Here is a 222,343-nt window from a genome sequence, read left to right as displayed (position 1 = left end):
GATTCCGCGATTTCACGCGCATTGCCGGGTCGTCGCCCGAAATGTGGCGCGATATCTGCATCGCCAACAAAGAGGCGCTGCTGCGCGAGATCAGCACCTATGAAGCGGTGCTCGGTCACCTGAAGGCACAGATCAAGGCCGGCGATGGCGCCGCGCTGGAGCGGGTGTTCACACGCGCCAGCAATACGCGTCTGAAGTGGGGCGCGGCGCGCGCCGCCACCCATAACGTAGAACCCTGAAGCCATCGCGCGATACGCGCTGGCCACGATGCATAGATCATGGAACATCTGACCCTCGGCCCCCTGACCCGCGCATCGGGCACGGTGCGCCTGCCTGGCTCGAAGAGCATCTCCAACCGCGTGCTGCTGCTGTCCGCGCTGGCAACCGGTGAAACGCGCGTGCGCGACCTGCTCGATTCCGACGATACGCGCGTCATGCTGGAGGCCCTCAAGGTGCTGGGCGTGACCTGGCGCCGCGAAGGCGGCGACTGCATCGTCAATGGCGTGGGCGGGAATTTTCCGAACAAGGCCGCGGATTTGTTTATGGGCAATGCGGGCACGGCAATCCGGCCGCTGACCGCTGCGCTGGCGCTGCAGGGTGGCACATACAGACTGAGCGGCGTGGCGCGCATGCATGAGCGGCCGATTGGCGATCTGGTCGATGGCCTGCTGCAAGTGGGCGCCGCGATCGAATATCTTGGAACGCCCGGCTATCCGCCGCTGCAGATCCGGCCCGCGCAGATCCAGATCGACGCGCCGATCCGCGTGCGTGGCGATGTGTCGAGCCAGTTTCTGACGGCGCTGCTGATGACGCTGCCGATGGCATCGGCAAAGTCGGGCCGCATCGAGATCGAGGTGGTGGGCGAGCTGATTTCGAAGCCCTATATCGAGATCACGCTGAATCTGCTGTCGCGTTTTGGTATCGATGTGGAACGCCAGGGCTGGGAGCGCTTCGTGCTGCCAGCCAATGCGCAGTTCCGTTCCCCGGGCGAGATCTATGTCGAAGGCGATGCTTCAACGGCGTCTTACTTCCTCGCGGCCGGCGCGATTGGTGGTGGGCCGGTGCGGGTGGAGGGCGTTGGTATGTCGAGCATCCAGGGCGACGTGCGCTTTGCCGAGGCGTTGAACCGCATGGGCGCGAACGTGATGGCGGGCGACAACTGGATCGAGGTCCGCGGCACCGAGCGCGACGACGGCCGGCTGAATGGCATCGAACTCGACTGCAACCATATCCCCGATGCGGCCATGACGCTGGCGGTGGCTGCACTGTTCGCGGATGGCGCAACCACGCTGACCAATATCGCCAGTTGGCGCGTCAAGGAAACCGACCGCATTGCCGCGATGGCGACGGAGTTGCGCAAGCTCGGCGCGGAGGTGGAAGAGGGCGCGGATTACCTGAAGGTGACGCCCCCGGCCTCCGCGGAGGCATGGCAGACCCCGGCGGACGGAATTGGCACCTATGATGATCACCGGATGGCCATGTGTTTCTCATTGGCCGCTTTCGGGCCATTGCCGGTGCGGATCAACGAACCGGGCTGCGTGGCGAAGACGTTCCCGGAGTATTTCTCGGTGTTTGCCGGGGTGGCGCGGTAAGCGCTGGCTCCGGTTCAATAGCAGGTGTCAGGCGGCGGCCAGACCAGGCGCCGCCGGTGTATCGAGCTTTGCCGCGAGGTTTGCGCGGCGCTCGCGGCGGTCCCAGTACTTGTCGAAGAAATAGTGGGCCACCGTGTTGACCGCCGGCTCGATGAACGTGATGGCTCCGCTGATGGCCAGGCTGCCGGTCAATGCATAGGTCACGCTGAAGGCGATGCCCAGATGCATGATGCCGAAGGTCAGGGTTTTAGCCATGATGGAGTGCCTCGCGTCGAAATATCAGGATGGTTACGCAGCGTCTTTTGTGGGACCGGCAGCGCCGCTGCCGCGCAACCATGAACCAAATGATAACGATACTCAATTGATATCGAAAATCAATAGTTTCAAGCTAATAAATAAAGAATGACTATCATCGATGTCATCACCATAGATGGTCCGACCGCGTCCGGCAAAGGCACGGTGGCCCACAAGGTGGCAGATGCCCTTGGTTTCCACCTCCTCGACAGCGGCGCGCTCTATCGTCTGGTGGCGCTGGCCAGCGAGCGAGCCGGCGTGGATGTCGGTGAGGTCGACACCCTTGCAAAGATCGCTCTGCGCCTCGATGTGAAGTTCGGCCCGGACCGGGTCTGGCTGGCGGGGGAAGAAGTCAGCCAGCTGATCCGCCAGGAAGCCATCGGCAACCGGGCCTCCGCGCTGGCCGTCCACCAGCCCGTGCGTGATGCGCTGACGGCACTCCAGCGGGCGTTTCGCAAGCTGCCCGGCCTGGTGGCGGACGGGCGCGATATGGGCACCGTGATCTTTCCGGAGGCCCGCCTCAAGGTGTTTCTGACCGCGAGTGTCGAGGCGCGCGCCCGCAGGCGCTATAAACAATTGATTGATAAGGGAATTTCTGCTAATATCGAAGACCTTTTGCGTGACCTTGAGGCGCGCGACGCGCGGGACCGTTCCCGCACGGCCGCGCCACTGCGTCCCGCGGAAGACGCGCAACGCCTGGACACCTCTGAAATGACGGTGGACGAGGCGGTGGCGCAGGTGCTGGAGTGGTTCGCCGCGGTGCGGTGATGAAAAACCACGAGGCGCCGACCTGGGCCTGTGCCGGAACCCAACCCGTCCGGTACAGGTGATCAACCTGACCCCGCTGCGTGAGGCAGACTGTGCGCGATAATCGCGCCGGCCAACGTACTGCGGATTGCAAACTTACGTTTATGTCCGACCTGCAAACTAACGAATCCTTTGCCGCACTGTTCGAGGAATCGATCGCCCGCTCCAATATGAAGGCTGGCGAAGTGATTTCCGCTGAAGTCGTGCGCATCGACCACAATTTCGTGGTCGTCAATGCCGGCCTCAAGTCCGAGGCATTTGTGCCGGTGGAGGAGTTCCTGAACGACCAGGGCGAACTCGAAGTGCAGGCCGGCGACTACGTCTCCGTGGCCATCGACGCGCTCGAGAACGGCTATGGCGACACCATCCTCTCCCGCGACAAGGCCAAGCGCCTGGCATCGTGGCTGAACCTCGAGAAGGCGCTGGAAGACGGCGAGATCATCTCGGGTACCGTGACCGGCAAGGTCAAGGGCGGCCTGACCGTTATGGTCAACGGCATCCGTGCCTTCCTGCCCGGTTCGCTCGTCGACGTGCGTCCGATCAAGGACACCACGCCGTACGAAGGCAAGACCCTCGAATTCAAGGTCATCAAGCTCGACCGCAAGCGTAACAACGTCGTGCTGTCGCGTCGCGCCGTGGTGGAAGCCACGCTGGGCGAAGAGCGTCAGAAGCTGATGGAAACGCTGAAGGAAGGCGCGATCGTCAACGGTATCGTCAAGAACATCACCGACTACGGCGCGTTCGTGGACCTGGGTGGTATCGACGGCCTGCTGCACATCACCGACCTGGCATGGCGCCGTGTCCGCCACCCGAGTGAAGTGCTGTCGGTTGGTCAGGAAATCACCGCCAAGATCCTCAAGTTCGACCAGGAAAAGAACCGCGTCTCGCTGGGCGTGAAGCAACTGGGCGAAGATCCGTGGGTGGGCATCTCGCGTCGTTACCCGCAAGGCACCCGTCTGTTCGGCAAGGTGACCAACCTGACCGACTACGGCGCATTCGTGGAAATCGAAGCCGGTATCGAAGGCCTGGTTCACGTGTCCGAAATGGACTGGACCAACAAGAACGTGGCTCCGTCGAAGGTTGTCCAACTGGGCGACGAAGTGGAAGTCATGGTTCTGGATATCGACGAAGACAAGCGTCGTATCAGCCTGGGCATGAAGCAGTGCAAGGCCAATCCGTGGGACGATTTCAGCCGCAACCACAAGAAGGGCGACAAGCTGACGGGCCAGATCAAGTCGATCACCGACTTCGGCGTGTTCATCGGTCTGCCTGGCGGCATCGACGGCCTGGTGCACCTGTCGGACCTGTCGTGGCAAGAGTCGGGCGAAGAAGCCGTGCGCAAGTACAAGAAGGGCGACGAAGTGGAAGCTGTCGTTCTGGGCATCGACGTCGACAAGGAACGCATCTCGCTGGGTATCAAGCAGCTGTCGGGCGATCCGTTCAACAACTTCATCTCGGCCAACGACAAGGGTTCGCTCGTCAACGGCACGATCAAGGCTGTTGATGCCAAGGGCGCCGTTGTGCAACTGGCTGACGACGTGGAAGGCTACCTGCGCGCTTCGGAAATCTCCGCAGACCGCGTGGAAGATGCCCGCAACGTGCTGAAGGAAGGCGAGCAGATCACCGCCCTGGTGGTGAACGTCGACCGCAAGTCGCGCAACATCAACCTGTCGATCAAGGCCAAGGACAGCGCAGAGCAGCAAGAAGCGATGCAAAAGTTCCAGGCTGACACCGGCACGGCTGGCACGACCAACCTCGGCGCACTGCTGAAGGCCAAGCTGGGCCAGGACAACCAGTAATATAGAGCGCCGCGCTGAAGCGAGACCGCCCATGACCAAGTCCGAGCTCGTCGAAAAACTGGCTGCCCGCTTTCCGCAGTTGCTGCTGCGGGATGCGGACATCTCGGTGAAAACGATTCTCGACGCGATGTCCGAAGCCCTGGCCGATGGCCATCGCATCGAGATCCGCGGCTTCGGAAGTTTTGGTCTGAACCGGCGGCCGCCTCGCGTGGGCCGCAACCCCAAGTCCGGCGAACGGGTGCTGGTACCTGAAAAACGGGTGCCGCACTTCAAGGCGGGCAAGGAGTTGCGGGAACGGGTGGATCGCCCGGCATCGCCACAAGGTGGCGTCGTGACCGTCAATGGTCAGGCGTCCCACGGCAAGGCCGGGCAGTCGCTGGCCCCGTCGCAATCGGCCTCGGCCGGCTTGCACGAGGACAACCAGCTCAATCTGGTCCGTTCCTGATGCGTGCTCGCCATACTGGCAAGTCTGAAGAAAAGCGCTCCCCTGGGAGCGCTTTTTTGTTTGTGTTCCTGCGATGCGCGCGGGCCGGCGGCCGCTGATGCGACCAATGGTTACCGTTTATGAGAAGTGATTCCGCTACAATGCCGGGAATCTTGGCCGGGTGTCGTCCAACGCGTCTGCGTGATTGGGTAAGCACTCACCTTCCGATGGCATTTACCGCATGAAACTCATCACCTGGATCTTCCGTATTGTCCTGTTCGTGCTGCTGTTCGTGCTGGCGCTGCGTAATACCGCCGACGCGGATTTGCAGCTGTTCTTCGGCGCCGTCTGGCATGCCCCGCTGATCCTGATCCTGCTGGCCGCATTTGGGCTGGGCATCGTGGCCGCCCTGGCCGCGGTGGCACCTGGGTTGATGCGGCAGCGCATGGAGGCGTCGCGCTTGCGCCGCGCCTTGAGCGAGGTAAGGGCCGCGTCGGCGCCTGTGAATGCCGTGCCGCCCGAGGCCAAGCCGGGCGTACCTTATAACGTAGTCGGTCCGAAAGTCTGACCCATGATGTTTGAAACCTGGTGGCTGCTTGCGCTGCCACTTGTCTTTGGCCTTGGCTGGATGGCTGCGCGCTTCGATTTGCGCCAGCTGATGAGCGAGCAGGGCGCATTGCCCCGCTCGTATTTCAAGGGCCTGAATTTCCTGCTGAACGAGCAGCCAGACAAGGCGATCGATGCCTTCGTCGAAGTTGCACGGCTCGACCCCGAGACCACCGAGTTGCACTTCGCGCTCGGCGCACTGTTCCGTCGTCGTGGCGAGACCGAACGCGCAATCCGCGTCCACCAGAATCTGGCGAATCGTCCGGACCTTCCCGAACCTGAACGTGAGCACGCACTCTATGAGCTGGGGCAGGACTTCCTGCGCGCCGGGTTGCTCGATCGCGCGGAGGAGTCGCTGCGCCGCCTGATGTCCGGCCCTTACGCCGCGTCGGCCAAGCGCGTGCTCCTGGAGCTGTACGAAGTCGAGAAGGAGTGGGTGAAGGCCATCGACGCTGCACGTGAGCTGCAGTCGCTGGACCAGAAGGACTATCGCGTACAGATCGCGCAGTTCTGCTGCGAGCTGGCGCAGGATGCGTTGCAAAAAAAGCGCCCCGAAGACGCCGTCGAATGGCTGCGCCGCGCCCGCGAAGAGAATCCGGCCAATGTACGCGCCCCGATTCTGCTGGGCGATGTAGCGGCGGCTGCGGGCGACCTGCCTGCCGCGCTGCAGCACTGGCTTGGCATCGAATCCCAGGATGCGGCCTACCTGCCGCTGGTGGCCGACCGCATCGTGAAGGCCTATGCCACGCTGGGCGAGCAAGGCAAGGCAATGCAATGGCTCCGCGAGCTGCTCAAGACCAATCTGGCGCCCGAACTGCTCGACACCGCGTATCGGACCGAGCTGGAAGTCAACGGCCCGGTTGCCGCGGCATCGTTGATGCGTGACCAACTGCGCCGCCAACCCACGCTGCTGGCATTGACCAAGTATTTCGAGGCACAGGCGGCGGAAAGCCAGGCGTTGCAGACAGCCGCTGTCGATGGCGAGGCAGCTGCCGATGCGGAGGCCGGTGCCGACGACCAGGCGAAGGAAACTGCGGCGATCCGCGATCTGCTGCAACTTCGCACGCGTAATCTGGCGCGCTATACGTGCCGCGAATGCGGCTTCCGCGCCCGACTGTTCTATTGGCAGTGCCCCGGCTGCAACCGCTGGGAAACCTATGCGCCGCGCCGCTCCGAAGCGCTTGGCTAAGTCATCTCAAGCGAATCTGAATTCCCTGGAGCTTCCGCAATGAAAGTTACGATTATCGGCAGTGGTTACGTTGGTCTGGTGACCGGTGCCTGCCTGGCTGAACTCGGCAATTCCGTGTTCTGCCTCGATGTCGACGAAAAGAAGATCGCGCTGCTGAACGCCGGCGGCGTGCCGATCTACGAACCGGGTTTGAAGGAGCTGATCGACCGCAACCGCGCGGCGGGTCGGCTGACGTTTTCCACCGATGTGGCCGCCAGCGTCGAGCATGCCGACGTGCAGTTCATCGCCGTGGGCACTCCGCCCGATGAAGATGGCTCGGCCGACCTGAAGTACGTACTGGCCGCCGCGCGCAACATCGGCCGTCATATGACCGGCTTCAAGGTGGTTGTGGACAAGTCGACGGTGCCCGTGGGTACCGGCGACCGCGTTGCCGCGGTCATCCGTGAAGAGCTGGCCGCGCGCGGGCTTGAGGACCTGCAGTTCTCGGTGGTGTCCAATCCCGAGTTCCTGAAGGAAGGCGCGGCCGTTGAAGACTTCATGCGCCCGGACCGCATCGTGCTGGGCTGCGCGCCCGACGTGGCTGGCCGCCACGCGCAGGCCATCATGCGTCAGCTTTACTCGCCGTTCAACCGCAACCACGAGCGTACCTTCTACATGGATGTGCGCTCGGCCGAATTCACGAAGTATGCGGCTAACTCGATGCTGGCCACGCGTATCTCGTTCATGAACGAACTGGCCAACCTGGCGGACGAGGTGGGTGCCGACATCGAACTCGTGCGCATGGGAATCGGTTCCGATCCGCGTATCGGCTACAGCTTCCTGTACGCCGGCGCAGGCTACGGCGGCTCCTGCTTTCCCAAGGACGTGCAGGCGCTGATGCGCACGGCCAGCGCCTATGGCAAGCCGATGCGCGTGCTGGAGGCCGTGGAGTCTGTCAACGATGCCCAGAAACAGGTGCTGGGCAGCAAGGTCATCAAGCGTTTCGGTGAAGACCTGACCGGCAAGACCTTCGGCATATGGGGGCTCGCGTTCAAGCCGAATACCGACGATATGCGCGAAGCGCCGTCGCGTGTGCTGGCGCGGGAACTGGTGTCGCGCGGCGCATCGCTGCGCGTGCACGATCCGGTGGCGATGGAAGAAGCGCGCCGCGTGATAGAGATCGACCTGGCCGATATTCCGGGCGGCATGGACCGCGTGACGTTCTGCAGCGCGCAGATGGACGTGCTGAAGGATGCCGATGCGCTGGTGATCGTGACCGAATGGAAGGTCTTCCGCAGCCCCGACTTCGCGCAGATTCGCGCGATGCTCAGGACGCCGGTGATCATCGACGGCCGCAATCTCTATGAACCCGACGCCATGACGCAGGCCGGCATCGAATATCACGCGATCGGGCGTTCCACCGCAACGCACTGATTTTCAACCATCCGCGCATCCAGACCGGCCGCCGCGCCCCAGGCGGGCACGGCAGTGCCGTAAAGGAGAGTTCATGAGCAAGAACACGATTCCGCAGGACCAGATTCGACAATCGCAAGTGCTGGTGGTGGGCGACATGATGCTGGACCGCTACTGGTTCGGCGATGTCGACCGCATCTCGCCTGAAGCGCCCGTGCCTGTGGTGCAGATCAAGCGTAGCGATGAACGGCTCGGCGGTGCCGCCAACGTGGCACGCAACGCGGCCGCGCTTGGCGCCAAGGTCGGCATGCTCGGCGTGGTGGGTGACGATGAACCGGGCCGTACGCTTGAGGCGCTGCTCCAGGCCAGCGACGTGCAGCCGTATCTGCATCTCGACAGTACGTTGAGCACGACGATCAAGCTGCGCGTGGTGGCCCACCAGCAGCAGCTGCTGCGCGTGGACTTCGAGAACGCGCCCGCCACCGAAGTGCTGGCGTCCGTACAAGACCGCTACCAGACACTGGTCAACGACTACCAGGTTCTGGTGCTGTCCGATTACGGCAAGGGCGGCCTCACGCACGTGGCGCGTATGGTCGAAGCCGGCCGCGCGGCGGGCCGCGCGGTGTTGATCGACCCGAAGGGCGATGACTATTCGCGCTATCGTGGCGCCACGCTGATCACGCCGAACCGGTCGGAGATGCGCGCCGTGGTGGGCGCCTGGAAGACCGAGGCCGACCTGACCATCCGCGCACAGAACCTGCGCCGCGAGCTGCAGCTTGAAGCGCTGCTGCTGACGCGATCGGAAGAGGGCATGACGCTCTATACCGAAGCCGAGGTGCTGCACGTCTCGGCCCAGGCGCGCGAAGTCTATGATGTATCGGGAGCCGGCGATACGGTGATTGCCACGCTGGCCACCATGCTCGGCGCCGGCGTGCCGCTCAAGGAGGCCGTGCAGCATGCCAACCGTGCCGGTGGCATCGTGGTAGGCAAGCTGGGTACCGCCGTTGTCACTTATTCCGAACTGTTTGGCGCCTCCTGAGGCGCGCCCCCCCAAACCTGAATTCGCCATGACCATTATCGTAACGGGCGCTGCCGGCTTTGTCGGCAGCAATATCGTCAAGGGCCTGAACGAGCGCGGTGAGACCAACATCGTCGCCGTCGACAACCTGACACGCGCCGAGAAGTTCAACAATCTCGTGGACTGCGAGATTGCCGATTACCTGGACAAGGGCGAGTTCGTCGAGCGTTTCAAGCGTGGCGATTTCGGTAACGTCCGCGCGGTGTTCCATGAAGGCGCCTGTTCCGACACGATGGAGACGGACGGCCGCTACATGATGGAGAACAACTACCGCTACACGTTGGCGCTGCTTGAAGCCTGTCTGGAGCAGGGCACGCAGTTTCTCTATGCGTCGTCGGCCGCCACCTATGGCGCATCGACGATGTTCCGCGAAGACCGCGAGTACGAGAAGCCGCTGAACGTCTACGGGTATTCGAAATTCCTGTTCGACCAGGTGGTGCGCCGCCGGATGGCCTCCTCGCATCCTCCGCACTCGCAGATCGTTGGCTTCCGGTATTTCAACGTGTACGGTCCGCGGGAGTACCACAAGGGTCGCATGGCGTCCGTGGCGTTCCACCATTTCAACCAGTTCCGCGCCGAGGGTAGCGTCAAGCTGTTCGGCGAATACAACGGCTACGCGCCGGGTACGCAGAGCCGCGACTTCGTATCGGTTGAAGATGTGGTCAAGGTCAATCTGTACTTCCTCGACCATCCGGAAAAGTCCGGCATCTTCAACCTGGGGACGGGCCGCTCGCAGCCGTTCAACGATATCGCGGTTTCGGTGGTGAACGCGCTGCGTGAGTCCGAGGACAAGCCGCCCCTGTCGCTCGACGAGATGGTGCAGGAAGGGCTGGTGGAATACGTCAAGTTCCCCGATGCGCTGCGTGGCAAGTATCAGTGCTTTACGCAGTCTGATGTATCGCGCCTGCGCGCCGCTGGCTACGACGCACCGTTCCTGACCGTCCAGGAAGGTGTCAGCCGCTACTGCAAGTGGCTGATGGAACGTAGCTGAGCGTCGTTGATGTATGCCGCCGTGTCGCACCCGCGCCACGGCGGGTGCGGCCGACACTCGCAGAAGTTCGGCTCTGCAACGCCAATATCGCGCTTCGACACACATCCGCGCGGATGATGTGAACTTGTGTGTCCGGCCATTTCTGAGGCTGGATCGGAATCCTATCCTGACCGCTCCCGTTGCCATCCGGCGGCGGGCGTTCCAGTACAGGAAGGAGTTTTCCGAATGATCGAGTCATCCAAGCCGGGTCGTCAGTCCGGCCGTTCCCTTTCCGATTTGTCCCGCGCCGCACTACGCGCATGGCGCCGTAGCGGCATGGCGTTCGCGTTTTCGCTTGCGATGCTTGGCGCGACTCCCGCGTATGCGCAAATCGATGTCAACAGCGCCGATGAGGCCACGCTGACCTCGGTGAAGGGGATCGGCCCGGCCACCGCCAAGCGCATTCTCGAGGAGCGCGACCGTAGCGGTGCATTCAAGGATGCGGCCGATCTTGCGGACCGCGTCGCGGGCGTGGGGCCGAAGTCAGTGGCCAATCTGCAGGAGGCTGGCTTGACCTTCGGCAAACCGGCCGCAACCGCCGCGCGCAAAGAAGCCAAGCCTGCACCGAAGGCGGCGCGCTGAGGCCGGCCCTGCATCCCGCGTCAACAGATCGCAGCTGGTATGCGTTGTGCTTCCCCAGCGCGGTGCGCAGGAAAGTTGCCGATTTGCACCACCCGGGGTGCGGGGTATCATGCGCATCGCCGTTGCTGTCGGTGCCGGTGCGCACCGCGCAACTACAAGAATCCAACAATTAACACGCGTACTGCTTACTGCTGACAGGGAGAGAACAACATGGCGAATGGCCAGGACAGTACTGACGACGGCAGCTTCCTGCCGAAGTGGCGACTCAAGACCGAGGGGGTGATCGCTCCCGACGAGCGGCTGCCGGCAGGCCAGACCGTGCTGGCGGGAATCCAGCACGTGGTGGCGATGTTCGGCTCGACCGCCATCGCGCCTATCCTGATGGGCTTTCCGCCAAATATCGCCATCCTGTTCTCGGGTATTGGCACGCTGTTGTTCTTCCTTTGCGTGCGCGGCCGCGTGCCGAGCTACCTGGGTTCGAGCTTCGCGTTCATCGCGGTGGTCATCGCGGCCACGGGCTACAGCGGCAGCGGACCGAACGTAAATATCCCGGTGGCGCTGGGTGGCATCATCGCCGCCGGCGCGCTGTACACGGTGATCGGCCTGATCGTGCAGGCGGTTGGCTATGCATGGGTGGAAAAGCTGATGCCACCCGTGGTGACTGGCGCCATCGTCGCGGCGATCGGCCTGAACCTCGCACCGGTGGCCGTCAAGGCGCTCAGCGGCGCACCGCTCGATACCTGGGTTGGTCTGTTGACGGTGCTGGCGGTTGGCCTGATCGCCGTGCGGGCACCGGGCATGCTCGGTCGCCTGCCCGTGCTGCTCGGTGGACTGGCTGGCTATCTCGCCTATTTTGTGGCGACCAATCTGATGGGTATGGGCAAGGCCATCGATTTTTCGGGCGTTGTCGCGGCCAACTGGTTCGGCATGCCTGAGTTCACGACGCCTGTCTTCCACGCCAGTGCCATGCTGCTGATCGCCCCGGTGGCGATCGTGCTGGTGGCCGAGAACCTGGGTCACATCAAGGCCATTGGTGTGATGACGGGCCGTAATCTCGATCCGTATATCGGGCGCGCGTTCATTGGCGATGGCATCGCCACGATGCTGTCGGCGTCCGGCGGTGGCACGGGTGTTACCACGTACGCCGAAAACATGGGCGTGATGGCCGTTACCCGCATCTATTCGACGCTGATCTTCGTGGTCGCCGCGGCCGTGGCGATCCTGCTGGGATTCTCGCCGAAGTTTGGGGCGTTGATCCTGACGATTCCGGGTCCGGTGATCGGCGGCCTGACCATTGTGGTGTTCGGTTTGATCTCCGCCACGGCGGGCCGGATCTGGGTGCAGAACCACGTGGATTTTTCAAGTTCGCGCAACCTGATCACGGTGGGTGCCACGCTGACGGTGGCCGCGGGTGACCTGACGCTGAAGTTTGGTGGCATGACCCTCGGCGGTATCGGCACCGCCACGTTCGGCGCGATCCTGCTGTACCACCTGCTGGGTAGCAGGCATCCGGAAGACCTGGGCCTGACCCACTGAGGCACGCCCCGCGCGGGCGGAATGGCCCGCCCGCCGGTGCGGGTAAGGTTGGTGCATTACAATGACCGACGAAAAACCGACTGACCCCGCACCCCTCATGGCCTACAAGACGATTGAAGACACCATCGGCAACACGCCGCTGGTCCGACTGCAGCGCATCCCCGGCGCCGCCATCGACGCACGCGGCAACGTGATCCTTGGCAAGCTGGAAGGGAACAACCCGGCTGGCTCGGTCAAGGACCGCCCCGCGCTGTCGATGATCCGCCGTGCGGAAGAGCGTGGCCGTATCAAGCCAGGCGACACGCTGATCGAAGCCACGTCAGGCAACACCGGAATCGCATTGGCTATGGCGGCCGCCATCCGTGGCTACCGCATGGTGCTGATCATGCCCGAGGACCTGAGCCTCGAGCGCCGCCAGAGCATGGCGGCCTACGGTGCGGAGATCATCCTGACGCCGGTAAAGGGTGGCATGGAATACGCACGTGATCTGGCCGATGCAATGGAGCGCGAAGGCAAGGGTGTGATCCTCGACCAGTTCGCCAATCCGGACAATCCGCTGGCGCACTATGAATCCACCGGCCCCGAACTCTGGCGCGATACCGAAGGACGCATCACTCACTTCGTTTCGGCGATGGGTACCACCGGCACGATCACGGGCGTGTCGCGCTACCTGAAGGAACAGAACCCGGCCATCCAGATCATCGGCGCGCAGCCCGCCGAAGGTTCGCGTATTCCGGGTATCCGCAAGTGGCCTGAAGCGTACCTGCCCAAGATCTATGATCCGAAGTTCATCGATCGTCAGGAGCCTGTCACGCAGGCCGACGCCGAGCATATGGCACGACGCATGGCGCGTGAGGAAGGCATCTTCTGCGGTATCTCGGCGGCTGGTGCGCTGTGCGTCGCGCTGCGGATTGCCGAGGAAGTGGAAAACGCGACGATCGTGTTCGTAGTGTGCGATCGCGGCGACCGTTATCTGTCTACCGGCGTGTTCCCGGCCTGACCGTTCGAACGCTGCTTCAAACAAAAAGCCCCGCGGCGATGCCGGCGGGGCTTTTTGTTTTTGCCGTCGAGGGCTGCCAGGCAATCAACCCATTGCCGCCTTGACCGCTTCGCCGAGCTGATAGACCGCCAGCGCGTAAAAGAAGCTGCGGTTGTAGCGCGTGAGTACGTAAAAATTGCGCAGGCCGATCAGGTATTCCGTGGGTTGGTCCGGTGTGGGCAGGTCCACGACCAGCACGCCGGTTTCGCCTTCGCGCTGCACGTCGATGGGTTCGTCCACGCGCAGGCCGGCCTTTGTCAGCTGGCTGAGGGTTCGCGTTGGCCAGGGTTCGCCGTCGGCCGCCGCGGTTGCCACGCCCAGGCTGCCCGCGTCACCGGCGATGCGCCAGGCCACCGGCCGGTTCTGTTCCCAGCCGTGCAACTGCAGAAAACGGCCGACGCTGCCGATGGCGTCGGTCGCGCTGTTGCGCAGGTCGACATGGCCATCACCGTCATAGTCGATTGCATACTCGCGCAGGCTGGTCGGCATGAACTGCGGAATGCCAACGGCACCAGCGTATGAGCCGAGTACCGAAAATACGTCGGTCTTCGTGTCGCGGCACCAGAGCAGGTAATCGGCCAACTGGTTGCGGAACAGCTTCGTGCGGGCGTCGCGGTTCGGCGTATCGGGATAGTCGAAAGCCAGCGTCGACAGGGAATCGATCACGCGGAACGTGCCCATGTCACGCCCATAGATCGTTTCCACGCCAATGATGCCGACGATGACCGACGCCGGCACGCCGAATTCGGCTTCCGCCCGACGCAGCGTTTCGCGGTTCTGCTGCCAGAAACGTACGCCCGCGTTGATGCGGATCGGCTCGATGATACGCGACCGGTACGCACGCCAGCTCTTCTTGCCGGGCGTGCTGGGCGGCATGATCAGGCGCGATACCGTGGCCGAGTACACAGCCTGACTGAAATACGATTCCAGTTCGGCGCGCTGGAAGCCATTGCGCGCCACCATCTCGTCGATGAATGCGCGCGCCTGCGGGTGATTTTGATAGCGGCCCGGTTCGATTTCTTCTTCCCGGACACTTACGCGGCGACGGCCGGCGGCCAGGAGCCCGGGGGAAACGCCGCACAGGCCCAATGCGGCAGCGGTGAGTGCGGCGCCCAGCAGCGGGCGGCGCAGGGAGCGCTGTTGGTCGGTCATGATGTCCTTTGCAAGTCGCACCGAGTATAGCGGATGCGATACACGCGACGCCCCGTTACAGGGCAATTGGTTACGAAGTTCCGCTGGCATGAGAGCGGGCACGTCATGTGCTAACGTAACGGCTGGAGACAAACTTGACCCACAATCCAAAATGCCAACGGGTTACTACACGCATCCATCGTTCCAGTTGCATGAGATGGGATTTTTCCATCCCGAATGCCCGGAACGCCTGCAGGCCATCGAAGATCATCTGATTTCCCACGGGATGGACGGCCTGCTCGACCGGCGCGATGCCCCGGCCGCCACCGAAGAACAGATCGAGCGCGTGCACCGGCCCGACTACGTGGCCAGCCTGGCCGCCAACAGTCCGTCGACCGGTTATTTTCCGATCGATCCCGACACGTCCATGAATCGCCACACGCTCACCGCCGCCACCCACGCGGCAGGCGCTGCCGTGGCGGCTACCGACGCCGTGATTGCGGGCCAGATCGAGAATGCGTTCTGCTGCGTGCGCCCACCGGGCCACCATGCCGAACCCGATCATGCGATGGGGTTCTGCTTCTTCAATAACGTGGCCATCGCCGCGCGTCATGCGATTGCGGCGCACGGGCTGCAGCGTGTGGCCGTGGTGGATTTCGACGTGCACCACGGCAACGGTACCGAGGCGGCCTTCCGCGATGACCCGCAGGTCATGATGTGCAGCTTCTTCCAGCACCCGTTCTACCCGTATAGCGGCACCGAGCATGTGGCGACGAATATGTCGAACATCCCGCTGCCGGCGTACACGAACGGCATGGCCGTGCGCGAGGTGGTGGAAACGATCTGGCTGCCGCGCCTGAACGAGTTCAAGCCCGAGATGATCTTCATCTCCGCCGGGTTCGATGCGCATCGAGAGGACGATCTTGGCCAGATGGGTCTGGTCGAGCAGGACTACACGTGGATCACCGAACAGCTCGTGCAAGTGGCAAAGACCCACGCCCAGGGCCGTATCGTCAGTTGCCTGGAAGGCGGCTACAACCTCAGCGCGCTGGCGCGCAGCGTTTTCGCGCACCTGAAGGTGCTGATGGAAGCCTGATTGTGCATTTTTCGGCGCTTATTTCGCATCTATATGACGCCAACGCATAAAGCCATCGAAAAAATCTCGTTTGAGGTATGAAGCGGATCGCATAAAATGCGGGCTTCATAAAAATATGTGCGGCAACAACGCAGGAGACCCCGCGCTGTTGCCGTTTTCTTTTCTCGTTCCATGATCGAACTGCAAGGACTCTCGCAGCGGTTCCCCGGCGGGTCGGGGGAAGTGCACGCGCTGCGCGACGTCAGCCTCTCCATCGCCGCCGGCGAAATCTTCGGCATCATCGGCCGCAGCGGCGCCGGCAAGAGCACGCTGGTACGTGCCATCAACCTGCTGAACCGGCCCACCAGTGGCCGCGTGATCGTCGACGGCCAGGATCTCACTGCGCTCGCCAATGGCGCGCTGCGCGAAGCGCGCCGCGAGATCGGCATGATCTTCCAGCACTTCAACCTGCTGTCATCGCGTACCGTCTATGACAACGTGGCGCTGCCGCTTGAGCTTGCGGGCAAGTCGAAGCAGGAAATTGCCTCGACCGTAGAGCCGCTGCTGGAACTCGTTGGTCTGTCCAAGCTCCGTGACCGCTATCCCGCCCAGATCAGTGGCGGCCAGAAGCAGCGTGTGGGCATCGCACGGGCGCTGGCCAGCAAGCCGAAGGTGCTGCTGTCCGATGAGGCCACGTCGGCGCTGGACCCGGAGACCACGCGCTCGATCCTGGAACTGCTCAAGCAGATCAACAAGGAACTGGGCTTGACCATCGTGATGATCACGCACCAGATGGAAGTCATCAAACAGGTTTGCGACCGCGTGGCCGTGCTCGAAGCAGGGCAGGTCGTGGAAGCGGGCCGTGTGATCGATGTCTTCCTGCGCCCCCAGCATGAAGTCACGCGCGCGATGATTGGCGACGTGATTGCCCAGGAGCTGCCGGCGAGTGTGCTCAAGCGCGTGGAAAGCCGGCTCGGCAACGGCCGCGATCACGTGTATCGCCTGGCGTTCACGGGCGAGAACGTCGACCGGCCGGTACTGGCGCAGGCCATTCGCCAGCACGGCCTGGACTTCAACATCCTGCATGGCCACATCGACGAGATCCAGGGCCAGGCCTTCGGCTCGCTGGCGATCATGGCCACCGGGGAACCCGCCGCCGTGCGCGCGGCGATGGACTATCTGCAGACGCAGGGCGTAGTGGTGGAGGAGATCGAACATGTGGTCTGAGATGTTTGACCTGTTCCTGTCGTCGTTCGGCGAGACGCTGCTGATGGTTGCCATCTCGGGCGTGGTTGGCTCGCTGCTGGGTGTGCCGCTGGGCGTGCTGCTGCACCTGACCAACCGCGGCGGCGTACTGTCGCATCCGCTGTTCAACCGCACGATCGGGGTGCTGGTGAACGCGGTGCGTTCCATTCCGTTCATCATCCTGCTGGTGGTGGTGATTCCGTTCACGCGCTTTATCGTCGGCTCGTCGATCGGTACGACGGCGGCCATCGTCCCGTTGACGATTGCGGCCGTCCCGTTCATCGCGCGCCTGGTGGAAGCCGCGCTGCGTGAAGTGGACAAAGGTCTGGTGGAAGCCGCGCAATCGATGGGCGCCACCACGGGCCAGATCGTGTGGAAGGTGCTGCTGCCCGAGGCCATGCCCGGCATCGTGGCGGGTCTGACGATCACCTTCGTCAGCCTGGTTGGCTATTCGGCAATGGCTGGCGCCATTGGCGGCGGCGGGCTGGGTGATCTCGGCATTCGCTATGGCTACCAGCGGTACATCACCGAGATCATGGTGGCCGTGGTGCTGATCCTGATCGTGTTCGTGCAGGCCGTTCAGAGCTTTGGCGACTGGCTGGTCCGACGCATCAGCCATCGCTGAATCAGAATAATTCTTCGCAGGGAAACTCAGGGGTAATCGCAATGCAACGTCGTAGTGTGATCAAGAGCGCCATCGTCGCGCTGGGTGTGGTGGTGTCGGCCGGCGCGTTTGCGCAGGAAAAGCCGATCAAGATCGGTGTCACGGGTGGCCCGCACGCCCAGATCATGGAGCAGGTGAAGAAGGTGGCGGCCAAGGACGGCCTGAACATCCAGTTGGTGGAGTTCAGCGACTACATCCAGCCGAACGCCGCTCTGGCCGCCGGTGACCTGGACGCCAACAGCTACCAGCACCTGCCGTATCTGGAAGCCCAGATCAAGGATCGCGGCTACAAGTTCACGCATGTTGCCTTCACGGTGACGTTCCCGATGGGCGTCTACTCGAAGAAGATCAAGTCGCTCGACCAACTGAAGCAGGGTGCCCGCGTGGGTGTGCCGAACGATCCGACGAACGGTGGCCGTGGCCTGCTGCTGCTGCAATCGAAGGGCGTGATCAAGCTGCGCCCGGATGCCGGGCTGAAGGCTACGCCGCTGGACGTCGTCGAGAACCCGAAGAAGATCAAGATCGTGGAACTGGACGCCGCCCAGCTGCCGCGTTCGCTCGATGACCTCGATGCTGCCGCGATCAACGGCAACTATGCCGAGTCGGCAGGCCTGTCGCCCACGCGCGATGCCATCGCGATGGAAGGCCCGAAGGGTCCGTACGCGAACCTGATTGCGATCCGCGCCGCGGACAAGGACAAGCCGTGGGTAGCCAAGCTCGTGAAGGCGTACCACTCGCCTGAAATCAAGGAATACGTACAGCGCACTTTCAAGGATTCCGTGATTACCGCCTGGTAATTTCTGGAAGTTTTCATCCAAACCCTGTGCCCGCAGGGCATCCTGCGGCACAATCGGGGTGAATTTTTTGAACTGCCGGCTATGCCCGGCAATTCTTTGTCTATAAAATAGTACGATCGTTCGAAAAACAAGAGAGTCGCCACCCCGGTGGTTATAATGGCGAGCGATTCAAACTTTGGAACTATCAGCTATCAGTGGAGTGAGCGCATGAAAGTACTCGTCGCAGTCAAGCGGGTGGTGGACTACAACGTCAAGGTCCGCGTGAAGTCGGATGGCACGGGCGTCGACCTGGCCAACGTCAAGATGAGCATGAACCCGTTCGACGAAATTGCCGTCGAAGAGGCCGTGCGCCTGAAGGAAGCCGGCGTCGTCACCGAGGTGATCGCCGTGTCGTGCGGCGTGACCCAGTGCCAGGAAACCCTGCGTACCGCGATGGCCATCGGTGCCGACCGCGGCATCCTGGTCGAATCCGCCGAAGACCTGCAGCCGCTGGCCGTGGCCAAGCTGCTCAAGGCGCTGATCGACAAGGAACAGCCGAGCCTGGTGATCCTGGGCAAGCAGGCCATCGACGACGACTCGAACCAGACCGGCCAGATGGTGGCCGCGCTGGCCGGCCTGCCGCAAGCCACGTTCGCCTCGAAGGTGGTTGTGGCCGACGGCAAGGCATCGGTGACCCGTGAAGTGGATGGCGGTCTGGAAACGCTGTCGGTGAAGCTGCCGGCCGTGGTGACCACCGACCTGCGCCTGAACGAGCCGCGCTACGTGACGCTGCCGAACATCATGAAGGCCAAGAAGAAGCCGCTGGATATCGTCAAGCCGGAAGACCTCGGCGTCGACGTGAAGCCGCGTCTGCAAACCGTCAAGGTTGTCGAGCCTGCCAAGCGCAGCGCTGGCGTGATGGTGCCGGACGTTGCCACGCTGGTGCAAAAGCTGAAGTCGGAAGCCAAGGTTATCTGAGCGCGGGGGAGATAGAACATGACTGCACTTGTCATTGCTGAACACGACAATCAATCGATCAAGGCCGCCACGCTGAACGCCGTGACGGCTGCTGCCCAGTGCGGCGGCGACGTCCACGTGCTGGTGGCCGGTTCCAACGCCAAGGCCGCGGCCGACGCCGCCGCGAAGATCGCCGGCGTGGCGAAGGTCCTGCTGGCCGATGCACCGTACTTTGCCGACGGCCTGGCCGAAAACGTGGGTGAGCAGATCCTGGCCATCGCCAGCGACTACTCGCACATCGTTGCTCCGGCGACTGCTTCGGGCAAGAACATCCTGCCGCGCGTGGCTGCCAAGCTGGACGTGGCACAACTGTCGGACATCACCAAGGTCGACTCGCCCGATACGTTCGAGCGTCCGATCTACGCCGGCAACGCCATCGCCACGGTCAAGTCGGAAGACAAGATCAAGGTGATCACGGTACGTGGCACGGCATTCGACCCGGCTGCCACAGAAGGTGGCTCGGCCAGCGTGGAAACGCTACCGGCCGTGGCCGACGCGGGCATCTCGCAATTCGTGTCGCGTGAAGTGACCAAGAGCGACCGTCCGGAACTGACCGCCGCCAAGATCATCGTCTCGGGTGGCCGTGGCGTGGGTTCGGGCGAGAACTACACCAAGGTGCTGACCCCGCTGGCCGACAAGCTCGGCGCGGCGCTGGGCGCATCGCGTGCGGCAGTCGATGCCGGCTTCGTGCCGAACGACTACCAGGTGGGCCAGACTGGCAAGATCGTGGCACCGCAGCTGTACATCGCCGTCGGTATCTCCGGCGCGATCCAGCATCTGGCCGGCATGAAGGACTCCAAGGTGATCGTCGCGATCAACAAGGACGCGGAAGCCCCGATCTTCTCGGTGGCGGACTACGGCCTGGTGGGCGACCTGAACACCGTGGTGCCCGAGCTGGTGGCCGCACTGGGCTGATCAAGCCCGACCGGCCGGTTCGACATCGCATTGAACCGGCCGCAGTAGAAAAACGACAAAGCCGTTCCGGGGTGGATTCCCGCGAGCGGCTTTTTTGCAGGATCGTGGAGACATACGATGACCTACCGCGCACCACTCAAGGACATGCTGTTCGTCATGAACGAACTGGCAGGGCTTGAACAGATCAGCCAGTTGCCCGGCTATGAAGAGGCAACGCCCGATACGGCCCAGGCCGTGCTCGAGGAAGCCGCCAAGTTCAACGAGCAGGTGGTGGCGCCATTGAACCGCGCGGGGGATCTCAACCCCAGCAGCTGGAAGGACGGCGTGGTTACCACCACGGCCGGTTTCAAGGATGCCTTCCGCCAGTTCGGCGAGGGCGGCTGGCAAGGCGTGCTCCATCCGCCTGAATTCGAGGGCCAAGGGCTGCCCAAGCTGGTGGCTACGCCGTGCATCGAAATGTTGAATGCCGCGAACCTGTCGTTCGCGCTGTGCCCGCTGCTGACCGATGGTGCCATCGAGGCGCTGCTGACGGCTGGCACCGATGCCCAGAAGCAACTGTTCCTGCCTAAGCTGATCTCCGGCGAATGGACGGGCACGATGAACCTGACCGAGCCGCAGGCCGGTTCGGATCTGGCTGCGGTGCGCACGCGCGCCGAGCCGCAGGGCGACGGCACGTTCAAGATCTTCGGCACCAAGATTTTCATTACGTACGGCGAGCACGACATGGCGGACAACATCGTCCACCTGGTGCTGGCGCGCACGCCTGATGCGCCCGAGGGCGTGAAGGGTATTTCGCTGTTCATTGTCCCGAAGTTCAAGCTGAACGCGGATGGTTCGCTGGGCGAGCGCAACGACGTACATTGCGTGTCGATCGAGCACAAGCTCGGTATCAAGGCCAGTCCGACTGCCGTACTGCAGTTTGGCGATCATGGCGGCGCCATCGGTACGCTGGTGGGCGAGGAAAATCGCGGCCTCGAGTACATGTTCATCATGATGAACTCGGCGCGCTTCGCCGTGGGCATGCAGGGTATTGCCGTATCGGAACGGGCCTATCAGCAAGCCGTGGCCTATGCGAAGGATCGCGTACAGAGCCGTCCCGTCGATGGATCGGCGCGCGAGGCCGTGACGATCATTCACCATCCGGACGTCAAGCGCATGCTGATGACGATGCGCGCGCTGATCGAAGGCGCGCGCAGCGTGGCCTACGTGGCTGCCGCAGCGAGCGACGTCGCGCATCAGCATTCCGATGAAGCGGTGCGCAAGCAGAACATGGCGCTCTACGAATTCCTGGTGCCGGTGGTGAAGGGCTGGAGCACCGAGCTGTCGATCGACGTGACGAGCCTGGGCGTGCAGGTGCACGGTGGCATGGGCTTCATCGAGGAAACGGGCGCGGCGCAACACTATCGCGACGCGCGCATCCTGCCGATCTACGAAGGCACCACCGCCATTCAGGCCAATGACCTGGTTGGTCGCAAGACAGTGCGTGACGGTGGCGCTGTGGCCCGTGCCATCTGCGCGAAGATCGCCGAAACGGAAGCGGAACTTGGCAAGCACAGCTGCGCGTCGTTCAAGGCCGTGCAGGCACAGCTCAAGCAGGGGCGCGAATCGCTGGAGGCAGTGGTGCAGTTCGTGGTGGGTACCACCAAGGGCGACCCGAATGCGGTGTTTGCCGGTAGCGTGCCGTACCTGAAGCTCTGCGGCATCGTGCTGTCGGGCTGGCAACTGGGCCGCGCCATGCTGGCGGCCGATGCCAAGCGTGCGGAAGATCCGGCATTCCACGAAGCCAAGATCGCCACTGCGCATTTCTTTGCCCAGCACATCCTGTCGCAGGCTTCGTCGCTGCGCGCCGCGATCGTGGAAGGCGCGGAGCCGGTCAATGCCATGACGGTCGATCAGTTCTGATCACGAATCACGTCGCAAACAAAAAGGGCGGCCCGCGAGGGTCGCCCTTTTTGCATGGGGAGGCCGGAATCAGGCCGTGGCAGGACGCGGCACGTGATGGGTCCGCGGCTGCTTGCGATAGCGGTCTACCGACAGGTCATCGGCACGAATTGCCGGGCGCGTGCCCGACACCAGATCAGCCAGCAGTTGGCCCGAACCGCAGGCCATCGTCCAGCCCAGCGTACCGTGGCCCGTGTTGAGCCACAGGCCGCGAATGCCGGCAGGCCCAACGACCGGTGTGCCGTCCGGGGTCATCGGCCGCAGGCCGGTCCAGAACGTGGCGCGGCTCACATCGCCGGCGCCGGGGAATAGATCGGTCACCACGTGCTCAAGCGTACGGCGCTTGTTCGGGTCGAGCGAGCGGTCATAACCTACGATCTGTGCCATGCCACCCACGCGGATACGGTCGTCGAAGCGCGTGATCGCCACCTTGTAGGTTTCGTCGAGCACCGTCGATACCGGGCTCTTGTCGGCATCGAGCAGCGGTACCGTGATCGAAAAACCCTTGAGCGGATAAACCGGCAGGTTCGACAGGCCCGGCAGCACGTGCTTCACGAACGGCGTGGACCAGCTGCCCAGGGCGACCACCACGACATCGGCCGTCATGGGTTTGCCGTCGACGACAGCGCCGGTAACGGCGTCGCCAGTGGTCAGCAGCCCGTCGATCGAACGGTTGTAGAGAAACTGCACGCCGATCGATGTGGCCAAGGCCGCCAGCCGTTCTGTAAACAGCTGGCAATCCCCGGTTTCATCGTTGGGCAGGCGCAAACCGCCAGCCAGCTTCTGGCCGGCAGCGGCAAGCGCCGGTTCGCTCGCGCCGAGGTCTTCGCGCGAGAGCAATTCGTAGGGCACGCCGGCTTCCTCGAGCACGGCTATATCGCGTGCGGCGGCTTCCAGCTGTGCATCGGTCCGGAATACCTGCAATGTTCCCTGCTGGCGGCCTTCATAGGCGATGCCGGTCTCGGCGCGCAGCGCACGGATGCAGTCACGGCTGTATTCAGCCAGCCGGACCATCCGTTCCTTGTTGACGGCGTAGCGGTCGGCCGTGCAGTTCTGCAGCATCTGCCACATCCACTGCAGCTGGAACAGCGTGCCATCAGGTTTGATGGTCAACGGCGCATGTTCCTGGAACATCCACTTGATGGCCTTGAGCGGCACGCCCGGCGCCGCCCACGGCGATGCATAGCCCGGAGAGATCTGGCCGGCATTGGCAAAGCTGGTGCCCAGCGCGGGGCCGCCTTCGCGGTCCACCACGGTCACTTCGTGACCGGCTCGGGCCAGATACCACGCACTGGTGACGCCGATCACGCCACTGCCAAGAACAAGAACGCGCATTTTTCGGAAGCTCCGTACTGCCAGAAAGGGCTATGGAAGAATTCGCTTCTATACTATTGGCTTCAAGGCAGTCATAGTTCGTGAATATTTTAGGAAAACAGGAAAAAATCATGAGAACAAGCCGTCAGCCGGTACGTGCGCTGGACCGCCTGGATCGAAAGATCCTTTCGGTGCTGCAGGCCGACGGCCGGATATCGATGAAGGACCTGGCGGAAGCGGTGGGATTGACGATTACCCCGTGCATCGAGCGCGTGAAACGGCTGGAGCGTGACGGCGTGATCATGGGCTACTACGCCCGCCTGAATCCGGCATTGCTGGGCAGTGCGCTGCTGGTGTTCGTCGAGATCTCGCTGAACAACAAGTCGGGCAATATGTTCGAGCAGTTCCGGCGCGAGGTATTGCGCATTCCCGAGGTGCTGGAATGCCATCTGGTGTCAGGTGATTTCGACTATCTGATCAAGGCTCGCATCCGGGAAATCGGCGAATACCGCCGGCTGCTGGGCGATATTCTGCTGCAGCTGCCAGGCGCCGCGCAGTCGAAGAGCTATGTGGTGATGGAGGAGATCAAGGAGACGCTGGCGATTGCCGTCGATGGCAGAGAAAGCGGAGTTTCTAGCACCGCGTGAAAATCGGCATTGGGGTTGTATTGCCGATACTGTATATTTATACAGTATTCCGGATTCGATCAGCCCCCGAGTTTTCATGCCCCCAAATCGCCCGCCGGGCGCGCATCCCACCAAGGGTCGCGGCGCCGTCAGCAATGTGCCGGGACGCTTCGAGCGCGACCAGCGCGATGCGTTCGATGACGGCTGGGCCGTACCTGCCGACAGCCAGGCCGATGGCGATGAGGCGCTGCCGCCGAAGCTCGTCACACGGGTCAGTATCGAGCAGGCCAAATCCATACTGACGCGCAATGCGTCACCTGACATCCCGTTCGATGTTTCCCTGAACCCTTATCGTGGCTGCGAGCACGGCTGCATCTACTGCTTTGCACGGCCCACGCACGCGTACCTGGACCTGTCGCCGGGACTCGATTTCGAAACGAAACTCTTTGCGAAGGCCAATGCGGCGGATCGGCTGCGAGAAGAACTGTCGAAGCCATCCTATCGCTGCGAGACGATTGCGCTCGGTGTGAACACCGACGCGTATCAACCGATCGAGCGCGAGCAGCGCATCACGCGCGGCGTTCTGGAATTACTGCGTGAAACGGACCACCCGGTGGCCCTGATTACCAAGTCGTCGCTGATCGAGCGCGATATCGACCTGTTGGCACCGATGGCGGCGCAGCGGCTTGCCGTTGCCGCTGTCACGATTACCACGCTCGATGCCGATCTGGCGCGCACGCTGGAACCGCGTGCCGCCACGCCATCGCGCAGGTTGCGCACGATCCGTGAACTGACCGATGCCGGCATTCCCGTGGGCGTAAGCGTGGCGCCGGTCATTCCGTTCATCACGGAACCCGATCTCGAACGGATTCTGGAAGCCGCGCACGAGGCCGGCGCGGTCTATGCGAACTACATCGTGCTGAGGTTGCCGTGGGAGGTGCGCCCGCTGTTCCAGGAATGGCTGCAGGCGCATTTTCCCGACCGTGCCGAGCGGGTCATGAACCGCGTACGCGAAATGCGCGGCGGCAAGGACTATGACGCCGATTTCGCCTCGCGCATGCGCGGCACGGGAATCTGGGCCGAGCTTATCCGGCAACGCTTTTACAAGGCCGCCGACCGTCTCGGGTTTCGCTATAACCGCTTTGAACTCGATAGGTCGCGGTTCAGGCCGCCGCCCAGGCCAACGCGGCCAGGCGTTGGCGGCGACAGGCAGGGCTCGCTTTTCTGAGTTTCTTTGCGGGCCGAGGCCGATTGTTTGAGGCTGTCGTCGATCATGCGGCAGGCCAGTTCCAGCGCGGCCTTGGCATTACTCGGCGGCAGGCCCGACGACATGGCCAGTCGCACGGCGATTGCCGCCAGACGTCCTTCCTCGTAGCTGGGATGTTCCATCTGCGTCTCCTTCGCAACTCCGCGTGTCGCAGCGCTGCCTGTTATCCGGACCTAAGCAGTATGGTTGATTCGCGCACGAGCGGAAGGTTCATCTCGGACCCGCTGGGGGTTAGATCAAAACCAGTATGCGAGAGCCAATGCCGCGTGTGAACAGGCGTGCTTTTTCTATTCCTGCGACAGCGCCTTGGCGGCTTCCACCTGTGACTCGAAGAAGGTCTGGAAGCTGATGGCCAGCCCTGCCATCAGCAGGCCGGTACCGATCATGAGCGAAAGGATTACCAGGATGACCACCGGCCATCCCGAACGTGTTGGTGTGCCATGCGCGTTATAGCGGGCGTCCCATTTATCGTCCGGGCGCAAGCCGAACACGATGGCAGTCAGGAAGGACGCGATGATCGATGCGCCGCCTGCCACTGCAAACACCCAGTTCAGTGGCGTGCTGCCCACGCCAAGGATCATCGACGCCACGCCCAGCGCTCCGGCCGCCGTGGCCAGCAGATGGACCCAGCCGAACAGGTCGCGCAGGCCCTTCAGGTAGAAACGGTGCGCACCCAGGCAGCCGAACAGGAACGCCAGCGCGACGGTGATCAGTTTCGATTTTCCGCATGGCGTCTGGGACACCTCAGGCGGGCGGACGGGTTCGCGGGGAATGGCGGGGGCTTGGCTGGCGGCAGGCATCGTAGGCGAGGCGATTGGGGTATCCCTGGGATGCCGGCGGCATCGGCGCACATTGTAGCGTCAGGACGGCCAGATGACGGTCAGCACACGGGCTGCCAGTGCGGAGATATGCGTCTCGCTGTACAGCACAAGGGTCAGCAGCAGCATGAACAGCAGCGACAAAGACAACTGGCCCGTGTGCCGGGCCAGATCGTGAAGCAGGGGAGACATGATGAACCTCGACAAGTCATTCTTGTGGAGGCCGCGCCCAGCCTCGGGGCCTGGCAGTGGGTGCCGGGCAGAGGCAGGTCAGGTCGATTGCCGTCTGCGCAACGACGGCACGCTGGGCGACCCCGGACAGCGCCGGGCGGCAGCCTGTGCGGCGTTTTCTTGCGCGCACTGAAGAGTGACAACAAAAAACGGCCGGAAGTTCCGGCCGTCTTGAAGGTAATCGCTGGGGTGGCGCATCAGCGTCCGCCGTCGCGGCCTCGCGCCTGCCACCCTGGGCCGACATTGGCGGGGCGCATCTCCGTCCCGCGGATCGATCCATCGCCGCCGTTGTTGCGGTCGACGTTGCCCGGCTGGCGCGTGGCGCGATCGTCGCCCTGATTGCCGGGGCCTTGCGGACGCCCGCTGAGCCGGTCGTCATTGCGTGCGCGCTTTTCCATCCGATCGATCTGGGCTTGCACGTGGTCACGGTTTTCCGCTCGGACGCTTGCGACCTCCCAGCCGGCACCTACGCGGCCCATGCGGACCGGATGCTCGGCGAAGGCGCGCTGCCAGAAGGCAACTTGTGCGTGGCTGGTGGCGACAGTCCCAACCAGGCCGATAACGGCCACGGTACCAGCCACCAGATGGCGCAGGTGGGGGCGGGTAAGCATGTGGAATCCCAAAGTCCTGTAGCAGGTGATGAGTCAGGCGTTGGGTTCATGGTACGCAGGGAGTCTGTGATGGCCTATGCGAAACCCGTTACCGGTGTAACGGATTGTTTCGTCATTTTTGCCAACTTTGGCGCGTCCGCTGCAAAGCCGCCAGCCGCCTGCTTTGGCGGCGATTGGAGCGCGATTTCAGGGTGCATAGCGGATGCGGTAGATGGCATCGGCCATGTCGTCGCTGACCAACAGTGAGCCGTCCGGGGCAACCTGGACATCGACGGGTCGGCCCCAAGGAATGCCTCCCTGCAGCCAGCCCTCGGCAAACACTTCCTGGCGCAACACGCGGCCATTATCGTCCAGCACCACGCGCATGATGCGGTAGCCGCTGCGTTCGGAGCGATTCCAACTGCCGTGCTCGGCAATGAAGATATTGTTCTGCTGGTATTCGGCCGGAAACTGCGTGCCCGTATAGAACCGCATGCCGAGCGCGGCCACGTGCGCGCCCAGTTTGGCGACGGGCGGAACGAATGCGGAGCAGGGGCGCTGCTTGCCGAAATCCGGGTCGGCAATGTCTCCCGCGTGGCAATAGGGGTAGCCGAAATGCTGGCCGGCTTGTGTCAGTCGGTTCAGTTCGTCATCGGGTTGGTCGTCGCCCAGCCAGTCGCGGCCATTGTCCGTGAACCAGAGTTCATGGCTGACGGGATGCCAGGCAAAGCCGACTGTGTTGCGCACTCCCTTGGCTACCACCTGAAGGTCCGTGCCGTCGGCCTTCATCTTCATGATGTTGGCGTAGCGGTTTTCATCGCGCGCGCAGATGTTGCAGGGCGCGCCGACCGGTACATAGAGATAGCCATCCGGCCCGAACGCAATGAATTTCCACCCGTGGTGCGTTTCGGTCGGAAATTTGTCGGAGACCGTGACGGGCTTCGGCGGCGAATCGAGGCGCGTCTCGATATCGTCCAGTCGAACGATCCTTGAAGTGGACGACACATAGAGCGCGCCGTCGCGGAATGCCACGCCTACCGGCATGTTCAGGCCCGACGCAATCACGCGTGGCTTCGGGCGGGCAGCCAGCGGGGCCGCCAGCGCGTACACTTTACCCTCGCCGCGACTGCCCACGAAGAGTGTGCCCTGCGGCGACAGTGTCATGCCCCGTGCACCGGGAACATCGTCGGTAAGTACGTCGATGTGGAATCCCGGTGGCAGCTTGATTCGGTCCACCGGCGGCGACGCATGGGCAAGCTGGACGCAAACGGCGGCCAGGCTGAATGCGGTCATCGTCCGGATTACGCGGACAATGCTGGAAAAGTGTCGATTTGGACGCACGGCATTCCTCCGGTTCGCGGTTTTCGCCACGATGCTATGCCGCAAGTGTTGCGTCAACAGCGCTTCGAAGCGGCCATGCAGTGCTGGAAAGCCCTAAGTGTTTGTTTGGACTCGGGAAGTGGGCTATACTCTTGCGTTTCGTGTTCGCACACCCCGTTTTTTCGAGGAATTAACATGGTCGTAATCCGTCTGGCTCGCGGCGGCAGCAAGAAGCGCCCGTTCTTCAATATCGTTGCTACCGATTCGCGCAACCGTCGCGATGGCCGCTTCATTGAGCGCGTTGGCTTCTACAACCCGCTGGCTTCCGAAAAGGAAGAAGGCCTGCGCGTGGTGCAGGACCGTCTGGCCTACTGGCAAGGCGTTGGCGCCCAACTGTCGCCGACCGTTGCCCGTCTGGTCAAGCAAGCCGCCGCCAAGGCCGCTGCCTGATAGCTGTACAGGCGCACCGTCACTGGTGCGCATTGACGCGTAAAGACGCTCCGCCAACGTGACTGGCAATGCCACCGGCCGCAAGCCGCTGAATCTGTCGACTGCTGCCACACAAGGTGGTGCCGCGGGCCGGCCGGCTAAGCTGCCCGCCTCGCTGCTGTTTACAGATAGCTTGCCCGACGATCTCGTCGAGGTTGGCTACGTGGGTGCGGCTTATGGCATCCGGGGCTGGATCAAGGTCCAGCCGCATGCGGACGACGCCTCCGCATTGCTTCATGCCCGCCGTTGGTGGCTGCTGCGTGCGCCGCCTACTGGCGTGGTGTCGGCACCAGCACAGGCGGCGGAAGCTGTCAGCGTCAAAATTTCCCAGTCGCGGGAGCACAGCGGTACCGTGGTGGCGCAAGCCACCGGCGTTTCGGATCGCAATCTGGCTGAAATGCTCAAGGGCCGCCGCGTCTGGATTCGGCGTACGGATTTTCCCGCGCCGGAAGAAGGTGAGTTTTACTGGGTCGACCTGATCGGTTGCGCCGTAGTCAACGAGCAGGGCGAAGCGCTCGGCGAAGTGACCGGCCTGATCGATAACGGTGCCCACCAGATTCTTCAGGTGGCCTACCAGCTGCCGGACGGCAATGCCGCGGAGCGGCTGATCCCGTTTGTCGATGCATTCCTGCGCACGGTCGATACCTCGGCCCGGCGCATCGTCGTCGACTGGGGGCTGGACTACTGAAGTTCCTGAATTGCCATCAAGGGAGGCGCGGATGCAGTTCGATGTAATCACGCTGTTTCCCGAGATGTTCCGTGCGCTGACCGACTGGGGAATCACCAGCCGGGCGGCAAAGCAGCAGCGTTACGCGCTGCGTGCCTGGAATCCCCGCGACTTCACGGTCGACAACTACCGGACGATCGACGATCGCCCTTACGGCGGCGGCCCCGGCATGGTGATGTTGGCCAAGCCACTGGAAGATGCGCTCGACGCCGCTGGCGCGGCACAGTCGGACGCGGGTGTCGAAAGGCCGCATGTAGTGCTGATGTCGCCGCAAGGCGCAACGCTGACGCATGCCAAGGTCATGGAGCTGGCACAACGGCCCGGTCTGGTGCTGCTGTGCGGGCGCTACGAGGCGATCGATCAACGCCTGATCGACCGTCGCGTGGACGAGGAAATCAGCCTCGGCGATTTTGTGCTGTCGGGTGGCGAACTGCCCGCGATGGCACTGATCGACGCGGTGGTGAGGCATCTGCCCGGCGTGCTGGGCGATGCGCAGTCGGCGGTGCAGGACAGCTTTGTCAACGGCCTGCTCGACTGTCCGCACTACACGCGGCCGGAAGAATATGAAGGTGTGCGGGTGCCCGATGTGTTGCTCGGGGGCCATCATGCCGAGATTGAAAAATGGCGACGCCAACAGGCGTTGGCCAATACCGCGCAAAAGCGGCCCGATCTGATCGTGGCGGCGCGCGCGCAAGGGTTGTTGTCCAAGGCCGACGAGAAGTATCTGTCGACCCTGGCGGCGAAAGTAGGGCAGGAGTTCGCTCCTGCCAAGTGAAACCCCATCCTCTGCCGGGGCCCGAACACGGGTATAACGCCGGTACGATGGTTAAGGAGAAAACGATGAACCTCATCGAGCAAATCGAGAAGGAAGAGATCGCGCGTCTGACCGCGAACAAGACCATCCCCGCATTCGCACCTGGCGACACCGTGATCGTCAACGTGAACGTGGTGGAAGGTAACCGCAAGCGCGTGCAGGCTTACGAAGGCGTGGTGATCGCCAAGCGTAACCGTGGTCTGAACAGCTCCTTCATCGTGCGCAAGATCTCGTCGGGTGAAGGCGTGGAACGTACGTTCCAGCTGTACTCGCCGCTGATCGCCGGCATCGAAGTGAAGCGTCGCGGTGACGTCCGTCGCGCGAAGCTGTACTACCTGCGCGAGCGTTCGGGCAAGTCGGCACGTATCAAGGAAAAGCTGGTGACGAAGGCCAAGGCGGCCGTCGCTGCCGAGTAAGCTTTACCTGCCGGGCGCCGGGAAACCGGTGCCATGCCGGAATTGCGAAGGACACCCTCGGGTGTCCTTTTTGCATTTCCGGGGCCGGGTTTCGGCTATGGCTGTCGGTTGTCGTACCCCGCCGTGCATCCCGGGGCGCTCGGTTGTGTTGCGATGCAACAATCCTCGGTTCTGTCATACTTGACGCCGTTATGCGCCCCAAATTCGACCCCGAGGCATTGCCGGTCGTCGAGACCGACAGTCGCCGCGCGCCGCTTACCGCGCCGCGCATGCAACCCGATTTCATCCGGCACCGGTTGCTCCTGCCGCCGGCCTGGGAGCCTGAGCTCACCGATGAATCGCGTGTCTATGACAGATCCCGCGGACTGCGCGAAGCCGCCGTGCTGGTTCCACTGGTGGAGCGCGGTGACGGGCTGACCGTCCTGCTGACCGAGCGCAACGCCAACCTGAACGCACACGCCGGCCAGATCAGTTTTCCCGGCGGCAGGCAGGAAACCTACGACGCGGACCGCATTGCCACGGCGCTGCGGGAAACCGAGGAAGAAATCGGTCTTCAGCGCGACTTTATCGAGGTGCTGGGATCGTTGCCCGACTACATCACTGGCACCGGTTATCACGTCAGTCCGATCGTCGGACTCGTGCATCCCGGGTTCACGTTGCAGGCCGATGCCGGTGAAGTGGCCGATATCTTCGAGGTGCCGCTGGCATTCCTGATGGACCCGTCGCGGCATGAACGCAGGCTGTTGCGCTGGGAGGGCGGGGAGCGCCAGTTCTATTCGATGCCGTATCCGCGTGAAGGCGGCGGCCATCGCTTCATCTGGGGCGCGACGGCGGGCATGCTACGCAACCTCTATCACCTACTGGCGGCCTGAAGGTTCGGCCGCTTTTAAGACGGTCTCTCAGGCCGCGGCGGCGTCCGCGCAGTGCGGGCAGCTCTTGCCCACCACATACTTTGGAAGCTGCTGTTCTTCCGGCGTCACCACGGCGCGGCAGGCAAAGCACTGCACCGGTCCGGCGGGTTCCAGATTCGGATTCAGCGCGGTTCGGTAGTCGAACACGAAGCAGTCACCGTGGTAGTGGCTGCCCCCGACTTCCTCGAAATACTTGAGGATGCCACCTTCGAGCTGGTAGACGCGCTCGATGCCCACTTCCTGCATATGGATGGCCGCCTTTTCGCAGCGGATGCCGCCCGTGCAGAATGACACCACCGTCTTGCCCTCCAGCGATGCCTTGTTCTCGGCCACGGCAGGCGGGAAGTCGCTGAACTTTGTGATGTTGTATTCGACGGCTTTGTCGAACGTGCCCACCGCCACTTCGAAATCGTTGCGCGTATCGAGCATCACCACAGGGCGGCCTTCGTCGTCGTGGCCCTGGTCCAGCCATCGCTTGAGATCCACCGGCCGCACAGACGGCGCGCGACCCGCTTCGGGGCGGATCAGCGGCATCTTCATGGTGATGATCTCCTTCTTGGCGCGCACCAGCATGCGCTTGAAGGGCTGGTGGTCCGACAGGCTTTCCTTGGGCGCGATATCGGCAAAGCGCGCATCGGCATGCAGCCAGACCATGAAGCCGTCGATTTGCTCGCGGGTACCGGCCAGGAACATGTTGATGCCTTCCGGCGCGAGCAGGATCGTGCCTTTCAGGCCCACCGCCTCGCAGCGCTCGCGCATGGCGGGGCGCAGGGTCTCGATATCCTCGAGCGTGACGAACTTGTAAGCCGAAATATTGACGATCTGCATGGAGCGACGCTGCCTGGCCGGGGTGTCTGGACGCCCCGGTAACTGCCTGATTGGAAAGGCGAAATTATAGCCGCTCATTGACGTCCCCGATACCCGTTGCGGCCGGTTGGCCAGCGGTGCGGCGCATGCCCGGCACGGCGCCACTTTGCGAAAACTCTCAGAGTGAGGGGCGAGGGGAGCCGGTACAATGGCGCCCTATGTCCGCACCCCGCTTCGTACACCTTCGCCTGCATTCCGAATATTCGGTCGTGGACGGCATCGTCCGCCTCGATGACGCCGTCAAGGCCGCCGCCAAAGATGGCATGGGCGCGCTTGCGCTGACCGACCTTGCCAATGCCTTTGGCCTGATCCGCTTCTACAAGGAAGCGCGCGGCGGCGGCGTCAAGCCGGTCGTCGGCGCCGACGTCTGGCTGACCAACGCCGATGACCGCGACAAGCCTGCACGCATGCAGCTGCTTGTGCAGGACCGCATTGGCTACCTGAATCTCTGCACGCTGCTTTCCCGCGCGTGGCTGAACAACCAGTATCGCGGCAGGGCCGAGCTGGAGCCGGCCTGGTTCGATGAGCCGGGCGAGGAAGGCCTGCCCCAGGCCACCGGCCTGATCGCGCTGTCGGGCGCGATGGGCGGCGATGTGGGCCAGGCCCTGGCAAACGGCAATCCGGAAGGCGCCCGGCGCGCCGCGGAGCACTGGGCGCGCGTGTTCCCGCAGCGCTTCTATATCGAGCTGCAGCGCGCGGGCCATGCCGGCACCGAAGCCTACATTCAGCAGGCCGTGCAACTGGCGGCATCGCTGCAACTGCCGGTGGTGGCGACGCATCCGGTGCAGTTCATGACGCCGGACGATTTCACGGCGCATGAGGCGCGTGTCTGTATTGCCGAAGGCGAGCTGCTGGCCAATCCGCGCCGTACGCGCCGGTTCACGACCGACCAGTATTTCAAGACGCAGGACGAGATGTGCGCGCTGTTTGCCGACATTCCGAGTGCGTTGCAGAACTCGGTCGAAATCGCCAAGCGCTGCAACCTGACACTGGAACTGGGCAAGCCGCGCCTGCCGCTGTTTCCAACGCCCGATGGCATGTCTCTGGACGACTACCTCGTCTTCATGGCCAAGGACGGTCTGGAGAAGCGTCTCGCCGTGCTGTTCCCGGACGAGGCCGAGCGCGAACGCAAGCGTCCCGAGTATTACGCACGACTCGAATTCGAGACCGGCACCATCATCAAGATGGGCTTCCCGGGCTACTTCCTGATCGTGGCGGACTTTATCAACTGGGCCAAGAACAACGGCGTGCCTGTCGGGCCGGGCCGTGGCTCCGGTGCCGGCTCGCTGGTGGCCTACGCACTCGGTATTACCGATCTCGATCCGCTCAAGTACGCGCTGCTGTTCGAGCGTTTCCTGAATCCTGAGCGGGTCTCGATGCCCGACTTCGATATCGACTTCTGCCAGCACGGCCGCGACCGCGTGATCACGTACGTGAAGGAGAAGTACGGCAAGGACGCCGTGTCGCAGATCGCCACGTTTGGCACGATGGCGGCCAAGGCAGCGGTGCGTGACGTGGGCCGCGTGCTCGATCTTGGCTATGGCTTCGTCGACAGCGTGGCCAAGCTGATTCCGTTCAAGCCGGGCAAGCTGGTGACGCTCGAGGAAGCGAAGAAGGAAGAGCCGGCGCTGGCCGAGCGCGAGCGCAATGAAGAAGAAGTGCGCCAGCTGCTGGAGCTGGCGCAGCGCGTGGAGGGCATGACGCGTAACGTCGGCATGCACGCCGGCGGCGTGCTGATCGCGCCGGGACAGCTCACCGACTTCTGCCCGCTCTATACGCAGGGCACCGACGGCATGAGCGGTGTGGTGAGCCAGTACGACAAGGACGACGTGGAAGCGGCCGGCCTGGTCAAGTTCGACTTTCTGGGCCTGACCACGCTGACGATCCTGGACTGGGCCGAGCGCTATATCCGGCGCCTGGACCCGAGCAAGGCCGACTGGAATTGCAGCCAGATCCCGCTCGACGACAGCCCCGCGTTCGACATCCTCAAGAGCGCCAACACGGTAGCGGTGTTTCAGCTGGAAAGCCGCGGCATGCAGGGCATGCTCAAGGACGCCAAGCCTGACCGCTTCGAGGACATCATCGCGCTCGTGGCGCTCTATCGCCCGGGCCCGATGGACCTGATCCCGAGCTTCTGCGCCCGGAAGCACGGCCGCGAGAAGGTCGAGTATCCCGATCCGCGCGTCGAACCCGTGCTCAAGGAGACCTACGGCATCATGGTCTACCAGGAGCAGGTGATGCAGATGGCGCAGATCATCGGCGGTTACTCGCTCGGTGGCGCCGATTTGCTGCGTCGTGCAATGGGTAAGAAGAAGGCCGAGGAAATGGCGAAGCATCGCGAGCTGTTCCGCGAGGGCGCCGACAAGAACGGACTGACCGCGCAGCAGGCCGACGATATCTTCGACCTGATGGAAAAGTTCGCGGGCTATGGTTTCAACAAGTCGCACGCGGCCGCCTATGCGCTGCTGGCGTACTACACGGCCTGGCTCAAGGCGCACCATCCGGCGGAATTCCTCGCGGCCAACATGTCGCTGGCGATGGACGACACGGACAAGGTCAAGATCCTCTACGAGGATTGCCGCCTGAACAGCATCAAGGTGCTGCCGCCGGACGTCAATGCCAGCGAATACCGTTTTGCCCCAACCGACGCCAAGACCATTCGCTATGGCCTGGGTGGCATCAAGGGCTCCGGCCAGGGTGCCATCGAAGACATCCTGCGCGCACGCGAGGAAAAGCCGTTCGAGGACCTGTTCGATTTCTGCGACCGTGTGGACCGTCGCCAGGTCAACCGCCGCACGATCGAGGCGCTGATTCGTGCCGGGGCGTTCGACAGCCTCAATGACAACCGCGCGCAGTTGCTGGCTTCGGTGTCCATCGCTATGGAGGCGGCCGAGCAGAAGGCCGAGTCGGCCAACCAGGTGTCGCTGTTCGATCTCATGGATGACGCTGGCGATTCACACCGGCCGGAACTGATCGACGAGCCGCGCTGGTCGCCCAAGCGCACGCTGCAGGAAGAAAAGCAGGCGCTCGGCTATTACTTTTCGGGCCACCTCTTCGACGCCTCGCGCGACGAGGTGCGCAAGTTCGTCAAGGGCACGCTGGGCGCGCTGGAAAAGGAAGTGCAGGGCAACGGCGGCGGCTATGGCCGCGATGTCCGCGGCAAGGTGATTGCCGGCGTGATCATGGGCGTGCGCACGCAGATGACGCAGCGTGGCAAGCTGATCATCGTCATGATCGACGATGGCACGGCGCAGATCGAAATGACCGTGTTCAACGAGCTGTACGATGCCAATCGCCACATGTTCCGCGAAGACGAGCTGATCATCGCCCAGGGCAATGCCCGACACGATACGTTCACGGGCGGCGTGCGCTTTACGGCCGAATCCGTCATGGATATGGCCTCGGCGCGGGCGCGCTATGCGCAGGCCGTCGAACTCAAGTTCGACCATCGCGCCAGCCTGCCGCGTCTGCGTGAACTGCTGGAGCCGATCCTGGCCAACGGCCAGGAGCCTGGGGCCGGCGTGCGCGTGCGCATTGCCTATTCGAGTGCCGGTGCAAGTTGCGCGACGATGCTCGGCGAGCGGTGGCGGGTGATGCCTTCCGACGAGGCGCTGGCTGGCCTGCGCAGTGAGTTGGGTGACGAGTGCGCGCGGGTGGATTACGACTGAACGCCGATAGGGCGAACGGAGCGAAAAAAATGGCCGCCTGTGTGGGCGGCCATTTTTATGTGGCGTCGGCGATCATCGAGTGACCACGGTGGTCGTATCGCGGCGCGCCGCCGTCAGGCCAATATCGGCCGTGCACTGCTTCGAGGTCAGTCGTTCCAGCACACGCTGCTTGTTGACGTTTTCAGTGGCTCGCACGGCTTCCTTGTGCCAGAGGTGCAGGACCTCGGTCGCAAAAAAGCCCATGCGGCGCGGTATGCCAGCGTTGTGCAGCCGGGCGACGAAGTCCGCGTCTTCGTGGCCCCACCCCGTGAAGGTGCTGTCGAAGCCATCGATATGCTCGATGTCGCGCTTCCAGGCGGCCAGGTTGCAGCCCTTGATGCGCCGCCATTTGAAGGCCTCGACGTCACGTCCCGGCAGCCAGTTCCAGTGGGCGGCCAGCGGCAGCACTTTGTTGACCTGGCCGCGCAGGCGCGCAGCCAGCCAGAATCCGACGCCCTGGCGTTGCAGCGGAACCTGGCGCGCTTCCACGTCGGCGGTCAGCGCCGGTCCGAGCAGGATGCGGCTGCCAGTCATCATCGCTCCGGGCATTGCCAGGTCGCCATGCCGGCGCACAAAGTCCCGCTGCGGTACGCAATCCCCATCGATAAAGATCAGATAGTCGCCCGATGCCTCGGCGATGGCCTTGTTGCGGATTTCGGCAAGCCGGAACCCGGTATCGGGATGCCACACATGCACCACGGGCACGTTCGATGAGGCGCGCGCCTGTTCCACAACCTCGCGGGTGGCTGGCTGCGAGCCGTCGTCGGCCACGATGATCTCGACCGGCGCCGTTTCCTGGTCGAGGCAGCCGCCGAGCACCAGCGACAGGGCCGCCGGGCGGTTGTACGTGCTGACGATCAGGCTGATGCGCGGGGCAGCGGTCATTTGCTGTGCATCATCCAGAGCTTCAGATAACGGTAGTAGGTACCTTCAGCATTGGTGACCGCCAGCATGAATCCCTGCTTGCCGTCCAGGAAGCCGCGCCGGATGACGTAGGTGCGGATAAACGCCCAGAAGCCGCGGAAAATGGCCTTGCCGAACGAGCTGCGCTTGCCTTGCTCGAACATCGTCAGCGCGCCGGCGCTGGAATACTGGTTGGCCTTGTCGACGGCCTCGGTGATGTCCGTGATCGCGTTGTGCACGATGGTTTCGGACAGCTTGCCGGTGGTGCCGGGCACCTCGACGTGCGTATGGGTGCGCACGTCGGTGAAATGGCCCTTGTCCCGGCGGAACAGGCGGACGATGCGGTCGGGCCACCAGCCCGAGTGGCGCATGAAGCGGCCGCAGAAAAAGGAGCTGCGCGGCGTGGAGAACGCATCGTGCGGGCTGCCTTCGTCGAGCAGGCGGCTGATGCGCTGGTAAAGCTCGGGGCTGACCCGTTCGTCGGCGTCGAGCGACAGCACCCAATCCCCCTTGGCCAGGTTCAGCGCGCGGTTCTTCTGCGGGCCGTCACCGGGCCAGTCCGTTTCCACCACGATCGCGCCAAGGTCGCGGCACAGCTGCGGCGTGCCATCGGTGCTGCCAGAGTCGAAAACGATCACTTCGGAAGCGAGTCCCTTGACCGATTCGATGCAGGGCTGGATATCGTGAGCCTCGTTCATGGCAACAATGATCGTGCTCAGTGTTGCGCGGCGAGGGGATTGCGGGGCTGTCATGTTCTGGTTGGACCCTGGTATGGCTTAAATCGAGTGGGCGGGGGTGGCGGCTTGCGTGGTAGCCACGCGGCGGCTCGCGGTGGCCGGCGCCGCGGCGCGTCGTGATTCCACTGCCCAGAAATGGGCGAACACGGCAAAGACGTAGAAGGCCACGACAACCTGGCGGTCGAACACGCAGTCCGTGAACGCAAACAACGGGAATGTAATGGCGATGGTCAGTCCCGCGCTTTCCCAAGCCAGGCTGGCACCGTTGCGGCGAGCCTGTCGCAGGCGTCTGACGAAATAGACGAGTGGTGCGCCAAACATCCACAACAATTGCGCCAGGCCGATCAGGCCGCCTGTTGCCAGCGCGCACAGGTATTCGTTGTGGGCGTGGTCGAAGATGCTGATGTCCTGCGGGGCCTTGCCCTCGGCGATCAGCTCACGCGAAGCATCGCCAAAATGGCCCAGGCCGACCCCGGTGACGGGGTGCGCCGCGAAGATGTCCGCGGCGCTGTGCCACAGGCTCAGGCGCTGGCCGGTGGAGGTCTGGGTCTTGCCGTGCGTCCAGAGCTGTATCTCGATCGCCGTCGATTCCATGCGGTCGCGCAGCGGCGGATAGAGGGTGATCGTGGCGAACGCCGCGATTACCACGGACGCGGCGATCAGCGCGCCACGCCAGCGTTTGCCGCGTCGCGCCGGGTCCGTGAAATTAATCCAGCCAAGCACGCAGATCACCACCAGGGCTACCAGCATCGGCGCGCGGCTTTGCGTCAGCGCCGCGCATCCCAGGGTCAGCACGCTGGCCCCGATCGTCAGCGCCTTTTGCCGGCGCGCCATATTGCCGAACTTGGCAAGGGCCAGCATCAGCAGGGCAATCGCCACCATCGACAACGAATACTTGATCGCGCCGGAAGTTGTCGTTTCCGGGTTGAAGCCGTATGTGCCATATGGGCGGACGATGTGCAGTACGAACCGCTGCACAAGCAACACGGCGCTGGCTACCAGTGCCGCGGCGCCCAATCCCAGGCACCATTCCCGCATGCGCCGTGGCAGCATGATGCCGCAGACCGCCATCAGCGCGTACAGCAGGTAGTGGACGGCGTTGTCCATGCTCGATCCCTTGCTGCCCAGAAACAGGATGTGGGCGGCCGAGAACGGGATGTACGAGAGAAAGGCGGCGAACAGCCACTTGTGTTGCCACACCACCTGACGGGCCAGCGGCTGGCGCACCAGTATGTACAGGCCGGCCACTCCCAGGATGGCAAAGACGACATCCCGGAACACGCCCGGGACGATCAGCGCCAGGGGTAGTAAGGCCATGACCCACGTCAGCAGGCGCTCGTTGCGCGACGCGATGCGCGTAGACATACCAAATTCAACAGGCATCGGATAAGGCGATAGGGAAAACGGATAGAATGCTGCCTGTTTCAGGCCACGGAGCGGTTACAAATGCCGCTTCATACGTATCCAGAAAACCGGGCCGAAGCAACGTCAGGCTCACAGCAGGTGGGTCAAATGTAGGCTAAGCGGCCTACACGAACTCGGCATTATAGCGCTATTGATTCGGCGCCCCGCCCGGCGACGCGATCCCTGCGACCGTCCATCCGCCGCAATCCCAAAACGCAGAAGCGAGGAATCTTTTGACATCCAACACAGAATCGACCAAGCAGGACCGGCAGGAGGATTCGTCGTCCACGCTCATGCGCCGACTCTGGTCTTACCTGCGCCCTGAACTGAGAATCTTCATCGCGGCCATTGTGGCGATGGCGGTGGTGGCGGCCAGCGAAGGTATCATTCCGAAGGTCGTCAACGACCTGCTGGACCACGGTTTCGGCGGCGATTACGCCGGCAAGCTCTGGCACGTGCCCGCCATTCTGACCGGGGTGGCCGTGATTCGCGGTGTGGCTCAGTTTGCCTCGGGGTACCTGCTGAACCTGATCTCGAACCGGGTTCTGTTCAAGATGCGCATGCAGATGTTCGAGCGCATGCTTCAGGCGCCGGCGCAGTTCTTCTACAAGAATCCGGCCGCATCGCTGATCAACTCGGTCATCTTCGAGGTCAACCAGGTGCTGCAGATCCTGACTGGCGTGTTTATTACGCTGGTGCGCGATTCGCTGACCGTGGTGGCCCTGCTGATCTACCTGTTCTACACGAACTGGAAGCTGACGCTGGTGGTGGCGGTGATCCTGCCCGTGATCGGTTTCCTGATGTCCAAGGTCAACAAGCGCCTGCGCCGCCTCAACCGCGACCACCAGACCCTGACCAATAGCGCCGCCTATGTTGTGGAAGAGGCCGCCGGCGGTTACAAGGTGGTGAAGCTGCATGGCGGCGAGGCCTATGAATTGTCCCGTTTCGAGACGATGGCCAACCGGCTCAAGTCCTATTCGATGCGGATGGCGGTGGCCGGTGGCCTGAACCAGCCGGTAACGGCCTTCCTGGCCGCGCTGGCGCTGTCAGTGGTGATTACGATCGCAATGGTGCAGGCGCAGGGCAACCAGACCACGGTGGGCGGCTTCACGGGCTTTGTGATGGCGATGCTGCTGCTGATCTCGCCGCTCAAGCACCTGACCGACCTGAACCAGCCGCTGACGCGCGGCCTGACGGCGGCCGAGATGATCTTCCGGCTGATCGACGAACATATCGAACCGCAGGAAGGCGGCCGGTCGATCGACCGCGCGCGGGGCGACCTGGCTTTCCGCTCGGTTTCGTTCGGCTATGCCGAATCGGCCAAGCCGGCGCTGCAGGGCATTGACCTGCACGTGCGGGCGGGCGAAGTGGTGGCACTGGTCGGCCCCTCGGGCAGCGGCAAGACCTCGCTCGTGAACTTGTTGCCGCGCTTTTTCGAGCCGACGTCGGGCGCCATCCACCTGGATGGCCATCCGGTGACCGATATCAACCTGCGCGACCTGCGTCGCCAGATTGCCTTCGTCAGCCAGGACGTGGTGCTGTTCAACGACACCGTGGCGGCCAATGTGGCCTACGGCGCCACCACCCAGGACGCGATCGACATGGACCGCGTCAAGCGCGCGCTGGCAGCCGCGCACCTGACCGATGTGGTCAACGCATTGCCGGAAGGGCTGAACACGAATATCGGCGATAACGGCATGAAGCTGTCCGGCGGCCAGCGCCAGCGCATGGCCATTGCGCGTGCCATCTACAAGGATGCGCCGATCCTGATTCTGGACGAGGCCACGTCGGCGCTCGATTCCGAATCGGAACGTCAGGTGCAATCCGCGCTGGAGGCGCTGATGGTGGGGCGCACCACGCTGGTGATCGCCCACCGCCTGTCCACGATCGAAAACGCGGACCGCATCGTCGTGCTCGACCACGGCAAGGTGGCCGAATCCGGTACGCACGACGAACTGCTCCAGGCCAACGGGCTGTACGCTGGCCTGCACCGGATCCAGTTCTCCACGCAGGAACTGGCGGCCTGACCGGTCAGCAGCTTCGGCGGCACGAAAAAATGGCGGTGAGCCCTTTCGGGGCTTCACCGCCATTTTTTATTTCGACCGGCTGCGTGCGGGTCAGGACGCCAGCACCGGCGCGGGGTACACCTCTTCGAGAGCGGCCAGCACTTCGGCGATGCTGGGCGTCACGCCATCGCCGCCGAGCGACACGACACGTCCTGGCTCCTGCACGCCGTAGTAGTGCTGCGACGTGCTGTTGAATACCATGACGACCGGCTTGCCCAGCGCCTCGCCGATATGCACGAAGCCGGTATCGGTGCCCAGCACGACGTCGGCGGCGTTGACCAGGCGCGAGCATTCGAGCACGCTCATCCGGTCAAGCAGCTCTGCATTCGGAATTCCGGCCACCAGTACGTCCGCTTCCTTGCGCTCCGATTCCGAACCCCAGGGCACCAGCACGCGCAGGCCGCGCTGGCTCAGCACCTTGCCTACCTCGATCCAGCTTTGCGGCGGCCATTTCTTGGCCTCGTCGGACGTGGCATGGAACAGCAGGGCGAATGGCCCATTGCGGCCTTGTGCCGGCAATTTGTCCGGTTCGGGCAGTTGCAGGCCGTACACCATCTTGTCGTCGATCTGATAACCAAGCGCGCGGCTCACCGAGCGGCGCACGCGGGCACGCTGACAGAAATTGTCCTCCGGAGCGCGGCCGGCCAGGCGATCGGTATAGGCGAACGCCGAACCGCCTTCGCCCAGTTCGTGGTCGGGATAACCGTAGCGTCGCTTCGAGCGGGTCAGGGCCACGGCGATGGCGCTCTTGTAGACGCCGTGGATGTCGATCACCGCGTCGTACTTTTCCTTGCGCAGCGCCCGGATGGCGCCCAGGATCGCACGCACGTTGGCCCAGCTACGGTCCTTCTTGATGGCACGCAGCGGCGCGCTGATGACGCGGTCGATCTCCGGATTCCAGCGGCATACCTCGGCACAGTATTCGTCGGCGAACCAGTCGATCCGGACGCCGGGATACGCACGCTTCAGGTCTGTGACCAGCGGCTGGGCAAAAACCTCGTCGCCGAGCGACGTGATCTTGACGATAAGAACTCGCTTCATGAGGGCGCGAAGTCAGTAATGGTTATATGTAATGGCTGCCGGAGCGATATTGGACGCCGCCGGCCGTTTGCAAGCCGCGTAAGTATGCCCGAATTGGTGAGCGTTCCCATATTTCGAAACATGCCGTTGCGAACGTCGCAGATTGACTAGAATGTGGCTGATTCGATGCAGCCGGAGGAGACCATGACCGCACAGGCGCACACCCGCAGCCCGCTTATCAGCCGCTATCCCGTTCCAGAAATTGCCACGCTGCCTGACGATATTCGCCAGCGCGTGCTGGAGGTGCAGGAAAAGGCAGGCTTTGTTCCGAATGTTTTCCTGGCGCTGGCGCACCGGCCGGACGAATGCCGCGCGTTCTTTGCGTACCACGACGCGCTGATGCTCAAGGAAACCGGCAACCTGACCAAGGGCGACCGCGAAATGATCGTCGTGGCGACGTCAGGGGCCAACCAGTGCCTGTACTGCGTGGTGGCGCACGGCGCCATCCTTCGCATCTACGAGAAGAAGCCGCTCGTGGCGGACCAGGTGGCCGTCAATTACCGCAAGGCCGACATCTCGCCGCGCCAGCGTGCGATGCTGGATTTCGCGATGAAGGTCTGCGAATCGTCGCACTCGATCGGCGAAGCCGATTTCGAGGCGTTGCGCGCCCACGGCTTCGACGACGAGGACGCATGGGACATCGCCGCCATCACGGCGTTCTTCGGCCTGTCCAACCGCATGGCCAACACCATCAGCATGCGGCCGAACGAGGAGTTCTTCCTGATGGGGCGCGTGCCAAAGGCGAAGTAGCCCTGGCACCGGCTTGCTCCCTTCTACCGGGCGTGGCGGAAGGGAGCAGATTCCGAGCGGTCAACGAATCTGCGCGCAATCTCCGCTGCGGGGATCGAACAGCACCGGCCACGCCTGTTCGTAGATTCCTGGCGTGCAGTATTTCTCGCAACGCGCGTGGGCCAGCGTGATACGGCGCGGGTCCTGCCAGACCATGAGCTTGCAGCCGCTGCCGTCCACCGCATGCAGCTCGATGTGCGGCGTCTGCTGTACCTGCTTGAACTGTTCCAGGTCGAAGCGGCACGAACCCTTGCGCGATACCCAGAGTTTCCAGCTCAGCGTCTGCACGGCGTTGTGCGACACCCGGACGACGGCATCCTCGCGGAAGCCGTCTTCCTCGGTGCGCTTGCAGGCGCCGGCCATATTGATCTCGCGCGCGGCGATTGGCGTGGCGCGCGACATGGGCGTGGGCGGGTAGGTCGTATCGGCATTGACCATAGGGCCAGCCAGTGGTGGCGAGCTGTCTACCTTGTGCGGCAAAAGATCCGCGCAGCCCGCGCATAAAAAAAGCGCCAGCATTGCTGGCACGGTAACGCGTATTGACTTCATGTCGACCCCCCCTCTGGCCTCCCGCCACCTTCAATGTAGGGGATCGCGGTACAAAGGCCAGCGCTATGCGATGAGGACTAGTCCTATCGTGCGCGGGTAAGGTCCACCGTCTATATTCAGAGAATGTGGCCGCGCACCGGAGACGATGCGCGGCCTTTCTTTTGGCTTTCCTTCACGATCCGAACGCGCGTTTGAAGGCGCGTCGGTCGCTCAGGCCACGGCCTGCAGTTCGCTTTCGCGCGGCACCGCGTGTTGCACGGCCGGATAGCCGGCGGCAAACACCAGGCGGCCGGCCGACCAGGTATGCGTAACCAGCGGCTGGCCAGCCACGCTGGCGACGGCAATCACGTCGGCACGCTTGCCGGGCAGCAGTCGTCCCCTGTCGTCCAGCAGGCAGGCATCGGCCGGATTGGCGCTGACCAGTGCCAGCGCCTGGTCGAGCGGCAGGTCGGCCAGGCGCGCGGCGGCGAATGCGGCGGCAATCAGCGTCGAAGGCTGGTAGTCGGAACAGAGGATATTGCCGACGCCGGCATGAATCGCATCGATCGCACGCATCGAGCCGCTCTGGCTTTTGCCGCGCAACACGTTAGGCGCGCCGAGGATGGTCGGCAGCTTGTGCGCCGAGGCGGCCTGCGCGGTGTCCAGGTTGATCGGGAATTCGCTCATGCGCACGCCCAGCGCGTGCATGGCGGCGATGCGCTGCGGCGAATCGTCGTCATGGCTGGCGGTGGGCACGCCCAGCGCGTGCGCCTTGGATACCAGCCGGTTGACCCGCTCGGTGGCGCCGTCGAGTTCGGCGGTCTTCTTGGCCGCCGCGTTGGCCGCTTCCTCGTGGCTCATGCCGTGGTTGCCCATCATGTACGACAGGTAGGCATCGAGCGTCTTGAACTGGCCCTGGCCCGGCGAGTGGTCCATGACCGACAGCAGATCGACCACGCCCTCGGCCATCAGCATTTCGAGCACCGGCACGGCGGCCGCATCGGTGACTTCATAGCGGCAGTGAATCCGGTTGTCGACCAGGCTGTGCTTGCGATACTCGGCCACGGCGCGTACCAGCGTGGCAGCGGTCTCGTTGTTGCGGACGCCGAACTGGTTGCTGGCGAATGACAGCGCGTGGTACGGCGTCGTGATGCCGGCGGCGGCATTGCGGCGGTCGACCTGCGCCACCGCAAAGTCGAGCGGGAACAGCACGTTGGCGCGCGGTTCGGCTTCCTTCTCGATGGCATCGCAATGCACGTCGATCAGGCCCGGCATCACGGTGTGGCCGCGCAGGTCGATCACGTTGGCGTCGACGGGTGCCGATGCGGGTTCGATGGCGGCGATCCGGCCATCGGCAATCAGCATCGCGCTGTCATGCAGCACGCGGTCGGGCAAAACGAGCGTCGCGTGCGTGAGGTAGGTGGTGGACATGTCCGGTTCCGTTTCAGGTTCGGGGCAGGTTTGTCGGGGGCTGGCGTCGGGGCTGCGCGGGGCTGCAGTGCCTCAGGCGTTGGCGGCCACGGCCGGTTGCAGCGGCAGGGCGCGCGTGGCCACGGCGTCGCGCACGGCTTCGTCGTGGAAGATGCCGATCAGCGCGCGGCCTTCGGCCAACGCTTCGCGGATCAGCTCGATCACCACGGCGCGGTTGTCGGCGTCGAGCGATGCGGTCGGCTCATCGAGCAGCAGGATCGGATGGCCGCCGATCAGGCCGCGTGCGATGTTCACGCGCTGCTGTTCCCCGCCCGAGAACGTCGCCGGCGGCAGGTCCCACAGGCGGCGTGGCAGGTTCAGGCGTGCCAGCAGAACGGCGGCCCTGGCGCGCGCTTCCTCGTGGGTGGCGCCGCGCTGCTGCAACGGATCGGCCACGACGTCGAGCGCGGAGACGCGCGGGATGGCGCGCAGGAACTGCGACACATAGCCGATCACGTCACGGCGCAGTTTCAGCACGCGCTGTTCGGGGGCGTTGGTCAGCTCGACCCAGGGCTCGTCGGTTTCGCTCGTATCGCGCAGGCGGATCGTGCCTTCGGTCGCCAGGTAGTTGCCGTACAGGCAGCGCAGCAGCGTGCTCTTGCCGGTGCCCGAGCGGCCCGACAGCACGAGGCATTCGCCACGCGACGCGTCGAAATCGATCGCTTGCAGCACGGGCAGGCGGATGCCGCCCTGGTTATGCAATGTGAACATCTTGCCGAGGCCGCGGACCTCGATCAGCTTTCGGGAATCTGTCTGCGTCATGATCAGCCCTGCAGGATGGAGGAAACCAGCAGCTGCGTGTACGGGTGCTGCGGGTCATCGAGGATCTGGTCGGTCAGGCCTTGTTCGACCACCCGGCCGCCTTGCATGACCAGTGTGCGGTGGGCCAGCAGGCGTGCCACGGCCAGGTCGTGCGTGACGAGAATGGCGGCCAGGCCAAGATCGGTCACCAGCCGGCGCATCAGGTCCAGCAGGCGGGCCTGCACCGATACGTCCAGCGATGCGGTCGGCTCGTCCATGAACACCAGGCGGGGGTGCGTGACAAGGTTGCGGGCGATCTGCAGGCGCTGCTGCATGCCGCCCGAGAACGTGCTGGGCACATCGTCCAGGCGGGCCAGATCGATTTCCATCTTCTCCAGCCAGGCGCCGGCGATCTCGCGCAGGTCGCCGTAGTGGCGGTTGCCCACGGCCATCAGGCGTTCGGCGATATTGGCGCCGGCACTGACCTGCATGCGCAGGCCATCGCGGGCGTGCTGACGCACGAAACCCCAGTCGGTGCGGGCCAGCAGCCGCATGCGCGCGCTGGACAGCGATGCCAGGTCGGTCAGACCCGTTTCGCGCATGTCGTAGCTGACGCTGCCGCGCTGAGCCTTCACCTGCATCGACAGCGCCTGCAGCAGCGTGCTCTTGCCCGAGCCGGATTCACCGACCACGCACAGCACTTCTCCGGGATAGAGGTCGAAGTGGACGTCGTGGCATCCGTGCACGCCGTCCCACGTATGCGTGAGGTTGCGGACGGAAAGCAGTGGCGTGGCGTTCATTGGTGGCCTCCGGCGGCGTTCATGACGGCTTGCGCGGCCTGGCGATCGGCGCAGTACTCGGTGTCCGAGCACACGAACATGCGCGTGCCGGCATCGTCGGTGATGATTTCATCGAGGTAGCTGTCGGTGGCGCCGCACTGGGCGCAGCAGGTCGACCATTTCTCGACGGTGAACGGGTGATCGACGAAATCGAGACTCTTGACCGACGTGTAGGGCGGCACCGCGTAGACGCGCTTTTCACGGCCGGCGCCGAACAGCATCAGCGCGGGGCTGCGGTCGAGCTTCGGGTTGTCGAACTTCGGAATCGGCGACGGGCGCATCATGTAACGCTGGTTGACGATCACCGGATAGTCATAGGTGGTGGCGATATGCCCGTGGTGCGCGATGTCTTCGTAGAGCTTCACGTGCATCGAGCCGTACTCGGCCAGCGCATGCATCGTGCGGGTTTCCGTTTCGCTCGGTTCCAGCCAGCGCAGCGGCTCGGGGATGGGTACCTGGTAGACCATGATCTGGTCCGCCTGCAACCGGGTTTCCGGAATGCGGTGGCGCGTCTGGATGATCGTCGCTTCGGTGGTGCGCTCGGTGGTCTGCACGCCGGTCACGCGGCCGAAGAAGCGCCGGATGTTGATGGCGTTCGTGGTGTCGTCGGACCCCTGGTCGATCACCTTGAGCACGTCCTGGCGGCCAATGATCGCGGCGGTCACCTGGATGCCACCGGTGCCCCAGCCATAGGGCAGCGGCATCTCGCGGCTGCCGAACGGCACCTGGTAGCCCGGAATCGCCACGGCCTTCAGCAGTGCGCGGCGCAGCATGCGCTTGGTGGATTCGTCCAGGTAGCCGAAGTTGTAATGCTCGTCGCGCGCGACGGTGGCGGTAGTGTTTGCGGTGGCGGTGCTCATGCCAGCGACTCCTCTTGCGACGGTTGTTGCTCGGTCTGCGCGGCGCCCGCCTGTCCCGGCTCGGCGCGCAGGCGGCGCAGCAGTTCCAGGTTGGCCTGGAAGTCAACGTAGTGCGGCAGCTTCAGATGCTGCACGAAGCCGGATGCTTCGACGTTGTCGCTGTGGTACAGCATGAACTCGATGTCGTTGGCCGGATTGTCGGCCGCTTCGCCAAGCTCTTCGGCACGCATCGCGCGGTCCACCAGCGCCATCGACATCGCCTTGCGCTCGTTGTATCCGAATACCAGCCCATAGCCACGGGTCAGGCGCGGCGCTTCATCGGCATTGCCGGCGAACTGGCTCACCATCTGGCATTCGGTCAGCTCCACTTCGCCAATGGTGACCGCGAAGCCGAGTTCCTCGATAAACATTTCGACTTCGGTGCTGCCATAGCGGATCTCCGCCGCGAATGGGTGCGAATTGCCATAGCCGCGCTGCGTCGAATAGCCCATCGCCAGCAGGAAGCCTTCGTCGGCGCGGGCCAGGTTCTGCAGCCGCGCGGGGCGTTCGGCGGGAAAGGTCAGCGGTTCGCGCGTCAGGTCGGGCGGGGCGGGGTCGCCCGCGGGGATCGTGTCGGCCTCCACCAGCGACTCGGCTTCGAGCAGGCCGGTCACGCGCGGCATGTTCTGCGCCAGCGGTTCGGGCGACGGCTGCATCGGCGTCGGCTCGCGCCCGGCTTCGAGCGTGAAGTCGAGCAGGCGCTGGGTGTAGTCGTACGTCGGACCCAGTACCTGTCCGCCCGGCACGTCCTTGAACGTCGACGAGATACGGCGCTGCAGCTTCATCCTGCCGGTATCCAGCGCCTGCGTGTAACCAAAGCGCGCGAGCGTGGTGCGGTACGCGCGCAGCAGGAAGATGGCTTCGATCTGGTCGCCGGCCGCCTGTTTGAGTGCGAGTGCGGCCAGATGCGGATCGTAGAGCGATCCTTCGGCCATGACGCGCGATACGGCCAGCGGCATCTGTTCGCGGATCTGGGCAAGCGTGATTTCAGGCACCGACGTGTCGCCACGGCGGTAGGCGTCCAGCATCTGGTAGGAATTCAGGATGGCGCGCTCGCCACCCTTGACGGCTACATACATGTCAGTCCTCCACGTGCGTGGTGCGGGTCATGGCGCAAAAGTGTTCGCCGCTGGCCAGCAGCAGGTCCACACCCAGCGGAAAGCGGGCGTTGTTGGCGCGCCAGCTTTGACGGAAGTCGGCGGGCAGGCCGCGTACGCGCAGTGCCTGCGTGGTTTCGATGCCGGGGCCGTGCAGCGTCAGCGCGTCGCCGTCGTGCAGCGAGGCCACTTCGACGATCAGCGTGGCCGAGCGATCGGGATAAGCCGGGAGACCCTGCGCGCAGTCGGCCAGCGCGGGCATGGCGTGGCCAGCGGGCACACACACGAATGTGGCTTCACCGACGCTGTCGACCAGCGGGCATCCGCAATGAAAGCGCAAGAAGGCGCGCGCGGCGGCGGGCGTATCGGCGGGCAGCCAGACGGGTGTGTCCGGATCGGCCAGCGTCAGCAGCAGCGCGGTCAGCGCCGGCGACAGCCCTTCGGGCAGACCGCTTGCAACGGGCAGCGTCTCAAGGCGGCCCGGGTGTGCGAACGCTTCGAGCGTGGCGCGGAAAACAGCCTGCGCGTCATCGACGGGATTGTCGAAGCCGGGCAGCAGGGAGGTTGCGGCGGAGGCAGGGGCTTGCATTGCGTTCTGGGTGGATGACATCAGTCTTCTCCGCGTGCCATCGTGAAGAATTCCACGCGGGTTTGCGCGGCCGTGGCGGCCTGCCGTGCCGCGCGCTCGGTCAGCACCTGCGCCAGCGGCGCGATGACGATGTCCTGCACGCGCTGGTGCCAGGCCGGCTGTTGCAGCAGTGCGTCCAGCACGGCAGCCTGCTCGGCGTGGCGCTGGCCACGTCCCTGCACATACGACACGCCAGCGGTGGCCGCTTCGCCGGGCGTCGCATCCAGCACCACGGCGCAGCGCGTGACCGACATTTCGCCGAGGTTGAACTGTGCGCCCGTGCCGCCGGCGCGGGCACGCACCATCGCCATGCCCGATTCGGGCTTGCGCAGCAGTCGGTAAGCGGGCTTGGCCGCCGCTTCGAACAACCGGGTGTAGGCCGCATCGAGCACGTCCGATTGCGCCAGCGCCAGTACCCGCAGCCACGCGGCACGTGCCGAGTTGGCCTGGTTGGCGATTTCACTCTGCATAATCACCCCTATACGTCTATACGTTTAGATGTAAACTAACACAACACGGCGCTACTAGACCACAGGCACATGAACGTTTCATGACGGGTCGGGGATTTGGTCGGGCACGGCGCGCACGAGCCGGGACTGAGGCACAATCGCACGGCAACCATTAAGGCTTGATGACACAGGGCAGAACGGAAGATGTCTGATCGGGAAGTTGAACGCGGTTCTGGCGTGGCGGTTTGGCGCCAGATTGGCGAGGCGCTGGCGGATGACATCCGCAACAAACTCTATGGCCCCGGCGAGCAGTTGCCGCCCGAGCCGGAACTGGCCACGCGGTTTGCCGTGAATCGCCACACCATCCGCCGTGCGATGGGCGAGCTCGAACTGAGCGGCCTGGTGCGCATCGAGCAGGGCCGCGGCACGTTTGTGCAGGAGCATGCGATCGACTATGCGATCGGACGTCGCACGCGCTTCTCGCAAAACCTGGCCGCGCAGGGCATGCGCGGGCACCTGGAGGTTGTGGACAGCCAGACGCTGCGCGCGCCCGAGATTGCCAAGCATCTGGGCCTGGCGCGCAACGCGGACATTCTTCACATCCAGATGGTGGGCAAGGCGGAAGCCCGCACCATCGACGTGGCCGAGCATTATTTCGACCCCAAGCGGTTTCCGGGCCTGGAGGAAAAGGTGCGCGAGACCGCATCCATCTCTCGCGCGCTGACCCACTATGGCATTGCCGATTACACGCGCAAGTGGTCGCGCATCACGGCCGCCATGCCCAGCGCGCCGGTGGCACGGCTGCTGAACCAGCCGAAGACGCGCCCGGTGTTGCAGGTGGAGGCGCTCAACGTCGATATCGACGGCGTGCCCGTGCAATACAGCATGACCCGCTTCGCCGGGGACTGGGTGCAGCTTACGGTGTCCGACAACGACTGACAGATTTTCCGCGGCCTCGTGAAGCACAGTCGAGGCTGCAACGTCAATTGCCTGGCAGTCATATTGGTCTAGACATCCGTCTGTCATCTGACAGAGCTAACGTAGCCGTCGATCATGTAATTCCATCATGCAAACGACAAATCAATCCTATTCGCTCCCGCTGTGCGGGATTACCGGCCGCCGGGTGCTGGGTGCCGGCGCCGTGGCCCCGGCGACGCTCGGTTTCGAACACGGCAACGTCGCGCAACAGGCGGCCGGTAGCGGCGCCTGCCTGGATGCCGGCGATCTCCTGGTGTTGCCGGGCATTGTCGATATTCACGGCGATGCGTTCGAACGTTCGGTGATGCCGCGTCCCGGCGTCAGCTTTCCGTATGGCACTGCGTTGCTCGACGTGGACCGCCAGTTGCTGGCCAACGGCATCACTACCGAATTCCACGGCGTCACGCTGTCGTGGGAGGGCGGTCTGCGCGGTGAAGCGTATGCGCTGCGCATGTTCGAGGCGCTGTCGCAGCTGCAGCCCATCCTGGGCGCGTCGCACAAGGTGCACCTGCGCTTCGAGGCCTATCACCTGGCCGGCGTCGAAACGGCGCTGCAATGGATGGCGGACGGCCGCGTGAGTTTGCTGGCCATCAACGATCACCTGCCGACGATGGCACGGCGCATGAACGATGAGCGCAAGCTCGCGCAGTACGCGGAGCGCGCCGAATGCGATATGGAAGCGTTCCGTAGTCGCCTTCGTACGGCCAGCCGCCACGCACAGGATGTGCCGGCGGCAGTGGCGAGCCTGATCGCGGCCGCGCGTGCCGCCAATCTGCCGGTGGCGTCGCACGACGATCCCGACGCGGCCACACGCCAGCACTACCATCGCCAGGGCTGCGCCATTGCCGAATTCCCGTTGACCGTTGAAGTGGCCACGCTCGCGCGCCAGATCGGCGACGAAACCGTGTTCGGCGCCCCCAACGTGCTGCGTGGCAAGAGCCACACCGGCGCGCCGAATGCCACGGAAATGATTGCGGCGGGCCTGTGCACGGTGCTCGCTTCCGACTACTACTATCCCGCGCCGCTGCAGGCCGCGTTCAAGCTCGTCCAGCTTGGTATCTGCGGTTTGCCCGAGGCCTGGCACCTGGTCTCGCGCAATCCGGCGCGTGCCGCGGGTCTGCGCGATCGTGGCGTGCTGACGCCGGGCATGCGGGCCGATGCAATCCTGGTGGACGACAGTGTGCCGGGCCTGCCGCGCGTCTGCGGTGCCATCGTCAACGGCGAACTGCGTCATGCCACGGTGGCATTGCCGCTGATCGACCTGGCTGATGAAGGCAGCCTGGCCGCATGAGTCGCGCTGCCAGACCCGCTCATCGTTACGCGATCTACCTTGCGCCGGCCGAGCCGTTCCGCAGTTTCGGCGCCCAGTGGCTGGGCCGCGATGCCGATACGGGCGCCGCTTTGCCGCTGCCGCAAGGCATCGCGCAACGGCCGGTCGCATGGATCGAGGCTCCCGCGCACTATGCGTTGCATGCCACGCTCAAGCCACCGTTCCGGCTGGCCGACGGCACGGATGCGGCCATGCTCGATGGCGCCATGCGCGCGTTCGCGGCGGCACGCCAGCCGTTCGACGCACCGCTGACGCTGCGCGCGCTGCGCGGCTTCCTGGCCTGGTGCCTTGACGATGCGGACGGGCAGGGCGGGCGCCAGATGCACGCGCTGGCCGATGCATGCGTCAGCGAGTTCGACCGCTTCCGCGCGCCGCCGACCGCAGCCGAGATCGCACGCCGCGACCCCGCAAAGCTGAGTCCCGCGCAGCGCCGGCACCTCGATGCCTGGGGTTATCCGTACGTGTTCGATACGTTCACATTCCACATCACGCTGACCGGCATGCTCGACGCGGCCGACGAAGCCGCGGCGTTCGGCATGCTGTCCGCCGCCGGGGGCCGGTTGCTGGAGCGGCCGCTGCACGTCGATGGCATCAGCGTCTACGTGCAGCAGGAAGCTGGCGCCGACTTTGTCGCCGCGCGCCACTATCGCTTCGATGGCTCCACCGTGGACGGTGCCGGCGTGAGCTGCCTTGAAGCATGAGTACCCGACCTGAAACCGACGGCAGCGGCCTGTTCTATGTGATGGGCCCATCCGGCAGTGGCAAGGATTCGCTGCTGAGGGCCCTGCGCGACCGGCTGAAGCCGACCGACCCCGTGGTCATCGCCCATCGCTATATCACGCGCGCCGCCGATGCCAACGAAGCGTCGGTGGCACTGACCGCCGACGAGTTCCATCGCCGCATCGATCACGGCTGCCTGGCCATGCACTGGCAGAGCCACGGCCTGCACTACGGCATAGGAGTGGAGATCGAGCAGTGGCTGGCGCGGGGCCTGAAGGTCATCGTCAATGGCTCGCGCGAATACCTGCCCGATGCCGCTGCACGCTATCCCAAACTCTGCGCGGTGCATGTGCGGGTGAAGCCCGAGGTGTTGGCTGTGAGGTTGCGCAATCGGGGCCGGGAATCGGAAGGCGCGATTGCCAGGCGGCTGGCGCGGGCCACGCAGCCTTTCGACGTGCCTGCGGGCTGCAAGCTGATCGAGATCGACAACAGTGGTGACCTGAAGGATTCGGCTGACGCTTTCGCGAGCCTCGTCACCGGCTGATTGGCCCGCATTCTCCTGCGAACGGGAGCGTGGCCGGGGAATCGTGCCAGCGCATCGATTCCCGGCGCATTCCGCGCAGGATTTCAAAGATCCGTACTGAAGCTGATTCCGTGCTCGGTGAACCCGAGTTGGCGATAGAACTGATGCGCCTGCAGGCGGCGCGCGTTCGACGACAGCATCAGCTTGGCCGCACCGGCCTCGCGCGACAGACGCATTGCTTCGGCCATCATCTGCTTGCCGATCCCGCGGCCGCGAGCGGCGGGTGCTACCACCACCGCTTCCAGAACCGCCTCGGGCCGTCCATCGTGCACCATCACCGGAAACACGAGCAGGCTGAAGGTGGCCATCGGCACGTCGTTGTCATCCACCATCAGATAGCAGCGGTAGTCCGGCAGGCGGCGCATGGCCGCGTACCGTTCGCGCATGGTGGCCAGCGGCAACGGCGTCTCGTCATCCATCGTCGCCAGCAAGGCGGAGAGGTGCAGCAGCTCCGCATCGGAGCCTTGCACCTCCCGCAGCGTCAGTGCGGTATCGACAGCGGTTTCCATTACGCAATACGGGCGCAGCGCGCGGCCATGTCGAGGTAGTGGGACAGCGGCGGCGTGGTCAGGTCGATCACCTTGGCCAGGTCGTCGTAGCGACGCAGACGCACCGCTTCCAGCGCGTGTGGCTTCGCGGCAAAGGTTTCGGCCTGATCGCCGTCGTACACCCCGCCTTGCAATTGCAGGCTGTGCACCGACGCCGGCGACAGCGTGTCGAAGTACTGCGGATCGACCGCGCACAGATAGCGCTTGGCGGCTACGTGCATGCGGATCGGTTCCGTCACCTCGGTGCCAAACAGCCGGGCCAGCGCATCGGCGGCGGCTTCCTGGTGGCGCATGTCGGTGGTGCTGCTTTCCGCCAGCATCAGGTGTCCCACGTCGTGCAGCAGCGCGGCAACGATGAGCGCTTCGCTTTCGCCGGCCTGTTCGGCCAGTTGCGCGCATTGCAGCGCATGGGCGGTCTGGCTGATGGCCTCGCCGCCGTAGTACGCGGTGCCGTGGTCGCGGAACAGCCCGGCGATATGGGGCAGGGTCAGCGCGGTCATACGAGCACCTTGCGGATCTGCGCCGAAATGACGTCGATCGCCACCACGAACAGGATGATGATGATCATGACCGCGCAGGTCTGCGCATACTGGAAGCTGCGGATGATTTCCCACAGCACGGTACCGATGCCGCCGGCACCGACGATGCCGACGACCGAAGCCGAGCGCACGTTCGATTCGAAGCGGTACAGCGCAAAAGACAACCACAGCGGCAGCACCTGCGGGATCACGCCATAGACGATTTCCTCGATCGGGCCGGCGCCGGTGGCGCGCACGCCTTCCACGGGGCGCGGATCGATCGCTTCGACGGCTTCGGCAAACAGCTTTGCCAGCACGCCCATCGTGTGAATCCAGATGGCCAGCACGCCGGCAAACGGGCCCAGGCCCACGGCCACGATGAACAGCATCGCGAACACCATCTCATTGATGGCACGGCATGCGTCCATCACGCGGCGCGCCGGCTGGTAGACCCACACCGGCACGATATTGGCGGAACACAGCAGCCCCAGCGGCACGGCCATGAACACGGCCAGTGCGGTGCCCCACAGCGCGATCTGCACGGTGACCATCATCTCTTCGAGATAGGTCTGCCAGTCACGGAAGTTGGGCGGGAAGAAATCGGCGGCAAACTTGGCCATGTTGCCGGAGTCGCGCAGCAGATCCAGCGGGCGCATGTCGGCGCCTTGCCAGGACATGGCGAGCATGGCCAGCACGACTCCCCAGACCAGCAACACGGAAAGGGATGTGCGCGGCGGCCGTACGGAACTTTGGGGCGAAGGGGGCAGGCCAGGCTTGGCGGTGGCAGTCATGGGAATCCGGGGTAAAGACCTGAAACGATGAAGGCCGGCAACGCCCGCGCGGGCATTGCCGGTCTTAGGTACGGCTTACTGCTGCGTGGTGGTGGCGGCAGCCTTGTCGAGCTCAGCCAGGCGGCGCGTCACGTCGGCCAGCTTCTTTTCCTTGTCGGCGGCGGCCAGCGTGCCGTCCGTCTCGATCTTGGCTTTTTCCTTGGCCAGCTCGATCTGGCGGATCGGCACGAGCTGGGCATCGGTCGACGGACGGAAGCCCTGGTACGTCAGCGCGGCCAGCGTCTGCTTTTCGCGCGCGGCGTCGGCGCCCTTGCCGTAGTTGACGAAGAACGTCTGGATCTTCTTCTTCAGATCCGGCGACAGGTCCTTGCGGTAGACCAGCGGATCGGCCGGGATCAGCGGCGACTTCCACAGCACGCGCACTTCGTCATAGGCGTTCTTGCCGGTGTTGATGCGATAGCGCTCGAAGTTCTCGGTGTTGTTCACGGCCACGTCCACCTGCTTGTTCAGTACCGACAGCAGGTTGGTTTCGTGGTTGCTGATGCGCACCGCCTTGAACAGCGATTTCGGGTCCACCTTGTTGGCGGCCCACAGGTAGTAGCCCGGCACGGCCGTGCCCGACGTCGAGTTCGGATCGCCGGCGCCGTAGGACAGATCCTTGCCGCGCTTGATCACGTCTTCGACCGACTTGAGGTCGCTATCCTTGCGGACGATCAGCAGCGACCAGTAGCCAGGGTTGCCATCCTTGTCGATCACGGAGGCGAACACTTCGCCATTGGCGCGGTCCACGGCTTCCATCGCCGACTTGTTGCCGAACCAGGCGATCTGCACCTTGTTGAAGCGCATGCCTTCGATGATGCCGGCATAGTCCGAGGCGAAGAACGGCTTGACCTGCACGCCGAGCGCCTTGCTCAGGTCGTCGATCACCGGTTGCCAGGCGTTCTTCAGGTTCGACGACGATTCCGTCGAAATGAAACCGATATTCAGGGTCTTGGCGTCCTGGGCGAAGGCGGGCAGTGCAACGACACCCGAGGCCACGACGGCGAGGAAAGTTCTGCGAAGCATCGAAAACTCCGTTTGGAAAGACTGATGGGTAATGCGGTCTGGGTAATGCGGTCTGGGTAAAACTGTCCGGGTACGGCGCTCAGGCGGCGGCCAGGTCCATCCTGACCATGACCGGGGCGGGTACGCCTTCGGCCGATGTCGGCGCGTCGGGCACGCTGTCGTGCAGCAGCTCGTCGGCCTCGGTGCCATACAGGTCGCGCAACATCTTTGGCGTCAGCGCCGCCGACGGGCCGTCGTAGACCACCTTGCCGTTGCGCAGCGCCACCACGCGCGGGCAATAGCGCATCGCCACATCCACCTGATGCAGCGACACCACCACGGCCACCTTGCGGGTGCGGTTGATCTGCGAAAGCAACGTCATCACACGGCGCGACGACTCAGGATCGAGCGATGCGATCGGCTCGTCGGCCAGGATGACGCGGGCGTTTTGCACCAGCGTCCGCGCAATCGCGGCGCGCTGTTGCTGACCACCCGACAACGTCGAGGCGCGCTGAAACGCATAGTCGTCTATACCAACCTGGGCCAAGGCATCAAGACCGGCTTGGACTTCATCCGCCTTGAAAAAGCGGATCAGGCTGCGCCACTTGGGCACGCGGGTCAGCATGCCGACCAGCACGTTGGTGATGACCGGCAGGCGGCCCACCAGGTTGAACTGCTGAAATACGAAACCAATCTCCGCGCGTACCTTGCGGATATCGCGCGCCAGACGACCGTTGCGCTGCACCGTGCGGCCGTTGACGAGAATCTCGCCAGAACCGGCGTCACCAGCGACAAAGCCGGCCATATGGCGCAGCAGCGTCGATTTGCCCGAGCCCGAGGCGCCCAGCAGGGCAACCATCTCGCCGGGGGCGATGTGCAGCGTGACGTCGTCAAGCGCCTTGCGGTCCGCGCGGAACGACTTGCTCAGGCCGCGGACTTCGATTGCATGCGTCATGTCGACTCCCTTGCTTGAATGACTTGCGCATTCTGGCGAGGGTGGATGACAGAACGATGACTTTAGGCAGAGGTTTTCCGATGTTCGGACAGGGGTGCGCGATGGAGCGCAGCGGGAGGGAGGGCGCTGAAATCGATTTCAGGCGACGGTTTCCCCTCCCGCGGCGGGGAGGGGCAAGGCAACCGTTACATCAGGATGATGTCGTACTGTTCCTGGTGGAACGTCGATTCCACCTGCAGCGAGATGGGCTTGCCGATGAAGTCGCCGAGCATCGCCAGGTGCTGGCTTTCTTCCTCAAGGAACAGATCGATGACTTCCTGCGAGGCAAGGATGCGGAACTCGCGCGGATTGAACTGCCGCGACTCGCGCATGATTTCGCGCAGGATGTCGTAGCAGATCGTGCGGGCGGTCTTGACCTGGCCCTTGCCGGTGCAGACCGGGCACTGCTCGCACAGCACGTGTGCCAGCGATTCGCGCGTGCGCTTGCGCGTCATCTCCACCAGTCCGAGCTGCGAAAAACCATTCACCGTGATGCGTGTGCGATCTCGTGACAGCGCGCGCTTCAGTTCCGAGAGCACCGCATCGCGGTGCTCCAGGTTCTCCATGTCGATGAAGTCGATGATGATGATGCCGCCCAGGTTGCGCAGGCGCAGCTGGCGCGCGATGGTGTGCGCGGCTTCGAGGTTGGTCTTGAAGATCGTGTCGTCGAAATTGCGCGCGCCGACGTAACCGCCCGTGTTGACGTCGATCGTCGTCATCGCTTCGGTCTGGTCGATCATCAGGTAGCCGCCGGACTTCAGGTCCACGCGGCGCGACAGCGCTTTTTCGATCTCCGCGTCGATATTGAAGAGGTCGAAGATCGGACGTTCGCCGGTGTAGTGCGACAGACGCGGCAGCACCGCCGGCGTGTATTCCTGCGCAAACTCCACGAGCTTCACGAAGTTCTCGCGCGAGTCCACCTGGATCACGCCCGTGGCGTCATTGATGAAGTCGCGCAGCACGCGCTGGGCAAGGTTCAGATCCTGATAGAGCAGGCTGGGTGCCGGCAGCGTGGTGGAGTTCTGACGAATCGACGCCCAGATCTTGCGCAGGTAGGCGATGTCGTTGCCCAGTTCCTCGTCGCTGGCTTCCTCGGCGATCGTGCGCACGATAAAGCCGCCGCGCTCGTCCTTCGGCACCAGGCCCTGCACACGGCTGCGCAGGGCTTCGCGGTCCACTTCACCTTCGATACGCTGGGAAATGCCGATGTGCGGGTCCTGAGGCAGGTAGACCAGCGTGCGTCCGGCAATGCTGACCTGTGTGGAGAGCCGCGCCCCCTTGGTGCCGATCGGGTCCTTGATCACCTGCACCATCAGCGCCTGGCCTTCGAACAGTGTCTTTTCGATGGCGACGTGGTTGTTCTTTTCGTTGCCGTCGCGCGGATGCCAGATGTCGGCCACGTGCAGGAACGCCGCGCGTTCCAGGCCCACATCGATGAATGCCGACTGCATGCCCGGCAGCACGCGCACGACCTTGCCCAGATAGATATTGCCGACCAGGCCGCGCGTGAGCGTGCGTTCGACGTGCAGTTCCTGCACGGCCGCCTGCTGCACGATGGCCACGCGGGTTTCTTGCGGGGTGATATTGACGAGGATGTCTTCGGTCATAGCGGTAGATGCCGTCGCCGGTATGCCGGCGCTTGTTGTTGTCGCCCGGCGTGCCCGGGCATTGACCCCTGCACCCTCGGATCGGACGGCGCAAACGGGGCGGGTCAGAAGCGCAGACCGGCCTCGCGCAGCAGTGCCGCCGTCTCGAACAAGGGCAGGCCCATGATACCCGAATAGCTACCGTCGATCCGCTCCACGAACTCGGCGGCGCGCCCCTGGATGCCGTAGGCGCCGGCCTTGCCCAGCGGCTCGCCACTGGCAACGTAGCGGTCAATCTCGGCGGTACCCATCTTGCGGAATGTGACGTGCGAGATCGACAGCGCATGACGTTGGCCCAGCGGCGACACCACGGTCACCGCCGTCAGCACGCGGTGCGTGGTGCCGGACAGATCGGCCAGCATGCGCGCCGCATCGGCGCCGTCGGCGGGTTTACCCAGGATGTCGCCGCCCCGGCAGACCGTGGTGTCGGAAGTCAGGATCGGGGCCTCGGGCAAGCCGCGCCGGATACGGCGCTGCAGGGCGGCATCGGCCTTGAGCGCGCAGACGCGCTGCACATAGGCGTCGGGTGACTCACCGGGCAGCACCGCTTCAAGCGACTCGGCATCTTCGCCGGCATCGGCGAGCAGCAGTTCGTATTGCACGCCAAGTTGCGTCAGCAGTTCGCGGCGGCGTGGGGACTGGGAGGCGAGATAGAGGATGGAGGTCACGGGAATCGGGGCCAGCAGTTGTTGGCGACGATTGTACTGGCTCAGGAACGGTCCCCGCCCCGCATTGTGGGAGCGCGGCAACCCAGGACGGACTCAGGCGCGGTGGTACGGATGGTTCTGGGTGACCGACCAGGCCCGATACAGCTGCTCGGCCAGCAGCACGCGCACCATGCCGTGCGGCAGGGTCAGGCTGGAAAGTCGCACCAGCGTCTGGGCACGCGCCTTGAGCGCGGGGTCGAGTCCGTCGGCACCGCCAATCAGGAAGGCGACATCGCCGCCTTCGCGCTGCCAGCCAGTCAATTGCTCGGATAGCTGGACCGTGGTCCAGTCCTTGCCGCGCTCGTCGAGCGCGATGATGCGCAGCTGCTTCGACAGCGAACCTAGCACGGCCTCGATGCGTGCAGCTTCGCGCTGCATGACCGTGGCGGCGTTGTTGCTCGAAGAGCGGGCCTCCGGCTTGACTTCGCGTAGTTCAATGCGCAGTTCGGGCGGCATCCGCTTGGCGTACTCCGCAAAGCCGGACTCGATCCACGCGGGCATTTTGTGGCCGACGGCCACGATCACGAGTTGCATGTGAAATGCCCGGTGGTCAGTGCTTCAGCCGGCGATCAGGCAGAGCGCGTGGTGCGCTTGCGCGGTGCGGTCGTCTTGGCGGCGGTCTTGGTGGCCGCCGTCTTGCGCGCCGGTGCCTTGGTGGCGGTCTTGGTGGCGGTGCCGGCAGCCGTCTTGCGTGCCGGTGCCTTGCCAGCCGTACCGGCAGCGGTCTTGCGGGCCGGCGCCTTGGCGGCGGTACCCGTCGACGTCTTGCGTGCGGTGGTGGTCTTGCGCGCCGGGGCCTTGGCGGCCGTTCCGGCGCTGCTGGTCTTGCGTACCGGCTTGCGGATCGTGGCGATGGCGTCCGGGTCGGTGTCCTCGTGGCCCATCGGCGGCGACGGCTCCTTCATGCCTTCGGGCAGGCGGGCCAGTGCCGGACGCAGGTTCGTCGCGCGACGCACGCGCGGTGCCGGTTCCGCATCCTCGTCGTCATCCATCGGCTCGCTGGCCTTGGCCAGGCCCTTGGTGGCGGCCAGCTTCACGCGAACCGGCTTGTCACCCCAGATTTCTTCGAGGTTGTAGTACTGGCGCAGTTGCGGTTGCAGGATATGCACCACGGCGTCGCCGCAGTCCACCAGCACCCATTCGCCAGTCTCCAGGCCTTCCACGGCCACGATATGGCCGCCGGCATCCTTGACCGTGTCCCGAACCGACGCCGCCAGCGCCTTGGTCTGGCGGTTCGAATTGCCGCTGGCGATCACCACCCGGTCGAACAGTTCGGTCAGGTGAGTGGTGTCGAACACCTTGATGTCCTGCGCCTTCACATCCTCGAGTCCGTCGACGATCGCGCGCTGCAGTTTACGAATATCCATGGTGTCTTTCTTGTTCAGCTTCATTCGGGTAGGGTGCGCGTCGGCTCAGGGGTGCTGATACAACCCGTGACGCGCGATGTAGTGTGCCACGCCGGCTGGCAGTCGGTCATCCGTCTGGTCCGGCAACAGGCCATCGGCCAGGTGTTCGCGCAGGCCGGTGGACGACAGGTCGACGGCGAGCGTCTGGTCGATCCACATATGTCCGGAGGGCGAGCATTGTATCAGGTGCGTGTCCGCCAGGCGCTCGTGCATGGCAGCAAGTACCGGACCTTCGAGTTCGTCCAGGTGGAAACCGGGGCGCGTGGCGATGCACAGGTGCACATGTTCGAACAACGCCTCCCAGCCATGCCACGTGTGCAGGCGCAGCAACTGGTCGGCGCCCATCAGCCACGCCATCGACGTGTCGGGGCCGTATTCGTCGCGCAGCTGGCGCACGGTGTCGATCGTATAGCTGGGGCCGTCCCGGTCCACCTCCATGCGGCTCACGCGCACCTTGGCGCGGCCGGGCTCCAGCGAGGACGCCGCCAGCTCGGTCATGGCAAAGCGGTCCGCGGCCGGCGTCACCTGGTCGCCTTTTTGCCACGAATGCCCGGTGGGAATCCAGACCAGCTCGTCGAGGTCCAGGTGGTCGATGCAGAGCTGCGCCAGCGCAACGTGGCCGCGATGCGGCGGGTCAAAGGTGCCGCCAAGGATACCCAGGCGGTAGGGGCGGTTGCTGTCGGCTTGGGCGGGGGCGGGTGTGGCTTCAGTCATCAGTCTCAGGCCCACGCGCGCGCCGGCAGAAAATCGGTGTAGAGCGCCGCTTCGGGGGTGCCCGGCTCGGGCTGCCAGTCATAGCGCCAGTTTGCCTGCGGCGGCATCGACATCAGGATCGATTCCGCGCGGCCGCCCGATTGCAGGCCGAACAGGGTGCCACGGTCAAACACCAGATTGAATTCGACATAGCGGCCACGGCGATAGGCCTGGAAGTCCCGTTCGCGCTCGCCATAGGCCGCGTCCTTGCGGGCGTTCAGGATCGGCAGGTAGGCATCCAGGAACGCATCGCCCACCGAGCGCATCATCGCAAAGCTCGTGTCGAAGCCCGGTGCCGAGAAATCGTCAAAGAAGATGCCACCGATACCGCGCGCCTCGCCGCGATGCTTGAGGACGAAATACTCGTCGCACCACTGCTTGAAGCGCGGATACAGATCATCGCCAAACGGTTGCAGCGAAGCCTTGCAAGTGCGGTGGAAATGCGCGCAGTCGTCGGCGTTGCCGTAGTAGGGCGTCAGGTCCATGCCGCCGCCAAACCACCAGACTGGCTCCGCGTCCGGCTTTACGGCGATGAAACAGCGCACGTTCATATGGACGGTTGGCACGTGCGGGTTGCGCGGATGGAAAACCAGCGACACGCCCATTGCCTCGAAGCTGCGCCCGGCCAGTTCGGGCCGGTTGGCGCTGGCCGATGGCGGCAGCGTGTCCCCGCGCACGTGCGAGAAGCCCACGCCAGCGCGCTCCATCACCGAGCCGCCTTCCAGAATGCGAGTGCGGCCGCTGCCACGCAGGCGTTCGGTGGGCGGTTTCTCCCAGCTATCGGTCAGAAACGCCTGGCCGTCGACGGCGGCAATGGCGTCGGTGATGCGGTCTTGCAGGCCGAGCAGATAGTCACGGACTGCCTGGGAATCGATCATGATGGGCGGGTGAGTGTGGCCGGTGCAACGACGGCCGGGCGGGGCCGGCCGTCATCGCGGTGTCATGATTGTAGCGGCTGGACCCACCCCACGGGGCGTGGGGGGAATCCTTGGCTGGGCCGGCTTAGCGCTTGATGGCGCGGTAGCCGATGTCGGTGCGGAACTGCATGCCATCGAAGCGGATCTGCTCCACGGCGGCATAGGCGTTCTTCTGCGCGGCCTTGACCGTGTCGGCCAGGCCCACCACGCACAGCACGCGACCGCCGGACGTGCGCAGCGTGCCGTCCTGCAGCGTGGTGCCGGCATGGAACGTCACGGCATCGTCGGTCTCGGCGGGGATGCCAGTGATGGCGTCACCCTTGCGCGGGTTTTCCGGATAGTCGTAAGCGGCCATGACCACGCCCAGTGCGGTGCGGCGGTCCCAGTCCAGCTCGATCTGGTCCAGCTTGCCATCGACGGCGGCTTCCATCACATCGACCAGGTCCGTCTTCAGGCGCGCCATGATCGGCTGCGTTTCCGGATCGCCCATGCGGCAGTTGAATTCCAGCGTCTTCGGGTTGCCTTCCTTGTCGATCATCAGGCCGGCGTAGAGGAAGCCCGTGAACGGGATGCCGTCCTTTTCCATGCCGCGCACGGTCGGCAGGATGATCTCGCGCAGCGCGCGCGCGTGCAGGGCCGGCGTCACCACCGGGGCCGGCGAATAGGCGCCCATGCCACCCGTGTTGGGGCCGGCGTCGGCGTCCAGCAGGCGCTTGTGGTCCTGGCTCGTGGCCAGGGCCAGCACGTTCTTGCCATCCACCATGACGATGAAGCTCGCTTCCTCGCCTTCCAGGAATTCCTCGATCACCACGCGGGCGCCGGCATCGCCAAGCTTGTTGTCGGCCAGCATCATGTCCACGGCGCCGTGGGCTTCTTCCAGCGTCATCGCCACCACCACGCCCTTGCCGGCGGCCAGGCCGTCGGCCTTGATCACGATCGGCGCGCCTTGTGCGTCGATATAGGCGTGGGCGCCCGCCGCGTCCGAGAACGTCTGGTAGTAGGCGGTCGGGATGCCGTGGCGATGCATGAACGCCTTGGCGAAATCCTTCGACGATTCCAGCTGCGCGGCAGCCTTGGTCGGTCCGAAGATGCGCAGGCCTCGGGCACGGAACACGTCGACGATGCCGGCGGCCAGCGGGGCCTCGGGGCCGACCACGGTGAAGGCCACGCCTTCGCGCTCCACGAAGGCGGCCAGCACTTCAGGATCGGTCAGCGGCACGTTCTGCAGGCGCTTGTCGAGCGCCGTGCCACCGTTGCCCGGCGCCACGTAGACGACCTGCACCTTGGGCGACTGGGCCAATTTCCAGGCCAGTGCGTGCTCACGCCCACCGGAACCGACAACCAAAACTTTCATGATCCACTGCCAGAAAAGAAACGCATGCGAAAAGCGGCAGCTGGACTGGATCCGGGCTGCCGCCGATGGGGCGCGGCGTGAGGATTTACTCCTCGATTACCGCATTGGTGAAGACTTCCTGTACGTCGTCCAGGTTTTCCAGCGCGTCCAGCAGCTTCTGCATCTTGACGGCGTCATCGCCGGTGAAACTGATCTCGTTCTGCGGCTTCATCACCACGTCGGCCACTTCAGCCTTGAACCCGGCCGCTTCCAGCGCGGCCTTGACCGCGCCGAAATCGTTGGGAGGGCTGGTGACTTCAATCGAACCGTCGTCGTTGGTGACCACGTCATCGGCGCCGGCTTCGAGCGCCGCATCCATGAGCTTGTCCTCGGGCGTTTCCGGCGCGAACAGGAACTGGCCGCAATGCGTGAACATGAACGCCACCGAGCCTTCGGTGCCCATGTTGCCGCCATGCTTCGAGAATGCGTGGCGCACTTCGGCCACGGTACGCGTGCGGTTGTCGGTCAGGCAGTCGACGATGATCGCGGCGCCCGCCAGGCCGTAGCCTTCGTAGCGGATTTCTTCGTAGTTGGCGCCTTCCAGGCCACCCACGCCACGCTGGATCGCGCGCTGGATGTTGTCCTTGGGCATGTTGGCGTCCATCGCCTTTTCCATTGCCAGGCGCAGGCGCGGGTTCGAATCGATGTCACCGCCGCCCAGCTTGGCGGCAACGGTGATTTCCTTGATCAGGCGTGTCCAGATCTTGCCGCGCTTGGCGTCGGCAGCGGCTTTCTTGTGTTTGATGTTGGCCCATTTGGAATGACCGGCCATGTTTCTCTCCGAATCGGAAAACGTATCGTGCGGTGTGGCAAGCCCGGCGGCATTGCGCCGGCGGGAGCCGGAATCAATGGGTCCATCAAGGGTTTTTGTGACAAATCCTGACGATCCGGCGGCCACGCCATGTGATTGATGTGCCAATCTGCTGGCTATAATCAGCGCAGGATTTTATCACGCGCCCCTGTTGAACCGCAGTGCCATGTATGGATTGTTGCCCCGTGTGTGCGCCTGTTTTGCTTGCCTTGACCACCGATAGAAGAGACCCGACATGGCCGAACCGATCCTCATCGCCAAAAATGCCGACCGCGAGCTGGTGCTGTTGCCCGAGATGGGCAACCGCCACGGCCTGATCACGGGAGCCACCGGCACCGGCAAGACCGTGACGCTGCAAACGCTGGCCCAGGGCTTCTCGCGGCTGGGCGTGCCGGTGTTCATGGCCGACGTCAAAGGTGATCTGACCGGCATTTCCCAGGCTGGTCAGGCATCGGACAAGCTCAAGGCCCGCCTGGCGGAACATGGCCTGCCCGAGCCGGTCTGGGGTGCCTGCCCGACCACGCTCTGGGATGTTTTCGGTGAAAAGGGCCACCCGGTACGGGCCACGGTCTCGCATATGGGGCCGCTGCTGCTGTCGCGCATGCTGGAGCTGAACGACACCCAGCAGGGCGTGCTGAATCTGGTCTTTCGCATTGCCGACGCCAACGGGCTGTTGCTGCTCGATGCGAAGGATTTGCGCGCGATGCTGCAATACGTCGGCGATAACGCCAGCCAGTTCACCACCGAGTACGGCAATATCTCCGCCGCCTCGATCGGTGCCATCCAGCGCGGGCTGGTGGCGCTGGAATCGCAGGGCGCGGACAAGTTCTTCGGCGAGCCGATGCTGAACCTGGAAGACTTCATCCAGACGGAAAAGGGCCAGGGGGTGATCAACATCCTCGCCGCCGACAAGCTGATGAACGCGCCGCGCCTGTATGCGACGTTCCTGCTCTGGATGCTGTCCGAACTGTTCGAGAAGCTGCCCGAAGCCGGTGACCTCGACAAGCCCAAGCTCGTGTTCTTCTTCGACGAGGCGCACCTGCTGTTCAACGATGCGCCCAAGGCGCTGCTCGACAAGATCGAGCAGGTCGTGCGCCTGGTGCGTTCCAAGGGCGTTGGCGTGTACTTCGTCACGCAGAATCCGATCGATATCCCGGACACGGTGCTGGGCCAGCTGGGCAACCGGGTGCAGCATGCGTTGCGCGCCTTCACGCCGCGCGACCAGAAGGCGGTCAAGGTGGCGGCCACGACGATGCGCGCGAATCCCAAGCTCGATGTGGAGCAGGTCATCGGCGAGCTTGGCGTGGGCGAGGCGCTGGTGTCGTGCCTCGATGCCAAGGGCACGCCCGGCGTGACCGAGCGCGCCTGGGTGCTGGCGCCGGGCAGCCGGATCGGACCGATCAACGACGACGAGCGCAAGGCGCTGATCGCCAATTCGTTGGTGGCCGGCACCTATGAAAAAACGATCGACCGCGAATCGGCCTACGAAAAACTGCGCGGCGGCGTGGCGGAAGCCACCAATGGCGCGCCGGCTGATGCGAAGGCGCCGAAGCCCGGCGGCGCTGCCGAGCCCGAAGGCGGCGGCTGGGTGGGGGACGTCTGGGGCTCACTCACGCGCGGCACGGGCAAGACCGGGCGCGGCGATTCGATCCTGGAATCGGTGGCCAAATCGGCGGCACGCACGGTTGGATCGCAGGTTGGGCGTGAACTGATTCGCGGCGTGCTCGGGAGCCTGCTGGGCGGCGGCAAGCGCAAATAGACGCGCGAACGTGCGCTGGAAAAGAAAAACGCCCGCGAACGGGCGTTTTTTCATTGCGGGCTGACAGATCAATCCAAACCGCGCTGCGCGGCTTCCGCATCCTCGCGCGCCTTGCGGGCGAACAGGCAGGTATAAAACGCTGCCATGCCGATGATGAATGCGATGACCGCCAGGCTGGCCAGTCCGGTCGATGTGGATAGCAGAATCTTCAGGGCTTCCATGTGGGGTGACTCCTTGCTTGAATAGCGCGCAATACGGCTATCCAGTGTGGAAGAGTCAACCCCGGCAAACATTGAGGCACGTCAAGCGCCTCGGCCAATTCAGATTAGTTCTTGGTGCCGAACAGGCGGTCGCCCGCGTCGCCCAGACCCGGCACGATATAGGCGTGCTCGTCGAGATGGCTGTCCAGGGACGCCACAAAGAGCTTCACGCCCGGATGCGCTTTCTGGAACACATCCACGCCCTCCGGCGCGGCAACGAGCGCCACGAATGTGATGGCTTCGTCCGGCACGCCGCGGCGCTTGAGCACATCCACCGCATGCGCGGCCGAATAGCCCGTGGCCACCATCGGATCGCACAGGATGAACGAGCGGTCTTCCACGTCCGGCAGGCGCACCAGATATTCCACCGGGCGGTGCTGGTCGTCGCGGTACACGCCGATATGACCGATGCGCGCCGACGGGATCAGCTCCACCAGCCCGTCGCTCATGCCCACGCCGGCGCGCAGCACGGGCACGATCGTCAGCTTCTTTCCGGCGATGACGGGAGCATCCAGCGCCACCAGCGGCGATTCGATGCGGCGCGTGGTCAGCGGCAGGTTGCGGGTGATCTCATAGCCCATCAGCAGCGTGATTTCGCGCAGCAGCTCGCGGAACGTGCGCGTCGACGTTTCCTTGTCGCGCATGTGCGAGAGCTTGTGCTGAATCAGCGGGTGATCGAGGATGAAGAGGTTGGGAAAGCGGGGATCCTGTGTCATGGCGGGCTCGGCGAATACGGGAAGGGCCTTCCTGAAAGCGGAAAGGCCCGATGCAGCGCGATTGTAATGGATGCGCGCCGGCCGCTGCGAGCCTGCCCCGTCAACAGTCCGCCGCTCAGTCCACGGTGATGGCCGCGGATTTGGCCACTTTGCCGAAACGTTCGTACTCGCTTTGCGTCAACGTCTGAAGTTCCGCCGCGCTCGACCCCTTCGGGTTGAAACCGGCCTGGGCCAGCTTGTCGCGCACATCGGTCCGGGCCAGTGCCTCGACGAACGCCGCATTGAGCGCCTGCACCACCGGAGCGGGCAGGTTGGCCGGGCCATAGACGCCAAACCACGGTTCCACGGCATAGCCCGGCAGGCCCGCCTCGGCCAGCGTGGGCACATTCGGCAGCGACGGCGCCCGGGTCTTGCCGGCCACGGCCAGTGCGCGGAGCTTGCCCGCCTGGATATGCGGCAGCGACGCGGGCAGGTTGTCGAACATCACCTGGATGTGGCCGCCCAGCATGTCGTTGATGGCCGGGCTGCTGCCCTTGTAGGGCACATGGACCAGCCCCGTCTGCGTCATCTGCGAGAACATCGCCCCGGCCAGATGCATCGACGTGCCCGTGCCGGCGGTGGCGTAGGTCAGGCCCGGATGCGCCTTGGCATAGGCAATCAGTTCGCCCACGGTCTTGACGGGCAGGTCATTGCTGACTTCGAGCACGATTGTCGACGTGCCGAGCAGGCTGATGGCAGTGAAGTCGCGGCGCGGATCGAACGGCACGTGCTTGTAGATGTGCGGGTTGAGCGCGTTCGTCGAAATGGCGCCGAAGCCGATCGTGTACCCGTCCGCGGGCGCCTTGGCCACGGCTTCCATGCCGATGTTGCCGCCAGCCCCCGGGCGGTTCTCGACCACTACTGGCTGGCCCAGTTTCTCGGCCACGCGCTGACCGACGGTGCGCGCCACGAGGTCGGTGGTGCCACCCGCCGCGTACGGCACGATGAAGCGGATCGGCTTGCCCGGATAGGTATCGGCAGCGTGGACGGCCGGCGCCGTCAGCAGGGCGGCAACGGATGCCGCGGCGAACGTCAGGAAGGCGCGCCGTGGCGCGGCGATGCGATGAAACGGCATGGCTCGGGAGTCTCCGGAATATTGTTATCGTGCCCGCCTGCACCGTGGCGGTGCGAGGTCCGGCGCGGGCCATTGTATGGGAAAGCAGGCAATACCGCCGGGGCGGGAACGCCCGCGCCTTTTGACATACAATCGCCGGGTTGCGCCGTGCCGGTGAATCCGGCCTGGCGCCCCGATTCCCGCGTCCCCGTGCCAGCCTCCCAGAAGTCCCTTTCCCAGTCCGCCGAAGTGCCAGTCGCGCAGCGCGTCGGACTCGCCACCGCGGCCATCGGCGCCGTTCTGTTTTCCGCCAAGGCCATCGTGGCCAAGCTCATGTACCGCTATAGCGTGGATGCCGTGATGGTCATCACGCTGCGCATGCTGTTTGCCGTGCCGTTGTTCATGGCCATTGGCTGGTGGCAGGCGCGCAAGCTGCCGGCGCTGTCATGGGCCGACCGTGGCCGAGTGGTGTTCCTGGGCTTCATCGGCTACTACCTGTCGAGCTTTCTGGATTTCCTGGGACTGCAATACATCACTGCCGGGCTGGAGCGGCTGATCCTGTTCCTGACGCCGTCGTTCGTGCTGCTGTTTACCGCGCTGGGATTTCGCCGGCAGATTCATTCCCGCCAGTGGATTTCGCTGGCGCTGGCCTATGCGGGCATCGTGCTGGTGTTCGCGCACGACCTGGACGTCAGCGGCAACCAGGTGTGGCTCGGCGGCGCGCTGGTGCTGGCCAGCGCGTTGTCGTATGGTGTGTACCTGATTCTGAGCGGCGAACTGGTCCAGCGTGTGGGATCGTTGCGGCTGGTGGCCTATGCGATGTGCGTCTCCACGCTGTGCTGCGTGATCCAGTACGTCGTGCTGGGCCGGCCGCTGGCAGACCTGGCGCAGCAGCCGGCGCCGGTGTTGTGGCTGTCGGTGGTCAACGCGGTGCTGTGCACGGTGCTGCCGGTATCGCTGACGATGATTGCCGTGGCGCGCATTGGCGCGCCGATGGCGTCGCAGGCCGGCATGATCGGCCCCGTGTCGACGCTGGCGCTGGCGTTCTGGCTGCTCGGTGAACCTGTCACCGGTGCGCAGCTCGCTGGCAGTGCATTAGTGCTCGGCGGCATGTATCTGCTGTCGAGCCGGAAAGCCTGACAAATCTGGATTCGAACAGAGTCAACCAAGGAAGGAGAGAGAAGCCATGGATTTTGGACTGCGCGGTAAGCATGCGCTGGTGTGCGGTGCCAGCAAGGGGCTAGGTTTGGCGTGTGCCGACGCGCTCGCGGCCGAAGGCGTCGACGTGGTGATCGTGGCGCGTGGCGCCGAGGCGCTGGAGAAGGCTGCCGCCGACCTGCGCGCGCGCTATGGCCGTCGCGTGATTGCCGTGGCCACCGACATCACCACGCCCGAAGGCCGCAAGCTGGCGCTCGACGCCGTGGCCAAGCTCGGTGATCTGGACATCCTCGTGAACAACGCGGGCGGCCCGCCGCCGGGCAACTTCCGCGACTGGGGCCGCGACGAGTGGCTTGCCGCGCTCGACGCCAACATGCTGACGCCGATCGAGCTGATCAAGGCGACCATCGACGGCATGATCGCGCGCCGCTGGGGCCGCATCGTCAACATCACAAGCGGCGCCGTGAAGGCGCCGATCGACGTGCTGGGCCTCTCGAACGGCGCCCGTTCGGGCCTGACCGGTTTCGTGGCCGGTCTGGCACGCGAAGTGGCACAGCATGGCGTGACCGTGAACAACCTGCTGCCGGGACCGTTCGACACCGACCGTCTGAAGAAGACGATGGAAGGCGGCGCCCAGAAGGCTGGTATCAGCATCGAGGAAATGGCCAAGCGTCGTGCGGCCGCCAACCCGTCGCGCCGCTTCGGCGAGCCGGCCGAGTTTGGCGCCACCTGCGCGTTCCTGTGCAGCAAGCAGGCCGCCTTCATGACGGGCCAGAACGTGCTGCTGGACGGCGGCGCCTTCCCGGGGACGTTCTGATGGGTAACTCGGAAACCGTGCAGGAATCCAGGCCGCGTATCGCCCTGATCGCGCACGATCACAAGAAGGACGACATCGTGGCCTTTGCCGGCCGCCATCGAGACTTCCTGGCGCGCTGCGACCTGCTGGCCACTGGCACCACGGGTGGCCGCATCGCGGCCGAGGTCGGGCTGGAGGTGACCCGCATGCTGTCCGGCCCGTGGGGCGGCGACCTGCAGATCGGCGCGCTGCTGGCCGAGGGCAAGGTCACCGCAGTGATTTTCCTGCGTGACCCGATGACGCCGCAGCCGCATGAACCGGACATCAACGCGCTGGTACGCGCGTGCGACGTTCACAACGTGCCGTGCGCCACCAACCTGGCCACGGCCGAGTTGCTGGTCGTGGAACTGGCGCGGCACTGCTTCGAGCCGAAGTCCTGAGCCGTCGTCACGCGAGGGCATAAAAAAACCGCTGCTTCGGCAGCGGTTTTGTTTTGACGGCCCGTTCCTGAGAGGGGCGGCGTCAGCGCGGCCTGACCGTGGTGGCAGTGGCGCGCATTTCCGCCTGGCGCAGGATGTGCGGCGGCAGACGCTTCAGAATCAGGTGAACGGCCAGCGGAATGATCACGACGTCGTCCACGATGCCGAGTCCGGCGATCACATCCGGGATCAGGTCGATCGGCGAGATGGCGTAGAACAGCAGGCCGAACGCGGCGGGCTTGAGCCAGGGCGGCGCATCGGGGTGGCGCAGCGCGTACCAGAACAACCGGCCATCGCGCCGCACCAGCGTCCAGAGGGCAGAAAATCGCTTCCACATGATAGGCCTCCTTGGTCACACGTTCAGGGGGTATGAGCAAGTAGCTTGGGCCGATGGAAGGGGTTTCAAGTTCCTGATGGATGGGCGGGTTTGCTCCCCTGGCCCGCGGCGCGGGGCAGGGGAGCCGTCTTGCGGCACGGCGGACGTCGATCAGCCCGGTACGTTGCCTTCCACGCCTTCGACGTAGAACTTCACGTTGTGCAGGAAGGCGTCGTCGGCCACCTGGTTGCCGGCGACCTGTTCCTTGCCGGCGTTGTCCTTGATCGGACCCTTCCAGATCGGCGCGCTGCCGTCGACGATGCCCTTCTTGCGCTCTTCGACCAGTGCCTTGACGTCATCCGGCACCACGGCGTTGAAGCCCTTCAGGTCGATCATGCCTTCCTTGAGGCCCCACCAGATGGTGCTGTTCTTCCACTGGTTGTTGAGTACGTCTTCCACCACCTTGTTGTAGTAGACGCCCCACGAGATCACCGAGGCGGCCAGATGGGCCTTCTCGCCGAACTTGCTCATGTCGCTGTCCCAGCCGAACGCGTAGACGCCTTTTTCCTGCGCGGTCTGCACCACGGCGGCGGAGTCGGTGTTCTGCATCAGCATGTCCACGCCCTGGCCGATCAGCGTCGTGGCGGCTTCACGTTCCTTGCCCGGATCGAACCACTTGTTGACCCACACGACCTTGACCGTCGCCTTGGGGTTCACCGAGCGCGCGCCCAGCGTGAACGAGTCGATGTTGCGGATCACCTCGGGAATCGGTACAGAGGCCACCACGCCCATCTTGCCGGTCTTGCTCATCTTGCCGGCCACCACGCCCGCCAGGTACGCGCCTTCATAGGTGCGCACGTCGTACTGGGCGAGGTTGTCGGCGGTCTTGAAGCCGGTGGCGTGCTCGAACTTCACGTCCGGGAATTCGCGGGCCACTTTCAGCATCGACTCCATGTAGCCGAACGTGGTGCCGAAGATCAGCTTGTTGCCCTGGCTGGCCAGGTCGCGGAACACGCGCTCGGCATCGGCGGCGGACTCGGGCACGTTCTCCACGAACGTAGTCTTGACCTTGTCGCCAAACTTGGCTTCCACGGCCTTGCGGCCCGTGTCGTGCGCGTACGTCCAGCCGGCGTCGCCCACCGGCCCGATGTAGACGAAGGCCACCTTCAGCGGCTCGCTGGCCGCGGCAGCCGGGGCCGAAGCGGCGCCAGTCTCCGCGGGCTTGTCGGCTTCCTTCTTGCCGCAGCCGGCCAGGGCCAGCACGGCGGTGGCGGCCAGGGCCGCCAGCGTGGTCCTGCGTGTCACGATCATCGATCTCTCCTTGTTAAGACGTCTTCTGTCTTCTGTGATGTGGTTTGACTTCGGATACTGCTTTTTTCTTATGAATGCTTCGGTGATGCGATACGGGTGTGCTCAGGCGTTGCCAGGGCGGAACGGCTTGCCCAGCGATGCGGGCATGTTCAGGCGAATCCAGGCCGGATTGCGTGAAATCAGTGCCAGCACGACGATCGTGGCGGCGTACGGCAGCATCGACAGGAACTGCGACGGCACCGATACGCCAACACCCTGCAAGTAGAACTGCAGAATCGTCACGCCACCGAACAGCCATGCCCCGATCAGTACCCGGCCAGGCCGCCACGTGGCGAACGTGGTCAGCGCCAGTGCGATCCAGCCGCGGCCGGCCACGAGGTTTTCCACCCACATCGGCGTATAGACCAGCGACAGGTAGGCGCCAGCCAGCCCGCAGCACGCACCGCCAAACAGCAGCGCGCCAAAGCGGATCCAGCGCACGGGATAGCCGAGCGCATGCGCAGATTCCGGCGATTCTCCGATCGCGCGCAGCGTCAGGCCCGCGCGCGTGCGGAACAGGAACCACATGATCGCAACGCACAGCAGCAGGCTGAAATAGACCATCCAGTGATGCTGGAAGAAGGCCGGGCCGATAAACGGGATGTCGGCCAGGCCGGGGATCGAACTGGCCTTGGCCGGCATGGCGTGGCCGACAAAGCGCTGCGCCATGAAGGCGGACAGGCCCGTGCCGAAGATCGACAGCGCCAGACCGGTGGCCACCTGGTTGGTGGCCAGCACCAGTGCCAGCCAGGAGAACAGCGTGGCCATCAGCATGCCGGCGCCGGCGCCGGCGACAAAGCCGAGCATCGGCGATTGCGTCTGGTAGCCGACCATGAAGCCGAACGCGGCGGCCACGAGCATCATGCCCTCGGCGCCAAGGTTCAGCACGCCCGAGCGTTCATTGACAAGCAGGCCCAGCGCGGCCAGCAGCAGCGGGGTGCCTGCGTTGATCGCCGTGGCGATCAGGGGAGCGAGTTGTTCCATGTTGTTGTCAGCTCCGGATCAGGCGGCACGCGCGCGCCAGCGCAGGTGGTTGTCGATCAGCGTGTCGCACGCCAGCAGGAAGAACAGCAGCATGCCCTGGAACACCCAGCCCAGCGCCGACGGCAGGCCCAGGCGCGACTGCGCCATTTCGCCACCGATGTAGAACAGCGACATCACGATGCCGCCGAACACGGCGCCCACCGGATGCAACCTGCCGACGAATGCCACGATGATCGCGGTGAAGCCATAGCCCGGAGAAATCGACGGCAGCAACTGCCCGATCGGGCCGGTTACTTCGAATGCGCCAGCCAGGCCCGCGAACGCGCCCGAGATCATCAGCGCGGTCCATAGCGCGCTGCGCGAAGAGAATCCGGCATAGCGCGCGGCCAGCGGCGCGGTGCCACCCACCTGCAACCGGTAACCGGCGAAGCTGCGGAACACGAACACCGTCATGATCGCCACCAGCACCAGCATCACGGCAAAACCCACGTGCAGACGCGAGCCGGGCAGCAGGTTCGGCAGCAGAAACATCGACGAGAACACCTTCGATTGCGGGAAGTTCATGCCGTTGGGGTCTTTCAGCGGGCCATTGACCACCCATAGCAGGAACTGCTGGGCGATATAGGTCAGCATCAGCGAGACCAAAATCTCGTTGGCATTGAAGCGGTCCTTGAGCAAGGCGGTCAGCGACGCCCAGACCATGCCACCGATGCAACCCGCCAGCGACGCAAGCAGCAGCACCGTGAAACCGCCCGTGGTGTTGCCCGGCGTATCGAACCAGAGCACGGTGGCGCCGGCGAAGATGCCGCCAAGAATCAGCTGGCCATCGGCGCCGATATTCCAGACGTTGGCGCGATAGCAGACCGAAAGCCCCAGCGCGCAGAGCACCAGCGGCACGGTCTTGAGCAGTACCTCGCCAATGGCGCGCTTGTCCTTGAGCGGATCGACGAGGAAGACCTTGAGGCCCGCCACGGGGTCCTTGCCCAGCGCAAGGAAAAGCAGCGCGCCGAACAGCAGCGTCAGGACGATGGCGAACACCGGCGAGGCATAAGCCATCGGCCGCGACGGCACGCAGCGCGGGGCCAGCACGATGGGAGACAGAAGCTTAGACATGGCTCGGTGTCTCCACGGCAGCGTTGTCATGCTGGCTGGCGGGGCCACCTTCCCACAATCCGCTCATCCACAGGCCCACCTGCTCGCGTGTGGCGGTCTCGGCCGGAATCGACGGCGAAAGATGGCCCTTGGCGATCACGTGAAGGCGGTCGCAAATGGCGAACAGTTCGTCGAGTTCCTCCGATACCACCAGGATGGCGCAACCGGTGGCCTTGAGCGCCAGGATCTCGTTGTGGATTTGCGCCGCGGCACCGACGTCAACGCCCCAGGTGGGTTGCGCGACGATCAGCACCTTCGGGCCGGCCTCGATTTCGCGGCCGACGATGAATTTCTGAAGATTGCCACCGGACAGGCTGCGCGCCTGCGCGGCGGGGCCGCTGGCCTTCACTCGGAAGCGGCTGATGATGCCGGCGGCCAGCCCTTCGGCCGCCTTCGGCGATACCATGCCGCCGCGCACGTACGGCGGCGTCTGGTGCGACAGCAGGATGTTCGACGCCAGGGTCATGCCTGGCACCGCGCCACGTCCGAGACGTTCCTCCGGCACGAAGGCCAGCCCCGCGCGGCGGCGGCCACGTGCGTCGAGTCGGCCCACTGGCTTGCCTTCCAGTTGGATGGCTGCGTTGCTGGCGCGAGCGTCTTCGCCGGACAGCGCGGCGAGGAGTTCCTGCTGGCCGTTGCCCGACACACCGGCAATACCGACGACTTCGCCGGCATGCACGTCCAGCGCGATATGCTGCAGCTCCGTGGCGAACTGATGCGCCCGTGGCATCGACAGGTCGCGCACGGACAGTTTCACGGCGCCTCGCTCGGTGGCGCCGCGCGCTTCGCGCGGCGGCTCGCCGCCGATCATCATCCGCGACAGCTCGGCCGCGCTCTGTTGACGCGGATCGCAGTTACCGGTCACGCGGCCCATGCGCATCACCGTGGCGTGGTGGCACAGCGCGCGGATCTCATCGAGTTTGTGGCTGATGTAAAGGATGCTGGTGCCTTCGGCGGCCAGCTGGCGCAGCGTCACGAACAGCGTTTCCACGGCCTGCGGCGTCAGCACCGAGGTCGGCTCGTCAAGAATCAGTAACTGCGGATTGGCCAGCAGCGCGCGGACGATTTCCACGCGCTGACGCTCACCGACGGACAGCGTGTGCACATGGCGTTGCGGCTCCAGCGGCAGGCCGTAGCGCTCGGCGGTGGCGCGGATGCGTTCGGACAACTGCTTCATGTTGCCGGCGTCCCGGGGCGGCAGGCCCAGGGCAATGTTCTCGGCCACGGTCAGCGTGTCGAACAGCGAGAAATGCTGGAAGACCATCGCGATGCCCAGGTTGCGGGCGTCGTGCGGACTGGCGATGGCGGTGGGCGCCCCATTGAAGTGCATCTCGCCGGCGTCGGGACGAACCGCGCCAAAGATGATCTTCATCAGGGTGGATTTGCCGGCGCCGTTTTCGCCAAGGACGGCGTGGATCTCGCCGGGCGCGACGGTCAGGCTGACGTCGTCGTTGGCGGTCACGCCGGGATAGCGCTTGGTGATATGTGCAAGCGCCAGCCTGGGAGGTGTTTGTGATGTCACTGAGGCGGCTCGAATTGTTGTGGCAGCAACGTTTGGTTCAGGCACGTGACAGCGGCTGTGCGTGGCGCAGCATCGCCGCGCGGCAGGTCGTCATCATCATGATTGCGTGATGCCCGGAATTTGGGGTGGATTATATAAGTGCGTGGGGGTTCGGCGGACCACTTTGACCCTCTAGCCATGCCCCACAACGGATACCGGGAGGTTGCAAGTCGCGTGCCGGCCACACCGCCAAAGAAAAACCGCCGCGCTGCCGGCTAGGGCAGGGCGGCGGTCAGGGTTGACCCCGATCAGGGCGCGTGTCAGCTGGCGCTGGCAGGGATCGTTGCAAAGCGGCCGTCGCGGAAGTCGGCCAGCGTCTGGTAGATCTGTTCCTGCGTGTTCATCACGAACGGGCCGTACTGCGCAATCGGCTCGTTCAGCGGCTGGCCGGCGATCAGCAGGAAGCGCGCGTCTTCGTCTGCCGTCACCACCACGCCGTCGGACTGTCCGGCGTTGTCCAGCACGCCCATGCGCTGGGCTTCCAGCACGGCGTCCCCCACGCGCACGGTGCCGCGATAGACGTACACGAACGCGTTATGGCCGGCCGGCAGCGCTTGCGCAAACGACTGGCCCGCTGGCAGATGCACGTCCAGATACAGCGGCTGGGTGACCGGCCGCGTTACCGCGCCGGCCACGCCATGCGAGGCGCCCGCCAGCACCCGCACCGTCGCGCCGGCCGGCAGTTCCACGGTGGGAATGGCCGACGCGGGCATGTCGCGGTACCAGGGCGTCGTCATCTTGTCCGCCGCGGGCAGGTTCAGCCAGAGCTGGAAGCCTTCCATGCGGCCGTCTTCCTGCTCGGGCAATTCCGAGTGCACCACGCCCGAGCCGGCCACCATCCACTGGGCGCCGCCGTTTTCCAGCAGCCCTTCATGGCCAGCGCTGTCACGGTGCCGCATGCGGCCGGCCAGCATGTAGGTAATGGTTTCAAAGCCACGGTGCGGATGATCTGGAAAGCCGCCGATGTAGTCGTCCTTGTTGTCGGTGCCAAAGGCGTCGAGCATCAGGAACGGGTCCAGGCGACGTTGCAGGTTCTGGGTCAGCACGCGGGTCAGCTTCACGCCGGCGCCGTCGGACGTGGCGATGCCACGTACCACGCGGTCCACGGCGCGCGAGCGCTGCACGGTCTCCGTGGCGGTTGCCGGAACGGTTGGAGTACGGGTGGTCATGGGGAAATCTCCTGTTGGGACGGCGGAAGCGATGTGGTCCGCGCCGTCGTGTCTACCCTGCCAATTTAAGGGTTTGGCCAGAAAGCGGTAGATGGCGGGTGGGCAACAGATTGTTTTATCGATGGAACGATACGTCGGGTATCTGATCTTCCAGTGCAACGATCGGGAACTCGGAAATGCCTGACCAAGCCTCGTTATTTCGCATACGGAAACGATGAAGATGACGGAATCGCAGAAGTTGTGTAGAATAGCGGTCTCTTTGTCATCCGTTGCCAATAATTGCGGTGGCTCGGTCTGTATCCCGAACCCCCGCGATCCGTTGTCTGGCAACGGCCGATTGACCGGCGGCGCCATACCGAAAGCGCGTTTTGACACGACATCAGTCGCCGCCACTGGCCAACCCGTTTGGGTTGCGCCGCTCCCGCGGGTTTGGGCCTGAAGCCTGAACCCCATCAATCGGGTGTTTCGTCGGCCTCCAGGCCGGTGCCACACCCACAAGTCCGTCCGCCGGTAATCGTGCCGGTCATGGCGGCAAGGCAATCTGAACCAGGGTCCCGGCGGGCACCCCCATCAACATTCCGCCGGCCCTTTTGTTTTCCACATCCGGGATGTGGCGATTCGTGCATTTCGCGTGAATTTCGACAGGCCGGGGTTGGAGAGGGGAAATATGTCAAAGCGAACCATCCAGGCCGTGGCCTGGGGTGGTGTCATTGCCATTGCGCTGGCCGGACTGGTCACGTGGATCGGCGTTGATGTCATCCGTCAGTATCAGGACCGCCTGTTCTACGACGTGGCCGACCATCTGCGCCTGGTGGCGATCTCGATGGCCCTGGCCCTGTTGACCGGCGTGCCGGCCGGCATCGCGCTGAGCCGCCCATGCATGCGCCGATGGGCTGACAAGCTCATGCAGGTCTTCAACATCGGCAATACCGTGCCTTCGCTGGCGGTGCTGGCCCTGGCGCTGGCCGTGCTCGGCATCGGCGAGCGTCCGGCGATCCTGGCCCTGTGGCTGGCGTCGCTGCTGCCCATCGTGCGCAATACGTACGAAGGGCTGCGCACCGTGTCGCCCGCGCTCAAGGAAGCCGCGCGCGGCATCGGCATGACACCGTGCCAGCGCCTGGTTCGCGTGGAACTGCCGAACGCGCTGCCCGTGATTCTGGCCGGCGTGCGCATCAGCCTGGTGATCAACGTGGGCACCGTGCCGCTGTCGTTCCTGATCGGTGCGAACAGCCTGGGCGAACTGATTTTTCCGGGCATCTACCTGAACAACCAGCCGTTGCTGCTGCTGGGCGCCGCCGCTACCGCGCTGCTGGCCCTGACGCTCGATGCGCTGTTCGCCACCGCCGGCCACGTCTATCTGCGCCGTCGCGGGTTGGCGCAATGAGGGGTCATATGAAAACGAAATCCGCAAATCGTCTGGCGGAAGGCCGCACGTTCTGGCTCTGCGCCGTCATCGGCGCGGTGCTGGCCGCGCTGCTGCTGTCGACGGCACCGGCGCGTGCCCAGGAAGGTGCCGGCCAGGTGCGCGTGGGCGGCAAGAACTTCACCGAGCAGTTGATTCTGTCGTCGATGACGACGCAGTACCTGAAGGCAAAAGGTATCGACGCGACGTTGACGTCGGGCCTGGGCAGCACGCTGATGCGCCAGGCGATGGAATCCGGCCAGCTCGACGTGGTGTGGGACTACACCGGCACGGCGCTGATCGTGTTCAACAAGGTCGAGGAAAAGCTCGATGGCCCCGAGAGCTACAAGCGGGTGAAGGAACTCGACGCGGCCAAGGGGCTGGTCTGGCTTGACGCATCGCAGGTCAATAACACCTACGCATTCGCCATGCCGAAGGAACGGGCGGGAGATATCCGCACGCTGTCCGCCTACGCCGAGAAAATGCGCGCCGACGGCGAAGACAAGAAGCACCCGCTGGCCGTGGACATGGAATTCGCCGCGCGTCCCGACGGCCTGGAGCCGCTGAAGGGCGCGTACAAGCTGCCATTCACGCGCAAGGACGTGATCCAGCTCGATCCGGGCCTGGTCTACACGGCGCTCAAGAACAACCAGGTGGACCTGGGCCTGGTCTACACGACCGATGGCCGCGTGAAGGGCTTCGACCTGGTGCTGCTGGAGGACGACCTGCATTTCTTCCCGCCGTACAACGCGGCACCGGTGGTCCGGAAGGCGGTGCTCGACGCGCATCCCGAACTGGCTGGCCTGCTCAATGCACTGGCCGCCAAGCTCGACAACGCGGCGATGACCGACATGAACTACAAGGTCGACATCGACCAGCAGCCCGTGGACAAGGTGGCCGGCGACTTCCTGCGCGGCCACGGCCTGATCTGAGGAGCGCCACATGGACTTGCTGACCTACCTTCAACATAGCTGGCCGACGCTGCTGCGTCTGACCGGCGAACACCTCGCCCTCGTGGGCTCGGCCGTGGGTATGGCCATCGTCATCGGGGTGCCGCTGGGCATCCTGATCACGCGCCATCGCTTCCTGGCCACGCCGTTGCTGGCGCTGGCCACGGTGGTGCTGACCCTGCCGTCGATTGCGTTGTTCGGACTGATGATTCCGATCTTCGCGCGCTTTGGCCACGCATTGGGCTACGTGCCCGCCGTGACAGCGGTGTTCCTGTACTCACTGCTGCCGATCATGCGTAATACCTACACCGCGCTGACCAATGTCGACGCCGGCATTCAGGAAGCCGGACGCGGCATCGGCATGACCACCTGGCAGCGCATGCGCCTGGTGGACCTGCCGCTGGCCGTGCCCGTGATCCTGGGCGGCGTGCGCACGGCCGTGGTGATGAACATTGGCGTGGCCACCATTGCCGCCATCATCGGCGCCGGTGGCCTGGGTGTGCTGATCCTGCAGGCGATCAGCCAGAGCAACATGAGCAAGCTGGCGGTGGGCGCTGTCCTCGTGAGCCTGCTCGCCATCGCGGCCGACGTCGCGCTGCAGGCCTTGCAGCGTGCCCTGACACCGAAAGGAATCCGACAATGATTGAACTCGACAAACTCACCAAGGCTTTCCCCCAGAAGGACGGTACCGAAGTGCGTGCCGTGAACGAGGTCAGCATGACCGTGCCGCGCGGAGAAATCTGCGTGTTCCTGGGGCCGTCCGGCTGCGGCAAGACCACGACGCTGAAGATGATCAACCGGCTGATCCAGCCGACGTCGGGCACCGTGCGCATCGACGGCGAGGACACCACCGGCATCGACGGCGTGACGCTGCGCCGCAAGATCGGCTACGTGATCCAGCAGATCGGCCTGTTCCCGAACATGACCATCGAAGAGAACATCATGGTCGTGCCGCGCCTGCTGGGCTGGAACAAGAACCAATGCCGCGAGCGTGCGCGCGAGCTGATCCGCATGGTCCAGCTGGACCCGGACAAGATGCTCAAGCGCTATCCGCGCGAGCTGTCCGGCGGCCAGCAGCAGCGCATCGGCGTGATTCGCGCGCTGGCTGCGGACGCGCCCGTGCTGCTGATGGACGAGCCGTTCGGCGCGGTCGATCCGATCAACCGCGAGAGCATCCAGAACGAGTTCTTCCAGATGCAGCGTCAGCTGGGCAAGACCGTGATCATGGTGTCGCACGACATCGACGAGGCCATCAAGCTCGGCGACAAGGTGGCCGTGTTCCGTGGTGGCCGGCTCGTGCAGTTCGATCATCCGGACGCGCTGCTGGCCCATCCGGCCGACGACTTCGTGCAGGCTTTCGTGGGCCACGACAACACGCTCAAGCGCCTGCTGCTGGTGCGCGCCGGCGACGCGGCCACGATGCCGCCGAGCTGCCGCCCCGACATGGCGCTGGCCGAAGCCTTCGGCGTGATGGACGACGCCGACGTGCGCCACCTGCCGGTGGTGGACGAAGCCCAGCGCGCGCTGGGCTATGTGACGCGCCGTGACGTGCGCAACGCGCTGGCCAAGGGCGGCAACTGTGCCGAAGTGATGCGCCAGTTCACGACGACCGCTGCGTTCGACGAGCATCTGCGTATCGTGCTGTCGCGCATGTACCAGCACAACACGAGCTGGCTGCCGGTGATCGATGGCGACGGTGTTTATCTTGGCGAGGTTACGCAGGAGTCGATCGCCGACTACCTGAGCTCGGGCCGGTCACGCGGCACGGCACCGGTGATCCAACCGCCGGCAAGCTCGCCGGTGGCGACGATCGGACCGGCTCCCCTGCAGGCGCCCGCGAAGGAACGCGCCGCAGCTTGAATGGCCAGCCATCTTCCGCAAGCGAAGGAGGGAGAAGCCGGGGCATATCACTCGCCGCCGGTTTGCTCCCCTCTCCCGCATGGCGGGAGAGGGCGCAGCGCCAACCGCGCGACACCATAAAAAAACGGCCACATAACGTGGCCGTTTTCATTGAGGCAGAAGCGAAGCCAATCAGGCGTGGCCCAGTTCGCCGTCCTTCAGGCGCCACAGGTTCAGCGGGTTGCCGTCCTTGAGCGTTTCCGGCAGCAGGTCGGCCGGCAGGTTCTGGTAGCAGACCGGGCGCAGGAAACGATCCAGCGCGGTCGTGCCCACCGACGTGGTGCGCGTATCCGACGTGGCCGGGAACGGGCCGCCGTGGACCATTGCGAAGCAGACCTCGACACCGGTCGGGTAGCCGTTGAACAGGATACGGCCTACCTTGCGTTCCAGTGCCGGCAGCAGCTTTGCGGCGACGGCGTGGTCGCCCGCATCGGCCTGCACCGTGGCGGTGAGCTGACCTTCCAGGATGCGGGTGACGTCCACCAGCGCGTCGGCATCCTTACAGACGACCAGCACCGTCGACGGGCCAAACACTTCGGCGTGCATGCGGTGGTCGGCCACGAACTTGTCCGACGAAGTTTCAAAGAACACCGGACGGGCCTGGTTCGGGCCAGTCGCATCGACGCCGCAGGCGGCGCGTGTCAGGCCGGAGATTTCCGACAACTGCGCGACACCGCGTTCGAAGGCGGCGTGGATGCCCGGGGTCAGCATCGTGCCGGCCGGCTTGCCGGTCAGCGCCGTGTGTGCGGTGGCGCGGAATTTCTCCAGCGCCGGACCCTCGATGGCCAGAAGCAGGCCGGGGTTCGTGCAGAACTGGCCAACGCCAAGCACCAGCGAATCGACCAGGTCACGGGCAATCTGCTCGCCGCGGGCGTTCAGCGCTTCGGGCAGCAGGTAGACCGGGTTGATACTGCTCATTTCCGCGTAGACGGGGATCGGCACCGGGCGGCTGTTCGCCACGCTCATCAGCGCCAGGCCACCGGCGCGCGAACCGGTGAAACCCACGGCCTGGATGGACGGATGTGCCACCAGCGACGTGCCAATGGCGTTGCCCACGCCTTGCACCATCGAGAACACGCCTTCGGGCAGGCCGGCATCGGCCACGGCCTTCTGGATCACGCGGCCAACCAGTTCCGACGTGCCCGGATGCGCCGGGTGTGCCTTGGCCACGACCGGGCAGCCAGCGGCCAGCGCCGAGGCAGTGTCGCCACCGGCCACCGAGAAGGCCAGCGGGAAGTTGCTGGCACCGAACACGGCCACCGGGCCTACGGCGATGCGTTGCATGCGCAGGTCGGGGCGCGGGGGCGTGCGCTCGGGCAGAGCGCTGTCCAGCGTGGCGCCTTGCCAGCGGCCATCGCGCAGCACGCGCGCGAACAGGCGCAACTGGCCGGCGGTGCGGCCGCGCTCGCCTTGCAGGCGAGCGATCGGCAGCGCGGTTTCGAGATGGGCTCGCTGGATCAGCTCGTCGCCCAGCGCTTCCAGGCCGGCGGCAATCGATTCCAGGAACGTGGCGCGTTGTTCCGGCGACGTGGCGCGATAGGTGTCGAAAGCGGCTTCGGCCAGTGCGCAGGCACGGTCCACATCGGCGGGGGTGCCAGTCTGGTATGCCGGCTCCAGCTTCTCGCCAGTGGCCGGGTTGATGCCGTAAAAGGTGTCTTCAGTGCCGCGAACGGCGGTGGCGCCGATCAGCATTTCGCCAGTCATCGTCATGATCTTGGGTCCTGCGGGAAAAGTGGAAAAGGACGGCCAGAGCACGTCACGCAAGGCAGCGGCGGCCAAGGCTGGCGCCAAACTATTGCGGTGAGTCTCGCCCCTGAATTATCGTAGCAATTCGTCGTAAGACATCATATGACATCGCGGGGAGGCCCGCAACCGCATCGCCCGTCACGCTAGCGTTCGGGCGATGCATGGTGCTCAGGCCGGCGATCCTGCCATCGCGGACGCCTTGCGCAGGCGTTCACGGCTGTTGGTCAGGTGCATGCGCATGGCCGCCTTGGCGGCTTCCGGATCACGTCGCTCGATCGCATCGAAGATGCTTTCGTGCTCGAAGTTCACGCGTTCCAGGTACTGCTCGCGCTCGGGCTGGCTCACCTGGAGCCTGCTACGGGGGATCACCATCGTGCCGAGGTGTCCCATGATGTCGGTGAAGTAGCGGTTGCCCGTGGCGCGCGCGATCGACAGATGGAATTCGAAATCCGAAGCCACCGCGTCATTGCCTTCGGAGGCGTTGCGCTTCATGTCGTCGAGTGCGCGGCGCATGGCGCGCAACTGATCGTCGCTGCGGCGCGTGGCGGCCAGGCTGGCGGCTTCGGCCTCCAGGCTGACGCGGAATTCCAGCATCGCCAGCACATCCATCGCCGTGACCATCGCGGACGGATCGATACGGAACGGCGATTGCGTCTCGGCTGGGCGATTGAGCACGAATGTGCCGATGCCGTGGCGCGTTTCCACCAGTCCGCTGGCCTGCAGGCGTGACAACGCTTCGCGCACCACGGTGCGGCTGACGCCAAGCGTGGCCATGATTTCGGATTCGGTGGGCAGCTTGTCGCCCGGCTTGATCTGGCCCTGCTGGATGCTCTCGGTCAGGTTGCCGACCACTTCTTCGGCAAGCGTGCGGCCACGGCGGCGCAGGGGAGCGGGCGAAGTCATCGAAGCGTTGGACATGGCGGGCAGGTGTTGGAACCAATGTGGGGATGACCCTGACGGCGGCATTGTTGACCGCGCAGGTACGCGCTCATTATACTGCGTCATAAGTCATACGACGACCGATAACGCACAGGATCTTGCGGACGAGAAACCGTTGTGGCAGTGCGACAGCGGTACACGCGGCGGTCAGCTAATGTATTAGCGTATGAGCAGAAAGAATGCAGGGCGCATTTCCATTCCTGGGGAGCGCGATCCCGGCGGCCTAATCAACAGGACTCGGAGACCATCCACATGAATGCCATTTCCCCAGCCGCGGGCGCCACGCCCGTCGTCACCGAACTCACCGTCGTGCCCGTGGCCGGTCACGACTGCATGCTGATGAACCTGTCGGGCGCGCATGGCCCGTACTTCACACGAAACATCGTCATTCTCAAGGACAGCGCGGGCAACACCGGGGTGGGTGAAGTGCCTGGCGGCGAAGGTATCCGCCAGACGCTGGAAGACGCCCGGCCGTTGGTGGTGGGGCAGGGAATCGGGCAGTACCTGTCGATCCTGAACAAGGTGCGCGAGCAATTTGCCAGCCGCGACGCGGGCGGCCGAGGTCTGCAGACGTTTGACCTGCGCATCACGATCCACGCCGTCACCGCGCTGGAGGCCGCGCTGCTCGATCTGCTGGGCAAGCACCTGCAGGTGCCCGTGGCCGCACTGCTTGGCGAAGGCCAGCAGCGCGATGCAGTGGAAATGCTCGGCTATCTGTTCTACGTAGGCGACCGCAACAAGACCACGCTCGACTACCGTACCGAGCCGAACGCGGACAACGAGTGGTTCCGCATCCGCAATGAAGTGGCGATGGATGCCAAGGGCGTGGTACGCCTGGCCGAGGCCGCCTACGAGCGTTACGGCTTCAATGACTTCAAGCTGAAGGGCGGTGTGCTGCGCGGTGACGAGGAAATGGAAGCGATCATCGCGCTGCATGAGCGTTTTCCGAATGCACGCGTCACGCTGGACCCGAATGGCGGCTGGCTGCTGAAGGACGCCATCCGCCTGTGCCGCGACAAGCACGGCATCCTGGCCTACGCGGAAGATCCTTGCGGCGCCGAGGACGGCTATTCGGGCCGCGAGATCATGTCCGAATTCCGCACGGCAACGGGTTTGCCCACCGCGACCAACATGGTTGCCACCGACTGGCGTCAGATGGGCCACGCGGTGCGTCTGCAATCGGTGGACATTCCGCTGGCGGACCCGCACTTCTGGACCATGCAGGGATCGGTGCGCGTGGCGCAGATGTGTTCGGAATGGGGCCTGACCTGGGGTTCGCATTCGAACAACCACTTCGATATTTCGCTGGCGATGTTCACGCACGTGGCCGCCGCGGCGCCGGGGCGTGTCACCGCTATCGACACGCACTGGATCTGGCAGGACGGCGAACACCTGACGCGCAATCCGCTGAAGATCGAGGGCGGTCTGGTGCAGGTGCCGAAGGCACCGGGCCTGGGCGTGGAACTCGACATGGACGCGCTGGCGCGTGCCAACCGCCTGTACCAGGAAAAGGGCCTGGGCGCGCGTGACGATGCCATCGCCATGCAGTTCCTGATTCCGAACTGGAAATTCAACAACAAGATGCCTTGCATGGTGCGTTGATCGATATCGCACGCATGTATCGCGGCGGCACCGTGCAGGCGCCGCCGCAACCATAGAAGCAAAACAGCTTTCGTCAAAGCAGGAGACAACAACATGGTCAACACTTTCACGGCCGCCCCGCGAGCGGCCTTTGCATCCACACTGCTGCGCCGCCTGGCCGGCGTAGCCATCGCCCTGGCGGCAGGCATCACGGTCAGTGGCGCTGCCCTGGCGTCCGGCACGGCGTGGCCGCAACGCGCGGTGTCGGTGGTGGTGCCGTTCCCGGCCGGTGGCTCGACGGATACCATCGCGCGCCTGCTGGCGCAGCCGCTCAACGAGAAGCTCGGCCAGCCCTTTGTGGTCGACAACCGCCCCGGCGCCACGGGCGCCATCGGTGCAACGTTCGTGAAGCGCGCACCGGCCGATGGCTACACGATGCTGGTGGCATCGATCGGCGTGTTTGCCGTGAATCCGTTTCTGCAGAAGAACCTGCAATACGATCCGGCCAAGGACTTCGACCTCCTGACGGTGGCCGTGCGCGCGCCTAACGTACTGGTGGCCAATCCGAACTTCCCGGTCAAGTCGCTGCAGGAACTGGTGGCGTACATGAAGAAGAATCCGGGCAAGGTCTCGTTTGCCAGCTCCGGCGCCGGCTCGTCCGATCACCTGACCGCCGCGCTGTTCTGGCAGAAGAGCGGCACCGAGGGCCTGCACGTTCCCTACAAGGGTGGCGCCCCGGCGATCTCCGATCTGCTGGCCGGTCAGGTGGACGTATCGTTCCAGAACATCAACGCAGTGCTGCAGCACATTCGCACCGGCAAGCTCAAGGCATTGGCCGTGACGTCGGACAAGCGCTCGTCGGTGCTGCCCAACGTGCCGACGATGGTCGAGGGCGGGGTCAAGGATGTGGACGTCTATTCCTGGCAGGGCGTGGCCGCGCCGAAGGGCCTGCCGGCGGACGTGAAGACCCGCCTGCATGGCGCCATCGTGGGAGCGCTCAAGGACGCCGGGATGCAGAAGAAACTCAGCGAGCAGGGCTTCGAGGTTGTGGCCAACACGCCGGAGCAATTCGTCGAGTTCGAAAACCAGGAACTCAAGCGCTGGAAGACGGTGATCGAGCAAGGGAAGATCACCGCCGAATAAGCCTCCGCGGCACGCTTCCCGCGTCGTTTGCCCCGCCTCTATGGCGGGGCTTTTTCTTTTCCGGCCGAGATCCCAACCGAAGGGGGGATCACGTCGATTTGCCCTTAATCCAGACTTGCGCCCGTCGATACCGTAGAGGGTTGAATTGAATCAATGCGACCCTGGACACGGCGTGATAGACGTAGCCATTTGTACTTTGTCTGGAGAAATGAATTGAAGAGTCTGAAAAGTTGCTGCCTGATCGGCGCGGTTGCCGCCATTGGCCTGGCCGGTTGCGCGACCGAGTCGTCGACCGCGCTGCCGGTGCAGAAGGTGGAAAGCGCGAGCCGTCCCTATAACGGCGTGCGTACCCCCATCGCCGTTGGCAAGTTCGACAATCGTTCCAACTACATGCGCGGCGTGTTTTCCGATGGTATCGACCGTCTGAGCGGCCAGGCCAAGACCAGCCTGGTGACACACCTGCAGCAGACCAACCGCTTCAACGTGCTCGAGCGTGAAAACCTCGCTGAGATCAAGCGTGAGGCCGCCATCAAGAACCAGGCCCAGAAGCTCAAGGGCGCGGACTTCGTGGTCACCGGCGACATCACCGAGTTCGGCCGCAAGGAAGTGGGCGACGTGCAGCTGTTCGGCATTCTGGGCCGTGGCCGCGAGCAGGTGGCGTACGCCAAGGTCAACCTGAACATCGTCAACATCAGCACTTCGGAAGTCGTCTACGCCACGCAGGGCGCGGGCGAGTACAAGCTGTCGAACCGCGAGGTGATCGGCTTTGGCGGAACGGCCAGCTACGACTCCACGCTCAACGGCAAGGTGATGGATCTGGCCATGCGCGAAGCGGTGAACAACCTGGTCAATGCGATCGAATCGGGTGCCTGGAAACCGGTGCAATAAGCCGGCAAGCGCTTACCAACAAAGGTGAGAACAACAATGAAGCAATGGGTCACGCTGCGTAATGCAGCGCTTTTGTCGGCTGTCGGTGTGCTGGCTGGTTGTGCCGCGCCGAAATCGATGTATCAGTGGGAAGGCTATCAATCCCAGGTCTACGAGTACTTCAAGGGCGAATCGAAGGAGGCGCAGATCACCGCGCTGGAAAGCGGCCTGGAAAAGATCAAGGCGAAGGGTGGTTCGGTGCCGCCGGGCTACCACGCCCAGCTTGGCATGCTCTATCTGAACGTCGGTAAGGGCGACCAGATGATCAAGGAGTTCCAGACGGAGAAGACGCTGTTTCCCGAAGCCACGCCTTACATGGACTTCCTGATGCGTAACGTGAAGACCGACGAGCGCAAGGATGTGACGGTCGGCACCGCACCGCAGGCCAATGCCAACGCTGGCACCACGGCCGCGGCCAAGCCGGACACCAACGCAGGGAGCACCAAATGATGCGTCGTATTCTGACCTATGTGGCCACGCTCGGCATCGTCATGCTGTTCGCCGGCTGTGCCGTGCCCAACAAGCAGGTGGACTACGCCGCGTTCAAGGCCGCACGACCGCGTTCGATCGTGGTGCTGCCGCCGCTGAACGAGTCGCCTGACATCAAGGCCACCTACGCAATGCTGTCGCAGGCCACCTATCCGCTGGCCGAATCGGGCTACTACGTGCTGCCGGTGGCGCTGGTCGACGAAACGTTCCGGCAGAACGGCCTGACCGTGCCCGGCGACATCCACACGGTGCCCGTGCCCAAGCTGCGTGAAATCTTCGGCGCCGATGCGGCACTGTACGTGACCGTGACTGACTACGGCTCGCGTTATCAGGTGGTGAGCAGCGTGACCCGCGTGGCCGCGAATGCCAAGCTCGTCGACCTGAAGTCCGGCGACGTGCTGTGGAGCGGCACCGCGGTTGCGGCCAAGGACAGCGGAAACAGTGGTGGCGGCCTGGTCGGCATGTTGATCACCGCCGCGATCAGCCAGGCGGTGAATCACCTGAGCGATGCCAGCTACCCGGTTGCCGGCATGACCAGCGTACGCCTGCTGTCGGCAGGCACGCAGGGCGGCATCCTGTACGGCCCGCGCTCGCCGAAGTATCAGTCGGATTGATCGGGACTGCGCCAGACCGGGTTGGACTCGGTCTGGCGGATTTCAGTCGCAAAAACGAAAATGCCGCAGCACTGCCTCCATCTGGAGTGGTGCTGCGGCATTTTTTTGTCTTGGCGGAAGCGGTGAGATTCGAACTCACGGATGGGTCACCCCATCGGCAGTTTTCAAGACTGCTGCCTTAAACCACTCGGCCACGCTTCCTTTCTGGATGTAACGGGCATTCTGGCGTGTCATCCGCGATGCCCGGCCGCGCATTATACAAGGATGCGGCGCCGGACAGTGTGATGTCCGTGATGCGGATGCCCGACTCCGTGGTTGACCTGTCCCTGAACGCGACATTGGACATGGCCAGCGCTGTGTTATCCGAGGGATTTGTCGGTGTTTGTCGGACAGCGCGGAACCATGTAGGCGCTGTAAGGTTCCTAGAAAGGACGACGCGCACGGCGCAAACGCCGCGCGTTGGCTTTTTCAAACAGGTAATTGAGGAGAATTTTCGAATGCAGGAACAACGCAAGCATCAATCAAGGCCGTGGCTGGCCCTTGGCGGTCTGGGTGCACTGGCCCTGGCCGCTGGCCTGGCCGGCTGTGCACAGCCGGGGTATGGCGGTTATGGCAACTACAACACCGCACCGCCTCCGACCGGTTATCAACAGCCGGGCACCTCGACCTACCAGGCACCGGCCGGTTCGGTATTCGTGGGGCGCGTTGAATCGATCGAGCCAGTGCAATCCACGCAGGGCAGCTCGGGCATCCTGGGTACCGTGATTGGCGGCGCGGCCGGCGGCCTGCTGGGTCACCAGATCGGTGGCGGACGCGGTCAGACCGCTGCCACGATCGTGGGCGCCGTGGGTGGTGCAGTGGCGGGCAACCAGATTGAAAAGCGCACCGGCAGCAATACGTCGACCGCGTATCGCGTCAACGTCCGTCTTGATGACGGCCGCGTGGCAACAGTGACGCAAAGCAATCTGGGCAACCTGCGAGTGGGCGACCGCGCGCGCGTGGCCAACGATATGGCGACGCCTTACTGAGTAAGCTGCAAATCAAACAAAAAGGCCACACGTGTATTGCGTGTGGCCTTTTTGTTTGCACCGTCCGTCAACGTCCGTCCTTCAATCCTTGAGGAACATTTCCTGAAGATCGTTCAGGAAGCGGCGGCCAAGCTCCGTTGGCTTGATCGTCGTCGGATCGGCTTCGAGTAGTCCTTTCTGTTCCGCGGCGGCCAAGGTCTTGCCGATCGTATGCAAAGGCAAGCCGGTGTAGTCATGGAAGCTCGATGCCGGCACGCCGTCGGTCAGCCGCAGCGCGTTGAGCATGAACTCGAAGGGCAATTCGTCCGCGCCAACTTCGCGCGACTCCTGCACGGCATTGCCGGTCATTGCCTGTTCCATATACGTGGCCGGATGCTTGTGGCGCATCTGGCGCAATATACGATTCGGGAACGACAGCTTGCCATGCGCGCCGGCACCGATGCCGAGGTAGTCGCCAAAGCGCCAGTAGTTGAGGTTGTGCTTTGCCTCACGATGCGGCTTGGCATACGCCGAGGTTTCGTAGTGGCGATAACCGGCCTGTGCCGTGCGTGCCTCGATGATGTCCTGCATCTCGTAGGCCAGGTCCTCGTCGGGCAGCGCGGGCGGGAACTTGGCGAACAGTGTGTTCGGTTCCAGCGTCAGGTGGTAGAGCGAAAGATGCGTGGTGCCATACGACAGCGCGGCCTCCAGATCTCGCATGCACTCGTCGATGGTCTGGCCCGGCAGCGCATACATCAGGTCGAGATTGACGTTGTCGAAGTGCTTCAGCGCGATATCGATCGCCGCGCGCGCTTCGTGCTCGCCGTGAATGCGGCCCAGCGCCTGCAGATGCTGGTCGTTGAAACTCTGGATGCCGATCGACAGCCGGTTGATACCGCTGGCGCGATAGCTGGCAAAGCGTTCGGCCTCGAACGTGCCAGGGTTGGCTTCCATCGTGATCTCGGCGTCGGCGTCCAGCGGCAGCAGTGCGCGGATATCCGACAGCAGCCGGTCCATGCCGGCGGCCGACAGCAGGCTCGGCGTGCCGCCTCCCAGGAAGACCGTATGCACGGCGCGCCCCCATACCAGTGGCAGCGACTGTTCCAGGTCGGCGCGCAGTGCGTCGAGATAGATCTCTTCGGGGATATCGTGGCTGTCGTTCTTGCCCGGTGCCGCATGCGAGTTGAAATCGCAGTACGGGCACTTGCGCACGCACCAGGGAATATGAACGTAGAGCGAGAGCGGCGGCGAGCCGGGCAGGGCGATCTGGCCCGGCTTGAGCCATAGCTGCTGGTTGCCGGCCGCGGATACTTCAGCCGGCTTGCTGCTGCCGGCGGGAATGATCGGAATCATGCGCCAACCTTGAGGCTCGCGGCCTGCAGCCGTGATACCAGCCCCTGCAGGGCCAGTGCGCGATGGCTGATGCTGTTCTTTTCATCGGAGCTGAGTTCCGCCGCCGTCTTACCAATCTTGGGCAGCAGGAAGTGCGGGTCGTAGCCAAAACCGCCCGCGCCGCGCGGGGCGTCGACCACTTCACCGGCCCACATGCCTTCGGCGATGATCGGGCGCGGATCGTCGGCATGGCGCACGAGCACCAGCACACAATAATAGTGCGCGTGCCGGTTCAGCTTGCCCGCCAGTTGCGAGATCAGGTGCGCGTTGTTGGCGGCATCGGTCCTGGGCTTGCCAACCATGTGCGCATAGCGGGCCGAGTAGACACCGGGCGCGCCATCGAGGGCGTCGACGCAGATGCCGGAGTCATCGGCCAGCGCCGGCATCCCCGCCAGCCGGCTGGCGTGACGGGCTTTGGCCAGTGCGTTTTCGACGAACGTGACGAATGGCTCCTCGGCTTCGGGAATACCAAGCTCGCCTTGCGGCACGACGTCGAATCCGAGCGGTGACAGTAGCGCGCTGAATTCGCGCACCTTGCCGGAATTATTGGAGGCCAGGACCAGGCGTTGCATCGTCAATCCCCTTTGCAATCAGAGGCCAAGCGCCTGCTTCTGGTGGCGCACCAGTTCCGCGATGCCGGCTTCGGCAAGGCGTGTCATCGCATCCAGGTCGGCGCGGCTGAACGGTGCGCCCTCGGCCGTGCCCTGGACTTCGACGAAACCGCCGCTGCCGGTCATCACCACGTTCATGTCGGTATCGCAGTTGCTGTCTTCAGCGTAGTCCAGGTCGAGTACGGGCACGCCATCGACCATGCCAACCGACACCGCTGCCACGAAGTCGCGGATCGGGCTGGTCTTGATCAGACCGTCGCGCAGCATGGTGGAGATGGCATCGTGCGCCGCCACGAAGGCGCCGGTGATGGCTGCCGTGCGCGTGCCGCCGTCGGCTTGCAGCACGTCGCAATCCAGGTGGATGGTGTGCTCGCCCAGTGCGGACAGGTCAAAGACCGAGCGCATGGCGCGACCGATCAGCCGCTGGATTTCCTGCGTGCGGCCGGTCTGCTTGCCGCGCGCGGCTTCACGATCCGAGCGCGTATGCGTGGCACGCGGCAACATGCCGTATTCGGCCGTCACCCAGCCTTCGCCGCTGCCTTTCTTGTGCGGGGGTACCTTGGTCAGCACGCTGGCCGTGCACAGCACCTTGGTATCGCCAAAGGCACTCAGCACCGAACCTTCGGCGTGACGGGTGTAATGGCGGGTCAGGGTGATGGGTCGCAGCGCATCGGCCGCGCGTCCGCTGGGTCGCATGGGAATCTTTCGTTGGAATCGGGTGAGACCGCGATTCTAACGCCGGTGGGCGCATTGTGCGCCCGCCGATGCGCGCGGAGGCGGATCGAACCGCCGGGAAAGAGAAACCTGGCGGTTCCGGCCGCGTGGCGGCGCCGGAATCGCCTAGCCAGCGCCTCAGCGCATCAGATTGGAGGTTTTGTCGATGGCCGCGCGGATTTCCGCAATCGACCGTTCGATTTCTTCCTCGGACAGCAGATCGGTCTCGGTGCCCGTCCGTTCCAGGATCGAGGTCGTGAAGGCGTTCAGCGGCAGCGTGTCGGTCAGTACCGCTTCCTCGTTCGGCACTGTGGCGTCGGCTTCCCACATCATGGCGATGGCTGTGGTGTTGTCGGCACCTTCGCCGGCATTGGCCAGGGACTGTTCGATCAGGTCCGGGATCGCATGGACCACCGACAGATGGGTGACCTTGTCGACAATCACCTTTTCGTCGAGCGCGCCCCACAACCCGTCGGAGCACAGCAGTGCCACATCGCCCGGCTCCAGCCGCACCGGTCCGCCGATATCGATCAGCGGCAGGTTGGGCGACCCCAGGCAGTTGTACAGCTTGTTGCGTTCCGGATGGTTGGCCACCTCCATAGGCAGCACGCGTTCCTGCTGCAGAAGGTTTTCGATCTTGGAGTGGTCGCGCGTGCGTGTGAGCAGCGCGGCCTTGCGCATCAGGTAGAAGCGCGAGTCGCCCGCATGGGCCCAATGAATCTGGCCGTTCTGGATCAGGCAGCAGACCACGGTGGTGCGCGGCACGTCGGCCAGCTTGTTGGCCTCCGCGTACCGGTGGATCTCGCGGTGCGCGAGCATGATCGTATCCTGCAGGAAATCTGCGGGATTGCGGATGGACGGGCGGGCCTGCGTCTGGAACTGGCGCGCCAGCGTTTGCAGGGCCTGCTGCGCGGCGACTTCGCCAAAGGCATGGCCGCCCAGGCCGTCGGCCAGGACCATGAGCAGGGCGTCGCGCGTAAAGCAGTAGCCCATGCGGTCCTGATTGATCCGGCGGCCGCCTTTCCGGCTTTCCTGGTAGACGGAGAATCGCATTGCGGTAATTCGTGTCGGGTTCGTGCGTTAGTTGTCGCTTCGGCCGGTTTCTTCGGCGTGGACGGGCTTTGCGGCGTTCTGCTTGTCGAGATTTCTCTCTTCGCGGCGCCGCAGCAACGTCATGAAGCGGCTGGTGGCATTCATGCGCTCGGTCACCGGGCCTGCTGGCGTCGTCGTGGCCGCGGCCGCCGCGGATTGCTCGCCCAGCGCATTGCTCTGGTCGCGCAACTCCTTCTGCAGCCGGAAAACGCTTTGCGGCCGCTCGGACGGCGTCAGGCGCAGGCACCATTCGACCAGATCGACCAGCCCGTTCGTGTACGTGGCGCGCAGCCGCGTGAAGGATTCGGCCATGCGGTCTTCCTTCTCGCGCTGGTTGGCCTCCTGCGGTGGCATGCCGGCCATGCACGCGTAAAGCGTGGCGCCCAGGCTGTAGATGTCGGTCCACGGCCCCAGGTCGGAGTGCTTGCCGTACAGCTCGGGTGCCGCGAAGCCAGGCGTGTACATTGGCTGGAAGCGCGCGTTTTCCATCGTCAGGATCTGCCGGGCGGCGCCGAAGTCGAGCAGGATCGGCGATTCGTCCTCACGCAGATAGATATTGCCGGGCTTGATGTCGAGGTGCAGCAGCTTGTGAATATGCACTTCGCGCAGACCGCTCATCAGGTCGTGGAACACCTTGCGGATGAAGCGCTCGCGCAGCACCTTGGGCTTGCCCTGCTGCCGGGCCTGCAGGATATGCTCCTGCAGCGTCTTGCCCAGCTCGTAGTTCATGACCATGTAGACCGTGGAGTTCTCGCGGAAGAAATTCACCACGCGAACCACGCTCGGGTGCGAAATGCGCGCCAGCGACCGGCCTTCCTCGAAGAAGTACTTCAGGCCAAGGCGAAACGACGCGGCATTTTCCTCGGGGACGACCGGGATCAGCTCGCCAGGATTGCGGCGGGCCAGGGAAGACGGCAGGTATTCCTTGATGGCGACCGGGGCACCGGTCTCGTCCGTTGCAAGGTAGACGAAACTGAACCCCCCGCTGGCCAACTTCTTTACAATACGGTAGTTGGCAAGCAGCGTGCCGATAGGGAGCGGCGCGCTCTTGTGTTGGTTGGCGCCCTTGGACTCTGTCATAGGATTCGGGACCTCATTTGCTCCCGGATTCTCCGGTCTAATCGGTCACTTGTAAAGAAATCATTAGCAGGGACTGTTGCCAAATATCCGCGCTTTCCGACCGCCGGTTTTCATTGATTTTCCAGGCGATTTTCCCGCCTGCCCCGACGGCCTTGCCGGGCCACGAGCCCGTGCCTGTACCGAACCCTGAATTTTCGACTCTTTCGCGAGATTAACGACGATGATCCACAGCATGACAGGCTATGGCCTGGCTACCCGCCAGGCACCGCTGACCAACGCCCAGGGCGAACCCAGCGGCCGCACGGCTTCGGTTTCCGTGGAATTCCGCACTGTCAATTCGCGTTTTCTCGACCTGTTGTTCCGCGCGCCGGAAGAATGCCGCGCCTTCGAGCCGGCCCTGCGTGAAATGCTGATGGGCGAGCTGTCGCGCGGCAAGCTCGAATGCCGCATCAACCTGCAGCGCACCGATACCGGTGGCGCCACGCTGGCGCTGAACCAGGCGCTGCTGGACCAGATTCGCGCGCTGGAGTCCACCGTGACGGCCACGTTCGCGAGCGCCGGCACGATGCGCATGGGCGAGATCCTGCGCTGGCCCGGCGTGCTCGTGGAGCCGGAGCTGTCGCAGGATGCCCTGCGGGAGGCCGTGACGGGCGCCGCGCGCGAGGCGCTGAAGCAACTGCTGGAGGCGCGCGGCCGAGAAGGCGCGGCACTGAAGGCCACGCTGGAGGAACGCATCGACGCCATGCTGGCCATCGTCGAGCGCCTGACGCCGATGATCCCGCAACTGATCGCCCATCATCAGGAGAAACTGACCGAGCGCCTGCAGGAAGCCTTCAACCTGGCCGCGCCGAACGGCATGCCGTCGATGAGCCGCGAAGAAGTGGCCGAGCGCATCCGCCAGGAGGCCACGGTCTACGGCATCCGCATCGATATTGCGGAAGAGCTGTCGCGCCTGCAGGCTCACCTCAACGAAACGCGGCATATCCTGAAGAAGGGTGGCCAGGTAGGCAAGCGGCTGGACTTCATGATGCAGGAGCTCAACCGCGAGGCCAACACGCTTGGCTCGAAGGCTGCGGCCAAGGAACTCGCCGATGCGTCGATGGAGCTCAAGCTCCTGATCGAGCAGATGCGCGAACAGATTCAAAACCTCGAATAAGATCATGAGCGAAACGACCCACACCGCCATCGATACCGCCTATCCCGGCAACCTGTTCATGGTGGTGGCACCGTCCGGGGCCGGCAAGTCCACACTGGTCAATGCGCTGCTGGCGCAGGACCAGTCCATCCGGCTGTCGATCTCGCACACCACCCGCAAGCCGCGTCCAGGCGAGCAGAATGGCCGCGAGTACCACTTCACCACCGTCGAGGAATTCCGGGCCGCGCGCGACCGCGGCGAATTCCTGGAGTGGGCCGAAGTGCACGGCAACTACTACGCCACGTCGCGTGTCTGGATCGAGCAGCAGATGGCCCAGGGCAACGACGTGCTGCTGGAAATCGACTGGCAGGGCGCGCAACAGGTGCACCAGCGGTTTTCGAACGCGATGGAGATCTTTATCCTGCCGCCGTCGCTGACGGCGCTGGAAGATCGCCTCAAAAAGCGCGGCCAGGATGAACCCAACGTGATCGTGCGCCGCCTGCTGGCCGCCGGCAGCGAAATGGCCCATGCTTCGGAGTCCGATTACGTGATCATCAACGAGGTGTTCGAGGACGCCTTGAGGCAGCTGCAAAACGTCGTTCACGCTACCCGTTTGCGCTTTTCGTCGCAGAAGGCGCGTCACGCCGAGCTGTTTATCGAGCTCGGTATTCACTGAGTACAGGCGCGTCGTCGGAAGGTTCCGGCGACGTGCTGTAAAATACCGGCCTGTCGAACAGGTTTTATCCCAAGGTGGATTTGATATGGCGCGTATTACCGTCGAAGATTGTCTGAAACACATCCCGAATCGCTTCGAGCTCGCGCTCGCCGCGACGTACCGTGCACGTCAGCTCGTGCAGGGCCACACGCCCAAGGTCGAAGCCAAGGACAAGCCCACTGTGGTGGCGCTGCGCGAAATCGCGTCCGGCCAGGTCGGCATCGAGATGCTGAAGAAGGTCCCGACCTGATTTGCCAGGGCGGCCCGTGGTTCATTCATGCTTCGCGTGCGTACGCATCCTGCCGCGCATCCAGTTGAACTCCAGGGGCTGCCATGCCTTCGTCGCCGACCGATCCCGCTATCGCTCCCCCCGGCAATCCCGGGACCGGGGCATCGCGCGTATCGACGGCGGCAAAGCGTCCTGGCGTTGTGGCGACTGCCGCACCAACCGGTGCGGCAGCTTCGTTTGTGGCGCCAGGAGCACCGCTACCCGGTACCGTGCCGGTTTCCACGGTCTTGCCCCCGGCGCCGTCCGCGCCTGCCGGTCGTAAGCGTCCCGGACCTTCTCCAGTGACAGCCCGCACCGGTGCTCCCAATCTGCCCGATCCACTCGGCGACAACGTTGTCGGCGAGCGTGCCGTCGTGCCTACGATCCAGCAGGGCAAGGGGCGCGCGGCGCTCGCCAATGAACTGGTAGCCGAACCCGTGGCCGGCACCGTGCCCGCCACGCCGGGCGGCGATCTGTTCATCGACGCCGTCCTGGCGCAGTCTTATCGGCACTTCTTCGGCCCGACATCGCAGCCCGCGGTGCCGCCACGGCAGCAGGTCATCTCGATCACGCGGCTGATGGAGAAGCTGGCTTACCTGAAGCCGGCAGACCAGGCGCTGGTGCGCGAAGCCTTCCAGTTTTCGGATGAAGCGCACCTGGGGCAGTACCGGCAGAGCGGAGAGCCATACATCACGCATCCGGTGGCGGTGGCCGAGTTGTGCGCCGACTGGAAGCTGGACGTCCAGTCCATCATGGCGGCACTGCTGCATGATGTGATGGAAGATCAGGGCATCACGAAGAGCGAACTCGCCGAGAAATTCGGTCCGAAGGTCGCTGAACTCGTCGATGGCCTGACCAAGCTGGACAAGCTCGAATTCCAGAGCCGCGAGCAGGCGCAGGCGGAGAGCTTCCGCAAGATGCTGCTGGCGATGGCGCGTGACGTGCGGGTGATTCTGGTCAAGCTGGCCGATCGCACGCACAACATGCGCACGCTCGATTTCGTGCCGCCCGAAAAGCGGCGCCGGATCGCGCTGGAAACGATGGAGATCTACGCGCCGATCGCGCACCGACTGGGTCTCAACACGATTTACCGTGAGCTGCAGGACCTGTCGTTCAAGGTCGGCTCACCGTTCCGCTACGCTACGCTGGAAAAAGCCGTCAAGGCCGCGCGCGGCAACCGCCGCGAAGTGGTTCGACGCATCCTGGAGGCGGCGCAGGCCGCGCTGGGCGATGCTGGCATCGTCGCGGAGCTGTCTGGCCGCGAAAAGACGCTGTACAGCATCTATCGCAAGATGCACGACAAGCAGCTGTCGTTTTCGCAGGTGCTGGACGTCTACGGCTTCCGCGTGGTCGTGGAAACGCAGATGCACTGCTATATGGCGATGGGCGCGCTGCATGGCCTTTACAAGCCGATGCCGGGCAAGTTCAAGGACTACATCGCGATTCCGAAGATCAACGGCTACCAGTCGCTGCATACGACGCTGGTGGGTCCGTTCGGCACGCCGGTGGAGTTCCAGATCCGCACGCGCGGCATGCATCAGATTGCCGAGGCCGGCGTGGCCGCGCACTGGATGTACAAGCACCAGGCCGACCATGCCAACGATATCCAGCAGCTGGCACACCAGTGGCTGCAATCGCTGCTCGATATCCAGAGCCAGACCGGCGACTCGCAGGAATTCCTGGAACACGTCAAGATCGACCTGTTCCCGGACGCCGTCTACGTATTCACGCCCAAGGGCCATATTCGTGCGCTGCCGCGCGGCGCCACGGCGCTGGACTTTGCCTACGCGGTGCATAGCGATCTGGGCAACCAGTGCGTGGCGGTCAAGATCAACAACGAGCTGCTGCCATTGCGCACCGAGCTCAAGAGCGGTGACATCGTCGAGGTGGTGACGGCGCCGTACTCTAAGCCGAATCCGGCGTGGCTGGCGTTCGTGCGTACCGGCAAGGCGCGCGCGGCGATTCGCCACTACCTGAAGACCACCAAGCTCGATGAAGCCATCCAGCTTGGTGAGCGGTTGCTGGACCAGTCGGCGCGCCAGCTTGGCATCGAGCTGAAGGCCGTGCCGCAATCGGTCTGGGAGCGCATGATCCAGTGGACCGGTAACAAGACCCGCGAGGATATCTTCGCGGATCTGGCGCTGGGCCGGCGCGTGCCCGCCGTGGTGGCGCGCCGCATGGAAATCCTGCTGCAGGAATTGTCGGGCGACGTGGACAGCGCGCTGCTGGCTGCGGTGCAGACGTTCGCGGGCGAAGAAGCCCCGGCCGTGCCGATCACCGGCGACGAAGGTATGTCGATGATCTTCTCGGCTTGCTGCCGTCCGATTCCCGGCGATTCGATCGTCGGCTATCTGGGCAAGGGCGAGGGCCTGCAGATCCATGTGCAGGACTGCAAGGTGGCCAAGCGTCTGCACAGCAAGGACCCCGAGCATTGGATCGAGGTCATGTGGGCCAAGAAGACGACGCGCGCATTCGACGTGTCGATCAAGGTCATGGTGCGCAACGTGAAGGGCATCGTCGCGCGCGTGGCGGCAGACCTGACCGCGGCCGACGCCAACGTGGCCCACGTGGCGATGGAGCAGCAGCAGGTGGCGGGGCATCAGGAAGCCACCTACATGCAGTTCGTGATTCAGGTGCAGAACCGCCTGCACCTGGCCAACGTCATGCGCGCGCTGCGGCGCAACCCGGACGTCATCCGGATCTTCCGCGATCGCAACGACGGCTAGGCAGCCGGCGCACCCTTGTCGGGGTAGCGTACTTCCAGAATATCGATCTGTTCCAGGCCGGCCGGTGTGCGCAGCGGCACGGTATCGCCTTCGCGCGCCTTGATCAGTGCCTTGGCGATTGGCGAGATCCAGCTGACGTGATTGCTGTCGAGGTCGACCTCGTCCATGCCGACGATCGTGATGGTGGTCTCTTCGCCCGACTGGTTGGCATAGGTGACGGTGGCGCCGAAGAAGATCTGGTCGTTGTCTCCCTGCAGCGAAGGGTCCACCACCTCGGCCTTGTCCAGCCTGCGCGTCAGGAAGCGGATGCGCCGGTCAATCTCGCGCAGGCGCTTCTTGCCATATAGGTAGTCGCCATTCTCGGAGCGGTCGCCGTTGGAAGCCGCCCATGACACGATCTGCACAACGTCCGGGCGGTCTACGTCGATCAGATGCATCAGTTCGTCGCGCAGGCGCGTATAGCCAGCGGCGGTGATGTAGTTCTTGGTACCTGCGGGCAGAGGCGTTGCGCCTTCGGGAAGATCGTCGTCGTCATCGTTAGACGACTCTTTGACAAAAGCCTTGTTCATGTTCCGGTTCACTTCGTGAAGCTTCAATTATAGGAAGTTGCGCTCGACGGCCATCGCGCATGAAAAAAATGCGCGCAGGGGCTTCACAAAATTGAAAACTTCTATATAATCTCATTTCTCGGTTGCGGCTGTAGCTCAGTTGGATAGAGTACTTGGCTACGAACCAAGGGGTCGTGGGTTCGAATCCTGCCAGCCGCGCCAACCCGATACGTGAAAAGGGCTTCCAGAAATGGAAGCCCTTTTTGCATTCCTGCCTCTTTTCTGTCTCCCAAGCACGTAGTGTCCTGCGTGTTCTTTTCCCAGCGCTGTCGGTGTCTATCCTGTTTTCATGCGGAACAGGAACGCGCACGCCTGGACTCGTTCCAACATTCATCAGCAACCTCGCGGCGGAGGCAACTCATGCAACAGGAAGAGTGGCGCACGGAAGGCTATCGCGGCATGGACGCATACGTACTCGTGGTTTCGCATCACGACGCGATGGCGGGAAGCGTGGGGGATACCCAGGCGTGGGGCTATGAAGTACGCGTTGCGCAAGAGGGCATGGACCCCTCGGATGCTGGAGATACGGAGATGCTCTTCAGCGGCGCTCATGTTTTTGCCACGCGCCATGCGGCTGAAGTTGCGGCGTTCGCCGCGGCCTATGCGCTGATCGACAAGCTTGTGGGGGCGGCGCGCTGAAGCCATGTTGCCCGCGCGCGCGTCACACAGCGAGTTCCTTGCGATGTGTGCAATGGCTTATCTCAGGCCGATTCCGGTGCGATCGGTTTTCGATTGACCTGGATCATTTTTGGTTTGGTGCACGACTTCTAGTCTGGATGCGTGCGCGCCATCGTGCGCGTCTGCAGCAGATAACAGGGAGCGCATCATGCCCGAGTACGAAGGATTCAAGATCGTCTACGAAGTGATTGTTCTGCCCAAGGACAAGTGGGCCATCATGGTCGAGATCATTCGGCGTGAAGATGGCGAGGTTCTGATGGGGCGTCACAATCCTTTTCCGCGACAGCCGTTCGATACGAAGCTTGAAGCGCTGGATCACGTGAACCGCTATGTAGCGAGCACGATGAAGGATCTGGACGTGGGTACGAAGAGGGTGCTGCGGCGCATTGCGTAGCGCGGTACGCGCGAAGGCTGCACGGGGTGCGAAGGCCTTCAGCACAAGCTGAAGGCCTTTTCTTTCTTATGGTGCACAAAAGACTTGCCAGATGCTTCAGACTGCTGCATAATCTTTTTCTTCAGACGCGGGGTGGAGCAGTCTGGCAGCTCGTCGGGCTCATAACCCGAAGGTCGCAGGTTCAAATCCTGCCCCCGCAACCAAATACCCAAAAGGGCCGCACATCACGTGTGGCCCTTTTGCTTTTCTGCTTCCTCATCGCTGCTGCTTTATCGGCAGCCCGCGGCACCGGCGTTCCGTGCGCGCGGATGTCACCTTCCCGATTACTCGCTGGCACTTCACGTACGAAAGCCCCGCATGGCGGTATCCGCCAGCGGGGCTTTCGTGTATCCGACTTGAGGGATGTAAGTCAGGTCTTGATCAGGGATGCCGCGCGTTTGAAGGTATCGCGCACCTGCGGCTGTTCTTCCTTGTCCGCAGCCTCGGCACGTGCCTTCAGGCGCGATGCCAGCACGGCAAGGTTGCCGCCATTGCCGCATGCCCGTGCCGCGTCGTTCATTACTTGCGTCAGTTCCTGGTTGACGTCGGCGCCGTCGAAGGCGCTGACCGATAGCGCCGATACGCGCTCCAGGTAGCTGTTGACCAGTGCTTCATCATGTTGCGGTTCGTCGGGCATGGCGGCTCCTAGTCGAACGATAAACACTGAGGTGCGATCAGCCTGGGGCTATCGATGCGGTGGCAACTGCGGTGCCGCAATCACTCGCCGGCGCGCGGGTTTGAGTGCGCGAGTGGGCCACAACACGTAGTTGGTATGCGGGTCCATCGGCTTGCCGAAATAGGAGACCCAAACTTGTACGCCGTGCTCGGTTTCGGACACGATCGCCGCCACGGCACGCGCCGCGACAGACGGGGACTTCAGCAGGTCCGCCAGCGCTTCGACGCCCTGGACCACATGATGCTTCACCCCTTTGAACCACACGTATTGACGCATGGCAGCAAGAAAACGCTTGGTCATGAATTTTGCTCTTCTCGTTGGCAATGCGAAATTGAGACCACAGCTTACACGGATAGTTGTGACGGTTTTGTAGGCCTGCGTCTGATTTTCTCTTCACCTTTGAGTGAAAGTGACGGAATCGCACTTCGCAATGCGAAGGGGAATGGCGCGGCAAATGTGCGGTGTCAAATTGACAAGCAAATGTACTTGTCTTAGCGTGGTTGCATATGCTGCACATCATCTGACGTGTCTTGGCCCGCATGGGCATGGAGGCAATGTGGAAAGCGTGGCAGACCTCGAAGGGCGGCAGGAGCGCGGCAAGGCATTGCGCCAGAAAGTGCCGCGACGCGCGCATGAATCGACGGGCAACGTGGACCGTGATCCGATCCGCCTGCTCGAAGCCAGCAGCGCCGGGCGCGTCAACAAGCTGGTGCCACTACGTTATGGGCGCATGATTGCGTCGCCATTCACGTTCTTCCGTGGCAGTGCCATCCTCCAGGCACATGACCTGGCCGGCACGTCGAACTCGGGTCTGATCCACCAGATCTGCGGCGATTGCCACCTGTCGAACTTCGGCGGATTCGCCACGCCCGAGCGGGCGCTGCTGTTCGACGTCAATGATTTCGACGAAACGAGTCCAGGCCCCTGGGAATGGGACCTGAAGCGCCTGTGCGCCAGCTTTGTCGTGGCCGCGCGTCATCTGCGGCACGGCGCGGAGGCGGCGAATGACCTGGTCTTCCAGGTCGTCACCAGCTACCGCAACCGCATGGCCGAGTATGCGGAGATGAGCATTCTCGATACCTGGTACGACCGCATTACCTTCGAGCGCCTGTTCGAGGATGCGAGCGATCCCGATATCCAGAAGCGCATCCGGCGAGCGATGGAGCGCGCGGCCGAACGCACGCACGAAACGCTGCTACCCAAGCTTTCGGAGCGCGATGGCGACCGGTGGCGCATTCTCGATGCGCCGCCAGCCGTATTCCACGTGCGCGGCGCACGCACGCTGTTCGATCCGAAGGACGAATGGCTTGGCGTTGACAATCCACGAATGGTTGTCGAGCAGTGTTTTGCCGACTACGTTTCCACACTGGCGTCAGACCGCCGTGAGCTGCTTTCACACTTCAAGCTGCACGACATGGCATTCAAGGTAGTGGGTGTGGGCAGCGTCGGCACCCGCTGCCTGATTCAGTTGATGATCGACACCCACGGCAAGCCGCTGTTCCTGCAGGTCAAGGAAGCCTCGAAGTCGGTGGTGGCGCGCTACTTCAAGTCACCGTCGAATTCGCATGACGGCCGCCGCGTGGTGGAAGGGCAGCGGCTGATGCAGGCGGCCAGCGATCCATTCCTTGGCTGGTCGAAGGGACCATTCGGCCGCCATTTCTATATCCGCCAGCTGCGCGACATGAAGTTCTCGGCCGACATCGAGCTGATGGATCTCAATCTGCTGGCCGCCTATGGCCGCGTATGCGGCTGGGTGCTGGCGCGCGCCCACGCCAAGGCAAGCGGCCTGGCAGCGGAGATCAGCGGCTATCTGGGCACGAGCGACCGCATGGCCGAATCGATGATCGCCTATTCGAACGCCTACGCCGACCAGGTGGAGCGGGACTACGATGTGTTCGTGAGGGCCTGTCGGTCGGGACGGCTCGAGGCGCGTACCGATGCCGATATGGCCGCCGATTTCCGCGTGTAGATGCAACCTTTGGGGGAGCACCGATGACTGAATCCATGCTGCTGCAACTGATGGTGGAGGTAGAGAAAGCCGACCCCATCGACTACGCGAATCTGCCGTTCGACGACGAAAAGCTGCGCATGCTGGCCTGCAAGCTGATTGCCGAGCGATCCACTGAGCTGGAGACCTCGGGGTTGTCGCAGGAAGCGCTGCTGGCCACACTCTGGGCGTCCACCGCCAAGCTCGTGCTGGAGAACATCGTGCTCAACGCCCGGCTGCTGACGCTACAGGGCAAGCCAGAAGACGCGCGCGTACTGATCGACCGGATCGCCAGGCAATCACGCGGAAAGTCCTGAGCGCAAGGCCGCCGCGAGCGGTCCATGCATCACATGGTGCGTGGACGTCGCCGATTGGCTAAAATAGCGCGTTTTCCGCCCCCATCGTCACTGCAGGTCTTTCTGGGGCGAGTTTGTCCTGGAGGATTTTCGGGTGATCAAATGGATAATCGTCGCGGCCTACCTGGGTGCCATCCTGTATGTGCACTTCCGCGGCAAGGTAAGGCTGCCGTTGATGCGCCAGATGCTCGATCATTCGGCACTGGTCGCGCCGATCAACTGCTTCATGTACATGTTCTCGGGCGTGCCGCGCACGCCATACATCGGCGTTGACCGCTTTCCCGAACTGGAAAAGCTGCGCGCCGCATGGCCGCAGATTCGGGACGAGGGTCTGGCCCTGATCGCGATGCGCAAGATCAAGGCTGCCGACAAGAACGACGACGCTGGTTTCAACTCTTTCTTCAAGTACGGCTGGAAGCGCTTCTACCTGAAATGGTACGAGGCACAGCATCCGTCGGCGGAAACCCTCTGCCCGAACACGGTGGCGCTGCTGCGTGAGATGCCGTCGGTCAAGGCCGCGATGTTTGCCGAGCTGCCGCCCGGCGGCAAGCTCAATCCGCACCGCGATCCGTTCGCCGGTTCGCTGCGCTACCACCTGGGCCTGTCCACCCCGAATGACGACCGCTGCTTCATCGAAGTGGATGGCGAGCGCCACAGCTGGCGCGACGGGCAGGGCGTGGTGTTCGATGAAACCTATCTGCACTGGGCCGAAAACCGCAGCGAAACCGACCGTCTGATCCTGTTCTGCGATATCGAGCGTCCGATGCGATATCGCTGGGCTGCCTCGTTCAACCACTGGATGGGCCGCAAGGTGATGACGGCCGCCAGCTCGCCGAATGACGACAACGACCAGACCGGTGCGATCAACAAGCTGTTCCGCTTCGTGTGGCTTGGCGGCCAGTACCGCCGCCGCTTCAAGGCCTGGAACAAGAGCGTCTACTACGTGACCAAGTTCGGCCTGATCATCGGCGGTGTGGCACTGATCGTGTTGCTCTGACCGGGAGCGGTTCACGAAAAACGGCAGGCTTGAGGCCTGCCGTTTTTTTTCGCCGTGCAAAGCCGCGCTTCAGTCCGCGTTGGACTCGCGTCGCCGCTCGTTGCCCAGCGCTTCGTAATACGCCCGCTTGGATTCGTACATGCGGTGGTCGGCCAGCTTGACCGTGTCGGTCAAGCGGTCGCCCTGGATGCAGGTGGCCGCACCGATCGAAAACGAAAGGCGCGCGCCGGGATAGAACTGGTTGTTGAGCACAACCACTTCCTCGATCTGCTCGACGACCGTGGCCGCGCCGCGTTCGTCACGGCCCGGCAGCAACACCATGAACTCGTCACCGCCGATACGCGCGATGCAAGCCTGTTCGCCCACTGCCTTTTTCAGGACCTCGCCCGTGCGGCGCAGCAGCGCGTCGCCGTCGCCGTGGCCGAACTGGTCGTTGATCAATTTCAGCCCGTTCAGGTCGACCGCGATGACACTGACCGGCCACGGGCCCTTGCGGCCCAGCCTGGCCAGTTCGTCTTCGTAATACGCGCGGTTGTAGAGCTTGGTCAGCACGTCGTGCTTGCCCAGGAATTCCACATAGGCCTCGGCCTTCTTGCGCGCGGTGATGTCGGTCAGCGAGACCAGCACCTGGTCCCAGTCCGCTTCGCGCCCCGGAAACACGGACCACTGCATGAACACATCGACGGAGCGCCCATCCAGTGCGTAGTTGATGACTTCGCGTTGCTGCCAGAGTTTCTCGTGCCAGAGGTCGATCAGTTGCTCGGCAAAGTGGATGCGCATGTCGTCGCGGAACACGTCGCCCAGGCGGGACAGCAGGATCTCCTTGCTGGGCGCGCCAAACATCGCCAGCGTCTGCTGATTGACGTCCAGCACGCGAATCTCCTGCATGCAGCGCGAGACGAAATCCGGATGCACGTTCAGGAACGTGCGGAAATCGGTAATGCCGGCCGCGCGCACTTCATCGAGCAGCATCTTCACGGCGCTGAAGTCTTCCACCCACAGCGACACGGGCGAATGCTCGAACAGCCCGACGGCGTACTGCTGGGCGCGGCGCAGGTCGCGCTCGGTGCGCACCCGCGCGGTGATGTCCTCGATCGACAGCAGCACGCGCGACCAGTCGGCTTCATGGCCGGGCATCACATTGGCTTCCAGGCGGATGTCGAGCCGTTCGCCGTCCAGCGTGTAATTCACGGTCTGGCTGGAAAAGTGCCGGCCGCCATCCCAGAGTTGGGCCAGTTCCTCGACGTGCTGGTCGAACATGTCGTCGCGGAACACGCTGTCGAGGTTGGCCACCAGGTGAGTCAGGTCACGGGCGCGGAACAGGTTCAGCGTGCGCTGGTTGACGTCCAGCACACGGATCAGCGCGGAACAGCGCGCCACTTCGGCAGGGTTCTCGCGCAGGTGGCGGCGCAGGTCGGTCACACCATCGGCACGCAGTTGCTCAAACGCCTGGCGCACTGCGCTGAAGTCTTCCAGCCAGAGCGAGACGGGCGCTAGCTGGAACAGCGTCTGATAGTCGTTGTCGAGCGGCGATGCCGCGGCTGCGTGCCCCAAGTTGTTCTCCCTTGTCATGACGATGGCGTACCGCGCAATAGGATAGGCGAGGGCGCGTGCGTTGGGGAAGAATCGGGGACGAAAATCGGTGGCGCGCGCGGGTTTTTGCGTGCGCGCCACGCCGGGAGCTAGCCTGCCAGGCGGCGCGCCGCGGCCGCAACGGTGTCCAGTGCCTGTTCCAGCGCGGGGGTGCGCAGGTTGCCGCAATTCAGCCGCAGGTAGTGATTGAATCGGTTCGAGTTCGAGAACATGGCGCCCGGCATCACGCGAATGCCATCGCCAATCACCTGTTCGAATACCGCCTCGGACGACACGCTCCCCGGCATTTCCACCCACAGGTGCAGGCCGCCACGCGGCAGCGTCAGTCGCGTGCCCGCCGGGAAGGTGGCCGCCACCTTCTGCGCCATCCATTCGCGTTGCGTGCGCAGCTGCGTGCGCAAGCGGCGCAGATGCCGGTCGAACGCACCTGTGCCCATGTATTCGGCCACTGCGATCTGGGTCAGCATTTCGTTGGGCCGGGACAGTCCGAACTTGAGCATTTCCACGCGGGCCTGCCACTTGCCGGCGGTGATCCAGCCCAGCCGCATGCCGGGCGCCAGCACCTTGTGCAACGACGCGCAGTGGATCACCGTGCCGGTGGTGTCCCATGACTTGGCCGACGACAGCGGCGTGTCGTCGTCGAACGTGGCCGAGCAGCAGTCGTCCTCGATCATCGCGATACCGCGCGCGGCACACCATGCCACCAGCCGCTGTTTGTGCGCGTCGGGCATTACGCAGCCAAGCGGGTTTTGCAGATTGGGTACCACGCACACGGCCTTGATGTTGGCATAGGTCTGCGCGGCGAGTTCCAGCGCTTCGAGCGAAATGCCGGTCTGGGGGCTGCAGGGAATTTCCAGTGCACGCATGCCCAGGCTTTCCAGGATCTGCAGCAGGCCGTAGTAGGTAGGGGATTCCACCGCGATAACGTCGCCAGGCCCGGCCACTGCCCGCAGCGCGAGCGTCAGGGCTTCCGTGGCGCCGTGGGTGACCACGATCTCCTCGGGCGACACATTGATGTGAGAACGCAGTGCGTGCCGTGCCAGCGCCGCGCGGAAAGCCGGATGACCGTCGGAATCGACGGACGTGCCAAACAGCTCGGGATACTTGCGCAGCGCACGCATGGCCGCGTTACGCAGCGCATCGGTCGGATACAGCTCGGGCGCGCCGCACGCGCCACCAAGGTTGATACGGTGATGCTTGCTGCGCGCGAGGATGGCCGAGATGCGTTGGTGGATGCCCACGTACTGCGCAGGATCGGGCAGGCCGGCCACGGGTTCTTCGATAGGGGCCAGGGCAGGCCGCACCGGCGTGCAGACAAAGTAGCCGGAACGGGGCCGGGCTTCGAGCAGCCCTGCGGATTCCAGTTCGCGGCACGCCTGCAGCGCGGTGGACAGGCTCACATCGTGCAGGCCCATCAGCGAGCGGACCGATGGCATACGATCCCCCGGCGATAGCGTGCCCGTCGAGATGGCCTGGCGATAATGGCCCGCCAGCCGCTGGTAGAGCGGTGCGGACGAATCCTGGAGGGCGGTTGGGACTATCGCGGACATGGCGCAATCATCGCGCGCGGGCGATGCTCGGAACAGATACAGATGAGTGGTCGCTGTATCGTAACAGGCCGGAAGTTTTTCATCTGTTCTGGTCGTGGCCGGAATTGCTTGTGCCTGTTGGCCTGGCAGGCGCGCCGATACGCTGGTGGCATGTTCGACGTTGCCCGAAGGAGCGCCACCATGCCATTCCACGACCCGATTCCCGGCGAAGTCCGGACCGTCAGCCTTTTCACCGATCAGTGCATCACTGTGCACTTGCGCGCGGGTGCGGTGGTGCACGTCTCACAAGGCAGCGTGGCCGTGACCGATGCTCCGCGCTGGCTGGCCGGGCAGGTTTGCCAGCCGTCGCGCGACCTCCATGCCGGGGGCGTCCGCGTGATCGAAAGGGCAGGTTGGCACCAGTTGGTGGCGCGTGGGCCGGCGCAGCTTCGCGTCATGCTGCCGGCGGCGCGCCCAGGGGTGTGGCGGCTGATAAAATCGCGCTTCGGCCGTTCTGGCCTCCTGCTGGGTAACCCCCGGCCACCAGACATCAAGGCCGCAGAATAATCGGTACCCCATGCTACGTCTCAGTGAAGTCAAACTGCCGCTCGACCATGCCGAGAGCGACCTCGAAGCTGCCGTGCGCAGCCATCTCGCACAAATCGGTGTCAAGGGCGACGGCCTTGTCGGATTTACGGTGTTCCGGCGCGCGCACGATGCGCGCAAGCGCGACGATATCAAGCTGACCTACATCATCGATATCGAAGTCAGGGACGAGGCCGCGGCAGTCAAGCGCATGCAGCGCAAACCGAACTGGAGCGTCACGCCGGACATGACGTACCACTTCGTGGCCAGGGCGCCGGAAGGCGGCCCGAAGTCGCGGCCCGTGGTGATCGGCCTGGGGCCGTGCGGCCTGCTGGCTGGCCTGCTGCTGGCGCAGATGGGGTTTCGGCCGATCATCCTCGAACGTGGAAAGGAAGTGCGCGAACGCACCAAGGATACGTTCGGGCTGTGGCGCAAGAGCGTGCTCAATCCTGAATCGAACGTGCAGTTTGGCGAGGGTGGTGCGGGCACGTTCTCGGACGGCAAGCTCTATAGCCAAATCAAGGACCCGAAGCACTACGGCCGCAAGGTTCTGAACGAATTCGTGCGCGCTGGCGCGCCCGAGGACATCCTGTTCAAGGCGCGTCCACATATCGGCACGTTCCGCCTTGTGAGCATGGTCGAGAAGATGCGCGCCGAGATGCTGGAGCTTGGTGCCGAGATCCGCTTCGAGACCCGCGTCGACGACATCGATATCGACAACGGGCAGGTGCGTGGCCTGAAGCTATCGAATGGCGACTACCTGCCGTGCGATCACGTGATCCTGGCCGTGGGCCACAGCGCCCGCGACACGTTCGAGATGCTGCACGAGCGCGGCGTATTCATGGAAGCCAAGCCGTTCTCGCTGGGATTCCGCATCGAACATCCGCAGGGCCTGATCAACCGCAGCCGCTTCGGCAAGTTCGCCGGCAACAAGCTGCTGGGCGCGGCCGACTACAAGGTCGTGCACCACGCCAGCAACGGCCGCGCCGTGTACAGCTTCTGCATGTGTCCCGGTGGCACCGTGGTGGCGGCGGCGTCCGAGCCGGGCAGGCTCGTGACCAACGGCATGAGCCAGTATTACCGTGCCGAGCGCAATGCCAACGCAGGCATCGTCGTTGGTATTACGCCGGACGAGGACTACCCCGGCGGTCCGCTGGCCGGTATCGAGTTCCAGCGCAAGTGGGAAGAGCGCGCGTTCGAGCTGGGCGGTAGCGACTATCGTGCGCCGGGCCAGCTGGTGGGCGACTTTATCGCGGGCCGTCCTTCGACGTCGCTCGGTTCGGTCGAGCCGTCGTACAAGCCCGGCGTGACGCCCACGGATCTGAGCACGGCGCTGCCGGACTACGTGATCGATGCCATCCGCGAGGCGCTGCCCGAGCTCGACAAGAAGATCGCCGGGTTTGCCATGCACGATGCCGTGCTGACGGGCGTGGAAACGCGTACTTCGTCGCCGCTGCGCATCCAGCGCAATCGCGACGATTATCAGAGCATCAACGTGCGCGGCCTGTACCCGGCAGGTGAGGGCGCGGGCTACGCGGGCGGTATCTACTCGGCGGCGATCGATGGCATCGAGGTGGCCGAGGCCGTGGCGCTGCACATCGCAAACGGGAAGTGAGCATGACGCAGCAGGCCGGGCACGACCCGAAAAGCGATCTTCAGCATGACAAGGTTGTGGCTGACGTCCGTCACTGGCTGACGCGCGCCGTGATCGGGCTGAACCTCTGCCCGTTCGCCAAGAGCGTGCATGTGAAGAACCAAGTGCGATACGTGGTCAGCGAGGCGTCCAGCGATGCCGATGCGCTGGACGATCTGGAGCGCGAACTGCGCCTGCTGGCTGAAGCCGATCCCGAGCAGATCGACACGACGCTGCTGATCATGCCGCATGCGTTGGCCGATTTCCTGGCCTACAACGACTTTCTGTATTTTGCCGACCGGCTGCTTGGCAGTCTGAAGCTGGAAGGCACGTTGCAGATTGCGAGCTTCCATCCGCAGTACCAGTTCGAGGGAACGGAGCCGGACGATATCGAGAACTTCACGAATCGTGCGCCATATCCGATCCTGCATCTGCTGCGCGAAGACAGTATCGCCCGCGCCGCCGAAGCGTTTCCCGAGGCCGAGGATATCTACGAGCGGAACATGGAAACGCTGCGCCAGCTGGGCCACGCCGGCTGGCTCAAGTGGATGGCGGGCAAGAGCGATCTGTAGAGACAGACCGCCGGCGCATCAGGCGGGCGTGAAAAACCGCTCGCCCAGTTCTTCCAGGCCCACCGATTCCAGCACTTGCTTGAGGCGCTCCGCCGGGCGGCGGCGCGGCAGATCCTTGTACTGGGCGATGATCAGCTCGTTCTTCATCGAGTGCTCCCAGCCCACGAGTTCCGTCACGCTGACCTGATAGCCATGTGCTTCCAGCTGCAGGCAACGCAGCACATTGGTCAGCTGGCTGCCGAATTCGCGCGTGTGCAGCGGATGGCGCCAGATTTCGGTCATCGGATTGCCGGCGAGCAGCCGGCCTTTGTGCTTGCGCAGCACGCTGGCCACCTCGGCCTGGCAGCACGGCACCAGCACGATGTGCTGCGCCTGCTTGGCCAGCGCAAAGCGGATGGCGTCGTCGGTAGCAGTGTTGCAGGCGTGCAGGGCCGTGACGACGTCGATGGTTTCCGGCAGGGCCGCCGATGTGATCGAATCCGCCACCGACAGGTTCAGGAAGGACATCCCCGGAAATCCCAGCCGCGTGGCCAGTGCCTGGGAGCTGGTCACCAGTTCTTCGCGTGTCTCGATTCCGAAGATATGCGAGTCGTCCTTCAGGTCCTTGAAGAACAGGTCGTAGAGGATGAAGCCCAGGTACGACTTGCCCGCGCCGTGGTCTACCACCGAGACCGCCCCCTTGGCGTCCTTCACTTCGCGTAGCAGCGGCTCGATAAACTGGAACAGGTGGTACACCTGCTTGAGCTTGCGGCGGCTGTCCTGGTTCATCTTGCCGTCGCGCGTCAGGATATGGAGCTCCTTGAGTAGCTCGATGGACTGGCCGGGGCGGACTTCGTAATTACTGGACATCGGGAATTCAGGGCGCTTCGGAAAGGGTGCCAGTTTACCGAAAACGGCGGCCCCCTACTTTTGTGGGCTAAAGTCCACCCCCGTTTCTGCCGTTGACTCTCCGATACGACAAGCAGAGTTGGCGCAAGTACGGCCGTCCAAGCGGAAGGACCCGGGGCACGAACCCCAGCCGGCTGGTGCCATGCAGAACGAGAAAGCGGGGAGCCATGAACGCGGACGTGGGATTACGCCTGGAACTTAACCAGCCGGGAGATCAGATAAGAGCGTGCTTTGCGCCGGAAACCGGGCGAATGCCTCCGGACCGCGCGGCACTGGAAGCTTCGCTGGCCGATCACGGCTGGCAGGGCGCCCGCCTGGACCCGGCGGCCGTCACCGGATTCCTGACGCAGTGCCAGCTGACCGACCGCGAAATCGATGCGGTCATCGGCAGCGTACTGGACGGCGCGTTCGAGCTTGAAGTCACCGGCGACAAGCTGCAACTGCTACTGACGCTGATGCCGCCCGAAGGTGGCCGTCCCATCGAAGAGAGCGATATCGCCGCGGCCGCTGCGTCGATGGGTGTGGTGGCGCTGCTCGATTCGGCGGCCATCCGCGTGGCGCTGGAGGCGGGCGCCTGCGAAGGCCGCGAGATTGCGCGTGGCGTGGCGCCAGTGCAGGGCGAGCAGGCCCGCTTCGACAGCCTGGTGCAGCAGCAACGGCCCGCGCAGGCCGATAACGAAGACGAGCGCGTGGACCTGCGAGACCTGGGCAGCTTGCTGCTGGTGAATCCGGGTACCGCGCTGATGCGCCGCACTGCGGCCAGGTCCGGCAAGGATGGCATGGACATCCTGGGCAAGCCGATTGCCGCCGATATCGTGGTCGATACCCCTTACGCGGCGGACCTGACCGGCGTGGCCGCGGACCCCAACGATCCCAATCTGCTGCTGGCCGTTATCGCCGGGTCTCCGCGCGTGCTGCCGAACGGGGTGATGGTCAGCCCGGTGGTGGACGTCGAAGCCGTGGACCTGCACTCGGGCAACGTCAATTTCGATGGCTCGCTGCGAGTATCGGGCGATATCCGTACGGGCATGTCGGTGCGCGTAACCGGCGACGTGGTGGTGCAAGGCACGATCGAGGCCGCCCATGTGGAGGCCGGCGGCGATGTGATCGTCAAGGGCGGCATCATCGGCAAGTCTGATTCGGCCCACGGCGGCGACCCGAATGAGATTGCCAGCGTGCGCACCAAGGGCGCGGTCCATGCGCGCTACATTCAGAACGCCAGAGTCGAGGCAGCCACGGAAGTGGTGGTCGAAAGCGGCATCCGGCAAAGCGATGTGTCAGCCGGTGAGCGTGTGGTGGTGGGCACGCCGACGGGGCAGGGCAGTATCAGCGGCGGACGCACGCGCGCGCTGCAAACGGTGAGCGTGGCGACGCTGGGCGCGCCAGCCGGGACGGCGACGAGCGTCCAGGTAGGGCTGAACCCGTTTGCGGATGAGCAGAAAGCCGAGCTGGAGGTGCGCCGCCGCAAGGTGCTGGACGATCAGGCCAAGCTGCAGCAACTGGTGGCGTTCTTCGCCAAGCATCCCGAACGCGCGCAGGGCGATGTCCGGGAAAAGGCGCGTGCCACGATGTACAAGATCAACAAGGATCTGTTCGAACTCGATGCGGAGATTGCCAGGGTGGCCGAGCAGATCAAGCCGTCCGACGATGCCGTGATCGCGGTCGGCCGCCGCATTCATGGCGGGGTGACATTGCAGGTGGGGCACAAGGTGCTGAAGGTCATGGAAGACAAGACCGGCGGCCAGGTGCGCGTCATCGAAGACCGCATCACGGTGACTTGAACCTGTGACTTGAACCACTGAAGGATTGCGGTGGCGGCCGTAGCACGTCCGCGCACCGCATAGCGGATCGGCGTTGCTTCTTGCAACGCGGTGACGAGGCGCGGATGCATCGCTGAACGATGTGCGACGCTTCTTCCGCGCACCAAAGCAAAAAGGGCAACCCCAGTGGGTTGCCCTTCTTACTTCAAGTGAATGGTGCCGGAGATAGGAGTCGAACCTACGACCTTCGCATTACGAATGCGCTGCTCTACCAACTGAGCTACACCGGCGAAACCTAGACTTGTGAAACCTGTTCTATCCCTGAAACCCGCGCCGTTGCTGCGTTCGCAGTGTTTGCGTCGAATCGGATAGAGCCAGCGATAATATCAGCGGCTTCCGGATTTGTGAAGCCCCTCATGCAGGTTTTTTCTGAAATCCTGCGGGGAGAGGGCGCCCGGAGTGGCTGTGGCAGCAGGCTGGCGCTGCGACAACAGGCGTAAGGATCGCACGAAGCGTGATCGAGGCTTGAAGCAAAAAGGGGGCGAAGCCGCCCCCTTTTCCGGATTGACCAAAGGTGGTCAGTTCAGCAACCCATCAGAACTTGTGGCGCAGGCCGGCCATCACGCCCACGCGGCTGCCGTGGCCGTAGAACGGCGTCTGGAAGGTGGGCTGTGCACCCAGCGTGCGCCATGCATCGGTCAGCGTCGTGTAGTCGGCTTCGAGATAGACGTCGGTGCGCTTGCTGAACGCATAGTCGAGCATCAGCGCGCCCGTGAAACGGTTGCCCGAGTCGCCGGCATGCTTCAGATGATCGTAGGTGCCGATTGCGATCAGCGACCATGCCTGATCGAACTGGTACTTGGCGCCCAGGTAGCCGGCCTGGTTCTTGTAGCCGGCGTTGTCGACGTTGCTGTTCGTGTAGCCGAGGTAGATCGTGGCCGGACCCGCCGTGTACGTGCCGCCCAGCGTCCAGACCTTCTGGTCGCTGTTCGGTACGGTCACGCCGTAGTAGCTCGTGGTGTCCTTCATGATCTGGTAACCGCCGGCCACCATGAACGGACCCGCTGCATAGGTCAGGCTGCCGCCCGTCGACGACGACCGCGCAACGCTGCCGGGTTGCTCGCCGAATGCATGCTGGGCGGCAATGGTGAATCCGCCGAACTTGCCGGCGTACTTGACCATGTTGTCCTGGCGCACGCCGCCGGTGTAGTTGCCACCCTGGAAGCCGACGATGGCCAGGTTCGCCAGCGCCATCGCGTCGTAGCTGGCGATGACCTCATGGATCACCGTGAACTGGCGGCCGAGCGTGACCGTGCCGAAGTCGCCTTGCAGGCCGACGTATGCCTTGCGTCCGAACAGGCGGCTGCCCTGCAGGCTCTGGCCGGCGTCCGGCGAGAAGCCCGATTCGAGCACGAACAGCGCCTGGTAGCCGCGCCCAAGATCTTCCACGCCATAGAGACCCCAGCGGCTGCCGGTCAGCACGCCGTCGGTCATCTGCACCTTGCCGTTACCGGCGGCGCTTTCATTGGTGGTGTAGCGGATCGTGGTGTCGACAATGCCGTACAGCGTGACATTCGACTGCGCATGGGCCGGTGCCGCGGCACCAATGGCCGCTAGGGCTGCTGTGGTGACGAAGGGCGCAAGGGCTCGCTTCATGGTGTAGGTCTCCATCCTGGCTCGTTATGACGTTTTTGCTGCGAAAAACCGGTGCCGAATGCTTTTTTGCTTCTGCTGCCGCGTGTGGATCGGCGTGGCATTACCTTCACCGGTGTGCATGGGAGGCGCGCAGGGAAACGGTTCCCAGGCGCCAGGGCATGCAGCGCAAATCAATTGGGAAAGGCAATTGATGTGATCTGATGTCCTATGACATCGTACCTTACAGAAAAATAACGAAGCAAGACATACGATGAGACATTGGGTGGCTGAACAACACTGGAATGCGATATCAAATACCGCTTAATTCGGTTCCAATCCGGTGCATTTCCAAATTCTGCATTTGCTTAATTTGCATTGCAGCAAATGCGCGTCAGTTTCATGTAAGTTATTTAAATTCAACGGGAAAGCGTTTGCTGGCACCAAATTATGGGGTTTCTGGCGAGCAATTCCGGCATCGTTCAAACGCAGAAACTCACTCATATGAGTGAGGAAAATTCGCAGAGCAGCAATTAACGTCTGCATGTCTGCAACTTAAAACTTCTAGGGAATTTACTTAGGCCGTGTCACCTTGACCGAAGTTGGGGAGACGATTAGATTCCAGTTGCGTTGTATGACGACAGATCAATTACACCCTATTTAGTCATTTGCGCGCGTTGAGCTGGTCCCGCGCGCCTGTGCAGCCCGACACCATGTCTCAGAACTCCTCCCAAGACCCGCTCGACGGCGTCACTACCCGTTGCCATCGCATTCTCCTGACCGGCGCGGCCGGCAATCTCGGCAAGGTTCTGCGAGACCGGCTGAAGCGCTATGCCGATGTGGTCCGCGTTTCCGATATCGCCAATCTCGGTGAAGCCCGCGAGCAGGAAGAAGTGGTTGCCTGCGACCTGTCCGATGCCAAGGCAGTGCATGCGCTGCTGGAGGGCGTCGATGCCGTGGTGCATCTCGGCGGCGTTTCCGTGGAACGCCCGTTCGAGGAAATCCTGCCCGCCAATATCCAGGGCACCTACAACCTCTATGAAGCGGCGCGCCGTCAGGGCGTGCGCCGCATCGTGTTTGCCAGCTCGAACCACGTCATCGGTTATTACCGGCAGGGCGACGTGCTCGATGCCGACACGCCGGCCAGGCCCGATGGCTATTACGGCGTAAGCAAGGCATTCGGCGAACAGCTGGCCAGCTTCTACAGCGATCGGTACGGCATCGATACCGTGGCGCTGCGTATCGGGTCCTCGTTCCCCGAAGCGAAGGATCGACGCATGCTCGTCACCTGGCTTGGCTACGACGATCTGGAGCAACTGATCAAGCGTGCGATCTTCGTGCCGAAGGTCGGCTTTCTGATCGTCTACGGTGCCTCGGCCAACCGCGACAGCTGGTGGGACAACAGCAAGGCGGCGCGCCTGGGCTTCCAGCCCGTGGAGTCGTCCGAGCAGTTCCGCGCCAAGGTGGAGTCGGTGCCTCCGCTGCCGGCGGACGACGAGGCCGGCTGGTACCAGGGCGGGGCCTTCGTCAAGGCCGGGCCCTTCGGAGACTGAACGCGATGCCGGACACCTTCGAGAGAATCGGCAACATGCGCTGCGGCGTGGGCGAAAGCCCCGTCTGGCACGCAGGCGACGCCGCGCTCTACTGGACCGATATCCCGAACCGTACGCTGTGGCGTTTCGATCCGGCCACCGGCGGCACGGATCATTGGGCCATCCCCGAGATGGCTGGCTGCATGGCGATGACGGCAGACGGTGGCTGGCTGCTGGCAATGGAGAGCGGCATCTTCCGCATCGGCCGGCTGGTGGCGGGGCAGCCCGCTCCGGCACTGCAACGCGTGGCAACCGTGCGGCACGCGCGTGACGGCATGCGTTTCAACGATGGCCGCTGCGACCGCCAAGGCCGTTTCTGGGCCGGCACGATGGTGATGGATATGTCGCTGGCCGCCACCGACGGCAAGCTCTACCGCTACGACGCACGCAGCGGCGCGCTCGACGTGATCCGCGAAGACATGATCACGCCGAACGGCCTGGCCTTCAGCCCCGATGGCCGCACGATGTACGTGTCCGACTCGCACCCCGCGCGGCAGGCCGTATGGGCCTATGACTACGACATCGATACGGGCACGCCGGGCAACGGCCGCGTGTTTATCGACATGAACCTGTATCCGGGCCGGCCCGATGGCGCGGCCATCGATGAAGACGGCTGCTACTGGATCTGTGGCAACGATGCCGGCCAGGTGCACCGGTTCACGCCCGATGGCCGCCTGGACCGCAGCGTGGCCGTGCCATTCGCCAAGCCCGCGATGTGCGCATTCGGGGGGCGCGAGCTCGACACGCTTTACGTGACTTCCATCCGCACCGATGACACCGACCCGCTGTCTGGCGCCGTGGTGGCGTTGCGCCCTGGCGTGCGCGGAACGGCGGAGCCTGTGCTGCGCGACTGACGAGATCCAGAGACGGCGCGCCGAGCCAGGCGCGCCGGGCAATGCGTTGACTTGAAGAACGAATAAATCCGATAACCAGGAGGCAAACAACATGTTGCAACAACGTTTTATGCGTACCCGTCTGGGTACCCTGATGGCCGCACTCGTCGCCGCCGTGGCGCTGCCGGTCGGCGTGCACGCCGCGGAATTTCGCTCCGCCGACATCCATCCCGACGACTATCCGACCGTACAGGCCGTGCGCTACATGGGCGATCTGCTCAAGCAGCGCTCGAACGGCAAGATGTCGGTCAAGGTATTCGCGCAAGGCTCGCTGGGCAGCGAGAAGGACGCCATCGAGCAGACCAAGATCGGCGCGCTGTCGATGGTGCGTGTGAATTCGGCCGCGATGAACAACATCTGCGAGGCAACCATCGTGCCGACGATGCCGTTCCTGTTCCGCTCCACCGAGCACATGCGCCATGTGCTGGACGGCCAGGTTGGCGAAGACATCCTGAAGTCGTGCGAAAAGAACGGCTTCATCGGCCTGGCCTGGTATGACAGCGGCTCGCGCTCGATGTACACCACCAAGCGCCCGATCAAGACGCTGGCCGACGCCAAGGGCATGAAGATCCGGGTGCAGCAGTCGGACCTCTGGGTATCGCTGCTCGAAGCCATGCACGCCAACGCCACGCCGATGCCGTGGGGCGAGGTCTACACCGCGCTGAAGACCGGGCTGGTCGATGGCGCCGAGAACAACTGGCCCAGCTACGAAAGCTCGCGCCAGTTCGAAGTGGCCAAGTATTACTCGCTGACCGAGCATTCGATGGCCCCCGAAATGCTGATGTTCTCGAAGGTTGCGTGGGACCGCCTGTCCAAGGAAGACCAGGCGATGGTGCGCCAGGCCGCCAAGGACTCGGTGCCGTACATGCGCAAGCTCTGGGATGAGCGCGAGCAGAAGTCGCGCAAGCTGGTCGAGGCTTCGGGCGTGCAGATCATCCAGGTGGACAAGGCATCGTTCCAGGCCGCGATGAAGCCCGTCTACGACCGCTTCATTACGAGCGCGCAGATGAAAGACCTCGTGCGCCGCACGCAAGAGACGAAGTAACCCACGCAGTCAGCAGCAGGGAATTTCATCATGCTTTCGCCATCCCCAACGCCGGCCACGCCGGCGGATGGCGCGCATGGTCCCGCCGACAAGGCGGTGGCCGTGCACGCCAGTTTCTACACCCGTTTCTGTGCCTCGCTGGCACGCGCATGCCTGGGCCTGGGCGTCTTCGGCCTGGTGCTGCTCGTGATCGCGGTGCTCTATCAGGTTTTCGGCCGCTACGTGCTCAACGACACGCCCACCTGGGCCGAGTCGATCGCGATGCTGCTGGTGCTCTATGTGACCATGTTTGGCACTGCCGTCGGCGTGCGGGACTCGGGCCATATCGGCCTGGAGTCGCTGCTCGTGCTGCTGCCGGACCATTTGCGCACCAAGCTCGAACTGCTGATCCACACACTGGTCGGCATGTTTGGCGCGATCATGGCCTACAACTGCGCGTTCCTGGCAATGTCCGTTGCCGACTACAAGCTGCCGACGCTGGGCATTTCCGAAGGCTGGCGCTATCTGCCACCGGTGATCGCCGGCGTGCTGATCGTGCTGTTTTCGATCGAACACATCATCGCAGTGCTGAAAGGCACGGAAGTGGAGCCGGCATGGCACTGATCATCCTTACCGTCTGCTTTTTCGGCTTCCTGATCCTCGGGGTGCCGGTTGCATTTGCCATTGGATTGTCGGCCGTGGCCACGATCCTGTACGAAGGATTGCCGCTGGCGGTGGTGTTCCAGCAGATGACGTCCGGCATGAACGCGTTCTCGTTCCTGGCCATCCCGTTCTTCATCTTCGCGGGTGAATTGATGCTCTATGGCGGCATTGCCGACCGTATCGTCAGTTTCGCCAAGTCGATGGCCGGCCATGTGCGCGGCGGCCTGGGCATGTCCAACGTGGTGGCGTGCACGCTGTTCGGTGGCGTGTCCGGTTCGCCGGTGGCCGACGTTTCCGCGATGGGCGCCGTGATGATCCCGATGATGAAGCGCGAGGGTTATCACGCCGACTACGCGGTCAACGTGACCACCCATGCGGCACTGGTGGGCGCGCTGATGCCGACCAGCCACAACATGATCATCTACACGCTGGCCGCGGGCGGCAAGGTGTCGATTGCCGCGCTGATCCTGGCTGGCGTGCTGCCGGCGCTGATTCTGACGATCTGCAACCTGGCCGCTGCCTACTTCGTGGCACGCAGCCGTGGCTATCCGGCGGGCACGTTCCCGGGCTGGCAGATCGTGGGCCATTCGCTGGCCGCCGCGCTGCCGGGCCTGTTCGTCGTGGTGCTGATCCTGGCCGGCATTCTGTCGGGCGTCTTCACCGCCACCGAGTCGGCGGCCGTGGCCGTGCTGTATGCGCTGACGCTGACCGTGTTCCTGTACCGCTCGCTGACGAAGGAGCAGTTCATCAAGGCCGCGGCCAAGGCGGTGAAGACCACCGGCGTGGTGCTGCTGCTGATCGGTATTTCGGCAACGTTCGGCTACATGATCAGCCTCTATGGCGTGGCCGAGCTGACGGGCCAGTTCCTGAGTTCGGTGTCGACCAGCCCGTGGGTGATCTTCCTGATGGTGAACGTGATGCTGTTCATCCTCGGCACGTTCCTGGACATGGCCGCCACCATCCTGATCTGCACGCCGATCTTCCTGCCGATCTGCATGCACTACGGCATGAACCCGGTGCAGTTCGGCATGCTGATGCTGATTAACTGCGCGCTGGGGCTGAATACGCCGCCCGTGGGTACCACGCAGTTCGTGGGTTGCGCGATCGGTGGCGTGTCGGTGGGTCAGGTCATGCGAACCATCTGGCCGTTCTACGGTGCGTTGCTGGCCGCGCTGTTGCTGGTGACTTATGTGCCGGCGTTCTCGCTGTGGCTGCCGGAGACGCTGCTGAAGTAGGCAGTCGAAGCAGCTGTGGTGTTCCCCCCTCTCCGCCAAGCGGAAGAGGGGGGCCGTTTCGTCTAGGACCGACATGCCCTGGCTCTTACCTGGCCCCGTCCATACCCTGCAAGCGGGCGCTCACACGTTGACGGTTGCGCCAGCCGCCGGTGGCCGCATGGCGGCGCTATGTACCACGCGAGCCGATGGCCATGTCATCGACTGGCTTGCGCCGATGTCATGGCAGGTGCTGGAACAAGGCTTCGACGCGTTCCAGTGGCCCAAGGCGGGAAGCTATCCGCTGCTGCCGTTTTCCAACCGTATCCGCGAGGGCCGTTTCCGCTGGCAGGGGCGTGACGTCGAATTGCCCAGCCATCCGGGGCAAGCGCACGCGATGCACGGCTTCGGGCACGCGCGGGCCTGGACGGTTGTGGAGCAGGGCGGTGGTCGTCTTGTCATCGCGCTCGCGCATGCGCCGTCTGGCGGAGATTGGCCGTGGGCCGTCTCGGCACGACAGACCTTTGGCCTGACCGAGACGGGCCTCGATGCCGAGCTGACCGTTCGCAACGATGGCGATAGCGCCATGCCGGTGGGCGGCGGATTTCACCCGTTCTTCGCGCGCACGCCAGGTATGCGCATCCAGTTCGATGCCGCGCACATGTGGCCCGCCGATGCAGGTGGCGTGGCCACGGCTCGCACGGTTGTTGGTGACCGGGAGCGCTTTCTGCGTGAGCGCAATCTGCCCGAGTCAGATTTCAGCGTGTACTACAGCGGCTGGAAGCGCGTGGCGACGTTGAAGCGTCCGGATGGCGCGATGCTGACGCTGCGCGCGGTGGAAGGGCTGGACCACCTGGTGCTGCACGCGCCAGCCGGCTGTGATTTCGTGTGCCTGGAACCGGTGTCCCATGTGGCGGATGCGGTGAACCTGGCCGCGCGCGGCTGGGAAGGGACCGGACTTCGCAGTCTGGCGCCCGGCGAGACGGCGACATGGCGCATGCAGTGGCAGATTGCCGTCTGACGGCAGGCTGAAAAACAAACAGGGCGCCGGAGCGCCCTGTTCTGATGGAAGATGGAAGGCCGCCCGAGGCGTCAGCCCTTCGCAGCTTCCTCGCGGTGGTAGCGCGTCACGCGATCCACCTCGTTCTTCGAGCCGAGGATCACCGATACGCGCTGATGCAGCTTGGTCGGGGTCACGTCCAGAATGCGCTCGTGGCCGTTGGTGGCCGCGCCGCCTGCCTGCTCGACCAGGAAGGCCATCGGATTGGCTTCGTACATCAGACGCAGCTTGCCTGGCTTCTCCGGCTCGCGCTTATCCCACGGATACATGAAGACGCCGCCGCGCGTCAGGATACGGTGCACGTCTGCCACCATCGACGCGATCCAGCGCATGTTGAAGTTCTTGCCGCGCGGGCCATCTTCGCCGGCCAGGCATTCGTCGATGTACTGGCGCACCGGAGGTGCCCAGTGACGCATGTTGGACATGTTGATCGCGAATTCCTTGGTGTCTTCCGGGATCTTCACGTCCGATTGCGTCAGCACGAAGCTGCCTGCCTCGCGGTCCAGCGTGAACATGTGCACGCCGTTGCCGACGGTCAGCACCAGAGTGGTCTGCGGGCCGTACACCGCGTAGCCGGCGGCCACCTGATGCGTGCCGGGCTGCATGAAGTCGTTCTCGGTGACGGTCTCGCCCGGCTTGTGCATGTGCAGAACCGAGAAAATGGTACCGATCGACACGTTCACGTCGATGTTCGACGAGCCATCGAGCGGATCGAACAGCAGCAGGTATTCGCCCTTCGGATACCGGTTCGGGATCTCATAGAACGAGTCCATCTCCTCGGATGCCATCGCCGCCAGGTGGCCGCCCCATTCGTTGGCGTCCAGCAGCACCTCGTTGGCGATCACGTCGAGCTTTTGCTGCGTTTCGCCCTGGACATTGCCGGTGCCGGCCGATCCCAGCACGCCCGCGAGGGCGCCCTTGCTGACGGCGTTGGAAATGGCCTTGCAGGCGCGCGCAACCACTTCGATCAGCAGCCGGAGTTCCGGCTGGATCGTGTTGTGCTTGCGCTGCTCCTCGACCAGATAGCGGGTGAGGCTGATGCGTGTCATGGTGGGTTCTCCTTGGATGGCCGCCATTCTACAGGCCCGGCGCTGCGGGCAGGCCGATTTCGGCCGCCGCGCGCCTTGGATGACACATCCGGCCGAAGATCAGCTGGCCAGTGCCTTGCCGACGATCTCACGCACATCGCGCGACAGCGTCGATGCCGCGGCCACGCGCTCCAGCGCGGCGCGCATGCGGTCGCGCAGCGGGATCTCATATTTCTGCCAGCGATCCATGACACGGGCAAGCCGCGCCGCCACCTGCGGGTTGATCGCATCCAGGGCCAGCACCTGGTCGGCCCAGAATTCATAGCCGGAGCCGTCCTCGGCGTGGAACTGGGCCGGGTTGCCGGAGCAGAAGCTGAAAATCAGCGAGCGCGCCCGGTTCGGGTTGCGCAGGTTGAAGGCCGGATGCTCCATCAGCGCGCGTACGGTGTCGATGGTGCGCTTGCCGGCGTGCGGCCCCACTTCGCCACGCTGCATGCCTTGCAGCGAGAACCATTTGTCGATGACCAGCGCGTCGTCTTCGAAGCGTTCGTAGAAATCGGTCAGCGCATGCTCACGGCCCGGTGCGAAGCTGTTGACCAGGGCCGACAGCGCGGCAAAACGGTCGGTCATGTTGTCGCTCTGCTGGTAGTGCTGGTCGGCAAGCGCCTGCATGTCGGCATCGCCGCTGTCGGCCAGGTAACTCAGCGCCAGGTTGCGCAGTGCGCGCTTGGCCATCGAGTCGGCATCCGGGCTGTATTCGCCCGGCGTGGCGTTGGCCTGGTAGGCGGCCAGCCATTCGGCCTTGAGCGCCTGTGCTAGGCCCTCGCGCATGAACAGGCGGGCATGGTGGATCGCGGCCGGGTCGGCCACGCCCATGCGCTCGGCCAGGTATGCCTCGGCGGGCAGCATCAGCGCCTGCTCGCGGAACGCGGGATTCAGCGAGCCATCGGTCAGCACGGTGCGGAAGGCCGAGACCAGTGCGGGATCGAGCTTGAGTTCGCGGCGCGCCTGCACATCGGCCACCAGTTGCAGCAGCGCGCGCGTGGCCAGTCGCTGGCCAGCTTCCCAGCGATTGAAGGCGTCGCTGTCGTGGGCCAGCAGGAAGGTCAGCTCGACGTCGCTGTATTCGTAGTCGACGATCACCGGCGCCGAGAAATTGCGCAGCAGCGACGGCAGCGGCGCCTTGTCGCCCGTCGGCAGCCCGACGAAGCGGAAGGTCTGTTCCGCCTTTGTGAAATCGAGCACGCGCGTGGTGCCGGCCGCTTGCGGCTCACCATCGATCTGGAGCGGCAGGTCGTTGCCCTTGGCGTCGATCAGGCCGACTGCGAAAGGAATGTGGAACGGCTGCTTTTCCGGTGCGCCGGCGCGGGTTTCGATACCCACCTTCGGGCAGCGCTGCGTCAGCGTCAGCGTCAGCACGCCGGCCTTGCCATCCCACTGAGTCTTGGCGGTCACCACGGGCGTGCCGGCCTGGCTGTACCAGAGGCCGAACTGCGCGAGGTCGCGCCCGTTGGCATCGGCCATCGCGGCGCGGAAATCGTCGCACGTCACGGCCTGGCCGTCGTGGCGCTTGAAATACAGGTCCATGCCGCGGCGGAAGCCGTCGCGGCCCAGCAGGGTCTGATACATGCGCACGACTTCGGCGCCTTTCTCGTAGACCGTGACCGTGTAGAAGTTGTTGATTTCCTCGTAGCTGTCGGGACGCACGGGGTGGGCCATCGGGCCCGCGTCTTCAGGAAACTGCACCTGACGCAGCACGCGAACATCCTCGATGCGCTTGACCGCGCGGCCCGATTCCGAACCCATCATGTCGGCCGAGAATTCCTGATCGCGGAACACGGTCAGGCCTTCCTTGAGCGACAACTGGAACCAGTCGCGGCACGTGACGCGGTTGCCGGTCCAGTTGTGGAAGTACTCGTGCGCTACCACCGATTCGATGTTGGCAAAGTCCACGTCGGTTGCGGTCTGCGCATTGGCCAGCACGTACTTCGTATTGAAGATGTTCAGGCCCTTGTTTTCCATCGCCCCCATGTTGAAGTCGCCGACCGCGACGATCATGAATCGATCAAGGTCCAGCTCCAGGCCGAAGCGCTGTTCGTCCCAGCGGATTGAGTGGACCAGCGAGTTCATGGCGTGGCGCGTCTTTTCCAGGTCCTGCGGTTCCACCCAGACCTGCAGCAGCTTTTCCTTGCCCGACGCGGAGACGATCTTCTCTTCGATGCGTTCGAGCTTGCCCGCCACCAGCGCGAACAGGTATGACGGCTTGCGGAACGGGTCTTCCCAGACCGCTTCGTGGCGCCCGTCCGGCAGGTCGCGCTGCGAGAGCAGGTTGCCGTTGGACAACAGCACCGGATAAGCGGTGCGGTCAGCGCGCAGCGTGACGCGGTAGGTCGTCATGACATCCGGACGATCCAGGAAATACGTGATGCGACGGAATCCCTCGGCCTCGCATTGCGTGAAGAAGTTGCCGTTGGAAACGTAGAGGCCCGACAGCGTGGTATTGGCCGCCGGATTGTTGGCGACGGCAATTTCCAGCGTGCCCTGCGCGGGCAGGCCGGTCAGCGTCAGGGTGTCGGCATCGGTGCTGAAGGCGGTGAAGGGCTGGCCGTCCAGTTTGATGCCAAGCAGTTCCAGCGCTTCGCCACACAGCACCAGCGGTGCGTCGGCGCCGCCGGTCCGCTGCAGCTTCAGCGTGCTGGTGACGATGGTGCGCTGCGGATCGAGGTCGAGCACGAGGTCGACGTGGTCGATGGCAAACGCGGGCGGAGTATAGTCCTTGCGATAGACGGTAACGGGCGTGTCGGTACGCAGCATGGGGAGATCCTGTCTTCGGGTGACCGGGGGCGGCGGGCCCCGAGGGATGAAGACGGGGACCCTGAAGCCCCCATTGTAGCCAAGGGGCTTCAGCCCTGCGCCGGGCCGGCATCGGCCTGGGAATTCGGCTCGTCCGATCCTGTCTGAGGAAACGTGATCGAATCAATAACAAGAGGTGTCGCGATGTGGCAGTCCGCAGTGAAGACGGGAAGGCGGGGCGGAATGTGGGTGCTGGTGGCGCTGGGCGCGCTGTGGCTGACAGGGTGCGCCAGCACAGTGACCACCGAAGTGACGGCCTTCCGGGACGCGGGCTGGAACAACGAGCCGCCCAGTACCTATGCATTCGAGCACGCGCCGCAGCAGGAAGCGCAACTCGATCGGCAGACCTATGAGGCGTGGCTGGCGCAGACGCTGAGCGGCGTCGGCTTCGAACAGGTACCGGTAAAGCAGGCGCGCTATCTGGTGACGATGGATTATGACGCGGCGCCGGGCTTCGTCCGCGTGGCCGAGACCGTGTACCCCGATCCCTGGTACGGCCCGTGGGGTCCCTACTGGGGTCCGTATGGCTATTACCGTCCGTGGGGGCCGTACGGTTGGGGGCCGGGCTACTGGCCGCCGCAGACCGTGGTGCGCGATGTGCCGGTGACGTTCTCGAACCTGCGCGTGTTCTTCAAGGACGCGGCCAGCGGCAAGCGCGTGTATCAGGTGACGGCCCGCAATACGACCGAAGGCGGCAGCCTTACCGCGGTCATGCCTTACATGATCCGCAGCGCATTTACCGGTTTTCCGGGAGAAAGCGGCCGGCCGCGCCGCGTGACGCTGGAGGTCGAGAAGGAAAGCAAGTAGGGCGCAGTGCAGCATTTTTCCCGCATGCAATCGTCGACATTCGTCCACCAGTTTGGTCCACCGGTGAGACCAGGTGCGGGCTACCGCGCGGTAGCAGCGGTTTTTGATGTCGACGCGGAAAAAACGCGGCAAAAACACGGTTTGGACTACTGCAAAGGGTCTCCAGCACGGAATGGCTGGGCTAGAATGGCTGCTCGATTTTTTTCGCCTTCTCTTTCCGGACAAGCAGAATGAGCAGCAAGACCAGTGGTGATGCACCGCAACATGCCCCGAATAGCCCCGAAGCGCAATTGCGCCTGGCCGCGCTGGAATACCATCGCAGCCCGACCAAGGGCAAGATCCAGGTAACGGCAACCAAGGCGCTGTCCAACCAGCGCGATTTGTCGCTGGCCTATTCGCCGGGCGTGGCCTACGCCTGCGAGGAGATCCACAAGGATCCCGCAATGGCCGCCGAGTACACCTCGCGCGCCAACCTCGTCGCCGTGATCACCAACGGTACTGCCGTGCTGGGCCTGGGCGACATTGGTCCGCTGGCCGGCAAGCCCGTGATGGAAGGCAAGGGCTGCCTGTTCAAGAAATTCGCCGGCATCGACGTGTTCGACATCGAACTCGATGCACGCGATCCGGACAAGATCGTCGAGATCGTGGCCGCGCTGGAGCCGACGCTCGGCGGCGTGAACCTGGAAGACATCAAGGCGCCCGAGTGCTTCTACATCGAGAAGAAGCTGCGCGAGCGCATGAACATTCCGGTCTTCCACGATGACCAGCACGGTACGGCCATCATCTCGGCCGCCGCACTGCTGAATGGCCTGAAGGTCGTTGGCAAGGAAATCGGCAAGGTCAAGCTGGCCGTGTCGGGCGCGGGCGCTGCCGCCATCGCGTGTCTGGACACGATGGTGAGCCTGGGCGTGAAGCGCGAGAACGTTTTCGTTGTCGATTCGAAGGGCGTGATCTTCCAGGGCCGCGATGCCAACATGGAAGCCAACAAGGCCCGCTACGCGCAAGACACGTCGGACCGCACGCTGGCCGACATCGTCAAGGGCGCCGATGTGTTCCTGGGCTGCTCCACGGCGGGCGTGCTGACCGGCGACATGGTCAAGACGATGGCCGACAAGCCGATCATCCTGGCACTGGCCAACCCGGAACCGGAAATCCGTCCGGAAGTGGCCAAGGCCGCGCGTCCGGACTGCATCATCGCCACCGGCCGTTCGGACTATCCGAACCAGGTGAACAACGTGCTGTGCTTCCCGTACATCTTCCGCGGCGCGCTCGATTGCGGCGCCACGAAGATCACGGAAGAAATGAAGCTGGCCTGCGTGAAGGCCATCGCCGAGCTGGCTGAAGCCGAGCTGAACGATGCCGTCGCCGCCGCCTACGGTGGCCGTGAGCTGAAGTTCGGCCCCGACTACATCATCCCGACCCCGTTCGACCAGCGACTGATCGAGAAGATCGCGCCGGCCGTGGCCAAGGCCGCGGAAGAGTCGGGCGTGGCCACTCGCCCGATCAAGGACCTGGAAGCCTACCGCCAGCAACTGACGAGCTACGTCTACCACACCGGCCTGATCATGAAGCCGGTGTTCTCGGCCGCCAAGGCCGCGCCGAAGCGCGTGGCTTATGCCGAGGGCGAGGAAGAGCGCGTGCTGCGCGCGGTGCAGGGCGTGGTGGACGAAGGTCTGGCCCGTCCGATCCTGATCGGCCGTCCGCACGTGATCCAGATGCGCATCGAGAAGGCTGGCCTGCGCCTGCGTCCTGGTGTCGACTTCGAACTGATCAATCCGGAAGACGATCCGCGCTACCGTGCGTATCACGAGGAATACCACGCGCTGCGTGGCCGCGATGGCGTGACGCCGGACATGGCCAAGGTGGCGCTGCGCCGTTCGAACACGCTGATCGGCACGATGCTGATGCACATGGGCGACGCCGATGCGCTGCTGTGCGGCACCGTGGGCCGCTTCGAGGCTCACCTGGAACACGTGCGCGACGTGATCGGCCTGGCGCCGGACGCCAAGGTGTTTGCCGCGATGAACGCGCTGATGCTGGAAAAGCACACGCTGTTCATCACCGACACGTTCGTGAACGATGACCCGAGCGCCGAGGAACTGGCTGCCATCACGCAACTGGCCGCGAAGGAAATCGGCCGCTTCGGTCTGCATCCGAAGGTGGCCATGATGTCGCACTCGATGTTCGGCTCGTCCACCCGTCCGTCGGCACGCAAGATGCGCGAGGCCGCGGCGATCCTGGCCCGCGTGGCGCCGGAACTGGAAGTGGAAGGCGAAATGCAGGGCGACGCCGCGCTGGATGAAGACGTGCGCCGTCACTTCCTGCCGACCACCAAGCTGGCCGGTAGCGCGAACCTGCTGGTGATGCCGACGCTGGACGCCGCCAACATCGCGTTCAACCTGCTCAAGATGACGGGCGGACAGGGCGTGACCGTTGGCCCGATCCTGCTGGGCGCGGCCAAGCCGGTGCACATCCTGAACCCGCAAGCCACCACCCGCCGCATCGTCAACATGACGGCCGTGGCCGTGGCCGAGGCAGGCGCGATCCGCTAAGTGCAGGTTTGCAGATCTGCGACTTTTGCAGATCTGATCGTCGCAAAAAGAAACCGGGCCGCGAGGGCATTCCTCGCGGCCCGGTTTTTTTGTCGGTGCGCTGGCACGTCTGCCGGGGTGTCAGCGCGTCGGCGAGTCAGTACGCACGAGTCGTGCGCAATGCTTGCATCACTGCAGCACGTTGTACTGCTCCCGCATCACCACGATAATCGAACGGGCCGCGGCCATCTGCTGTGCCAGATCGTCAAAGCTGTCCTGGCGAAAATCGACCTCAGCGCTCCAGTTGCAACCTGTGTGGTCCGGCTGATGCACACGCATCGCATGCAACTCAACCTCACCGCATTCCGGGTTGTTATCCAGGCACTGGCTCAGGATAGCCATCAGTTCCGATCGGGATTTCACATAGCGCCGCATGCGTCACCTCACTCGTCCTGGTTTACGTGGTCCGGCACATAGTCCGGAAGATCAATCTAGGTAGAAGAGGGGGCAGTCGCCAATTGAATCGGGCTATGAAGCAATGGCTTCCGATCCTGTTGCAGTCGCGCAAGAACGCGTTGCGGTGCAGCATTGTGGCGTATCGGGGTAGGTTGCGCGCAATAAAAAGCCTGCCGCGTGGGCAGGCTTTTGTGACAGCGGGTCAGATGACCGACGATCAGAACTTGTGGCGGACGCCTACGCCGAAGCTGTCGCCGTGCTCGATGCCGGTGACCTTGTCGTAGTAGTACGCGGCGTACACGTCGGTGCGCTTCGACAGGTTGTAGTCGTAGGCCAGCGCAAACGTGTTGCGCTTGATGCTGGACACTTCGTTCAGCACGCGGCCGTATGCGTACGACGCCAGCACGTTGCCCGCGCCCACCGGCACCGACACGCCGGCCTGGCCGTCGATGTGCTTGATGTCGCCGAACGGGTTCGTGTTGACGTTGGTCTTGATGTACTGGCCTTGCACGAAGGCTTTCAGGATCTTGAAGTCGTACGACAGGCCAGCCTGAACCGCGGTCTGCTTGTCGAAGCCGGTCAGGTTGGGGTTGGACGTCTGGTTGGTCAGGTCGAACGGCGTGTTGTCGAACTTGACCTGCTGGAACGCCACCGTGGCAGCGAAGTCGCCCGAGAAGTAGGTCAGGTTGCCGCCCCACTTGTTCTTGCCACTGTTGCCCGCCGACTCACCGAACGAGTAAATCACGTTAGCGGTCAGGCCGCCGAAGTTCGGCGTCGAATAGACCAGCGAGTTGTTCCAGCCGGAATCGCCGATGATGCCCGGGTCGTAAACCCGGCCGCTGCTGGCCGGGAGGTACGTGTGGAAGATCATCGGGCTGAAGACGTACGAGTCAACCAGCGGGTTGAACAGGATCGTCGACACAAAATACGGCGTGGTGTTGCGGCCGAGCTTCAGCGTGCCGTAGCGTTGGTTCTCCAGACCGACATACGCATTGCGGCTGAACATCGAATCGCCGTTGAAGCGGCCCGAGCTGCCCGAGTCGGTGCGGAAGAAGCCGTTCAGGTCGAAGATGGCCTTGGTACCCATGCCCAGGTCCTCGGTACCCTTGATACCCCAGTACGAGGTTTGCATGCCACCCGAGTTTGCGACGTAGGCACGGTCGCTACTACCAGGATTCTTGATGCCACCGACGAACATATCAGCCTGACCGTACAGCGTGACGCTGGACTGGGCGAAGGCTGCGCCGGAAAAAAGAGTGGCCGCGATTGCCGCCAGCTTGAGAGCCGGCTTGTACTGCTTTGTCATGTAAGACCTCCGTGGTTGTGAAGCTGCTCAGAACGTTTTCTTTGTGTGCCGGGACCTTGAAAGGTCTTCTTCTGCTTTGTCCCTCGGCCGCGCACGGAAGCCTTTCCGTGAAGTGGGGACCGGCGCGGCCGGGTACTATTTTTGACAGCGATGTTGCTTCGCTGAACGTTCCTGAATTTCTCTCTCTTTACTGCTGTGGATTTTTTTTCAGGCGGATACTAAGTCGTTCAAGCGGAATTGCGCAATGCGATGGATCTGGTTGATGCAAGTTTGCAACTCGACGGCCGGCTCGTTTTCGACGCGCCTTGCAAACGCGTCGATGATTCCGTGCCGGTCATAGCCGCGTACAGCCAGGATGAACGGGAAGCCGAACTTGCGGTTGTAGGCCGCATTCAGATTCTGCAGACGCTGGAATTCTTCCGGCGTGCACTGGTCCAGGCCAGCGCCAGCCTGTTCGCGCGTCGATTCCTCGGTCAGCTCGCCACGTACCGCCGCCTTGCCCGCAAGCTCCGGGTGGGCGCGTACGAGCGTGAGCTGCGCTTCCTGTCCCGATGCGTCCACCGCGCCGCGCAGCGCCGTGGCCAGGTCCGCGGTGTTGGCAAACGGGCGTTTCTTCGCGGCGGCTTCCGCAAACCAGGGCGAGTGTTCGTAGATGCCGCCGAGCACCTTGATGAATTCGGCCTCGGGCATCGCGTTGAGTTGGGCGATCGTATAGGTGTTCTGGCTCATGCCTGGCTCCGGTGCGGGTGGGTTTCGATCCAATGGCGCGCGATATCGACGCGCCGGCAGATCCATACCTTGTCGTGCGACTGCACGTAGTCCAGGAATCGCTGCAGCGCACGGAAACGTCCCGGGCGGCCCAGCAGGCGGCAGTGCATGCCGATCGACAGCATCTTCGGCTGGTCGAGGCCGCTCGGATCGCCCTCGGCGTAGAGCACGTCGAAGGCATCCTTCAGATACTGGAAGAACTGCTCCCCCGTGTTGAAGCCCTGCGGCGTGGCAAAGCGCATGTCGTTGGAGTCGAGCGTGTAGGGCACCACCAGGTGCGGCTTCTTTTCGCCGCCAGTGATTTCCACTTCGGTCCAGAAGGGCAGGTCGTCGCCGTAGTAGTCCGAGTCGTACAGCAGCCCGCCGTGTTCCACCACGAGCTTGCGCGTGTTGGGACTATCGCGGCCCGTGTACCAGCCCAGCGGCATTTCGCCGGTCAGGTCCTTGATGATCTGCATGCCGATGCGCATATGCTCGCGCTCGGTAGCCTCGTCGATGCTCTGGTAGTGAATCCAGCGCCAGCCGTGGCACGCGATTTCATGGCCCAGTTCGACGAAGGCGCGCGTCAGTTCCGGATGGCGCTGCAGCGCCATCGATACGCCAAAGATCGTGAGCGGCAGCTTGCGCTGTTCGAACTCGCGCAGAATGCGCCAGACGCCGGCGCGCGAGCCGTACTCATAGATGCCTTCCATACTCATGTGCCGCGCGGGGTAAGCCGCGGCACCGACGATCTCGGACAGGAACTGCTCGGATGCGGCGTCGCCGTGCAGCACGGAGTTCTCGCCGCCCTCTTCGTAATTGAGCACGAACTGCAGCGCCACGCGCGCGCCGCCCGGCCAGCGGGCGTGCGGCGGTTGGGCGCCATAGCCAATGAGATCGCGTGGATAGTTATCGTGTGTCATCGCGTTGTGTCTGCTTCAGGAGAGAAATTCAAACTGCTGCCCGCAAGGGCCGGGTCCTGTAGCGCACTCCCTTACGCAAAGCGCGTGCCAGAGTGGCTCTTGCGGGCTTGACAACCGGGCGCGATGCTGATGCAGGATTGTCCGCGTCCGATTGTCGATTTCGATTGTTGTACGTCAATGGTTGGGTGGCATTACTCCGTGCCGTGGGTGTTGGCGGCAGCGTTGCGCATTGCCTCTTCGGCCGACTGGATGCCGTTGAAGAACAGGTTCAACGTGACGGCCACGATCGTGCCAAGAACGATGCCGCTATGCGTGAACGGGTCGGTCCACTTCGGCAGGTACTGGAACAGCGTGGGCGACAGCGTCGGGATCATGCCGAAGCCGATCGAGATCGCCACGATGAACAGGTTGTGGCGATTGCGGGTGAAGTCGCAGCTGCCCAGGATGCGGATGCCAGTGGCCGCCACCATGCCGAACATCACGATGCCGGCGCCGCCCAGTACGAATTGCGGTACAGATGCCACAACGTGTGCCATCTTCGGGAACAGGCCGAACGCGATCAGGATCAGGCCGCCGGCCGCTGCCACGTAGCGCGAGCGAACGCCCGTCACCGTGACGAGGCCCACGTTCTGCGAGAACGACGTGTACGGAAACGTGTTGAACACACCGCCGATCACGGTGCCAAGGCCATCGGCGCGCAGGCCGGCCGTCAGGTCCTTGGTGCTCAGCTTGCGGCCCGTGATGTCGGACAGGGCCAGGAACATTCCGGTCGATTCCACGAGCGTGATCAGCATGACGATGCACATCGACAGGATGGCGGTCAGCTGGAACGTCGGCATGCCAAAGTGCAGAGGCGTGATGATTGCCACGTAGCTGGCGTCATGGAGTCCGTCGAACGAGACCTTGCCGAATGCCATTGCGACGAACGTACCGATGATGATGCCAAGCAGCACCGCGCAGTTGGCCACCAGGCCACGGCCGTATCGGGTCAGCGCGAGGATCACCAGCAGCGTCAGGCCCGCGATGGCCAGGCTGCTCAGGTCGCCATAGGCGAGATTGGGCACGTCCTTGACCACGCCGTCGATCACGGCGCGCGTGGTGGGTTGGCCGCCGCCGGCCCAGTTGATGCCTACGCGCATCAGCGAAACGCCGATCAGCGTGATCACCGTGCCGGTGACGACCGGTGGGAAGAGTCCGAGCATGCGTCCCATCATCGGCGCAATCAGTATCCCGAACACCCCGGACGCGATCACCGCGCCATAGATGCCGAGCAGACCCACGTTGGGATCATTGCCAATGGCGATCATCGGCGCCACCGACGCAAACGTGACGCCCATCATCACGGGCATGCGGATGCCGAACTTCCAGAAACCGATGGCCTGGATCAGCGTGGCCAGGCCGGCCGCGAACAGGTCGGCATTGATCAGAAAGGCCAACTGATCCTTGGGGAGCTTGAGCGCGCCGCCGACGATGAGAGGTACGGCGACAGTGCCGGCATACATCACCAGCACGTGCTGCAGGCCCAGCGCCAGCAACCGCCCGGAGGGCAGCCGCTCGTTTGTCAGATCCGTGGGGACCGTGGTGCTTGCGGAATTCATGGGTGTGTCTCCTCTCCTTTTGGTTTCGATGGGAACGCGCGCCGGGTTCCGCCCTTGACCGCTTTGTCGACGCCTCTTGTGACGGGCGATTGTTGGCGGTTCTTTGTCCGGTTTTCGCCGCGCCTCTGACGGGCCTGATATGCGACGAAAAACCGGTGGGCCTGCATCGGCAACAGGGAATCACTGTTGCCCGGCGGCGGGAACATCGTGCTAGGTGGAGCGGCCCAGCACGCTGCGAAGATCGAAGTTGCCGGGCTCATCCGGCTGCACGCGGTCCGCGCAGGCGCCAAGGTGGTGCGCCATGCGCGACTGGGCCAGGGCGGCATCGCCCTGTTCCAGTGCGTCGAGAATGTCGTCGTGCTCGTCGAACGAGCACGCGTTGTGGCCGGGTGCTTCCACGCTGGCGATCATCAGCGTGGTACGCGACACCAGCCGGCGCATCATCGTCACCAGCAGCTCGTTGCCGGAAAGATCGGCCAGCGCGGTGTGGAATTCGGCGGACAGGCGGATCCAGGTCGGGCGCTCGTGCGTCAGAAACGCCTGGCGTTCGTCGGCCACCATCTTGCGCAGCGGGGCGATCACCGTGCGCACGTTCGGCATGGCGGCCAGTTTTTCCAGCACGGCGCGTTCCAGCATCTGGCGCAGTTCAAACATGTCGTGCGCCTCGTCGGTGGACGGGCTCGCGATGAACGCGCCGCGATTCGGTTCCAGGTCGACCATGCCGTCGGCGGCCAGGCGGGACAGCACCTTGCGCACGGTGTGGCGCGCGGTGGCATAGATCTCGCAAAGCGAATGCTCGGTCAGCTTGGTACGCGGAGGCAGCCGGTGCTCCATGATCGCGTCGTAGATCTCGTGATACATGCGCTCTTCCACCGACCCCTTGCGGGCGGGCTTGTTATCGGTGGACGCGGGCAGCGCGTCGGCGGCGGCAATCAGCTTGAGATTCTTGGACATCCTGGGCACTCGCAAAAGCGGGGGAGGCGATGGTCAGCGATCGTAGCGACCCATTCACGTACCAACATCAAGGGTCTTGATATCGATCATTCGGGTTCGCGGATCTAAAAATTGTTGACAATTATTTGGATATGCAAGCACTATTGTCAACAAAACCGACCAAGGTTTTCGACAACTACGGGTATTTACGGAGTTGTCTTACGGATAGGGCAGGCGCATTGTCGCCTCGCACCAATCCAGCGCCGGGATGCGTTGAAACACGTACCGAGCGGGCACCATTCCCACATATGGTGCTAGTGAAGGCAGCGGCGCCCCTCACAACCCACATTCCAAAGGAAGAACAGGATGGGACGCTTGACCACTCACGTTCTCGACACTGCCGCCGGTACACCCGGTGCCGGCATGTCGGTTACCCTGCATAAAATTGTCGACAATCGTCGCGAGACTCTGAAGTCGATCAAGACCAACCATGACGGCCGTGCCGACCAGCCTCTGCTGGAAGGTGCCGACCTGCTGCCTGGCGTCTACGAGCTCGATTTCGGTGCGGGCGACTACTTCCGGGCCGCGGGCGTGAAACTGCCCGAGCCGGCTTTCCTTGATGTGGTGACGCTGCGTTTCGGCATTGCCGACACGAACGCGCACTACCACGTGCCCCTGCTGGTGTCGCCGTGGTCGTACTCGACCTACCGCGGCAGCTGAGACAAGGCGGACGGGAACAAGGAGACAAGTCATGGAAGGCTACATTCTCGACTGGGCCAATCTGCTCTTGCGTTGGCTGCACGTCATCACGGCGATCGCCTGGATCGGTTCGTCGTTCTACTTCGTCTGGCTCGACAACAGCCTGACGCGCCCGACCGACACTGGTCTGAAGGACAAGGGCGTCGATGGTGAGTTGTGGGCCGTGCACGGGGGCGGTTTCTACAACCCGCAGAAGTACCTGACCGCACCGAAGTCGCTGCCCGAGAACCTGCACTGGTTCTACTGGGAGTCGTACTCCACGTGGATGAGCGGCTTCGCGCTGCTGGTGGTGCTGTACCTGTTCAACGCCAGCACGTTCCTGATCGACAAGAACGTCTTCGACATGTCGCCCGGCGCGGCCGTGGGCTTTGCCGTGTCGTACCTGATCGTGGGCTGGGTCGTGTATGACGCCATCTGCCGCATCTTCGGCAAGAGCGACAAGACGGTGGGCATGCTGGTGGCGATCTATGTGGCCGTGGCCGCTTACGTGGCCTGCCATATCTTCTCGGGCCGCGCGGCATTCCTGCTGACCGGCGCGATGATTGCCACGATCATGAGCGCGAATGTGCTGTTCTGGATCATTCCGGGCCAGCGCAAGGTGGTGGCGGCACTGAAGGCTGGCCAGCCAGTGGACCCGATCCACGGCAAGCGCGGCAAGCAGCGCAGCGTGCACAACACCTACTTCACGCTGCCGGTGCTGTTCGCGATGCTGTCGAACCACTACAGCATGACCTACGCGGCCAAGAACAACTGGCTGGTGCTGATTATGGTCATGCTGGCCGGTGTGCTGATCCGCCAGTTCTTCATCCTGAAGCATAAGGGCAAGATCAACATCGCGTGGCCGGCCGCCGGTGTGGCGTGCCTGGGCCTGGTCGCATTCCTGATTGCGCCACAGCCGCGCCAGCAGGTGGCCAGCAATGGTGATGCCGCCGCCAATGCGGTGAGCTTCGTGAAGGTGCAGGAAATCATGAACTCGCGCTGCGTACAGTGCCATGCGGAGCAGCCGAAGATGATGCCGACGGCCGCCAAGGGCATCAAGCTCGACAGCGTCGATGGCATCAAGTCTCACGCTCAGCTGATCTACCAGCAGGCCGTGCAGCAGAAGGCCATGCCGCTGGGTAACGTCACCCAGATTACGGACGATGAGCGCGCGCTGCTGGGCCAGTGGTTCGAGGGCGGCGCCAAGACTACCAACTGATTTGACCGGGCATCGGTGATCGACGGTCCGGAGGCTGCGCAGTCAGCAGCCGGCTGTTCCGGACCGGCGAGGGTTTGAGCGGGGCTTCGTGCCCCGTTTTTTTATTTTCTTTCCCGATGCGCGCGGCCCGTTCCAGGGATGCGTGCAGCTGTGGTGTCCGTGGTTAGCCGCCGACGTTGAACAGCGCCAACAGACCCAGTACCAGGAAGATGGCGGCCGCGATCTTGTGCACCAGTCCGATCGGCATCTTGTTGGCGAACTTGTCGCCCAGCAGGACGGCCGGGGCATTGGCCAGCATCATGCCGAACGTGGTACCGGCGACGACGGCGATAACTTCGCCGTGGAAACGCGCGGCCAGTGCCACGGTGGCGATCTGCGTCTTGTCGCCCATCTCCGCAAAGAAGAAGGCCACGATCGTCGTGCCCAGGATGCCCAGTGCGCCCTTGACCGGTTTGGCTTCCTCGGCGTCGTCGAGCTTGTCGGGAATCAGCATCCAGCCGGCCATCGCAATGAAGCCGAGGCCGAGAATCCAGCGCAACAGATCGGCGCCCAGCACGCCGGTGATCCAGCCGCCGAGTGCGCCGGCAAAGCCGTGATTCACCAGTGTGGCGATCAGGATGCCCAGGATGATGGGAAGGGGTTTGCGATACCGCGCGGCCAGAACGAGCGACAGCAGCTGCGTCTTGTCGCCCATTTCAGCGAGCGCGACGATACCTGTGGAGACGAGGAACGATTCCATTTTTTTATGGGTGTAACAACCGGGCCGCAAACGCATCTCGCGAGATGCCAATGACGCACACCTTTCCCGGCCCGGCCAGAAAGGTATGGTCATCGGTCTCGCCAGGCGCTGGACACAAGGTCCGGAGCTGCGCACGCCATAACCGCATTGCGGTCAAGTCTGTTGACGTACGCCCCTGTCTTCCGGGTGCCGCATTGCGCGGCGCGGTGAGATCAGGGCGGCTACTCCCCAATGGAAGTCCGCATTGTAGCCAGACCGACGGGTAATGTCCATCGGTCTGGCGCTATTACTATGGTTTTGCGAATGATTCTCAGGCAGGCACGGGGCTGTTTTCGCTGGTCTGGCGACCGCGGAAATCTGTCCAGCACAGCGACTTGAAGTCGTAGAGCTTGCAGTGACGGGCGGTCTGGAAATACCAGCGCCAAGAGAAGTTCTCGATGATGATGCGGCCCGGCAGCGCATGTTCCAGCAGTGCTTGTGCGCGCTTGAGCTGGTACAGCGGAATGCTCATGTCCACGTGGTGCGCCGTGTGCTCCATGATGTGGTGGAGCGCCGCGCCGATTCCCATGCCGAAGCGCAGGTGCACGGTAGTGGAGACGAACGGCTGGGCCTTCGACCACATCGCCTTGGTGTCATACCACGCCACGCTGGTATGCGTGTGGTGGACGTAAAGCACAAAGCCGACCGTGGTATTCCAGACCAGGAACGGCAGCACGAAGCCGGTGCCGATCATCAGCAGCACCGATTGACCGGTGGCGACGGCCAGCCAGGCCAGCGCGCCGATCCACAGCGCGCCGAAGGCGGCGACCAGTGCGCAGTCCCACATGAAGATCGCGCGGCGCGTAGCCATCTGGCGCTTGCTCGGGAAGAACAGCTTGAACCACCAGATCTCGATCAGGTAATACAGGCCCGCGCCAAAGCCATTGCGGTAGATGCGCTCCATCACGCGGCGACGGCGCGGCAGTGCGCGGAATTCCTCCAGCGAGTACGGCGCCCAGACGAAATCGAAACCCTTCAGGTTGGTGTAGCCGTGATGCACGACGTTATGGCCCACTTCCCACAGGCTGTACGGCGTCAGCGATGGCAGGAAGGTCAGCCGGCCCAGCCACTTGTTCAGCCTGCGGTTGGCCGTCAGGCTCTGGTGGCAGGCGTCGTGGCCGATGATGAACAGGCGCGCGATGATCAGGCCGGCCAGCACGCCCAGGCCAACCTTGGCCCACCATGCCGACAGCAGCACCACGCCAGCCAGCACGGCCGCGAACAGCGCGTAGTCGAAGGCGAACAGCATCAGCGCGCGCGGCGTGCTGCGGTCCCCGAGCGGGATCAGCCAGCTGCGGATGGTCTTGCGGTTGGGAAACGGTGCCTCGAAGGCGATGGGTTCCGGCATCGGTACGTTGCCGGAAGGGCGGGTCTGGCGGGTCTGGCCGGGGGCGGCAGCCGTGCCGATGGCTTCGGCATCGGCAGCGGAAAGAGTGTCGGATCGGGCAGTCATCGATTGTCCAGCGAGTCGGAATGCAGTGGCGCCCAGTCTTCGGAGGGCGCACGAATGCGACAGACTAGAAGGGTTTGATGACGATTGTGTTGATTCCAGTCAATACAGGACATCTAAAAGGGGCTTTTCGTGCGCGTGCGCCCGGAAAGCCCCTTCACGACGGGGCCGAACGTGGTCAGGCCGCTGCCGGCGCGGCGGCCGTGGTCTGCTCGCCCATGATGTACACGCTGTCGATGACGCGGTCGTCGCCCAGCATGGCAAACGCGAACAGTTGCTCTTCGAGCGAATCAGAGCGATGGCTGCGCCGGGCGATCAGCGGGGTGGCGTCGGGGTCCAGCACGAGGAAGTCCGCCTCGCAGCCGACCTCGAAGCTGCCGATACGGTCCTGCCAGCCCAGCGCCTCGGCCGCGGCTCGCGTGGCCAGATAGAACATGCGCAGCGCGGTCAGGTGGTAGCCGCCCATGCGTGCCACCTTGTGCGCGGCATTCATCGTACGGAACATCGAGAACGACGTGCCGCCGCCTACGTCGGTGGCCAGCGTCACGTTCAGGCGATTGGCGTCGGACTGGTGGAAGTCATAGAAGCCGCTGCCCAGGAACAGGTTCGACGTGGGGCAGTGCGCCACGGCCGCGCCGCTATCAGCCAGGCGACGGCGGTCCTCGGGGTCGAGATAGATCGCATGGCCGTAAAACGCGCCGGGACGCAGCAGGTTGTATCGGTCGTAGACGTCCAGGTAGCTGCGCGCATCGGGGAACAGCTCGGCGACCCACTTCACCTCGTCGCGGTTTTCGGCCACGTGCGTCTGGATAAAGACGTCCGAATGGGCGCGGGCCAGTTCACCGCAGGCGGCCAGTTGCGCCTCGGTCGACGTCGGCGCAAAGCGCGGCGTAATCGCATAGGCCAGCCGGTCCTTGCCATGCCATTTCGAAATCAGATCGGCCGAATCGCGCGCGCCGGACTCGGCGGTGTCGCGCAGGAATTCGGGGCAGTTGCGATCCATCAGCACCTTGCCGGTGATCATGCGCATGTTGCGCGCCTGGCTGGCCGAAAAAAGCGCGTCGGCCGATGCGGCGTGCACCGTGCTCCAGACCATCGCCGTGGTAGTGCCGTTGCGCAGCAGCTCGTCGGTGAAGAAATCCGCCACGCCGCGTGCGTAGGTGGCATCGCTGAAGCGGCGCTCTTCGGGAAAGGTGTAGGTGTCCAGCCAGTGCAGCAGGCCCGGCGACGGCGACGCGATGATGTCGGTCTGCGGATAGTGGATATGCGTGTCGATAAAGCCGGGCACGATCAGCTTGCCGCGATGGTCCGCCATTTCGGCGCCAGCGGGAATTTCTTGCGCCAGGCTTTCGTAAGATCCGACGGCGGCAATGCGCCCGGCAGTCACGATCATCAGTCCGTCTTCCCAATACTGATAGGCATCCTCATGGAACTGCGGATCGCGCAGGAAATGCAGGATGCGGCCACGGATGGCGCGGGTGACGGCACCGGTGGTGCGCGAAGCGGGGGAAGTCGTCGTCATCATCTTGTCTCGGGGCGGCCGGTGCCCGCCCGCGCCATTCAGGCAGCGGGCGCGGCATCCGGCGTTCTGGGTATGCGCCCGGTCAGGCTGTGGAACTCACATTGACCGTTGCGGGCGGTTGCGAAGGCGTGGCCGACCAGAAGTGATCGACCTCCGCCAGGAATTCGGCCTTCTGCGTGTCGGGCAGGAAGGCCGCTTCAAAACTGTTGCGGGCCAGCTTGTGGGCGTCGGCGGCGTCCAGCGGCAGCGCTTCGAACGTTGCCTCCCAGTTGGCGTTCATATAGCCGCCAAAATAGGCCGGATCGTCCGAGTGCAGCGTCACGGCCACGCCGGCATCGAGCAATTGCTTCAGCGAATGGTCGCGCAGGTCCGGATATACCTTCAGCTTCTGGTTCGACAGCGGGCACACGGTCAGCGCGATGCGTTCGCGCGCCAGCCGTTGCACGAGCGCTTCGTCATCGATCGCGCGCACGCCATGATCGATCCGCTCGACCTTGAGGATGTCCAGCGCGTCCGTCACGTATTGCGCGGGACCTTCCTCGCCAGCGTGCGCCACCAGGTGCAGGCCGAGCGTCTTTGCCTTGGCGAAGACGCGGGCGAACTTCTCCGGCGGATTGCCGCGTTCGGACGAATCCAGGCCGACACCGACAAACCGGTCGCGATAGGGCAGGGCCGCGTCGAGCGTGGCGAATGCGTCGTCCTCGGACAGATGGCGCAGGAAGCAGAGAATCAGGCTGCTCGAAAAATCGTATTCGGTACGTGCCTGCGCCAGTGCATCGGAAATGCCGTCGATGACGATGCCGATCGGCACGCCGCGCTCGGTATGGGTCTGCGGATCGAAGAAGATCTCGGCATGGCGGACGTTGTCGGCAACGGCGCGCTTGATGTAGTCCATCGTCATGTCGAAGAAATCTTCCTCGGTCAGCAGCACACTGGCGCCGGCGTAGTAGATATCCAGGAACGATTGCAGGTCGGTGAACGCGTAGGCGGCGCGCAGCGCCTCCACATCGGCGTAAGCCAGCTTGACGTTGTTGCGCTGGGCCAGCCGGAAGATCAGCTCGGGTTCGAGCGTGCCTTCGATATGCACGTGAAGTTCGGCCTTTGGAGTACGGCGGATCTTGTCCGCCAGCACGGCATCGATGGTCATGGGGCCTCTTTTCTAAGACTGACAGCCGGATCACGGCTGTACTGTTACGGAAGCACCGCCTCCAGCCGGCTGGCACGCAGCGCGGCAATGCGCTGCTCGCGAACCTGCAACAGCTGGGCGACGATGGCAACCGCAATCATAGCCGGTGCCTTGTCAGTGATGCCCGCGACGCCCATCGGACACGTCATTTCCGGGAACCGCGCCGGGTCGATGCCGTGTTCGGCCATCCGGTGTTCAAACTTCGCACGCTTGGTTTTCGATCCGATCAGCCCGAAGTAGGCAAAGTCGGTGCGGCGGAAGATCCGCTCGCAAAGCTGTTGGTCCAGCGCATGGCTATGGGTCATGACGATGAAGTACGACCCCGGCGGCGCGTCATCGACCACAGCCTCGGGCGTGTCCGTGGCCTCGGCTTCGATATTCTCGGGCAACCCGGCCGGGAACAGCGTGTCGCGCTCGTCCACCCAGTGCACGCGGCACGGCAGCGTCGACAGCACCTTCACCAGCGCATGGCCCACATGGCCGGCGCCAAACAGCACCACGTGCATTTCATCCGGCACCAGTGTGTCGGTCCAGGTGTCGTCGGGCTGCAGCGCCGCGGTCGGCAGCATCGCGCGGCTGGATTCGACCGTGATGGCGCCAGCCAGCGGCACCGTGCGTTGCAGCGAACGTCCGCCCTTGAACGCGGTGTCGATGGCGTCGAGCCAGGTCAGGTCCGCTTCGCCCAGTACCTCGAATGCCAGCTTCACCACGCCGCCGCAGCACTGGCCAAGTGCCGGCCCCAGCGGAATGCGCTCGATGCGCCGATGCGGATTGCCGCGCACGTGGCGGTTGGCCAGCATGGCCCGCGCAATGTCCATGCCGCGCCATTCCAGGTGGCCGCCGCCGATCGTGCCGACCAGGTCGTCGGCCGTGACCAGCATGCGGATGCCCGGCTCGCGCGGCGCGGAACCCTTGACGTCGACGATGGTGACCATCGCCACGGGTACGCCGGCGCGCGCCCATCGGGATGCGTCGGCGAAGCGGAACGGTTTGAGCGGGGCGTCCTGCATGATGGTTCTCTCGCTGGCTTGCTGCGGTCAGGCGGGTATGGCTTCGGTGCTGGCGACTGCCTGCGTGGCTTGTGCAGCCTGCACGGCTTCGACGGCATCGAGGATCGCTTCGCTGGTGGCGGGTGCGCGCAGCGGCGGGTTGATCCGGTAGTCACCCACGGCGGCAATCGCATCGCGGATGGCGAAGAACACCGAGAACGGCAACAGCAGCGGCGGCTCGCCCACGGCCTTCGACCGGTGGATGCTGTCCTCGACGTTGTTGTTCTGGAACAGCCGCACGTTGAAGTCTTCCGGGCAGTCGTTGATCGTCGGGATCTTGTACGTCGACGGGGCGTGCGTCATCAGCTTGCCGCTCTGGTTCCACCACAGTTCCTCGGTGGTGAGCCAGCCCATGCCCTGGATAAACGCGCCTTCCACCTGGCCGATGTCGATGGCCGGATTCAGCGACTTGCCTGCGTCATGCAACGCATCGGCGCGCAGCAGCTTCCATTCGCCGGTCAGCGTATCGACGATCACCTCGGAGCACGCGGCGCCATAGGCGTAGTAGTAGAACGGCCGGCCATGCAGCGCCTTCTGATCCCAGTAGAGCTTGGGCGTGGTGTAGAAACCGTCCGACCAGAGCTGTACGCGCGCCACGTAGGCTTCACGCGCCAGGTCGCCAAACGACAGGCGCAGTTCACCGGCGATCACGAGATCGTCGTTGAAGCGCACGGCATCGGGTTCCACGCCAGCCTTGCGCGCGGCAAAAACCGCGAGGCGCTCGCGGATCTGGCGCGCGGCGTCCTGCGCGGCCTTGCCGTTCAGGTCGGCGCCGGTGGAGGCCGCCGTGGCCGATGTGTTGGCGACCTTGCTGGTATCGGTAGCCGTCACGCGCACGCGCTCCATGCGGATGCCGAGTTCGTGCGCCACCACCATCGCCACCTTGGTGTTCAGGCCCTGGCCCATTTCCGTGCCGCCGTGATTCACGAGCACCGAGCCGTCGTTGTACACGTGCACCAGCGCGCCGGCCTGGTTGTAGTGCGCCACATTGAACGAGATGCCGAACTTGACGGGCGTGATCGCGATGCCCTTCTTCAGGATCGGGCTCTTCGCGTTGAACTCCCGCGTGGCGGCGCGGCGGGCCCGGTATTCGCTGGAGGCCACCAGTTCGTCGATCAGTTCGTGGATGACGTTGTCTTCCACGGTCTGGCCGTACGGCGTGACGTTGCGCTCGCCCTTGCCATAGAAGTTGGCGCGGCGCACGTCGAGCGAGTCCTTGCCGACGTTGCGCGCAACGTTGTCCAGGATGTATTCGATCGCAAACGCACCCTGCGGGCCGCCGAAGCCGCGGAACGCGGTATTGCTCTGCGTGTTGGTCTTGCCGCAGTAGCCGTCGATCTGCACGTTCGGCAGCCAGTAGGCGTTGTCGAAGTGGCAGATCGCCCGCGTCATCACCGGACCGGACAGGTCGGCCGAGAAGCCAGCGCGCGACACCATTTCCACGCGGATACCCTCCAGGCGGCCGTCGTCGTCATGGCCCACGTCGAAGTCGAACGTGAAGTCGTGACGCTTGCCCGTGATCATCATGTCGTCGTCGCGGTCCGGACGCAGCTTGACCGGGCACAGCAGCTTCCACGCAGCCAGCGACGCGCAGCACGCGAACATGGCCGATTGCGATTCCTTGCCGCCAAAGCCGCCACCCATGCGGCGGCATTCCACCAGTACCTGGTGCGCGTGCCAGCCCAGCATGTGAGCCACGGCGTGCTGCATTTCGGTCGGGTGCTGCGTCGAACACCAGACGTGCATGCCATCGTTCTCGCGCGGGGCGGCATAGGCGATCTGGCCTTCGAGATAAAACTGCTCCTGGCCGCCAAGCTGGATATGGCCGCTGTCACGGCGAGCGGCGGCATCCAGATGCTTCGCCGGCTCGCCGCGCGTCAGGTGCATCGGGGGCAGCACGTAGCTGCCGGCGGCGTGCGCGGCCTCGGGCGTCAGTACCGGCGGCAGGTCTTCGTAATCGATGTCCGCCAGGCGCGCGGCACGGCGCGCGGCGTCATGTGACGAGGCCACGACCACAAAAATCGGCTGGCCGATGAACTGGACCAGATCCTTGGCCAGGATCGGGTCGTCGTGAATGATCGGGCCGCAGTCGTTGACGCCGGGAATGTCGTCGACGGTCAGCACGGTCACCACGCCGGGCGCCTTGCGCACGCGGTCGAGGTTGACGGACTTCAGGCGCGCATGAGCCTTGCTGCTCATGCCCAGCGCGGCGTGCAGCGTGCCGGCCAGTTCGGGAATGTCGTCGGTATAGGTGGCCGTGCCCGCCACGTGCAGGTGGGCCGATTCGTGCGGGCGCGAAATGCCCACTTGCGGCGTTGCTTCAGCGGCCACGCTGGCGTCGAGCAGGAAGGGTTCTGTTTGCTTGTTCATGGCGTGCTTTCCTCAGGCGCTCACGGTTTCACCGGTGCCCATGCATTCCCCCGCGCCAATCGCGCGGACATTGACCATGCCGGCCGGCAGCGCGTCCTCGCGCGTTTCGAGCCAGAAGCGGTAGAGCAGGTTGGCGGCGCCGCGCGAGCGATAGGCCGCGGTGGCGCGCATATCGGTCAGGGGCGTGTAGTCCTGGCCCAGCGCGGCCATGCCGGCGCGGGCGGTGGCTTCGGTCCACGGCTGTCTGACGAGCGCGGCCTCGGTCAACGCCGCGCGCTTGGGCGTGGCTGCCATGCCGCCGAATGCAATGCGCGCGGTGGTCACGATGCCGTTCTCGACCGTGATGCCAAAGGCGGCGCACACGGCGGAAATATCCTCGTCAAAACGCTTGGACAGCTTGTAAGTGCGGAAATGCCCCAGGCCGCGCACCGGCACGCGCAGACCGGCCACGAATTCGCCCTCGGTCATGGCCGTCTTCTGGTAGGCCAGGTACAGGTCTTCCAGCGGCATCGTGCGGCGCACGTCGCCGCGCTGCAGCACCACCTCGGTGCCCAGGGCAATCAGTGCGGGCATGGAGTCACCGATCGGCGATCCATTGGCGATGTTGCCGCCCAGCGTGCCGGCGTTGCGAATCGGCAGCGACGCAAAGCGCTTCCACAATTCCTCCAGCTCCGGATGCGCGACATTCAGCGCGGCGTAGGCGTTTTCCAGCGTCACGGCCGCGCCGATTTCGATAAAGCCATCGCGCTCGGCAATCGTGTTCAGGTCTTCCACCTGGCCGACGTAGAGCAGGTTGCCCAGTTCGCGGAACTGCTTCGTGACCCAGAGGCCCACGTCGGTGCTGCCCGCCAGGATGCGGATATCCGGCTCGGCGGCCTTGATGGCGCCAAACTCGGCCGCGGTGCGCGGTGCGTAGAAATGCTGGCCGCCCACGTTGTAATGGAACGTTTCACCGCGCTTGAGATTGCGCAGCGTGTCGGCGATCTGTTTCGGATTCAGGCGGCTGGCCGTCGGGGCGGGCAGGGCCATCATGCGCTGGCCGGCGTCGACGATCGGGCGGTAGCCGGTGCAGCGGCACAGGTTGCCGGTCAGCGCGTCGCAGATTTCCTGGCGCGCGGGCGGCTCACCGCCGGGCGTGTGCTGCTGGTACAGCGCCCACAGCGACATCACGAAGCCGGGCGTGCAGAAGCCGCATTGCGAGCCGTGGCACTCCACCATCGCTTCCTGCACCGGATGCAGCGCGCCGTCGGCCTGGCGCAGGTCCTCGACCGTGATCAGGGCCTTGCCGTCGAGCGTGGGCAGGAACTGGATGCAGGCGTTGACGGCCTTGAATTCGACATTGCCGTCGGTCTTCAGGTCGCCGATCACGACGGTGCAGGCACCGCAGTCGCCTTCGGCGCAGCCTTCCTTGGTGCCCGTGCAGCGCACGTCTTCACGCAGGTACTGCAATACCGTACGGGTCACGGGGGCGTCGGATACTTCCTGGACCTTGCCGCGGTGGAAAAAGCGGATGGTTTGCGTCTCCATGATCTTCTCTCTTTCGGGGATGGCGGAAACATAGCACCGGGTCTTTTCTTGCAATATTTGGCCCATGTGATATGCCCCATCAAGGCGCGCTCAAATGGGCGGTGCGGTGGGCGCAATCCCAACCCCGGTGCGGTCTGGCGGCGATCTACGGGTCTACCCGTAGTGCATCCGGACGATGCGTCGAATTTGACCGTATCAGGGGTGCCTGTCTTACACTATGCGCCGTTCCCTTCCCCCACGCCACCCACGCCAGCCAAAAGAGCGAGGTGGTATCTGCCATGCACGGACGCGACCATCTCGATACTTATTTGCTGCGGGTACTTCACACCCTGCTCACCGAGCAGAGCGTGACCCGCACCGCCGTCCGGCTTGGGCAGTCGCAGCCGGCCATCAGCAATACGCTCAAGCGGCTGCGCGAAATCACCGGCGACGCCATCCTGGTGCGTGGCAAGAGCGGCATGGTGCCAACCGAGCGCGGCCGCGAGCTGCTGTTGCTTGCCGAGCAGAGCCTGGCGGCGATGGATCGCATCGCCCGGCCGCCGCAGCAGTTCGACCCGGCCACCACCACGCGCACGTTCCATCTGGGCGCCCCCGATTACCTGGATGCGTTTTTCCTGCCCAATATCGTCGAGCGCGTGCGCCGGCTGGCGCCGGGCGCCAAGCTGTTCGTGCATCCGATGACGCAATCCACCGACTTTCTGGATGCGCTGGAGCAGGGTCATCTGGACATCGTGGTCGGCAACTGGCTGTCACCGCCCGAACATCTGCACATCTCGCCGTTGTTCGACGATGAGGTGGTCTGCATGCTGGGCGCCCAGCATCCGCTGGCGCGCCACGGCCTGACGCTGCGCCACTACCTGGAAATGCCGCACCTGGCGCCGGCACCGTATGCGTCGATGCAACGCAGCATGATCGACCAGGCGCTGGCCGAGCAGGGCTACAAGCGCAATATCCAGGTCACGTTGCCGTACTTCGGGCTGGTGCCCTACGTGCTCATGAAGACCGATATGGTGTTCACCACGGGCCGCCAGTTCGCCGCGCATTACGCGCAGTACCTGCCGATCCGCATGGTGCCGTCGCCGGTATCGTTCCCGCGCATGCGCTTCTACCAGCTCTGGCACGAGCGCTGCCATGCCGCGCCCGACGTGATGTGGCTGCGCCGCATGATTGCCGAAGTGGCGTCGGATCTACCTCAACTGCCGCGCCTGGAATCGGCACCCGCCAGCTAGGGTTTCAATGTGCCGAAGGCTGTACTTGCCGGGCGTTCGGCCGGCTGTACTTATGCTTTAAATATCATAATTGCCACAACGACGAATGCCGTGGAGAATGCGCGGAAACGTCGTGGAAACCGGGGCAAACGCTTGTCATCGAGCCACATTGTCGAATAGATATGCAAGGCAAAACATATGACATTCCGTTTCGACCTCTTTCCGGTGATTGCGGCCGACGATAATCCGCGCGCTAACGGCAAGGTGTTTCAACTGCTCAAGGCGGTGCGTGAGACGGGGTCGCTGCACCGCGCCGCGCAGGAAATCGGATTGTCCTATCGCCATGCGTGGGGCGTGATGCGTACCTGGGAGGACATGCTCGGTCGGCCGATGCTCGATATGGAGCGGGGCCGTGGCGCGTCGCTGACCCGCTATGGAGAGCGCTTGCTACGCGCCGAACTGCGCCTGCGCGACACGATCGACCCGGCCATGAAGCGGGCGATGGCCGAATTTCTGAGCGAACTCGACGACGCCGCTGCGCCGCAGACGGTACTCCATTTCTCGGGCAGTCACGATCCGGCCGTCGAGACGCTGGCGGCGGCGCTGCGCGAAACGCCGGCACCGTTGCAGCTCGACACCGTGTTCTGCGGCAGCGTGGAAGCGCTGGTGTGCCTGCAGGAGCGTCAATCGGAGCTGGCAGGCTTCTACGTATCGCCGATCCAGACCTCCGGCTCGGTGGCCCATGTGACGCTGCGCAAGTGGCTGCGGCCGGCCACGGTACGGCTTGTGCGCCTGGCATGGCGCGAGCAGGGCCTGATCGTGGCGCCGGACCTGGCACGCGAGATGCGCGACCTGCGCGATCTGCCGCGTACCGGCGCGCGCTTCGTGAACCGCCAGCGCAGCTCGGGCACGCGCATGCTGTTCGACCAGCTGCTGGCCACGCATGGCCTGTATCCCGACCAGATCAACGGCTACGACGAAACCGAGTTCAGCAACGAGAAGGTGGCCGAAGCGGTGCATGCGGGTCGTGCCCAGGTGGGCTTCGGCCTGCGCATGAATGCCGAGGCACGCGGGCTGGCGTTCGTGCCGCTGACGCACGAAGCCTACTATCTGGCGCTGCGCAAGAACGATCAGACCGCGCCGTGGATGCAGTCGCTGCTGTCGCTGCTGGCCGATCCCGCCTTTGCGCGACGCCTGGAACAACTGCCGGGCTACCGGGCCGCCGAACCGTCCGGCGTCCTGACGCCCCAGGAGGCGCTCCCGTGGTATGGGTCGGACGGTAAGGAAGGCCCCTGATCCCGGCTGGCGTTACACTCACCGGAAGTTGAACGCGCTGAACCGCGAGGAGCTTCCATGCTGGAAACCGCCGCGCTGGCCGCGGGCATGTCCTGGGCCAGCGGCCTGCGTCTGTACCTGGCCGTGCTGACGGCGGGCGTGCTGGCCCGTCTGGGCTGGCTCGATCTGCCTTCGGGCCTTCAGGTCCTGTCGTCCTGGTGGGTGATCGGGGTGGCGGCGGCGCTGACCGTCGCGGAATTCGTCGCCGACAAGGTGCCCGGTTTCGACACCGTCTGGGACGGCATCCAGACCTTCATCCGCATTCCGGCGGGAGCGATCCTGGCGGCCGCCGCGTTTGGCAACATGGACCCGCAGTGGACCGTGGCCGCCGGCCTGATCGGCGGCACACTGGCCGGTACCGCGCACGCGGCCAAGGCCGGCACGCGCGCACTGATCAATGTGTCGCCAGAACCTTTCTCGAACTGGGTGGCCTCATTCACCGAGGATGTGGGCACGGTGGGCGGACTGCTGCTGGCGTTCTTTTTGCCCGTGGTGTTCCTGATCCTGCTGGTCCTGTTCCTGATAGTCGCCGCCTGGCTGATCCCGAAGTTGTGGCGCGGCGCGCGACGGCTGCATTCCAGCCTGCGCGGCAAGCCTGAAAGACCGGCGCAACATCCGCCGCGCCGTCCGTAGACCCTACTCATCGTCCATCGCCAGCCGAATATGTCGACTGCATCCCGAACCGTTTCCGAAGCGAAGTTTTCCGCCTGGCGCCAGGCTTTACGCATGGCCCGCCGCGACTGGATGGCGGGGGAGCTGACACTGCTGCTGTTTGCGCTGGTACTCGCCGTGGCCGCGCTGACCAGCGTCGGCTTTCTGGCGGACCGCATGCGGCTTGGCCTGGAGCGCGATGCCCGGCAGATGATTGCCGCCGACGTCCTGCTGATTTCCGACCAGCCGTTCGACGCCGCATTCAGTGATCGCGCCAGGCACGATGGCCTGCTGGTGGCCCAGACCGTCACCTTCCCAAGCATGGCCACCGCGCGTGCCAACGGCGCACCCGCGCAGGGTGAGGCGCCAAGCCAGCTCGGCGCGCTGAAGGCCGTGACCGATGGATATCCGCTGCGCGGCCGGCTCAAGGTGACGCAGATGCCCGGCGGGGCCGAAACCGATGCCGAAGGGATTCCGGCGCCGGGCACTGTCTGGGTGGATGAGGCGCTGCTGCTATCGCTGGGCCTGCGCGTCGGCGACGGGCTGCAGCTCGGCAGCAAGACCTTCCGTATCGACCGCATCGTCACGCAGGAGCTGGACCGTGGTGCCGGGTTCATGAACTTTGCACCACGCGTGCTGTTGCCGATGTCCGACCTCGACGCCACCAAGCTGATCGGCTGGGGCAGTCGCGTCACGTATCGCCTGCTGGTGGCCGGACCCGACGCCGCCGGCGAAGCGTATCGCAAGTGGGCGACGGCGGAGATCGAGCGGCGCCATCTGCGCAACACGCGCGTGGAATCGCTTGAATCGGGGCAGCCGCAGATGCGTGCCACGCTGGATCGCGCCGAGCGCTTTCTGTCGCTGGTGGCGGTGCTTTCGTCGATGATCGCCGCCGTGGCCATCGCCATGTCCGCGCGCCGCTATATGCAACGGCACACCGACGCCACTGCGGTTTACAAGTGCATGGGGCTGTCGCGCGGGCAGATCCTGGCGGCGTTCGGCATCGAGTTCATGCTGCTGGGCCTGGGCGGCGCGGTCGTGGGGGTGGCGCTGGGCTATGCGGCGCACTACGGCCTGCTCGCGTCGCTGGGCGGCATTCTGCAGGTTTCATTGCCGCATCCGTCCGTTGTGCCGGCGCTGGTTGGCGTGGCCGCCGGGCTGGTGCTGCTGATAGGTTTTGCGCTGCCGCCGCTGCTGGCATTGACGCGCATCGCGCCGTTGCGCGTGCTGCGCCGTGATATCGGCCTGCCGCCGATTTCCGCCTGGACGGCCTACGCGCTTGGTTTGGGCGCATTCGTCGCGCTGCTGATGGTGGCCGCGCGCGATCTCAAACTTGGCCTGACCACGGCGGGTGGGTTCGTTGGCGCCGGCGTGGTCTTTGCACTGCTCGCGCTGGGGTTGCTGATCGCGTTGTCACGCACCATGCGCGGACGTGCGCGCGGCAGCGTGGGCTGGCGCTTTGCGCTGGCCGTGCTGGAGCGGCGCCGTGGCGTGACCGTACTGCAGACCGTGGCGCTGGCGGTGGGCCTGATGGCGCTGTTGCTGCTGGGCATGACCCGCAACGACCTGATCGATTCGTGGCGCAATGCCACGCCGGCCGATGCGCCCAATCGATTCATCATCAATATTCAGCCCGACCAGCGCGAGCCGTTGCGCGCGATGCTGGCGAAAAGTGGCGTCGATGACCTGCTGTTTCCGATGGTGCGCGGCCGTCTGATCCAGATCGGCGACCGTCCGGTACAGGCCGGCAGCTATCCCGACGGGCGCGCGCGAAATCTGGTCGAGCGCGAGTTCAACCTGTCGTACATGGACCGCATGCCCGATGGCAACGAGGTGGTTGCCGGACGATGGGACGGCGGAGCGTCAGTGGAAGAGGGCATCGCCAAGACGCTGCATATCAAGCTGGGCGACACGCTGCGTTTCGATGTGGCCGGCCAGATCGTCGAGGCGCCGGTGACGTCGCTGCGCAAGCTCGAATGGGGCTCGATGCGCGTCAACTTCTTCGTGATCCTGCCTGTGGCAAAAATGCAGGGGCTGCCGGAAACCTACATCACGTCGTTCCACCTGCCGCAGGCCAAGGCGGCGCTGGGCAACCAGCTGACGGCGGCGTTTCCGAACATCACCGTGGTCAATACGGACCTGATCCTGCGCCAGATCCAGAATGTGCTGGACCAGGTGATCGCCGCGGTGGAATTCCTTTTCGTCTTCACGCTGCTGGCGGGCGTTACCGTGCTCTACGCGGCACTGTCGGGGGCGCGTGACGAACGCAAGCGGGACGCCGGTCTGCTCAAGGCGCTGGGCGCGCCGGCGTCGCTGGTCAGGCAGACGCAGTACGCCGAATTCCTGGTGGTGGGTGGCCTGGCGGGCTTTCTGGCCAGCCTGGGCGCGATTGTGGTGGGCTGGGGTCTGTCGCAATTCGTGTTCGACTTTCCGTACCGTTTCAATGCGTGGATTGTGCCGGTGGGCGTGGTTTCTGGCATGCTGTGCGCTTTTGCCGGCGGCTGGCTCGGTTTGCGCGAGGTGCTGCGGCAGCCCGCGCTCGCCACGCTGCGCGATGTGAACTGATTGGCCATGATTACCGAACCTGCAGAACCTGAAGACAACCGCGAAGAGATCACCGCCTACGAACTGATTGGCGGCGAAAAACGTGTGCGCGAGCTGGTCGACCGCTTCTACGACCTGATGGACCTGGAAACCGAGTTTGCCGGGCTGCGTTCGCTGCACCCGTCGTCGCTGGATGGTTCGCGCGACAAACTGTTCTGGTTCCTGTGCGGCTGGCTGGGCGGCCCGAACTATTTCATCGAGCGCTTTGGCCACCCGCGCCTGCGCGCGCGCCATCTGCCGTTCGAGATCGGCAACAGCGAGCGCGACCAGTGGATGCGCTGCATGGCGCTGGCCATGCAGGACGTGGGTTTGCCGGACGATCTGCAGATGCGGCTGATGCAGGCCTTGTTCCAGACCGCCGACTGGATGCGTAATGTCCAGCGATAAGACGTTGCCAGCGGCGGCACGCGCCGTGCTCGAATTCTGGTTCGGCGTGCCGGGCGCGGCGGAGTGGGGCGTTTCGCGGCGCGAGTGGTTTTCGAAGTCCGATGACTTCGATGCGGAGATTCGTGATCGATTCCTGGCCGCGTGGCAGGCCGCTCACGATGGCGCCGAGGACGACTGGTCAGTCACGCCCGAAGGTGCATGTGCCCGCGTCGTGCTGCTGGACCAGTTTCCGCGCAACATGTTCCGGGGCGATCCACGCAGCTTTGCCACCGACGGTCAGGCGCTTGCATTGGCGCGGCGCATGCTGGCCGCGGGCTGGGACCGCCAGTTGCCAACCGCGTGGCATCGGATGTTTTGCTATCTGCCGTTCGAGCATGCCGAGTCGCCTGTGGAACAGGACATTTCGGTGCGCGAGTGCGTTGCGCTGCGCGAGGACACGGCTGGCAAGGTCGATGTGGTGGAGTGGGCCGTGAAGCATCAGGAGATCATCGCCCGCTTCGGCAGGTTTCCGCATCGCAATGCGGTGGTGGGCCGGGAAAGCACCCAGGAGGAACTGGCTTTCCTGAAACAGCCTGGGTCGCGCTTCTGACTGCTGCATGACTTGGCCAAGCCCGTGCGATGGCTCGGGCGCCACCCTGCGGCGGGGGGTTGTTCCGCTTTGCTTATAATCTCAATTCTGCCGATCCACAGTCTTTCCGATACTCATGGAAGCTAAACCGCAAGCCGGCCCGCGCCGTACCCGAGACCGTATTCTCGATGTCTCGTTGCGCCTGTTCAATGAACTCGGCGAGCCGAACGTCACGACCACGACGATCGCGGAAGCCATGGAGATCAGCCCAGGCAACCTGTACTACCACTTCCGCAACAAGGACGACATCATCAACTCGATCTTCGTGCGCTTCGAGCAGGAGATGGAGCGCCGTCTGAAGATGCCGGAGGATCACAAGGCCACGCTGGGCGAGAGCTGGGGCTACCTGCAGTACATGTCCGAGTTCCTGTGGAACTATCGCTTCCTGTATCGAGACATCAACGATCTGCTAGCGCGCAACCGGATGCTGGAGACCAACTTCAAGCGAATCGTCGATCAGAAGAAGCGTTTCGCGCTGGAAATCTGCCGCCAGTTCCAGGAGGACGGCGACATGGAGGCCACGCCGGAGCAGGTGGATGCGGTGTGCACCAACATCGTGGTGATCGCCACGTACTGGCTGTCGTTCCAGTTCGTGCAGCATCCGCGCCAGTACAACGATCCGGAGCAGATCCGCGGCTATCTGCATGGGTCGAGCTATCACATCTTCTCGATCCTGGCGCCGTATCTGCGCGGCAAGGCGCGTGAGGCGTTCGATCAGCTTGCGCGTGAGTACGCCGCGGAAAAAGCCGCGGCGGAAGCCGCCAAGGCGGAAAAGGATAAAAAGTGAAATCGGTTTGCGTATATTGCGGCTCGAGCCCGGGTTTTCGCCCGGAGTATGCCGAAGCCGCCAGGACGCTCGGCCGGATCATGGCCGAACAGGGCCTGGCGCTGGTCTATGGCGGGGGCAAGGTGGGCCTGATGGGCATCGTCGCCGATAGCGTGATGGCGCATGGCGGCACGGCCATCGGCGTGATCCCCGACGCGCTGATGCAGAAGGAAGTGGGCCATCGCGGCCTGACGGAGCTGCATGTCGTGCGCAACATGCATGAGCGCAAGCAGATGATGGCCGACCGCTCCGACGCATTCATTGCCATGCCCGGCGGCGTGGGCACCTTCGAGGAACTGTTCGAGACATTCACTTGGGCGCAACTCGGCTATCACGACAAACCGGTCGGCCTGCTCAACGTGGCGGGGTTCTACGACGGCATGCTCACGTTCCTGAATCACGCCGTGGGTGAAGGGTTCCTGAAGCAGGTGCATGCCGATATGCTGCACGTGTCGGCATCGCCCCAGGACTTGCTCGGCAAGCTGGCCGCCGCACCGCGCGTGCGCGTGGACAAGTGGCAGGAAGGACGCGAGAAGACTTAAGCCCGAAGAACCTGGGCACGAAGAAAAACGCCGCCAGAGATGGCGGCGTTCTGCTTTCCGGCGGAGCGGCTAATTCATCAACATCCCGATCCACCGCACCACGTGCGGCCCGCCAATCGCAATCCATGTACCTCCGCAAAGGATCAGCGCCAGCATCACCGCCGCACTGCCAAAATCCTTCGCCCGCTTGGACAGGCTGTGCCGCTCCAGCGAGATACGGTCGATGGCCGCTTCCACACTCGAATTGAGCAGTTCCACGATCAGCACCAGTAGCAGCGTGCCCAGCAGCATCACACGTTCGACCACGGACACTGGCAGGATGAAAGCGCACGGGGTCAGAATCACCACGAGCGTGAGCTCCTGGCGGAACGCGCTTTCCTCCAGCACGGCGTAGCGCAAGCCCGACAGCGAGTTGATGGCTGCGTGCCAGGCACGCGTCAGGCCGCGGTTGCCTTTGTGGGGGTTGTTGGCGATCGAGTATTCGGTTTCCACTTCAGCCGCCACCCGGGTGGCGGTCGGCCGATGCAGCGACGGATCGGGCGGTAGCGTGGGTTGGGGCTTGGCCATGATCGGGTGCGACGGATGATGCCGGGTTGTCGGATCCGCCCGCCGCACCTGGCAGCGGGCGCAGATGCGTAAGGAACTGCTCGGATGCGGCGCGCCACGAAAATTTTTCCGCGTGGGCGCGCGCGGTTGCGCGGTCGATGCGCAACGCTTCCAGACAGGCCTCCCGCAGGTCTTCGTGCATCACGCCGGCCGGGCTGTCGCCAAGTACGTCGATCGGACCCGTCACCGGGTACGCCGCCACAGGCAGGCCACTGGCCAGTGCTTCCAGCAGGACCAGTCCGAACGTATCGGTCTTGCTCGGGAACACGAAGACATCTGCCGAAGCATACACCTTGGCGAGTTCGGGCTGTTTGAGCACACCGAGATAGTTGGCCGTCGGATAGCGAGCCTTGAGCGCCGCCAGCGCGGGGCCGTCGCCTACTACCCATTTCGAGCCAGGCAGATCGAGCTGCAGGAACGCTTCGACGTTCTTCTCCACGGCCACGCGGCCCACATAGAGGAAGATCGGATGGGCGGTGTTTAAAACGTTCGCTCGCTGCGCGGTGAAGACGTCCAGGTCCACGCCGCGCGTCCACAGCACGCATTGCGTAATGCCATAGTCGCGCAGGTCCTTGAGCACCACCGGCGTCGGCGCCATGACGGCACGCGCCGGGCCGTGGAACCAGCGCAGGAAGCGATAGGTCCAGGCCAGCGGAATGCCGAAGCGCGCCTGCACATATTCCGGAAAGCGCGTGTGATAGGCGGTGGTGAACGGCAGCTTGTGCTTCAGCGCATAGGCGCGCGCGGCCAGGCCCAGCGGGCCTTCGGTGGCGATGTGCAACGCCTCTGGCTGGAACGTGTCGATGCGGCGGCGGACCTTGGCCGACGGCAGGATCGACAGGCGGATCTCGGGATAGGTCGGGCAGGGCACCGTGCGGAATTCAAGCGGTGTGAGCAGATCCACCGTGTGACCCATGCCTTCGAGTTCGCGGCGAGTCGACTTCAGCGTGCGAACCACGCCATTGACCTGCGGTTCCCATGCGTCGGTGACAATCATGACTCTCATTGAAGCTCCTTGGGGCGTCAGCGCCGTGATGTAGTGGTATGGCAGGCCCGCACCAGAGTTACCGGTGCGGAGGCGGAGCGAATGGTAGTTGCGATGGCGTGCGTTGCGCGCGCCGCGCAGCGGATCGCGTTCAGGCCGCGACCTCGGCGGTGCGGCGGCGCCGGCGGGTGGCTGCCTCGGGCGGGTCGATCAGCGTGGTCCAATAGACGATCTTGAGTTCGCCCTCGGTGGTTTCCACGAGCGCCGACAGGCTTTCCACCCAGTCGCCATCGTTGCAGTAGAGCTGGCCGTCCACCTCGCGGATTTCGGCCTTGTGGATGTGGCCGCAGACCACGCCGTCGCAGCCCCGGCGGCGCGCTTCGTCCACCATCGCGTGCTCGAACGAATTGATGTAGCTCACCGCGTTCTTGACCTGATGCTTCAGGTATTGCGACAGCGACCAGTAGTCGAAGCCAAGCCGCGCGCGCACGCGGTTGAAGTGGCGGTTCAGGGCCAGGATCATCGTGTAGAGCGAATCGCCGAGGTAGGCCAGCCACTTGGCATGCTGCACCACGCCGTCGAACAGATCGCCATGCACGACCCAGAGCCGCTTGCCGGTGGCGGTCACGTGCACGGCATCTTCCCGCACGCTGACGTCGCCGAAGGCCAGGCCATCGAACTGGCGCGCGCCTTCATCGTGATTGCCGGGGATGTAGATCACCTCGGTGCCCTTGCGCGCCTTGCGCAGCAGCTTCTGCACCACGTCATTGTGGCTCTGCGGCCAGTACCAGCCACGGCGCAGTTGCCAACCGTCGATGATGTCGCCTACCAGATAGAGCACGTCGGATTCGTTGTGCTTGAGAAAGTCGAGCAGGTAGGTGGCCTGGCAACCGGGCGTGCCCAGGTGGATATCGGACAGCCAGATGGCGCGATAACGTTGCGCGGCAGGCTCCGCGCTGGCGACGGGGCGGGTGCCGGAGTCGACGGTATCGCGCTGAGGGGTGGGAAGGCTGGGACTGAGGTCGGCTTGCGGCGGCATGAATGCCGCGAAGGCGGCAGGCATTGAGAGCGTTGCGTCAGGCTTGCCGCGCAGGCGTTGCGCGACCCTCGACAAACGTCCGCGTGCAAATCGGATGGCTTGAACCATGACGGCCCCGGTATCGGCGATGGCTGCATTGAGCCAGCACCGCATGACGGAGCCGTGACGGAAATATGAATGTCACATGAAGCTTGCGACGTTGCCGTTGCCGTTGCCGATGGCGATGGCGATGGCGATGGCGATGGCGATGGCGATGGCGATGGCGATGCCGATGCCGATGGCTAGTGCGGCGCGGTGCTTGCGCTCGGGGCCGGTTCGCGTCGCAGCATGGCCAGCGCGGCCAGCGTGGCATGGACTGCGCCGGTGTCGCGCAGCAACGAGACATGGCCGACGCCGTCGAGCGCGATATGCCTCGCGCCATCCAGCCACGAGGTGCCCCGTGGGCCTGCAATCGAATCATGCCAGCTGAATATGGACACGACGCGCGCCCGCATCTCAGGCGTTTCCGACGCGGCCAGCGATGCCAGCCACGGACTCTGCCATCGCATCTGCCGAGCGTTGCGCCCGCCGCCTAATCGCGCGAGCGCGCAGCCATGATGCGGGCTGCCCAGGGTGACGATGCCCGCGCAGGGGGCGGGATCTCCCGCTTGCGCGGCTAGCACCTGCGCGGCGCGTGCGGCCAGTCCGCCCATGCTGTGGCAGACCAGCAGCGGTGCCCGGCCGGAGCGCGCCCGGATGTCATGCATCCGTGCCAGCAATTGCGGTGCGTAGTCGTCGATGTCGCCCAGCACCGGCGTCAGATCGATACCTTCGCAGCGATAGCCGGCATCGGCCAACGCGGGCGCCATGTCGAGCCAGATCGCGTGATTGCAGCCGTAGCCGTGTACCAGCAGGACATGCGGCGTCGCTGCCAACGGTTGCGACGGGGCCGCGAAGCTCAGGCGTGAGCGGAATGGCTGCAACCAGTTGAACATGCGGAAGACGGCGCGACATTCGGCCAGGAAGCAGCGTAGCGCGGCCGCAGGTCCGATGGGCTTGCGCGCGGGGGCTTGGGAGGGCAGTGGCGGGCGGTGTTCTCTGGCAATGCCGACGCCGCCGAGCGTGGCGCCGAATGCCGTCGCTACGCTGACCCCGAATCCCAACAGCACGGCAACCAGTCCGCTGGCCAGCGCCGCAGTCCACGGCCAGCCATGCGCGAGCGCCAGCCAGGCTGCCAGCGCGCAAGCCGCTGTCGCCTGTACCACCACGGCGGCGCGGCGCGCGGCGGCGGCCGTCAGGTTCATTTCCGGGTCTGGCGCAGGTCGATCAGCCGCGTGCCTGCCAGGCGATCGTGCAGGAATTGACGGCGTGGATCGAGCCAGACCAGCGAGATCCAGATCACCAGTCCGACGGCCAGCACGCCGATGAATGGCCACCGCGTGAGTCCCATAGCGTGGCCCACGGCGGCGGCTGGCGGCAGCCACAGCCAGGCCAGCACGTAGCGCAGCAATGCCTGCGGCCAGCGCGGCGGCTGGCCAGCGGCCGTTTCCAGTCGGAGGCGCCAGGTCTGCATTGCCAGCGTCTGGCCGGAGCGTTGCCAGAACCAGGTGAAGTAGCCGCCAAGCACGATGAATATCCACACCTGGTCTGCATAAGGATGGTCCAGTCCAATCCTGCGCAGCAGAGGGCGGGCCATGACGTGCAACGCGCTGGCGGCCATCAGCACGCCAAACAGCAGCACGCCTTCATAGACCATGCAAAGCAGGCGGCGGCGCAGCGTGGGAATCTGTACCGGATTGGCTGAAATCTGTTCGGGAGCGGCTGGCGTGGCGGCAGGCATGGCGCAAGGCAGGTCGGGTAAGCGGCCATTATGCCAAACACGACGCGCGTGCCGGCTGGATCGCTGGTGCGGCCCCACAGGCGGCCGGCCAGGCGGAGCGGTCGCGGCAGGGCGCCTTACGGGCGCTGCGTTTCGGACTGGTTGATGTCGGTGGCGGCTTCGCCGGTGACGGGCGGGGAGAGCGTGGGCGCCGGGGCGGGCGTGGCGGGCACCGCGGCGGCGGGCGACGCTGCCGCGGGCGATGGTGCGATCGGCGCCGAGGCCGCCGCTGCTCCCGCGATGGCCTGCGTGGCAGGCGCGGAGGCTGGGGCGGCTTCAGGCGCGCTGGCGGGCGGCCTGGTCTGCGGATGGAGCTGCCGGCTTGTGTCCGCCGGCGGGCGTTTGCCCGATGGCAGAGCGCTGACGGCGCCGGGGTGGCGCGGCACCTTTTCGGCGGCGGCCAGCTTCTTCTTCTGCTCTTCAGGCAGTTGCTGGTAGCGGTCCCATGCCTCGGCTTTCTTTTCCTGCGGGAGCTGGCGCGTGATCTGGTAGTTCTCGCGTGCCAGGCGGCGTTGCTGCGGCGTCATCCTGACCCACTCCGCCATGCGTTCCTGCAGGCGTTGCTGCTCTTCGGGCTTGAGCTTGGGGTACAGATCGGCAATGCGCTGCCACTTGCGGCGGTTCAGCTCGGGAATGGTGTCCCAGAGCGGCTGCAGCGGCAACAGAATCTGCTGATGCGTTGCCGACAGCTCGCTCCACGTGGGGTGGGTGTTGATGACCGGACGCGCAGCCGGCTGGCTGGCGGCCTGGGCGCGCGGCCCCTGAGCATGTGCCGCGCCGATCACGGCATCGACCGAAAGTGCAGCAACGGTCGCGGCGGCGGCAAACAGTGCGGCAAGCCGGCGACGGATCGCGTCGGTATGGAAGGTTGCGCGCGCCATCTTATTGATCGTCGCGGTCGCGCTTCAGGAACACGTGGAAGCCCTGGTCGGCGTAGGCCGTGGGCGGCAGATCGTCAAGCAGCATCGCGGCGTCCACATCCGCGAGTTCTTCCAGGCGTTGCTGTTGCTGCCAGTGGTAGATGCCAAGCAGGCCGGTACCCAGCGCGATCAGCGTCCACACCAGGGCGAGCTTGCGCAGCCATGCCCCAGCTCGGTGCAGCGGTGTATCGTCCTCGTCATCGAAGGCGTAGCCGTGTGGTGCACCCGGCAGGGCCAGTTGCGGGACGTGAGCGGTCGCTTCTGCTTTCTTGGCAGCCAGTGCCATCCGCCGTGCGGCTGAGAGCCGTTCGGAAATGTCACGCGGCAGCGCCTCCGCCGAGGCATCGAGTGCCAAGCGGATTTCGTGGGCGAATCGCCGTTCCTGGATTTCTCGTTCGTTTCTGCTCATAGTCGGACTCCGCGCGCGCGCAAGGCTTGCGCCAGCGTATGCGTGGCACGGGAACAGTGCGTCTTGACGCTGCCTTCCGAGCAACCCATCACGGCTGCGGTTTCGGCTACGTCCATATCCTCCCAGTAACGCATCAGGAAAGCCTCGCGTTGACGTGTTGGCAGTCGCTGGATTTCCTGTTCGATGATCGCCATGACCTGCGCCCGCTCGACCTTGTCGGCGCTGCTTTCGGCCGACTCCGTTCCGGCTTGGGCTTCCAATGTGTCCAGCAGGTCGCTGTCGTCGCCATCGCGCTCGTCACGCAGGTTCGAGAACAGCGTTACCCATGTATTGCGTACCTTCTGGCGCCGGAACCAGTCGTGGATGGTGTTCTGCAGAATCCGCTGAAACAGCGGCGGCAGCTCGGTGGCGCTCTTGTCACCGTACTTTTCCGCCAGCTTGATCATGGCGTCCTGCACGATGTCCAGCGCCGCTTCATCGTCACGCACGGCGAAAACGGCCTGTTTAAAGGCGCGCCGTTCGACACTGGCGAGAAAGTCTGAGAGTTCCTTATCGGTGGCCATGCAGGCGAAAACAGCGATTGGGCGGAAGAGGGCCAGGCCAAATGTGCCGCGAAAGTCCTGCGGCATCCCGGAAATGTCTGCGATCCTAGCAAAAAACAGCCGCACTCTGCCACTGCTGTATGCAAGAGCAGACATGATCCCCCGGTTGCGCTATGGCGCCGCTGTCGTGTCATCAATGACTGGCGGGCCGGCCATGCAAAAAGTTCCTTCGATGCATTTACCGCACTGGTGCATTGCAGTATCATCGACGGTTCACGACATCAGTGGTTGTCTCATCAGACCGCTTATAAGGCGGTCTCTTCATGCAGACGCGCACCGCTTGAACCCGAGCCACAAGCCCGGCAGAGAGCATCCAAACAATTTTTTGCCGAAAATTGCAAAGGACAGAAATGAACATGCCCAGCGCGGAATTCTCCCACGCAGACAGCAATTCATCCTCCGGTCGGGAAATGATCGGAGCGGAAATCCTCGTCAACGCACTTGCCGAAGAAGGCGTCGAGTACGTCTGGGGTTACCCCGGCGGCGCAGTGCTCTATATCTACGACGAGCTCCACAAGCAAAAGAAATTCGAACACATCCTGGTTCGCCATGAGCAGGCCGCCGTGCATGCCGCTGACGGCTATGCCCGTGCGACTGGCAAGGTTGGCGTTGCACTGGTGACTTCGGGCCCTGGCGTGACCAACGCCGTGACCGGCATCGCCACCGCCTATCTGGACTCGATCCCGATGGTGGTGATCACCGGTAACGTCCCGACGCACGCCATTGGTCAAGATGCGTTCCAGGAATGCGACACCGTCGGCATCACGCGTCCGATCGTCAAGCACAACTTCCTCGTGAAGGACGTGCGCGATCTGGCCGCGACGATCAAGAAGGCGTTCTTCATCGCCGCTACCGGCCGTCCCGGCCCCGTGGTGGTCGATATTCCGAAGGACGTGTCGCGTAACGCCTGCCGCTTCGAGTATCCGAAGACGGTGGACATGCGTTCGTACAACCCGGTGAACAAGGGCCATGCTGGCCAGATCCGCAAGGCCGTGGCACTGCTGCAGGCCGCCGAGCGTCCGTATATCTATTCGGGCGGCGGCGTCGTGCTGGCGAACGCCAGCGACGAGCTGCGCGAGCTGGCCGCACTGACCGGTCACCCTGTCACCAACACGCTGATGGGCCTGGGCGCGTTCCCGGGCACGCACAAGCAGTTCGTCGGCATGCTCGGCATGCACGGCACGTATGAAGCCAACATGGCCATGCAGAACTGTGACGTGCTGATCGCCATCGGCGCCCGCTTTGACGACCGCGTGATCGGCAACCCGTCGCACTTCACCGCGCAGGCCCGCAAGATCATCCACATCGATATCGATCCCTCGTCGATCTCGAAGCGCGTCAAGGTGGACATTCCCATCGTTGGCAACGTCAAGGATGTGCTGCAGGAACTGATCGCCCAGATCAAGGCCAGCGACGTCAAGCCCAAGCGCGAGTCACTGGCGAAGTGGTGGGATCAGATCGAGCAATGGCGTTCGGTGGACTGCCTCAAGTACGACCGCAATTCCGAGATCATCAAGCCGCAGTACGTGGTGGAGAAGATCTGGGAACTGACCAAGGGCGATGCGTTCATCTGCTCCGACGTCGGTCAGCACCAGATGTGGGCAGCGCAGTTCTACAAGTTCAACGAACCGCGCCGCTGGATCAACTCCGGTGGCCTGGGCACGATGGGCGTGGGCCTGCCGTACGCGATGGGCATCAAGAAGGCGTTCCCGGACAAGGAAGTCGTCACCATTACCGGTGAAGGTTCGATCCAGATGTGCATCCAGGAACTGTCGACCTGCCTGCAGTACGACACCCCGGTCAAGATCTGCTCGCTGAACAACGGCTATCTGGGCATGGTGCGTCAGTGGCAGGAAATCGAGTACGACAACCGCTACTCGCATTCCTACATGCAGGCACTGCCCGACTTTGTGAAGCTGGCCGAGTCGTATGGCCACGTTGGCCTGCGTGTCGAAAAGACCGCCGACGTTGAGCCCGCGCTGCGCGAGGCGTTCCGCCTGAAGGACCGTACCGTGTTCCTGGACTTCCAGACCGACCCCACGGAAAACGTGTGGCCGATGGTGCAGGCCGGCAAGGGTATCTCCGAAATGCTGCTTGGCGCGGAGGACCTGTAATGCGACACATCATCTCGGTCCTGCTGGAAAACGAACCCGGTGCGCTGTCGCGTGTGGTGGGCCTGTTCTCGGCACGTGGATATAACATCGAGACGCTGACGGTGGCTCCCACCGAAGATGCGTCGCTGTCGCGGATGACCATCGTCACCACCGGCTCGGATGACGTGATCGAGCAGATCACGAAGCATCTGAACCGTCTGGTGGAAGTGGTCAAGGTGGTGGACCTGACCGAAGGCGCGCATATCGAGCGCGAGCTGATGCTCGTGAAGGTGCGTGCCGTGGGCAAGGAGCGCGAGGAAATGAAGCGCACCGCCGACATCTTCCGTGGCCGCATCATCGACGTGACCGAAAAGACGTACACCATCGAGCTGACCGGCAACGGCGGCAAGCTGGATGCGTTCCTCGATGCTATCGACCGTACCGCGATTCTGGAAACCGTCCGCACTGGCGGTTCCGGCATCGGTCGGGGCGAGCGCATCCTGAAGGTCTGACCGGCGCCCCCGGCAACAGAGCACGGCCACAAGCCGACAGCAGTATCCCGAAGCGGCGCGACGCATCCACTGATCAGTAGACGTTGCGCCGCCACCCCAATACGAAGATTTGAGAAATTGAAGGAACCATCATGAAAGTGTTTTACGACAAGGACGCCGACCTCTCCCTCATCAAAGGCAAGAACGTCACCATCATCGGTTATGGCTCGCAAGGCCACGCCCACGCGCTGAACCTGAAGGAATCGGGCGTGAACGTGACGGTCGGCCTGCGTAAGAGCGGCGCGTCGTGGAACAAGGCCGTCAACGCTGGCCTGCAGGTCAAGGAAGTGGCCGAAGCCGTGAAGGGCGCCGATGTGGTCATGATCCTGCTGCCGGACGAGCAGATCGCCGACGTGTACAAGAACGAAGTGCACGCCAACATCAAGGAAGGCGCTGCGCTGGCCTTCGCGCACGGCTTCAACGTGCACTACGGCGCCGTGATTCCGCGTGCCGACCTGGACGTGATCATGATCGCCCCGAAGGCTCCGGGCCACACCGTTCGCTCGACGTACTCGCAAGGTGGCGGCGTGCCGCACCTGATCGCCGTGCATCAGAACAAGTCCGGCGCTGCCCGTGACATCGCGCTGTCGTACGCAACCGCCAACGGCGGCGGCCGTGCCGGCATCATCGAAACGAACTTCCGCGAAGAAACCGAAACCGACCTGTTCGGCGAGCAGGCCGTGCTGTGCGGCGGTACCGTCGAGCTGATCAAGGCTGGCTTCGAGACGCTGGTGGAAGCCGGCTATGCTCCGGAAATGGCGTACTTCGAGTGCCTGCACGAACTGAAGCTGATCGTCGACCTGATCTACGAAGGCGGCATCGCCAACATGAACTACTCGATCTCGAACAACGCTGAATATGGTGAGTACGTCACCGGTCCGCGCGTTGTGACCGAAGAGACCAAGAAGGCCATGAAGCAATGCCTGACGGACATCCAGACGGGTGAGTACGCCAAGAGCTTCCTGCTGGAAAACAAGGCCGGCGCCCCGACGCTGATCTCGCGCCGCCGCCTGACGGCCGAGCACCAGATCGAGGAAGTGGGTGCGAAGCTGCGCGCGATGATGCCGTGGATCGCCAAGAACAAGCTGGTCGACCAGTCGAAGAACTAAGCAGTACGGGCAATAGCAGGGTGCTCTGGCCGATCCGGCCCGACACCCTGCGATGCCACGGCCGCCCAGTCGGCCGCCGGTCTTTGCGCTTGCACAAGACATTTCGGCGGACACTGGGCGGCTTTTTGTTATCCTTGTCGGACTTTTTCGGGCGCAGGCCTGAATTTTTCTTATATTTCGCATCGACAGCCCCCGAAACCTTGCGCGTGAAGCCATCCGCGCGGGTTTGCCAGTGGGGTGTGTAGATCCGTGCGACCAACAAAACAACGCTTGCATGAACTATCCTCATCCGCTGATCGCCCGTGAAGGCTGGCCGTTCCTGGTCGGCGCTTTCATCATCTCGCTGCTGGTGCATGTCAGCGCGGGCTTCTGGTGGGCGTTGCCGCTGTGGATCATCACGATTTTCGTGCTGCAGTTCTTCCGCGATCCGCCGCGGCCGATTCCGTCGGCGCCAAATGCCATCCTGGCACCGGCCGATGGCCGCATCGTCGTGGTGGAGAAGACCCAGGACCCGTACGCCGGCCGCGAAGCGCTGAAGATCAGCGTGTTCATGAACGTGTTCAACGTGCATTCGAACCGTGCGTCGCTGGACGGCAAGGTCGAAAAGCTCGAGTACTTCCCGGGCAAGTTCGTCAACGCGGATCTGGACAAGGCTTCGCTCGAAAACGAGCGCAACGCGGTGGTGATCCGCCGCGCGGCTGATGGTCAGCTGGTCACGCTGGTGCAGGTTGCCGGTCTGGTGGCACGCCGTATCCTGTGCTACACCAAGGTGGGCGATACGCTGTCCCGTGGCCAACGCTATGGTTTCATCCGCTTCGGCTCGCGCGTGGACGTGTACCTGCCTGTGGATGCCCGTCCGCGTGTGACGATCGGCGAAAAGGTATCGGCCTCGTCGACCGTGCTCGCCGAGCTGGACGTCCAGGCCTGAAGCCGGACCGGTCAGCAACAGGAGACCTGGCATGGGTGCCTTCAACCGACGCAACAAACGCGCGAGTAGTGGCAACGTGACGCACCTGCGTCCGTTCCGCCATAACCAGCTGCGCAACGACGCCGCCTACGACGAAGCCGACGAGCACGACATCGAGTACGTGCGTCCGCGCCGCCGGGGCATCTACCTGCTACCCAACGCCTTCACGACGGCGGCACTGTTCGCGGGTTTTTTCGCGATCGTGCAGGCCATGAACATGCGCTTCGATGTGGCAGCCATCGCGATCTTCGCGGCGATGGTGCTCGATGGCATGGACGGCCGCGTGGCGCGTATCACCAACACGCAGAGCGCCTTTGGCGAGCAGTACGACTCGCTGTCCGACATGACTTCGTTCGGCGTTGCGCCGGCGCTGGTGATGTACGAGTGGATCCTGCATGACCTGGGCAAGTGGGGCTGGATTGCCGCATTCGTCTATTGCACCTGCGCGGCGCTGCGGCTGGCCCGTTTCAATGCCAACATCGGCGTAGTGGACAAGCGCTTCTTCCAGGGCTTGCCAAGCCCGGCGGCAGCGGCGCTGGTGGCGGGCTTTGTCTGGCTGGCCATCGACAACAAGCTGCCGGTGAAGGAGCTGTGGATGCCGTGGGTCGCGTTTGGCATCACGCTCTATGCTGGTTTGTCGATGGTGTCGAACGCGCCGTTCTACAGCGGCAAGGCGCTCGACGTGCGCTACCGCGTGCCGTTTGGCATGATGGTCCTGGTACTGGTGCTGTTCGTCATCATTTCGTCGGACCCGCCGGTGGCACTGTTCGGCCTGTTCGTCGCTTATGCGATCTCCGGCTACCTGCTGTGGGCCTGGCGTGCGTTGCACGGGCAGCCCGGCGGCGTCGGTAAGGCGCGTCAGGCCGGTGGCGGTAACGGTACCGGTAACGGCAATTGACCGAATCTCAAAAAAGGGCGCCTTGTAGGCGCCCTTTGTTTTTTTGTGTGTTGTAGTCCGTTGTAACCACCCCAAGGAGAATGTCATGGGCATGTTTGATTTCATCAAGGACGCGGGAGAGAAGCTGTTTGGCAAGGGTGAGGCCAAGGCCGCGCAGGAAGCCGCCGCCGCCGACCCTGGTGCGGCCGAAAAGGCCGAAGCCGCCAACCGGGCGGCTGGTGATGCCATCGAGGCTTATATCGCGCAGATGGGGCTGTCCGCCACCGGGCTGACCGTGACCGTGGATGGTTCGCAGGGCAAGGTCACGGTATTCGGCGTGGCAGCGGATCAGGCCACGCGCGAGAAGATCATCCTGTGCTGCGGCAACGTCGAGGGCGTGGATTCGGTTGAGGACAAGATGTCGGTCAACGTGGAGACTGCCGAGTCGCAATGGCACACCGTGGTGAAGGGCGACACGCTCTGGGCCATTTCCCAGGCCGCTTACGGCAATGGCGCCGAGTACAACAAGATCTTCGAGGCCAACAAGCCGATGCTGACGCACCCGGACAAGATCTATCCCGGCCAGAAATTGCGCATTCCTCCCAAATAACAGGGTTGTAGCCGGTTGCGCGGTCGCAGCAAACCGGCTATAGTCGCCGACATGATTTCGCGCCAGACCCTAATCGCCCGCACCACCCTAGGTGGCCTACTAGGCCATCAGGTCGGGACGCGCGCGCGCTAAGGGATTCGGATTACCGCCCTGGCGCGGAAATCACCAGGATTTTTTGAACGCCCCGGCCTGCATCGATGCACGCCGGGGCGTTTTGCATTCCGATCCGAATGCCCGGCGTGGTGAATGCAGGTCCGCGGTACAGCACATAAGGCACAGCCCAGGAGCTCCACAAAATGTCTGACAAACTCATCATTTTCGACACCACCTTGCGCGACGGCGAGCAGTCCCCCGGTGCGTCCATGACCCGCGAGGAAAAGATCCGCATTGCGCGTCAACTGGAGCGCCTGAAGGTCGATGTGATCGAGGCGGGCTTTGCGGCCAGCTCCAATGGCGACTTCGAAGCGATCCGCTCGATTGCCCAGGTCGTCAAGGATTCGACGATCTGCTCGCTGGCTCGTGCCAACGACAAGGACATCGCGCGTGCAGCCGAAGCGCTGAAGCCGGCCAACTCGTTCCGTATCCATACGTTCATCGCCACATCGGCGCTGCACATGGAGAAGAAACTCCGCATGACGCCGGATCAGGTCTATGAACAGGCCCGCCTGGCCGTGCGGTTCGCGCGCCAGTTCACCGATGACATCGAGTTCTCGCCGGAAGACGGCAGCCGCTCGGACATGGATTTCCTGTGCCGCGTGCTCGAAGGCGTCATCGCCGAAGGCGCGACGACGATCAACCTGCCCGACACCGTTGGCTACGCCGTGCCGGAAGGTTACGCCGACCTGATCCGCTCGGTCCGCGAGCGCATTCCGAATTCGGACAAGGCTGTCTGGTCGGTGCATTGCCACAATGACCTGGGCATGGCCGTGGCCAACTCGCTGGCCGCCGTGAAGCTTGGTGGCGCCCGCCAGATCGAATGCACGATCAACGGCCTGGGCGAGCGCGCCGGCAACACGAGCCTGGAAGAAGTGGTGATGGCCGTGAAGACGCGCCGCGACTACTTCGATCTCGATGTCGGTATCGATACCACGCAGATCGTGCCGGCCTCGAAGCTCGTCTCGCAGGTGACCGGTTTCGTCGTGCAGCCGAACAAGGCCGTGGTGGGCGCCAACGCGTTCGCCCATGCGTCGGGCATCCATCAGGATGGCGTGCTCAAGGCGCGCGACACCTACGAGATCATGCGTGCAGAGGACGTGGGCTGGACCGCCAACAAGATCGTGCTGGGCAAGCTCTCGGGCCGCAATGCATTCAAGCAGCGCCTGCATGAGCTGGGCATCGAGCTTGAGAGCGAAGCCGAGGTCAATGCCGCGTTTGCCCGCTTCAAGGAACTGGCTGACCAGAAGGCCGAGATCTTCGACGAGGACATCCTGGCAATCGTTTCGGACGAAGAGCAGGAAAACGCCAACGAGCACTACCGTTTCGTGTCGCTGTCTCAGCGTTCGGAAACCGGTGAGCGCCCGCACGCCCGCGTGGTGTTCAACGTCGACGGTGCGGAGCAGACCGGCGAAGCCGAAGGCAATGGTCCCGTGGATGCCACGCTGCATGCCATCGAAGGCCGCGTTGGCAGTGGTGCCGAGCTGGTGCTGTACTCCGTGAACGCGATCACGGCGGGCACGCAGGCTCAGGGCGAAGTGACCGTGCGTCTGTCGAAGGCCGGCCGCATCGTCAATGGCGTTGGCACCGACCCGGACATCGTTGCCGCGTCGGCCAAGGCATACCTGGCCGCACTGAACAAGCTGCACGACAAGGCCGTGCAGAAGATCAATCCGCAGATCTGACCTTTACCTGACCTGAATCCTGCGATGCGATGGCGGGGGCTCACAAGGCCCCGGCCGTCATGGACCGCCCGGCTCGTTGCGTATCCCGCATGGCCGGGCGGTTTGTCGTTTATCGGTATGTCGCGTTTATCGAGGGTCGGGTCGATCGCGTAGCGGATCGGGTGTGATCAGCGTGCGGCGCAGCACACCCGCATCGTCGAACATGAAGTTGAACATCGAGTACCACTGGTCCTCGTGCAGGAAGCGATAGCTCCACGCCTCCTGCTTCAGTCGCGGGTAGTACTCGATCGGCTCCCGCGGCGCGCCGAAGTGTTCCCGCACATCCTTCTTGGTCCACACATTGACCTGGGCCTTGTACAGTTCAGTCGTGGTCAGCATCTGGCGGAAGTTCGTCAGCCTGCCGCCCTGATCGAAATCCGCCGCGTATGAGTACTCGCCGAGCGGTTGCTTCGAATAGAACCAGCGCGTGGTGCCGTCATCGAGCCGGTACACATCGGTGGGTTTGCCAAAGGTAGCCTCGACGGCGCTCTGCGGCTGGCCAACGAGCTTCAGGCCGGTATTGACCGGCGCCAACGCCGGACCCAGGCTGCCGCAGCCAGTCAGCGCGGCCGTGGCCAATGCGACGGCGGCGATCCATCGGCGTGCGCCAGCTTTCGGGGATTGGTTCATTTCTGATTGGGGACTGTGCAAAGTGCGTTAATCGTCAGTGTAGCGGTCGGGGCAGGTCTGTGTGTACCATCGCGGCTTTTGCAGGAACAACTGGAGTCTTGATGGGCGGTATCGGAATGAACGGGCTACGGCGCTGGCTCGCTGCGGCGCTGTGCTGCGCGGCCACGGCTGCGGCGGCGCAGCAGCCTTCGGGCGCGCCGATCCGGCTTGGCATGATCGACGGGCTGTCCGGGCCGTTCGCCAACGCTGGGGAAGCCGTGGCGCGCAACCTGCGGATCGCTATCGAGCGCATCAACGCCCGAGGCGGCGTGAAGCTGCCCGATGGTGCCCATCCGCTTGAACTGGTGACGTTCGACAGCAAGGGCAATGTCGACGAAAGCCTGATTCAGTTCCGTGGCCTGGTCGACAAGCGCATCCCGTTCGTTCTGCAAGGCAACAGCTCGGCGGTGGCGAGCGCGCTGGTGGCGGCGATCAACCGTCAGAATCAGCGTCAGCCCGATACCCGCGTGCTGTTCCTGAACTATTCGGCGGTCGATCCCACGCTGACCAACGAGAACTGCAGCTTCTGGCACTTCCGCTTCGACGCCAGCGCGGACATGCGCATGCAGGCACTGACCGAAGCCATTCGCAGCGAGCATGCGGTGCGCAAGGTCTACCTGATCGACCAGGACTACAGCTTCGGCCATCAGGTGGCGCGCTCGGCGCGCGAAATGCTGGCGGCCAAGCGGCCTGATATCCAGATCGTGGGCGACGAATTCCACCCAATCGGCAAGATCAAGGACTTTGCGCCCTACATCGCCAAGATCAAGGCTAGCGGCGCCGACGCCGTGGTCACCGGCAACTGGGGCAATGACCTGACGCTGATGATCAAGGCCGCGCGCGAGGGTGGCCTCAAGGCGCGCTTCTACACGTTCTACGGCAATGGGCTGGGCGCCCCGGCGGCGATGGGTGACGCCGGCGTGGGCCGCGTGCTGGCCGTGGCCGAGTGGCATCCGAACGTGGGCGGCGCGGCGTCCGATGGTTTCTACCAGGCGTTCCGCACACGCTACCCGGACCCCCGCGACGACTACGTGCACCTGCGCATGCAGATGATGGTGGAGATGCTGGCCCGCGCGATCGAGCAGGCCGGCTCCACTGACGCCGTGGCGGTAGCCTATGCCCTGGAGGACATGCGCTTCACCAACGGCTTCCACGAGGCAACCGTACGCGCGGACGACCACCAGGTCCTGCAGCCGCTCTATGTGTCCGTGATGGCAAAGCAAGGCGGGGAAGTCCGCTTCGACAACGAAGGCTCGGGCTACGGGTTCCGGACTGTGAAAAAACTGAAAACGGCTCAGACCACGCTGCCCACCACGTGCCGGATGGAGCGCCCGGCGCGTAACTGAGGCTGCATGGGGCGACAGGTTTCGCCACGGGCGGGAATTCGGCTATAATGCGCGGCTGTCGTTCGCCGGCCAACCGGCTGCGGATGGCAGATGCCAAGTCAAGACAAGGCACGACGCAGGTGGCGCATCCCGCGCTGCGGCGTTCGCAAGTGAAAGGAAATCATCATGGCAGTTGCCAATATCAACAAGTCCGAAGTCATCCAGAAGTTCGCCCGCGGCGCCAACGACACGGGTAGCCCCGAAGTCCAGGTCGCTCTGCTGACCACCCGCATCAACGAACTGACCCCGCACTTCAAGGCCAACATGAAGGATCACCACAGCCGCCGCGGTCTGCTGCGCATGGTGAGCCGTCGTCGTCGCCTGCTGGACTACCTCAAGGCCAACGACGCCGACCGTTACCGCGCCCTGATCGAAGCCCTGGGCCTGCGCAAGTAAGGTCTGCGGATGGCAGCACGGATCCTGCAAGCATTGTTCAAGCACGATTTCACGTGAGGCCACGATGCCTGCGCCAGCACTGCTGGGGCAGGCATTTTGCTTTTCTGGTCCGGCGTTTTCCTGCTGGGCCATGTTGATGTGATGTTCGTTTCACATTGAATCCGGGTAAATATTGCCCGGATGCCGTTGCGCCATGCCGTGCGACGGAGTAAGTTACCTCGCTCTTTCTATTGCTCTGACACACCGGAGCCGGCCAAGGAAACGGGGTTTTGTGTCATTCCATCGCGTACCGCATCGTCACGACGTCACACCGACGGTGGCGCGATGGAATGGCATAGCACTTCCCTGAGACTGCGACCGGGAACAATCCGGCAGTTCGCCTGCCGCTGTGAGCGCAGGCGTTGGCCGGCCGCATTTGTTGTGCGGCAGGCAAGCATGATTCAAGGAACGCTCATGACCATGTTCAATAAGATCGTCAAGGAATTCCAGTGGGGCCAGCATACGGTCCGCATGGAAACCGGCGAAATCGCGCGCCAGGCATCCGGTGCCGTGATCGTCGATGTGGAAGACACCGTGGTGCTGGCCACCGTGGTGGCAGCCAAGAGCCCGAAGGCGGGCCAGGATTTCTTCCCGCTGACCGTCGACTACATCGAAAAGACCTACGCCGCCGGCAAGATCCCGGGTGGCTTCTTCAAGCGTGAAGGCCGTCCGTCGGAAAACGAGACGCTGACCTCGCGCCTGATCGACCGTCCGCTGCGCCCGCTCTTCCCGGAAGGCTTCTACAACGACGTGCAGGTGGTGATCCACGTGCTGTCGATCAACCCGGAAGTGCCGGCCGACATCCCGGCCCTGATCGCCTCGTCGGCCGCGCTGGCCGTGTCGGGTATTCCGTTCAACGGCCCGGTGGGCGCCGCCCGCGTTGGCTACAAGGATGGCCAGTACCTGCTGAACCCGACCCGTTCGCAGATCGCCGCTTCGGAACTGGACCTCGTTGTGGCCGGTACCGAGCGCGCCGTGCTGATGGTGGAATCGGAAGCCAACCAGCTGTCGGAAGACGTGATGCTGGGCGCCGTGGTGTATGGCCACGAGCAGATGCAGATCGCCGTCAACGCCATTCACGAACTGGTGCGTGAAGGTGGCAAGCCCGAGTGGGACTGGGCACCGGCCGCCAAGAACGAGGCCCTGATCGCCAAGGTCAGCGAGATCGGCCTGCCGCTGCTGCAGGAAACGTATCAGCTGCGTCAGAAGTCGGCCCGTAGCGCCAAGCTGAAGGAAGTCTACGCAACCGTGCAGCAAAAGCTGGCCGAAGCCGGCGTGGAAGCTGACAAGGTGGAAGTCGGCAACGTCCTGTTCGACCTCGAAGCGAAGATCGTGCGTGGCCAGATCCTGGCAGGCGAGCCGCGTATCGACGGCCGCGACACGCGCACCGTTCGTCCGATCGAGATCCGCTCGTCGGTTCTGCCGCGCGCCCACGGTTCGTCGCTGTTCACGCGTGGCGAAACGCAGGCACTGGCAGTGGCCACGCTGGGCACCAAGAGCGACGAGCAGATCATCGACGCGCTCGCCGGCGAATACCGCGACCGCTTCATGCTCCACTACAACATGCCGCCGTTCGCCACGGGCGAAACCGGCCGCGTGGGCAGCCCGAAGCGCCGTGAAATCGGTCACGGCCGTCTGGCCAAGCGCGCTCTGATCCCGGTGCTGCCGAAGGAAGACGAGTTCGCCTATACGATCCGTCTGGTGTCGGAAATCACCGAATCGAACGGTTCCTCGTCGATGGCATCGGTGTGCGGCGGCTGCCTGGCACTGATGGACGCCGGCGTTCCGGTCAAGGCGCACGTTGCCGGCGTGGCAATGGGCCTGATCCTGGAAGGCAACAAGTTTGCCGTGCTGACCGACATCCTGGGCGATGAAGATCACCTGGGCGACATGGACTTCAAGGTTGCCGGTACCGATACGGGTATCACCGCGCTGCAGATGGACATCAAGGTGCAGGGCATCACCAAGGAAATCATGCAGGTTGCACTGGCGCAAGCCCGTGACGGTCGCATGCACATCCTGGGCAAGATGCAGGAAGCGATGGGCCATGCTCGCACCGAGCTGTCCGCGCATGCTCCGCGCATGATCACGATGAAGATCCATCCGGACAAGATCCGCGAAGTGATCGGCAAGGGTGGCTCGACCATCCAGGCGCTGACCAAGGAAACCGGTACGACCATCGACATTCAGGAAGACGGCACGATCACGATCGCATCGACTTCCAACGAAGGCATGGCGGAAGCCAAGCGCCGCATCGAAGGCATCACCGCGGAAGCCGAAGTGGGCAAGATCTACGCCGGTACCGTGCTGAAGCTGCTGGACTTCGGCGCCATCGTGAACATCCTGCCGGGCAAGGACGGTCTGCTGCATATCTCGGAGATCGTCAACGAGCGCGTGAAGGACATCAAGGACTGGCTGAAGGAAGGCCAGCAGGTTCGCGTGAAGCTGATCCAGGCTGACGAGAAGGGTCGTCTGCGTCTGTCGCTGAAGGCTGCGCTGGCGGAAGAGGGCGGCAGCATCAGCCCGATCGTCCAGCAAGGCGACGCAGCGGCACCGGCCTCGCCGGAGCAGCAGCAATAAGCTGAAGCCCTACAGGCAGTACCGATAAAAGCGGCTGGCGATGTCCAGCCGCTTTTTTGTTTACACTGCCGGTCAGTCTTCAATCCGCCATTCGCGCGACGTGTATGCGCGTCGCGCGACGCGTCCCCGACATTAATGAGGAGTCATCATGAAAGCCATCGAGATCCGTGAATACGGCGGCCCTGAAGTCCTGCAGGAAACGCAGCGTCCCGATCCGGAGCCGAAGGCCGGTGAAATCCTGATTCGCGTGGCCGCCGCGGGTATCAATCGTCCCGATGTGTTCCAGCGTACCGGCAACTATCCCGTGCCGCCGGGCGCGTCGGATCTGCCTGGCCTTGAAGTTGCTGGTGTGGTGGTCGGTGGCGACCTGTCGAACTCTGCCAACCGTTTTGGCCTCAAGGTGGGCGACCGTGTCTGCGCGCTGGTGCAGGGTGGTGGCTACGCGGAGCTGTGCACCGCGCCGATCGAGCAATGCCTGCCGGTGCCCGAAGGACTGAGCGATATCGAGGCCGCTGCGTTGCCGGAAACGTTCTTCACGGTGTGGAGCAATGTCTTCGATCGCGGCCAGTTGGGCAAGGGGCCGCGCGGTGCCGCGGAAACGCTGCTGATCCAGGGCGGGTCGAGCGGCATCGGCACCACGGCCATCCAGATTGCCAAGGCGATGGGCTTCAAGGTGTTCGTGACCGCTGGCAGCGATGACAAGTGCAAGGCCTGCGAAGATCTTGGCGCCGATCGCGCGATCAACTATAAGACGCAGGATTTTGCGGCCGAAGTGAAGGCGCTGACGGAAGGCAAGGGCGTCGATGTGATTCTCGACATGGTGGCCGGCTCGTACCTGGCGCGCGAACTGTCGTGCATCGCCGATGATGGCCGTATCGTCATCATTGCGCTGCTGGGTGGCGGCAAGGCCGAGATTCCGCTCGGCGATATCCTGCGCAGGCGTATCACGGTCACGGGTTCGACGCTGCGTCCGCGTCCGGCATCGTTCAAGGGCGCGATTGCGCAAGCGCTGCACCAGAACGTCTGGCCGCTGCTGGCCGCGGGCAAAATCAAGCCCGTCATCTACAAGGTGTTCCCGGCGGCGCAGGCCGCGGATGCTCACCGTCTGATGGAATCGAGCGAGCACACCGGCAAGATCGTGTTGACCTGGTAAGGCTGCTCACGGCCTGCACAATCGCATCGCAGTGGGTGCGATTGTGGGCCGACGGCCACTGGCCGTCCGCAAATGTCCGCCGTGCGCTGGCGGCACCCCCTTGACCACGCTACAATAGCCGGTTTGATTCAAGAGGGGACCCTTGTGAGACAAAAGCTGGTCATCGGCAATTGGAAGATGCATGGCAGCCTGGCGGCCAACGCTGCGCTGCTGGACGCCATCAAGGCAGCGCCAGCCAAGGCGAAACTGGCTGTTTGCGCACCGTTTCCCTACCTTGCCCAGTGCCAGTCGCAGCTCACCGGATCCCAAGTGTCCTGGGGTGCCCAGGATACTTCCGCCGAGACGCGTGGCGCGTTCACTGGTGAAGTCGCCGCGCCGATGCTGGCTGAATTCGGCTGCGCATATGTTCTGGTGGGTCACTCCGAGCGTCGCACCTATCATGGCGAAACCGATGCAATCGTAGCCGCCAAGGCACTGCGAGCGCTGGAGTCGGGTATCGTCCCCGTGGTCTGCGTTGGCGAAACGCTGGCGGAGCGCGAGGCTGGTCAGACCGAAGCCGTGGTGGGGCGTCAGCTGCAGGCGGTGCTCGATGCGCTGTCTATCGAACAGCTTGGTCGAATTGTTCTGGCCTATGAGCCCGTGTGGGCCATTGGTACTGGAAAGACGGCGACCAGCGAGCAGGCTCAGGCCGTGCACGCGGCATTGCGCGCGCAGGTGGTTCGCAAGGATGCGGCGGTAGCCCAGCGCATGGCCATTCTGTACGGCGGCAGTGTCAAGCCGGACAATGCGGCCGAACTGTTTTCAATGTCCGATATCGACGGGGGGCTGATTGGCGGCGCCTCGCTGAAGGCGGATGATTTCCTCGCGATCGGCAACGCCTGAATGCCGGATGCGACTGACTGATCAGGCAAGTACGAAACGAATTTAACCAAATGGCAATTTTCAAGACTCTGTTGGTCATCGTGCAGGTTCTGTCCGCGCTTGGCGTGATCGGCCTCGTCCTGCTGCAGCATGGCAAGGGCGCCGATGTTGGCGCCGCGTTCGGTTCCGGTGCATCGGGCAGCCTGTTTGGTGCATCGGGCTCGGCAAACTTCCTGTCGCGCACGACGGCTGTTCTGGCGGCCCTGTTCTTTGCCGCCACGCTGGGTCTGACGTTGCTGGGCAACTACAAGCCGCAGGCGTCGGTGGGCGTCATGGGCGCGGCTCAGCAACCTCAGGTCACGCCGGCTTCGGCACCGGCCGCGGCAGCGTCTGCTGCTTCCGCTCCTGCTGCGCCGGCAGTGCCGAAGTAAGTTTTGGCATCAGCGCAATAATCGAACAGTGTGTTCTCGGATTCCTGATTTAATTTGCAGTTGTGCATTGAACAAATCAGGAATCATGAGTTAGAATGCAGGGCTTGAAACGATTCCCCAGCGCGGGGCAAAAGCCAAAGGACATACTCTCTTGGCCGAGCTTCGTAGGGTGTAAAAACCCGGCGCAAGGCAATATTGTTTCTCCCCCAGCCGACGTGGTGAAATTGGTAGACACGCTATCTTGAGGGGGTAGTGGCGAAAGCTGTGCGAGTTCGAGTCTCGCCGTCGGCACCAAACAATTGATCGGAAGTCATTGTCGCATCCATGTCATGCATGGGCTGCAGCATGGCTCTCCGGCAGTCCGCAAGGCGGCGCCGTAGCTATGACGGGATGGCGCCTGGGGTGGGCAACAGGTCGCCGCTAGCTGGTGCTGTTGACAACATTCCAGATAAGGCTGGCCGTATCTTGACTCTCGAAGCCTACTTCCCCGTCCTCATCTTCATCCTCTTTGGCATCGTGCTCGGTGTAGCACTGATGTCCATTGGCAGGATTCTCGGTCCCAACAATCCTGACGCAGCGAAGCTGTCGCCGTACGAGTGCGGCTTCGAAGCATTCGAGGATGCGCGCATGAAGTTCGACGTGCGCTACTACCTCATCGCCATCCTCTTTATCCTGTTCGATCTCGAAACTGCCTTCCTGTTTCCGTGGGGCGTTGCCCTCAAGGACATCGGTTGGCCGGGATTCATCGCCATGGGCGTGTTTCTGCTGGAATTCATCGTGGGCTTCGTCTACATCTGGAAAAAGGGCGCGCTCGATTGGGAGTGATGTGAAATGGCAATCGAAGGCGTTCTCAACGAAGGCTTTGTCACGACGACCGCTGACAAGCTGATCAACTGGACCCGCACGGGTTCCCTGTGGCCCATGACGTTCGGTCTGGCCTGCTGTGCAGTGGAAATGATGCACGCTGGCGCCGCACGCTACGACATGGACCGTTTCGGCGTGATCTTCCGCCCGTCGCCGCGTCAGTCCGACGTGATGATCGTGGCCGGTACGCTGTGCAACAAGATGGCCCCCGCGCTGCGCAAGGTCTACGACCAGATGGCAGAGCCGCGTTGGGTGATCTCGATGGGTTCGTGCGCCAACGGCGGCGGCTACTACCACTACTCGTATTCGGTAGTGCGTGGCTGCGATCGCATCGTGCCGGTCGACATCTATGTTCCGGGCTGCCCGCCGACGGCGGAAGCGCTGATCTACGGCGTGATCCAGCTGCAGAACAAGATCAAGCGTACCAACACCATCGCGCGCAAGGGCTGACATGGCGAACCTCGATACCCTCAAGGCCGCCCTCGAAAAAGTTCTGGGCAAGCGCGTGCAGAATCTGATCGAGGCTACCGGCGAGCTGACGCTGATCGTCAAGGCTGCCGATTACCTGGACGCCGCACGCTTGCTGCGCGACGACCCGTCGCTGCATTTCGAGCAGGCTATCGATCTCTGCGGCGTCGATTACTCCGATTACGCCGAAGGCACCTGGGAAGGCCTGCGCTTTGCAGTCGTTACCCATCTGCTGTCGATCAAGCACAACTGGCGCCTGCGCCTGCGCGTGTTCGCGCCGGACGACGACATGCCCGTGGTGCCGTCGCTGATCGATGTCTGGAACTCGGTGAACTGGTTCGAGCGCGAAGCGTTCGATTTCTATGGCATCGTGTTCGAAGGCCATCCGGACCTGCGCCGTATCCTGACCGACTACGGTTTCGTCGGCCATCCGTTCCGTAAGGACTTCCCGGTTTCGGGCTACGTGGAAATGCGTTACGACCCCGAGCAGAAGCGGGTCATCTACCAGCCGGTGACGATCGAGCCGCGCGAAATCACGCCGCGCGTGATTCGCGAGGAAAACTACGGCGGCACGAAGCACTGAGAACGGCGTCATGGCAGATATCAAGAACTACACCCTCAACTTCGGTCCCCAACACCCTGCCGCGCACGGCGTGCTGCGTCTGGTGCTTGAGCTGGACGGCGAAGTCATTCAGCGCGCCGACCCGCACATCGGCCTGCTGCACCGCGCCACGGAAAAGCTGGCCGAGCAGAAGAGCTGGATCCAGAACGTTCCCTACATGGACCGTCTCGACTACGTGTCGATGATGGCCAACGAACACGCCTACGTGATGGCGATCGAGCGGCTGCTCGGCATCGAAGTGCCGGTCCGCGCGCAGTACATCCGCGTGATGTTCGACGAAATCACCCGTCTGCTGAACCACCTGATGTGGATCGGTTCCCACGCGCTGGACGTTGGGGCGATGGCTGTGTTCCTGTACGCGTTCCGCGAGCGCGAAGACATGTTCGACATGTACGAGGCGGTATCGGGCGCGCGCATGCACGCGGCTTACTACCGTCCGGGCGGTGTGTACCGCGACCTGCCGGACACGATGCCGCAGTACCGTGCGTCGAAGATCCACAACGAGAAGGCCATCAAGGTCATGAACGAAGCCCGTTCGGGCTCGTTGCTGGACTTCATCGAGGACTTCACGAACCGTTTTCCGACGTACGTGGATGAATATGAGACGCTGCTGACCGATAACCGTATCTGGAAGCAACGTCTGGTCGATATCGGCGTGGTCAGCCCCGAGCGTGCATTGCAGATGGGTTTCACCGGTCCGATGCTGCGTGGCTCGGGCATCGAGTGGGATCTGCGCAAGAAGCAGCCGTACGAGGTGTATGACCAGCTCGACTTCGACATCCCGGTTGGCACGGCGGGCGATTGCTACTCGCGCTACCTGGTGCGCGTGGAGGAAATGCGTCAGTCGAACCGCATCATCAAGCAGTGCATCGACTGGCTGCGCCGCAACCCTGGCGCGGTGATCACCGAGAACCACAAGGTGGCGCCGCCCTCGCGCGTGGACATGAAGTCGAACATGGAAGAGCTGATCCACCACTTCAAGCTCTTCACGGAAGGCATTCACGTGCCGCCGGGCGAGGCATATGCCGCGGTGGAACACCCGAAGGGCGAGTTCGGCATCTATGCGATCTCCGACGGTGCGAACAAGCCGTACCGCCTGAAGATCCGTGCGCCGGGTTATGCCCACCTGGCTGCACTGGACGAGATGGCCCGCGGACACATGATTGCGGACGCGGTCACGATCATCGGTACGCAGGACATCGTGTTCGGTGAGATCGACCGCTAAGGGATACCGACAGTAAAAGGGTATCCCGTCACAGGCCGTTGTCCGGACGACGATCCGGGCGTGTTCGGCCGGCCCCGGTGGTAACGGTGGCGGCAGGCGATGCCTGCGACGGACCGGCAAGGAATGCGCTGGAGCATTCCGGGCCGGCGGAACATGGCAGCGACGGCTGCAAACCAGTGAAGCCACGCGAAAAGCGCGGGGCTTCGCCGTATTACTGCAATGACCATGCTATCAGCAGAAGCTCTCAAGGAAATCGATCGCGCGATCGCGAAGTATCCGACCGACCAGAAGCAGTCGGCCGTGATGGCGGCACTCGCCGTGGCACAGGGCGAGGTGGGCTGGGTTTCCCCCGAAGTCATGCAGTTCGTCGCCAGCTACCTGGAAATGCCGCCCGTGTGGGTGGAAGAGGTGGCCACGTTCTACAACATGTATGACACCAAGCCGGTGGGCAAGTACAAGCTCACCGTCTGCACCAACCTGCCGTGCGCCCTGTCGGGCGGCGACCGGGCTGGCGAATACCTGAAGCGCAAGCTCGGGATCGACTACAACGAAACCACCGCTGACGGCTGCTTCACGCTGAAGGAAGGCGAATGCATGGGCGCTTGCGGCGATGCACCGGTGATGATCGTCAACAACACCCGCATGTGCAGCTTCATGAGCGACCAGAAGATCGACGCACTGGTCGACGAGCTCAAGGCCGAAGCCGCCGCCAAGGGGGACAAGTAACATGACCTCTCTGCACGACCGTCATATCAAGCCGCTGATCCTGGCAGGCCTGGACGGCAAGAACTGGCACCTCGAGGACTACGTCGCGCGTGGCGGCTACCAGCAGCTGCGCCGTATCCTGGAGCAGAAGGTAACGCCCGAGCAGGTGATTGCCGACGTCAAGGCGTCGGGCCTGCGTGGCCGTGGCGGTGCGGGCTTTCCCACCGGCCTGAAGTGGAGCTTCATGCCGCGTTCGTTCCCGGGCCAGAAGTACCTGGTCTGCAATACGGACGAGGGCGAGCCGGGCACGTTCAAGGACCGTGACATCATCCGCTACAACCCCCATGCGCTGATCGAAGGCATGGCTATCGGGGCGTACGCGATGGGTATCACCGTGGGTTACAACTACATCCACGGCGAAATCTGGAACGAATACAAGATCTTCGAGGAAGCCCTCGAAGAAGCGCGTCGCGCAGGTTTCCTGGGCGACAACATCCTGGGTTCGGGCTTCAGCTTCCAGCTGCACGCCCACCACGGTTATGGCGCTTACATCTGCGGCGAGGAAACCGCGCTGCTGGAGTCGCTGGAAGGCAAGAAGGGCCAACCGCGCTTCAAGCCGCCTTTCCCGGCCAGCTTCGGCCTGTATGGCAAGCCGACCACGATCAACAACACCGAGACGTTTGCCGCGGTGCCGTTCCTGCTGGCCGTTGGCCCGGAGGAATACCTGAAGATGGGCAAGCCGAACAACGGCGGCACCAAGATCTTCTCGGTATCGGGCGACGTCGAGCGTCCGGGCAACTACGAAATCCCGCTGGGTACGCCGTTCTCCGATCTGCTGGAGCTGGCGGGCGGCATGCGCGGTGGCAAGGCCCTCAAAGCGGTGATTCCTGGCGGCTCGTCGGCCCCGGTGGTGCCGGCGGACCTGATGATGGCCTCGACCATGGACTACGATTCGATTGCCAAGGCCGGCTCGATGCTGGGCTCGGGCGCCGTGATCGTCATGGACGAGACGCGCTGCATGGTGAAGTCGTTGCTGCGCCTGTCGTATTTCTACTTTGAAGAATCGTGCGGCCAGTGCACGCCGTGCCGTGAAGGCACCGGCTGGCTCTACCGCATGGTGAATCGTATTGAACACGGAGAAGGCCGCCAGGAAGACCTGGACCTGCTCAATAACGTTGCGGAAAACATCATGGGTCGCACGATTTGTGCGCTCGGCGATGCCGCGGCGATGCCGGTACGCGGCATGCTCAAGCACTACTGGAAAGAGTTCGAATATCACGTCGAACACAAGCAGTGCATGGTCCCGGCCCATTCCTGAAGCGTGGCAGAACATGGTTGAACTCGAGATCGACGGCAAGAAGGTTGAGGTTGCGGAAGGTAGCCTCGTCATGGAAGCGGCCCGCAAGCTGGGCACGTATATTCCTCACTTCTGCTACCACCGCAAACTGTCCATCGCGGCGAACTGCCGCATGTGTCTGGTCGAAGTGGAAAAAGCGCCCAAGGCGCTGCCCGCCTGCGCCACCCCGGTGACGCCCGGCATGAAGGTCTTCACGAACTCTGAAAAGGCCGTCAAGGCCCAGAAGTCCGTGATGGAATTCCTGCTGATCAATCACCCGCTCGACTGCCCGATCTGCGATCAGGGCGGCGAATGCCAGCTGCAGGATCTGGCCGTGGGCTACGGAGCATCGGAGTCGCGCTACAAGGAAGAAAAGCGCGTGGTGTTCCACAAGAACGTGGGCCCGCTGATCTCCATGGAGGAGATGACGCGCTGCATCCACTGCACCCGTTGCGTGCGCTTTGGCCAGGAAGTGGCCGGCGTGATGGAACTGGGCATGCTGAACCGCGGCGAACACTCGGAAATCACGACGTTCGTCGGCCAGACCGTGGATTCGGAACTGTCCGGCAACATGATCGACCTGTGCCCGGTCGGCGCGCTGACCAGCAAGCCGTTCCGCTATTCGGCCCGTACGTGGGAACTCGGCCGCCGCAAGTCGGTGTCGCCGCACGACGGCGTGGGCGCCAACCTCGTGGTCCAGACCAAGAACCAGCGCGTGATGCGCGTGGTGCCGCTGGAAAACGAAGACGTCAACGAATGCTGGATCTCGGACAAGGACCGCTTCTCGTACGAGGGCGTGAATAGTGCCGACCGTCTGACCCGCCCGATGCTCAAGCAGGGCGGCCAGTGGATGGAAACGGACTGGCAGACCGCGCTGGAATACGTGGCTAATGGCCTGGCCAGCATCAAGCAGGAACATGGCGCCGACCAGATCGCCGCCATCGCCAGCCCGCACAGCACGCTGGAAGAACTGTTCCTGCTCGGCAACCTCGTGCGTGGCCTGGGTAGCGACAACGTCGACTTCCGCCTGCGTCAGAGCGATTTCTCGGCGGCACTGAAGGGTGCGCCGTGGCTGGGCATGCCGATTGCCGACGTCACCACGCTGCAACGCGCGCTGGTGATTGGCGCGTCGCTGCGCAAGGACCAGCCGCTGCTGGCTTCGCGTCTGCGCCAGGCAGTCAAGAAGGGTGCCCGCGTGGCCGTGATCGGCGCCGGCGGTGAAGACCTGCTGATGCCGCTGGCCGCACGTATCGACGTGGCCCCGTCGGGCTGGACCGCAGCACTGGCGGGCGTGGCCCGTGCCGTGGCTGCCGCCAAGGGCGTGGCAGCACCGGCCGGTACCGATGGATTCGACGGTGGCGATGCCGCCAAGACCGTGGCCGATGCGCTGCTGTCGGGCGAGCGCCGCGCCGTGTTCCTCGGCAACGAAGCCGTGCGTCACCCGCAATTCTCGGCGCTGCACGCGCTGGCCCAATGGATCGCCACGGAAACGGGCGCGACGCTGGGCTTCCTGACCGAGGCAGCCAACACGGTCGGCGGCTACATCGCCGGCGCGCTGCCCAAGCAGGGTGGCGCCAATGCGCAGGCGATGTTCGATGCGCCGCGCCGCGCCTACATCGTGCTGAACGCCGAAGCCGAATTCGATACCGCCGACGCACGCAAGGCCGTGGCCGCGCTGCAGCAAGCCGGTACCGTCGTAGTGCTGTCGCCGTTCCGCTCGGAAGCCGCCATGCAATACGCCGACGTGATCCTGCCGATCACGCCGTTCACCGAGACCGCCGGTACGTTCGTGAATGCCGAGGGCCGTGCCCAGAGCTTCAACGGTGTGGTTCGTGCGCTGGGCGAGTCGCGTCCGGGCTGGAAGGTGCTGCGTGTGCTGGGCAACCTGCTGGATGTGCCTGGCTTCGACTTTGACACCGCCGAAGCCGTACGCGATGCCGTGCTGGCCCGCCCGGTTGCCGAGCAGTTGAACAACGCCACCGATGCCGCGATTCGCGTGACGGCTGCCGCCGCCAACGGAATCGAGCGTATCGCCGATGTGCCCATCTACCACGCCGATGCCATCGTGCGCCGCGCCGATTCGCTGCAGCTGACCGCTGCCGCGCGCCGTGCGATGCAGGTTGCGCTGTCGTCGGATCTGTTTGGCAAGCTGGGCGTGCATTCGGGCGATCCGGTGCGCGTGACGCAGGATGGCGCCAGCGTGGTGCTGCCCGCGGCGCTGGAAAAGACGCTGCCGGCCAACACCGTGCGCGTGCCGGCTGCCACCGTGGCCGCCGCAACGCTGGGCGCGCTGTTCGGCACCGTCACCGTTGAGAAAGCCATCGACCTGTCGGCCGGTCAGAGTGCCGCCGCGACGGCCACCGTATAAGAAGAGCGAGATAGCAACATGATCGATCTCATTACCTCGCAGGGCCAGGCCATCTTCGGCAGCGCTTGGACGCTGATCTGGATCCTGATCCGTGCCGTGGTCATTGTGGTGCCGGTGCTGCTGTGCGTGGCCTACCTGATTCTGTGGGAACGCAAGCTGATCGGCTGGATGCACGTGCGTATCGGGCCGAACCGCGTGGGTCCGCTGGGCCTGCTGCAGCCGATCGCCGACGTGCTGAAGCTGCTGCTCAAGGAAGTCATGTTCCCGTCGCAGATCAACCGGGGCATGTACCTGGTTGCGCCGCTGATGGTGCTGATGCCGGCGGTTGCCGTGTGGGCTGTGATTCCGTTCCAGGCTGAAGTGGTGATGGCCAACGTGAACGCCGGCCTGCTGTATGTGATGGCCATCAGCTCGGTGGGCGTCTACGGCGTGATCCTGGCAGGCTGGGCATCGAACTCGAAGTATGCGTTCATCGGCGCAATGCGTGCCGCGGCGCAGATGGTGTCGTACGAAATCGCGATGGGCTTTGCGCTGGTCACCGTGCTGATGGTGGCGGGCAGCCTGAACCTGTCGGCAATCGTGAATGGCCAGAACGTCGGCTACTTCGCGGACATGGGTATCAACATCCTGTCGTGGAACTGGCTGCCGCTGCTGCCGATGTTCGCCGTGTACTTCATTTCGGGCGTGGCGGAAACGAACCGCCATCCGTTCGACGTGGTGGAAGGCGAATCGGAAATCGTGGCCGGCCACATGATCGAATACTCGGGCATGACGTTCGCGCTGTTCTTCCTGGCCGAATACATCAACATGATCATCATCTCGACGATGACCTCGTTGCTGTTCCTCGGCGGTTGGGCGCCTCCGTTCTCGAGCTTCATCACGAACGCGATCCCGGGCTTCTTCTGGCTGGTGATCAAGGTTTTCCTGCTGCTGTCGGTGTTCATCTGGATTCGTGCCTCGTTCCCGCGTTACCGCTATGACCAGATCATGCGTCTGGGCTGGAAGATCTTCATTCCGCTGACCGTGGCGTGGCTGATCATTGTGGCGATCTGGATCAAGTCGCCGTGGAACATCTGGCACTAAGAGGCCAGGCGAAGGTGCGCCGCCCGAAGGGGCAGGGCGCGCCACGCTGAAATACTTAGGAAGCAATCGTCATGCTGCTCGCCATCAAGGACTTCTTCAACAGCCTGCTCCTGAAGGAACTCTTCAAGGGCATGGCACTGACCGGCCGCTATCTCTTCGCCCGGAAGGTGACTGTCCAGTTTCCTGAAGAGAAAACGCCGATGTCGCCGCGTTTCCGCGGCCTGCACGCGCTGCGTCGCTACCCGAACGGGGAAGAGCGCTGCATCGCCTGCAAGCTGTGCGAAGCGGTGTGCCCGGCTATGGCCATCACGATCGAATCGGACGTGCGTAACGACGGCACCCGCCGCACCACGCGCTACGATATCGATCTGACCAAGTGCATTTTCTGCGGCTTCTGCGAAGAGGCCTGCCCGGTCGACGCCGTCGTCGAAACGCACATTTTCGAGTACCACGGCGAAAAGCGCGGCGACCTGTACTTCACCAAGGACATGCTGCTGGCCGTGGGCGACCGCTACGAGCCGCAGATTGCCGCGGCCAAGGCAGCGGACGCGAAGTACCGCTAAGCGTATCTGGCAGGACGGAAGCGGAGCGTGTGACAGGCCGCTTCCGGCAACGAATTTGAAGTGGCCCCGCAAGGGGCGACAACCAAGAGAAGGATGCCGCGCAAGGCGCGGGCCACCCAGAGGGTAGCCTGTGCCGGCGCGGCCCAAAGAGGATCCGATAGGGACCATGGAACTCACGACAGCCATCTTCTATGCCTTTGCCCTGGTGCTGGTGCTCTCCGCACTGAAAGTCATCACGGCAAAGAACCCGGTGCATTCCGCACTGTTCCTCGTCCTGGCGTTCTTCACCGCCGCCGCGATCTGGATGATCCTGAAGGCCGAGTTCCTCGCCATCCTGCTTGTGCTGGTCTACGTAGGCGCCGTGATGGTGCTGTTCCTGTTCGTGGTGATGATGATCGATATCGACATCGAGCACCTGCGCCGGGACTTCTGGACCTACGTGCCGATGGCCTCGATCGTCGGTGCGCTGATCATCGCCGAAATGGCCATCGTGCTCGTGCGCAACTTCATCGGTACCACCGCCGCCGTGATGCCGCCGGGTGCGCAGGATCCGAACTATTCGAATACCCAGGCGCTGGGCAAGCTGATCTACACCGATTACGTGTATGCGTTCGAAGTGGCTGGCGTGATCCTGCTGGTGGCGATCATCGCCGCCGTAGCGCTGACGCTGCGCCGCCGCAAGGACGTCAAGGCCCAGGACGTGGGTGCCCAGTTGCGCGTACGCCGCGACGAGCGCGTGCGCCTGGTGAAGATGCCGGCCGAGGGCCGGGCCGAAGCGGACGCTGCTGTCTCCGCCAACAAGAACTAAGCCCGGAGAACCCGCTGTGTTGTCTCTCGCCCATTTTCTCGTCCTCGGTGCCATCCTGTTCGCGATCAGCATCGTTGGCATTTTCCTGAACCGCAAGAACGTCATCGTGCTGCTGATGGCGCTCGAACTGATGCTGCTTGCGGTGAACACCAATTTTGTCGCCTTCTCGCACTACATGGGCGACCTGGCCGGACAGGTTTTCGTTTTCTTCATCCTTACGGTGGCCGCCGCCGAGTCGGCAATCGGTCTGGCAATCCTGGTCGTGCTGTTCCGTAACCTGGACACGATCAATGTGGACGACATGGATACCCTCAAGGGCTGACATGAACGCTCACGACATGAACCAAGACTGCATCCCGACCGCACACCAATAAGCGTCCTATGGCAACCACGCTCAACCCCAACCTGCTGCTGGCAATTGCGCTGGCACCGCTCGCCGGTGCCGCGATAGCCGGTCTGTTCGGTACCAAGTTCTTCGGCACGTTTTCCTCGGAGTCGCGCGGCGGCCGGATCGTGGCCCACTCCGCGACGATCCTCGGCGTAGCCGTCTCGTTCGTCCTGTCGGTGATGGTGCTGCTCGACGTGATGAACGGCGCCGGCTACAACGCCACCGTGTACGAATGGATGGCCATCGGCTCGCTGAAGATGGAAGTCGGCTTCCTGGTCGATTCCCTGACCGCGATGATGATGGTCGTGGTGACCTTCGTGTCGCTGATGGTGCATATCTACACCGTCGGCTACATGGAAGGGGACCCCGGCTACAACCGCTTCTTCGCCTACATCTCGCTCTTCACCTTCTCGATGCTGATGCTGGTGATGAGCAACAACTTCCTGCAGCTGTTCTTCGGCTGGGAAGCGGTGGGCCTGGTTTCGTACCTGCTGATCGGTTTCTGGTACACGCGTCCGACCGCGATCTTCGCCAACCTGAAGGCGTTCCTGGTCAACCGCGTCGGCGACTTCGGCTTCATCCTCGGTATCGGCCTGCTGCTGGCTTACAGCGGCAGCATGAACTACACCGACGTGTTTGCGCAGCGCGAGCAGCTGGCAACCGTGATCTTCCCGGGCACCGACTGGCTGATGATCACCGTGGCCTGCATCTGCCTGTTCATCGGCGCGATGGGCAAGTCGGCGCAGTTCCCGCTGCACGTCTGGCTGCCTGACTCGATGGAAGGCCCGACCCCGATCTCGGCACTGATTCACGCGGCAACGATGGTGACCGCCGGCATCTTCATGGTGTCGCGCATGTCGCCGCTGTTCGAGCTGTCGGACACGGCGCTGTCGTTCGTGCTGATCATCGGCGCGATCACGGCACTGTTCATGGGTTTCCTGGGCATCATCCAGAACGACATCAAGCGCGTGGTGGCGTACTCCACGCTGTCGCAGCTTGGTTACATGACTGTGGCGCTGGGCGCATCGGCCTACTCGGTGGCCGTGTTCCACCTGATGACGCACGCGTTCTTCAAGGCACTGCTGTTCCTGGGCGCCGGTTCGGTCATCATCGGCATGCACCACGACCAGGACATCCGCAACATGGGCGGCCTGCGCAAGTACATGCCGATCACGTGGATCACGTCGCTGGTTGGTTCGCTGGCGCTGATCGGCACGCCGTTCTTCTCGGGCTTCTACTCGAAGGATTCGATCATCGAGGCCGTGGCCGAGTCGCATCTGGCCGGTTCGGGCTTTGCGTACTTCGCAGTGCTGGCCGGTGTGTTCGTGACCGCCTTCTACTCGTTCCGCATGTACTTCCTGGTGTTCCACGGTGAAGAGCGTTTCGGCAAGCCGCACGCCCACCACGACCATCATGAGGAAGAAGAGGAATCGCACGGTGACGACCATCATCACGGTCTGGCTCCGGGCCAGAAGCCGCACGAGTCGCCGTGGGTGGTGACGCTGCCGCTGGTGCTGCTGGCCATTCCGTCGGTGATCGTTGGCGCCATTGCCATCGAGCCGATGCTGTTCGGCGACTTCTTCAAGCACGGCATCGCATTCAAGGACGTGATCTTCGTCGGCGAAAATCACCACGCGATGGAAGAGCTCAAGGAAGCGTTCCACGGCTGGGTGCCGATGGCGATCCACTCGCTGACGACGCCGGTGCTGTGGCTGGCCATCGCGGGCGTGGTGCTGTCGTGGTTCTTCTACATGAAGCGCCCGGATATCCCTGAAGCGATCAAGCAACGTTTCTCGGGCGTCTACAAGCTGCTGGACAACAAGTACTACATGGACGCGATCAACCAGGCCGTGTTTGCGCGCGGTGCGCGTCTGCTGGGTACCGGTCTGTGGAAGGGCGGCGACCAGAGCCTGATCGACGGCCTGTTCGTCAACGGGTCGGCCCGTGTGGTGGCATCGTTTGCCGCCGCCAGCCGCTACCTGCAGTCCGGCTATATCTACCATTACGCTTTCGCGATGATCATCGGCATGCTGGTGCTTTTGACGCTGACGATCACTGGCGTGATAGGCACCAAGTGATAGGCACCGAGTAAGGAAAACAAAGAAATGGTTCTGTCTCTCGCAATCTGGCTGCCTATCTTCTTCGGCCTGCTGGTATTGATGTTCGGCTCCGACAACAGCAAGTGCTTCGTGCGCTGGATGTCGCTGTTCGGTGCCATCGCCAGCTTCGTCGTAACGCTGCCGCTGGTCTTCCACTTCGATACGTCGACGGCTGCCATGCAGTTCGTCGTGCAGGCTCCCTGGATCGAGCGCTTCAATATCGCCTATCACCTGGGCGTTGACGGCATCTCGATGTGGTTCGTGGTGCTGACCGCGTTCATCACCGTGATCGTCGTGATCTCGGCCTGGGAAGTGATCACCGAGCGCGTGGCCGAGTACATGGCTGCGTTCCTGATCCTGTCTGGCCTGATGGTCGGCGTGTTCTGCGCGCTGGACGGCATGCTGTTCTACGTGTTCTTCGAAGCCACGCTGATCCCGATGTACATCATCATCGGTGTCTGGGGCGGCCCGAACCGCGTGTACGCCGCGTTCAAGTTCTTCCTCTACACGCTGCTCGGCTCGCTGTTGACGCTGGTGGCGCTGCTGTACCTGTACAACAAGACCGGTACGTTCGACATCCTGTCCTGGCACCAGGCCAAGCTGACGTTCGAAGAGCAGATTGCGATCTTTGTCGCGTTCTTCATGGCCTTTGCCGTGAAGGTGCCGATGTGGCCGGTGCACACCTGGCTGCCCGACGCCCACGTGGAAGCGCCGACCGGCGGCTCCGTCGTGCTGGCCGCGATCATGCTGAAGCTGGGTGCCTACGGTTTCCTGCGGTTCTCGCTGCCGATCGCACCGGACGCCAGCCACTACATGGCGCCGTTCATCATCACGATCTCGCTGGTCGCCGTGATCTACATCGGCCTGGTGGCGCTGGTCCAGTCCGACATGAAGAAGCTGGTGGCGTACTCGTCGATCGCCCACATGGGTTTCGTGACGCTGGGCTTCTTCATCTTCAATGACCTCGGTATCGAGGGCGGTATCGTGCAGATGATCTCGCACGGCTTCGTGTCGGGTGCCATGTTCCTTGGCATCGGCGTGCTGTACGACCGCGTGCATTCGCGCCAGATCGCCGATTACGGCGGTGTGGTGAACGTGATGCCGAAGTTCGCCGCGTTCTCGGTGTTCTTCGCAATGGCCAACTGCGGCCTGCCTGCTACCTCGGGCTTCGTCGGCGAGTTCATGGTCATCCTGGCGTCGGTCAAGTTCAACTTCTGGATTGGCCTGCTGTCTGCCACGGCCCTGATCCTGGGTGCGGCCTACTCGCTGTGGATGGTCAAGCGCGTGATCTTTGGCGACATCGTGCACCAGCACGTGCGCGAGCTGGTGGATCTGAACAAGCGTGAATTCCTCATGTTTGGTCTGCTCGCCATCCTGACGCTTTACATGGGTCTGTACCCGAAACCCTTCACCGATGTAATGCACGCCTCGGTGGTGAACCTGCTGTCCCACGTGGCACAGTCCAAGCTGTAAGCGGGGGAGAGAAATATCATGCAATCGTCCTCTAGCCTGGCCCCGGTGGCGCCAATCATCTTCCTGGCGATCGCCATCGCGGCGATCAACTGGATCGACCTAGCGCGCGGCAAGAACCGCACCAGCGTGGCGTACCCGCTCTCGCTGATCACCACGCTGGTCCTGACCTTCTGGTTCTCCGTGGATGCGGCCAATGGCGAAACGCACTATGCGTTTGCCAACCTGGTGGTCATCGACCCGATGGCCAACGTGCTGTCGGCGTTCTGCTCGCTGGGCATGTTCCTGACGCTGATCTACACGCGTACCTACCTGAGCAACCGCGACATGTACGCGGGCGAGTTCTACATGCTCGCGCTGTTCACGCTCGGCGGCCAGCTCGTGATGATCACCGGCAACAACTTCCTGACCCTGTACCTGGGCCTGGAACTGCTGTCGCTGTCGTCGTACGCACTGGTGGCGCTGCGCCGCGATTCGCGCGTGACGTCGGAATCGGCCATCAAGTATTTCGTGCTTGGCGCGCTGGCTTCGGGCTTCCTGCTCTACGGCATGTCGATGATGTACGGCGCCACCGGTTCGCTGAACCTGGGCGAAGTCTTCCGCGTGGTGGAGTCGGGCCGCGTCAATACGACGATGCTGGCCTTTGGCGTGGTGTTCATCGTGGCGGGCGTGTCGTTCAAGCTCGGCGCCGCACCGTTCCACATGTGGATTCCGGACATCTACCAGGGTTCGCCGACCGCGGTGACGCTGCTGATCGCCGCCGGCCCCAAGGTCGCCGCGTTCGCGCTGATCATGCGCCTGCTGGTGGAAGGTCTGCTGCCGCTGGCCACTGACTGGCAGATGATGCTGGTGGGTCTGTCGATCGCGTCGCTCGTGATCGGTAACCTGACGGCAATCGTGCAGACCAACCTGAAGCGGATGCTGGCGTACTCGACGATTTCGCATATGGGCTTCATCCTGCTGGGCATGCTGTCCGGCGTGGTGGCGAACAAGGCGGATGGCGCGGCCAATGCGTACAGCTCGTCGATGTTCTACTCGATCACGTACATGCTGACCACGCTCGGCACGTTCGGCCTGATCCTGATCCGTACGCGCAAGGGCTTCGAGGCCGAAACGCTGGACGATCTGAAGGGCATGTCGCGCCGCCATCCGTGGTTCGCGCTGCTGATGCTGGTGATGATGTTCTCGATGGCCGGCATTCCGCCGACCGTGGGCTTCTACGCCAAGCTGGCCGTGCTGCAGGCCGTGGTCAAGGCCGGCATGAGCTGGCTGGCCATCGTGGCGGTGCTGTTCTCGCTGATCGGTGCGTTCTACTACCTGCGCATCGTGAAGCTGATGTACTTCGATGCCCCGACTGGCGAAGAGCCGCTGGAAGCGTCGACGGGCCTGCGCTCGGTGCTGAGTCTGAATGGCTTGGCGGTGATCCTGCTGGGCCTTTTCCCGGCCGCGCTGATGAACCTGTGCTATCAGGCCATCCGCGCCACGCTGGCGTCCTGACATAAAGGTGACGATATGAGTTCCTCGGCGGGCGGCTGGTTTGTCATTCTGTTGGCACTGGTTTGTGCCAACCTGCCGTTCGTCAACCAGCGCCTGTTCACGGCGGTGGGCCTGAAGTGGGCCCGCAAGCCGCTGTGGCTGCGCGTGGTGGAACTGATCGTCTGGTACGCGGTGGCCGGCGCTGTCGGCTTTGCGGTGGAGGCGAGCCTCGGCAACGCATTCCCGCAGGGCTGGCAGTTCTACGCCATCACGGCCTGCATGATGCTGGTGTTTGCCTTCCCCGGCTTCACCTGGCAATACCTGGTCAAACATCGCACGGCCTGAGGGCTTGCCTGCTCCGGTCCGTGTCACACCCGGAGCGTTCATGACCAACAAGACTTCCCCCGCGTCGCCCCAGACTTTCGAAGTTTCGGACGACCATCTCCGCGAGACCCCGGTCGCTTCGGCCACCATCCACCGCGGCAAATTCCTCACCCTCAAGCAAGACATCGTGCGGTTGCCTGACGGCAAGCAGACCGGCCGCGAGTACGTGCTGCATCCGGGCGCGGTGATGATGATCCCGCTGTTCGACGACGGCACCGTGCTGATGGAACGCCAGTTCCGTTATCCGGTAGGCGAGGTGATGCTCGAATTCCCGGCCGGCAAGCTCGATCCTCAGGAAGGCGCGCAGCGTTGCGGCGAACGCGAATTGCTCGAGGAGACCGGTTACACCGCCAAGCGTTGGGACTACCTGACGCGCATCCACCCGGTGATTTCCTATTCGACCGAATTTATCGACCTGTTCCTGGCGCGCGATCTGACGGCCGGCGAGTCGAAGCTCGACGACGGCGAGTTCCTGGAGACCTTCATCACCCCGGTAGGGCAGGTGATCGACTGGGTGCGGCAAGGCCGCATTACCGATGTGAAGACGATCATCGGCGCCTTCTGGCTCGAGAAGATCGTGTCCGGCACCTGGCAGCCCGGCGAGCAGGCTGAGCCGCCGTTTCCGGATACGCGCGCGGCCGGCTGAAACGCCGCTTTGCTGCTATGCTGACGCCGATGCCGACCACGGGTTTTCCCTTGATTTTTCAAGGCTCCGCGCCTAATTCGGCTGCTTTCGGCGGGATTGTGTTTCCGGCGCATCCTGCCAGGCAAAAACGGCTGCAAATAAATTAGCACGACCGTTCACAAAATTTCGATTCACGGCTAACATTGCCCCGACGGGCTGGAAAGATCATGAAGGTGCTCGACCTGTGCTGTGCGCATGACCATCGTTTCGAGGGCTGGTTTGCTTCGGAGGAAGATGCGCAATCGCAGATTTCACGTGACCTCGTCCAATGCCCGGTCTGTGGCGACCATGCGGTCAGCCGCCTGCCCAGCGCGCCGCGCCTGAATCTTTCGGGTGCCACCGCAAAGCCGGCGCCGACGCAGGGCCGCGATGGCGAACCAGGCAAGGCCGAAGCGCAGCAGATGATGCAGGCGCTGCAGGCGCACTACCTGAAGGCCGTGCGGCAGGTGCTGGCACAGACCGAGGACGTGGGAGACCGCTTCGTGGAGGAAGCGCGGCGCATGCATTACGACGAGGCGCCCGAACGCGGTATCCGCGGTTCGGCCACCGCCGAGGACGTGCAGGCGCTGGCTGAAGAGGGCATCGACACCTTTCCGCTCATCGTGCCGGACGCATTGAAGCAGACGGCCCACTGAACAAGCATCCTGTGCCCGGTTTTACCAGCGCAGCGATGCGCAGGTAAAACAATCGGCCGGCGCCCGCCGGCACCACCAATGGAGACGGGCATGGATCTCAACTACTCGGCGGCCGACAACGCCTTCCGTCAGGAAGTGCGCAGCTGGCTCGAAGCCAACCTGCCGGCGGAAATCCGCGAAAAGGTTCTCAACCACCGCCGCCCCAATCGCGACGACCTGGTGCGCTGGCACAAGACGCTGGCCGGCAATGGCTGGTCGGCTCCGCACTGGCCGGTCGAATTCGGCGGCACGGGCTGGAACGCCACGCAGCGCCATATCTGGGACGAGGAAAATGCCCGCGTCGGCGCGCCCGGCGTGCTGCCGTTCGGCGTGGCGATGGTCGCTCCCGTGATCATGAAGTACGGCAACGCCGAGCAGAAGTCGTATTACCTGCCCCGTATCCTCGATTGCACCGACTGGTGGTGCCAGGGCTACTCCGAGCCGGGTTCGGGTTCCGACCTGGCATCGCTGAAGACGCGCGCCGAGCTGACGTCGGATGGCAAGCACTACATCGTGAATGGCCAGAAGACCTGGACCACGCTGGGCCAGCACGCCGACATGATCTTCTGCCTGGTGCGCACCGATCCGGAAGCCAAGAAGCAGGAAGGGATCTCGTTCCTGCTGATCGACATGAAGACGCCGGGCATCACCGTGCGCCCGATCATCATGCTCGACGAAGAGCATGAGGTGAACGAAGTCTTCTTCGACAACGTGCAGGTGCCGGTCGAAAACCGCGTGGGCGAAGAGAACCGCGGCTGGACTTACGCCAAGTATCTGCTTGGCCACGAACGCACCGGCATTGCCCGCGTGGGCAACTCCAAGCGGGAACTGGGCTTCCTGAAGCGCGTGGCGCGTCAGCAGCAGAAGAATGGCAAGCCGCTTCTGGCGGACCCGGTATTCGGCGCCAAGGTGGCTGCCCTGGAAATCGAACTGATGGCGCTGGAGATCACCGTGCTGCGCGTGGTGTCGAGTGAAGCGGCCGGCAAGGGGCCTGGCCCCGAGGCTTCGATGCTCAAGATCAAGGGCACCGAGATCCAGCAGATGCTCACCGAGTTGATGGTGGAAGCCGTCGGCCCGTACGCGCAACCGTTCGATACGCCGTACCTCGAGTGTGAGACCGAGCACGCCGTGACGGGCTATGACGATGCCGCGCCGTTGGCCGCCTACTACTTCAACTACCGCAAGACGTCGATCTACGGTGGTTCCAACGAAATTCAAAAGAACATCATCAGCCAGATGATTCTGGGGCTGTGAGGAGACACGCAACATGAACTTCAATCTCAGCGACGAACAGAAGCAACTGGCCGACGCGATCCGCCGTTTTGTCGAGAAGAGCTACGACTTCGAATCGCGCAAGAAGAACATCAAGACCGACGCCGGCCACGGCGAGCAGGCCTGGGGTTCCCTGGTGGAACTGGGCCTGACTGCGCTGCCGGTGCCGGAAGCGCAGGGCGGTTTCTCGGGCACGGCCGTCGACATGATGGTGGTGCAAGAGGAACTGGGCCGCGGCCTGGTCGTGGAGCCGTACCTCGCCACCGTGGTGGCCGCGCATGCGCTGAAGCTGGCCGGCGGCCAGGAGGCGCTGCTGGAGCAGGTGGCTGGCGGCGAGCTGAAGCTGGCGACGGCGTTCAACGAGCCGCAGGCGCGCTACGAACTGAACAACGTGACCGTGACGGCCAAGGGCGGCAAGCTCAACGGCCGCAAGGTGGTTGTGATTCACGGCGCCCAGGCTGACAAGCTCGTGGTGTCGGCGCGCAGCAGCGGCGCTCAGTCGGACCGTGACGGCATCTCGCTGTTCCTGGTCGATACGAATGGCGCCGGCGTCAGCGTCAAGGACTACCGCACGATCGACAACCTGCGCGCCGCCGACGTGACCTTCGCCGATGCACCGGCCACGCTGCTCGGCGCCGAAGGCAAGGGCTGGGACGTGCTCGAAGCCACGGCCGACTACGCCGCCGTGCTGCTGTGCGCGGAAGCCGTGGGCGTGATGGATACGTTGAACGCCGCCACGCTCGAATACGCGAAGACGCGCCAGCAGTTCGGCGTGCCCATCGCGCGCTTCCAGGCGCTGCAGCATCGCATGGTCGAGATGTTCATCCACGCCGAGCAGTCGCGCTCGATTACGTTGCTGGCCGCGGCCCGCTTCGAAGAGTCGTCACCGGAAGAGCGGCGCCGCTACGTGTCCGCCGCCAAGGCGCGCGTGGGGCAGGCCGCCCGCGCGGTGGGCCAGGAAGCCGTGCAGATTCACGGCGGCATGGGCGTGACCGATGAACTGCCGGCCGCGCATATGTTCAAGCGCCTGACACTGATCAACACGACGTTCGGCGACGTGGACCATCACCTGGGACGCTTCGCCAGCCAGCCTGGCTTCCAGGAAGCCGCCTGATCGCAGCGATTGACCTGAACCGCGCCGGAGACCCCGAGCGCGGTTTTTTGCTTTGGAGCTTCCGATGTCGAACAAGATGTACTTCGAAGACTATGTCGTCGGCAGCGAGATCCCGCTCGGCAGCTATCACGTCACCGAGGAAGAAATCCTCACGTTTGCGCGCCAGTACGATCCGCAGCCGTTCCATATCGACAAGGCCGCCGCGGAAAACAGCATCTACGGCGGCCTGATCTCCAGCGGCTGGATGACCTGCAGCATCATCATGAGGCTGCTGGTACAGTCGATGGGCGACCGCTCGACCAGCATGGGATCACCGGGCGTGGACGAGGTCCGCTGGATCAAGCCGGTCTATGCCGGCGACACGCTGACCGCCGTGCTGAGGATTCTGGAGAAGCGTCCGTCCAGCTCCAAGCCCGACCGGGGTGTGGTGCTGACCCAATGGGTCGGCTCGAATCAGAAGGGCGAGGTCGTTTGTACGGTCAAGGGCATGGGCATGTACAAGCGCCGGCCGGCGTAATTCCCATTGGCACTCAGACAATAAGACAACAGGAGACAAGTCATATGCGCACCATCGCATCGCTGGAAGAACTGGAGTCCCTCCAGGGCCAGGAAGTGGCCGTCAGCGACTGGCTCGAAATCACGCAGCATCAGGTGAACCTGTTTGCCGAGGCGACGGGCGATCACCAGTGGATCCACGTCGACGTGGAACGCGCCAAGCGGGAGTCGCCATTCGGCGCGCCGGTGGCGCACGGTTTCCTGACGCTGTCGCTGCTGCCGCAGTTCATGCAGAACGCCATCCATATGGAAGGCGTCAAGATGGGCGTCAACTACGGCCTGAACCGCGTGCGATTCACGTCGCCGGTGCCAGTGGGCAGCCGGCTGCGGGCGCGTGTGAAGCTGCTCAACGTGGAGCGGCTCGATCCGATGCCGAACGGGCTGGTGGGCGCGCAGTCGACGTGGGAAGTGACCGTCGAACGCGAGGGCAGTGAGCGTCCGGTCTGCGTGGCGGAATCGATCAGCCGACGCTACTCGTAACGTTGTCCGCTGTGAAAAAAGAAGGGGCCGCTAGAACGCGGCCCCTTTGTCTTGTCCAGAACATTCGCATGACAACTAATTTCATGCCGTGATCTGTTTCGTTTGCGCGACATCAAAAACATTGTCCGATTAAAAGAACAGTGTTTCCGTTGTGTTTGGGTTTACCCGCAATGTTGCGTTGCGGTACATTCGCGGCCAACGATGTTTTAAGTAATGCGATATCCGCTCGGAGACCGTTCTTGCTGCGCTGGCGAGGTGGTCAAATGCAGGCGGAAATCGCGTGGGCATCGTTGACACAACGCTTGTCCCGGTGGCTGCTCCGAACCGGGACCGATCGCAGTTCAGGCAGTCGGTTACCTCAGCGCACGCTTCCGCCCCCGGCGTTTCGCGCACGCAGTTGTTCGGTTGCTGTCCAGCCGCGCTCACGGCGTTGCCCGGCCGCATGGTCCGCCGGCGCTTGCTCGCCCCATTTTTTCCTGCACGCGCCAGCTTAGGACACGTCCCCGGTTTTCCCCAGCCCAGCCAGCCCGTTGCCTCGTGCAGCAGGCGGCAGTGCCTCGCTTGTGCACAGGCGTGGCGCAACCAGACCGTCGTGACATGAAGACACCAACAATGCCGCGCCTGATGCGGTACCTGCCTTGCCTTGGCCTGCTCCTGCTGGCCGGCTGCGACTTTGCGCTGATGAACCCGAAAGGGCAGGTCGGCGTGGACATCAAGGGCATCATCCTGATTGCCACCTGGCTGATGCTGCTGGTCGTGGTGCCGGTCATCATCCTGATTTTCGTGTTCGCGTGGAAATACCGCGCCAGCAACACGTCGGCCACCTACGACCCCGACTGGTCGCACTCGACCAAGATCGAAGTCGTGGTCTGGCTGATTCCCTGCCTGATCATCATCGCGCTGGGCATCATCACCTGGAAGTCGTCGCACGATCTCGACCCGTACAAGCCGCTTGAATCGAACGTCAAGCCGGTGCAGGTCGAAGCCGTGGCAATGAACTGGAAATGGCTGTTCATCTATCCGGAGCTGAAGATCGCGACGGTCAACCAGCTTGCGCTGCCGGTGAACACGCCCGTGAACTTCAAGATCACGTCGGATTCGATCATGAATTCGCTCTTCATCCCGCAACTGGGCAGCCAGGTGTATGCAATGGCCGGGATGGAAACCAAGCTGCACCTCATCGCCAATGAAGCCGGCACGTACGACGGCATGTCCGCCAACTACAGCGGCGGCGGCTTCTCGGGCATGAAGTTCAAGGCCATCGCCATGTCGAACTTCGAGTTCGACAAGTGGGTGGAACAGGTGCGCGCGTCCAGCAAGCAGCTCGGCGCCGAGGACTACAAGGTCCTGGCCAAGCCGAGCGAAGCAGATCCGGTGACTTACTTCGGCAAGATCGAAGATGGCCTGTTCGCCGGCATCCTGCATCAGTACATGGGCCACGACGGCCGTGCAATGGCCCGCGAAGGTTTTGATGGCGGTCCGGTCTGCACGTCGCGTAACACGCTTGGCGAAGAGCGTGTATCCATGACCACGCCGGCCAAGCCGGCCGTGGGCGCGCAAATCTAGGAGCAATGATGTTTGGCAAATTGAGTATGTCGGCGATTCCGTTTCATGAGCCGATCATCATGATCACGCTGAGCTGCGTGGCCCTTGGCGGGCTGGCGCTGCTCGGTGCGATCTCGTATTTCAAGAAGTGGGGCTACCTCTGGACCGAGTGGATTACGTCGGTCGACCACAAGCGCATTGGCGTGATGTACTCGCTGGTGGCGCTGATCATGCTGCTGCGCGGTTTTGCCGACGCCGTCATGATGCGTACCCAGCTGGCCGTGGCCACCAATGGTTCCACCGGCTTCCTGCCGCCCGAGCACTATGACCAGGTGTTCACGGCGCACGGCGTCATCATGATCTTCTTCGTGGCCATGCCGCTGATGACGGGCCTGATGAACCTCGTGGTGCCGCTGCAGATCGGCGCGCGCGACGTGGCATTCCCGTTCCTGAACACGCTGAGCTTCTGGCTGTTCGTGGCCGGCGCGATGCTGGTGAACGTGTCGCTGGGCGTTGGCGAATTCGCGCGTACCGGCTGGCTGGCCTATCCGCCGCTGTCGGGCCTGGACTACAGCCCGGGCGTGGGGGTGGACTACTACCTCTGGTCCTTGCAGATATCAGGGTTGGGCACGCTGCTGACCGGCGTGAACTTCCTGGTGACGATCCTGAAGATGCGCGCCCCGGGCATGACGCTGATGCGCATGCCGGTGTTCACGTGGACCGTGCTGTGCACGAACGTGCTGATCGTGGCCGCCTTCCCGGTGCTGACGGTGTCGCTGGCACTGCTGGGCCTGGACCGCTACTTCGACATGCACTTCTTCACGAACGATGGCGGCGGTAACGCCATGATGTACGTGAACCTGATCTGGATCTGGGGCCACCCCGAGGTCTACATCCTGGTGCTGCCGGCGTTCGGTATCTTCTCGGAAATCATCGCCACGTTCTCGCGCAAGAAGCTGTTCGGCTACAAGGGCATGGTCTATGCCACCAGCGCGATCATGGTGCTGTCGTTTGTCGTCTGGCTGCACCACTTCTTCACGATGGGCTCCGGTGCCAACGTGAATGCGTTCTTCGGCATCACGACGATGATCATCTCGATCCCGACGGGCGTGAAGATCTTCAACTGGCTGTTCACGATGTACCGTGGCCGCGTGGAATTCACGTCGCCGGTGCTGTGGACGCTGGGCTTCATGGTGACGTTCGTGATCGGCGGCATGACCGGCGTGCTGATGGCCGTGCCGGCAGCTGACTTCGTGCTGCACAACTCGCTGTTCCTGATTGCCCACTTCCACAACGTGATCATCGGCGGCGTGCTGTTCGGCTACCTGGCCGGTGTCACCTACTGGTGGCCGAAGGCGTTCGGCTTCAAGCTGAACGAGCGCCTGGGCAAGTGCGCCTTCTGGTGCTGGATCGTCGGTTTCTACTTCGCCTTCATGCCGCTGTACGTGCTGGGCCTGATGGGCATGACCCGTCGTCTGAACCACACGAACAACCCGGAATGGACGCCTTGGCTGCATCTGGCCGTGGTGGGCGTGGTGTTCGTGGCGCTGGGCATCTTCTTCCAGGTGCTGCAGATCGTCGTGTCGATCCGCGACCGCAAGAAGCTGGCCGACGTGACGGGCGACCCGTGGGGTGGCCGTACGCTGGAGTGGGCCACGTCGTCGCCGCCCGCGTTCTACAACTTCGCGCACACCCCGGTGGTGCGTGACCTGGACGCGTTCGCCGACATGAAGGCGCGTGGCGAGCAGCTGCCGACCAGCGGCTTCGAGCAGATCCACATGCCGAAGAACACGGCCGCCGGCTTCTACATGGGCGCCTGGAGTCTGGCGCTGGGCTTCGCGCTGACCTGGCACATCTGGTGGCTCGCCGCCGTTGGCCTGGTTGGCATGGTGGTGGCGTTTATCCGCCGCGCCAACGATGACCATATCGACTACTACGTGCCGGCCACCGAGGTCGAGCAGATCGAAACCCGCTACCAGCAGCGTGTGGCTGCACAGGGCTGATAACGATGTCGACAGAAGTTCTTGACCGCTTTGGGGCGCAAGCCCCCGCGCATGCACACTCGCACGACGAGGCGCATGACCACGCCCATCACGACACCAGTGAGAACACCATCTTCGGTTTCTGGCTGTACCTGATGAGCGACTGCATCTTGTTCGCGTGCCTGTTCGCCGCGTTCGCCGTCCTGCGCGGCGAAGTGGCGGGTGGCCCGACGGGCAAGGAGCTGTTCGAGCTGAACTACGTGCTCGTGGAAACGGCAATCCTGTTGTTCTCGTCCATCACCTATGGCTTCGCTATGGTGTCGATGCAGAACCAGCAGCGTGGCCGCGTGATGTTCTGGCTCGCCGTGACGTTCCTGCTCGGAGCAGGCTTCATGGCGATGGAAATCAACGAGTTCGCGCACCTGATTCATGAAGGTGCCGGCCCGAGCCGCAGCGCATTCCTGTCGTCGTTCTTCACGCTCGTGGGTACCCACGGCCTGCACGTCGCCAGCGGCATGCTCTGGATGCTCGTGCTGATGTACCAGCTGTCGAAGAAGGGCCTGACCCCGGTCGTGGCCAAGCGCCTGAACTGCCTGAGCTTGTTCTGGCACTTTCTGGACGTGGTCTGGATCGGCGTGTTCACGGTCGTCTACCTGATGGGAGCTATGTAAATGGCACAGCAACACGCAAGCGCCGCCCACGGCGCGTCGCACGGCCACAGCAGCGTCAAGTCGTATGTGATCGGCTTCGTGCTGGCGGTGATCCTGACCGTGATCCCGTTCAAGATCGTGATGGACGGCTCGATCGACCGCGCCACCACGCTCTGGATCATCCTGGGCATGGCCGTCGTCCAGATCGTCGTGCACCTGAAGTACTTCCTGCACCTGGACGGCTCGGATGGCCAGAAATGGAACGTGATGGCACTGCTGTTCACGGTCCTGATCCTGTTCATCGTGCTGGCCGGTTCGCTCTGGATCATGCACAACATGAACGCCAACATGATGCCGTGGATGAGCAAGTGACCGTCGTCACCGGTATCTGAAGAAAACGGGACCCTCGGGTCCCGTTTTTTTTTGCCGCACCGTTATCTCTCGTCTCCCTTATGGGGACGGGGCGGGGGCAGGGGCAAGCGCCGCGACCCGCCGCGAATCTTCCCGCTGGTGCGCCAGGCACCGAACCCATTCCGTCATGCACCGCTTCGCGTCGATGCACGATCGCGGTGCAATCCATCAATTCGCCGCCGCCGATGTGATGGCACCGTCCTGGTGCGTCGCCTTTCCGGTTTCCCCAATTTGTCTCTCCCCCGTTGCCTGGCAACGGATTCCGGGTGGTCGTGCGCTTGGCACACTAGTTGCAGAAGCATCACCCGGGGTGCGTAGTCCCTGCCAAACACGACAAACTGGGAGCTGCAATGAAACGACGTGACATGCTGAAGCTGTCGGCGGTAGCCGCCGCGGCGATGATCGGTACGAGCCCGCTGATGGCGCAGACGAAGGAGCCGATCAAGATCGGCATCCTGCATTCGCTGTCGGGCACGATGGCCATTTCCGAGACTTCGCTCAAGGACGTGGCGCTGATGACGATCGACGAGATCAACAAGAGCGGCGGCGTGCTGGGCCGCAAGCTTGAGCCTGTTGTAGTGGACCCTGCCTCGAACTGGCCGCTGTTCGCCGAGAAGGCCCGTCAGCTGATCACCAAGGACAAGGTCGCCGTCACGTTTGGCTGCTGGACGTCGGTGTCGCGCAAGTCGGTGCTGCCGGTCTACGAAGAGACCAACGCGCTGCTGTTCTACCCGGTGCAGTACGAAGGTGAGGAGATGTCCAAGAACGTGTTCTACACGGGCGCGGCTCCGAACCAGCAGGCCATTCCCGCCGTGGAATACCTGATGAGCAAGGAAGGCGGCGGCGCCAAGCGCTTCTTCCTGCTGGGCACCGACTACGTCTATCCGCGCACCACCAACAAGATCCTGCGCGCGTTCCTGAAGAGCAAGGGCGTGGCCGACAAGGACATCGAAGAGGTCTACACCCCGTTTGGTCACAGCGACTATCAGACCATCGTCGCCAACATCAAGAAGTTCTCGCAGGGCGGCAAGACGGCCGTGATCTCGACGATCAACGGCGACTCGAACGTGCCGTTCTACAAGGAACTGGGCAACGCCGGCCTGAAGGCCAAGGACGTGCCCGTGGTGGCGTTCTCGGTGGGCGAGGAAGAACTGCGCGGCATCGACACCAAGCCGCTGGTGGGTCACCTGGCCGCCTGGAACTACTTCATGTCCGTCAAGAACGGCGAGAACGAGGCGTTCAAGAAGCAGTGGGCGGCATGGGTCAAGGCCAACAACCTGCCCGGCGGCGACAAGCGCGTGACCAACGACCCGATGGAAGCCACCTACGTCGGCATCCACATGTGGGCGCAGGCTGTGAAGAAGGCCGGTACCACCGACGTGGACAAGGTGCGCGCCGCCATGTACGGCCAGACCTTCAAGGCACCGGACGGCTTCACGCTGACGATGGGCGACAACCACCACCTTTACAAGCCCGTGATGATCGGCGAAGTGAAGGGCGATGGCCAGTTCAACGTGGTCTGGAAGACGCCGAAGCCGATCCGCGCGCAACCGTGGAGCCCGTTCATCGCGGGTAACGAAGGCAAGGCCGACAAGGTCGGCGGCAACTGAGGGTTCTAGCTCTCTCTCCCGCTTGCGGGAGAGGGTGGGGGAGCGGGCAGGCGTTGCTCGATGCGATGCCGGTGTATGACCCGCCGTGCCCGCTCCCCCGACCCCTTTCCCATTGCACGGGAGAGGGGGCCCGACAGGTGAACGCAAACAATCCCAAGACGCGAACCATCGCGCCCAAACAAGACTCCTGAATGCACCGACCCATCCGATCATGGTTACGCGCCACGCTCGCCGCGTTGCTGCTGGCCGTCGCTGCCCCGCTATGGGCTGCCACGCCGCTCACGCAGGCGGACCTGAAGCCGCTGGTCGAAGACGACTTCGACGCCAAGACCGCCGCGCTGACCAAGCTCACGCAGGCACCCGCCGAGCAGGCCGGCCCGATCCTGAAGGCACTGCAGGATGATGCGCTGCAGTACGCGCCTTCCGTCGGCATGGTGCGCCAGGACGGTGACAAGTACCGCGATGCAATCAGCGGCCAGCCCGTCACGGTCAAGAGCGACGAACTGGAAGGTCTGACCCTGAACAACTCGCTGCGCACCATCGTCGATAGCGCGGCAAGCAGCCTGCTGCTGCAATCGCCGGATATCGCAGTGCGCGCGCAGGCCATCAACACGCTGTTCGACCAGCCGGAAAATGCATCGCGCGAAGGGGTGGAGGCCGCGCGCAAGGCCGAGGCCGATGCGGGTCTGCGCGCACGGCTTGACGTGATCTGGGCCAATACAGTGCTGGCGCAGGGCACGGAAGCCACCCGCGACGCCCGGCTCGAAGCGATTCGCATACTGGGCAGCGACAGCAATCCGCAGTCGCGCCAGAAGCTGGCGCCGCTGCTGGAAAAGGATGACGCGGGCAAGTACAAGGAAGCCGACGAAGACGTGCGCGTGGCCGCGCAGAAGGCCATCGACCAGCTGCGCACCGAGCAGCGGCGCGCCGAACTTCTTGGCAACGTGTTTGCGGGCCTGAGCCTGGGCAGCGTGCTGCTGCTGGCGGCGCTGGGCCTGGCCATCACGTATGGCCTGATTGGCGTCATCAACATGGCGCACGGCGAATTCCTGATGATCGGCGCCTATGCCACCTACGTGGTGCAGACGCTGTTCCGCACCTACGCACCCGATGCGTTCGGCTGGTATCTGGTGGCGGCGTTGCCCGCATCGTTCCTGGCGGCGGGCATCGTGGGCTTTGCGATCGAGCGGATCGTACTGCGCCATCTGTATGGCCGGCCGCTTGAAACGCTGCTTGCCACGTTCGGTATCAGCCTGCTGCTGATGCAGGCCGTGCGCACGATCTTTGGCGCGCAGAACGTGGAAGTGGCCAACCCGTCCTGGATGAGCGGTGGCTTCGAGGCAATGGCGGGTCTTGTGATTCCGTACAACCGGGTCGTCATCATCCTGTTTGCGCTGGCCGTGGTGGCCGTGGCGTGGGCCGTGCTGAACCGCACCAGGCTGGGTCTGTTCGTGCGCGCCACGACGCAGAACCGCACGATGGCGGCCTGCGTGGGCGTGCGCACATGGAAGGTCGACAGCTACGCCTTCGCCTTCGGCGCCGGTATTGCGGGTCTGGGCGGCTGCGCGCTGTCGCAGATCGGCAATGTCGGTCCCGATCTGGGGCAGGCCTACATCATCGATTCGTTCATGGTCGTGGTGCTCGGCGGGGTGGGGCAATTGGCCGGCACCATCGTCGGTGCATTCGGCCTGGGGATCATCAACAAGTTCATCGAGCCGTTCTACGGCGCGGTGCTGGCCAAGATCTTCGTCCTGGTGCTGATCGTGCTGTTTATCCAGAAGCGGCCACAAGGACTTTTCGCGCTCAAGGGGCGCAGCGCGGAGGCCTGACATGAGCAGCTTTTCTTCGAAACCCGGCAAAGCCTTCAGGCTTTCGGTCCCCGAGCGGCAGCCGCTGTTTTCGGGCCGCGTATGGACGTTGCTGATCGTGCTGACGGCGGTCGTGGCGGTGGGTGTGCCCATCTGCGCGCTGATGCTTCCCGAGGGGCATCCGCTGCATCTGTCGGCCTATGCGCTGACGTTGATCGGCAAGATCATGTGCTTTGCACTGGCGGCCATCGCACTCGATCTGGTGTGGGGCTACTGCGGCATCCTGAGCCTGGGCCACGGCCTGTTCTTCGCGCTGGGTGGCTATGCGATGGGCATGTACCTGATGCGCTCGATTGGCCGCGAAGGCGTTTACAAGAGCGATCTGCCGGACTTCATGGTGTTCCTGGACTGGAAGGAACTGCCCTGGTTCTGGCATGGCACCGAGCACCTGCCCTATGCGTTACTGCTGGTGGTGCTGGTGCCGGGCGTGCTGGCGTGGTTGTTCGGATTCTTTGCGTTCCGTTCGCGCATCAAGGGCGTGTACCTGTCGATCATCACGCAGGCCATGACCTATGCCGCGATGCTGCTGTTCTTCCGCAATGAGACCGGCTTCGGCGGCAACAACGGCTTCACCGACTTCAAGCGCATTGCCGGCTTTGCCGTTGCCGCGCCGCAGACGCGCGCCGCGTTGTTCGTGCTGACGTTCCTGGCGCTGGTGGCCGGCTTCATCGCGTGCCGCTACATCGTGACGTCCAAGCTCGGCCGCGTGGTCACCGCCGTGCGGGACGCGGAAATGCGCGTGATGTTTTCCGGCTATAACCCGCTCGGCTACAAGCTGTTCGTGTGGACGTTCTCGGCGGTGCTGTGCGGCATTGCCGGCGCGTTGTACGTGCCGCAGGTGGGCATTATCAACCCCGGCGAAATGTCACCGGCCAACTCGATCGAAATGGCCGTATGGGTGGCAGTGGGCGGCCGCGGCACGCTGATCGGGCCGATCGTGGGCGCGTTCCTGGTCAACGGCGCCAAGACGATGTTCACGGCCTACTTTGCGGAGTACTGGCTGTTCCTGCTCGGCGCGATGTTCGTGCTCGTGACGCTGTACCTGCCCGATGGCGTGGTCGGCCTGTTGCGCCGCCTGCGCGGCCAGCGTACCGCCGCGGAGAAGATCGAGGCGGTCACCGATGAACCGGTCGCACCGTCGCAACAAGGGAGCAACGCATGAACGCCGCGCTGGGAGTGGAACAGGCGGAGAGCGGAGACGCCACCGGCCTGGGGCGTGTCGTCGAACCCGGTGTCATCGACACCACGCACGGTCCCATCCTCTATATCGAGGACCTGACCGTGCAATTCGACGGATTCCGCGCGTTGAACAAGCTGTCGCTATCGATCGATCACGGCGAGCTGCGCTGCGTGATCGGCCCGAATGGCGCCGGCAAGACGACGATGATGGACGTCATCACCGGCAAGACCGGACCGCGCAACGCCAACGTGACGGGGCGGGTGTTCCTGGGTCAGACCATCGACCTGATGCGGATGACCGAGCCGAAGATCGCCCAGACCGGCATTGGGCGCAAGTTTCAGAAGCCCACCGTGTTCGAGCAGCACCAGGTGTGGGAAAACCTTGAGCTGGCGATGAAGGCCGACAAGCGCTGGTGGTCGTCGCTGCGAGCGCGGCTGACCGGCGAAGGCCATCGACGCATCGAGGAAACGCTGGCGCTTACCGGGCTGGAAGACGAGGCGTACCGTCCGGCTGGCCTGCTGTCGCACGGCCAGAAGCAGCGGCTGGAAATCGGCATGCTGCTGATGCAACAGCCGCAGTTGCTGCTGCTCGATGAGCCGGTGGCCGGCATGACCGATGAAGAGACCATGCAACTGGCGGCGCTGCTCAACAGTCTGCGCGGCAGTTGCTCGATGATGGTTGTGGAGCACGACATGGAGTTCGTGGCCGCGCTGGCCGGCGATTCGGGCCGCGTGACCGTGCTGGCCGAAGGCAGTCTGCTGGCCGAGGGCACGCTGGATGCCGTCAAGCGGGACGAGCGTGTGATCGAATCCTACCTGGGAAGATAACGATGCTGCAGGTCAATGCACTGAACCAGTTCTATGGCGGCAGCCACATCCTTCGCAATGTGTCGTTCGAGGTGCCGCACGGCAAATTGACCACGCTGCTGGGCCGCAACGGCGTGGGCAAGAGCACGCTGCTCAAATGCCTGATGGGCGTGGTGCCTACGCGCAGCGGCAGCGTCAGCTGGGATGGCAAGGCGCTGGAGAAGAAGGCGCCCTATGAGCGCGTGTCGGCCGGCCTGGCCTACGTGCCGCAGGGACGCGAAATATTTCCGCGCCTGAGCGTCGAGGAAAACCTGCTGATTGGCGCGGCCAGCCGTGGCAAGCCGAACGGCGTGCCGGACCGCATCTACGAGTTGTTTCCGGTACTGCGAACCATGCGCCAGCGCCGTGGCGGCGACCTCTCCGGTGGCCAGCAGCAGCAATTGGCCATCGGCCGCGCGCTGATGAGCGAGCCGCAACTGCTGATCCTGGACGAGCCGACCGAGGGCATCCAGCCTTCGATCATCCAGGACATCGGCCGGGCGCTGCGGCTGCTGGTCGATGAATTCGGCATGACGGTGCTGCTCGTGGAGCAGTACTACGAGTTCGCGCGCCATCTGGCCGATCACTACGTGGTGATGAGTCGCGGCGAAGTCGTGGCCAAAGGGGCCGGTGCGACGATGGAGCAGGATGGCGTGCGCGAGCTGATCGCGGTGTAGCCCGCCGATACGCGCGGCCGCCAGTGCCTTTCGGTACGGGCGGCCGCGCGCTATGATCTGGGCATCACCGCGCCCCCGCGCCTTTCTCACCATGCGTCATCCCGATTTTCCGTCATCGCTCGCCATGCCCGTTGCATGGCATGCCAGCCTGCGCCTGCGATTTGCCGAGCGCGCGGGCCGCACCGCTATGGTCGAGCGCCGCCACGAGGGGCCGCTGCGCGTGCAGAAGCCGCTCTATCCGGAGGGCGCGATCTGTCACGGCGTGGTGCTGCATCCGCCGGCCGGCGTGGCGGGCGGCGACCTGCTCGATATCGATATTGCAGTGGAAGCCGGCGCCCATGCGGTGCTGGCCACGCCTGGTGCCACCAAGTGGTACAAGTCGCAGGGCCGCGACGCGGCGCAGCATGTGCGCATCGACGTGGGCGAAGGGGCAAAGCTCGACTGGTTGCCGCAGGAAAACATCGTGTTCGACGACGCCCGCGCGCGCATTGCCACCGATGTCACGGTCGCGCCGGGCGGCAGCGCCATCGGCTGGGACGCCGTGGTGCTGGGGCGGCTGGCATCGGGCGAGCACTGGGCCAGCGGATCGCTATGGCTCGATACGCGCATTGCCGGCCCGCGGCGTGCGCTGTGGATCGAGCAGTCGCATTTCGATGCGGCTTCGCCGTTGCGCGGCGCACTGGCGGGCATGGATGGTTTGCCCATCCTCGGCACGCTGTGGGCGGTGGGGCAGGGCGCCACGCAGGAACTGGCGGAAGCGCTGGCCGAGCGGCTGCCTTACCGGCCCGACCTGCGCGCGGGCGTGACCTGCCTGGCGGTACCTGGCCAGTCGATGCTGCTGTTGCGAGTGCTCGGCCGCGACATGGAGGCCGTGCGGCACCTGATGATCGATTGCTGGACAACGTTGCGCATGCCCATCCACGGCGTGCCAGCCCGGCCGCTGCGGCTCTGGGCGACCTGAACGACAAACCGAACGGACATTCACGATGGAACTGACTCCGCGCGAGAAAGACAAGCTGCTGATCTTCACCGCCGCATTGCTGGCCGAGCGCCGCCGCGCACGCGGCCTCAAGCTGAACTACCCCGAGGCAGTGGCGCTGATCACGGCAGCGATCATGGAAGGCGCGCGCGACGGCCGTACCGTGGCCGAGCTGATGCACGAAGGCACCACGGTGCTCCGGCGCGAGGACGTCATGGATGGCGTGGCCGAGATGATCCCCGAGATCCAGGTGGAAGCCACGTTCCCGGACGGCACCAAGCTCGTCACCGTGCATCACCCGATCGTCTGAAGCCCGCTACCCAAACATCGAACACCGAACATCGAACACCGAACACCGAACACCGAACGCCCAACAAAAAGAGGACCATCCCTATGCACCGCATGCTCCGTTCGCATTCCGCCCGTTTCATCGCCGGCGCCACGCTCTCGCTGACCGCGGCTTCGGCCTTTGCCCACCCCGGTCATGACGCCGCCACGGTTGGCGCCAGCCTGTTTGCGGGCCTGGCGCATCCGTTCACGGGTGCCGACCACCTGCTGGCGATGACCGCCGTCGGTGTCTGGAGCGCGCTGGCTGCCGCGCCGAAGGGAGCGTTCGGCCAGGGCGGCTCGAAGGCTGATCTGTTGCGCCTGCCGTTCGCCTTCGTCGCGATGATGCTGGTCGGTGCCGCGCTGGGCCTGACGGGCGTGACGCTGCCGGCGGTCGAACCGATGATCGCGGTCTCGCTGCTCGTGATCGGTCTGCTGGTGGCGGCGCGCGCGAAGCTCTCGGCGCTGTCCGGCATGGCCATCGTGGGTGGTTTTGCGCTGTTCCACGGCTATGCGCACGGCGCCGAATTGCCCGCCACCGCGGCCGCCCTGCCGGCCGTGCTGGCCTACGTCGGCGGATTTGCCGCGAGCACGATGGCGCTGCATGTCATGGGCATCGGCATGGGCGCATTCCTGCGCCGCCACGCAGGTTGGATCGCGCGCGTGGCCGGTGCGGGCGTGGCACTGTACGGCGTCGGCCTGCTGGTGGCCTGAAGAAAGTTCACGTTTAGGAGCACGGCAATGATTCCCGGTGAACTGATGCCGCTCGACGGCGAGATCGAACTGAATGCCGGCCGCGCCACGGTCAGCGTGACCGTCGCCAATACCGGCGACCGTCCGGTGCAGGTGGGGTCGCACTTCCACTTCTATGAAACCAACGCGGCGCTGTCGTTCGACCGCGAAGCCGCGCGCGGCTTCCGGCTCGATATTGCAGCCGGCACGGCCGTGCGCTTCGAGCCTGGCCAGTCGCGCACGGTGCAACTGGTAGCGCTGGACGGCGACCGCATCGTCTACGGGTTCAACGGCAAGATCATGGGAGCGCTGTGATGAGCGTGAAGATTTCGCGGCAGGCCTATGCCGAGATGTTTGGCCCGACCACCGGCGATCGCCTGCGGCTGGCCGATACCGGACTCATTATCGAGGTCGAGAAGGATTTCACGATCTATGGCGAGGAGGTGAAGTTCGGCGGCGGCAAGGTGATTCGAGATGGCATGGGCCAGAGCCAGCGCATGTCGAAGGACTGCGTCGACACGGTGATCACCAATGCGCTGATCATCGATCACTGGGGCATCGTCAAGGCCGACATCGGTCTCAAGCATGGCCGTATCGCGGGGATCGGCAAGGCCGGCAATCCCGACATCCAGCCGGGCGTGACCATCGTCGTCGGACCCGGTACCGAGGTGATCGCGGGCGAGGGCATGATCGTCACCGCGGGCGGCATCGACACGCACATCCACTTCATCTGCCCGCAGCAGATCGACGAAGCGCTGATGAGCGGCGTGACGACGATGATCGGCGGCGGCACCGGCCCGGCCACGGGCACCTTCGCCACCACGGTGACGCCCGGCCCGTGGTACATGGAGCGTATGTTGCAGGCCGCCGATGCGTATCCGATGAATATCGGCTTCCTCGGCAAGGGCAACGCGAGCCAGCCGGCGCCGCTGACCGAGCAGGTGGAAGCCGGTGCCATCGGCCTGAAGCTGCACGAGGACTGGGGCACCACGCCGCAGGCCATCGATACCTGCCTGTCCGTGGCGGACGACACCGACACGCAGGTGGCCATCCACACCGACACGCTCAACGAGGGCGGTTTCGTCGAAGCGACGATTGCCGCGTTCAAGGGCCGCACGATTCATACGTACCACACCGAAGGCGCCGGTGGCGGCCACGCGCCGGACATCATCAAGGTCTGCGGGGAGGCCAATGTGCTGCCGTCGTCGACCAACCCGACGCGGCCGTACACGGTCAATACGCTGGACGAGCACCTGGACATGCTGATGGTGTGCCATCACCTGGACCCGGCCATCGCCGAGGACATCGCCTTTGCGGAATCGCGTATTCGGCGCGAGACCATCGCCGCCGAGGACATCCTGCACGACCTGGGCGCGTTTTCGATGATATCGAGCGATTCGCAGGCAATGGGCCGCGTGGGCGAGGTGATCATCCGCACCTGGCAGACCGCGCACAAGATGGCGGCGCAGCGCGGCAAGCTGCCCGGCGATCCGCACGACGCGCGCGGTGGTCACGACAACTTCCGCGTCAGGCGCTATATCGCCAAGTACACGATCAACCCGGCGCTGACGCATGGCATCGCGCACGAGGTGGGTTCGATCGAGGTGGGCAAGTGGGCCGACCTGGTGCTGTGGAAGCCGGCCTTCTTTGGCGTGAAGCCGAGCCTGATCCTGAAGGGCGGCATGATTGCGGCGGCGGCGATGGGTGACCCCAATGCGTCGATCCCGACACCGCAGCCGGTGCACTATCGCCCGATGTTTGCCTCGGCCGGTGGCGCGCTGCCCAGATCGTCGCTGACGTTTGTCTCGCAGGCGGCACTGGCGGCCGATGTGGGCGGGCGTTACGGCCTGGCCAAGACGCTGGCCGCCGTGCGCGGATGCCGCACGGTCAGCAAGCGCGACATGGTGCACAATGACTGGCAACCGCACGTCACGGTGGACCCCGAGACCTACCAGGTGGTAGCCGACGGCCAACTGCTGATGTGCGAGCCAGCTACCGTGCTGCCGATGGCGCAGCGTTACTTCCTGTTCTGACCCAACCCGTGATCAAGATCGACAAAGTCCTGCCCGCGCCGCATGGCATCGCACCTGTGCTGGTGCGGCGCGCCCCCAAGCTGGTACTGCCGTTTGGCGACCGCAGCAAGAGCCGCCTGCGCGCGGCGCTCGACAATGGCTCCGAGGCAGCACTGTTCCTGCCGCGCGGCACCGTGCTGCGCGGTGGCGACTTGCTGGTGGCCGAGGACGGTACCTTCGTCGAGGTACAGGCGGCGGCGGAATCGGTGCTGCAAGTGACGGCCGCCGATCCGCTGGCGCTGATGCGCGCGGCGTACCACCTTGGCAACCGCCACACGCCGGTGGAAGTGGGCCGCGATTACCTGCGCCTGGAATACGACCCGGTGCTGGCCGACATGCTGACGCGCCTGGGCGTGCGGATCGAACGCGCGGAACTGCCGTTCGAGCCGGAAGCTGGTGCATATGGCGGCGGCCACAAGCACGGACACGACGCCACGTTCGAGGAAGACTACGCAACGGCGCAGGCTGTGTTCCACGAGCATCATGGACATGCGCATGGGCATGATCACGGCCATTCGCATAGCCATGATCACGATCATGGGCACGGCCACGATCACGATCACGATCACGATCATGGACATGGCCACGTGCATGACGAACACTGCGGGCATAAGCATTAATCGGGTGTGATCGTGAATCGGCCGCTTGCCCTCTCCCCCGGCCCCTCCAAGTTGCCGACCATCCGTAACCAGCGCCAAACGCCATGACCGCGCTCCCCCAACTGATCTCGCTGTTGCACCTCGCGTCGCCGGCGCTGCCGATTGGCGGCTTCAGCTATTCGCAGGGACTTGAGGCCGCTATCGACTGCGGTCTGGTCAAGGATGCCGCCACCGCCGGACAATGGATTCACCACAATCTCGTCCATGTGCAGGCCCAATGCGAGGCGCCGGTCTGGCTGCTGCTGCATCGCGCCTGGCATGCCGGCGATCACGCGGCGGTGAGGCGATGGAACGAGTGGTTCCACGTTACGCGCGAGACTTCCGAATTGCGGCTTGAGACGGAACAGATGGGGTGGTCGTTGGCAAAGCTCGTGGCGCAGATGGAGTGGGGTGACATGCCGATGCGAGACGCACTGCGCGAGCTGTCGCCCCTGTGCCTGCCCACGGCGTTCACCGCCGCCTGTGTGGCATTGGAAATCGATGCCCGCGCAGGGTTGGCGGCCTACGCTTTCAACTGGGCCGAGAACCAGGTGGCCGCGGCCCTCAAGGCGGTGCCGCTGGGCCAGGTGGCGGGCCAGCAGATCCTGCGCGGCCTGCATCGTCATGTGCTGGACGTGGTGGAAGAGGCCGTGCAGCGTGCCGACGCCGAACCGCCGCGCCTTTCCACGTTTTCTCCCATGCTGGGCCTGCTGTCCGCGCGGCACGAGACGCAGTATTCCCGGCTTTTCCGCTCCTAGCGCTTCAGAATCCGATCATGACCCGTACCAAGAAGAATCCTCCGCTGCGCGTTGGCGTGGGCGGCCCCGTGGGCTCCGGCAAAACCACGCTGCTGGAAATGCTCTGCAAGGCCATGCGCGACCGCTATGACCTGGTGGCCATCACCAACGATATCTACACCAAGGAAGATCAGCGCCTGCTGACCATCTCGGGGGCGTTGCCCGCCGAGCGCATCATGGGCGTGGAAACCGGCGGCTGCCCGCATACGGCAATCCGCGAGGATGCATCGATCAATCTGGAGGCGGTGGACCGCATGCTGGCGAAGTTTCCTGACGCCGACGTGGTGTTCATCGAATCGGGCGGCGACAACCTGGCGGCGACGTTCAGCCCGGAATTGTCCGATCTGACGATCTACGTGATCGATGTGGCGGGGGGTGAGAAGATTCCGCGCAAGGGCGGACCGGGAATTACGAAGTCAGACCTGCTGGTGGTCAACAAGACCGATCTGGCGCCCTACGTGGGCGCGTCGCTCGAAGTCATGGAGAGCGACACCCGCAAGATGCGCGGTGATCGTCCGTTCGTGATGGGCAGCGTGAAACTGGGGCAGGGCCTGGATCAGGTGATTGCCTTCATCGAGCAGCAGGGCATGCTGAACGTCTGACGATGCTTCGCCCTGCGAAGGCGGGGCGCTTCAGCGTGCGTGCCGTCGTGCCAGCGCACGCGCCACACCGGCGACGACATCGCGGTCGCCGTCGTTCAATTCCGACATATAGCGCAGCGTGGCCTGTACCGCCGGAGACTGCTCCGGTTCGAACGGTGAGCGCGGCGCTTCCTGTGCCTCTTCGGCGCGGTGCTTGAAAAAGTCAAGCATCTCAGTTGGCGCAACACCCAGCGTATCCGCGAGGGTACATATGTTGTAAAGCGCAACATTGCGCGTGCCGCGCTCAATGCCGCTGAGGTACGATCGGGCCAGGCCGCTTTCCAGCGACAGCGCCTCCTGAGACCAGCCGCGCTGCTTGCGCAACCAGGTCAAGTGTCGCCCGAACAGCTTGAGTGGGTCTGCTGTCATATGCTGCTGTGTGGATATTAAGTCGCTAAGTCGGACGAGCCTAAGGGTTCGACCTATACGGAACGACAACTTATAGTTCGTCGTTCTATCGGTGCCAGATCGCATCTTAAGGGATGCATCCGTCAAGAATGAGGCACAGATGGCTGACTGGACAGCGATCACAGGCGGTGCCGAAACGTGGCTTTCACGCAAGGTGCGTCGGGCGGAAAACCGCACCACGCCGACCATTGCGGAATCCGGGACCACTCACGTCCCAGGCTCCGTTTCGATGGAACGGCATGCGGATATTCACCGCCTTCGATACGCCCTCGGGCATCGCCATCCCACCCCTAACGACCCATGCTGAGAGTGGATTCGATTCTCATTTATGTGTCATTCCGGCAACGGCCGGGCTCGGATTGACGGGCGGGCGGGTATGGCTGCCTGCGCCGGCCATTGGCGACGACCACTGCATTGACGCGATGGTGCCGGCGCGGGCCTGCTCTGCCGCCTAGCGGCGCTGATACTGCGTGGCCCCGAACAGGATCTCGCGTTCCTTGTCCGATTGCAGCGGCTTGCGTTCCTTGGCCAGGACCTCGACACCGCGTTTCACGGCCGGACGCTCGGCAATCTCGTTGAACCAGCGTTTCAGGTGAGGGTAGTCGTCCAGTTCCACGCCCTGGTTCTGCCAGCTGCGCAGCCACGGGAACGTTGCGATATCCGCGATCGAATAGCTGTCGCCGGCCAGCCAGGCATGCTTCGACAACTGCTTGTCGATCACGCCGTACAGGCGCTTTGCCTCGTTGGTATAGCGGTTGACCGCGTACTCGATCTTTTCCGGCGCATAGATGCGGAAGTGGTGTGCCTGGCCCAGCATCGGGCCAACACCGCCCATCTGGAACATCAGCCACTGCAGCGCATCGTACTTGCCGCGCACATCGTCGGGCAGGAACTTGCCCGTTTTGCTGGCCAGGTACAGCAGGATGGCGCCCGATTCGAACAGCGAGATCGGCTCGCCGTCGGGGCCGTCGCTGTCGACGATTGCCGGGATCTTGTTGTTGGGACTGATCTTGAGGAACGCTTCGCCGAACTGGTCGCCGGCGCCGATATTGATCGGATGCACCTTGTACTCAAGGCCGCATTCCTCAAGCATGATGTGGACCTTATGGCCGTTCGGGGTGGCCCACGTGTAGACGTCGATCATGTGCAACGCTCTCCATGAAAGAATGGCCGGGGCATTAGAGCACAGAGTGAATAACCCTGCTGCGCGTGCATGAAAAAGCCCGGCACGGGGCCGGGCTTCTCATGACGGGCGACGATGACTGTCAGGACCCGCGCGTCACGGGCATCTGGATGCTGTCCGCATTCACGTTCATGTGCTTGGCCAGCTCCAGCTTGGCGATGGCGTTGCGGTGCACCTCGTCCGGACCGTCGGCCAGGCGCAGCGTGCGCTGGTGGGCCCACCAGTTGGCCAGCGGGAAGTCGCTCGAAACGCCGGCGGCGCCGTGTACCTGGATGGCCCAGTCGATCACGCGCAGCGCCACGTTCGGTGCCACAACCTTGATCATGGCGATCTCGGCCTTGGCCACCTTGTTGCCCACGGTGTCCATCATGTAGGCGGCCTTCAGCGTCAGCAGGCGGGCCATTTCGATATCGCAGCGGGCTTCGGCGATACGCTCCTGCGTCACGCCGTGACGGGCGATCTGCTTGCCGAATGCCACGCGCTCCAGGCTGCGCTTGCACATCAGTTCCAGCGCGCGCTCCGCCACGCCGATGCTGCGCATGCAGTGGTGAATGCGGCCCGGCCCGAGGCGGCCTTGGGCGATCTCGAAGCCGCGGCCTTCGCCCAGCAGAATGTTGCTGGCCGGCACGCGCACGTTCTTCAGTTCGATTTCCATGTGGCCGTGCGGCGCGTCGTCATAGCCGAACACGGGCAGGAAGCGCTTGATGGTGATGCCCGGCGTGTCGGCCGGCACCACGACCATCGACTGCTGTTCATGGCGGCCCGCTTCCGGGTCGGTCTTGCCCATCACGATGTAGACCTTGCAGCGCGGGTCGCCAGCGCCCGATGACCACCACTTGGTGCCGTTGATCACGTAGTGGTCACCGTCACGCTCGATGCGGCATTCGATGTTGGTGGCGTCCGACGATGCCACGGCCGGCTCGGTCATCAGGAAGGCGGAGCGGATCTCGCCGCGCAGCAGCGGTTCCAGCCATTGGTCCTTCAGTTCTTCCGAGGCGTAGCGCTCCAGCGTTTCCATGTTGCCGGTGTCCGGCGCGGCGCAGTTGAACACTTCGGCCGACCAGGGCACACGGCCCATGATCTCGCACATCGGTGCGTATTCCAGGTTCGACAGGCCTTCCGGCGCACGCTTGGAGCGCGGCAGGAACAGGTTCCACAGGCCGGCTTCGCGGGCCAGCGGCTTCAGCTCTTCCACCACCTTGGTCGGCACCCATGCGTTGCCGGCCTCGCGGTTGGCCTGCACTTCGGCGTAGAAGCGCTTCTCGTTCGGATAGATGTGCTTGTCGAAGAAGGCCAGCAGCCTGGCCTGCATCTCCTTGACCTTGGGCGAGTACTCGAATTGCATGGGGTCTCCTCGGGGGGTTTGGTGGGCACGCCGTGCCGACTGTGGCTACTCTAGCGGAACGCTTCAAATAAGAAAAATGAATTTTCTGGATTGGTCAGTATCAATATGCTGCATTCCATGCCAGAATGCGCGACATTGACGCATCAGTGAAGTACTTGCGCAGGAAGGTGCCATGCAACTGAGCCGGATCGATCTCAATCTCTTCGTCGTGTTCGACGCCATCTACAGCGAAGGGAGCATTACCGCGGCCGCGCGCCAGTTGAACCTGACGCAGCCGGCCGTGAGCCACGCGCTGGGGCGGCTGCGCACGTTGTTCGACGATCCGCTGTTCGAGCGGCGCGGGCAGGGTATGGCGCCGACGCCGCTGGCGCGCTCGCTGGCAGGCGAGGTGCGCGGCGCGCTGCAGTCGTTTGCGCGCACCCTGCAGGACACGCCGCACTTCGATCCCGCCAATACCACGCGGCGCTTCACCATCGGCATGCGCGACGCGCTGGAAAGCACGCTGCTACCGCCGCTGATGGCGCGCGTGACCGCGATGGCGCCCCACGTGGAGATCGCGGCCATCCGGTTCGACCGGCGCGAGATGGAATCCGAACTGCTGGCCGGCACGCTCGATACCGCGATCGATATCCTGCTGCCGGTCTCGCCGGCCATCCACCATTCGGCCTTCATGTCGGATCCTATGGTCGTGCTGGCGCGGCGCGATCATCCGCTCGTGAAAAAGGAACTGACGCTGGAGCGCTACCTCTCGGCCGAGCATGTCCACGTGTCGTCGCGCCGGCGCGGCGCCGGACTTGAGGACCAGGCATTGCACCGCATGGGCCTGACGCGCCGCGTAAGGCTGCGCTGCCAGCACTATGCGGCGGCCTGCCGCGTGGTCAGTTGCACCGACCTGCTGGCCACGCTGCCGCTGCGCTATGCGCGCATCGCCAACGAGCCGTACGCCAACCGCCTGTTGTCGCTGCCGTTCAAGGTGCCATCGCTGGAGCTGCACCTGTACTGGCACGCGGGTGGCGAGAACGACGGGGCCAATCGCTGGCTGCGCGAGCAACTGATGGCCGTCATGACGTCGCTCGGCTCCGGCATGGGCGATGTGTCGGCGGTACCTGCCGATCCCGCCGCATAGCGCACAGCCGCCACGTTCGCGGTGAGCGTGCAGCGCGCTCGGATCACAGCGTAAGAAAATGTTCGAAAGGTGGACGGTGGTGGTGGGCATCCTTACCATCACTCCGTTCCATCTGTCCCGGACGCCTCACATCGCGGCGCAGCAGCGCCCAGGCGTCGTCCCGGCCATGCGCCGGGATGCGGGCAGTTTCCCCAATTCAGACTATTACATCGAGGCGACTTCACATGCCAGGGAAACACTTGCGCACTGCGTTCATCAACGGCCGGCCCATCGCACTCGGCGTCATTGCCGCTTCCGCTGCGCTGGCACTTGCAGCGTGCGGTGGCGGGGGCGATGGTGGCGGATCGTCATCGTCGGGCGGTACCGCGGCCCAGTCGGCAGCCACGGGCGCCGGGGCCCAGTCGTCGCCGACGTCCGGCGCTCCTACGACAGGTGGCACCGACCGCGCGTGCTACACCGTTTCCGGAAGCGCTCCGGCACCTGTGACCGGTTCGGTGGCCTTGCTGCCCGCGCGCGGCGCCGGTGTGTCGGGTTATCAGACGCTTGCCGATGCGCGCAGCGCGGGCCTGTGCTACGCGAACTACCGTCGTGAGCAGGTGGGCCTGGCACCGCTGACGGCACGCGACGCGCTCAATACGGTTGCGCAGAATCACACGGCCTACATGCTGGCCAACAACACGCTGACCCACGACGAGCAGTCCGGCAAGACGGGCTACACCGGTGCGGCGCCGAACGACCGCATCCAGGCCGCATACCCGACCAATGCCACGGCGGAAGTGGTGGCCGGTGCAAACCGCTGGACGTCGCAGGCCAATGCATCGCTGTCGATGACGCCCAAGGACCAGCTCGTGGTCGACCTGATGGACGCGCCGTTCCACCGCTCGGCACTGCTGGGCAGCTACGGGTCGGCTGGCAGCGGGTTTGCCGAAAGCGTGGGCGCCGGCAGCAGTGGCGGCACGCAGGCTTACTATTTCCAGACCATCGACCTTGCCGACCGCAGCCAGGGCGGCGCCGACAACCAGATGGTGGCCTATCCGTACAACGGCCAGGCCGATGTGCCGGTGAGCTGGGTCAACAACGAAAGCCCGAATCCGGCGCCGGCATACGCGGGCCAGACAATGGGCTACCCGGTGTCGGTGCAGGCGGTGAACACGGGCCTGACCTTCAACGCGGACACGTTCTCGATTGCCGATGCATCGGGCAACGCCGTCGCGTGCGAAAAGGTGGATGCGCGTACCTCGGGCATGTCCAGCGCCGCGCGCGGCCTGGCGATCTGCACGCCGCGCACGCCGCTGGCAAGCAAGACGCGATACAACGTCACCGTCAGCGGCACGCTGAATGGGCAGGGCGTGAACCTGAACTGGTCGTTCACCACGCTGTAATCGCATGGCGTGATGGAGCGCGAAGAAAAACGGGAGGCTGAGGCTGAACGGACCCCGTAAAGTTGGACGGGTAACTTAGGCCGCCAAGGGCTGAGTTCTGTACTTCACGGGACTCAGCCCTTTTAGTTTGAGCTTGATGCGGTCGTGATTGTAGTAGTGAATGTATTGGCGCAGGCCTTGCTGTAGCTCCTCGACGCTGGCGAACTTGTTCAGGTAGAAGAACTCGGACTTCAGGGTCCCGAAGAAGCTTTCCATAACGGCGTTGTCAAGGCAATTGCCCTTGCGTGACATGCTGGGACGGATATTGCGCTGCTTGAGCATCCGCTGGTAGGCCGGCATCTGGTACTGCCAGCCTTGGTCGGAATGCAGGACCGGCCGGTCCTGCGGACATAGGCGCCGGAACGCTTTCTTCAGCATGCTGCTCACCATCTCGAAGGCCGGCCTGTGGGCGGTCTCGTAGGCGATGATTTCGCCGTTATACAGGTCCAGCACCGGGGAGAGGTACAGTTTCTCGCCAGCCACGTTGAATTCGGTCACGTCGGTTACCCACTTCTGATTCGGACGCCTGGCCCGGAACTGCCGTTGCAGAACGTTGGGCGCGACACGGCCTACCGTGCCCTTGTAGGATCGGTATTTCTTTGGCCGTACCAACGACTTCAGTCCCATCTCGCTCATGAGGCGCTGGACCGTCTTGTGGTTGACGATCATGCCGCTTTGCCGGATTGCTGCTGTGATGCGGCGGTAGCCATAACGGCCCATGTGTCGGTCGAAGAGGTCGCGAATGCGCGCTTTCAGGCCCGCATACTTGTCTTGGGCCTGGAGCACCGCCTGCTGGTAGTAAAACGTGCTGCGCGCCAGCCCCGCCGCCTTCAGTAAGCCGACCAATGGATACTGCTGCCTCAGCTCAAGCACTATTTGCGCTTTTTGGGTTGCGCAGATGTCTTGTTCGCTTGAACCAAGGCGTCGAGCTTTTTTAGATACGCCACCTCCGCGCGCAGGTTCTCGATCTCCTTGAGCAAGTCCTTGCGGGAGCGCTCGTCGTCGGGGACTGGGGTGTCGGTTGCAGGCTTGCGAGGCGTGGCTTGTGGCATCGTCTTGGGGCGCCCGCGAGGTCGGGGCGACAGGGCATCCATACCGCCACTATGATAGCGGCGCTCCCAGACCCCAATGCAGCCAGGGCTGCGAATGTCGAACAAAGCGGCCGTCTGTCCGATCGACAAACCATCTCGCCACATGCGCCGCAGCACCGCCAATCTGAATTCGGCGCTGTAGTGGCTGAATTTTTTGCGCAGCCCGTCTCGGCCATGCTGTCGGTAGCTGGCCACCCAACGCTCCACCAGACTATGGCCAATACCATGCTCGGCTGCGATTGCGTTGAAGCCGGCTCGACCGGCCAGGTACTGCCTTACCACTCTGAGCTTGAATTGCTCATCGTACTTCGCCATGAAAAACACCCCAAAGGTTGGATGGATGTCCAACTTCTGGGGTGCAGTTCA

The 222,343-nt window shown here is 63.8% G+C and carries 216 protein-coding genes, 5 tRNA genes and 1 riboswitch (1 of these 222 cut by a window edge); of the genes, 135 read left to right on the top strand and 86 right to left on the bottom strand.

Annotated elements, in window-relative coordinates; all coding sequences use genetic code 11:
- Together AC3FLX_RS19300 and aroA are read left to right on the top strand one after the other, a co-directional pair.
- Window positions 1-239: the 3' portion of a prephenate dehydrogenase gene (locus tag AC3FLX_RS19300; protein WP_488698907.1), read on the top strand. It extends 661 nt beyond the left edge of the window; the window shows 239 of its 900 coding nt (coding positions 662-900); the start codon falls outside the window, past its left edge; it ends in the stop codon at window positions 237-239.
- Window positions 240-278: 39 nt separating this feature from the next.
- The gene (gene aroA, locus AC3FLX_RS19295) at window positions 279-1,592 is read left to right on the top strand and encodes a 3-phosphoshikimate 1-carboxyvinyltransferase (protein WP_488698906.1); all 1,314 of its coding nucleotides are present in this window, start codon (window positions 279-281) and stop codon (window positions 1,590-1,592) included.
- Between the two features lie 27 nt (window positions 1,593-1,619).
- Here aroA and AC3FLX_RS19290 read toward each other — a convergent pair whose 3' ends face one another.
- A complete protein-coding gene (locus tag AC3FLX_RS19290) occupies window positions 1,620-1,847 on the bottom strand; it encodes a DUF2061 domain-containing protein (protein WP_488698905.1) in 228 nt (75 codons plus the stop codon).
- A 147-nt stretch (window positions 1,848-1,994) separates the two neighbouring features.
- Here AC3FLX_RS19290 and cmk point away from each other — a divergent pair, with 147 nt between their 5' ends.
- The 11 genes from cmk to cysM all read left to right on the top strand — a co-directional run bounded on the left by cmk (window position 1,995) and on the right by cysM (window position 13,329).
- Entirely contained in the window at window positions 1,995-2,654 is a 660-nt protein-coding gene (cmk, locus tag AC3FLX_RS19285) for a (d)CMP kinase (protein WP_488698904.1), read from the top strand.
- Window positions 2,655-2,746: 92 nt separating this feature from the next.
- On the top strand, window positions 2,747-4,492 hold the full coding sequence (rpsA, locus tag AC3FLX_RS19280; RefSeq protein WP_488698903.1) for a 30S ribosomal protein S1: 1,746 nt from the start codon (window positions 2,747-2,749) through the stop codon (window positions 4,490-4,492).
- Between the two features lie 31 nt (window positions 4,493-4,523).
- A complete protein-coding gene (locus tag AC3FLX_RS19275) occupies window positions 4,524-4,937 on the top strand; it encodes an integration host factor subunit beta (protein WP_488698902.1) in 414 nt (137 codons plus the stop codon).
- Window positions 4,938-5,157: 220 nt separating this feature from the next.
- Entirely contained in the window at window positions 5,158-5,484 is a 327-nt protein-coding gene (locus tag AC3FLX_RS19270) for a LapA family protein (protein ID WP_488698901.1), read from the top strand.
- Between the two features lie 3 nt (window positions 5,485-5,487).
- Window positions 5,488-6,711, top strand: coding sequence for a lipopolysaccharide assembly protein LapB (gene lapB / locus AC3FLX_RS19265; RefSeq protein WP_488698900.1), 1,224 nt, complete (start codon window positions 5,488-5,490; stop codon window positions 6,709-6,711).
- A 39-nt stretch (window positions 6,712-6,750) separates the two neighbouring features.
- Window positions 6,751-8,124 carry a UDP-glucose dehydrogenase family protein gene (locus tag AC3FLX_RS19260; protein ID WP_488698899.1) on the top strand — a complete coding sequence of 458 codons (1,374 nt, stop codon included), beginning with the start codon at window positions 6,751-6,753 and terminating at the stop codon, window positions 8,122-8,124.
- 73 nt (window positions 8,125-8,197) lie between these two features.
- Window positions 8,198-9,142: a D-glycero-beta-D-manno-heptose-7-phosphate kinase gene (gene rfaE1, locus AC3FLX_RS19255; RefSeq protein ID WP_488698898.1), complete on the top strand. Its 945-nt coding sequence runs from the start codon at window positions 8,198-8,200 to the stop codon at window positions 9,140-9,142.
- A 28-nt stretch (window positions 9,143-9,170) separates the two neighbouring features.
- Window positions 9,171-10,172 (top strand): ADP-glyceromanno-heptose 6-epimerase, encoded by a 1,002-nt coding sequence (gene rfaD / locus AC3FLX_RS19250; RefSeq protein WP_488698897.1) that lies wholly within the window; start codon window positions 9,171-9,173, stop codon window positions 10,170-10,172.
- Window positions 10,173-10,397: 225 nt separating this feature from the next.
- The gene (locus AC3FLX_RS19245; protein WP_488698896.1) at window positions 10,398-10,793 is read left to right on the top strand and encodes a ComEA family DNA-binding protein; all 396 of its coding nucleotides are present in this window, start codon (window positions 10,398-10,400) and stop codon (window positions 10,791-10,793) included.
- A gap of 210 nt (window positions 10,794-11,003) precedes the next feature.
- Window positions 11,004-12,329 (top strand): solute carrier family 23 protein, encoded by a 1,326-nt coding sequence (locus tag AC3FLX_RS19240; RefSeq protein WP_488698895.1) that lies wholly within the window; start codon window positions 11,004-11,006, stop codon window positions 12,327-12,329.
- 97 nt (window positions 12,330-12,426) lie between these two features.
- Window positions 12,427-13,329 (top strand): cysteine synthase CysM, encoded by a 903-nt coding sequence (gene cysM, locus AC3FLX_RS19235; protein WP_488698968.1) that lies wholly within the window; start codon window positions 12,427-12,429, stop codon window positions 13,327-13,329.
- A gap of 84 nt (window positions 13,330-13,413) precedes the next feature.
- Here the strand turns inward: cysM and mltB are convergent, their stop codons facing one another.
- A complete protein-coding gene (gene mltB / locus AC3FLX_RS19230; protein WP_488698894.1) occupies window positions 13,414-14,520 on the bottom strand; it encodes a lytic murein transglycosylase B in 1,107 nt (368 codons plus the stop codon).
- A gap of 151 nt (window positions 14,521-14,671) precedes the next feature.
- On the opposite strand from mltB, the gene AC3FLX_RS19225 reads away from it, so the two are divergent.
- The 7 genes from AC3FLX_RS19225 to AC3FLX_RS19195 all read left to right on the top strand — a co-directional run bounded on the left by AC3FLX_RS19225 (window position 14,672) and on the right by AC3FLX_RS19195 (window position 22,093).
- The gene (locus AC3FLX_RS19225; protein WP_488698893.1) at window positions 14,672-15,595 is read left to right on the top strand and encodes a histone deacetylase family protein; all 924 of its coding nucleotides are present in this window, start codon (window positions 14,672-14,674) and stop codon (window positions 15,593-15,595) included.
- Between the two features lie 171 nt (window positions 15,596-15,766).
- Window positions 15,767-16,801, top strand: coding sequence for a methionine ABC transporter ATP-binding protein (locus AC3FLX_RS19220; RefSeq protein WP_488698892.1), 1,035 nt, complete (start codon window positions 15,767-15,769; stop codon window positions 16,799-16,801).
- Complete coding sequence (locus tag AC3FLX_RS19215; protein ID WP_488698891.1) at window positions 16,791-17,444, top strand: methionine ABC transporter permease; 654 nt, start codon at window positions 16,791-16,793, stop codon at window positions 17,442-17,444. The genes AC3FLX_RS19220 and AC3FLX_RS19215 overlap by 11 nt, the downstream gene beginning before the upstream one ends.
- A 41-nt stretch (window positions 17,445-17,485) precedes the next feature.
- Complete coding sequence (locus AC3FLX_RS19210) at window positions 17,486-18,280, top strand: MetQ/NlpA family ABC transporter substrate-binding protein (protein ID WP_488698890.1); 795 nt, start codon at window positions 17,486-17,488, stop codon at window positions 18,278-18,280.
- 207 nt (window positions 18,281-18,487) lie between these two features.
- Entirely contained in the window at window positions 18,488-19,237 is a 750-nt protein-coding gene (locus tag AC3FLX_RS19205) for an electron transfer flavoprotein subunit beta/FixA family protein (RefSeq protein ID WP_488698889.1), read from the top strand.
- Window positions 19,238-19,255: 18 nt separating this feature from the next.
- Complete coding sequence (locus tag AC3FLX_RS19200; RefSeq protein WP_488698888.1) at window positions 19,256-20,191, top strand: electron transfer flavoprotein subunit alpha/FixB family protein; 936 nt, start codon at window positions 19,256-19,258, stop codon at window positions 20,189-20,191.
- Window positions 20,192-20,308: 117 nt separating this feature from the next.
- On the top strand, window positions 20,309-22,093 hold the full coding sequence (locus AC3FLX_RS19195) for an acyl-CoA dehydrogenase (protein WP_488698887.1): 1,785 nt from the start codon (window positions 20,309-20,311) through the stop codon (window positions 22,091-22,093).
- Between the two features lie 69 nt (window positions 22,094-22,162).
- Here the strand turns inward: AC3FLX_RS19195 and AC3FLX_RS19190 are convergent, their stop codons facing one another.
- The gene (locus AC3FLX_RS19190; RefSeq protein ID WP_488698886.1) at window positions 22,163-23,467 is read right to left on the bottom strand and encodes a D-amino acid dehydrogenase; all 1,305 of its coding nucleotides are present in this window, start codon (window positions 23,465-23,467) and stop codon (window positions 22,163-22,165) included.
- 110 nt (window positions 23,468-23,577) lie between these two features.
- Between AC3FLX_RS19190 and AC3FLX_RS19185 the strand changes: the two genes are divergently transcribed.
- Both AC3FLX_RS19185 and AC3FLX_RS19180 read left to right on the top strand, forming a co-directional pair.
- A complete protein-coding gene (locus AC3FLX_RS19185) occupies window positions 23,578-24,093 on the top strand; it encodes an Lrp/AsnC ligand binding domain-containing protein (RefSeq protein WP_488698885.1) in 516 nt (171 codons plus the stop codon).
- 76 nt (window positions 24,094-24,169) lie between these two features.
- Window positions 24,170-25,300 carry a PA0069 family radical SAM protein gene (locus AC3FLX_RS19180; RefSeq protein WP_488698884.1) on the top strand — a complete coding sequence of 377 codons (1,131 nt, stop codon included), beginning with the start codon at window positions 24,170-24,172 and terminating at the stop codon, window positions 25,298-25,300.
- Between the two features lie 326 nt (window positions 25,301-25,626).
- Here AC3FLX_RS19180 and AC3FLX_RS19175 read toward each other — a convergent pair whose 3' ends face one another.
- From AC3FLX_RS19175 to AC3FLX_RS19160, 4 genes are all read right to left on the bottom strand, one after another.
- The gene (locus AC3FLX_RS19175) at window positions 25,627-26,139 is read right to left on the bottom strand and encodes a TM2 domain-containing protein (RefSeq protein WP_488698883.1); all 513 of its coding nucleotides are present in this window, start codon (window positions 26,137-26,139) and stop codon (window positions 25,627-25,629) included.
- 60 nt (window positions 26,140-26,199) lie between these two features.
- The gene (locus AC3FLX_RS19170) at window positions 26,200-26,349 is read right to left on the bottom strand and encodes a hypothetical protein (protein ID WP_488698882.1); all 150 of its coding nucleotides are present in this window, start codon (window positions 26,347-26,349) and stop codon (window positions 26,200-26,202) included.
- A 236-nt stretch (window positions 26,350-26,585) separates the two neighbouring features.
- Window positions 26,586-26,999 (bottom strand): hypothetical protein, encoded by a 414-nt coding sequence (locus AC3FLX_RS19165; protein WP_488698881.1) that lies wholly within the window; start codon window positions 26,997-26,999, stop codon window positions 26,586-26,588.
- A 186-nt stretch (window positions 27,000-27,185) separates the two neighbouring features.
- Window positions 27,186-28,271: a PQQ-dependent sugar dehydrogenase gene (locus tag AC3FLX_RS19160; RefSeq protein ID WP_488698880.1), complete on the bottom strand. Its 1,086-nt coding sequence runs from the start codon at window positions 28,269-28,271 to the stop codon at window positions 27,186-27,188.
- 222 nt (window positions 28,272-28,493) lie between these two features.
- Here AC3FLX_RS19160 and rpsP point away from each other — a divergent pair, with 222 nt between their 5' ends.
- From rpsP to AC3FLX_RS19135, 5 genes are all read left to right on the top strand, one after another.
- Window positions 28,494-28,748, top strand: a complete 255-nt coding sequence (gene rpsP / locus AC3FLX_RS19155) for a 30S ribosomal protein S16 (RefSeq protein ID WP_488698879.1) — start codon at window positions 28,494-28,496, stop codon at window positions 28,746-28,748.
- Between the two features lie 58 nt (window positions 28,749-28,806).
- Window positions 28,807-29,475, top strand: coding sequence for a ribosome maturation factor RimM (gene rimM, locus AC3FLX_RS19150; protein WP_488698878.1), 669 nt, complete (start codon window positions 28,807-28,809; stop codon window positions 29,473-29,475).
- A gap of 31 nt (window positions 29,476-29,506) precedes the next feature.
- On the top strand, window positions 29,507-30,289 hold the full coding sequence (trmD, locus tag AC3FLX_RS19145; RefSeq protein ID WP_488698877.1) for a tRNA (guanosine(37)-N1)-methyltransferase TrmD: 783 nt from the start codon (window positions 29,507-29,509) through the stop codon (window positions 30,287-30,289).
- Between the two features lie 65 nt (window positions 30,290-30,354).
- Window positions 30,355-30,744 carry a 50S ribosomal protein L19 gene (rplS, locus tag AC3FLX_RS19140; protein WP_488698876.1) on the top strand — a complete coding sequence of 130 codons (390 nt, stop codon included), beginning with the start codon at window positions 30,355-30,357 and terminating at the stop codon, window positions 30,742-30,744.
- A gap of 191 nt (window positions 30,745-30,935) precedes the next feature.
- The gene (locus AC3FLX_RS19135; protein ID WP_488698875.1) at window positions 30,936-31,616 is read left to right on the top strand and encodes a CoA pyrophosphatase; all 681 of its coding nucleotides are present in this window, start codon (window positions 30,936-30,938) and stop codon (window positions 31,614-31,616) included.
- Between the two features lie 27 nt (window positions 31,617-31,643).
- Here AC3FLX_RS19135 and AC3FLX_RS19130 read toward each other — a convergent pair whose 3' ends face one another.
- Window positions 31,644-32,483 carry a sulfurtransferase gene (locus AC3FLX_RS19130; protein ID WP_488698874.1) on the bottom strand — a complete coding sequence of 280 codons (840 nt, stop codon included), beginning with the start codon at window positions 32,481-32,483 and terminating at the stop codon, window positions 31,644-31,646.
- 197 nt (window positions 32,484-32,680) lie between these two features.
- On the opposite strand from AC3FLX_RS19130, the gene dnaE reads away from it, so the two are divergent.
- Window positions 32,681-36,190 carry a DNA polymerase III subunit alpha gene (dnaE, locus tag AC3FLX_RS19125; RefSeq protein ID WP_488698873.1) on the top strand — a complete coding sequence of 1,170 codons (3,510 nt, stop codon included), beginning with the start codon at window positions 32,681-32,683 and terminating at the stop codon, window positions 36,188-36,190.
- A 72-nt stretch (window positions 36,191-36,262) separates the two neighbouring features.
- On the opposite strand, the gene AC3FLX_RS19120 is transcribed toward dnaE, so the two are convergent.
- From AC3FLX_RS19120 to AC3FLX_RS19110, 3 genes are read right to left on the bottom strand one after another with little or no spacing between them, the layout of a single operon-like run.
- Window positions 36,263-37,114 (bottom strand): glycosyltransferase family 2 protein, encoded by an 852-nt coding sequence (locus AC3FLX_RS19120; RefSeq protein ID WP_488698872.1) that lies wholly within the window; start codon window positions 37,112-37,114, stop codon window positions 36,263-36,265.
- A complete protein-coding gene (locus AC3FLX_RS19115; RefSeq protein WP_488698871.1) occupies window positions 37,111-37,884 on the bottom strand; it encodes a glycosyltransferase family 2 protein in 774 nt (257 codons plus the stop codon). The genes AC3FLX_RS19120 and AC3FLX_RS19115 overlap by 4 nt, the downstream gene beginning before the upstream one ends.
- A 24-nt stretch (window positions 37,885-37,908) precedes the next feature.
- The gene (locus AC3FLX_RS19110; RefSeq protein WP_488698870.1) at window positions 37,909-39,234 is read right to left on the bottom strand and encodes an O-antigen ligase family protein; all 1,326 of its coding nucleotides are present in this window, start codon (window positions 39,232-39,234) and stop codon (window positions 37,909-37,911) included.
- A gap of 332 nt (window positions 39,235-39,566) precedes the next feature.
- On the opposite strand from AC3FLX_RS19110, the gene msbA reads away from it, so the two are divergent.
- The gene (gene msbA / locus AC3FLX_RS19105) at window positions 39,567-41,300 is read left to right on the top strand and encodes a lipid A export permease/ATP-binding protein MsbA (RefSeq protein WP_488698967.1); all 1,734 of its coding nucleotides are present in this window, start codon (window positions 39,567-39,569) and stop codon (window positions 41,298-41,300) included.
- Window positions 41,301-41,390: 90 nt separating this feature from the next.
- On the opposite strand, the gene waaC is transcribed toward msbA, so the two are convergent.
- The gene (gene waaC / locus AC3FLX_RS19100) at window positions 41,391-42,380 is read right to left on the bottom strand and encodes a lipopolysaccharide heptosyltransferase I (RefSeq protein WP_488698869.1); all 990 of its coding nucleotides are present in this window, start codon (window positions 42,378-42,380) and stop codon (window positions 41,391-41,393) included.
- 183 nt (window positions 42,381-42,563) lie between these two features.
- Here waaC and AC3FLX_RS19095 point away from each other — a divergent pair, with 183 nt between their 5' ends.
- Complete coding sequence (locus AC3FLX_RS19095; protein ID WP_488698868.1) at window positions 42,564-43,169, top strand: peroxidase-related enzyme; 606 nt, start codon at window positions 42,564-42,566, stop codon at window positions 43,167-43,169.
- Between the two features lie 60 nt (window positions 43,170-43,229).
- Here the strand turns inward: AC3FLX_RS19095 and AC3FLX_RS19090 are convergent, their stop codons facing one another.
- The 8 genes from AC3FLX_RS19090 to phnG all read right to left on the bottom strand — a co-directional run bounded on the left by AC3FLX_RS19090 (window position 43,230) and on the right by phnG (window position 49,880).
- Window positions 43,230-43,757 (bottom strand): hypothetical protein, encoded by a 528-nt coding sequence (locus tag AC3FLX_RS19090; protein WP_488698867.1) that lies wholly within the window; start codon window positions 43,755-43,757, stop codon window positions 43,230-43,232.
- 210 nt (window positions 43,758-43,967) lie between these two features.
- Window positions 43,968-45,167: an alpha-D-ribose 1-methylphosphonate 5-triphosphate diphosphatase gene (locus tag AC3FLX_RS19085; protein WP_488698866.1), complete on the bottom strand. Its 1,200-nt coding sequence runs from the start codon at window positions 45,165-45,167 to the stop codon at window positions 43,968-43,970.
- 72 nt (window positions 45,168-45,239) lie between these two features.
- On the bottom strand, window positions 45,240-45,968 hold the full coding sequence (gene phnL, locus AC3FLX_RS19080; protein WP_488698865.1) for a phosphonate C-P lyase system protein PhnL: 729 nt from the start codon (window positions 45,966-45,968) through the stop codon (window positions 45,240-45,242).
- A 2-nt stretch (window positions 45,969-45,970) separates the two neighbouring features.
- Window positions 45,971-46,747 (bottom strand): phosphonate C-P lyase system protein PhnK, encoded by a 777-nt coding sequence (gene phnK / locus AC3FLX_RS19075; RefSeq protein WP_488698864.1) that lies wholly within the window; start codon window positions 46,745-46,747, stop codon window positions 45,971-45,973.
- The gene (locus AC3FLX_RS19070) at window positions 46,744-47,646 is read right to left on the bottom strand and encodes an alpha-D-ribose 1-methylphosphonate 5-phosphate C-P-lyase PhnJ (RefSeq protein ID WP_488698863.1); all 903 of its coding nucleotides are present in this window, start codon (window positions 47,644-47,646) and stop codon (window positions 46,744-46,746) included. The genes phnK and AC3FLX_RS19070 overlap by 4 nt, the downstream gene beginning before the upstream one ends.
- Window positions 47,643-48,764 (bottom strand): carbon-phosphorus lyase complex subunit, encoded by a 1,122-nt coding sequence (locus AC3FLX_RS19065; RefSeq protein WP_488698862.1) that lies wholly within the window; start codon window positions 48,762-48,764, stop codon window positions 47,643-47,645. The genes AC3FLX_RS19070 and AC3FLX_RS19065 overlap by 4 nt, the downstream gene beginning before the upstream one ends.
- Before the next feature lies 1 nt (window position 48,765).
- Entirely contained in the window at window positions 48,766-49,392 is a 627-nt protein-coding gene (gene phnH, locus AC3FLX_RS19060; RefSeq protein ID WP_488698861.1) for a phosphonate C-P lyase system protein PhnH, read from the bottom strand.
- Window positions 49,392-49,880 carry a phosphonate C-P lyase system protein PhnG gene (gene phnG, locus AC3FLX_RS19055; RefSeq protein ID WP_488698860.1) on the bottom strand — a complete coding sequence of 163 codons (489 nt, stop codon included), beginning with the start codon at window positions 49,878-49,880 and terminating at the stop codon, window positions 49,392-49,394. Before phnG ends, phnH begins: the two co-directional genes overlap by 1 nt.
- A 183-nt stretch (window positions 49,881-50,063) precedes the next feature.
- Between phnG and phnF the strand changes: the two genes are divergently transcribed.
- From phnF to phnN, 4 genes are all read left to right on the top strand, one after another.
- Window positions 50,064-50,798 (top strand): phosphonate metabolism transcriptional regulator PhnF, encoded by a 735-nt coding sequence (gene phnF / locus AC3FLX_RS19050; protein ID WP_488698859.1) that lies wholly within the window; start codon window positions 50,064-50,066, stop codon window positions 50,796-50,798.
- Between the two features lie 127 nt (window positions 50,799-50,925).
- Window positions 50,926-52,128: an alpha-D-ribose 1-methylphosphonate 5-triphosphate diphosphatase gene (locus AC3FLX_RS19045; RefSeq protein WP_488698858.1), complete on the top strand. Its 1,203-nt coding sequence runs from the start codon at window positions 50,926-50,928 to the stop codon at window positions 52,126-52,128.
- Window positions 52,125-52,868: a DUF1045 domain-containing protein gene (locus AC3FLX_RS19040; protein WP_488698857.1), complete on the top strand. Its 744-nt coding sequence runs from the start codon at window positions 52,125-52,127 to the stop codon at window positions 52,866-52,868. Before AC3FLX_RS19045 ends, AC3FLX_RS19040 begins: the two co-directional genes overlap by 4 nt.
- On the top strand, window positions 52,865-53,431 hold the full coding sequence (gene phnN / locus AC3FLX_RS19035) for a phosphonate metabolism protein/1,5-bisphosphokinase (PRPP-forming) PhnN (protein ID WP_488698856.1): 567 nt from the start codon (window positions 52,865-52,867) through the stop codon (window positions 53,429-53,431). The genes AC3FLX_RS19040 and phnN overlap by 4 nt, the downstream gene beginning before the upstream one ends.
- Before the next feature lie 83 nt (window positions 53,432-53,514).
- Here phnN and AC3FLX_RS19030 read toward each other — a convergent pair whose 3' ends face one another.
- The 13 genes from AC3FLX_RS19030 to AC3FLX_RS18970 all read right to left on the bottom strand — a co-directional run bounded on the left by AC3FLX_RS19030 (window position 53,515) and on the right by AC3FLX_RS18970 (window position 64,959).
- The gene (locus tag AC3FLX_RS19030; RefSeq protein WP_488698855.1) at window positions 53,515-53,979 is read right to left on the bottom strand and encodes a GNAT family N-acetyltransferase; all 465 of its coding nucleotides are present in this window, start codon (window positions 53,977-53,979) and stop codon (window positions 53,515-53,517) included.
- Window positions 53,979-54,518, bottom strand: a complete 540-nt coding sequence (locus AC3FLX_RS19025; protein WP_488698854.1) for a phosphonate degradation HD-domain oxygenase — start codon at window positions 54,516-54,518, stop codon at window positions 53,979-53,981. Before AC3FLX_RS19025 ends, AC3FLX_RS19030 begins: the two co-directional genes overlap by 1 nt.
- Window positions 54,515-55,327, bottom strand: coding sequence for a phosphonate ABC transporter, permease protein PhnE (phnE, locus tag AC3FLX_RS19020; RefSeq protein WP_488698853.1), 813 nt, complete (start codon window positions 55,325-55,327; stop codon window positions 54,515-54,517). The genes AC3FLX_RS19025 and phnE overlap by 4 nt, the downstream gene beginning before the upstream one ends.
- A gap of 75 nt (window positions 55,328-55,402) precedes the next feature.
- A complete protein-coding gene (phnD, locus tag AC3FLX_RS19015) occupies window positions 55,403-56,392 on the bottom strand; it encodes a phosphonate ABC transporter substrate-binding protein (protein WP_488698852.1) in 990 nt (329 codons plus the stop codon).
- 79 nt (window positions 56,393-56,471) lie between these two features.
- The gene (gene phnC, locus AC3FLX_RS19010) at window positions 56,472-57,326 is read right to left on the bottom strand and encodes a phosphonate ABC transporter ATP-binding protein (RefSeq protein ID WP_488698851.1); all 855 of its coding nucleotides are present in this window, start codon (window positions 57,324-57,326) and stop codon (window positions 56,472-56,474) included.
- Window positions 57,327-57,511: 185 nt separating this feature from the next.
- Window positions 57,512-58,972: a ribonuclease G gene (gene rng, locus AC3FLX_RS19005; protein ID WP_488698850.1), complete on the bottom strand. Its 1,461-nt coding sequence runs from the start codon at window positions 58,970-58,972 to the stop codon at window positions 57,512-57,514.
- A gap of 104 nt (window positions 58,973-59,076) precedes the next feature.
- Window positions 59,077-59,679, bottom strand: a complete 603-nt coding sequence (locus AC3FLX_RS19000; protein ID WP_488698966.1) for a Maf family protein — start codon at window positions 59,677-59,679, stop codon at window positions 59,077-59,079.
- A 93-nt stretch (window positions 59,680-59,772) separates the two neighbouring features.
- A complete protein-coding gene (gene rlmH, locus AC3FLX_RS18995) occupies window positions 59,773-60,252 on the bottom strand; it encodes a 23S rRNA (pseudouridine(1915)-N(3))-methyltransferase RlmH (RefSeq protein WP_488698849.1) in 480 nt (159 codons plus the stop codon).
- A gap of 35 nt (window positions 60,253-60,287) precedes the next feature.
- The gene (rsfS, locus tag AC3FLX_RS18990; RefSeq protein ID WP_488698848.1) at window positions 60,288-61,085 is read right to left on the bottom strand and encodes a ribosome silencing factor; all 798 of its coding nucleotides are present in this window, start codon (window positions 61,083-61,085) and stop codon (window positions 60,288-60,290) included.
- A gap of 45 nt (window positions 61,086-61,130) precedes the next feature.
- A complete protein-coding gene (locus tag AC3FLX_RS18985) occupies window positions 61,131-61,838 on the bottom strand; it encodes a nicotinate-nucleotide adenylyltransferase (RefSeq protein WP_488698847.1) in 708 nt (235 codons plus the stop codon).
- A gap of 5 nt (window positions 61,839-61,843) precedes the next feature.
- Window positions 61,844-62,755, bottom strand: coding sequence for an oxygen-dependent coproporphyrinogen oxidase (gene hemF, locus AC3FLX_RS18980; RefSeq protein ID WP_488698846.1), 912 nt, complete (start codon window positions 62,753-62,755; stop codon window positions 61,844-61,846).
- 124 nt (window positions 62,756-62,879) lie between these two features.
- A complete protein-coding gene (gene purD, locus AC3FLX_RS18975; RefSeq protein WP_488698845.1) occupies window positions 62,880-64,148 on the bottom strand; it encodes a phosphoribosylamine--glycine ligase in 1,269 nt (422 codons plus the stop codon).
- Between the two features lie 85 nt (window positions 64,149-64,233).
- Window positions 64,234-64,959, bottom strand: a complete 726-nt coding sequence (locus AC3FLX_RS18970) for a YebC/PmpR family DNA-binding transcriptional regulator (RefSeq protein ID WP_488698844.1) — start codon at window positions 64,957-64,959, stop codon at window positions 64,234-64,236.
- Window positions 64,960-65,233: 274 nt separating this feature from the next.
- Here AC3FLX_RS18970 and AC3FLX_RS18965 point away from each other — a divergent pair, with 274 nt between their 5' ends.
- Window positions 65,234-66,757, top strand: a complete 1,524-nt coding sequence (locus AC3FLX_RS18965) for a helicase HerA-like C-terminal domain-containing protein (protein ID WP_488698843.1) — start codon at window positions 65,234-65,236, stop codon at window positions 66,755-66,757.
- Between the two features lie 68 nt (window positions 66,758-66,825).
- On the opposite strand, the gene AC3FLX_RS18960 is transcribed toward AC3FLX_RS18965, so the two are convergent.
- From AC3FLX_RS18960 to AC3FLX_RS18950, 3 genes are all read right to left on the bottom strand, one after another.
- Window positions 66,826-66,978, bottom strand: coding sequence for a DUF3149 domain-containing protein (locus AC3FLX_RS18960; RefSeq protein ID WP_488698842.1), 153 nt, complete (start codon window positions 66,976-66,978; stop codon window positions 66,826-66,828).
- 104 nt (window positions 66,979-67,082) lie between these two features.
- On the bottom strand, window positions 67,083-67,733 hold the full coding sequence (gene upp, locus AC3FLX_RS18955; RefSeq protein ID WP_488698841.1) for a uracil phosphoribosyltransferase: 651 nt from the start codon (window positions 67,731-67,733) through the stop codon (window positions 67,083-67,085).
- Between the two features lie 115 nt (window positions 67,734-67,848).
- Window positions 67,849-68,847: a Bug family tripartite tricarboxylate transporter substrate binding protein gene (locus tag AC3FLX_RS18950; protein ID WP_488698840.1), complete on the bottom strand. Its 999-nt coding sequence runs from the start codon at window positions 68,845-68,847 to the stop codon at window positions 67,849-67,851.
- Window positions 68,848-69,075: 228 nt separating this feature from the next.
- Here AC3FLX_RS18950 and AC3FLX_RS18945 point away from each other — a divergent pair, with 228 nt between their 5' ends.
- The 3 genes from AC3FLX_RS18945 to AC3FLX_RS18935 are packed head-to-tail and all read left to right on the top strand — an operon-like array spanning window position 69,076 to window position 71,220.
- Window positions 69,076-69,966, top strand: a complete 891-nt coding sequence (locus AC3FLX_RS18945; RefSeq protein WP_488698965.1) for a DMT family transporter — start codon at window positions 69,076-69,078, stop codon at window positions 69,964-69,966.
- A gap of 46 nt (window positions 69,967-70,012) precedes the next feature.
- Entirely contained in the window at window positions 70,013-70,801 is a 789-nt protein-coding gene (locus AC3FLX_RS18940; RefSeq protein WP_488698839.1) for an SDR family oxidoreductase, read from the top strand.
- On the top strand, window positions 70,801-71,220 hold the full coding sequence (locus tag AC3FLX_RS18935; protein WP_488698838.1) for a methylglyoxal synthase: 420 nt from the start codon (window positions 70,801-70,803) through the stop codon (window positions 71,218-71,220). Before AC3FLX_RS18940 ends, AC3FLX_RS18935 begins: the two co-directional genes overlap by 1 nt.
- A gap of 82 nt (window positions 71,221-71,302) precedes the next feature.
- On the opposite strand, the gene AC3FLX_RS18930 is transcribed toward AC3FLX_RS18935, so the two are convergent.
- The 6 genes from AC3FLX_RS18930 to AC3FLX_RS18905 all read right to left on the bottom strand — a co-directional run bounded on the left by AC3FLX_RS18930 (window position 71,303) and on the right by AC3FLX_RS18905 (window position 77,791).
- Entirely contained in the window at window positions 71,303-71,596 is a 294-nt protein-coding gene (locus AC3FLX_RS18930) for a YkvA family protein (protein ID WP_488698837.1), read from the bottom strand.
- Window positions 71,597-71,746: 150 nt separating this feature from the next.
- Window positions 71,747-72,886: a BMP family ABC transporter substrate-binding protein gene (locus AC3FLX_RS18925; RefSeq protein WP_488698836.1), complete on the bottom strand. Its 1,140-nt coding sequence runs from the start codon at window positions 72,884-72,886 to the stop codon at window positions 71,747-71,749.
- 102 nt (window positions 72,887-72,988) lie between these two features.
- The gene (locus tag AC3FLX_RS18920) at window positions 72,989-73,909 is read right to left on the bottom strand and encodes an ABC transporter permease (protein ID WP_488698835.1); all 921 of its coding nucleotides are present in this window, start codon (window positions 73,907-73,909) and stop codon (window positions 72,989-72,991) included.
- A gap of 18 nt (window positions 73,910-73,927) precedes the next feature.
- Entirely contained in the window at window positions 73,928-75,022 is a 1,095-nt protein-coding gene (locus AC3FLX_RS18915) for an ABC transporter permease (protein ID WP_488698834.1), read from the bottom strand.
- On the bottom strand, window positions 75,015-76,583 hold the full coding sequence (locus tag AC3FLX_RS18910; RefSeq protein ID WP_488698833.1) for an ABC transporter ATP-binding protein: 1,569 nt from the start codon (window positions 76,581-76,583) through the stop codon (window positions 75,015-75,017). The genes AC3FLX_RS18915 and AC3FLX_RS18910 overlap by 8 nt, the downstream gene beginning before the upstream one ends.
- 299 nt (window positions 76,584-76,882) lie before the next feature.
- Window positions 76,883-77,791: a pirin family protein gene (locus AC3FLX_RS18905; protein ID WP_488698832.1), complete on the bottom strand. Its 909-nt coding sequence runs from the start codon at window positions 77,789-77,791 to the stop codon at window positions 76,883-76,885.
- Between the two features lie 667 nt (window positions 77,792-78,458).
- Here AC3FLX_RS18905 and AC3FLX_RS18900 point away from each other — a divergent pair.
- From AC3FLX_RS18900 to AC3FLX_RS18885, 4 genes are read left to right on the top strand one after another with little or no spacing between them, the layout of a single operon-like run.
- Window positions 78,459-79,175 (top strand): ABC transporter permease, encoded by a 717-nt coding sequence (locus AC3FLX_RS18900; RefSeq protein ID WP_488698831.1) that lies wholly within the window; start codon window positions 78,459-78,461, stop codon window positions 79,173-79,175.
- A complete protein-coding gene (locus tag AC3FLX_RS18895; protein ID WP_488698830.1) occupies window positions 79,172-80,125 on the top strand; it encodes a glycine betaine ABC transporter substrate-binding protein in 954 nt (317 codons plus the stop codon). The genes AC3FLX_RS18900 and AC3FLX_RS18895 overlap by 4 nt, the downstream gene beginning before the upstream one ends.
- A 10-nt stretch (window positions 80,126-80,135) precedes the next feature.
- Window positions 80,136-80,786, top strand: coding sequence for an ABC transporter permease (locus AC3FLX_RS18890; protein ID WP_488698829.1), 651 nt, complete (start codon window positions 80,136-80,138; stop codon window positions 80,784-80,786).
- Window positions 80,783-82,003: an osmoprotectant ABC transporter ATP-binding protein OsmV gene (locus AC3FLX_RS18885; RefSeq protein ID WP_488698828.1), complete on the top strand. Its 1,221-nt coding sequence runs from the start codon at window positions 80,783-80,785 to the stop codon at window positions 82,001-82,003. The genes AC3FLX_RS18890 and AC3FLX_RS18885 overlap by 4 nt, the downstream gene beginning before the upstream one ends.
- A 171-nt stretch (window positions 82,004-82,174) precedes the next feature.
- Here AC3FLX_RS18885 and AC3FLX_RS18880 read toward each other — a convergent pair whose 3' ends face one another.
- Window positions 82,175-83,752, bottom strand: coding sequence for an aldehyde dehydrogenase (NADP(+)) (locus tag AC3FLX_RS18880; RefSeq protein ID WP_488698827.1), 1,578 nt, complete (start codon window positions 83,750-83,752; stop codon window positions 82,175-82,177).
- A gap of 204 nt (window positions 83,753-83,956) precedes the next feature.
- A complete protein-coding gene (locus tag AC3FLX_RS18875; protein ID WP_488698826.1) occupies window positions 83,957-84,706 on the bottom strand; it encodes a FadR/GntR family transcriptional regulator in 750 nt (249 codons plus the stop codon).
- Window positions 84,707-84,979: 273 nt separating this feature from the next.
- Between AC3FLX_RS18875 and gudD the strand changes: the two genes are divergently transcribed.
- From gudD to AC3FLX_RS18850, 5 genes are all read left to right on the top strand, one after another.
- Entirely contained in the window at window positions 84,980-86,329 is a 1,350-nt protein-coding gene (gene gudD / locus AC3FLX_RS18870) for a glucarate dehydratase (protein WP_488698825.1), read from the top strand.
- Window positions 86,330-86,422: 93 nt separating this feature from the next.
- Window positions 86,423-87,451, top strand: coding sequence for a Bug family tripartite tricarboxylate transporter substrate binding protein (locus tag AC3FLX_RS18865; RefSeq protein ID WP_488698824.1), 1,029 nt, complete (start codon window positions 86,423-86,425; stop codon window positions 87,449-87,451).
- Window positions 87,452-87,673: 222 nt separating this feature from the next.
- Window positions 87,674-88,339 (top strand): CsgG/HfaB family protein, encoded by a 666-nt coding sequence (locus AC3FLX_RS18860; protein WP_488698964.1) that lies wholly within the window; start codon window positions 87,674-87,676, stop codon window positions 88,337-88,339.
- Window positions 88,340-88,375: 36 nt separating this feature from the next.
- Window positions 88,376-88,828: a DUF4810 domain-containing protein gene (locus AC3FLX_RS18855; RefSeq protein ID WP_488698823.1), complete on the top strand. Its 453-nt coding sequence runs from the start codon at window positions 88,376-88,378 to the stop codon at window positions 88,826-88,828.
- Window positions 88,825-89,481: a DUF799 domain-containing protein gene (locus tag AC3FLX_RS18850; RefSeq protein WP_488698822.1), complete on the top strand. Its 657-nt coding sequence runs from the start codon at window positions 88,825-88,827 to the stop codon at window positions 89,479-89,481. Before AC3FLX_RS18855 ends, AC3FLX_RS18850 begins: the two co-directional genes overlap by 4 nt.
- Before the next feature lie 111 nt (window positions 89,482-89,592).
- Here the strand turns inward: AC3FLX_RS18850 and AC3FLX_RS18845 are convergent.
- Window positions 89,593-89,682 (bottom strand) — tRNA-Ser (locus AC3FLX_RS18845).
- A 296-nt stretch (window positions 89,683-89,978) separates the two neighbouring features.
- Here AC3FLX_RS18845 and AC3FLX_RS18840 point away from each other — a divergent pair.
- Window positions 89,979-90,509 carry an outer membrane lipoprotein gene (locus AC3FLX_RS18840; RefSeq protein ID WP_488698821.1) on the top strand — a complete coding sequence of 177 codons (531 nt, stop codon included), beginning with the start codon at window positions 89,979-89,981 and terminating at the stop codon, window positions 90,507-90,509.
- Window positions 90,510-90,590: 81 nt separating this feature from the next.
- Here AC3FLX_RS18840 and hemW read toward each other — a convergent pair whose 3' ends face one another.
- The 5 genes from hemW to AC3FLX_RS18815 all read right to left on the bottom strand — a co-directional run bounded on the left by hemW (window position 90,591) and on the right by AC3FLX_RS18815 (window position 95,377).
- The gene (hemW, locus tag AC3FLX_RS18835) at window positions 90,591-91,841 is read right to left on the bottom strand and encodes a radical SAM family heme chaperone HemW (RefSeq protein ID WP_488698820.1); all 1,251 of its coding nucleotides are present in this window, start codon (window positions 91,839-91,841) and stop codon (window positions 90,591-90,593) included.
- The gene (gene rdgB / locus AC3FLX_RS18830; RefSeq protein ID WP_488698819.1) at window positions 91,838-92,452 is read right to left on the bottom strand and encodes an RdgB/HAM1 family non-canonical purine NTP pyrophosphatase; all 615 of its coding nucleotides are present in this window, start codon (window positions 92,450-92,452) and stop codon (window positions 91,838-91,840) included. The genes hemW and rdgB overlap by 4 nt, the downstream gene beginning before the upstream one ends.
- 18 nt (window positions 92,453-92,470) lie before the next feature.
- Window positions 92,471-93,187 (bottom strand): ribonuclease PH, encoded by a 717-nt coding sequence (gene rph / locus AC3FLX_RS18825; protein WP_488698818.1) that lies wholly within the window; start codon window positions 93,185-93,187, stop codon window positions 92,471-92,473.
- A gap of 156 nt (window positions 93,188-93,343) precedes the next feature.
- Window positions 93,344-94,258, bottom strand: a complete 915-nt coding sequence (locus AC3FLX_RS18820) for a PP2C family protein-serine/threonine phosphatase (RefSeq protein ID WP_488698817.1) — start codon at window positions 94,256-94,258, stop codon at window positions 93,344-93,346.
- Between the two features lie 27 nt (window positions 94,259-94,285).
- Window positions 94,286-95,377, bottom strand: a complete 1,092-nt coding sequence (locus AC3FLX_RS18815; RefSeq protein ID WP_488698816.1) for a serine/threonine protein kinase — start codon at window positions 95,375-95,377, stop codon at window positions 94,286-94,288.
- A gap of 220 nt (window positions 95,378-95,597) precedes the next feature.
- Here AC3FLX_RS18815 and AC3FLX_RS18810 point away from each other — a divergent pair, with 220 nt between their 5' ends.
- From AC3FLX_RS18810 to AC3FLX_RS18795, 4 genes are all read left to right on the top strand, one after another.
- Window positions 95,598-96,533, top strand: coding sequence for a YicC/YloC family endoribonuclease (locus tag AC3FLX_RS18810; RefSeq protein WP_488698815.1), 936 nt, complete (start codon window positions 95,598-95,600; stop codon window positions 96,531-96,533).
- 4 nt (window positions 96,534-96,537) lie between these two features.
- On the top strand, window positions 96,538-97,188 hold the full coding sequence (gmk, locus tag AC3FLX_RS18805) for a guanylate kinase (RefSeq protein ID WP_215529531.1): 651 nt from the start codon (window positions 96,538-96,540) through the stop codon (window positions 97,186-97,188).
- Window positions 97,189-97,273: 85 nt separating this feature from the next.
- Window positions 97,274-97,477, top strand: a complete 204-nt coding sequence (rpoZ, locus tag AC3FLX_RS18800; protein WP_006578656.1) for a DNA-directed RNA polymerase subunit omega — start codon at window positions 97,274-97,276, stop codon at window positions 97,475-97,477.
- 320 nt (window positions 97,478-97,797) lie between these two features.
- On the top strand, window positions 97,798-100,221 hold the full coding sequence (locus AC3FLX_RS18795; RefSeq protein ID WP_488698814.1) for a RelA/SpoT family protein: 2,424 nt from the start codon (window positions 97,798-97,800) through the stop codon (window positions 100,219-100,221).
- Here the strand turns inward: AC3FLX_RS18795 and greB are convergent.
- The gene (gene greB, locus AC3FLX_RS18790) at window positions 100,218-100,790 is read right to left on the bottom strand and encodes a transcription elongation factor GreB (RefSeq protein ID WP_488698813.1); all 573 of its coding nucleotides are present in this window, start codon (window positions 100,788-100,790) and stop codon (window positions 100,218-100,220) included. The two genes, AC3FLX_RS18795 and greB, sit on opposite strands and share 4 nt — an antisense overlap.
- A gap of 124 nt (window positions 100,791-100,914) precedes the next feature.
- On the opposite strand from greB, the gene AC3FLX_RS18785 reads away from it, so the two are divergent.
- The 4 genes from AC3FLX_RS18785 to AC3FLX_RS18770 all read left to right on the top strand — a co-directional run bounded on the left by AC3FLX_RS18785 (window position 100,915) and on the right by AC3FLX_RS18770 (window position 102,104).
- A tRNA-Arg gene (locus AC3FLX_RS18785) sits at window positions 100,915-100,991 on the top strand.
- A 198-nt stretch (window positions 100,992-101,189) separates the two neighbouring features.
- Entirely contained in the window at window positions 101,190-101,468 is a 279-nt protein-coding gene (locus AC3FLX_RS18780) for a hypothetical protein (protein WP_488698812.1), read from the top strand.
- Between the two features lie 187 nt (window positions 101,469-101,655).
- A complete protein-coding gene (locus tag AC3FLX_RS18775; protein ID WP_488698811.1) occupies window positions 101,656-101,901 on the top strand; it encodes a hypothetical protein in 246 nt (81 codons plus the stop codon).
- Between the two features lie 126 nt (window positions 101,902-102,027).
- A tRNA-Met gene (locus tag AC3FLX_RS18770) sits at window positions 102,028-102,104 on the top strand.
- A gap of 206 nt (window positions 102,105-102,310) precedes the next feature.
- Here the strand turns inward: AC3FLX_RS18770 and AC3FLX_RS18765 are convergent.
- A complete protein-coding gene (locus tag AC3FLX_RS18765; RefSeq protein ID WP_488698810.1) occupies window positions 102,311-102,577 on the bottom strand; it encodes a hypothetical protein in 267 nt (88 codons plus the stop codon).
- A 48-nt stretch (window positions 102,578-102,625) separates the two neighbouring features.
- Entirely contained in the window at window positions 102,626-102,916 is a 291-nt protein-coding gene (locus AC3FLX_RS18760; protein WP_488698809.1) for a hypothetical protein, read from the bottom strand.
- Between the two features lie 256 nt (window positions 102,917-103,172).
- Here AC3FLX_RS18760 and AC3FLX_RS18755 point away from each other — a divergent pair, with 256 nt between their 5' ends.
- The 3 genes from AC3FLX_RS18755 to lpxO all read left to right on the top strand — a co-directional run bounded on the left by AC3FLX_RS18755 (window position 103,173) and on the right by lpxO (window position 105,956).
- The gene (locus tag AC3FLX_RS18755) at window positions 103,173-104,585 is read left to right on the top strand and encodes a DUF2252 domain-containing protein (protein ID WP_488698808.1); all 1,413 of its coding nucleotides are present in this window, start codon (window positions 103,173-103,175) and stop codon (window positions 104,583-104,585) included.
- 23 nt (window positions 104,586-104,608) lie between these two features.
- Window positions 104,609-104,920 (top strand): hypothetical protein, encoded by a 312-nt coding sequence (locus tag AC3FLX_RS18750; RefSeq protein ID WP_488698807.1) that lies wholly within the window; start codon window positions 104,609-104,611, stop codon window positions 104,918-104,920.
- A 133-nt stretch (window positions 104,921-105,053) separates the two neighbouring features.
- Entirely contained in the window at window positions 105,054-105,956 is a 903-nt protein-coding gene (lpxO, locus tag AC3FLX_RS18745) for a lipid A hydroxylase LpxO (protein WP_488698806.1), read from the top strand.
- 69 nt (window positions 105,957-106,025) lie between these two features.
- Here the strand turns inward: lpxO and AC3FLX_RS18740 are convergent, their stop codons facing one another.
- Both AC3FLX_RS18740 and AC3FLX_RS18735 read right to left on the bottom strand, forming a co-directional pair.
- Window positions 106,026-107,528, bottom strand: coding sequence for a sensor domain-containing diguanylate cyclase (locus AC3FLX_RS18740; protein WP_488698805.1), 1,503 nt, complete (start codon window positions 107,526-107,528; stop codon window positions 106,026-106,028).
- A 110-nt stretch (window positions 107,529-107,638) separates the two neighbouring features.
- Window positions 107,639-109,099, bottom strand: coding sequence for an aminotransferase-like domain-containing protein (locus AC3FLX_RS18735; protein WP_488698804.1), 1,461 nt, complete (start codon window positions 109,097-109,099; stop codon window positions 107,639-107,641).
- Window positions 109,100-109,279: 180 nt separating this feature from the next.
- Between AC3FLX_RS18735 and AC3FLX_RS18730 the strand changes: the two genes are divergently transcribed.
- Genes AC3FLX_RS18730 through AC3FLX_RS18720 form a run of 3 tightly spaced genes read left to right on the top strand, consistent with a single transcriptional unit; the run spans window position 109,280 to window position 111,868 of the window.
- Window positions 109,280-109,645 (top strand): hypothetical protein, encoded by a 366-nt coding sequence (locus AC3FLX_RS18730; RefSeq protein ID WP_488698803.1) that lies wholly within the window; start codon window positions 109,280-109,282, stop codon window positions 109,643-109,645.
- A 10-nt stretch (window positions 109,646-109,655) separates the two neighbouring features.
- The gene (locus AC3FLX_RS18725) at window positions 109,656-111,278 is read left to right on the top strand and encodes an NAD(P)/FAD-dependent oxidoreductase (RefSeq protein ID WP_488698802.1); all 1,623 of its coding nucleotides are present in this window, start codon (window positions 109,656-109,658) and stop codon (window positions 111,276-111,278) included.
- A gap of 2 nt (window positions 111,279-111,280) precedes the next feature.
- Entirely contained in the window at window positions 111,281-111,868 is a 588-nt protein-coding gene (locus AC3FLX_RS18720) for a DUF1415 domain-containing protein (protein ID WP_488698801.1), read from the top strand.
- Window positions 111,869-111,886: 18 nt separating this feature from the next.
- Here the strand turns inward: AC3FLX_RS18720 and AC3FLX_RS18715 are convergent, their stop codons facing one another.
- Window positions 111,887-112,717, bottom strand: coding sequence for a class I SAM-dependent methyltransferase (locus AC3FLX_RS18715; protein ID WP_488698800.1), 831 nt, complete (start codon window positions 112,715-112,717; stop codon window positions 111,887-111,889).
- Window positions 112,718-112,923: 206 nt separating this feature from the next.
- Here AC3FLX_RS18715 and AC3FLX_RS18710 point away from each other — a divergent pair, with 206 nt between their 5' ends.
- On the top strand, window positions 112,924-114,537 hold the full coding sequence (locus AC3FLX_RS18710) for a flagellar assembly protein A (protein WP_488698799.1): 1,614 nt from the start codon (window positions 112,924-112,926) through the stop codon (window positions 114,535-114,537).
- A gap of 193 nt (window positions 114,538-114,730) precedes the next feature.
- Here the strand turns inward: AC3FLX_RS18710 and AC3FLX_RS18705 are convergent.
- Window positions 114,731-114,806 (bottom strand) — tRNA-Thr (locus AC3FLX_RS18705).
- 304 nt (window positions 114,807-115,110) lie between these two features.
- The gene (locus AC3FLX_RS18700) at window positions 115,111-116,172 is read right to left on the bottom strand and encodes a porin (protein ID WP_488698798.1); all 1,062 of its coding nucleotides are present in this window, start codon (window positions 116,170-116,172) and stop codon (window positions 115,111-115,113) included.
- Window positions 116,173-116,861: 689 nt separating this feature from the next.
- Here AC3FLX_RS18700 and AC3FLX_RS18695 point away from each other — a divergent pair.
- The 6 genes from AC3FLX_RS18695 to AC3FLX_RS18670 all read left to right on the top strand — a co-directional run bounded on the left by AC3FLX_RS18695 (window position 116,862) and on the right by AC3FLX_RS18670 (window position 122,552).
- Entirely contained in the window at window positions 116,862-117,701 is an 840-nt protein-coding gene (locus AC3FLX_RS18695) for an NAD-dependent epimerase/dehydratase family protein (RefSeq protein WP_488698797.1), read from the top strand.
- Between the two features lie 5 nt (window positions 117,702-117,706).
- On the top strand, window positions 117,707-118,594 hold the full coding sequence (locus tag AC3FLX_RS18690) for an SMP-30/gluconolactonase/LRE family protein (protein ID WP_488698796.1): 888 nt from the start codon (window positions 117,707-117,709) through the stop codon (window positions 118,592-118,594).
- A 133-nt stretch (window positions 118,595-118,727) separates the two neighbouring features.
- Window positions 118,728-119,678: a TRAP transporter substrate-binding protein gene (locus AC3FLX_RS18685; RefSeq protein WP_488698963.1), complete on the top strand. Its 951-nt coding sequence runs from the start codon at window positions 118,728-118,730 to the stop codon at window positions 119,676-119,678.
- 27 nt (window positions 119,679-119,705) lie between these two features.
- Window positions 119,706-120,281, top strand: coding sequence for a TRAP transporter small permease (locus tag AC3FLX_RS18680; protein ID WP_488698962.1), 576 nt, complete (start codon window positions 119,706-119,708; stop codon window positions 120,279-120,281).
- Window positions 120,272-121,555: a TRAP transporter large permease gene (locus AC3FLX_RS18675; RefSeq protein ID WP_488698795.1), complete on the top strand. Its 1,284-nt coding sequence runs from the start codon at window positions 120,272-120,274 to the stop codon at window positions 121,553-121,555. The genes AC3FLX_RS18680 and AC3FLX_RS18675 overlap by 10 nt, the downstream gene beginning before the upstream one ends.
- Before the next feature lie 73 nt (window positions 121,556-121,628).
- Window positions 121,629-122,552, top strand: a complete 924-nt coding sequence (locus tag AC3FLX_RS18670; protein WP_488698794.1) for an aldose 1-epimerase — start codon at window positions 121,629-121,631, stop codon at window positions 122,550-122,552.
- Window positions 122,553-122,623: 71 nt separating this feature from the next.
- Here the strand turns inward: AC3FLX_RS18670 and AC3FLX_RS18665 are convergent, their stop codons facing one another.
- Window positions 122,624-123,640: a class 1 fructose-bisphosphatase gene (locus AC3FLX_RS18665; protein WP_488698793.1), complete on the bottom strand. Its 1,017-nt coding sequence runs from the start codon at window positions 123,638-123,640 to the stop codon at window positions 122,624-122,626.
- A gap of 99 nt (window positions 123,641-123,739) precedes the next feature.
- Window positions 123,740-126,433: an aminopeptidase N gene (gene pepN, locus AC3FLX_RS18660; RefSeq protein ID WP_488698792.1), complete on the bottom strand. Its 2,694-nt coding sequence runs from the start codon at window positions 126,431-126,433 to the stop codon at window positions 123,740-123,742.
- Between the two features lie 183 nt (window positions 126,434-126,616).
- Between pepN and AC3FLX_RS18655 the strand changes: the two genes are divergently transcribed.
- Entirely contained in the window at window positions 126,617-127,279 is a 663-nt protein-coding gene (locus AC3FLX_RS18655; RefSeq protein WP_488698791.1) for a DUF4136 domain-containing protein, read from the top strand.
- A gap of 230 nt (window positions 127,280-127,509) precedes the next feature.
- Entirely contained in the window at window positions 127,510-129,831 is a 2,322-nt protein-coding gene (locus AC3FLX_RS18650; RefSeq protein ID WP_488698790.1) for an NADP-dependent malic enzyme, read from the top strand.
- Window positions 129,832-129,999: 168 nt separating this feature from the next.
- Here the strand turns inward: AC3FLX_RS18650 and AC3FLX_RS18645 are convergent, their stop codons facing one another.
- From AC3FLX_RS18645 to AC3FLX_RS18620, 6 genes are all read right to left on the bottom strand, one after another.
- On the bottom strand, window positions 130,000-130,245 hold the full coding sequence (locus tag AC3FLX_RS18645) for a hypothetical protein (protein ID WP_488698789.1): 246 nt from the start codon (window positions 130,243-130,245) through the stop codon (window positions 130,000-130,002).
- Between the two features lie 238 nt (window positions 130,246-130,483).
- On the bottom strand, window positions 130,484-131,572 hold the full coding sequence (locus AC3FLX_RS18640) for a porin (RefSeq protein ID WP_488698788.1): 1,089 nt from the start codon (window positions 131,570-131,572) through the stop codon (window positions 130,484-130,486).
- Between the two features lie 207 nt (window positions 131,573-131,779).
- On the bottom strand, window positions 131,780-132,301 hold the full coding sequence (gene uraD / locus AC3FLX_RS18635) for a 2-oxo-4-hydroxy-4-carboxy-5-ureidoimidazoline decarboxylase (RefSeq protein WP_488698787.1): 522 nt from the start codon (window positions 132,299-132,301) through the stop codon (window positions 131,780-131,782).
- The gene (gene puuE, locus AC3FLX_RS18630; protein WP_488698786.1) at window positions 132,298-133,242 is read right to left on the bottom strand and encodes an allantoinase PuuE; all 945 of its coding nucleotides are present in this window, start codon (window positions 133,240-133,242) and stop codon (window positions 132,298-132,300) included. Before puuE ends, uraD begins: the two co-directional genes overlap by 4 nt.
- A gap of 191 nt (window positions 133,243-133,433) precedes the next feature.
- Window positions 133,434-134,840 carry a nucleobase:cation symporter-2 family protein gene (locus tag AC3FLX_RS18625; RefSeq protein ID WP_488698785.1) on the bottom strand — a complete coding sequence of 469 codons (1,407 nt, stop codon included), beginning with the start codon at window positions 134,838-134,840 and terminating at the stop codon, window positions 133,434-133,436.
- Window positions 134,841-135,050: 210 nt separating this feature from the next.
- Entirely contained in the window at window positions 135,051-135,794 is a 744-nt protein-coding gene (locus AC3FLX_RS18620; protein WP_488698784.1) for a GntR family transcriptional regulator, read from the bottom strand.
- A gap of 345 nt (window positions 135,795-136,139) precedes the next feature.
- Between AC3FLX_RS18620 and uraH the strand changes: the two genes are divergently transcribed.
- Together uraH and AC3FLX_RS18610 are read left to right on the top strand one after the other, a co-directional pair.
- The gene (gene uraH, locus AC3FLX_RS18615; RefSeq protein ID WP_488698783.1) at window positions 136,140-136,493 is read left to right on the top strand and encodes a hydroxyisourate hydrolase; all 354 of its coding nucleotides are present in this window, start codon (window positions 136,140-136,142) and stop codon (window positions 136,491-136,493) included.
- Window positions 136,494-136,524: 31 nt separating this feature from the next.
- A complete protein-coding gene (locus AC3FLX_RS18610; RefSeq protein ID WP_488698782.1) occupies window positions 136,525-137,730 on the top strand; it encodes a urate hydroxylase PuuD in 1,206 nt (401 codons plus the stop codon).
- Between the two features lie 163 nt (window positions 137,731-137,893).
- Here AC3FLX_RS18610 and AC3FLX_RS18605 read toward each other — a convergent pair whose 3' ends face one another.
- The 7 genes from AC3FLX_RS18605 to xdhA all read right to left on the bottom strand — a co-directional run bounded on the left by AC3FLX_RS18605 (window position 137,894) and on the right by xdhA (window position 147,612).
- Complete coding sequence (locus AC3FLX_RS18605; RefSeq protein WP_488698781.1) at window positions 137,894-138,469, bottom strand: TMEM165/GDT1 family protein; 576 nt, start codon at window positions 138,467-138,469, stop codon at window positions 137,894-137,896.
- Between the two features lie 30 nt (window positions 138,470-138,499).
- A riboswitch (yybP-ykoY riboswitch) is annotated at window positions 138,500-138,711 on the bottom strand.
- 68 nt (window positions 138,712-138,779) lie between these two features.
- The gene (locus tag AC3FLX_RS18600; RefSeq protein WP_488698780.1) at window positions 138,780-139,961 is read right to left on the bottom strand and encodes a fatty acid desaturase; all 1,182 of its coding nucleotides are present in this window, start codon (window positions 139,959-139,961) and stop codon (window positions 138,780-138,782) included.
- Between the two features lie 175 nt (window positions 139,962-140,136).
- The gene (guaD, locus tag AC3FLX_RS18595) at window positions 140,137-141,480 is read right to left on the bottom strand and encodes a guanine deaminase (protein ID WP_488698779.1); all 1,344 of its coding nucleotides are present in this window, start codon (window positions 141,478-141,480) and stop codon (window positions 140,137-140,139) included.
- Window positions 141,481-141,562: 82 nt separating this feature from the next.
- A complete protein-coding gene (locus AC3FLX_RS18590; protein WP_488698778.1) occupies window positions 141,563-142,627 on the bottom strand; it encodes an adenosine deaminase in 1,065 nt (354 codons plus the stop codon).
- Window positions 142,628-142,671: 44 nt separating this feature from the next.
- Window positions 142,672-143,676 (bottom strand): xanthine dehydrogenase accessory protein XdhC, encoded by a 1,005-nt coding sequence (gene xdhC, locus AC3FLX_RS18585; protein WP_488698777.1) that lies wholly within the window; start codon window positions 143,674-143,676, stop codon window positions 142,672-142,674.
- Between the two features lie 27 nt (window positions 143,677-143,703).
- Window positions 143,704-146,085: a xanthine dehydrogenase molybdopterin binding subunit gene (gene xdhB, locus AC3FLX_RS18580; RefSeq protein ID WP_488698776.1), complete on the bottom strand. Its 2,382-nt coding sequence runs from the start codon at window positions 146,083-146,085 to the stop codon at window positions 143,704-143,706.
- A gap of 12 nt (window positions 146,086-146,097) precedes the next feature.
- Window positions 146,098-147,612, bottom strand: coding sequence for a xanthine dehydrogenase small subunit (gene xdhA, locus AC3FLX_RS18575; RefSeq protein WP_488698775.1), 1,515 nt, complete (start codon window positions 147,610-147,612; stop codon window positions 146,098-146,100).
- A 278-nt stretch (window positions 147,613-147,890) separates the two neighbouring features.
- On the opposite strand from xdhA, the gene AC3FLX_RS18570 reads away from it, so the two are divergent.
- The 8 genes from AC3FLX_RS18570 (at window position 147,891) to AC3FLX_RS18535 (ending at window position 155,793) form a co-directional block, all read left to right on the top strand.
- Window positions 147,891-148,841 (top strand): LysR substrate-binding domain-containing protein, encoded by a 951-nt coding sequence (locus tag AC3FLX_RS18570; protein ID WP_488698774.1) that lies wholly within the window; start codon window positions 147,891-147,893, stop codon window positions 148,839-148,841.
- A 177-nt stretch (window positions 148,842-149,018) separates the two neighbouring features.
- Window positions 149,019-150,116: a substrate-binding domain-containing protein gene (locus tag AC3FLX_RS18565; RefSeq protein ID WP_488698773.1), complete on the top strand. Its 1,098-nt coding sequence runs from the start codon at window positions 149,019-149,021 to the stop codon at window positions 150,114-150,116.
- A gap of 57 nt (window positions 150,117-150,173) precedes the next feature.
- Window positions 150,174-150,788: a DUF4126 domain-containing protein gene (locus AC3FLX_RS18560; protein ID WP_488698772.1), complete on the top strand. Its 615-nt coding sequence runs from the start codon at window positions 150,174-150,176 to the stop codon at window positions 150,786-150,788.
- Between the two features lie 30 nt (window positions 150,789-150,818).
- Window positions 150,819-153,371: an ABC transporter permease gene (locus AC3FLX_RS18555; protein WP_488698771.1), complete on the top strand. Its 2,553-nt coding sequence runs from the start codon at window positions 150,819-150,821 to the stop codon at window positions 153,369-153,371.
- 6 nt (window positions 153,372-153,377) lie between these two features.
- On the top strand, window positions 153,378-153,797 hold the full coding sequence (locus tag AC3FLX_RS18550; protein ID WP_488698770.1) for a group II truncated hemoglobin: 420 nt from the start codon (window positions 153,378-153,380) through the stop codon (window positions 153,795-153,797).
- Complete coding sequence (locus tag AC3FLX_RS18545) at window positions 153,784-154,386, top strand: DUF924 family protein (protein WP_488698769.1); 603 nt, start codon at window positions 153,784-153,786, stop codon at window positions 154,384-154,386. Before AC3FLX_RS18550 ends, AC3FLX_RS18545 begins: the two co-directional genes overlap by 14 nt.
- 115 nt (window positions 154,387-154,501) lie before the next feature.
- Window positions 154,502-155,212, top strand: a complete 711-nt coding sequence (locus tag AC3FLX_RS18540) for a TetR/AcrR family transcriptional regulator (RefSeq protein ID WP_029050993.1) — start codon at window positions 154,502-154,504, stop codon at window positions 155,210-155,212.
- The gene (locus AC3FLX_RS18535) at window positions 155,209-155,793 is read left to right on the top strand and encodes an LOG family protein (protein WP_488698768.1); all 585 of its coding nucleotides are present in this window, start codon (window positions 155,209-155,211) and stop codon (window positions 155,791-155,793) included. The genes AC3FLX_RS18540 and AC3FLX_RS18535 overlap by 4 nt, the downstream gene beginning before the upstream one ends.
- A 69-nt stretch (window positions 155,794-155,862) precedes the next feature.
- Here AC3FLX_RS18535 and AC3FLX_RS18530 read toward each other — a convergent pair whose 3' ends face one another.
- From AC3FLX_RS18530 to AC3FLX_RS18495, 8 genes are all read right to left on the bottom strand, one after another.
- Window positions 155,863-156,360, bottom strand: a complete 498-nt coding sequence (locus tag AC3FLX_RS18530) for a diacylglycerol kinase (RefSeq protein ID WP_488698767.1) — start codon at window positions 156,358-156,360, stop codon at window positions 155,863-155,865.
- Window positions 156,287-157,405, bottom strand: a complete 1,119-nt coding sequence (locus tag AC3FLX_RS18525; protein ID WP_488698766.1) for a glycosyltransferase family 4 protein — start codon at window positions 157,403-157,405, stop codon at window positions 156,287-156,289. Before AC3FLX_RS18525 ends, AC3FLX_RS18530 begins: the two co-directional genes overlap by 74 nt.
- Window positions 157,406-157,535: 130 nt before the next feature.
- Window positions 157,536-158,447 carry a UDP-2,3-diacylglucosamine diphosphatase gene (locus AC3FLX_RS18520; protein WP_488698961.1) on the bottom strand — a complete coding sequence of 304 codons (912 nt, stop codon included), beginning with the start codon at window positions 158,445-158,447 and terminating at the stop codon, window positions 157,536-157,538.
- A gap of 257 nt (window positions 158,448-158,704) precedes the next feature.
- Complete coding sequence (locus AC3FLX_RS18515; protein WP_488698765.1) at window positions 158,705-159,706, bottom strand: esterase/lipase family protein; 1,002 nt, start codon at window positions 159,704-159,706, stop codon at window positions 158,705-158,707.
- A complete protein-coding gene (locus tag AC3FLX_RS18510; protein WP_488698764.1) occupies window positions 159,703-160,242 on the bottom strand; it encodes an RDD family protein in 540 nt (179 codons plus the stop codon). Before AC3FLX_RS18510 ends, AC3FLX_RS18515 begins: the two co-directional genes overlap by 4 nt.
- A 116-nt stretch (window positions 160,243-160,358) precedes the next feature.
- Window positions 160,359-161,162: a DUF3106 domain-containing protein gene (locus AC3FLX_RS18505; protein ID WP_488698763.1), complete on the bottom strand. Its 804-nt coding sequence runs from the start codon at window positions 161,160-161,162 to the stop codon at window positions 160,359-160,361.
- Between the two features lies 1 nt (window position 161,163).
- The gene (locus AC3FLX_RS18500) at window positions 161,164-161,610 is read right to left on the bottom strand and encodes a DUF3619 family protein (protein ID WP_488698762.1); all 447 of its coding nucleotides are present in this window, start codon (window positions 161,608-161,610) and stop codon (window positions 161,164-161,166) included.
- A complete protein-coding gene (locus tag AC3FLX_RS18495; protein ID WP_488698761.1) occupies window positions 161,607-162,173 on the bottom strand; it encodes an RNA polymerase sigma factor in 567 nt (188 codons plus the stop codon). Before AC3FLX_RS18495 ends, AC3FLX_RS18500 begins: the two co-directional genes overlap by 4 nt.
- Window positions 162,174-162,562: 389 nt before the next feature.
- On the opposite strand from AC3FLX_RS18495, the gene AC3FLX_RS18490 reads away from it, so the two are divergent.
- From AC3FLX_RS18490 to AC3FLX_RS18460, 7 genes are all read left to right on the top strand, one after another.
- Window positions 162,563-164,326, top strand: coding sequence for an acetolactate synthase 3 catalytic subunit (locus AC3FLX_RS18490; protein WP_488698760.1), 1,764 nt, complete (start codon window positions 162,563-162,565; stop codon window positions 164,324-164,326).
- A complete protein-coding gene (gene ilvN / locus AC3FLX_RS18485) occupies window positions 164,326-164,817 on the top strand; it encodes an acetolactate synthase small subunit (RefSeq protein ID WP_008643328.1) in 492 nt (163 codons plus the stop codon). The genes AC3FLX_RS18490 and ilvN overlap by 1 nt, the downstream gene beginning before the upstream one ends.
- Before the next feature lie 131 nt (window positions 164,818-164,948).
- The gene (gene ilvC, locus AC3FLX_RS18480; RefSeq protein WP_238259398.1) at window positions 164,949-165,965 is read left to right on the top strand and encodes a ketol-acid reductoisomerase; all 1,017 of its coding nucleotides are present in this window, start codon (window positions 164,949-164,951) and stop codon (window positions 165,963-165,965) included.
- 274 nt (window positions 165,966-166,239) lie between these two features.
- The gene (locus tag AC3FLX_RS18475) at window positions 166,240-166,893 is read left to right on the top strand and encodes a phosphatidylserine decarboxylase (RefSeq protein WP_488698759.1); all 654 of its coding nucleotides are present in this window, start codon (window positions 166,240-166,242) and stop codon (window positions 166,891-166,893) included.
- Window positions 166,894-166,924: 31 nt separating this feature from the next.
- On the top strand, window positions 166,925-167,830 hold the full coding sequence (gene pssA, locus AC3FLX_RS18470; protein WP_488698758.1) for a CDP-diacylglycerol--serine O-phosphatidyltransferase: 906 nt from the start codon (window positions 166,925-166,927) through the stop codon (window positions 167,828-167,830).
- An 85-nt stretch (window positions 167,831-167,915) separates the two neighbouring features.
- Window positions 167,916-168,419 (top strand): peptidoglycan-binding protein LysM, encoded by a 504-nt coding sequence (gene lysM, locus AC3FLX_RS18465; protein ID WP_488698757.1) that lies wholly within the window; start codon window positions 167,916-167,918, stop codon window positions 168,417-168,419.
- Window positions 168,420-168,715: 296 nt separating this feature from the next.
- Window positions 168,716-170,257 (top strand): 2-isopropylmalate synthase, encoded by a 1,542-nt coding sequence (locus AC3FLX_RS18460; RefSeq protein WP_488698756.1) that lies wholly within the window; start codon window positions 168,716-168,718, stop codon window positions 170,255-170,257.
- A 126-nt stretch (window positions 170,258-170,383) separates the two neighbouring features.
- Here AC3FLX_RS18460 and AC3FLX_RS18455 read toward each other — a convergent pair whose 3' ends face one another.
- Window positions 170,384-170,926 carry a hypothetical protein gene (locus tag AC3FLX_RS18455; RefSeq protein WP_488698755.1) on the bottom strand — a complete coding sequence of 181 codons (543 nt, stop codon included), beginning with the start codon at window positions 170,924-170,926 and terminating at the stop codon, window positions 170,384-170,386.
- Window positions 170,927-171,027: 101 nt separating this feature from the next.
- Here AC3FLX_RS18455 and AC3FLX_RS18450 point away from each other — a divergent pair, with 101 nt between their 5' ends.
- The 45 genes from AC3FLX_RS18450 (at window position 171,028) to ureG (ending at window position 215,364) form a co-directional block, all read left to right on the top strand.
- Window positions 171,028-172,311: a branched-chain amino acid ABC transporter substrate-binding protein gene (locus tag AC3FLX_RS18450; protein WP_488698754.1), complete on the top strand. Its 1,284-nt coding sequence runs from the start codon at window positions 171,028-171,030 to the stop codon at window positions 172,309-172,311.
- A 165-nt stretch (window positions 172,312-172,476) separates the two neighbouring features.
- Window positions 172,477-172,746 carry a 30S ribosomal protein S15 gene (gene rpsO / locus AC3FLX_RS18445; protein ID WP_488698753.1) on the top strand — a complete coding sequence of 90 codons (270 nt, stop codon included), beginning with the start codon at window positions 172,477-172,479 and terminating at the stop codon, window positions 172,744-172,746.
- Between the two features lie 453 nt (window positions 172,747-173,199).
- Window positions 173,200-175,365 (top strand): polyribonucleotide nucleotidyltransferase, encoded by a 2,166-nt coding sequence (pnp, locus tag AC3FLX_RS18440; protein ID WP_488698752.1) that lies wholly within the window; start codon window positions 173,200-173,202, stop codon window positions 175,363-175,365.
- Between the two features lie 148 nt (window positions 175,366-175,513).
- On the top strand, window positions 175,514-176,518 hold the full coding sequence (locus tag AC3FLX_RS18435) for an NAD(P)H-quinone oxidoreductase (RefSeq protein ID WP_488698751.1): 1,005 nt from the start codon (window positions 175,514-175,516) through the stop codon (window positions 176,516-176,518).
- Between the two features lie 144 nt (window positions 176,519-176,662).
- Complete coding sequence (gene tpiA, locus AC3FLX_RS18430) at window positions 176,663-177,400, top strand: triose-phosphate isomerase (RefSeq protein ID WP_488698960.1); 738 nt, start codon at window positions 176,663-176,665, stop codon at window positions 177,398-177,400.
- A gap of 50 nt (window positions 177,401-177,450) precedes the next feature.
- Window positions 177,451-177,810, top strand: coding sequence for a preprotein translocase subunit SecG (secG, locus tag AC3FLX_RS18425; RefSeq protein ID WP_488698750.1), 360 nt, complete (start codon window positions 177,451-177,453; stop codon window positions 177,808-177,810).
- A gap of 209 nt (window positions 177,811-178,019) precedes the next feature.
- A tRNA-Leu gene (locus AC3FLX_RS18420) sits at window positions 178,020-178,104 on the top strand.
- Between the two features lie 171 nt (window positions 178,105-178,275).
- Window positions 178,276-178,635: an NADH-quinone oxidoreductase subunit A gene (locus AC3FLX_RS18415; protein WP_488698749.1), complete on the top strand. Its 360-nt coding sequence runs from the start codon at window positions 178,276-178,278 to the stop codon at window positions 178,633-178,635.
- A gap of 6 nt (window positions 178,636-178,641) precedes the next feature.
- Entirely contained in the window at window positions 178,642-179,124 is a 483-nt protein-coding gene (locus AC3FLX_RS18410) for a NuoB/complex I 20 kDa subunit family protein (protein WP_008643342.1), read from the top strand.
- 1 nt (window position 179,125) lies between these two features.
- Window positions 179,126-179,725: an NADH-quinone oxidoreductase subunit C gene (locus AC3FLX_RS18405; RefSeq protein WP_488698748.1), complete on the top strand. Its 600-nt coding sequence runs from the start codon at window positions 179,126-179,128 to the stop codon at window positions 179,723-179,725.
- A 10-nt stretch (window positions 179,726-179,735) separates the two neighbouring features.
- Window positions 179,736-180,989, top strand: coding sequence for an NADH-quinone oxidoreductase subunit D (locus tag AC3FLX_RS18400; protein WP_488698747.1), 1,254 nt, complete (start codon window positions 179,736-179,738; stop codon window positions 180,987-180,989).
- 225 nt (window positions 180,990-181,214) lie between these two features.
- Window positions 181,215-181,715, top strand: a complete 501-nt coding sequence (nuoE, locus tag AC3FLX_RS18395; protein WP_488698746.1) for an NADH-quinone oxidoreductase subunit NuoE — start codon at window positions 181,215-181,217, stop codon at window positions 181,713-181,715.
- A 1-nt stretch (window position 181,716) separates the two neighbouring features.
- On the top strand, window positions 181,717-183,012 hold the full coding sequence (gene nuoF / locus AC3FLX_RS18390; protein WP_488698745.1) for an NADH-quinone oxidoreductase subunit NuoF: 1,296 nt from the start codon (window positions 181,717-181,719) through the stop codon (window positions 183,010-183,012).
- A 13-nt stretch (window positions 183,013-183,025) separates the two neighbouring features.
- Window positions 183,026-185,398, top strand: coding sequence for an NADH-quinone oxidoreductase subunit NuoG (gene nuoG, locus AC3FLX_RS18385; protein WP_488698744.1), 2,373 nt, complete (start codon window positions 183,026-183,028; stop codon window positions 185,396-185,398).
- A gap of 18 nt (window positions 185,399-185,416) precedes the next feature.
- Window positions 185,417-186,481 (top strand): NADH-quinone oxidoreductase subunit NuoH, encoded by a 1,065-nt coding sequence (gene nuoH / locus AC3FLX_RS18380; protein ID WP_488698743.1) that lies wholly within the window; start codon window positions 185,417-185,419, stop codon window positions 186,479-186,481.
- A 74-nt stretch (window positions 186,482-186,555) separates the two neighbouring features.
- Window positions 186,556-187,044 carry an NADH-quinone oxidoreductase subunit NuoI gene (gene nuoI / locus AC3FLX_RS18375; protein ID WP_488698959.1) on the top strand — a complete coding sequence of 163 codons (489 nt, stop codon included), beginning with the start codon at window positions 186,556-186,558 and terminating at the stop codon, window positions 187,042-187,044.
- Between the two features lie 166 nt (window positions 187,045-187,210).
- Complete coding sequence (locus AC3FLX_RS18370) at window positions 187,211-187,852, top strand: NADH-quinone oxidoreductase subunit J (RefSeq protein ID WP_488698742.1); 642 nt, start codon at window positions 187,211-187,213, stop codon at window positions 187,850-187,852.
- A 16-nt stretch (window positions 187,853-187,868) separates the two neighbouring features.
- Window positions 187,869-188,174 carry an NADH-quinone oxidoreductase subunit NuoK gene (gene nuoK, locus AC3FLX_RS18365; RefSeq protein WP_488698741.1) on the top strand — a complete coding sequence of 102 codons (306 nt, stop codon included), beginning with the start codon at window positions 187,869-187,871 and terminating at the stop codon, window positions 188,172-188,174.
- 59 nt (window positions 188,175-188,233) lie between these two features.
- On the top strand, window positions 188,234-190,318 hold the full coding sequence (gene nuoL / locus AC3FLX_RS18360; RefSeq protein WP_488698740.1) for an NADH-quinone oxidoreductase subunit L: 2,085 nt from the start codon (window positions 188,234-188,236) through the stop codon (window positions 190,316-190,318).
- Between the two features lie 27 nt (window positions 190,319-190,345).
- A complete protein-coding gene (locus tag AC3FLX_RS18355) occupies window positions 190,346-191,812 on the top strand; it encodes an NADH-quinone oxidoreductase subunit M (protein ID WP_488698739.1) in 1,467 nt (488 codons plus the stop codon).
- Between the two features lie 18 nt (window positions 191,813-191,830).
- Window positions 191,831-193,306, top strand: a complete 1,476-nt coding sequence (gene nuoN / locus AC3FLX_RS18350; protein ID WP_488698738.1) for an NADH-quinone oxidoreductase subunit NuoN — start codon at window positions 191,831-191,833, stop codon at window positions 193,304-193,306.
- Window positions 193,307-193,321: 15 nt separating this feature from the next.
- Window positions 193,322-193,630 carry a DUF2818 family protein gene (locus tag AC3FLX_RS18345; protein WP_488698737.1) on the top strand — a complete coding sequence of 103 codons (309 nt, stop codon included), beginning with the start codon at window positions 193,322-193,324 and terminating at the stop codon, window positions 193,628-193,630.
- 40 nt (window positions 193,631-193,670) lie between these two features.
- The gene (locus AC3FLX_RS18340) at window positions 193,671-194,315 is read left to right on the top strand and encodes an NUDIX domain-containing protein (RefSeq protein WP_488698736.1); all 645 of its coding nucleotides are present in this window, start codon (window positions 193,671-193,673) and stop codon (window positions 194,313-194,315) included.
- A 206-nt stretch (window positions 194,316-194,521) separates the two neighbouring features.
- A complete protein-coding gene (locus tag AC3FLX_RS18335) occupies window positions 194,522-194,989 on the top strand; it encodes a DUF1178 family protein (RefSeq protein ID WP_488698735.1) in 468 nt (155 codons plus the stop codon).
- Between the two features lie 90 nt (window positions 194,990-195,079).
- Window positions 195,080-196,282: an acyl-CoA dehydrogenase family protein gene (locus AC3FLX_RS18330; protein ID WP_488698734.1), complete on the top strand. Its 1,203-nt coding sequence runs from the start codon at window positions 195,080-195,082 to the stop codon at window positions 196,280-196,282.
- 13 nt (window positions 196,283-196,295) lie between these two features.
- The gene (locus AC3FLX_RS18325; protein ID WP_488698733.1) at window positions 196,296-197,414 is read left to right on the top strand and encodes an acyl-CoA dehydrogenase family protein; all 1,119 of its coding nucleotides are present in this window, start codon (window positions 196,296-196,298) and stop codon (window positions 197,412-197,414) included.
- 64 nt (window positions 197,415-197,478) lie between these two features.
- Window positions 197,479-197,931, top strand: coding sequence for a MaoC family dehydratase (locus tag AC3FLX_RS18320; RefSeq protein WP_488698732.1), 453 nt, complete (start codon window positions 197,479-197,481; stop codon window positions 197,929-197,931).
- Between the two features lie 44 nt (window positions 197,932-197,975).
- A complete protein-coding gene (locus AC3FLX_RS18315) occupies window positions 197,976-198,449 on the top strand; it encodes a MaoC family dehydratase (RefSeq protein ID WP_488698731.1) in 474 nt (157 codons plus the stop codon).
- A gap of 597 nt (window positions 198,450-199,046) precedes the next feature.
- Window positions 199,047-200,015 (top strand): ubiquinol oxidase subunit II, encoded by a 969-nt coding sequence (gene cyoA / locus AC3FLX_RS18310; RefSeq protein WP_488698730.1) that lies wholly within the window; start codon window positions 199,047-199,049, stop codon window positions 200,013-200,015.
- An 8-nt stretch (window positions 200,016-200,023) separates the two neighbouring features.
- Window positions 200,024-201,997, top strand: coding sequence for a cytochrome o ubiquinol oxidase subunit I (cyoB, locus tag AC3FLX_RS18305; protein ID WP_488698729.1), 1,974 nt, complete (start codon window positions 200,024-200,026; stop codon window positions 201,995-201,997).
- 5 nt (window positions 201,998-202,002) lie between these two features.
- Complete coding sequence (cyoC, locus tag AC3FLX_RS18300; RefSeq protein WP_488698728.1) at window positions 202,003-202,647, top strand: cytochrome o ubiquinol oxidase subunit III; 645 nt, start codon at window positions 202,003-202,005, stop codon at window positions 202,645-202,647.
- The gene (gene cyoD, locus AC3FLX_RS18295) at window positions 202,648-202,998 is read left to right on the top strand and encodes a cytochrome o ubiquinol oxidase subunit IV (protein ID WP_488698727.1); all 351 of its coding nucleotides are present in this window, start codon (window positions 202,648-202,650) and stop codon (window positions 202,996-202,998) included. It begins immediately after the preceding gene.
- A 389-nt stretch (window positions 202,999-203,387) separates the two neighbouring features.
- On the top strand, window positions 203,388-204,647 hold the full coding sequence (gene urtA / locus AC3FLX_RS18290) for an urea ABC transporter substrate-binding protein (RefSeq protein WP_488698726.1): 1,260 nt from the start codon (window positions 203,388-203,390) through the stop codon (window positions 204,645-204,647).
- 191 nt (window positions 204,648-204,838) lie between these two features.
- Entirely contained in the window at window positions 204,839-206,476 is a 1,638-nt protein-coding gene (gene urtB, locus AC3FLX_RS18285; RefSeq protein ID WP_488698725.1) for an urea ABC transporter permease subunit UrtB, read from the top strand.
- Between the two features lies 1 nt (window position 206,477).
- Window positions 206,478-207,677: an urea ABC transporter permease subunit UrtC gene (gene urtC, locus AC3FLX_RS18280; RefSeq protein ID WP_488698724.1), complete on the top strand. Its 1,200-nt coding sequence runs from the start codon at window positions 206,478-206,480 to the stop codon at window positions 207,675-207,677.
- On the top strand, window positions 207,674-208,522 hold the full coding sequence (gene urtD, locus AC3FLX_RS18275; protein ID WP_488698723.1) for an urea ABC transporter ATP-binding protein UrtD: 849 nt from the start codon (window positions 207,674-207,676) through the stop codon (window positions 208,520-208,522). The genes urtC and urtD overlap by 4 nt, the downstream gene beginning before the upstream one ends.
- A 2-nt stretch (window positions 208,523-208,524) precedes the next feature.
- Window positions 208,525-209,217 (top strand): urea ABC transporter ATP-binding subunit UrtE, encoded by a 693-nt coding sequence (gene urtE / locus AC3FLX_RS18270; RefSeq protein ID WP_488698722.1) that lies wholly within the window; start codon window positions 208,525-208,527, stop codon window positions 209,215-209,217.
- A 91-nt stretch (window positions 209,218-209,308) separates the two neighbouring features.
- A complete protein-coding gene (locus AC3FLX_RS18265) occupies window positions 209,309-210,178 on the top strand; it encodes an urease accessory protein UreD (protein WP_488698721.1) in 870 nt (289 codons plus the stop codon).
- A gap of 25 nt (window positions 210,179-210,203) precedes the next feature.
- The gene (locus AC3FLX_RS18260; protein WP_066738892.1) at window positions 210,204-210,506 is read left to right on the top strand and encodes an urease subunit gamma; all 303 of its coding nucleotides are present in this window, start codon (window positions 210,204-210,206) and stop codon (window positions 210,504-210,506) included.
- Between the two features lie 83 nt (window positions 210,507-210,589).
- A complete protein-coding gene (locus AC3FLX_RS18255; protein WP_488698720.1) occupies window positions 210,590-211,237 on the top strand; it encodes a HupE/UreJ family protein in 648 nt (215 codons plus the stop codon).
- Between the two features lie 27 nt (window positions 211,238-211,264).
- Window positions 211,265-211,570, top strand: a complete 306-nt coding sequence (locus tag AC3FLX_RS18250; protein ID WP_092594635.1) for an urease subunit beta — start codon at window positions 211,265-211,267, stop codon at window positions 211,568-211,570.
- Window positions 211,570-213,288: an urease subunit alpha gene (gene ureC, locus AC3FLX_RS18245; protein WP_488698719.1), complete on the top strand. Its 1,719-nt coding sequence runs from the start codon at window positions 211,570-211,572 to the stop codon at window positions 213,286-213,288. Before AC3FLX_RS18250 ends, ureC begins: the two co-directional genes overlap by 1 nt.
- A gap of 8 nt (window positions 213,289-213,296) precedes the next feature.
- Window positions 213,297-213,947, top strand: coding sequence for an urease accessory protein UreE (gene ureE, locus AC3FLX_RS18240; RefSeq protein WP_488698718.1), 651 nt, complete (start codon window positions 213,297-213,299; stop codon window positions 213,945-213,947).
- A gap of 83 nt (window positions 213,948-214,030) precedes the next feature.
- Window positions 214,031-214,723 (top strand): urease accessory protein UreF, encoded by a 693-nt coding sequence (locus tag AC3FLX_RS18235; RefSeq protein WP_488698717.1) that lies wholly within the window; start codon window positions 214,031-214,033, stop codon window positions 214,721-214,723.
- Window positions 214,724-214,740: 17 nt separating this feature from the next.
- Window positions 214,741-215,364, top strand: coding sequence for an urease accessory protein UreG (gene ureG / locus AC3FLX_RS18230; protein ID WP_488698716.1), 624 nt, complete (start codon window positions 214,741-214,743; stop codon window positions 215,362-215,364).
- Window positions 215,365-215,394: 30 nt separating this feature from the next.
- Here the strand turns inward: ureG and AC3FLX_RS18225 are convergent, their stop codons facing one another.
- The 3 genes from AC3FLX_RS18225 to AC3FLX_RS18215 form a co-directional block, all read right to left on the bottom strand.
- A complete protein-coding gene (locus tag AC3FLX_RS18225; RefSeq protein WP_488698715.1) occupies window positions 215,395-215,772 on the bottom strand; it encodes a helix-turn-helix domain-containing protein in 378 nt (125 codons plus the stop codon).
- 490 nt (window positions 215,773-216,262) lie between these two features.
- On the bottom strand, window positions 216,263-216,955 hold the full coding sequence (locus tag AC3FLX_RS18220) for a glutathione binding-like protein (protein ID WP_488698714.1): 693 nt from the start codon (window positions 216,953-216,955) through the stop codon (window positions 216,263-216,265).
- A gap of 121 nt (window positions 216,956-217,076) precedes the next feature.
- Window positions 217,077-218,339, bottom strand: coding sequence for an acyl-CoA dehydrogenase family protein (locus tag AC3FLX_RS18215; RefSeq protein ID WP_488698713.1), 1,263 nt, complete (start codon window positions 218,337-218,339; stop codon window positions 217,077-217,079).
- A gap of 172 nt (window positions 218,340-218,511) precedes the next feature.
- On the opposite strand from AC3FLX_RS18215, the gene AC3FLX_RS18210 reads away from it, so the two are divergent.
- Together AC3FLX_RS18210 and AC3FLX_RS18205 are read left to right on the top strand one after the other, a co-directional pair.
- Window positions 218,512-219,465 carry a LysR family transcriptional regulator gene (locus AC3FLX_RS18210; protein ID WP_488698712.1) on the top strand — a complete coding sequence of 318 codons (954 nt, stop codon included), beginning with the start codon at window positions 218,512-218,514 and terminating at the stop codon, window positions 219,463-219,465.
- A 224-nt stretch (window positions 219,466-219,689) separates the two neighbouring features.
- Window positions 219,690-220,847, top strand: coding sequence for a CAP domain-containing protein (locus AC3FLX_RS18205; protein ID WP_488698711.1), 1,158 nt, complete (start codon window positions 219,690-219,692; stop codon window positions 220,845-220,847).
- A 75-nt stretch (window positions 220,848-220,922) separates the two neighbouring features.
- On the opposite strand, the gene AC3FLX_RS18200 is transcribed toward AC3FLX_RS18205, so the two are convergent.
- Window positions 220,923-222,292, bottom strand: a protein-coding gene (locus AC3FLX_RS18200) for an IS3 family transposase (RefSeq protein ID WP_488693732.1) whose coding sequence is annotated in 2 segments (ribosomal slippage) — window positions 220,923-221,824 and window positions 221,824-222,292 — 1,371 coding nt in all. Because the reading frame shifts where the segments join, the coding sequence is not laid out codon by codon here.
- Between the last annotated feature and the right edge of the window lie 51 nt (window positions 222,293-222,343).

The organism is Cupriavidus sp. 291-E7 (assembly GCF_057798835.1).
This window is presented reverse-complemented; position numbering and strand designations above follow the sequence as displayed.

What these genes read in the sequence shown, in the direction of transcription:
- AC3FLX_RS18935 (WP_488698838.1), top strand. Translation starts at nt 70,801, where the DNA reads ATGGGTAACTCGGAAACCGTGCAGGAATCCAGGCCGCGTATCGCCCTG.
- gudD (WP_488698825.1), top strand. Translation starts at nt 84,980, where the DNA reads ATGAATGCCATTTCCCCAGCCGCGGGCGCCACGCCCGTCGTCACCGAA.
- urtE (WP_488698722.1), top strand. Translation starts at nt 208,525, where the DNA reads ATGCTGCAGGTCAATGCACTGAACCAGTTCTATGGCGGCAGCCACATC.
- AC3FLX_RS18670 (WP_488698794.1), top strand. Translation starts at nt 121,629, where the DNA reads ATGCCCTGGCTCTTACCTGGCCCCGTCCATACCCTGCAAGCGGGCGCT.
- phnL (WP_488698865.1), bottom strand. Translation starts at nt 45,968, where the DNA reads ATGACGCAGACAGATTCCCGAAAGCTGATCGAGGTCCGCGGCCTCGGC.
- AC3FLX_RS18780 (WP_488698812.1), top strand. Translation starts at nt 101,190, where the DNA reads ATGCAACAGGAAGAGTGGCGCACGGAAGGCTATCGCGGCATGGACGCA.
- AC3FLX_RS19160 (WP_488698880.1), bottom strand. Translation starts at nt 28,271, where the DNA reads ATGACCGCATTCAGCCTGGCCGCCGTTTGCGTCCAGCTTGCCCATGCG.
- AC3FLX_RS18400 (WP_488698747.1), top strand. Translation starts at nt 179,736, where the DNA reads ATGGCAGATATCAAGAACTACACCCTCAACTTCGGTCCCCAACACCCT.
- gmk (WP_215529531.1), top strand. Translation starts at nt 96,538, where the DNA reads ATGAGCGAAACGACCCACACCGCCATCGATACCGCCTATCCCGGCAAC.
- AC3FLX_RS19045 (WP_488698858.1), top strand. Translation starts at nt 50,926, where the DNA reads ATGCAAACGACAAATCAATCCTATTCGCTCCCGCTGTGCGGGATTACC.
- purD (WP_488698845.1), bottom strand. Translation starts at nt 64,148, where the DNA reads ATGAAAGTTTTGGTTGTCGGTTCCGGTGGGCGTGAGCACGCACTGGCC.
- AC3FLX_RS19245 (WP_488698896.1), top strand. Translation starts at nt 10,398, where the DNA reads ATGATCGAGTCATCCAAGCCGGGTCGTCAGTCCGGCCGTTCCCTTTCC.
- AC3FLX_RS19215 (WP_488698891.1), top strand. Translation starts at nt 16,791, where the DNA reads ATGTGGTCTGAGATGTTTGACCTGTTCCTGTCGTCGTTCGGCGAGACG.
- AC3FLX_RS18765 (WP_488698810.1), bottom strand. Translation starts at nt 102,577, where the DNA reads ATGCCCGACGAACCGCAACATGATGAAGCACTGGTCAACAGCTACCTG.
- AC3FLX_RS18885 (WP_488698828.1), top strand. Translation starts at nt 80,783, where the DNA reads ATGATTGAACTCGACAAACTCACCAAGGCTTTCCCCCAGAAGGACGGT.
- nuoL (WP_488698740.1), top strand. Translation starts at nt 188,234, where the DNA reads ATGGCAACCACGCTCAACCCCAACCTGCTGCTGGCAATTGCGCTGGCA.
- AC3FLX_RS18605 (WP_488698781.1), bottom strand. Translation starts at nt 138,469, where the DNA reads ATGGAATCGTTCCTCGTCTCCACAGGTATCGTCGCGCTCGCTGAAATG.
- AC3FLX_RS18330 (WP_488698734.1), top strand. Translation starts at nt 195,080, where the DNA reads ATGGATCTCAACTACTCGGCGGCCGACAACGCCTTCCGTCAGGAAGTG.
- AC3FLX_RS18565 (WP_488698773.1), top strand. Translation starts at nt 149,019, where the DNA reads ATGACATTCCGTTTCGACCTCTTTCCGGTGATTGCGGCCGACGATAAT.
- AC3FLX_RS18640 (WP_488698788.1), bottom strand. Translation starts at nt 131,572, where the DNA reads ATGACAAAGCAGTACAAGCCGGCTCTCAAGCTGGCGGCAATCGCGGCC.
- msbA (WP_488698967.1), top strand. Translation starts at nt 39,567, where the DNA reads ATGCGCCGACTCTGGTCTTACCTGCGCCCTGAACTGAGAATCTTCATC.
- urtD (WP_488698723.1), top strand. Translation starts at nt 207,674, where the DNA reads ATGAACGCCGCGCTGGGAGTGGAACAGGCGGAGAGCGGAGACGCCACC.
- rph (WP_488698818.1), bottom strand. Translation starts at nt 93,187, where the DNA reads ATGCGACCCAGCGGACGCGCGGCCGATGCGCTGCGACCCATCACCCTG.
- rpoZ (WP_006578656.1), top strand. Translation starts at nt 97,274, where the DNA reads ATGGCGCGTATTACCGTCGAAGATTGTCTGAAACACATCCCGAATCGC.
- guaD (WP_488698779.1), bottom strand. Translation starts at nt 141,480, where the DNA reads ATGACGACGACTTCCCCCGCTTCGCGCACCACCGGTGCCGTCACCCGC.
- AC3FLX_RS19135 (WP_488698875.1), top strand. Translation starts at nt 30,936, where the DNA reads ATGCGCCCCAAATTCGACCCCGAGGCATTGCCGGTCGTCGAGACCGAC.
- AC3FLX_RS18255 (WP_488698720.1), top strand. Translation starts at nt 210,590, where the DNA reads ATGCACCGCATGCTCCGTTCGCATTCCGCCCGTTTCATCGCCGGCGCC.
- AC3FLX_RS19195 (WP_488698887.1), top strand. Translation starts at nt 20,309, where the DNA reads ATGACCTACCGCGCACCACTCAAGGACATGCTGTTCGTCATGAACGAA.
- AC3FLX_RS18340 (WP_488698736.1), top strand. Translation starts at nt 193,671, where the DNA reads ATGACCAACAAGACTTCCCCCGCGTCGCCCCAGACTTTCGAAGTTTCG.
- AC3FLX_RS19070 (WP_488698863.1), bottom strand. Translation starts at nt 47,646, where the DNA reads ATGAGCACCGCCACCGCAAACACTACCGCCACCGTCGCGCGCGACGAG.
- phnC (WP_488698851.1), bottom strand. Translation starts at nt 57,326, where the DNA reads ATGACGCATGCAATCGAAGTCCGCGGCCTGAGCAAGTCGTTCCGCGCG.
- AC3FLX_RS18260 (WP_066738892.1), top strand. Translation starts at nt 210,204, where the DNA reads ATGGAACTGACTCCGCGCGAGAAAGACAAGCTGCTGATCTTCACCGCC.
- hemF (WP_488698846.1), bottom strand. Translation starts at nt 62,755, where the DNA reads ATGATCGATTCCCAGGCAGTCCGTGACTATCTGCTCGGCCTGCAAGAC.
- AC3FLX_RS18545 (WP_488698769.1), top strand. Translation starts at nt 153,784, where the DNA reads ATGTCCAGCGATAAGACGTTGCCAGCGGCGGCACGCGCCGTGCTCGAA.
- ilvN (WP_008643328.1), top strand. Translation starts at nt 164,326, where the DNA reads ATGCGACACATCATCTCGGTCCTGCTGGAAAACGAACCCGGTGCGCTG.
- AC3FLX_RS18355 (WP_488698739.1), top strand. Translation starts at nt 190,346, where the DNA reads ATGGTTCTGTCTCTCGCAATCTGGCTGCCTATCTTCTTCGGCCTGCTG.
- AC3FLX_RS18685 (WP_488698963.1), top strand. Translation starts at nt 118,728, where the DNA reads ATGGCCGCACTCGTCGCCGCCGTGGCGCTGCCGGTCGGCGTGCACGCC.
- xdhB (WP_488698776.1), bottom strand. Translation starts at nt 146,085, where the DNA reads ATGAACAAGCAAACAGAACCCTTCCTGCTCGACGCCAGCGTGGCCGCT.
- AC3FLX_RS18370 (WP_488698742.1), top strand. Translation starts at nt 187,211, where the DNA reads ATGGAACTCACGACAGCCATCTTCTATGCCTTTGCCCTGGTGCTGGTG.
- AC3FLX_RS18775 (WP_488698811.1), top strand. Translation starts at nt 101,656, where the DNA reads ATGCCCGAGTACGAAGGATTCAAGATCGTCTACGAAGTGATTGTTCTG.
- AC3FLX_RS18700 (WP_488698798.1), bottom strand. Translation starts at nt 116,172, where the DNA reads ATGAAGCGAGCCCTTGCGCCCTTCGTCACCACAGCAGCCCTAGCGGCC.
- AC3FLX_RS18490 (WP_488698760.1), top strand. Translation starts at nt 162,563, where the DNA reads ATGAACATGCCCAGCGCGGAATTCTCCCACGCAGACAGCAATTCATCC.
- AC3FLX_RS18865 (WP_488698824.1), top strand. Translation starts at nt 86,423, where the DNA reads ATGGTCAACACTTTCACGGCCGCCCCGCGAGCGGCCTTTGCATCCACA.
- AC3FLX_RS18695 (WP_488698797.1), top strand. Translation starts at nt 116,862, where the DNA reads ATGTCTCAGAACTCCTCCCAAGACCCGCTCGACGGCGTCACTACCCGT.
- AC3FLX_RS18265 (WP_488698721.1), top strand. Translation starts at nt 209,309, where the DNA reads ATGCGTCATCCCGATTTTCCGTCATCGCTCGCCATGCCCGTTGCATGG.
- AC3FLX_RS18505 (WP_488698763.1), bottom strand. Translation starts at nt 161,162, where the DNA reads ATGGCGCGCGCAACCTTCCATACCGACGCGATCCGTCGCCGGCTTGCC.
- AC3FLX_RS18550 (WP_488698770.1), top strand. Translation starts at nt 153,378, where the DNA reads ATGATTACCGAACCTGCAGAACCTGAAGACAACCGCGAAGAGATCACC.
- AC3FLX_RS18855 (WP_488698823.1), top strand. Translation starts at nt 88,376, where the DNA reads ATGAAGCAATGGGTCACGCTGCGTAATGCAGCGCTTTTGTCGGCTGTC.
- AC3FLX_RS19185 (WP_488698885.1), top strand. Translation starts at nt 23,578, where the DNA reads ATGAGAACAAGCCGTCAGCCGGTACGTGCGCTGGACCGCCTGGATCGA.
- pssA (WP_488698758.1), top strand. Translation starts at nt 166,925, where the DNA reads ATGGGTGCCTTCAACCGACGCAACAAACGCGCGAGTAGTGGCAACGTG.
- AC3FLX_RS18880 (WP_488698827.1), bottom strand. Translation starts at nt 83,752, where the DNA reads ATGACGATGACTGGCGAAATGCTGATCGGCGCCACCGCCGTTCGCGGC.
- secG (WP_488698750.1), top strand. Translation starts at nt 177,451, where the DNA reads ATGGCAATTTTCAAGACTCTGTTGGTCATCGTGCAGGTTCTGTCCGCG.
- AC3FLX_RS18250 (WP_092594635.1), top strand. Translation starts at nt 211,265, where the DNA reads ATGATTCCCGGTGAACTGATGCCGCTCGACGGCGAGATCGAACTGAAT.
- phnF (WP_488698859.1), top strand. Translation starts at nt 50,064, where the DNA reads ATGTCTGATCGGGAAGTTGAACGCGGTTCTGGCGTGGCGGTTTGGCGC.
- rpsO (WP_488698753.1), top strand. Translation starts at nt 172,477, where the DNA reads ATGGCAGTTGCCAATATCAACAAGTCCGAAGTCATCCAGAAGTTCGCC.
- AC3FLX_RS19090 (WP_488698867.1), bottom strand. Translation starts at nt 43,757, where the DNA reads ATGAAGTCAATACGCGTTACCGTGCCAGCAATGCTGGCGCTTTTTTTA.
- AC3FLX_RS18915 (WP_488698834.1), bottom strand. Translation starts at nt 75,022, where the DNA reads ATGTCTAAGCTTCTGTCTCCCATCGTGCTGGCCCCGCGCTGCGTGCCG.
- phnG (WP_488698860.1), bottom strand. Translation starts at nt 49,880, where the DNA reads ATGCAGAGTGAAATCGCCAACCAGGCCAACTCGGCACGTGCCGCGTGG.
- rfaE1 (WP_488698898.1), top strand. Translation starts at nt 8,198, where the DNA reads ATGAGCAAGAACACGATTCCGCAGGACCAGATTCGACAATCGCAAGTG.
- AC3FLX_RS18820 (WP_488698817.1), bottom strand. Translation starts at nt 94,258, where the DNA reads ATGCGATTCTCCGTCTACCAGGAAAGCCGGAAAGGCGGCCGCCGGATC.
- AC3FLX_RS18930 (WP_488698837.1), bottom strand. Translation starts at nt 71,596, where the DNA reads ATGTGGAAGCGATTTTCTGCCCTCTGGACGCTGGTGCGGCGCGATGGC.
- cyoB (WP_488698729.1), top strand. Translation starts at nt 200,024, where the DNA reads ATGTTTGGCAAATTGAGTATGTCGGCGATTCCGTTTCATGAGCCGATC.
- urtB (WP_488698725.1), top strand. Translation starts at nt 204,839, where the DNA reads ATGCACCGACCCATCCGATCATGGTTACGCGCCACGCTCGCCGCGTTG.
- AC3FLX_RS19190 (WP_488698886.1), bottom strand. Translation starts at nt 23,467, where the DNA reads ATGCGCGTTCTTGTTCTTGGCAGTGGCGTGATCGGCGTCACCAGTGCG.
- waaC (WP_488698869.1), bottom strand. Translation starts at nt 42,380, where the DNA reads ATGAAGCGAGTTCTTATCGTCAAGATCACGTCGCTCGGCGACGAGGTT.
- AC3FLX_RS18725 (WP_488698802.1), top strand. Translation starts at nt 109,656, where the DNA reads ATGCTACGTCTCAGTGAAGTCAAACTGCCGCTCGACCATGCCGAGAGC.
- dnaE (WP_488698873.1), top strand. Translation starts at nt 32,681, where the DNA reads ATGTCCGCACCCCGCTTCGTACACCTTCGCCTGCATTCCGAATATTCG.
- AC3FLX_RS18625 (WP_488698785.1), bottom strand. Translation starts at nt 134,840, where the DNA reads ATGAATTCCGCAAGCACCACGGTCCCCACGGATCTGACAAACGAGCGG.
- AC3FLX_RS18665 (WP_488698793.1), bottom strand. Translation starts at nt 123,640, where the DNA reads ATGACACGCATCAGCCTCACCCGCTATCTGGTCGAGGAGCAGCGCAAG.
- phnE (WP_488698853.1), bottom strand. Translation starts at nt 55,327, where the DNA reads ATGACTGCCACCGCCAAGCCTGGCCTGCCCCCTTCGCCCCAAAGTTCC.
- AC3FLX_RS18205 (WP_488698711.1), top strand. Translation starts at nt 219,690, where the DNA reads ATGCCAGGGAAACACTTGCGCACTGCGTTCATCAACGGCCGGCCCATC.
- AC3FLX_RS19030 (WP_488698855.1), bottom strand. Translation starts at nt 53,979, where the DNA reads ATGGAAACCGCTGTCGATACCGCACTGACGCTGCGGGAGGTGCAAGGC.
- AC3FLX_RS18985 (WP_488698847.1), bottom strand. Translation starts at nt 61,838, where the DNA reads ATGACTGAAGCCACACCCGCCCCCGCCCAAGCCGACAGCAACCGCCCC.
- AC3FLX_RS19040 (WP_488698857.1), top strand. Translation starts at nt 52,125, where the DNA reads ATGAGTCGCGCTGCCAGACCCGCTCATCGTTACGCGATCTACCTTGCG.
- AC3FLX_RS18235 (WP_488698717.1), top strand. Translation starts at nt 214,031, where the DNA reads ATGACCGCGCTCCCCCAACTGATCTCGCTGTTGCACCTCGCGTCGCCG.
- AC3FLX_RS18850 (WP_488698822.1), top strand. Translation starts at nt 88,825, where the DNA reads ATGATGCGTCGTATTCTGACCTATGTGGCCACGCTCGGCATCGTCATG.
- AC3FLX_RS18570 (WP_488698774.1), top strand. Translation starts at nt 147,891, where the DNA reads ATGCACGGACGCGACCATCTCGATACTTATTTGCTGCGGGTACTTCAC.
- AC3FLX_RS18675 (WP_488698795.1), top strand. Translation starts at nt 120,272, where the DNA reads ATGGCACTGATCATCCTTACCGTCTGCTTTTTCGGCTTCCTGATCCTC.
- AC3FLX_RS18225 (WP_488698715.1), bottom strand. Translation starts at nt 215,772, where the DNA reads ATGACAGCAGACCCACTCAAGCTGTTCGGGCGACACTTGACCTGGTTG.
- AC3FLX_RS19180 (WP_488698884.1), top strand. Translation starts at nt 24,170, where the DNA reads ATGCCCCCAAATCGCCCGCCGGGCGCGCATCCCACCAAGGGTCGCGGC.
- AC3FLX_RS19290 (WP_488698905.1), bottom strand. Translation starts at nt 1,847, where the DNA reads ATGGCTAAAACCCTGACCTTCGGCATCATGCATCTGGGCATCGCCTTC.
- cyoC (WP_488698728.1), top strand. Translation starts at nt 202,003, where the DNA reads ATGTCGACAGAAGTTCTTGACCGCTTTGGGGCGCAAGCCCCCGCGCAT.
- AC3FLX_RS18920 (WP_488698835.1), bottom strand. Translation starts at nt 73,909, where the DNA reads ATGGAACAACTCGCTCCCCTGATCGCCACGGCGATCAACGCAGGCACC.
- xdhA (WP_488698775.1), bottom strand. Translation starts at nt 147,612, where the DNA reads ATGGAGACGCAAACCATCCGCTTTTTCCACCGCGGCAAGGTCCAGGAA.
- AC3FLX_RS18525 (WP_488698766.1), bottom strand. Translation starts at nt 157,405, where the DNA reads ATGAGAGTCATGATTGTCACCGACGCATGGGAACCGCAGGTCAATGGC.
- AC3FLX_RS18590 (WP_488698778.1), bottom strand. Translation starts at nt 142,627, where the DNA reads ATGACCATCGATGCCGTGCTGGCGGACAAGATCCGCCGTACTCCAAAG.
- AC3FLX_RS18515 (WP_488698765.1), bottom strand. Translation starts at nt 159,706, where the DNA reads ATGAACCTGACGGCCGCCGCCGCGCGCCGCGCCGCCGTGGTGGTACAG.
- AC3FLX_RS18315 (WP_488698731.1), top strand. Translation starts at nt 197,976, where the DNA reads ATGCGCACCATCGCATCGCTGGAAGAACTGGAGTCCCTCCAGGGCCAG.
- lapB (WP_488698900.1), top strand. Translation starts at nt 5,488, where the DNA reads ATGATGTTTGAAACCTGGTGGCTGCTTGCGCTGCCACTTGTCTTTGGC.
- cysM (WP_488698968.1), top strand. Translation starts at nt 12,427, where the DNA reads ATGGCCTACAAGACGATTGAAGACACCATCGGCAACACGCCGCTGGTC.
- uraH (WP_488698783.1), top strand. Translation starts at nt 136,140, where the DNA reads ATGGGACGCTTGACCACTCACGTTCTCGACACTGCCGCCGGTACACCC.
- cyoA (WP_488698730.1), top strand. Translation starts at nt 199,047, where the DNA reads ATGAAGACACCAACAATGCCGCGCCTGATGCGGTACCTGCCTTGCCTT.
- AC3FLX_RS18890 (WP_488698829.1), top strand. Translation starts at nt 80,136, where the DNA reads ATGGACTTGCTGACCTACCTTCAACATAGCTGGCCGACGCTGCTGCGT.
- AC3FLX_RS18875 (WP_488698826.1), bottom strand. Translation starts at nt 84,706, where the DNA reads ATGTCCAACGCTTCGATGACTTCGCCCGCTCCCCTGCGCCGCCGTGGC.
- pnp (WP_488698752.1), top strand. Translation starts at nt 173,200, where the DNA reads ATGACCATGTTCAATAAGATCGTCAAGGAATTCCAGTGGGGCCAGCAT.
- AC3FLX_RS18710 (WP_488698799.1), top strand. Translation starts at nt 112,924, where the DNA reads ATGAACGCGGACGTGGGATTACGCCTGGAACTTAACCAGCCGGGAGAT.
- AC3FLX_RS18900 (WP_488698831.1), top strand. Translation starts at nt 78,459, where the DNA reads ATGTCAAAGCGAACCATCCAGGCCGTGGCCTGGGGTGGTGTCATTGCC.
- AC3FLX_RS18905 (WP_488698832.1), bottom strand. Translation starts at nt 77,791, where the DNA reads ATGACCACCCGTACTCCAACCGTTCCGGCAACCGCCACGGAGACCGTG.
- AC3FLX_RS19200 (WP_488698888.1), top strand. Translation starts at nt 19,256, where the DNA reads ATGACTGCACTTGTCATTGCTGAACACGACAATCAATCGATCAAGGCC.
- phnN (WP_488698856.1), top strand. Translation starts at nt 52,865, where the DNA reads ATGAGTACCCGACCTGAAACCGACGGCAGCGGCCTGTTCTATGTGATG.
- phnK (WP_488698864.1), bottom strand. Translation starts at nt 46,747, where the DNA reads ATGAACGCCACGCCACTGCTTTCCGTCCGCAACCTCACGCATACGTGG.
- phnD (WP_488698852.1), bottom strand. Translation starts at nt 56,392, where the DNA reads ATGCTTCGCAGAACTTTCCTCGCCGTCGTGGCCTCGGGTGTCGTTGCA.
- AC3FLX_RS19065 (WP_488698862.1), bottom strand. Translation starts at nt 48,764, where the DNA reads ATGTATGTAGCCGTCAAGGGTGGCGAGCGCGCCATCCTGAATTCCTAC.
- AC3FLX_RS18750 (WP_488698807.1), top strand. Translation starts at nt 104,609, where the DNA reads ATGACTGAATCCATGCTGCTGCAACTGATGGTGGAGGTAGAGAAAGCC.
- rpsP (WP_488698879.1), top strand. Translation starts at nt 28,494, where the DNA reads ATGGTCGTAATCCGTCTGGCTCGCGGCGGCAGCAAGAAGCGCCCGTTC.
- pepN (WP_488698792.1), bottom strand. Translation starts at nt 126,433, where the DNA reads ATGCTGCGTACCGACACGCCCGTTACCGTCTATCGCAAGGACTATACT.
- AC3FLX_RS19130 (WP_488698874.1), bottom strand. Translation starts at nt 32,483, where the DNA reads ATGCAGATCGTCAATATTTCGGCTTACAAGTTCGTCACGCTCGAGGAT.
- ureG (WP_488698716.1), top strand. Translation starts at nt 214,741, where the DNA reads ATGACCCGTACCAAGAAGAATCCTCCGCTGCGCGTTGGCGTGGGCGGC.
- AC3FLX_RS18345 (WP_488698737.1), top strand. Translation starts at nt 193,322, where the DNA reads ATGAGTTCCTCGGCGGGCGGCTGGTTTGTCATTCTGTTGGCACTGGTT.
- AC3FLX_RS18325 (WP_488698733.1), top strand. Translation starts at nt 196,296, where the DNA reads ATGAACTTCAATCTCAGCGACGAACAGAAGCAACTGGCCGACGCGATC.
- AC3FLX_RS18760 (WP_488698809.1), bottom strand. Translation starts at nt 102,916, where the DNA reads ATGACCAAGCGTTTTCTTGCTGCCATGCGTCAATACGTGTGGTTCAAA.
- AC3FLX_RS18650 (WP_488698790.1), top strand. Translation starts at nt 127,510, where the DNA reads ATGAGCAGCAAGACCAGTGGTGATGCACCGCAACATGCCCCGAATAGC.
- rfaD (WP_488698897.1), top strand. Translation starts at nt 9,171, where the DNA reads ATGACCATTATCGTAACGGGCGCTGCCGGCTTTGTCGGCAGCAATATC.
- AC3FLX_RS19170 (WP_488698882.1), bottom strand. Translation starts at nt 26,349, where the DNA reads ATGTCTCCCCTGCTTCACGATCTGGCCCGGCACACGGGCCAGTTGTCT.
- nuoF (WP_488698745.1), top strand. Translation starts at nt 181,717, where the DNA reads ATGACCTCTCTGCACGACCGTCATATCAAGCCGCTGATCCTGGCAGGC.
- ilvC (WP_238259398.1), top strand. Translation starts at nt 164,949, where the DNA reads ATGAAAGTGTTTTACGACAAGGACGCCGACCTCTCCCTCATCAAAGGC.
- cmk (WP_488698904.1), top strand. Translation starts at nt 1,995, where the DNA reads ATGACTATCATCGATGTCATCACCATAGATGGTCCGACCGCGTCCGGC.
- AC3FLX_RS18720 (WP_488698801.1), top strand. Translation starts at nt 111,281, where the DNA reads ATGACGCAGCAGGCCGGGCACGACCCGAAAAGCGATCTTCAGCATGAC.
- AC3FLX_RS19165 (WP_488698881.1), bottom strand. Translation starts at nt 26,999, where the DNA reads ATGCTTACCCGCCCCCACCTGCGCCATCTGGTGGCTGGTACCGTGGCC.
- AC3FLX_RS18735 (WP_488698804.1), bottom strand. Translation starts at nt 109,099, where the DNA reads ATGTCCGCGATAGTCCCAACCGCCCTCCAGGATTCGTCCGCACCGCTC.
- nuoE (WP_488698746.1), top strand. Translation starts at nt 181,215, where the DNA reads ATGCTATCAGCAGAAGCTCTCAAGGAAATCGATCGCGCGATCGCGAAG.
- AC3FLX_RS18510 (WP_488698764.1), bottom strand. Translation starts at nt 160,242, where the DNA reads ATGCCTGCCGCCACGCCAGCCGCTCCCGAACAGATTTCAGCCAATCCG.
- AC3FLX_RS19275 (WP_488698902.1), top strand. Translation starts at nt 4,524, where the DNA reads ATGACCAAGTCCGAGCTCGTCGAAAAACTGGCTGCCCGCTTTCCGCAG.
- AC3FLX_RS18655 (WP_488698791.1), top strand. Translation starts at nt 126,617, where the DNA reads ATGTGGCAGTCCGCAGTGAAGACGGGAAGGCGGGGCGGAATGTGGGTG.
- AC3FLX_RS18520 (WP_488698961.1), bottom strand. Translation starts at nt 158,447, where the DNA reads ATGCCTGCCGCCTTCGCGGCATTCATGCCGCCGCAAGCCGACCTCAGT.
- urtA (WP_488698726.1), top strand. Translation starts at nt 203,388, where the DNA reads ATGAAACGACGTGACATGCTGAAGCTGTCGGCGGTAGCCGCCGCGGCG.
- AC3FLX_RS19205 (WP_488698889.1), top strand. Translation starts at nt 18,488, where the DNA reads ATGAAAGTACTCGTCGCAGTCAAGCGGGTGGTGGACTACAACGTCAAG.
- AC3FLX_RS18620 (WP_488698784.1), bottom strand. Translation starts at nt 135,794, where the DNA reads ATGTCCAAGAATCTCAAGCTGATTGCCGCCGCCGACGCGCTGCCCGCG.
- AC3FLX_RS19210 (WP_488698890.1), top strand. Translation starts at nt 17,486, where the DNA reads ATGCAACGTCGTAGTGTGATCAAGAGCGCCATCGTCGCGCTGGGTGTG.
- cyoD (WP_488698727.1), top strand. Translation starts at nt 202,648, where the DNA reads ATGGCACAGCAACACGCAAGCGCCGCCCACGGCGCGTCGCACGGCCAC.
- urtC (WP_488698724.1), top strand. Translation starts at nt 206,478, where the DNA reads ATGAGCAGCTTTTCTTCGAAACCCGGCAAAGCCTTCAGGCTTTCGGTC.
- AC3FLX_RS18730 (WP_488698803.1), top strand. Translation starts at nt 109,280, where the DNA reads ATGCCATTCCACGACCCGATTCCCGGCGAAGTCCGGACCGTCAGCCTT.
- AC3FLX_RS18450 (WP_488698754.1), top strand. Translation starts at nt 171,028, where the DNA reads ATGGGCGGTATCGGAATGAACGGGCTACGGCGCTGGCTCGCTGCGGCG.
- AC3FLX_RS18530 (WP_488698767.1), bottom strand. Translation starts at nt 156,360, where the DNA reads ATGGCCAAGCCCCAACCCACGCTACCGCCCGATCCGTCGCTGCATCGG.
- nuoN (WP_488698738.1), top strand. Translation starts at nt 191,831, where the DNA reads ATGCAATCGTCCTCTAGCCTGGCCCCGGTGGCGCCAATCATCTTCCTG.
- rng (WP_488698850.1), bottom strand. Translation starts at nt 58,972, where the DNA reads ATGACCGAAGACATCCTCGTCAATATCACCCCGCAAGAAACCCGCGTG.
- AC3FLX_RS18220 (WP_488698714.1), bottom strand. Translation starts at nt 216,955, where the DNA reads ATGATCGACGTCTACACGTGGGCCACCCCGAACGGCCATAAGGTCCAC.
- AC3FLX_RS18215 (WP_488698713.1), bottom strand. Translation starts at nt 218,339, where the DNA reads ATGCAATTCGAGTACTCGCCCAAGGTCAAGGAGATGCAGGCCAGGCTG.
- rdgB (WP_488698819.1), bottom strand. Translation starts at nt 92,452, where the DNA reads ATGCAACGCCTGGTCCTGGCCTCCAATAATTCCGGCAAGGTGCGCGAA.
- AC3FLX_RS18405 (WP_488698748.1), top strand. Translation starts at nt 179,126, where the DNA reads ATGGCGAACCTCGATACCCTCAAGGCCGCCCTCGAAAAAGTTCTGGGC.
- AC3FLX_RS18435 (WP_488698751.1), top strand. Translation starts at nt 175,514, where the DNA reads ATGAAAGCCATCGAGATCCGTGAATACGGCGGCCCTGAAGTCCTGCAG.
- AC3FLX_RS19260 (WP_488698899.1), top strand. Translation starts at nt 6,751, where the DNA reads ATGAAAGTTACGATTATCGGCAGTGGTTACGTTGGTCTGGTGACCGGT.
- AC3FLX_RS18810 (WP_488698815.1), top strand. Translation starts at nt 95,598, where the DNA reads ATGATCCACAGCATGACAGGCTATGGCCTGGCTACCCGCCAGGCACCG.
- AC3FLX_RS18815 (WP_488698816.1), bottom strand. Translation starts at nt 95,377, where the DNA reads ATGACAGAGTCCAAGGGCGCCAACCAACACAAGAGCGCGCCGCTCCCT.
- puuE (WP_488698786.1), bottom strand. Translation starts at nt 133,242, where the DNA reads ATGACACACGATAACTATCCACGCGATCTCATTGGCTATGGCGCCCAA.
- AC3FLX_RS18970 (WP_488698844.1), bottom strand. Translation starts at nt 64,959, where the DNA reads ATGGCCGGTCATTCCAAATGGGCCAACATCAAACACAAGAAAGCCGCT.
- AC3FLX_RS19110 (WP_488698870.1), bottom strand. Translation starts at nt 39,234, where the DNA reads ATGTCTACGCGCATCGCGTCGCGCAACGAGCGCCTGCTGACGTGGGTC.
- phnH (WP_488698861.1), bottom strand. Translation starts at nt 49,392, where the DNA reads ATGTCATCCACCCAGAACGCAATGCAAGCCCCTGCCTCCGCCGCAACC.
- AC3FLX_RS18925 (WP_488698836.1), bottom strand. Translation starts at nt 72,886, where the DNA reads ATGATCGTGACACGCAGGACCACGCTGGCGGCCCTGGCCGCCACCGCC.
- AC3FLX_RS18740 (WP_488698805.1), bottom strand. Translation starts at nt 107,528, where the DNA reads ATGACAAGGGAGAACAACTTGGGGCACGCAGCCGCGGCATCGCCGCTC.
- greB (WP_488698813.1), bottom strand. Translation starts at nt 100,790, where the DNA reads ATGAACAAGGCTTTTGTCAAAGAGTCGTCTAACGATGACGACGACGAT.
- AC3FLX_RS19025 (WP_488698854.1), bottom strand. Translation starts at nt 54,518, where the DNA reads ATGACCGCGCTGACCCTGCCCCATATCGCCGGGCTGTTCCGCGACCAC.
- AC3FLX_RS18645 (WP_488698789.1), bottom strand. Translation starts at nt 130,245, where the DNA reads ATGCGGCGCTATGTGAAATCCCGATCGGAACTGATGGCTATCCTGAGC.
- AC3FLX_RS18600 (WP_488698780.1), bottom strand. Translation starts at nt 139,961, where the DNA reads ATGACTGCCCGATCCGACACTCTTTCCGCTGCCGATGCCGAAGCCATC.
- aroA (WP_488698906.1), top strand. Translation starts at nt 279, where the DNA reads ATGGAACATCTGACCCTCGGCCCCCTGACCCGCGCATCGGGCACGGTG.
- AC3FLX_RS18455 (WP_488698755.1), bottom strand. Translation starts at nt 170,926, where the DNA reads ATGAACCAATCCCCGAAAGCTGGCGCACGCCGATGGATCGCCGCCGTC.
- AC3FLX_RS18690 (WP_488698796.1), top strand. Translation starts at nt 117,707, where the DNA reads ATGCCGGACACCTTCGAGAGAATCGGCAACATGCGCTGCGGCGTGGGC.
- AC3FLX_RS18715 (WP_488698800.1), bottom strand. Translation starts at nt 112,717, where the DNA reads ATGTCCAGTAATTACGAAGTCCGCCCCGGCCAGTCCATCGAGCTACTC.
- AC3FLX_RS18460 (WP_488698756.1), top strand. Translation starts at nt 168,716, where the DNA reads ATGTCTGACAAACTCATCATTTTCGACACCACCTTGCGCGACGGCGAG.
- ureC (WP_488698719.1), top strand. Translation starts at nt 211,570, where the DNA reads ATGAGCGTGAAGATTTCGCGGCAGGCCTATGCCGAGATGTTTGGCCCG.
- AC3FLX_RS18540 (WP_029050993.1), top strand. Translation starts at nt 154,502, where the DNA reads ATGGAAGCTAAACCGCAAGCCGGCCCGCGCCGTACCCGAGACCGTATT.
- AC3FLX_RS18965 (WP_488698843.1), top strand. Translation starts at nt 65,234, where the DNA reads ATGGCCGAACCGATCCTCATCGCCAAAAATGCCGACCGCGAGCTGGTG.
- rplS (WP_488698876.1), top strand. Translation starts at nt 30,355, where the DNA reads ATGAACCTCATCGAGCAAATCGAGAAGGAAGAGATCGCGCGTCTGACC.
- trmD (WP_488698877.1), top strand. Translation starts at nt 29,507, where the DNA reads ATGCAGTTCGATGTAATCACGCTGTTTCCCGAGATGTTCCGTGCGCTG.
- AC3FLX_RS18950 (WP_488698840.1), bottom strand. Translation starts at nt 68,847, where the DNA reads ATGCCGTTTCATCGCATCGCCGCGCCACGGCGCGCCTTCCTGACGTTC.
- AC3FLX_RS19220 (WP_488698892.1), top strand. Translation starts at nt 15,767, where the DNA reads ATGATCGAACTGCAAGGACTCTCGCAGCGGTTCCCCGGCGGGTCGGGG.
- AC3FLX_RS18560 (WP_488698772.1), top strand. Translation starts at nt 150,174, where the DNA reads ATGCTGGAAACCGCCGCGCTGGCCGCGGGCATGTCCTGGGCCAGCGGC.
- AC3FLX_RS19085 (WP_488698866.1), bottom strand. Translation starts at nt 45,167, where the DNA reads ATGTCCACCACCTACCTCACGCACGCGACGCTCGTTTTGCCCGACCGC.
- AC3FLX_RS18495 (WP_488698761.1), bottom strand. Translation starts at nt 162,173, where the DNA reads ATGGCCACCGATAAGGAACTCTCAGACTTTCTCGCCAGTGTCGAACGG.
- xdhC (WP_488698777.1), bottom strand. Translation starts at nt 143,676, where the DNA reads ATGCAGGACGCCCCGCTCAAACCGTTCCGCTTCGCCGACGCATCCCGA.
- AC3FLX_RS19240 (WP_488698895.1), top strand. Translation starts at nt 11,004, where the DNA reads ATGGCGAATGGCCAGGACAGTACTGACGACGGCAGCTTCCTGCCGAAG.
- AC3FLX_RS19115 (WP_488698871.1), bottom strand. Translation starts at nt 37,884, where the DNA reads ATGACAGCCCCGCAATCCCCTCGCCGCGCAACACTGAGCACGATCATT.
- lysM (WP_488698757.1), top strand. Translation starts at nt 167,916, where the DNA reads ATGGGCATGTTTGATTTCATCAAGGACGCGGGAGAGAAGCTGTTTGGC.
- AC3FLX_RS18555 (WP_488698771.1), top strand. Translation starts at nt 150,819, where the DNA reads ATGTCGACTGCATCCCGAACCGTTTCCGAAGCGAAGTTTTCCGCCTGG.
- nuoH (WP_488698743.1), top strand. Translation starts at nt 185,417, where the DNA reads ATGATCGATCTCATTACCTCGCAGGGCCAGGCCATCTTCGGCAGCGCT.
- AC3FLX_RS18960 (WP_488698842.1), bottom strand. Translation starts at nt 66,978, where the DNA reads ATGGAAGCCCTGAAGATTCTGCTATCCACATCGACCGGACTGGCCAGC.
- mltB (WP_488698894.1), bottom strand. Translation starts at nt 14,520, where the DNA reads ATGACCGACCAACAGCGCTCCCTGCGCCGCCCGCTGCTGGGCGCCGCA.
- AC3FLX_RS18210 (WP_488698712.1), top strand. Translation starts at nt 218,512, where the DNA reads ATGCAACTGAGCCGGATCGATCTCAATCTCTTCGTCGTGTTCGACGCC.
- rlmH (WP_488698849.1), bottom strand. Translation starts at nt 60,252, where the DNA reads ATGCAACTCGTGATCGTGGCCGTCGGCCACAAAATGCCCGCGTGGATC.
- uraD (WP_488698787.1), bottom strand. Translation starts at nt 132,301, where the DNA reads ATGAGCCAGAACACCTATACGATCGCCCAACTCAACGCGATGCCCGAG.
- AC3FLX_RS18410 (WP_008643342.1), top strand. Translation starts at nt 178,642, where the DNA reads ATGGCAATCGAAGGCGTTCTCAACGAAGGCTTTGTCACGACGACCGCT.
- AC3FLX_RS18895 (WP_488698830.1), top strand. Translation starts at nt 79,172, where the DNA reads ATGAGGGGTCATATGAAAACGAAATCCGCAAATCGTCTGGCGGAAGGC.
- AC3FLX_RS19225 (WP_488698893.1), top strand. Translation starts at nt 14,672, where the DNA reads ATGCCAACGGGTTACTACACGCATCCATCGTTCCAGTTGCATGAGATG.
- AC3FLX_RS18610 (WP_488698782.1), top strand. Translation starts at nt 136,525, where the DNA reads ATGGAAGGCTACATTCTCGACTGGGCCAATCTGCTCTTGCGTTGGCTG.
- AC3FLX_RS18940 (WP_488698839.1), top strand. Translation starts at nt 70,013, where the DNA reads ATGGATTTTGGACTGCGCGGTAAGCATGCGCTGGTGTGCGGTGCCAGC.
- AC3FLX_RS18475 (WP_488698759.1), top strand. Translation starts at nt 166,240, where the DNA reads ATGAACTATCCTCATCCGCTGATCGCCCGTGAAGGCTGGCCGTTCCTG.
- AC3FLX_RS18840 (WP_488698821.1), top strand. Translation starts at nt 89,979, where the DNA reads ATGCAGGAACAACGCAAGCATCAATCAAGGCCGTGGCTGGCCCTTGGC.
- AC3FLX_RS19175 (WP_488698883.1), bottom strand. Translation starts at nt 26,139, where the DNA reads ATGCCTGCCGCCAGCCAAGCCCCCGCCATTCCCCGCGAACCCGTCCGC.
- nuoG (WP_488698744.1), top strand. Translation starts at nt 183,026, where the DNA reads ATGGTTGAACTCGAGATCGACGGCAAGAAGGTTGAGGTTGCGGAAGGT.
- AC3FLX_RS18320 (WP_488698732.1), top strand. Translation starts at nt 197,479, where the DNA reads ATGTCGAACAAGATGTACTTCGAAGACTATGTCGTCGGCAGCGAGATC.
- rsfS (WP_488698848.1), bottom strand. Translation starts at nt 61,085, where the DNA reads ATGGATATTCGTAAACTGCAGCGCGCGATCGTCGACGGACTCGAGGAT.
- hemW (WP_488698820.1), bottom strand. Translation starts at nt 91,841, where the DNA reads ATGATTCCGATCATTCCCGCCGGCAGCAGCAAGCCGGCTGAAGTATCC.
- AC3FLX_RS19120 (WP_488698872.1), bottom strand. Translation starts at nt 37,114, where the DNA reads ATGACCGCTGCCCCGCGCATCAGCCTGATCGTCAGCACGTACAACCGC.
- AC3FLX_RS18500 (WP_488698762.1), bottom strand. Translation starts at nt 161,610, where the DNA reads ATGAGCAGAAACGAACGAGAAATCCAGGAACGGCGATTCGCCCACGAA.
- upp (WP_488698841.1), bottom strand. Translation starts at nt 67,733, where the DNA reads ATGACACAGGATCCCCGCTTTCCCAACCTCTTCATCCTCGATCACCCG.
- AC3FLX_RS19270 (WP_488698901.1), top strand. Translation starts at nt 5,158, where the DNA reads ATGAAACTCATCACCTGGATCTTCCGTATTGTCCTGTTCGTGCTGCTG.
- AC3FLX_RS19095 (WP_488698868.1), top strand. Translation starts at nt 42,564, where the DNA reads ATGACCGCACAGGCGCACACCCGCAGCCCGCTTATCAGCCGCTATCCC.
- AC3FLX_RS18335 (WP_488698735.1), top strand. Translation starts at nt 194,522, where the DNA reads ATGAAGGTGCTCGACCTGTGCTGTGCGCATGACCATCGTTTCGAGGGC.